Origin of the sequence: Kosakonia sp. WA-90 (assembly GCF_039871955.1) — a bacterium.
Lineage (GTDB): Bacteria > Pseudomonadota > Gammaproteobacteria > Enterobacterales > Enterobacteriaceae > Kosakonia > Kosakonia oryzendophytica.
In genome coordinates, this window is the sequence record NZ_JBDPLJ010000006.1 from 1 (window position 1) to 228,075 (window position 228,075).

Sequence of the window (228,075 nt, forward strand, 5' to 3'; positions counted from 1 at the left end):
CTAGCGCGGTGGTCCCACCTGACCCCATGCCGAACTCAGAAGTGAAACGCCGTAGCGCCGATGGTAGTGTGGGGTCTCCCCATGCGAGAGTAGGGAACTGCCAGGCATCAATTAAAACAAAAGGCCTCGTCGAAAGACGGGGCCTTTTGTTTTGTACCGATCTCAGATCGTTGATATACAGGCAATAAAAAAGCCACCTGCACAGGTGGCTTTCACTAAAACAGTCTGACTGACTAATGGATAACCTGCGACAGGAACGCACGAGTACGTTCTGATTTCGGGTTCGCGAAGAATTCTTCTGGTGGTGCCTGCTCCACGATTTCACCGCGATCCATAAAGATCACCCGGTCAGCAACAGTACGGGCAAATCCCATTTCATGCGTTACACACAACATTGTCATGCCTGACTGAGCCAGTCCGATCATGGTATCCAGTACCTCTTTTACCATCTCCGGATCCAGTGCAGAAGTAGGTTCATCGAACAACATAATCTTCGGCTTCATGCAAAGCGAACGGGCAATAGCCACACGCTGCTGCTGCCCACCGGAAATTTGCCCCGGGAACTTATGCGCATGCTCGGCAATACGCACACGTTCCAGGTAGTGCATTGCCAGCGCTTCAGCTTCTTTCTTCGGCATCTTACGCACCCAAACAGGTGCCAGCGTACAGTTTTGCAGTACCGTAAGATGAGGGAATAAATTGAAATGCTGGAACACCATACCGACTTCCTGACGGATCTTCTCAATATTGCGGATATCTTCGTTCAGCTCGATCCCATCTACGACAATCCGTCCTTGTTGATGTTCTTCAAGATGATTAATACATCGGATGGTTGTCGATTTTCCTGAGCCGGAAGGGCCGCAAAGCACAATGCGCTCGCCCTGTTTCACATTCAGATTGATATCTCTCAGGACGTGGAATTGCCCATACCATTTGTTCACATTCTCGAGCGTAATCATCGCGTCGCCAGATTGCATAATTGTATTACTCATGGGGATCCTCAGTGCGGTGTACGCCCGGTGTTAAAGCGCTTCTCCAGATGCTGGCTATAGCGCGACATGCTAAAACAAAAAATCCAGTAAACTAACGCTGCAAAGACATAACCTTCAGTCGACATACCAAGCCATGCGGGATCCACTGTGGCCTGCTGTACGCTACTGAACAGATCAAACAGACCGATGATGATCACCAGACTGGTATCTTTGAACAGTGCAATAATGGTATTCACCAGTCCCGGGATCACCAGCTTCAAGGCCTGCGGTAAAATCACTAAGCCCTGCGTTTTCCAGTAACCCAGCGCCAGTGATTCTGCCGCTTCGTATTGCCCCTTCGGCAGTGCCTGCAAACCGCCACGGACCACTTCAGCCACGTAAGCCGACTGGAACAGGATCACCCCGACCAGCGCACGAATCAGCTTATCTATACTCGTCCCTTCAGACATAAACAGCGGCAGCATGACGGAGGACATAAACAGAACAGTGATCAGCGGAACACCGCGCCAAAACTCAATAAAGACGACGGACAGCACTCGCACAACGGGCATCTTCGAACGACGACCCAACGCCAGCAAAATGCCGAGTGGTAATGCGCCGGCAATCCCCACTGACGCAATAATCAGCGTCAGGGTTAAACCGCCCCACTGACGGGTCTCAACACGATCCAACCCAAGAAACCCGCCAAACATCAGCCACCAGACCACAATCGGATAGACGATGGCCCAACAGGCGATATAGCGGCCACGGCGCGGCAACGCTTTCCAGAACATGGGGGCAATAGAGAGCAGACCCACAAGCAACGCCAGGTTAATACGCCAGCGCTGATCGTGAGGATAAAGACCATACATAAACTGGCCAAAACGCTCATGAATAAACACCCAACAGGCTCCCGCTTTCGTGCAATCCGCACGGGTGGAACCCACCCAGTTTGCCTGAAATAGTGTCCATTCCAGCAAAGGCGGGATCAATTCCCACATCAACCACAGACAAAAAAGCGTCAGCAGAGCGTTAGACCAACTGGAAAAGAGATTTTTCCGCACCCATAACACAATACCGCTACTGCCTGCCGGTGTCGGGCGCGTAGCAGGAGACAGAATAGCTTTTGTCATCTTCGTTCCTTAGCGCTCAATCAGTGCAATGCGACGGTTATAGATGTTCATCAGCAGGGAAATCGACAGGCTGATAAGCAGGTAAACAGACATCGTGATAGCAATTGTTTCAATGGCCTGCCCCGTCTGGTTTAGTACCGTACCGGCAAACAGCGACACCATATCCGGGTAGCCGATAGCAGCGGCCAGAGAGGAGTTTTTCGCAATATTCAGGTACTGGCTGGTCAGCGGGGGAATAATCACACGCAACGCTTGCGGAATAATGACCTGGCGCAGCGTCACCGGATTCGGCAACCCCAGCGAGCGAGCCGCTTCGTGTTGCCCATGAGGGACAGACTGGATGCCAGAGCGAATAATCTCGGCGATAAACGCAGAGGTATACACCGACAGCGCAATGGTCAGTGCCGCCAGTTCCGGGATCAGCACCATACCACCGCGGAAGTTAAATCCGCGCAGCTCCGGTATTTCCCAATGCAATGCAGCACCGAACACCCAATGTGCCAGCAGCGGCAGTCCAATGATTAACCCCAGCGCAGTCGGCCATGTTCTGCGTAATTGCCCGGTTTTAATCTGGTGTGCTTTATTAAAGCGGAACAGACCGACAGTGGCGATCAACGCAATCACAATGGCGACAATAAATGGCAGTACACCCTCGCCCATCTGGGGGGAAGGAATATACAACCCACGGTTGCTCAGAAAGACGAGATCCATTGCGCTGACTGCCTGGCGGGGGCCTGGCAAATTACGCAGCACCGCAAAGTACCAAAAGAAAATCTGCAATAGCGGCGGGATGTTGCGGAAAGTTTCGATATAAACCGTCGATAACTTACGCAGTAACCAGTTTTCTGAAAGACGCGCAAGGCCCAGGAAAAAGCCAAGGAAAGACGCGAAAACAATACACAATGCGGAGACCAGCAGCGTATTAAGCAGGCCAACAAGAAACACACGGCCATAGGTATCGCCCTGCTCATAATCGATAAGATGTTGAACAATACCAAAACCGGCGGCGCGGTCGAGGAAGGCAAAGCCGGAGGTGATCCCGCGATTATTCAGGTTAGTAACAGTGTTGTGTATCAAATAGATGGCAATAGCGACCACGGCCACAATCGCAATAATTTGAAACAGCCAGGCGCGAACCGCAGGGTTTGAAAGGGAAATAGCGCCTTTCACGGTTGGGCGGCGATGGGACATAGGGAAAACCTCAGTAACCATGACTCTGGGCTGGGCGTCACGCGGGGTGACGCCCGTTACAGCACTTACAAATTAGCGTACCGGCGGAGCGTACTGGATGCCGCCGTTGTTCCAGAGATTGTTCTGGCCACGTTTGATTTTCAGCGCGCTCTCAGAACCGACGTTACGTTCGAACACTTCAGAGTAGTTACCGACTTTCTTGATGATGTTATAAGCCCATTTATTATCCAGCTTCAGGTCCTTGCCGAAGTCGCCCTCTTTGCCCAGCAGGTGCGCCATATCCGGCGTGGCCGGGTTCGCCGCTTTCTCGTCGACGTTCTTCGAGTTGATGCCCATTTCTTCGGCATTCAGCATGGCGAACAGCGTCCAGCGGACGATGGAGAACCAGTCATCATCACCGCGGCGAACAACCGGACCCAAAGGCTCTTTCGAGATCACTTCCGGCAGTACGATCCACTCGGCAGGGTTGCTCAGTTTAATACGCAATGCATACAGCTGAGACTGGTCAGACGCCAGCGTATCGCAACGACCTGATTCCAGCGCTTTTGCCGATTCGTCGGAGCGGTCAAACGTGACCGGCGTATATTTCATATTGTTGGATTTGAAATAATCCGCCACGTTCAGCTCGGTGTCGGTGCCAGCCTGAATACAAACGGTTGCGCCATCAAGCTCTTTGGCGCTTTTCAGACCCGCTTTGTTATGCGTCAGAAAGCCGATACCGTCATAATAGGTGACGCCAGTAAAGGAAAGACCCATACCGCCGTCGCGTGAGGAAGTCCAGGTGGTGTTACGTGAGAGCATATCCACTTCGCCGGACTGCAACGCCGTAAAACGCTCTTTTGCGGTCAGCGGGGTGTATTTAACTTTTGTATCGTCACCGAATACGGCGGCGGCAACGCCGCGGCAAACGTCCACGTCGATACCGGTGAATTTACCGCTCGCATCCGCGTAGGAGAAGCCAGGCAGACCGTCGCTGATACCGCATTGTACAAAGCCTTTCTTTTTCACGGCATCCAGCGTTGTGCCCGCGTGCGCCTGGTTTGCAATGGCAAACAGCACGCTGGCGGCGGCCAGGCTGGCGATCATCATCTTTTTCATAATGCATCCTGTGTGGCGAAAATTTATCGTTATATAAGGCGTCCGGGAAACGCCTGAAACCTGTCTGTGGCTATGGCCATACTCTTTAAAGCAAAGGTAGTGCCAGTTTTGCGGACAGCACATTTGAGGGTGCTGAACACGCAATATTGAGAGTGTAGACAGTAAAAAATAAAACTTTTGCCCTGTGCTGGTGCAAAACTATAACCTGCGCCACAAAATGGAGCAAAAAAGGAACATCTGTTACCTGGAATTAACAGACAAGTTTCCAGGGTGAATATAAGCAAAATATTGAATGGCATCGCTTTGTGAAATGAATCACGTCCTGGCGCAAAGGAAATAAAAAAGAGGGGGTTTTACCGGCAGGATGAAAAGGATGTTTTCTTTTATTGCTTCTTTGTGAAGCCAAAAATTTACGCCTGAGGAAATCGTTGCACTGTTATAAAGCAAAAGCGCGGGGGCGCCGCGCTTTCGTGAGATCATTTGGTTAAGGCCACGATACCCAACGTCAGGCCTGCCAGTGCGGCTGCGCCACCGGCTATTGCCCCGGCGGTTTCCCAATTGTCCTGGGTGGTCCCTTTCATACAGGTATTGGTGTGTACCAGACGGCCTTGATCGTCGTAAACCGGTACACAAGGAGAATCGTGAGCGCAGCCAGCCAGAACAGTAGACAGCAACGCAATGGAAATGAATTTTTTCATGATGTTACCTCGAAATAATCACGATTCCCGGTATCGATAATAGCGATACCCGTCCAGAACCGATGCCATTATTTTACCATTGGCATAGTGGCTTGCTGTGTAGTAATAATCTCAAAGTATGTGCAGTGTAAACATCATGGAGGTAAAACCGGATAGTAGGAACAATCGTGCAGAAAAGATGAATCGTAAATAAACGATATATCCTTTAGTGGCATTAATGACAGTCTGGTGAGACATAAATCCCTTGTTACCGCGAGAATAATAAAAAAATATCCGCCCAGGTTAAATAACAACGCCACAGGCGTTTTTATTTAACCTGTTCATTTTCCTTCGTGAATATTTTCATCGGGATGTATGTAGGCTTCTGCGGTAATGGATTCAGCGCTCACAGGCTTCCCCAGTAAATAACCTTGCAGGGTATTACAGCCGAGTTCGGTGAGGAACGCGCGCTGCTCTTCCGTTTCCACCCCTTCGGCGACCACTTTCAGATTCAGCGTTTTTGCCAGCGCCACGATGGCAGAGACTATCGTGGCGTCATCGCCTTTACGACTGAGTTCACGTACAAATGCGCGATCGATTTTTAACTCACTGGCCGGCAGGCGTTTCAGATACAGCAGGCTGGAGTAACCAGTACCGAAATCATCAATAGACGCCTTCACACCCAATTCAGTCAGTTTTGTTAGCACCCGCACGCTCTCGTCCGGGTTGTTCATCGCAGTGGTTTCCGTCACTTCAAGGATCAGCTTGTCCGCTGGCACATCATGCTTCTTGAGCGTGGCAATAATGGTCTCGACCAGTGCGGATTGCTCAAACTGAAGCGTTGAGAGATTCACTGCAATTGACCATACCAGACGGCCCTGCTTGCGCCATTCGCTAAGCTGTCGGCAGGCTTCGTCTACCACCCAGTTGCCCAAGGGGACAATGAGCCCGGTTTTTTCGGCCAAAGGGAGAAACACATCCGGCGTCAGGCGACCCCTTTGTGGATGATCCCAGCGCAGGAGCGCCTCAAAACCAATCACCGGGCCTGAAGGGGCGTTGAATTTAGGTTGATACACCAGACGAAATTCCTGATGTTCCAGCGCAGACCATAAATCATTGAGCAAGTGGAGTTGCGTTTGCGCCAGCGCATTCATTGACGGCTGGAAAAAATGATAGCCATTACGCCCCATATGCTTAGTGTGGTACATCGCTGCATCGGCGTTGAACATCATCTCACGCTCATTCTTACCGTCATGCGGATACAGCGCGATGCCCACGCTTAGCGTGACCATGACATCATAGGGATCGATGTTGAACGGTTTATCAATAACGTGCACCAGGGAATTGGCAAGGGTGGCCGCTTCATCAGGCGCACTGACTTCGACCAGTAAGACAAATTCGTCGCCGCCGATTCGCGCCAGCGTATATTGTCCTTTTAGCTGTTGCGTCAGGCGGTCAGTCACTGCAATCAGAAGCTTATCGCCGACATCATGGCCCCAGGCGTCGTTGACGGTTTTAAAACCATCAAGATCCATAAACATCAGGGCAAAACAGGATCTTTCGCGGTTGGCTTTCGTAATGGCCTGCTCAAGGCGGTCTTCCAGTAATACGCGGTTAGGTAAACGGGTAAGCGTATCGTGCAGGGCCAGGCGCGCCAGTTCACGATTAGCTGCAGCCAGTGACGTCGCAAGCAACGACGTGCGGGCCTGCAGACGCGCATCGAACATCGACACCAGTAACGTAATGCCCAGCACCGAGAACGCCATCATACTGACCAGAATCGCCAGCCAGTTATTGCTAAAACCGCTATTCCCCATGATGTGCTGCTGGGGAAATTGCGCAGCTGTCATCCCGGTGTAATGCATTCCGGCAATCGCAATCCCCATCAGAATGGCGGCACCAAAGCGCATTAATGCCACTTGCGCGGCCTCATGGCGTAAACGGAAAGTGAGCCACAACGCGGCAAAAGATGCCGCCAGTGCAATCACTACCGACAAGGCGACCCAGTTCATATTCCAGACAATAGCCGGTGAGACCTGCAAGGCGGCCATCCCGGTATAATGCATCGCGACAATGCCAAGCCCCATCACAATAGAACCGGGGATCAGGCGCTGTAGATTGAGTCGTGGCGCGCTAACCAGCCAAAGCGCGAACAGTGAGGAGCCAATGGCAATGAACATGGATATAACGGTAAGCAGCGGTTCGTAGCGCATACTCATTGATATATCCATGGCCAGCATACCGATAAAATGCATCGCCCAGATGCCGATCCCCATTGCGATACCGCCGCCTGTTAACCAGATCCAGGCTGACGCACCCGTACTGGTGGAGACGCGACCGGCCATGTTCAATGCAGTATAAGAGGCCAGGATGGCGACGATAAAAGAAACAACAACCAGGATATAGTCGTATTGGCTAACCAGCATGATGTCATCAACTCATTCACTAAGGGCGTTACGCATTACTGCCGTCGTCGGGCGAAAAGGGCTGAGACATTGTCATCGTAAGGGATGGCTCAAAGCGATTTAAACCCCAGCGTTAGCCGGGGCGAAAGCGGTATTGTCGCGAGTTTCCACCACTTACAAGCTTTCGCAGTTCACCAGTTTGAGTGGGTTCACGGAGTTCATATTGCGGCACTTATCCATTTCGGTCGTCAGATATTCAATCCACTGCATGATTACGACATCCAGAATCAGGATCGACAGAGCGAAAGCTACCAGCCACCAATATTTGCGAATCATCCCGTGTTTCCCTATCTTGCAACCATTTGCTGAAAATATACATGAAACCACGACGGTGAAAAGACGAGGAAAGCGGGGTTTTGTGGGGTATTTCAGGCAATAAAAAAGGCGCTTCCCCATGCCGGTTAGCGCCTTTTTATCAATACAACTCACTGATTGAAAATCAGTTCATGCCGTATTTTTTCAGTTTTTTACGCAGCGTGCCGCGGTTGATGCCCATCATCAGCGCCGCGCGGGTCTGATTACCACGGGTGTATTGCATCACCATGTCCAACAGTGGCTGTTCTACTTCAGCCAGTACCAGCTCATACAGGTCATTAACATCCTGACCATTCAGTTGAGCAAAATAGTTCTTCAGTGCCTGTTTTACCGAATCACGGAGCGGTTTTTGGGTTACCTGATCCTGAGAGTTAACGGTAGAAACGGTCAGTACGTCAGAATTTACGCGTTGTTCGAACATAGTTCTGTCAGCTCTTTATTTCTGTTTACGCAAAATTTTCGAAGTATGCCTCCAACGCCTCCAGCTGTTCGCTGGCATTCTCAATGGCGTTGAATGTGCGCCGAAACTGGTCATTCGGAGCGTGCTCCTGGAGATACCAGGAGACGTGTTTACGCGCGATTCGGTAACCTTTTGCCTGACCATAAAAGTCATGCAGTTCCCGAACGTGCGCGCAAAGCAAGCGCTTAACCTCTGCCAAAGGCAGCGGGGCCAGCAGCTCCCCAGTGTCCAGATAATGCTGGATTTCCCGAAAGATCCAGGGTCTTCCCTGAGCTGCACGGCCTATCATCAGGGCATCCGCCCCCGTATAGTCGAGCACAGCTCTGGCTTTAAGCGGGTCAGTAATGTCGCCATTCGCGATAATCGGAATGGAAACTTTCTGCTTAACTGCCCGAATACTGTCGTATTCAGCTTCTCCATTGAACAAACAGGCGCGGGTGCGTCCATGAATGGTCAGAGCCTGGATACCACAATCTTCAGCCAGTTGGGCAATTTCTACGCAGTTACGGTGTTCCGGAGCCCAACCCGTGCGAATCTTCAGCGTAACGGGTACATCCACTGCATTCACCACCGCGGACAGGATCGACTTCACCAGATCCGGGTATTGCAGCAGGGCTGAACCTGCCAGCTTACGATTCACCTTTTTGGCCGGGCAACCCATATTGATATCAATAATCTGGGCGCCGCTTTCCACGTTAATACGTGCGGCTTCCGCCATTTCATCCGGGTCGCTACCTGCAATTTGCACGGTGCGAATACCGGGTTCATCAATGTGCACCATCCGCAATCGGGACTTGTCGCTTTCCCAAACCTGCGGGTTAGACGACATCATCTCGGATACGGTCAGACCGGCTCCCATCTCGTAGCACAACGTCCGGAATGGCCTGTCAGTAATGCCAGCCATCGGCGCTGCGATCAGGCGATTTCTGAGCTGGTGGTGTCCGATGCGCATGAGTTAAGAAATGACCATACTGTGACTGCAAGGCGGCGTATATTACGCATTTTTCGCACGAGATGAAAGGCCAAACTTTGAGCAATCCTCTGTTGTAGATCAAGGAATCGCCAGCAATGGCAGGGGTTCAAAATATTAAACCATATTTTTCATTAGGTTACTGGAAAGAGAAAAATTTTGTTAAGGAGATAAATTCACACAAGTAATCGTTTTTTACCGGGGAATAAGCAGGGGGATTGCTTTTATTTCGCGCAAAAAAGGCGGGTTTTGCGAACCTGCTCGCAATTTTTGACCTGACATTTTTTGGGATTATTCGACAACCCTGTGGCGTTTGAGGATGACTTGCGGTTGGGGAAAGGCGAAAAAGACGAAGCGACATGAAAACGTGGCCCGCAGGCCACGCTGAGAAGATTATTTTTTCTGACCGGTGATGCGGCACCACTCCTCTTTCTCCACCACCGGATCGAGGGTGAAGATGTCGGCATAGGCTTCACAGACACTATCTGCCTGGCTGGCAAGGATACCAGAAAGGCCCAGTAAACCGCCCTCAACGGGCAGCACGCTGATTAACGGTGCCAGTTCACGCAACGGGCCTGCCAAGATATTGGCGACCACGACGTCGGCCTGCATCGCTTCTGGCTGATCGTGTGGCAGATAGAGTTCCAGACGTTCTGATACCCCATTACGCTCTGCATTATCGCGGCTTGCCTGGATGGCCTGCGGATCGATATCAATACCGATCGCTTTAGCTGCGCCAAGCTTGAGGGCGGCGATCGCGAGGATCCCTGAGCCACAACCAAAGTCGATCACTGTCTTGCCTGCCAGATCCAGGCTATCGAGCCATTGCAGACAGAGTGACGTTGTTGGGTGGGTGCCCGTGCCAAAGGCCAGGCCCGGATCGAGCATCACATTAACCGCATTAGGGTCCGGGACATCGCGCCAGCTTGGGCAGATCCACAAACGCTCGCCAAAACGCATCGGGTGGAAGTTATCCATCCATTCGCGTTCCCAGTCTTTATCTTCCAGTTGCTCAATCTTGTGGACGAAACCTTCACCCAGTAGTGGGTGGCAAGCGAGTTGGGCGATAACGTCATTCATCTCGGTTTCGGCATCGAACAGGCCGATAACATCGGTATCGCCCCACAGGCGCGTTTCGCCCGGCAATGGCTCGAACACCGGCGTATCATGCGTGTCCTGGAAAGTAATGGAAACGGCACCCGCTTCCATCAGGGCATCGCTCAGCTCTTCGGCGTTAGCGCCGGTGGTGTTCAGTTTCAGTTGGATCCAGGGCATGTCTTAACTCTTTATTGATTAACAGAGATAGTCGGAGCCTGCGACGCCGGTTGACCAAAACGGTTCCCGACAACGAAAGCCAGCAAACTTAACAGTAACGAGGGCACAATCGGGTGGAAGCCCAGGTATTGAATATTAAAGGTGGCGAGCACGGCATACAGCACACCGCCGACAATCATCGCGCTGAGCGCGCCCACCGCGTTCGCGCGTTCCCAGTAAAGCCCCAGCACCAGCGGCCACAAGAACACGGCTTCCAGCCCGCCAAACGCCAGCAGGTTTAGCCAGATGATCATTTCCGGCGGCCGCCATGCCGCCAGCATCATCAGGATCCCAAGCACCAGGGTGGTGATCGTGGAGATGCGTTTCAGACGCTGCTCATGATGTATTTTAGTCGGCTGCGCGTTGAGCCAGAGATCTTTCACGATCGTTGCAGAAGCCTGTAACAGATGCGCATTCACGTTCGACATGATCGCCGCCATCGGTGCTGCGAGGAACAGACCCGCCGCCCATGGCGGCAGCACTTCAACCATCAACGTCGGGATCACGAGATCCGGTACCGACAGATGTGGCAGCACGGCACGGCCCAGTGCGCCCGCCAGATGCATACCGAGCATTAACAGTGCAATGACAACAGTGCCAATGACAATGCCGCGATGCACGGATTTACTGTCTTTATACGAGATGCAGCGTACAGCGGTATGTGGCAGGCCAATCACACCGAAACAGACCAGCACCCAGAATGAGGTCATAAATGCCGGCGTGAGAATATCCGATGCGCCATGCGGGCTGACCAGTTTGGGATCGATATGTTGCAGGGTGTCGACTGCATTATGCAGGCCTCCTGCGGCATGGATCACACCGACCAGCAGCACCAGAGTGCCGATCAGCATCACCATCCCTTGCATTGTGTCGTTCAAAACGCTGGCGCGGAAGCCGCCAAACGCGGTGTACAGTGCAATCGTAATGCCGAAGATCAGCAGCCCGGTTTCATATTTAATGCCGGCAGCGGTTTCCAGTAAACGCGCGCCGCCAATAAACTGCACCGCAATGGCGCCAACAAACGCCACCAACAGACTGACGCTGGCAATCCAGACCACCGCGCGGTTTTGGTAGCGCGCCATCAACATATCATTCAGGGTGATGGCGTTATAACGGCGCGCCAGTATGGCGAACTTCTTGCCAAGAATACCCAGCGACAACCAGATTGTCGGCACCTGGATCATCGCCAGCAGTACCCACCCCAGCCCGAATTTATAGGCAGCGCCTGGCCCGCCAATAAAAGAGCTGGCACTGACATAGGTGGCGGTCAACGTCATCGCCAGCACAAAGCCACCCATTGAACGGCTACCGAGGAAATACTCGCTCAGGAAGGTTCCACTGCTGCGCTGACGCATGGCGTAAAAAGAGAGGCCAAAAACCACAATTAAATAGATGACCAGTACGGCAATGATTTCATTCTGCATCGTTATCCTCCAGGGCGATATCGCGGAAGATAAAACGCACCATTCCCCAGCACAGCAAAATAAACACCAATGGCGTGAGCAGGCAGGCCAGCTCAAACCAGCGCGGCAGCCCGGTGAATCCCTGTACGGAATTGGGTATGTAAGCACATACTAACCAGGCGGCTAGATAAAGAAGGGTCAGCCACAGCGCCCAACGGGCTTCTTTGTGGGCCTGAACAAAACGCTTGTCCATTGTATTCCCTTGTGGATGAAGAAAGCGGGGATTGTACCCTATGGAAAAGATGAGGGGAGAGAAAAAGAAAAAAGGCCGGAAAATCCGGCCTCTTGCGCTGTTTACAGATTATTTTTCCTGCAAACCGAGTTTTTTCTCCAGGTAGTGGATATTGGTTCCACCGCGCTGGAAATTCTCGTCGCTCATAATACGCATCTGCAGATCAACGTTGGTTTTAATGCCGTCGATAATCAGCTCCTGCAACGCATTCTTCATACGTGCAATTGCCACTTCGCGGGTTTCACCAAAGCAAATCAGTTTGCCGATCATTGAATCGTAATACGGCGGGACAGTGTACCCGGCGTAAATGTGCGATTCCCAGCGTACACCAAAACCGCCCGGCGCGTGGAAACGCGTGATTTTACCCGGACTTGGCAGGAAGGTGTTCGGATCTTCGGCGTTGATACGGCACTCTACCGCATGGCCTTTAACCATCACGTCTTCCTGTTTGATGGACAGCGGCTGACCGGCGGCAATACGCAACTGCTCTTTGATCAGGTCAACGCCGGTGATCATTTCCGTTACCGGGTGTTCAACCTGAATACGGGTGTTCATCTCAATGAAGTAGAACTCACCGTTTTCGAACAGGAACTCGAACGTACCCGCTCCGCGATAACCGATTTCAACACAGGCTTTCGCACAGCGTTCACCGATAAAGCGACGCAGTTCCGGTGTAATGCCCGGTGCAGGTGCTTCTTCAACCACTTTCTGGTGACGACGCTGCATAGAGCAGTCGCGCTCAGCCAGATAGATAGCGTTGCCCTGGCCGTCGGCCAGTACCTGGATCTCGACGTGGCGAGGATTTTCCAGGTATTTCTCCATGTACACCATGTCGTTGTTGAAAGCGGCTTTCGCTTCCGCACGGGTCATGGCGATAGACTGCGCCAGATCGGCATCTTTACGCACAACGCGCATACCGCGACCGCCACCGCCGCCGGAGGCCTTGATGATTACCGGGTAACCAATGCGTTTCGCATGGGCGCGGTTCACCTCGGTGTCATCGCCCAGCGGGCCATCAGAGCCCGGTACACATGGTACGCCAGCTTGTTTCATCGCGTTAATTGCCGACACTTTGTCGCCCATCAGGCGGATGGTTTCTGCTTTCGGACCGATGAAGATAAAGCCGGAACGCTCAACCTGCTCAGCAAAGTTAGCGTTTTCGGAAAGGAAGCCATACCCCGGGTGAATCGCAGCCGCGCCGGTGATTTCGGCAGCGGAAATGATTGCCGGGATATTCAGATAACTTTTTACGGACGGCGCCGGACCGATACAGACTGTTTCGTCCGCCAGCAGTACGTGTTTTAAATCGCGATCCGCAGTGGAATGCACAGCGACAGTCTTGATGCCCAGTTCTTTACAGGCACGAAGAATACGCAGTGCAATCTCGCCGCGGTTGGCGATAACAATTTTATCCAGCATGTGCGCCTCGTTACTCGATGACGACCAGCGGCTCGTCAAATTCAACCGGTTGGCCACTTTCAACCAGAATGGCTTTCACCACGCCTGCTTTATCGGCTTCAATCTGGTTCATCATTTTCATCGCTTCAACGATGCACAGGGTGTCGCCCACGTTGACTTTCTGGCCAACTTCACAGAACGCTTTCGCGTCCGGGCTCGGGGTACGATAGAAAGTCCCGACCATCGGGGAACGTACGATGTGACCACTGATTTCTGTCGCTGCCGGTGCTTCCATTGCTGGAGCAGCTGTCGGTGCTACAGCGTTAGACAGTGCAGGTTGTTGCATCATCGGTGCGGCATAAGCCTGCTGCATCACCGGGAAACCTGCATTCGGCGCGCTACGGCTGATGCGTACTGACTCTTCGCCTTCAGAAATTTCCAGTTCAGAGATGCCTGATTCTTCAACCAGCTCGATCAGTTTTTTAATCTTACGAATATCCATGAGTGGGTTCCGTACTCTTGTTTAGTGTGATTGTGACAAGCGTTTTACCGCTGTCTGTAAAGCGTATGAATAACCATCCGCACCCAATCCGCAGATAACGCCAGCGGCGATATCAGACAGATAAGAGTGGTGGCGGAATGGCTCCCGCGCATACACATTGCTGAGGTGGATCTCGATAAACGGGATGCCCACCGCCAGCAATGCATCGCGGATAGCGACGCTGGTGTGCGTAAATGCGGCCGGATTGATCAGGATAGAGTCCACGGTATCTTTAGCCTGATGAATACGGTCGATAATTGCGTACTCCGCGTTAGACTGAAAATGCGTCAGTTCCACATCAAGTGCTGCTGCTTCTGTACTCAACTGCTTAACAATATCGTTCAGCGTTAGCGAGCCATACGTCTCCGGCTCACGGGCACCGAGCATGTTAAGGTTCGGTCCGTTCAAAAGCAAAATGTGGAACTTGTCAGCCATTATGCTGCTATCTCCTGCGATTCGCCGGTAAAAAACAAAATATACCTTCGATGCGCGATTGTCACCTTTTCAGAGGCTAAAAACCCCTGTCAGGAAAACCAAAGTCGCACATTATAACGATTTCGTAGCATTTGGCAGCTAAATACTGGTCTTATCAGGGAAGATTATCCATCACCGCCAGCAACATGGCTGTGAATGATAGAAGATCTGCGGGAAAGTGCACAGAATGAGACGTTAATGCCACCATTGGCGGAACTTCTTATAACGCCATGCTAATAGCGCCACGGCGATGATGGCATAGATCACGGGCTGCGGTGAGAGAATCTTCACTGACCAGAGATAGTGAATGGGGGCGAGGATCGCCACCAGATAGACGAAGTTATGCAATTGCTGCCAGCGTTTGCCCAATTTACGTTGCGCCCACTGCGTTGAGGTGACTGCCAGCGCCAGTAAAATGAGCCAGCTTATCGCGCCGAGCATTAAATAGGGCCGCGTGGTCAGCTCCTGACCCAATAACGTCAGATTGTTGATACCCAGTTCCAACAGGGTATAACTGGTCAGGTGCAGCGTCGCCCAGGCAAAGCACCATAATCCCAGCAGCCTGCGGGTGCGAATTAATAAAGGTTGTTTTGCATAACGCGCCAAGGGAGTGACCAGCAGCGTGGCTAACAGGAATTTTAGCGCCATTCGACCGGTAAAATGCTGAATATCTTTTGCCGGATCGGCGCTGAAATAGCCCTGGCTGGCAGCCCAAAACAGCCAGATAAAAGGCAATAACCCCGCCAGATGGAGGAGGACTTTAAGCCAGGTCACCTGTTTTGCCGTTAAACGCACTCAGAAATTCTCCCGTAAATCTAACCCACGATACAGCGAAGCTACCTCTTCAGCGTAGCCGTTAAAGAGTAACGTTGGCTGGCGTTTTACATCCAGCGCACCACCTGAACCAATAAAACGTTCGGTGGCCTGCGACCAGCGAGGGTGGTCAACATGCGGATTCACGTTGGCGAAAAAACCATACTCATCGGGTGCCGACAGGTTCCATGTCGTGGGCGGGCGCTGGCTGGTCAGTTTAATACTGACAATCGACTTGATGCCTTTAAAACCGTATTTCCACGGCACCGTCAGGCGAATAGGTGCACCATTTTGCGGCGGCAGCGCTTTACCGTAAACGCCAACGGTGAGGAGTGTTAGCGGATGCATGGCTTCATCTATACGTAATCCTTCGACGTAAGGATACGCCAGGCCGCCGCCAATAAAGCGATCCTTCTGCCCTGGCATCTCTTCTGGCGCGTAGCGCGTCTGGAAGGCAACGTATTTTGCCTTGCTGGTGGGTTCAACCTGCGCCAGCAGTTTATGGAGCGGGAAGCCAATCCACGGCACCACCATTGACCAGGCTTCCACGCAACGCATCCTGTAAATGCGCTCTTCCAGCGGGAAGCGCGACGTCAGCGCATCATGGTCAAGGGTTAATGGTTTCGCGACTTCGCCATCAATGGTTAATGTCCAGGGGTCGGTTTTCATCCCGCCAGCGTTGGCAGCGGGGTCGGCTTTGTCCAGACCAAATTCGTAGAAGTTGTTATAACCGGTGACCTTATCTTCCGGCGTCAGCGCCAACGTGGATTGCCAGGCGTCCGGTTTACTGAAATCAAGGGCTTTACCGGATGGGGCTTTCGGGCGGTCATGGCCTTTAAACCAGTCCAGTAAATCAGCATGGCCGCTGGCAGGAAGGGTTAGCGCTGTTGCGCCAATGCCCAACATCTTCAGTACCTGTCGGCGTTGTAACATAAAAACGGATTCGGCAGTTACGTCGGCTTCGGTCAGTTTTTTCTTCATGGCATCCTCCGCTACTTTCCTCTTAAGCATGGTGGAAACAATGCGTTAGTGCGAGTAGGAGTGTGTTACCAAACATTGTAAATTTAGCGTCTTAACTATCTCTTTGGCCTATTGATGATTGGCAAATAATTTCTGAGGTCTATACTCGCAATAATGAAATACGGTGCCATTTTATTGCCAGTCTCAGCAGGCTATCTCGGGGGCGTCACTACGCCGAAGTTAGTACTTACCAGGGTAACGTTATCCCGGCTGGAACCGTCTTGTTCTTTATATAAACGGAGTTAACACAGGGATGCGATTAACGACGAAATTCTCCGCATTTGTAACACTACTGACGGGATTGGCGATCTTCGTTACCCTGATTGGCTGTTCACTCAGTTTTTATACTGCTATCCAGAATAAGGTTGCTAACCGCGTACAAGCGGTAGCGGCCGTTGTTGATGCGCGTTTGATCTCCTCCTCACCCTCTGCTCTCTTGCATCAGCTTGATGAATTAATGGTGCCGGTAGACATCATCGGTATTGATGTCAAACAGGGCGAGCACGTTATCCTCAGTTACACTCGTAAAAGCACTTACCGCCCGGCAGGCAGCAATTATCAATACCGGGAGTTGCAGATTCCTTCGGTGAAAAACCCAGGATTTGTGATAACACTGGTCTATCAGGATCCAATGGCGAACTATTTTCGTTCGCTGCTGACGACTGCGCCGCTAACGCTGGCGATCGGCTTTATGATTGTCATTATCTTTTTGTCGGTGCGCTGGTTGCGCCGACAACTTTCCGGGCAGGAGTTGCTGGAAACACGCGCCACGCGGATCCTCAATGGCGAGCGAGGTCCGCAAGTCCGCGGCAGCATTTATGAATGGCCGTCGCGCACCAGCAGCGCGCTGGATGTGCTGCTGACGGATATCCAGTTCGCCAGCGATCAGCGTAGTCGTATGGATACGTTAATCCGCTCTTATGCCGCGCAAGATACCCGCACTGGCCTCAATAACCGTCTGTTTTTTGATAATCAGTTGGCGACCTTACTGGAGGACCAGGAAAAAGTCGGAGCGCATGGTGTGGTGATGATGATCCGCCTGCCGGATTTTGACCTGCTACGCGATAGCTGGGGATTGTCGGCGGTCCAGGAGCATCTCTTTGCGCTGATCAATTTACTCTCCACCTTTATTATGCGTTATCCTGGCGCGCTGCTGGCCCGTTATCATCGTAGTGATTTTGCGGTTCTGCTCCCACACCGCACGTTAAAAGAAGCGGAAAGTATCGCCGGGCAGATCCTCAACGCGGTGGATGGCTTGCCGCCGAGCAAAATGTTGACCCGCGAAGATATGATGCATATCGGGATTTGCGCCTGGCGCAGCGGGCAGTCCACCGAGCAGGTTATGGAGCACAGTGAAGCCGCCGCGCGCAATGCGGTGCTGCAAGGTGGTAATAGCTGGTCGGTGTATGATGACTCGTTACCAGAACAGGGGCGTGGCAATGTTCGCTGGCGCACGCTGATTGAGCAAATGTTAAGCCGGGGTGGGCCGCGTGTTTACCAGAAACCGGCGGTGAATCGTGACGGACAGGTGCATCATCGGGAATTAATGTGCCGTATTTACGACGGCGAGCAGGAAGTGATTGCCGAAGAGTATATGCCGATGGTGCTGCAATTTGGTTTATCCGAAGAGTATGACCGTCAGCAGGTGACACGACTGATTCCGTTTATCCGTTTCTGGCCGGAAGAAAACCTTGCTATGCAAGTGACGGTTGAGTCGCTGATCCGCCCGCGTTTTCAGCGCTGGGTGCGTGATACGCTAATGCAGTGCGAAAAATCGCAACGTAAACGGATTATTTTTGAACTTGCCGAGGCGGATGTTTGTCAACACATCAGCCGATTACAGTCAGTTGTGCGTTTGATCAATGCATTAGGCGCTCGCGTGGTGGTTAATCAGGCGGGGCTGACGTTGGTTAGCACCAGTTGGATTAAAGCGTTGGATGTTGAGTTATTAAAGCTGCATCCGGGGTTGGTCAGGAACATTGAAAAACGCACGGAAAACCAGTTGCTGGTTCAAAGCCTTGTGGAGGTGTGCAAAGGCACGCGTACGCGGGTTTTCGCCACGGGCGTCCGCTCCAGGGTGGAATGGCAGACGCTGGTGGAATGTGGCGTTGCGGGTGCGCAGGGGGATTTCTTCGCCGCTTCTCAACCGCTCGATACCAATGTGAAAAAATATTCGCAAAGATATTCGGTTTGAACTGCTGTTTGAGCCGTTTTCACGTAGAATAATGCGCGCTGCTTTGTATGGGGGTGTGCTTGCCTGCCCGCCGGATCGTTGCGGCGTTTAAAAAGCCGGTTTGACCTTTGACAGGTTGTAAACGCAGGGTACTGGAACAGTTGGATTTTATCGCTTCCGGACGAAGTCATGTCGTTTTGCAACAAAGGAAACAAACTGCACTAATTTTCACCGTAGCAGACAGTTTTTGCGCCTTGTCGCTGCTGCGTGTGGTTGGTAAAGTAAGCGGATTTTGTTTCCGCCCCAGCTTTCAGGATTATCCCTCAGTATGTTGAAAAAATTTCGTGGCATGTTTTCCAATGACCTGTCCATTGACCTGGGTACCGCGAATACCCTGATTTATGTAAAAGGACAAGGCATCGTATTGAATGAGCCTTCCGTGGTGGCCATTCGCCAGGATCGTGCCGGTTCACCGAAAAGTGTAGCCGCTGTAGGTCATGAAGCGAAACAGATGCTTGGTCGTACGCCAGGCAATATCGCCGCTATCCGCCCGATGAAAGACGGCGTTATTGCTGACTTCTTCGTGACCGAAAAAATGCTGCAGCACTTTATTAAACAAGTGCACAGCAACAGCTTTATGCGTCCGAGCCCGCGTGTACTGGTTTGTGTTCCGGTTGGCGCGACCCAGGTTGAACGCCGTGCAATTCGTGAATCTGCTCAGGGTGCTGGCGCCCGTGAAGTGTTTCTGATTGAAGAACCGATGGCTGCCGCGATTGGCGCAGGCTTACCGGTTTCTGAAGCGACCGGTTCAATGGTTGTGGATATCGGTGGTGGTACCACCGAAGTGGCGGTTATCTCCCTGAACGGTGTGGTGTACTCCTCTTCCGTGCGTATCGGTGGTGACCGTTTTGATGAAGCGATTATTAATTATGTGCGCCGTAACTACGGTTCTCTGATTGGTGAAGCAACGGCAGAGCGCATCAAGCATGAAATCGGTTCTGCGTACCCGGGTGATGAAGTGCGCGAAATTGAAGTCCGTGGCCGTAACCTGGCTGAAGGCGTACCGCGTGGCTTCACGCTGAACTCCAACGAAATTCTGGAAGCGTTGCAGGAACCGTTGACGGGCATCGTAAGCGCTGTGATGGTCGCACTGGAACAGTGCCCACCGGAACTGGCGTCCGATATCTCCGAACGCGGTATGGTATTGACCGGCGGCGGCGCGCTGCTGCGTAACCTCGATCGCCTGTTGATGGAAGAGACAGGTATTCCAGTTGTAGTTGCAGAAGATCCACTGACTTGCGTAGCGCGTGGCGGCGGCAAGGCGCTGGAAATGATCGACATGCACGGCGGCGACCTGTTCAGCGAAGAATAGTCCGTGTCAGATTCGGAGCTCTATGTCGCTCCGAATCTGGCTGGCCTGAGAATACGCAAAGCCTATGAAGCCAATTTTTAGCCGTGGCCCGTCACTGCAGATTCGTCTTTTCCTGGCGGTCCTGGTGGCGCTCGGAGTCATTATTGCCGACAGCCGCCTCGGTACGTTCAGTCAAATCAGAACGTACATGGATACTGCCGTCAGTCCTTTCTATTTTATTTCTAACGGTCCTCGCGAATTATTAGACAGCGTTTCGCAAACGCTGGCCTCGCGCGATCAGCTTGAGCTTGAAAATCGGGCATTGCGTCAGGAATTGCTGCTGAAAAACAGCGAGCTGCTAATGTTAGGGCAGTATAAGCAGGAGAACGCGCGCCTGCGTGAACTGCTGGGTTCACCGCTGCGTCAGGATGAGCAAAAAATGGTGACCCAGGTTATTTCAACGGTGAATGACCCTTATAGCGATCAAGTGGTTATCGATAAAGGCAGCGTCAACGGCGTATATGAAGGTCAGCCGGTGATCAGCGATAAAGGCGTGGTGGGGCAGGTTGTCGCGGTAGCGAAACTCACCAGTCGGGTGCTGCTGATTTGCGATGCGACCCACGCATTGCCCATCCAGGTACTGCGTAATGATATCCGCGTGATTGCCGCTGGTAACGGTTGCACCGATGATCTCCAACTGGAACATCTGCCCGCGAACACCGATATCCGTGTCGGCGACGTGCTGGTGACCTCTGGCCTTGGGGGGCGTTTCCCGGAAGGTTATCCGGTGGCGGTCGTTTCCTCGGTCAAACTGGATACACAGCGTGCTTACACGGTGATTCAGGCGCGTCCAACCGCAGGTCTGCAACGTCTGCGTTATCTGCTGCTGTTATGGGGCGCGGATCGTAATGGTTCTAACCCAAGAACGCCGGAAGATGTCCATCGCGTCGCGAATGAACGTCTGCTGCAAATGATGCCGCAGGTGCTGCCTTCTCCGGATGTGATGGGGCCGCCAGCACCCATGCCAGCTCCTGCGACCGGCATGACGCAACCACCTCCCTCAGCCTCGACGGGAGGGCAATAGTGGCAAGTTACCGTAGCCAGGGGCGCTGGGTTATCTGGCTCTCGTTTTTCATTGCTCTGTTGCTTCAAATTATGCCCTGGCCGGATGACATCATTGTCTACCGGCCAAACTGGGTGCTGCTTATTCTGCTTTACTGGATCCTGGCGTTGCCGCACCGCGTAAATGTCGGTACGGGTTTCGCCATGGGTGCCATACTGGATCTGATTAGCGGATCCACACTTGGCGTACGTGCGTTGTCATTAAGCATTGTCGCCTATCTGGTCGCACTGAAATTTCAGTTATTCCGTAATCTGGCGCTCTGGCAACAGGCGCTGGTGGTGATGTTGTTGTCGTTGGCTACCGAAGTGATTGTCTTCTGGGCGGAATTTTTGGTGATTAACGTTTCGTTCAAGCCTGATATTTTCTGGAGCAGTCTTGTCAATGGCGTGCTCTGGCCATGGCTGTTCCTGTTAATGCGTAAAATTCGCCAGCAGTTCGCGGTGCAATAAAGGTTTTTATGACAGATATCTGGCTTGCTTCCGGCTCCCCTCGTCGTCAGGAACTGCTCACCCAGTTGGGCGTAACGTTCAGGCGCATTATTCCGGGCATTGAAGAACAGCGTCAGGCGCAGGAATCCGCCCGGCAATACGTAACGCGGCTGGCGCGAGAAAAAGCGCAGGCGGGCGTGGCGATGGCAACGCAGGATCTGCCGGTGTTGGGTGCCGATACCATCGTGATATTTAATGGTGAAGTGCTTGAAAAACCGAAAGACTCCTCGCATGCTGCCAGTATGTTGCGTCAGCTTTCCGGGCAAACACATCAGGTGATGACCGCGGTGGCGCTGGCGGACAGCCAGTATCTGCTCGATTGCCTGGTGGAAACGGAAGTGACCTTCAGAGTGTTGTCAGACGCGGATATCGCCGCTTATGTTGCCAGCGGTGAGCCACTGGATAAGGCGGGCGCCTACGGTATTCAGGGCGCTGGCGGCTGTTTCGTCAGGAAGATTAACGGTAGCTATCATGCCGTTATGGGGTTACCGCTGGTAGAAACCTGGGAATTGCTGAGCAATTTTAACGCACTGCGCGAGGGAAGAGATAATCATGACGGCTGAATTACTGGTCAACGTAACACCATCGGAAACACGCGTCGCGTATATTGACGGCGGTATCCTTCAGGAAATTCACATCGAGCGTGAAGCACGGCGCGGGATAGTAGGCAATATCTACAAAGGTCGGGTTAGCCGGGTTCTGCCGGGTATGCAGGCGGCTTTTGTAGATATTGGTCTGGAAAAGGCGGCATTCCTTCACGCTTCCGACATTATGCCGCACACTGAATGCGTCGCCGGAGAAGAGCAGAAGAACTTCACCGTCCGCGATATTTCCGAGCTGGTTCGTCAGGGACAGGATCTGATGGTGCAGGTGGTGAAAGATCCCCTCGGTACGAAAGGTGCACGCCTGACCACGGACATTACCCTCCCTTCACGTTATCTGGTGTTTATGCCAGGTGCTGCACATGTGGGGGTTTCCCAACGTATTGAAAGTGAAGCCGAGCGCGAGCGCCTCAAGCAGGTCGTGGCAGCCTATTGCGATGAGCAGGGCGGTTTTATCATTCGCACGGCGGCGGAGGGCGTATGTGAAGAGGATCTCGCCTCTGATGCGGCCTACCTGAAGCGCGTCTGGACCAAGGTGATAGAGCGCAAAAAGCGCCAGCAGTCGCGCTGCAAACTGTATGGCGAACTGGCGCTGGCACAGCGTGTGCTGCGCGATTTCGCCGATGCCCATCTCGACCGTATTCGCGTTGACTCCCGGCTGACATTTGAAGCGTTGCTGGAGTTTACTGCGGAGTACATCCCGGAGATGACCAGCAAGCTTGAGCACTACAGCGGGCGGCAGCCGATTTTCGATCTCTTTGATGTGGAAAACGAAATTCAGCGGGCGCTGGAGCGGAAAGTTGAGCTGAAATCGGGCGGTTATTTGATCATTGATCAGACCGAGGCGATGACCACGGTGGATATCAATACCGGTGCGTTTGTCGGCCATCGTAATCTCGACGACACTATCTTCAACACTAACATTGAAGCCACGCAGGCGATCGCCCGCCAGCTGCGTTTACGCAACCTCGGCGGCATTATCATTATCGATTTTATCGACATGAATAATGAGGATCATCGCCGTCGCGTACTGCATTCTCTGGAGCAGGCATTGAGCAAGGATCGGGTGAAAACCAGCATCAATGGTTTCTCCCAACTTGGGCTGGTGGAAATGACCCGCAAGCGCACGCGTGAAAGCGTGGAACATGTTCTGTGTAATGAGTGTCCGACCTGTCATGGCCGTGGCACCGTAAAAACGGTGGAAACCGTGTGCTATGAAATCATGCGCGAGATTGTGCGTGTGCATCATGCTTACGATTCCGATCGCTTCCTGGTTTACGCTTCTCCGGCGGTGGCCGAGACACTGAAAGGCGAAGAGTCACACGCGCTGGCGGAGGTGGAAATCTTCGTCGGTAAACAGGTCAAAGTACAAATCGAGCCGCTCTATAATCAGGAACAGTTCGACGTAGTAATGATGTGATTGCGCAGCGCGCTGCGACACGAGCGGGTCTGGTTGTTGGGTTGACAAGGAGAGAGGCGTGAGGCGACTGCCGGGGATATTGCTGCTTACAGGAGCGACGCTGATTGTCATCGTGGCGCTGCTGGTGAGTGGGTTACGCCTTGTCCTTCCCCATCTGGATAACTGGCGCCCGCAGATTCTGGCGCAGATCGAAGCTCGCACGGGGATAGTGGTGCAGGCCGGGCAGATTCAGGCGCGCTGGGAGAATTTCGGCCCTGAGCTGGAAGTGCGCGATATCCACGCCGCGATGAAAGACGGCAGCGACCTCTCCATTAAACGTGTAACCCTGGCGCTGGATATCTGGCAAAGCCTGCTGCACCTGCGCTGGCAGTTCCGCAATCTTACCTTCTGGCAACTGGTCGCACATACCAATACGCCGCTGCAACGTAACGATACGAGCGACGCCCTTGAGACGGATCGCATGAGCGATCTGTTCCTGCGTCAGTTCGATCACTTTGATCTGCGTGACAGCCGCATCAGCTTCCTGACCCTTTCCGGGCAACGTGCCGAACTGGCGATCCCGCAATTAACCTGGCTCAACAGTAACGATAGACACCGTGCAGAAGGGCAAGTCAGTCTTTCCAGTCTGACCGGCCAACACGGCATTATGCAGGTACGAATGGACCTGCGTGATGACAACGGGTTACTGAACAATGGGCGTGTCTGGTTGCAGGCGGATGATATCGATGTCAAACCCTGGCTTGGCGAATGGATGCGCGACAACGTTGCGCTCAATAGCGCGCGTTTCAGCCTGGAAGGCTGGATGGCGCTGAATAAAGGCGTGGTCGAAAGCGGCGATGTCTGGTTAAAGCGGGGCGGTGCCAGCTGGCAAGGGGATAACACGGTACACCGGATGACGGTGGATAACCTTACGGTACATGTGTCGCGCCAGCAGCAGGGGTGGCAGTTTGATGTACCTGCCACACGCATTGCCATTGACGATCGTGCCTGGCCGCAAGGTTCGCTGAGTTTTGCCTGGGTTCCGGCACAGGAGACTGGCGGGGCAGGCGGCGTTCAGAGCGATGAGTTACGCGTGCGTGCCAGCAATCTTGAGCTCAGCAGGCTGGAAGGATTGCTGCCGATTGCCGAAAAAATCTCGCCACAGCTCTACAACATCTGGGGCACGATGCAGCCCAGCGGACTGCTGGAACAGTTAGCGCTGGATATTCCGTTGCAGTCCCCCGGTAAAACGCGTTTCCAGGCGCGTTGGAAAGATATCGCCTGGAAACAGTGGCAGCTACTGCCTGGTGTGGAGCATCTGGGCGGAACACTTGAAGGGAGCATGGACGACGGCCGGTTGACCGTGAATATGGCGAAAGCAAAGATGCCGTATGAGACCGTGTTCCGCGCGCCGCTGGAGATTGAAAAGGGCGAGGCTACGCTGAACTGGCAGCAGAACGAGCACGGTTTTCAACTCGATGGGCGCAACATCGATGTGCAGGCCAATGCCATTCATGCTCATGGTGGTTTCCGTTATCTTCAGCCGCAGGATGATGAGCCCTGGCTCGGCATTCTGGCAGGGATCAACGTTACGGATGGCGGTCAGGCATGGCGTTATTTCCCGGAAAACTTGATGGGTAAAGCGTTAGTGGATTATCTCAGCGCCGCCATTCAGGGGGGGCAGGCGCAAGATGCCACGCTGGTCTATGGCGGCAATCCGCGTCTGTTCCCTTATAAACACAATGAAGGCCAGTTTGAAGTACTGGTGCCGCTGCGTAACGCGACGTTTGCTTTCCAGCCTGACTGGCCGGCGCTGAAAAATCTCGATATTCAGCTCGATTTTATTAACGATGGCCTGTGGATGAAGAGCGATAACGTTGCGCTCGGCGGCGTGACGGCCAGTAATCTGACCGCGAATATTCCGGACTATGTAAAAGAAAAACTGCTCATCGATGCGGATATCAACGGGCCTGGCAAGGCGGTAGGACCCTATTTTAAAGAGACGCCGCTGCATGACTCTCTTGGCAACGCGCTGGAAGAGCTGCAAGTTGATGGCGACGTGAATGCTCGTTTACATCTTGATATCCCGCTGGACGGCGAGAGGACGACCGCCAAAGGCGAGGTCATGCTGCGTAATAACGGCCTGTTTATCAAACCGCTTAATAGCACTCTGAAGGATCTCAGCGGCAAGTTCAGCTTTGTGAACGGCAATCTGCAGAGCGAGCCACTACAGGCCACCTGGTTTAATCAGCCGCTAAATGTGAATTTCTCAACCACCGAAGGCGACAAAGCCTATCAGGTGGCGGTGAATCTGGACGGTAACTGGCAACCTGCGCGCACCGGCGTTTTACCCTCACAGCTCAATGATGCGCTGCGCGGCAGTGTCGCGTGGAAAGGCGATGTCGGCATTGAGTTACCGTATAAGTCTGGTGCGACCTATAAAGTTAACATTGATGGCAATCTGAATAATCTCGCCAGTACCTTACCGCCGCCGCTGGACAAACCGGCGGGCAAAGCGCTGCCGGTCAAGCTGAAGGTGGAAGGGAATCTGCACAGTTTTGATCTCACCGGGAACGCGGGCAGCACCAACCATTTTAATAGCCGCTGGTTGCTGAGTAACAAGCTGGGGCTCGATCGTGGGATCTGGACGTCAGACAGTCGAACCGTGCCTCCGCTACCGGATCAGAGCGGGCTGGAATTAAACCTTCCGGCGATGAATGGCGCGCAATGGCTGGGCTTGTTACGCCAGGGGGTGGCGAACAATGTCAGTAATACCACCACGTTCCCACAAAGCATCACCCTGCGCACGCCGGCGCTGACGCTGGGCGGGCAGCAGTGGAATAACCTGAGTATCGTGTCGCAACCGCAGGCTTCCGGCTCGCTGATCGAAGCGCAAGGGCGGGAGATTAGCGGGACACTGACCCTGCGTGATAATGCGCCGTGGCTGGCTGCAATTCGTTATCTCTACTACAACCCGTCAAGCACCGAGCCCAATGATGATGATATTTCGTCGCCTTCAACGCTGCTGCGTGGCAAAACCCGGGTGGATTTCACCGGCTGGCCCGATTTGCAGTTACGCTGCGCAGAGTGCTGGCTGTGGGGGCAAAAATATGGCCGCATTGACGGCGATTTCGCCATTAAAGGCGAGACGATGACGCTGGTTGGTGGCCTGGTCGATAGCGGTCTTGCACGCCTGACAGCTGAAGGCGAGTGGGTGAACAAAGCCGGTGATGAGCGTACCTCCATCAAAGGCGCTCTGCGCGGCGATAAGCTCGATTCGGCAATGGGTTTCTTCGGCGTGCCAACGCCTGTACGGGGTTCCTCTTTCGATATCAACTATGACCTGCACTGGCGTAACCCACCCTGGGAGCCGCAGGAGGAGTCGCTCAACGGTATCCTGCGTACGCGGTTGGGCAAGGGGCAAATCACCGATATCAGCACCGGCCATGCCGGGCAGCTATTGCGTCTGTTCAGTGTTGATTCGTTATTGCGAAAGTTGCGTCTGGATTTTAGTGACACATTCAGCAGTGAGGGTTTCTGGTTCGACTCGATTCGCAGTACTGCGTGGATCAAAGATGGTGTGCTGCACAGCGACGATACGCTGGTGGACGGCCTGGAAGCGGATATCGCCATGAAAGGTTCGGTGGACCTGGTCCGGCGGGAACTGGATGTTGAAGCGGTCGTCGCACCGGAAATTTCCGCTACCGTTGGCGTCGCGGCGGCATTTGCGGTTAACCCGATTGTTGGCGCAGCGGTGTTTGCCGCCAGCAAAGTTCTGGGGCCGCTGTGGAATAAAGTCTCGATTCTGCGTTACCGCATTACCGGTCCGGTGGATCAGCCGCAGATCAACGAAGTCCTGCGCCAGGCGCGGACGGATAAAAAGCAATGATTTGACGGCATCAGCGAATTGCCTCAAGCTCCTTATATCGCATTTTTTATTGCCCGAAGTGGCGGCAACGACGAGAAAATAATGATGAGTCTTAATCTGGTGAGTGAACAACTGCTGGCAGCGAATGGCCTGAGCCATCAGGATCTGTTTACCATTCTTGGCCAACTGACCGCGCGTCGTCTTGACTACGGCGATCTCTATTTTCAGTCGAGCTATCACGAATCCTGGGTTCTGGAAGACCGCATCATCAAAGATGGTTCTTATAACATCGACCAGGGCGTGGGTGTGCGGGCCGTGAGTGGAGAGAAAACCGGTTTCGCCTATGCTGACCAAATCAGCCTGCTGGCGCTGGAGCAGAGCGCACAGGCGGCACGCACCATCGTGCGTGAAGAGGGCGACGGGAAGGTAAAAACCCTGGGGGCGGTGGAGCATCAGCGCCTCTATACCAGCATCGATCCGCTGCAAAGTATGAGCCGCGAAGAGAAACTGGATATTCTGCGCCGTGTGGATAACGTTGCCCGGGCGGCGGACAAGCGCGTGCAGGAAGTTTCCGCCAGTCTGACCGGTGTTTATGAGCTGATTCTGGTGGCGGCAACCGATGGTACGCTGGCGGCGGATGTGCGTCCGCTGGTGCGTCTGTCGGTTAGCGTCCAGGTTGAAGATGATGGCAAGCGCGAGCGTGGTTCCAGCGGCGGCGGTGGTCGTTTTGGTTATGACTGGTTCCTGCAAGAGGTCGATGGCGACGTACGCGCAGATGCGTGGGCCAAAGAAGCCGTACGTATGGCGTTGGTCAATCTTTCTGCTGTTGCTGCGCCCGCGGGCACGTTGCCGGTGGTATTGGGCGCTGGCTGGCCTGGCGTGCTGCTGCACGAAGCGGTCGGTCACGGTCTGGAAGGCGATTTCAACCGTCGCGGCACATCAGTGTTCAGTGGTCAGATGGGGCAACTGGTCGCCTCTGAACTTTGTACCGTGGTGGATGACGGCACCATTGTTGACCGCCGCGGCTCGGTTGCTATTGACGATGAAGGTACGCCGGGCCAGTACAATGTGCTGATCGAAAACGGTGTGTTGAAAGGGTATATGCAGGACAAAATGAACGCGCGTCTGATGGGGGTTAAACCTACCGGTAACGGGCGTCGTGAGTCTTATGCACATCTGCCGATGCCGCGCATGACCAATACCTATATGTTGGCAGGTAAATCCACGCCGCAGGAAATTATTGAATCGGTGGATTATGGTATCTATGCGCCGAACTTTGGCGGCGGCCAGGTGGATATCACCTCCGGCAAGTTCGTGTTCTCGACCTCTGAAGCCTACCTGATCGAAAAAGGCAAGGTCACCAAAGCGGTAAAAGGCGCGACGCTGATTGGCTCCGGCATTGAAGCGATGCAGCAGATCTCCATGGTGGGTAATGACCTGAAGCTGGACAACGGCGTTGGCGTTTGCGGCAAAGAGGGCCAGAGCTTACCGGTCGGCGTGGGACAGCCGACGCTGAAAGTGGACAAACTCACCGTCGGCGGCACGGCATAATGGCTCACCGCTCCTCTCCTTTACGGGAGGGGAGCATCACACACTGCGGCCTTGCATACTCTGGTAAACCTTTGCCACATCGATAAAGTAATCCGTCAGATAGTTAATACACACCTGCACCTTGAGCGGCAGCTTATCCTTTTCCGTATACAGCGCATAAACCGGGCGGGGATCCGATTGATAACGCGGCAGCAGGATCTCCAGCGTGCCATTGTTGATCTCATCGATCACCCACATTAACGGCACAAATGCGATCCCGGCTCCGGCGGTCAGCCAGCGCGTCAGCGTCATCGGATCGTTGGTGACAAAACGCCCCTGCGGGATCAACCGCGTGGAGATCCCCTCCGGCGCGACCAACTCAAACTCATTATCCGGGCGCACGCTGTACTCCAGCCAGGAGTGATTTGCCAGATCGGCGGGTTTTTCAGGAATGCCGTATTGGGCAAGATAGTTTTTGGCAGCGCAGACCACCATCGGCATTGCGCCAAGACGGCGGGAGAAGAGACTGGAATCCTGCAATGCTCCAACGCGGATCACCACATCCAGCCCGTCGGCGATCAGATCCGGCGCAGGGATACCGGTCACCAGGTTAACCGACAATCCCGGATGCTCTTTCAGCATATCCGCTGTCATTTTTGCCAGCACATTTTGCGCCATGGTTGAAGAACTCCCAATGCGCAGCGTGCCGATAGGTGTGTTGTTAAACGCATAAAGTTGCTCGTGTACATCCTGTACCTCATGCAGCATCCTTCGACAGCCCTGGTAGTAAATTTTACCGGCTTCGGTCAGCCCCAGGCTGCGCGTGCTGCGGTTAAGCAGCTTTACCTGCAACTCATCTTCCAGCTTTGCCACCGTCTGGCTGATGGACGAAACGCTCATTTGTAACTGTCGGGCAGCGGCGGTAAAAGAGCCCAGCTCCACCACTTTGGCAAATACCGACATCCGCTTTAGTCGTTCCATTATTCACTCTGGCTTAAAAGTGATTTAGATCACATTATATAGATAACAGCATAACAGTTACGTTAATATACTGTTAGCTGAATAATCACCCTGGGGCGGCTAAGCCCGATCAGGGTAAGAAAAAACGCGTCACTCTCGCCTGGCTTTCCTTGCCCTTACTCCTGCGGTGACGTGAGAAAAATTGTCACCTGCGTGCTCTCTAATCAAGGTCAACATGAGTCTGTTTCCCGTAATCGTGGTGTTCGGTTTATCGTTCCCACCGATTTTTTTCGAATTAATTTTGTCACTGGCGATCTTCTGGCTGGTGCGCCGTGTGCTGGTCCCGACCGGGATCTACGACTTTGTCTGGCACCCGGCGTTATTTAATACCGCGCTCTACTGCTGCCTGTTTTATCTGCTGTCGCGCCTGTTTGTTTGAGGTAGATGTGAAAACACTAACAAGAAATATCACCCGTACCGCCATCACGATGGTACTGGTTATCCTGGCATTCATCGCAATCTTCCGCGCCTGGGTTTATTACACTGAATCGCCCTGGACGCGCGATGCACGTTTTAGCGCTGACGTCGTCGCCATCGCGCCGGATGTCACCGGTCTGGTAACGTCAGTCAATGTGCATGACAACCAACTGGTGAAACAGGGACAAGTTCTGTTCACTATCGATCAGCCGCGCTATCAAAAAGCCCTGGAACAAGACGAGGCGGATGTCGCCTATTACGAAGCGCTGGTCAGCGAAAAACGCCGTGAAGCCGGGCGTCGTAACCAATTGGGCGTGCAGGCGATGTCGCGAGAGGAAATCGACCAGGCCAATAATACGCTGCAAACCGAACTGCATCAGTTAGCAAAAGCCGTTGCGACCCGCGATCTGGCGAAGCTGGATCTAGAACGCACGATTATTCGCGCCCCGGCGGATGGCTGGGTCACCAACCTTAACGTTTACGCCGGTGAGTTTATCACCCGTGGTTCTACCGCTGTGGCATTGGTGAAGCAGAACACGTTCTATGTTCTGGCTTATATGGAAGAGACCAAACTGGAAGGTGTGCGCGCGGGTTACCGGGCGGAAGTGACCCCATTGGGCAGTAATCAGGTATTGAAAGGAACCGTGGATAGCATTGCCGCCGGGGTAACGAATGCCAGTAGCAGCAATGACAGCAAAGGAATGGCAACCATTGACTCCAATCTGGAGTGGGTTCGTCTGGCACAGCGTGTGCCGGTGCGTATCCGCCTCGATCAGCAACAGGGGAACCTGTGGCCGTCGGGCACGACCGCGACAGTGGTGGTGACGGGGCAATCCGATCGCGATGAAAGCCAGGACTCTTTCTTCCGCAAAATGGCGCATCGTCTGCGTGAGCTGGGGTAATCGCTATGGGGCTGTTCTCAATTGCCAGCCAGCATCTGCGTTTTGCCTTCAAACTGGCCTTTGCCGTGGTGCTGGCGTTGTTCGTCGGTTTTCACTTTCAACTTGAAACGCCACGCTGGGCGGTGCTGACCGCTGCTATTGTTGCTGCGGGGCCGGCCTTTGCCGCTGGCGGCGAACCTTATTCCGGTGCGATCCGTTATCGCGGGATGTTGCGCATTGTCGGCACCTTTATTGGTTGTATTGCCGGATTAACCATTATTATCACGCTGATCCGCACCCCACTGCTGATGCTGATGGTGTGCTGTATCTGGGCCGGGTTTTGCACCTGGGTCTCTTCGCTGGTGCGCGTCGAAAACTCCTATGCCTGGGGACTGGCGGGTTACACCGCGTTAATTATTGTCGTCACCATTCAAACTGAACCGCTGCTGGCCCCGCAATTTGCCGTTGAACGTTGCAGCGAAATTGTCGTGGGTATTCTCTGTGCGATTGTCGCCGATCTGCTGTTTTCCCCGCGCTCAATTAAGCAGGAAATTGACCGTGAACTGGATAGTCTGCTGGTGGCGCACTATCAACTGATGCAGTTGTGCATCAAACATGGCGACAGTGAAGAAGTCGACAAAGCCTGGGCCGCCCTGGTGCGCCGGACGACCGCGCTGGAGGGCATGCGCACCAACCTGAAAATTGAGTCTTCCCGCTGGGGGCGTGCTAACCGACGCCTGAAGGTGATAAATACTCTGTCGCTGACATTAATCACGCAGGCGTGCGAAACGTACCTGATTCAAAATACTCGCCCGGAGCTGATCACGGACACCTTCCGCGATCTGTTCAATGAGCCGGTCGACAGTGTGCAGGATGTTCACAAACAGATGAAAAGAATGCGTCGCGTGATCGCCTGGACCGGTGAGCGGGAGACGCCGGTGACCATTTATAGCTGGGTTGGCGCGGCAACCCGCTATCTGCTGCTGAAACGTGGCGTGATGGGTAATGCGAAGATCGGCACCATTGAAGAAGAGGTGTTGCAGGGCGAAACGGTGGTGAAACCGGAATCGGCGGAGCGCCATCATGCGATGGTTAACTTCTGGCGCACGACATTATCATGCATGCTTGGGACGCTGTTCTGGTTATGGACGGGCTGGACATCTGGCAGCGGTTCGATGGTGATGATTGCCGTTGTCACCTCACTGGCGATGCGTTTGCCTAATCCGAAAATGGTGGCAAAAGACTTTATATACGGCATGTTATGGGCGTTGCCTATCGGGTCGTTCTATTACTTAGTGATCCTGCCTTCTACCCAGCAAAGCATGCTGCTGCTCTGTATCAGTATGGCGGTGCTTGCGTTCTTCATTGGCATAGAAGTGCAGAAACGGCGTTTGGGCTCGATGGCGACACTGGCGGGAACCATTAATATCCTGGTGCTGGATAACCCCATGACCTTTAAGTTCAGCCAGTTTCTGGATAATGCGCTGGGGCAACTGGTGGGTGTGGTGCTGGCGATGCTGGTGCTGCTGCTGGTGCGGGATAATTCGCAAGCACGCACCGGACGCATGTTGTTGAATCAGTTTGTGTCGGCGGCGGTGTCGGCGATGACCACCAATGCTGCGCGCCGTAAAGAGAACCATTTGCCTGCGCTGTACCAGCAGCTTTTTCTGCTGTTGAACAAATTTCCCGGCGATATAGCGAAGTTTCGTCTGGCATTAACGCTGATTATTGCTCACCAGCGCCTGCGCGATGCGCCTGTACCGATTAATGACGATCTCTCGGCGTTTCACCGGCAGCTACGTCGTACCGCCGCGCAGGTCATTTCTGCCAGTAACGATAATAAGCGCCAGCTCAGTTTTACGCAGTTACTGGATGAGCTGGACATTTACCAGCATAAATTGCACCACTGGGATGCTCCGCCGCAGGTTACAGAGCCTGTACACCGGCTGACAGGCATGTTACGGAAATACCAGCATGCGCTTACCCGCAGTTAAACACAGAACCGACGCCAAAAGCGTCGGTTTTTTTATGTCTATACTTGGGAAGAGATTTCACATATCACCGATCAGGAGGACAAATGACCACGCAGGCACTGCAGGATAACGCGCTTTTTCAGACCGGTTATCTGGTTGATGGCGTCTGGAAATCGCTGGCTACCACATTTGACGTTCTGAACCCCGCCACCGGTGAAGTCATTGCGAAAGTTGCTAAAGCAGGCAAAAAAGAGACGGAAGAGGCCATCGCCGCTGCGAGCCGGGCCTTCCCCGCATGGCGGGCGAAAACCGCGAAAGAACGTTCCACCATTCTTTATCGCTGGTATGAATTGATCATTGAAAATAAAAGCTGGCTGGGTCGGTTGATGACCACCGAACAGGGCAAGCCCTTGAAAGAAGCCGAAGGCGAAGTGGAATATGCCGCCAGCTTTATTCAGTGGTTTGCGGAGCAGGCCAAACGCGCCAACGGGGAGATTATTCCCCCGATTAAGCCCGGTTCGCGGATCCTGGCGACCCGAGAACCCGTCGGTGTGGTGGCGGCTATTACGCCGTGGAACTTCCCGATGGCGATGCTGACGCGCAAACTGGGACCAGCGCTGGCTGCGGGTTGTACCGGGGTCATCAAGCCTGCCAATAACACGCCGCTTAGCGCGTTTGCCTTGCTGACGTTGGCAAAAAAAGCGGGAGTACCGGATGGTGTGCTGAATGCCGTTGCCGGCAATACCGCTGAAATCAGCGATGCAATTATGGCCAGCCATGACGTGCGCAAGATTTCGTTCACTGGTTCGACCGCTGTCGGTAAAACGCTGGTGCGCAATGCCGCCGAAACGATGAAGAAAGTGTCGATGGAGCTTGGCGGGAACGCACCTTATATCGTGTTTGAAGATGCGGACATCGACGCGGCGGTGCAGGGGGCGATTGCTAATAAATTCCGTAATGCCGGTCAGGTTTGTGTCAGCGTTAATCGTTTTTATATCCATGAATCGGTCTATGAGCAGTTTACCCAGAAGTTGAGCGCAGCAGTGAGCGCGCTGAAGGTTGGGAATGGTCTGGATGAGGGGGTAGTCGTTGGCCCGCTTATTGAAACTGCCGCCGTGGAGAAAGTGCGCGAGCATGTGGACGATGCGGTGGCCAAAGGCGCGAAAGTGCTGACGGGCGGCAAACCTCATAGCCTCGGGGGTAATTTCTGGCTTCCCACGGTTCTGGGCGATTGCAGTGACGGTATGAAACTGGCGCAGGAAGAGACATTTGGTCCGGTGGCGGCCTGTTTCCGGTTTACCTCGGAGGAGGAGGTCGTGACGCGGGCTAATGCCACGCCTTTTGGTCTTGCGGCCTACTTCTATACGCAGAATCTGCAGCGGGTATTCCGTGTTTCGCAGGCGCTTGAGAGCGGGATGATCGGCATTAACGAATGCGCTGTATCAACGGAACTGGGGCCATTTGGCGGGGTGAAGGAGTCGGGACTGGGCCGTGAAGGATCGGTGCTGGGACTGGAGGAATTCCTTGAAGTGAAAACCCTGCATCTCGGGGGACTGTAACGTTACGGGCGGCGGATGCCGCCCCGTTGGCGGGGGGCGGAGACCATGAAAACCTATACGTTCGATTTTAAAAACATTGTTGATCAACGTGCTTTCTATCGCGAATTTACCCACCAGTTCGCTATTGATCGCGAGAAAATTCACGATCTGGATTCATTGTGGGACGTGGTGATGGAAGGGGAGTTACCGTTACCGGTGGAGATTGAGTTTACGCATTTACCGGAAAAACAGCGTCGCCGTTTTGGTGCGTTGATTTTGCTGTTCGACGAAGCTGAAGAGGAGTTGGAAGGTCAGTTGCGCTTTAATGTTCGCTGAAGGCAAAAAAAAGCCCCTGACAGGCAGGGGCAAGTCGTCGGACAAGACGACGAGGGTTTATTTATACAGTTCCGCCGTTACGTGCGTATGGTCGCCCGTACGTGCTTCGATAATGCGATAGCTGCTGGCACCCGCCTCGTCAGCTTTTGCGGACAGTTCCTGGCGAATATCCATCGGCACACCGGCTACCTGTGATACAGAGACGCTGCCCATAGGTTGCAGGTTGCTGGCCTGATCGTTAGTGACCAGGGTGGCGGCGCTTGCGCCAAAAGAGATCAGTGAAGCAAGGCCAAGGGATGCGATGATCAGATTACGTTTCATTGTCAGTCTCCTTAAGAGCGTCTCAACAGCGAGAAGGATTGAACCACTTTTTTTATGCCTGGTGCTGTTGAGCGACATTACATAGGGTTTATTGGTAAAACTTATTTGTACAGTTCAGCAGTAGCGTGCCACTGGTCACCGGTACGGGCTTCGATGATGCGGTAAGCCGATGCGCCTTGTGCTTCCGCTTTTTTGTTCAGCTCAGCACGCATATCCATCGGAGAAGAGGCGATCGCGCCAACAGAAACGGTGCCCAGAGACTGGCGGGATTGTGCCTGATCCGCATTGATGGAATCAGCGGCGAATGCGCCGAATGACAGTGCTGACAGCAGGCTCAGTGTTGCTACAGTTGATTTGATATTCATGATGCTTACCTCGTCGTATTCTTTGCTTTAATTTCTTCGGGGGTCTTATTTCGTGACCCTCATCACAAAATCAAGTATACACTAATCACGCAAAGAATTAATACCAAGCTAATTATAACTCTCAATTATCGGAATAAAGGATGTGCTTTTTTATTACCTTGAGGCATAAAAAATCACCGCTACGGCATAAATTACTTAACGATAGTTAATAAAATCATATGGATATCTGGATTTGATTTTTTGTGCGGTGGTATGCGCTGGAGCGGTCAAGCGAAACGATAAATCGCACTAACTGTTAAAGTAAGCGTGGTGAAATGTCGGGGTGAGGGGAAGAAAAGCCGAACATTCCCCCACGGTAAAAACCGGGGGGAAAGCGATTAAAGCTCCTGTTCGAAGACTTGCAGGATCGCTTCGTACAGTTGTTTAACGGTAAAGTTGCTGGAAGGCGTAGTAAAGATGGTGTCGTCACCGGCGATGGTGCCGAGGATCCCTTCTGCTTTACCCAGAGAATCCAACAGACGTGCAATAAGCTGCGCAGCACCCGGGCTGGTGTGGATCACGACCACCGCGTCGTTATAGTCGATATCCAGCACGAGGTTTTTCAGCGGACTGGACGTGGTCGGGACGCCAAGTTCAACCGGCAGGCAGTAAACCATTTCCATTTTTGCGTTGCGTGTGCGCACCGCACCGAATTTGGTCAGCATGCGGGATACTTTGGACTGATTAATATTGTCGAAGCCTTCATCCTGCAACGCCTGAACAATTTCTCCCTGAGAACTGAATTTCTCTTCTTTAAGCAGCGCTTTGAACGCTTTAACTAATTCTTCTTGTTTTGCCGAGCTTCGCATAAGTCACCCGTATTATGGCCATGAAAACAACATCATTATGCATATTGATGAATTTTTATGCAAATAATCTGCTGAGGTAAATTCTGAAAAAAACCGTGGAAGGCGCGGAGTTTATCAAAAACTGCCATGAAGGACAGTGGCTTGTGTCCTGCGTCGCAAATAACATTTGAAAGTAAAGTAAATGTTATAAAGTTGATGTAATTTTGGTGAACAACAGAGCTATATTATAAACTCTCTGTGTTAGTTGCTTAGTTTGCCGATCTGTCGGTCGTATCCACCTACTATAAGATCTAACAGTGTGCCAGTCCGCAGAATTTTTGCAGGGTCATTGTCATAATTATCAGGGTGAATTAAGGTCGCCGCAACGGAGTAACAAAATATTTAGCTAACCATAATAAGGAGTTTAGGATGAAAGTCGCAGTCCTCGGCGCGGCCGGCGGTATCGGTCAGGCGCTAGCCCTACTACTGAAAACACAACTGCCTTCTGGTTCAGAACTCTCACTCTATGATATTGCCCCTGTCACGCCAGGGGTCGCTGTGGATCTCAGCCATATTCCGACCGATGTGAACATTCAAGGCTTTGCCGGCGAAGACGCTACCCCTGCGCTGGTCGGGGCTGATGTCGTCCTGATTTCGGCTGGCGTCGCACGTAAACCGGGTATGGATCGCTCCGATCTGTTCAACGTGAATGCGGGTATCGTCAAAAATCTGGTGGCGCAGGTGGCGAAAACCGCGCCAAAAGCCTGCATTGGCATTATCACCAACCCGGTGAACACCACCGTGGCTATTGCTGCTGAAGTGCTGAAAAAAGCCGGTGTCTATGATAAGAACAAGCTGTTTGGCGTGACCACGCTGGATATCATCCGTTCTAATACCTTTGTCGCCGAACTGAAGAACAAACAGCCAGGCACTATTGAAGTGCCGGTGATCGGTGGCCACTCTGGCGTCACCATCCTGCCGTTGCTGTCACAGATTCCGGGCGTGAGTTTTACTGAGCAGGAAGTCGCTGATCTGACCAAACGTATCCAGAATGCGGGTACAGAAGTGGTTGAAGCGAAAGCGGGTGGCGGCTCTGCAACACTTTCTATGGGCCAGGCCGCTGCGCGTTTTGGTCTGTCGCTGGTGCGCGCGCTACAAGGTGAACAAGGCGTGGTGGAATGTGCGTATGTTGAAGGTGACGGCGAGTATGCGCGTTTCTTTGCACAACCGCTGCGTCTGGGGAAAAACGGTATCGAAGAGCGTCATGCTATCGGTAAGCTCAGCGCATTTGAGCAGCAGTCGCTTGAAGGCATGCTGGAGACGCTACATAAAGACATCCAGCTTGGCGTTGACTTCGTTAACCGCTAAAAGCTGTAGCCCCGCGATGGCGGGAAGCGAAAAAAAACCGGAGCCTGTCGCTCCGGTTTTTTGTTGTCGTCAATTGGTCGACGGGTATTCCTGAATCGTGACTTTGAAGGTCAACTTCTTATCATCACGCATCACTTCCACCGGGATTTCCGAACCCGGGCGAATTTCCGCGACCTGATCCATGGTTTCGAGAGCTGAAACCGCAGGTTTACCGTTCACGGACGTAATCACATCATTCACCTGGATGCCTGCGCGCGCGGCTGGCCCATCGGTTGAGACTTCGTTAACGACAATCCCCTGAATCGGATCGATGCCACCGCCCTGCGAATGCAATGGAGCGATTTCCCGACCGCCAATACCGATATAGCCCCTGATTACCCGGCCATCGCGAATCAACTTATCCATAATCTTGGTAGCCAGCTGGAAGGGGATCGCAAAACCAATGCCTTCTGGCGTCTCACCATCATTACTTTTATCGAAGGAAAGGGTGTTGATGCCCATCAGTTCACCCAGCGAGTTAACCAATGCACCACCGGAGTTGCCGTGGTTGATGGAGGCATCGGTTTGCAGGAAATTTTGCCGACCGGTAGGGTTCAGGCCGATACGACCGGTGGCGCTGATAATCCCCTGGGTAATGGTTTGCCCGAGGTTATACGGGTTGCCGATAGCCAAAACCACATCACCGATATGCGGTGTGCGTTTGGCATTGATGGGGATCACCGGCAGTCCGCCGGTGGCGTTAACCTTCAGTACCGCCAAATCGGTCAGTGAATCCGAACCGACCAGCAGCGCCTCAAACACACGACCATCCTGCAACGCGACGATGATCTGGTCTGCGTCGTTAATCACGTGTTTGTTGGTAATGATATAGCCGCGTTGATCCATGATTACGCCAGAACCGAGGGTGCGGATTTCGAGGCGGTCATGGGTGGAGCTATTCAGGCTGCGGTTATAGACATTCACCACTGCGGGCGCCGCGCGACGAACTGCCTGGTTATAACTGGCGGGTGTTTCGTCTGCGCTGTCGAATTGACGTGACATCAGAGGGTTATGCTGGCGTAACGAAGGCATGGCGGCGATGATCAGGCCACCCACGACAACACCGATTGCAACCGAGCGTAAAAGCTTCACATACATGATGGGATAGTCATTAATAAGAGGGAACGGCAGCAGCATACCATGAGTTACCCGGACATCACATGCGGCGGTGATGCCCGGGAAGGGGAAACGCTTAACGCAGCAATAAATAGATGCTGTCGTTTCCGCGGATGATATGCAACGCCATTACCGAAGGTTTCGTTTCCAGCACTTTGCGCATTTCCGCGATGGATTGCACACGATCGCGGTTCACGCCAATGATCACATCATCTTTGTGCAGACCGGCCTGCGCAGCGGCGCTGCCTTTCTCTACCTCGCCAATGGTAATGCCTTTGGTGCCGTCTTTAAGCTGGCCATCGCTTAACTCTGCACCCTGCAAGAAGGGAGAAATCAGCTCCGCGCTGGCGGAAGAGGAGGTGCTTTTATCCAGCGTCACTTCCACATCCAGCGGTTTACCATCGCGTAGAATGCCGAGTTTCACTTTTGAACCGGGTTCTGTGGTGGCAATACGTGAACGCAGCTCAGCAAAGCTGTTTAAAGACTTCCCGTTCAGGCTAACAATCACATCACCGGATTTGATTCCTGCTTTTGCAGATCCGGAATTCGGTAACACTTCGCTGACAAATGCGCCACGCTGAACATTGAGATTAAAGGCTTTGGCGATGTCTGCGCTCATCTCCGTGCCTTTAATACCGAGCAGGCCGCGTTTTATCTCACCAAACTGAATCAGTTGCTTAGAGAGCGTTTGCGCCATATTGCTGGGAATGGCAAAGCCAATGCCTACGCTACCGCCGCCCGGTGCGAGGATCGCCGTATTAATACCGATCAGCTCACCGTTAAGATTCAGCAGTGCGCCGCCGGAGTTGCCGCGGTTGATAGAGGCGTCGGTTTGAATAAAGTTTTCCAGCCCTTCAAGATTCAGACCGCTTCGCCCAAGCGCAGAGACAATGCCGGATGTCGCCGTCTGACCCAGGCCGAACGGGTTGCCAACAGCGACAACGAAATCGCCCACGCGCAACGTATCCGAATCGGCAATAGCGATTTGCGTCAGGTTAGACGCGTTTTGCAGCTGCAGCAGAGCAATATCGCTCTGATCGTCGCTGCCAATCAGTTTGGCTTCGAACTCGCGCCCATCGTTCAGTTGCACATTGATTTTTTGCGCCTGATTGATGACGTGGTTATTGGTCAATACATAACCTTTGGCGGCATCGATAATGACGCCGGAACCCAGACCTTCAAAGGGCTGCGGTTGCTGCTGCTGATCCGGCATCTCTTCGCCGAAATATTTCTTCAGTTCCTCAGGGATTTTCCGACCCTGTACGGCTGTGCCTTCAACCTGCACACTCACCACAGCGGGCAGAACCTTTTCCAGAACCGGCGCAAGGCTTGGTAGCGCACCCTGGCCAGGCACTTGTGATGGCATCGCCGCCATCGCCTGGAATGGTGCCGAGAGAGTTAACCCGACACTTAACGCAAACGCACTCAACAGCTGGGTTGGTTTCTTCATTGATGCTGGCTCTCGTTACCTGAAGTGAAAGGAATGACGCTCCAAAACAATTTGATGTTATTGAAATTTCAACCGCGTAACAATGAGGTGAACGACTAAATAATAGCTGCGATGCAGAAGAAGGGACGGGCGCGCGATACGCGCCCGTAAAAATAAGGAAAAGGAGCGATTATTTGCGGTTTGCGCTGCCGCGCAGCAGGCCGGATGCGCCTTCTGAATAGTCGCGCGGGATCTGTACCGGCGCCTGATCGTTGCTGGCTTCGGATTCAGCCAGACGGTTACGGAACGGGTTTTCTTCCGCGGACATTTCCGGCAGCAGGCTGGAGGAGCTTTTGGCCATGTGCTGGTAAAGCTGGCGGTAGTCGTGTGCCATGTTATCCAGAAGCTCTGCGCTGCGAGCAAAGTGGCTCACCAGCTCTTCGCGGTACTCTTCCAGTTCGGCTTTGTTTTTTTCCAGTTCGTATTGCAAGGCCTGTTGTTGGCGCAATTTGCGGTTTCCGAAACGCATGCCCACGGCACCGATAATAATGCCGACAACCAACCCAATTAGCGCATATTCCCAGGTCATGAACTTCTCCCGTTGTTTTGTGATTCCGTAGGGTCCCGGCAGCAAGCTCCTGCCTGCGCCTGATAGTGCCACTATAACCGCTAATAGTGCAGAAGTGGAATCCTGCCGCAGCATCGCGTAGTGTAGAACGGCCTTTTTTTCGTCAACCCTGTGGGGGCGGATCGATTTTCAAGGAACAACAATAACACCATGCAAAGCCTTTCCCCGACATCGCGATATTTAAATGCCCTGCACGAGGGTAGTCATCAGCCGGATGATGTGCAAAAAGAAGCGGTTAATAGACTGGATATTATTTACCAGGCGTTAATCGACCGTAGCGAAACTGCCGCGCCGCAGAACAGCGGACTGCTGGCAACGTTCAGCAAATGGCTGGGTAAGCGCGATACGCGCACGTTAGCACCAGTACGCGGCCTGTATATGTGGGGCGGTGTAGGGCGCGGGAAGACCTGGCTGATGGATCTGTTCTATCAAAGCCTGCCAGGAGCCCGTAAGCAGCGCCTGCATTTCCACCGTTTTATGCTTCGTGTGCACGAAGAGCTCACTTCGCTGCAAGGGCAAACAGACCCACTGGAAATTGTGGCTGATCGCTTTAAAGCCGAAACCGATGTGCTGTGTTTCGATGAATTTTTCGTGTCGGATATCACCGACGCAATGTTACTTGGCGGATTGATGAAAGCGCTGTTCGCGCGTGGGATCACGCTGGTTGCCACCTCGAATATTCCGCCAGATGAGCTGTATCGCAACGGCTTGCAGCGTTCGCGTTTCCTGCCCGCTATCGATGCAATTAAGCAGTTCTGCGACATTATGAATGTCGATGCGGGTGTGGATTATCGCCTACGCACGTTAACGCAGGCGCATCTGTGGCTGACGCCACTTAATGATGAAACTCACCAGCAGATGGACAAACTCTGGCTGGCGCTGGCGGGTGCAAAACGCGAGCGAGCGCCGGAGCTGGAAATTAATCACCGGCCGTTGCCAACCCTGGGCGTGGAAAACCAGACGCTGGCGGTGTCGTTTGCCACGCTCTGTGTGGATGCGCGTAGTCAGCACGACTACATTGCACTCTCACGGCTGTTCCATACCGTTCTGTTATTTGATGTGCCCGTGATGACGCCGCTGATGGAAAGTGAGGCTCGGCGCTTTATTGCGCTGGTGGATGAGTTTTACGAGCGTCACGTCAAACTGGTGGTGAGCGCCGCGACGCCGCTGCATGAGATTTATCAAGGTGAACGCCTGAAGTTTGAATTTCAGCGCTGCTTATCGCGTTTGCAGGAGATGCAGAGCGAGGAGTATCTGAAACGCACACATATGCCGTAGTGAGGCGGGAAAAGACGCGACAAATCCCAATCCAAATCACAAAAAGGGGTCGATCTTTGACCCCGACTTCTCTATAATCCTGCGACCCCACGTTACAACAAGGTTTTTTTCCCGAAACACTTGTGTGCCGGCTAAACATATCCGAAGGGGTGGGTTTACTGGACAATGTCGTGTGAACCTCACTTGTATTTAAGCGTTTGGGTGTTCACCAACGTGTAACTAATTTATTTGGGTAAGCTTTTAATGAAAACTTTTACAGCTAAACCAGAAACCGTAAAACGCGACTGGTATGTTGTTGACGCGACCGGTAAAACTCTGGGCCGTCTGGCTTCCGAACTGGCTCGTCGCCTGCGCGGTAAGCATAAAGCGGAATACACTCCGCACGTTGATACTGGTGATTACATCATCGTTCTGAACGCAGAAAAAGTTGCTGTAACCGGCAACAAGCGTGAAGACAAAATGTACTACCACCACACCGGCCACATCGGTGGTATCAAAGAAGCGACCTTTGAAGAGATGATTGCCCGCCGTCCTGAGCGTGTGATTGAAATCGCGGTTAAAGGCATGTTGCCAAAAGGCCCGTTGGGTCGTGCTATGTACCGTAAACTGAAAGTTTACGCAGGCAACGAGCACAACCACGCGGCACAGCAACCGCAAGTTCTTGACATCTAATCGGGATTATAGGCAATGGCTGAAAATCAATACTACGGCACTGGTCGCCGCAAAAGCTCCGCCGCTCGCGTGTTCATCAAACCGGGCAACGGTAAAATCGTTATTAACCAGCGTTCTCTGGAACAGTACTTCGGTCGCGAAACTGCTCGCATGGTAGTTCGCCAGCCGCTGGAACTGGTTGATATGGTAGAAAAACTGGACCTGTACATCACTGTTAAAGGTGGTGGTATCTCTGGTCAGGCCGGCGCGATCCGTCACGGTATCACCCGCGCTCTGATGGAGTACGACGAGTCTCTGCGTTCCGAACTGCGTAAAGCTGGCTTCGTCACTCGTGACGCTCGTCAGGTTGAACGTAAAAAAGTCGGTCTGCGCAAAGCACGTCGTCGTCCGCAGTTCTCCAAACGTTAATTGGTTTCTGCTTCGGCAGAACGATTGGCGAAAAAACCCGGTGCAAACCGGGTTTTTTTATGGATAAAAATCATCTTATCCACAGTAATTGATTGATTATCTCTTCTTTTTCAGCATTTCCAGAATCCCCTCACCACAAAGCCCGCAAAATCTGGTAAACTATCATCCAATTTTCTGCCCAAATGGCTGGGATTGTTCATTTTTTGTTTGCTTTTTAAACGAGAGTGACAGTACGCGCGGGTGGTTAACTCAACATCTGACCGGTCGATTAGGTCCGGTAGTAGTAAATACTGAATATACCTGGAGGTTTTCATGGCTGTCGCTGCCAACAAACGTTCGGTAATGACGCTGTTTTCTGGTCCTGTGGACATCTATAGCCATCAGGTCCGTATCGTGCTGGCCGAAAAAGGTGTCAGCTTCGAAATTGAGCACGTGGAAAAGGATAATCCTCCTCAGGATCTGATTGACCTCAACCCGAATCAAAGCGTACCGACACTTGTAGATCGTGAGCTCACTCTGTGGGAATCACGCATCATTATGGAATATCTGGATGAGCGTTTCCCGCACCCGCCGTTGATGCCGGTTTATCCGGTCGCACGCGGTGAAAGCCGTCTGTACATGCACCGTATTGAGAAGGACTGGTATTCGCTGATGAATACTATCCAGAACAGCAGCGGTGCGCAGGCTGACGCAGCGCGTAAACAACTCCGTGAAGAACTGCTGGCGATTGGCCCGCTGTTCACCCAGAAACCTTACTTCCTGAATGACGAATTCAGCCTGGTGGATTGCTACCTTGCTCCGCTGCTGTGGCGTTTGCCGGTACTGGGTATCGAGCTGAGCGGCACAGGTGCTAAAGAGCTGAAAGGATATATGACGCGGGTATTTGAACGCGACTCTTTCCTCGCCTCTCTGACAGAAGCCGAGCGCGAAATGCGCCTGGGCCGGGGTTAATTGCATGGATTTGTCACAACTGTCTCCACGCCGTCCGTACTTATTACGGGCCTTTTACGAATGGCTGCTGGATAACCAGCTTACGCCGCATCTGGTTGTTGATGTGACGATGCCGGGCGTACGCGTGCCGATGGAGTATGCGCGTGACGGGCAAATCGTGTTAAACATCGCGCCGCGCGCGGTCGGAAACCTGGAGCTGGCCAATGACGAAGTGCGCTTCAGCGCTCGCTTCGGTGGTGTACCTCGCCAGGTCTCTGTGCCGCTTGCCGCTGTACTGGCGATTTATGCCCGTGAAAACGGCGCTGGCACCATGTTTGAACCAGAGGCTGCATACGACGAAGACGCCGTTAGTCTGAACGATGATGGCGAGGCTTCTGCGCAGGAAAGCGAGACGGTAATGTCGGTTATCGACGGTGATAAACCTGACCATGCAGACGATCAGGATAACAATCCTGACGATGATCCGCCGCCGCGCGGTGGGCGTCCATCGCTGCGGGTAGTGAAATAAAACAAACAGGGCCGGTTGGCCCTGTTTTGCTATCGGTAGTTCCTGAATGCTTCCCTGAAAAGAGACAATAAAAAAGGAGGCCGAAGCCTCCTTTTGGGCACTACATGGATATTACACTTCAAGGAAATTCATGATGCCCTCAGCCGCCTTACGGCCTTCGGCGATGGCGGTAACGACCAAATCGGAACCCCGCACGATATCACCACCGGCAAAGATTTTCGGGTTGCTGGTCTGGAAGGCATTTTCGCTACCTTCAGGTGCGATAATACGGCCCTGAGAGTCCAGCTCAACGCTGTGCTTCGCCAGCCACTCCATGCTGTGAGGACGGAAACCAAACGCCATAACAACTGCATCCGCAGGCACCACATGCTCTGAACCTGCAACGATCTCTGCACGACGACGCCCTTTCGCATCCGGTGCCCCCATCTCGGTACGCGCCATTTTCACGCCGCAGACCTTCCCGTTGGCATTAATCTCAATGCCCAGCGGCTGCACGTTAAACTGGAATTCCACACCCTCTTCGCGTGCGTTTTTCACTTCGCGTTTCGAGCCCGGCATGTTCTCTTCGTCACGGCGATAGGCGCAGATGACGTGCGTGGCACCCTGGCGAACCGAAGTGCGTACGCAGTCCATCGCGGTGTCACCCCCGCCAAGCACCACGACGCGTTTACCTTCCATGCTGACGTAAGGTGCGTCCGGTGTTTCGCCATAGCCCATAAGCTGTTTGGTATTGGCGATCAGGAACGGCAATGCATCATAGACACCCTGCGCATCTTCATTCTCAAGGCCACCACGCATGGACTGGTAGGTTCCCACGCCCAGGAAGACGGAGTCATACTCTTTCAGCAGATCTTCCAACTGTACGTCACGACCGACTTCTGTATTCAGTTTGAATTCGATGCCCATGCCGGTGAAGATTTCACGACGACGCGTCATTACCTCTTTTTCCAGCTTAAATGCCGGGATCCCAAAGGTCAGAAGGCCGCCGATCTCCGGGTGACGATCAAAGACGACCGCTTTTACACCATTGCGGGTCAGCACGTCGGCACACGCCAGCCCGGCCGGACCTGCACCGATGATGGCGACACGCTTGTCGGTCTGCTTCACGCCCGTTAAATCCGGACGCCAGCCCATTTCGAAGGCTTTATCGTTGATATAGCGCTCGATATTACCGATGGTCACGGCACCAAATTCGTCATTCAGCGTACAGGAGCCTTCGCACAGGCGATCCTGCGGGCATACACGCCCGCACACCTCCGGCAGGGTGTTGGTCTGATGCGACAGCTCTGCGGCTTCGAAAATACGCCCTTCGTTAGCCAGCTTCAGCCAGTTCGGAATGTAGTTATGAACCGGGCATTTCCACTCGCAGTAAGGGTTGCCACAGGAGAGGCAGCGATCTGCCTGCGCCTTGGCCTGACCTTCAGAGAAGGGCTCATAGATCTCAACAAATTCAATTTTACGCAGTTTCAGCGGTTTTTTTGCCGGGTCAACGCGCTGTAGGTCGATAAATTGGTAAACATTCTGACTCATCTGAATTCCTTACTGCGCCTGCACGCGCAACTCAGCCGCGCTGCGACTACGGTGACCTAACAGGGCTTTCACATCGCTGGATTTCGGCTTAACCAGAGCGAATTTTGCCGCAAATGCTGGCCAGTTCGCCAGGATCTCTTCGCCGCGCTGAGAACCGGTATGCTGCACATGCTCGGTGATCAGACCACGCAGATGCTCTTCATGGATGGCGAGGTCATCGACGCTCAACACTTCCACCAGTTCCGAGTTAACGCGTTTACGGAATTCACCGTCTTCATCCAGCACATAGCCGAAGCCGCCTGTCATACCCGCACCGAAGTTGACGCCGGTTTTACCCAGTACGCAAACAATACCGCCGGTCATGTATTCACAACCGTTATCGCCAATGCCTTCCACTACGGTGATAGCCCCCGAGTTACGCACTGCGAAACGCTCGCCCGCACGCCCTGCGGCATACAGTCGGCCACCGGTAGCGCCATAAAGACAGGTGTTACCGATAATGCTCGCTTCATGGCTGCGGAACGCCGAACCCACCGGAGGACGAATGGCCAGCAGACCGCCCGCCATACCTTTACCGACGTAGTCGTTGGCATCGCCGGTCAGGTAAAGCTCAACCCCGCCTGCGTTCCACACGCCGAAGCTCTGGCCTGCGGTGCCGCTAAAGTGGGCTTTAATCGGATCGGCCGCCAGACCCTGGTCGCCATGCGTCTGCGCAATATAGCCAGACAACAATGCGCCAACGGAACGGTCGGTGTTACGGATATCGAACCAGAAGGTTTTGCTCTGTTTTTCATCCACATACGGTTTCGCCTGCTGCAGCAACTGCGCATTCAGCACGCCATTATCAAACGGCGGGTTGTTTTCGGTGCAGTACAGCGCTTTACCCGGATGGGGTTCAGCGGTTTCCAGCAGTTTCGCCAGATCCAGTTTTTGTTGCTTCGCGGTGAAGCCTTCCAGCTCTTTGAGTAAGTCAGTGCGGCCAATCAGGTCGACCAGACGTTTCACACCTAGTTGCGCCATCAACTCACGGGTTTCACGTGCGATGAATTCGAAGTAGTTCGTTACTTTGAACGGCAGGCCGTGATAGTGGTTCTTACGCAGTTTATCGTCCTGCGTTGCTACACCGGTTGCGCAGTTGTTCAGGTGACAGATACGCAGATATTTACAGCCCAGCGCCACCATCGGGCCGGTGCCGAAGCCAAAGCTTTCTGCGCCCAGGATCGCCGCTTTAATGATGTCCTGCCCGGTTTTCAGACCGCCATCCACCTGCAAACGGATCTTATGACGCAGACCGTTGGCAACCAGCGCCTGTTGGGTTTCCACCAGCCCCAGTTCCCACGGGCAACCAGCATATTTCACGGAGGAGAGCGGGCTCGCACCCGTGCCGCCATCGTAACCGGCGATAGTGATCAAGTCGGCGTATGCTTTTGCCACACCGGTCGCGATGGTGCCGACGCCTGGTTCGGAAACCAGCTTCACGGAGATCATCGCTTTCGGGTTGACCTGTTTCAGGTCAAAAATGAGCTGTGCCAAATCCTCAATCGAGTAAATATCGTGGTGCGGCGGCGGAGAAATCAGCGTGACGCCAGGTACGGAGTAGCGCAGTTTCGCGATGTACGGCGTGACTTTATCACCCGGTAACTGACCGCCTTCACCCGGTTTAGCCCCCTGAGCGACTTTGATCTGGATAACATCAGCGTTTACCAGATAAGCCGGTGTGACGCCGAAGCGACCAGAAGCAACCTGCTTAATACGCGAGACTTTGTTGGTGCCGTAACGCGCTGGATCCTCACCACCTTCACCAGAGTTTGAGAAACCGCCAAGGCTGTTCATGGCTTCAGCCAGCGCTTCGTGTGCTTCCGGACTCAATGCACCGATAGACATGGCCGCAGTATCAAAGCGTTTAAACAACTCACTCGCCGGTTCCACGTCCTTCAGATTGACCGCTTCGCCGTTTGGCGTGATGGATAACAGGTCGCGCAGCGTTGCCGCTGGACGTTCGTTCACCAGCTTCGCATATTCCTGATAGTCACTATACTCGCCGCTCTGTACTGCCTGTTGCAGCGTACGCACCACGTCCGGGTTGTAAGCGTGATATTCGCCGCCGTGAACATACTTCAGCAAACCGCCTTGCGACAGCGGCTTACGCGCCAGCCAGGCGACTTTAGAGAGGTTCAGCAGATCCTGCTGGAAGTCGCTAAAGCCAGCGCCGCCAATACGGCTAATCACACCCTGGAAGCACAGTGCGGCGACATCGTCGTGCAGACCGACGGCTTCGAACAGTTTTGAACAGCGATAAGAGGCAATGGTCGAGATGCCCATTTTGGACATGATCTTGTACAGGCCTTTATTGATGCCGTTACGGTAGTTCAGCATCACCGTGCGGTAGTTTTTCTCGATGGCTTTATTGTCAACCAGTTTGGCCAGCGTTTCATATGCCAGATACGGGTAGATTGCCGTCGCGCCGAAGCCCAACAACACAGCGAAGTGGTGCGGATCGCGAGCGCTGGCCGTTTCGACAATAATGTTGGCGTCACAGCGCAGGCTCTTCTCAACCAGACGTGTCTGGATGGCGCCCACTGCCATTGGCGCTGGCACCGGCAGGCGATTTTTGGCGATATTGCGATCGGAGAGCACCAGTAGCACAGTGCCGTTACGCACCATCTGTTCAGCTTTATCACACAGCGCCTTAACGGTCTCTTCCAGCGTCACTTCGGTGACGTCAAAAGTGATATCCAGCGTATCAGCGCGGTAGTGCTCCTCTTTTATCGTCGTGAGCTGTTTGAAATCGGAATAGAGCAGGATCGGCGATTTAAAGCTCAGACGGTGCGCCTGGCCTTCAGCTTCGCAGAAGACGTTCATTTCGCGGCCAATACTGGTGGCCAGCGACATCACGTGCGCTTCACGCAGCGGATCGATAGGCGGGTTGGTTACCTGCGCAAACTGCTGACGGAAGTAGTCATAAATAATGCGCGGCTGGCTGGAGAGCACGGCGAATGGTGTGTCATCACCCATTGATCCGACTGCTTCCTGGCCATTTTCACCCAGTACGCGGATAACGGAGTCCAGTTCTTCAAAACTGTAGTTAAACTGTTTCTGATAGCTGGCCAGCAGGTCATCATCCATTTCACGAGTGCCGACTTCTTCATCCGGCAGATCTTCAAATGGCACAAGACGGCGGACGTTTTTCTCCATCCACTCTTTGTACGGGTGGCGGCTTTTCAGATCGTCATCGGTTTCTGCCGAGTGCAGGATGCGCCCGCCGCGGGTATCGATAACCATCAACTCGCCTGGACCAACGCGGCCTTTTTCCACCACTTCGTCCGGCTGGTAATCCCAGATGCCCACTTCAGAAGCACAGGTGATCAGTTTGTCTTTGGTGATGACATAGCGCGCCGGACGCAGACCATTACGGTCGAGGTTACAGGCGGCGAAACGACCGTCGGACATCACAATGCCCGCCGGGCCGTCCCACGGTTCCATATGCATGGAGTTAAAGTCGAAGAAGCTGCGCAGGTCCGGATCCATATCCGGGTTGTTTTGCCATGCTGGCGGTACCAGCAGACGCATCGCGCGCACGATATCCATCCCACCTGCCAGAAGCAGTTCGAGCATATTATCCATCGAACTGGAGTCTGAGCCGGTTTCGTTGACGAACGGCGCGGCATCATGGAGATCCGGAATCAGCGGCGTTTGGAATTTATAGGTACGCGCACGCGCCCACTGGCGGTTACCGGTGATGGTGTTAATTTCACCGTTGTGCGCCAGGTAGCGGAACGGCTGCGCCAGCGGCCAGCGCGGTACGGTATTGGTGGAGAAGCGCTGGTGGAAGAGGCAAATGGCCGATTCCAGACGCAGGTCCGCCAGGTCCAGGTAGAAGCGCGGCAGGTCAGCCGGCATACACAGACCTTTATAGATGTTCACCAGGTTCGAAAGGCTACAAACGTAGAACTCTTTATCTTCCTGCAGGCGTTTTTCAATACGGCGACGGGCGATAAACAGACGACGCTCCATATCGCGCGGACGCCAGCCTGCCGGGGCGTTAACAAAAATTTGCTCAATACGAGGCAGCGAGGAGAGGGCTATTTCACCGAGCACCCCGTCGTTCGTCGGCACATCGCGCCAGCCAACAATGGATAAGGTCTCACGTTGAAGCTCTTCTTCAACAACACGGCGCGATGCGCTGGCCTTTTCCGGATCCTGGTTCAGGAATAGCATGCCCACGGCGTAATTTTTGGCTAAACGCCAGCCGCGCTCTTCCGCCACAATCCGGAAGAAACGATCGGGTTTTTGCAGCAACAGGCCGCAACCATCACCGGTCTTACCGTCGGCGAGAATAGCGCCACGGTGCTGCATTCTGGCCAGTGCGTGAATAGCGGTGCGCACTACCTTGTGGCTAGGTTCGCCTTCTATGTGGGCGATCAGGCCGAAACCACAGTTATCCCTCTCAAGGGATTTATCGTACAACATATCAGTGAACCTCCCCAGGCTCTACGGGAGCCCCTCCTGAACGATGCGCACAGGCGTAAAAAGAGCATGGCGACGGGGCATTTGCCTCGCATGTCGCCCTCTTTTAATTTCCTTTTCGCATCGATACACAAGTGTTGAGGACTTGCTTAAGAGGGAATCTCAATTACTGCATAAATATGATGAGCAGACTGCTCATCCAGAAAGCTTCCAGCGGATTTCCAAGTTATCGGGAATCCGTACACAGGTCAAATGCCGAGCTTATTTATACAAAAAAGTGCTAAACATGAATTAACTTTTTGATAAATAAGTTAATTTAACTATTTTTACATTGAGTAAACGGCAGACTAAGCGGCAGCAGAGTGTGATCTGACTCACTATACAAAAGCGCCCTTTATGACGTTCTGTTCTGATTGTTGAATTAATGGCAGATTTTTATTCTGCATCAGAGTCTGGACCCGCATAAAGTCACTGTTTTTCACCGGTGTTCGTATTTCTGCAAAATAATGCAGGAACATAAGGAAAAGTAATTGCTTGTAGCGTGAATGAAATTGCGATTATATTGACTGTTTATGCAATAGATAAAGGCCTTCCCGGGCGATTGATCCAAGTCATCGCCGACGAAAGCTAAAAGTGGCAGGCTACACCCTTTCTTCAGGGCGGCCTTCCAGATTATGCAGTTACAGAAATTAGTCAATATGTTTGGTGGGGATCTTGCTCGCCGTTATGGGCAAAAAGTTCACAAACTGACGCTGCATGGCGGTTTTAGTTGCCCTAACCGCGATGGCACGATTGGTCGTGGGGGATGCACTTTTTGTAATGTGGCTTCCTTTGCTGACGAGGCGCAGCAGCATCGCTCCATTGCCGAACAACTGGCCCATCAGGCCATGCTTGTTAATCGTGCCAGGCGCTATCTTGCGTATTTCCAGGCCTATACCAGCACCTGGGCTGAAGTGCAGGTGCTGCGCTCGATGTACCAGCAGGCTGTCAGCCAGGCGAGCATTGTCGGGTTGTGCGTCGGCACTCGCCCGGACTGCGTTCCTGACGCGGTGCTGGATCTGCTGTGCGAATATCACCACCAGGGGTATGAAGTCTGGCTGGAACTGGGTCTGCAAACCGCGCACGATAAAACACTGCACCGCATTAACCGCGGCCACGATTTCGCCTGTTATCAGAAAACCACGCAACTGGCTCGTGAACGCGGCCTGAAAGTGTGTACTCATCTGATTGTGGGATTGCCTGGCGAACGTCAGCCGGACTGTCTGCAAACCATTGAACGCGTTGTCGAGACCGGCGTCGACGGTATTAAGCTTCATCCGCTGCATATTGTGAAAGGCAGCATTATGGCGAAAGCGTGGGAAGCCGGTCGTCTTAATGGCATTGGGCTTGAGGAGTACACAGTGATTGCCGGTGAAATGATCCGCCACACGCCACCAGAGGTGATTTATCACCGCGTTTCTGCCAGCGCGCGTCGCCCGACGTTGCTGGCGCCGCTATGGTGCGAAAACCGTTGGACGGGTATGGTGGAGCTCGATCGTTATCTGACCGCCCACGGTGCGCAAGGCTCTGCATTAGGTCGCTGTTGGCAGTCTCCCGCGTAACACGCTCTGCTTCTTTCGTATTTTTTCATCGGATCGCGAATTACCACAGCATTTTTCGCACTCGCTTCAACCCTTTGCTCAGAATTGGGTATTATTGAGCGGACTTGTTCGAGGAAATCTCTATGAAGCAAATCCGTTTACTGGCGCAATATTATGTAGACCTGATGATGAAACTGGGTCTGGTGCGTTTTTCCCTCTTGCTGGCGCTGGCCCTGGTAGTGACTGCGATTGTGGTGCAGATGGCCGTTACCATGGTGTTGCAAGGGGAGGTGGAAAGCATTGACGTTATCCGCTCCATTTTCTTTGGTCTGTTGATTACGCCCTGGGCGGTCTATTTCTTGTCGGTGGTGGTGGAGCAGCTTGAAGAGTCGCGCCAGCGCTTGTCTCGCCTGGTGGATAAGCTGGAAGAGATGCGTGAGCGTGATCTCCAACTCAATGTGCAACTGAAAGACAATATTACGCAGCTCAATCAGGAAATCAGCGATCGCGAAAAGGCGGAGGCTGAACGGCAGTCCACGTTTGAGCAACTCAAAATAGAGATGCAGGAGCGCGAACAAACGCAGATCCAGCTCGAACAGCAATCTTCTTTCCTGCGCTCTTTCCTTGATGCCTCCCCGGATCTGGTGTTTTACCGCAATGAAGACAAAGAGTTTTCTGGCTGTAACCGGGCGATGGAGCTGCTTACGGGAAAAAGCGAAAAGCAGTTGATCAATCTGAAGCCGCAGGACGTTTACTCGCCGGAAGCAGCGGAAAAAGTGATCGAGACCGATGAGAAAGTCTTCCGCCATAACGTGTCACTGACCTATGAGCAGTGGCTTGACTATCCTGACGGGCGTAAAGCCTGTTTCGAAATCCGCAAAGTGCCCTATTACGACCGTGTCGGTAAACGCCACGGGCTGATGGGCTTTGGCCGCGATATTACCGAGCGTAAGCGCTATCAGGATGCGCTGGAGCGCGCCAGCCGGGATAAGACAACCTTTATCTCAACGATCAGCCACGAGCTGCGTACACCGCTTAACGGGATTGTCGGGCTGAGCCGCATTTTGCTCGATACCGAATTGACAGAAGAGCAAGAAAAATACCTGAAAACTATCCATGTCTCTGCGGTCACGCTGGGGAATATATTTAACGATATTATCTATATGGATAAGATGGAGCGCCGTAAGGTGCAACTGGATAACCAGCCTCTCGACTTCACCAGTTTCCTGGCGGATCTGGAAAACCTCTCCGGTTTGCAGGCGCATCAGAAAGGGCTGCGTTTTGTGCTTGAGCCGACGCTGCCATTGCCGCATCAGGTTATCGCTGATGGTACGCGCCTGCGGCAGATCCTGTGGAATCTTATCAGTAACGCCGTCAAGTTTACCCGCGAAGGCCAGGTTGTGGTGCGTGTGCGCTATGACGAAGGCGAGATGTTGCACTTTGAGGTGCAGGATTCCGGTATCGGTATTCCCCGTGAAGAGCAGGATAAAATTTTCGCCATGTACTATCAGGTCAAAGATAGCCATGGCGGAAAACCGGCAACCGGGACCGGTATCGGTCTGGCCGTATCACGCAGGTTGGCAAAAAATATGGGGGGCGATATTACCGTCAGCAGTGAGCCGGGAGCCGGTTCCGTCTTTACCCTGACCATCCATGCTCCGGCGGTGGCGGAAGAAGTCGAAGACGCGTTTGACGAGGATGACATGCCGCTTCCAGCGCTACATGTGCTGTTGGTGGAGGACATTGAGCTGAACGTGATTGTTGCACGTTCTGTGCTGGAAAAACTGGGCAGCAGCGTAGACGTGGCGATGACGGGGACGGCTGCGCTGGAGATGTTCACGCCGGGTGAATATGACCTGGTGCTGCTGGATATCCAGTTGCCGGATATGACCGGTCTGGATATTTCCCGGGCGCTGACCAGCCGTTATCCCCGCGAAGATCTCCCTCCATTGGTGGCGTTAACTGCCAACGTGCTGAAAGACAAACGGGAATATCTCGATGCGGGTATGGATGATGTGCTAAGCAAACCGCTGGCGGTCCCGGCATTAACTGCCATGATTAAAAAGTTCTGGGATGCCGGTAATGACGAGGAGGAGCAAGTGACGACCACGGATAACAGTAAAGCGCAAACGTTGCTTGATATCGCCATGCTTGAGCAATACATCGAGCTGGTCGGGCCGAAGCTGATCACTGACGGGCTGGCGGTGTTCGAGAAAATGATGCCGGGTTACCTGAGTGTACTGGAGTCGAATCTGACTGCGCGCGATCAAAAAGGGATCGTCGATGAAGGGCACAAAATCAAAGGCGCGGCAGGCTCTGTTGGGTTACGCCATTTGCAGCAGTTGGGTCAGCAGATCCAGTCGCCGGATCTTCCGGCCTGGTCAGACAATGTCGGAGACTGGGTAGAAGAGATGAAACAAGAGTGGCGCAACGACGTTGCGGTATTGAAAGCCTGGGTTGCAGACGCTGGAAAAAAATGACCCCGGATTAACCGGGGTGCGCGAATACTGCGCCAACACCAGGGAAACCGTGGCTGCGCCGTAATTTTTAGATTTTTTTGCAAGGGCGTAGTCAGAAAAAATTCGACTGCACGCACATAAGATAGCAAATCTTAAATGATTTGTTACATCAATCAGTGAAATGTGTGAAGCACGGCGCTCTTATCAAAATTTTTAATTATCGACAGTACGTTGCATAAGGGATGAGCAAAATGAAAAAAGTGGGCGTTATTCTCAGCGGCGCAGGTGTTTATGATGGATCAGAAATTCATGAGGCTGTCATAACACTGCTGGCTATCGCACGCAGTGGTGCACAGGCTGTCTGTTTTGCGCCTGATAAAAGCCAGAGCGACGTTATCAATCATCTTACTGGTGAAGCGCTGGCTGGTAGCCGTAATGTACTGATTGAGTCCGCCCGTATTGCGCGTGGCGCGATCCAAAATCTGGCACAGGCATCAGCAAACGATCTGGATGCGCTGATTGTTCCGGGCGGTTTTGGCGCGGCCAAAAATCTGAGTAATTTTGCCAGCCAGGGCAGCGAATGCGTGGTCGATAGTACGTTAAAACAACTGGTGCTTGAGATGCACAAGGCGGGGAAACCGCTGGGTTTTATGTGTATTGCCCCTGCGATGCTGCCGAAGATTTTCGATTTTCCGCTACGTCTAACCATTGGAACAGATATCGATACCGCTGAGGTGCTGGAAGAGATGGGGGCGGAACACGTTCCCTGCCCGGTGGACGATATTGTTGTCGATGAAGAGAACAAAGTGGTGACCACGCCTGCATATATGCTGGCGGAAGATATCGCACAGGCGGCGACAGGTATCGAAAAACTGGTGGCGCGGGTGCTGGTGCTGACCGAATGAAGACGGTGTTTCGCGGCCCGCTGAAAACTATCCTTAAGCGACTTCTCCTGCGGTTTTTACTGATGCTGGCTATCTTCTGGGGCGGCAGCATTGTGCTGTTCAGTTTCCTGCCCGTGCCATTCTCTGCGGTGATGGTGGAGCGCCAGCTGGGTGCGTGGTTAACCGGCGACTTCGGTTACGTGGCGCATTCTGACTGGGTCAGTATGGATGACATTTCTCCGTCGATGGCGCTGGCGGTGATCGCGGCAGAAGATCAGCGTTTCCCCGAACACTGGGGGCTGGATCTTCCGGCGATCCAAAAAGCGCTTTCCCACAATGAGCGCCATGAAAATCGCATCCGCGGCGCATCGACGATTTCTCAGCAAACGGTAAAAAACCTACTGCTCTGGGATGGAAAGAGCTGGGTGCGTAAAGGACTGGAAGCGGGGCTGACGCTAGGCATGGAAACCGTCTGGAGCAAACGTCGGATCCTCACTGTTTATCTGAATATCGCCGAATTTGGCGAGGGAATTTTTGGCGTAGAAGAGGCGGCTCAGCGCTATTTCCATAAACCCGCCAGTCGGTTGTCGATGTCTGAAGCGGCGCTGCTGGCCGCGGTGTTACCCAATCCCATTCGCTTTAATGCAGGCGCGCCGTCAGGTTATGTTCGTAGCCGACAGGCATGGATCATGCGTCAGATGCGCCAGTTAGGGGGCGAGGAATTCTTGCAGCGTAACAAGCTGTATTGACTAGTCTTCGTCAAAGCCCGCATTAAACAGGGCAATCACTGCCGCCAGGGCTTCAACTTCCTGGGGACCGTTTGCCACAATTTCTATCTGCCGCCCTTTCGCGGAGTCCAGCATCAGCAAGGCAATAACGCTGCTGGCTTCCGCCTCGGTGCCTTCATCGTTTCGCAGCAGTACTTCTGCATCGAAGCCCTGCACCAGTTCAAACAGTTTCATCGCCGGGCGCGCGTGCATGCCCAGCTTATTGGTGATTTCAACAGTTTGTTTTACGGTCATGTTTTGCGTTTTTCCAGCGTACGGTGACGGGATTGAACGTTTTTACCGCGCGAACGGAAATAATCCGCGAGCTGTTCGGCGACATACACAGAGCGGTGTTTACCACCGGTACAACCGATAGCCACGGTCAGGTAGCTGCGGTTATTGGTTTCCAGCATCGGCAGCCACAACTCAAGGTAGCTGCGTGTCTGGTAGATAAAGTTGTGGACTTCGGTATGACGATCAAGAAACGCGGCGACAGGTTTGTCGAGACCGGTCATCGGGCGCAGTTTGGGATCCCAGTGTGGGTTAGGCAGAAAACGCACGTCAAACACATAGTCTGCATCAATAGGGATGCCATGTTTAAAGCCGAACGATTCAAACACCATCGTCAGTTCACGCTCACGTTTACCCAACAGGCGCGTGCGTAGCATTTCTGCCAGCTCATGCACCGACATCTCAGAGGTATCGACGATCAGATCCGCGCGGGAACGCAGCGGCTCCAACAGGTTACTTTCTTCGTCGATGGCGCTTTCCAACGACAGATTTTTACTGGAAAGCGGGTGCAGACGACGGGTGTCGCTGTAACGACGGATCAGGGTGTTGCGATCGGCATCCAGAAACAGTAATTGAGGAGAGAAGGCGTCCGGCAGGCTGCTCATCGCCTGCTCAAAGATTTCCGGGGATTCCGGCATATTGCGCACATCAATACTGACGGCTGCGGAAGTCTGACGGTCGGCAAGCGTGCGCGCCAAATCCGGCAATAACACGACCGGCAGATTATCGACACAATAAAAACCCATGTCTTCCAGGGCGCGTAGCGCCACTGATTTGCCTGAACCCGAACGACCACTGACGATCATCAGGACCATGAACCATTTCTCCTCAGGACGACTGATAAAAAAGCGGCCTTTCCGTTACGCATCATCACCTTCGCCTTCTGTCTGCGTGATGATCTGATACAGATCTTCATCACTTTGCGCGCTGCGCAGGCGCCGACAAATTGTTTTATCCGCCAGGCGCTTAGCGACCAGCGAGAGCGTATGCAAGTGCGTTTTGGTTTGATCTGCCGGCACCAATAATGCAAACAGCAGATCGACGGGCTGATTATCGATAGCGTCGAAAGCAATGGGCGTTTCGAGTTGGACAAAAACGCCGACGGCGCGAAGCGTGTCTTCTTCGAGCTTACCGTGTGGAATAGCGATACCGTTACCAATACCGGTACTGCCCATTTTTTCACGGGTAAGGATGGCCTCGAAGACGACCTGCGGCGGCAGGCCTAACTGTTTTGCCGCCAGTTCACTGATGATTTCCAGAGCACGTTTTTTACTCTGACAGTGAACGCCGCTACGGGTGCATTCCTGGTTAAGGACATTGCTCAGTTGAAGAGCGGAATCGTTATTCATCATAATTTCACCTAAGCGACGCCAGTGCAGACACCCTACCGGGTTGCGGTAGGGTGCGACGCACCAGGCTGACGCCCGGACAATTAGTGTTGTTTCAGTTTATCTTTATGTTTCGTTAGTTGCCGCGCCAGTTTATCAATTAAACCGTCGATTGCAGCATACATATCCTGCCCTTCCGCACTGGCATGAAGCTCCCCTCCATTAACATGGAGCGTTGCATCCGAAGTGTGAGTCACTTTCTCCACTTTCAACACAATATAGACCTGATTAATCCTGTCGAAATACTGTTCAAGCTTGGCGAATTTGCTATTTACAAAGTCGCGGAGAGCATCAGTGATCTCGACGTTCTGTCCTGTGATGTTAAGCTGCATAGTGTCTTCCTTATCGGTTTTGGTCAAACCAGTTGTTTGCGCTGGTTTGACGGCGGAATGGATAAAGATTCTCGATACTTCGCAACGGTTCGCCGCGCCACCATAATTCCTTGATCGGAAAGCAGTGTCGTCAGCTTACTGTCGCTCAGTGGTTTCGCAGGGTTTTCTGCGGCGATTAACTTCTTCACCAGCGCGCGAATAGCCGTAGACGAGGCTTCGCCGCCGCCTTCGGTGCTTACATGGCTGGAGAAGAAATATTTAAGTTCAAAAATGCCGCGCGGACTGTGCAGGTACTTCTGGGTCGTCACACGTGAAATGGTGGACTCGTGCATTTCGACGGCCTGTGCGATATCCGCCAGGACCATCGGTTTCATAAACTCTTCACCCTGCTCAAAGAAGGCTTGCTGCTGCTCAACAATGCAGCGGCTAACCCGGAGCAGGGTATCATTACGGCTTTCCAGACTTTTGATCAGCCATTTCGCATCCTGCAAATTGCTGCGGATAAACTGGCTGTCGGCATCGTTACGTGCTCCGGCGCACATGGAAGCGTAGTGCTGGTTGATTTGTAAGCGCGGAATACTGTCGGAGTTCAGCTCCACAGTCCAACGGCCGTTGTGCTTACGCACGAGCACGTCCGGGATCACGTATTCCGGTTCACCGGTCTGGATAGACTGGCCAGGGCGCGGATCCAGCGATTGAATCAGGTTAACCGCTTCTTTCAGCACGTCCTCTTTCAGACGCGTCATACGCATTAGCGTACGGAAGTCATGGTTAGCCAGCAGATCAAGGTGATCGCTAATGATCAATCGTGCTTCTTCACACCACGGTGTCTCTTTCGAAAACTGCGAAAGCTGGATCAGCAAGCAGTCGCGCAGATCCCGCGCAGCTACGCCAACCGGATCGAAACGCTGTATGCGTTTAAGTACGGCTTCGACTTCGTCAAGACCCACCTCTTCATTGCCCATGCTTTCGAGGATATCTTCGAGCGATACAGTCAGATAGCCCGTATCGTCAACAGCATCCACAATGGATGTTGCAATTGCGCGATCGGTGTCGGAGAACGGCGTCAGTTCTACCTGCCACATCAGGTAGTCCTGCAGCGACTGGGTGGTTTCACCTTGATAAATGGGCAGTTCATCATCAAGGTAATCATTGCTGCTGCCGGAGGGGGTTCCTGCGGTGTAGATCTCGTCCCAGCTTGCATCCAGCGGCAGTTCGTCGGGCATCTCTTTTTGTTCAAGCGCGTCGACGGTATCCAGGCCTTCATTATCCTGGTTTTGTTGGGCATCCACTTCTTCGTGAAGATCGGTTTGCTCCAGCAATGGATTACTCTCCAGCGCCTGCTGAAGTTCCTGCTGAAGTTCCAACGTGGACAACTGCAACAAACGAATTGCCTGCTGCAGTTGTGGCGTCATGGCTAGCTGTTGGCTAAGCCTTAGTTGCAAACCTTGCTTCATATTCAGAGCAGCACTCTCCGACAAAAAACGTCAATAATCTCTACCCTATCAGAGTCTGAAGTCTTCCCCAAGATATACGCGCTTAACGTGTTCGTCTTCAAGGATTTGCTGCGGTGTCCCGTGAGCAATTAAATGCCCCTGGCTGACGATGTAAGCGCGTTCGCACACTGCCAGTGTTTCGCGGACATTATGGTCGGTAATCAGCACGCCCAGGCCGCTGTCGCGCAGGTGTTCGATGATACGTTTAATATCAATGACCGAAATGGGGTCAACGCCCGCAAACGGTTCATCCAGCAGAATAAATTTCGGGTTAGCCGCCAGCGCGCGGGCAATTTCCACACGACGACGTTCACCGCCGGACAACGCCTGCCCCATGCTGTCTCGCAGATGCTCAATATGGAACTCTTCCATCAACTCTTTGGCACGATCATCACGCTGTTCAGCCGTCAGGTCATCACGAATTTGCAGTACTGCCATCAGGTTGTCGTACACGCTCAGGCGGCGAAAAATAGAGGCTTCCTGCGGTAAATAGCCAATGCCACGACGCGCGCGCGCATGCAGCGGCAGCAGACTGATATCTTCCTCATCAATAATGATGTTGCCTGCATCGCGCGGCACAATGCCTACCACCATGTAGAATGTGGTGGTTTTCCCTGCACCGTTAGGACCGAGAAGGCCGACGATTTCGCCAGAGTTTACCGTCAGACTGACGTCTTCAACAACGCGGCGGCCTTTATAGGCTTTGGCGAGATTCTTTGCAGTTAATGTTGCCATAACGAATTAGTTACTCTTTTTTTGCGCCGGAGCCGGGGTTTTGCTGTTGCTCTTATCCTGCAACTGCGATGGCACCAGCACGGTGGTCACGCGTTTACCTTTGTCGCTGAATGCCTGCATTTTCTGCTCTTTCACCAGGTAGGTGATTTTGTCGCCCTTGATATTGCTATCCAACTGTTCAAGGTAGGCGTTGCCGGTCAGCACAACGAAATCGTTCGCCAGTTCGTAATGCATCTGCGATGCGTGGCCTTTCACCGGTTTGCCGTTGTCCTGCATTTGATAGAAGGTGGCCGGATTACCGTAACCGTCGATGATCTCTTTTCCTTGCTCACCGCCAGGACGTGTAACGACGACTTTGTCGGCATTAATTTTGATAGTGCCTTGCGTAACCACCACGTTGCCTGTGAAGGTCACAATATTGCCCTGCATATCTAACGATTGCTGGTCTGAATCGATGTGAATGGGCTGTTCAGTATCACCGGTTACGGCAAGCGCCGGAAGCGCAGCGGCTAAAAGTGTACTGGCCAGGATAAGATTAAGGCTGAGTTTGTTTGTTTTGGATTTCATAGAAGCTTCTAACCTTTTCAATCAGCTCGGCGTTTTTGCTGCGTAAATTGCCGCGCATTTTCAGGCCGGTGGAATTAAATGTTGTACCGTACAACGTGACCTGATCATCGGAGGTAACATCCTGCGTTACCAGATTGATCTGGGCGTTATCCGTGGTGATTTTTCGTAATTGGGCATCCGCTGTCAGGGCATTAACCTCAACATGTCCATAAAGATAAAGCATTCTGTCATCGGTCAGCTTCGCTTTATCCGCCTTAATTGACCAGGTCGGAATTTTGTCTTTATCAAAGGTCGTCAGCAGCGGTTGGGCGAACCAGCTCACGCCGTCGGCGGAAAAATATTCAACATTTTGCGCCACCAGGCGATAGTTCAGCGCTCCTTCCGGGCTGTAAACCAGGGAGTCCGTATGCTGGCTCTTATAAGTTGGATCCGCGCTGCTGGTCGTCACCTGTTCCGGTGCATCCTGAGTGGTCAGGTTGATGCCAATCAGCACCAGGGCGGCCAGCGACAGCAGAATGATCACCCAACGTCTGGTTTTACTCATATTGATTGCCCTTTGGCCTCATCCAGCTTGCCCTGAGCCAGCAACAATAAATCGCAGACTTCACGAACCGCGCCGCGTCCTCCGTTGATACGGGTGACATAATCTGCACGCGGAATCAGTAACGGGTGTGCATCCGCGACGGCAACGCTTAAACCAATTTCCGCCATCACGGGCCAGTCGATCAAATCATCGCCGACATAAGCAACCTGATCCGCAGCCAGATCCAGTTTCGCCAGTAATTCTCTGTAAGCCAAAAGTTTATCAGACTGTCCCTGATACAGATGCGTGATACCCAGTGTTTCACAACGATCTTCCACCAGTTTAGCTTTTCGCCCGGTAATGATAGCAATCTCAATGCCAGACGTGAGCGCGCTGCGGATCCCATACCCATCACGAACGTTGAACGCTTTTAACTCTTCTCCGTTGTTGCCCATATAAATGAGCCCATCGGATAACACACCATCGACATCCAGGATTAACAGACGGATCTTCCCGGCTTTTGCCATGACTTGCGCGCTTACCGGCCCATAGCAGGTGGCAAGCGATGCGCCAGCATTACTCATTCTTCTGTCCTTCTTTACACTACGCCTGCGCGCAGCAGATCATGCATATGTAACACACCCAGCAACTGGTCGCCATCGGCAACCATGACGGAAGTGATATGCCGGGATTGCATCAGGTTAAGCGCGTCGACGGCCAGCGTATTCGGACGCACGCGAATGCCGCCAGGCGTCATGACTTCCGCGATGCCCATATTGCGGACATCGCTACCCATATCGAACACGCGACGCAAGTCGCCATCGGTGAAGATCCCTTCGATCTTCATCAGGTCATCGCAGATAACCGTCATGCCTAAATTTTTGCGCGTAATCTCCAACAGGGCATCGCGCAGACTGGCCTTTTTGCTGACGTGTGGGATCTCATCACCCGTGTGCATAATATCGTTAACCCGCAGCAGCAGTTTACGGCCCAGTGCGCCACCTGGGTGCGACAGGGCGAAATCTTCTGCGGTGAAACCACGGGCTTTCAGTAGCGCCACGGCTAATGCGTCGCCCATGACCAGCGCCGCTGTGGTACTGGAGGTGGGGGCCAGGCCGAGCGGGCAGGCCTCTTTCGGCACTTTCACGCAGAGATGAATATCTGCCGCGCGCGCCATACTGCTTTCTGGTCGGCTGGTCATGCAGATCAACGACACTTTTAACCGTTTCAACACCGGGATCAGGGCGAGGATCTCATTGGATTCGCCGGAATTAGACAGCGCTATTACGATATCTTGCGGGCTGACCATCCCCAAATCGCCGTGGGCGGCTTCGCCGGGGTGCACAAAGAATGAAGAGGTGCCGGTACTGGCAAACGTGGCGGCCATTTTCCGGCCAATATGCCCGGATTTGCCCATGCCCATTACCACCACTTTGCCCGCGCAATAGAACATCTTTTCGCACGCTTGTGCAAAGTCCTCATTGATGTACTGATCCAGTTCAGCGAGGCCTTCACGTTCAATCTCCAGGACCTCTTTTCCTGCCTGTTGAAAGTCAAAACCCGGCTGCAAATCTATCTGCGACATAATGCGTATCCGATTATCCTGTTAAAAGCGGCGACAGCCAGTAAAGCAGCGCCAGCCATACGATAAACCCGCTCAGCAATAGCGCGCCAATGCCCCGGGTGATTTGCTTATGCTTCCAGCAAATGAGAGCAAAAATGGCGCTGACCAGCAACATCACACCGTAATCACGTGTAAAAGCCATCGGGTTAAAGGCGCCCGGTGCAATCATCGCCGGTAAGCCCAGTACGATGGCAATGTTAAAAATGTTTGAACCAATAATATTGCCAATGGCGATATCGTCTTCGCCTTTGCGCGCGCCTGCAATCGCGGTCGCCAATTCAGGGAGGCCGGTGCCGATTGCAATGACCGTCAGGCCAATGGTTAGCTCGCTAATCGCGAAATAATTCGCCACGACAGTTGCGTTATCCACCACCATGCGGGTTGCCATCGGCATGATGATCAACGCCACCCCAAGCCACAGACATGCCACCGAGAGACTTCCTTCACGCGGCAGTTCAGCCAACTGTTCCCGGGTCAGGCTGTCGTTGCCTTGTCGTTCGGCAAGGCGGGCAATTTTAACAATGAACACCAGCCATAGCACGGCTAATAACAGTAAAATAATGCCGTCAACGCGTGTGATCTGACCATCATACAGCACGAGGCCCGCCAGCAGGCTGGCGACAAGGGTGAACGGCAATTCGCGACGCAGGATATCGGAATGCACGGTAAAAGGGTGGAGCAGGGCGGCAACACCCAGGATCAGCAAAATATTGGTGATGTTAGAACCGATGGCTGTACCAATCGCCAGATCCAACTGGCCATGCAGTGAGGCTGCGACAGCGGTAATGATCTCCGGCAACGAGGTGCCAATGCTGACCACGGTCATACCAATAATCAGTGGAGGTACGCCGAGTGTCCGGCAGAGAATAGAGGCAGCAAAAACCAGACGATCGGCGCTGTAGACCACCAAAAGCAAACCAATTATCAATAGCGCTGTCGCTAAGAGCATCTAACGTCCTTTCTTCAGGTATAATCCGCCGGTTCGCAGGCTGCCATGCCGGAAGAGACCGGGTGTTCCGCGTAGCGTAATGATTCCTAATTTTGACTTTATGCGGCTCAAAAGTAAAACAAATGCCAGCTTTCGCTAACCCCAGCAGGTAATATTCTGTAAAAATGTTGGGTTCGTGATGTTATCCAGCGTCATGCTTATACCCGATAAGGCTTATAAGGAAGAGTCAATGAGCCAGAATATGGCGAATTTGGTCGATGTTCGTGGCGTCAGCTTCTCCCGTGGCAGTCACCCTATCTTCGACAATATTTCACTGACGGTGCCACGCGGCAAAATCACCGCCATTATGGGGCCGTCCGGTATCGGCAAAACAACATTGTTACGCCTTATCGGTGGGCAGATCCCTCCGGATAGCGGCGAAATCTTGTTTGATGGCGAAAACGTGCCGGGGATGACCCGTTCGCGTCTGTTCACCGTGCGTAAAAGAATGAGCATGCTGTTTCAGTCTGGCGCGTTGTTTACCGACATGAACGTTTTCGACAACGTCGCTTACCCCCTTCGCGAACATACGGATTTGCCCGAAGCGCTGTTGCATACCACCGTTATGATGAAGTTGGAAGCCGTCGGGTTACGTGGTGCGGCCTGGCTAATGCCGTCAGAGCTTTCTGGCGGTATGGCGCGTCGAGCCGCGCTTGCCCGCTCAATTGCGCTGGAACCGGATCTGATCATGTTTGATGAGCCTTTTGTGGGGCAGGATCCAATCACCATGGGTGTGCTGGTGAAATTGATTTCTGAACTCAACAGTGCGTTAGGCGTCACATGTATCGTTGTTTCTCACGATGTACCGGAAGTGCTGAGTATTGCGGATTACGCCTACATCGTGGCGGAGAGGAAAATCATCGCCCACGGTAGCGCGCAAGGTCTGCAGGAAAACAGCGATCCCCGGGTGCGTCAGTTCCTTGATGGTATCGCCGACGGGCCGGTTCCGTTCCGTTATCCTGCAGGCGATTATCGTCTCGATTTATTAAAAACAGGGAGTTAAGCACTCATGCTGTTAAATGCACTGGCGTCGCTAGGGCATCGCGGGATTAAAACCATCGCGACGTTCGGGCGGGCTGGTTTAATGCTGTTCAACGCGGTGGTCGGTAAGCCGGAATTTCGCAAGCATGCGCCATTGCTGGTGCGCCAGCTCTATAACGTGGGCGTGCTGTCGATGCTCATTATTATTGTTTCTGGCGTCTTTATCGGTATGGTGCTTGGTTTGCAGGGATACCTGGTGCTGACAACTTACAGTGCGGAGACGAGCCTTGGCATGCTGGTGGCGCTGTCGCTGCTGCGCGAACTGGGGCCGGTTGTCGCTGCATTGTTGTTTGCCGGGCGAGCCGGATCAGCATTAACAGCCGAAATCGGTTTGATGCGCGCGACGGAACAGCTTTCCAGTCTGGAGATGATGGCGGTCGATCCGTTGCGGCGTGTCATCTCTCCGCGCTTTTGGGCGGGCGTGATCTCACTGCCGCTGTTGACGATAATCTTTGTTGCCGTCGGGATTTGGGGCGGTTCTCTGGTTGGCGTTAACTGGAAAGGTATTGATACCGGCTTTTTCTGGACCGCGATGCAAAACGCCGTCGAATGGCGGATGGATTTAGTCAACTGTCTGGTTAAAAGCGTGGTGTTTGCCATCACTGTGACATGGATTGCGCTGTTTAACGGTTACGACGCGATTCCAACGTCGGCCGGGATCAGCCGCGCGACAACACGCACCGTTGTGCACTCATCGTTGGCCGTACTGGGTCTTGATTTTGTGCTCACCGCATTGATGTTTGGGAATTGAGTTCATGCAAACGAAAAAAAGTGAAATTTGGGTAGGTGTTTTTCTGTTGCTGGCGCTGCTGGCCGCACTCTTTATTTGCCTGAAAGCGGCAGATGTCGCCTCAATGCGTACAGAACCGACTTACCGCGTATACGCGACATTCGACAATATTGGCGGCCTTAAAGTGCGTTCGCCAGTCCGTATTGGCGGGGTGGTGATTGGCCGCGTTGCTGATATTTCTCTTGATCCCAAAACGTATCTGCCGCGCGTCGCGCTGGATATAGAAGAACGTTACAACCAAATCCCCGATACCAGTTCACTGGCGATCCGGACGTCAGGCTTGCTGGGTGAGCAATATCTGGCACTGAATGTCGGCTTTGATGATCCTGAACTGGGGACTTCTATGCTTAAAGAGGGCAGTACTATCCAGGATACGAAATCCGCAATGGTGCTGGAGGATCTGATAGGACAATTCCTTTACAGCAGTAAAGGCAGTGACAATAAGAATTCAGGCGATGCGGCGGCGCATAGCGAAGGGAATAATCAAGCCGCACCGTCTGCTGGTCAGGCGAATTAACGAGGAGATGCGACGTATGTTTAAACGTCTATTGATGGTTGCTCTGCTGGTGGTTGCACCGTTGGGCGCGGCCGTAGCGGCCGATCAAAGTAACCCTTATGCCGCGATGAAAGCTGCGGCGCAGAAAACATTTGATCGCCTTAAAAACGAACAGCCGCAGATCCGCGCAAACCCGGACCACTTGCGTGATGTGGTGGATCAGGAACTGCTACCCTATGTGCAGGTGAAATACGCCGGTGCGTTGGTGCTGGGGCGTTACTATAAGGACGCCACACCTGCACAGCGTGATGCCTATTTTGCGGCATTTCGTGAATACCTGAAACAGGCTTACGGTCAGGCGCTGGCGTTGTATCATGGCCAGACTTATGAGATTGCGCCGGAACAACCACTGGGCGATGCCACAATTGTGCCCATCCGCGTCACGATTATCGATCCGAACGGGCGTCCGCCGGTGCGTCTTGATTTCCAGTGGCGTAAAAACACACAAACCGGAAACTGGCAGGCTTACGACATGATCGCAGAGGGGGTGAGCATGATCACCACCAAGCAGAATGAATGGAGCGACTTGCTGCGTACTAAAGGCATCGATGGTCTGACCGCGCAACTACAGTCCATTTCCCGCCAGAAAATTACGCTGGACGAGAAGAAATAATGACGCAGCGGCTGAGTTGGTCGCGTGACGGCGAACGTCTGGCATTGCAAGGCGAGCTGGATCAGGATGTGTTAAATCCGCTCTGGGACGCCCGAATTGAAGCAATGAAGGGGGTCACCTGTATCGACTTGCAAGGCGTGACGCGCGTGGACACAGCGGGCGTCGCATTGCTGGTTCATCTTGTCGAGCAGGGGAAAAAGCAGGGCGTGAGCGTGATGCTTGATGGCGTGAGCGAGAATGTTGTCACGCTGGCCGCACTCTATAATTTGCCCCAGGATGTATTGTCTCGCTAATTTTTTCAATGCGTTACTACCTGAAGCCCCATCCTTTATTGCGATGGGGCTTTTTGCTTGTTTAAGCCAGCGCCACTTTCCTCTAAGATGTGTGACTGTTTTCACTTTTAGATGATATTTACGCCCATGGAAAATCATGAAATTCAGACAGTGCTGATGAACGCACTTTCTCTCCAGGAAGCCCACGTCACTGGCGATGGCAGTCACTTTCAGGTTATTGCTGTGGGTGAAATTTTTGACGGCATGAGTCGGGTCAAAAAGCAGCAGACCATTTACGGTCCGCTGATGGAATATATCGCGGATAACCGCATTCATGCCCTGTCGATCAAAGCGTTCACGCCTGCTGAGTGGGCGCGGGATCGCAAACTTAACGGTTTTTGAGCGTCGGGAGCATTTTCCCCGCGCGTGTGAATTCTAAACAGAGATCAGATGAATGGATAAGTTTCGTGTACAGGGGCCGACGCGTCTCGAGGGCGAAGTGACAATTTCAGGCGCAAAAAACGCTGCGCTGCCGATCCTTTTTGCTGCATTACTGGCGGAAGAGCCGGTTGAAATTCGTAACGTCCCGAAACTGAAAGATATTGATACCACCATGAAGTTGCTCAGTCAGTTGGGCACGAAGGTGGAGCGTAACGGATCCGTATGGATCGATGCCAGCGAAGTGAATGTGTTCTGTGCGCCTTACGATCTGGTGAAAACCATGCGCGCGTCGATTTGGGCGCTTGGCCCGCTGGTGGCGCGTTTTGGTCAAGGGCAGGTTTCTTTGCCGGGCGGTTGTGCGATCGGTGCACGCCCGGTTGATTTGCACATTTCCGGTCTGGAGCAACTGGGCGCCGAAATCACTTTAGAAGAGGGCTACGTTAAAGCCTCCGTCAATGGCCGTCTGAAAGGCGCGCATATCGTGATGGATAAAGTGAGTGTTGGCGCAACGGTGACCATTATGTCGGCAGCCACGTTGGCTGAAGGCACAACCATTATTGAGAACGCTGCGCGTGAGCCAGAAATTGTTGATACGGCGAATTTCCTCAATACCCTTGGTGCGAAAATTACCGGTATGGGAACCGATCGTATCACCATTGAAGGTGTGAAACGTCTGGGTGGCGGGGTTTACCGTGTTCTGCCGGATCGTATCGAAACCGGTACCTTCCTGGTGGCTGCGGCTATTTCTGGCGGGAAAATCGTTTGCCGCAATGCACAGCCGGATACGCTTGATGCAGTGCTGGCGAAGCTGCGTGATGCGGGCGCGGATATTGAAGTTGGCGAAGATTGGATCAGCCTGGATATGCACGGTAAACGCCCGAAAGCGGTCAATGTACGTACGGCTCCGCACCCGGGATTCCCGACGGATATGCAGGCACAGTTCACCTTGCTGAACCTGGTGGCGGAAGGAACCGGCGTGATCACTGAAACCATCTTTGAAAACCGGTTTATGCACATTCCGGAGCTGATCCGTATGGGTGCGCACGCAGAAATCGAAAGCAATACGGCTATCTGCCACGGTGTGGAAAAACTCTCCGGCGCTCAGGTGATGGCAACCGATCTGCGCGCATCCGCAAGCCTCGTGCTGGCGGGGTGTATTGCAGAAGGAACCACCCTTGTCGATCGTATCTATCATATCGATCGTGGTTACGAACGTATTGAAGATAAGCTCAGCGCCCTGGGGGCCAATATTGAGCGCGTAAAAGGCGAATAACCTTTTTTTGATGCTTATACAGGGGAGCTTCGGCTCCCCTTTTTACTGATTTTTCTGAAAGGATATCTGGATGATGGGAACTACACCGTTTGCCGGTTTTGACTTCACCGCTTTTTGGGATGACCGGGAATATGCGCGCGAAGCGTATATCAATGACCCTTTTAGCGAAGATGAGTTGGCGGCCATTGAATCGACATTAGGTTATCGCTTGCCTGCCTCTTATGTCTGGCTAATGCGGCAACACAATGGCGGGATCCCTCGAAACCAGAATTTCCCAACCAATGAATTTACCAGTTGGGCAGAAGATCACATTGCTATCACGGGTATTATGGGGATTGGCAATAAGCGCTATTCGTTGGGTAGTGATTACGGCAGCCGTTTCTGGATCGAACACTGGGGCTATCCTGACATTGGCGTAGCGATTTGCACCTGTCCATCAGCAGGACATGATATGGTTTTTCTTGATTATCGACAGTGCCTGACAGCAGATGATGAGCCTGCGGTTGTGCATATTGATCAAGAGCAGGATTACAGGATCGTGCACCTTGCTGATAATTTCGAAGCGTTTATCCGTGGTTTAGTCGGTGATGACGCTTTTGAGCTGTAACGATGTAGTCCTGCCCTTCTTCGGCCATCAATTCGAGCCAGGCAGCCCCCTGCCAGATGCGCAAGGGGGGATTGCTGGTTGATATAGCCTTTACTCTGAGCCTCGTTTTTTCCGCATCAACTTGGTTTTGTCAATAAACTCGTGCGTGATCGGATCATGATAACGCGATGGCCAGATGACCCAGGGGTCGGTATCCAATGCCTGAGCGATAATCCATTCCCCTTTCGGCCATGCACGGGTCAAGGCATTGGCGAGTGTTGAAGAACTGAGACCATGCTTGCGTGATTCTGCGGCGAGCGATGTTCCCTTTTTACGCAGCCCCGCAATGATATCGGCCTGGTGCCAGTCATTGAATTTTGTTTCCATAATATCTCCCTGATAGTAAAACACACCGGCATTTGAGTATCTGCACACTGTTTACTATACGCATACAAACTCACTTGCTCTAAAAAGTTCATGTAATGTTTGTGCGTTTTAGGATTACACCAGGATGAATAATCAGTGTTTTTTGTGAATTTTTGATTTTATGGGAACTTGTTGGAGCTTTCCCGCGAGCTTTCCCGCGACAAGCGCGGGACAGGCATATTAGCGATCGCGTTGAACAGCGATATGTGCAAGACCAATCAGAGCATCGCGCCATGGCGAATCTGGCAGCACTTGCAGAGCGGAGATGGCCTTATCTGCTTCTTCTTCAGCGCGCTGACGTGTCCATTCCAACGAGCCACACTCGGCCATCGCTTCCAGTACAGGTTCAAGAAGATGGCGACCATTACCCTGCTCGATAGCGTCGCGGATCATTTGGGATTGTTTCGGTGTGCCGTGGTGCATGGCATGCAGCAAAGGCAGTGTTGGCTTGCCTTCATTGAGATCATCCCCCGTATTTTTACCGAGGGTTTCGCCGTCTGCGCTGTAATCAAGCAGATCGTCGATTAACTGGAATGCGGTACCAAGGTAGCGTCCATAATCCTGCAATGCTTTTTCCTGCACATCGCTACATCCAGCAAGCAGACCGGAACATTGCGCAGCGGCTTCAAACAGACGCGCCGTTTTGCTGTAAATGACGCGCATATAGTTTTCTTCAGTGATGTTCGGATCGTTCACGTTCATCAACTGCAGGACTTCCCCTTCGGCAATGACATTCACGGCTTCCGACATTACCTCCAGCACTTTCAATGACCCGAGACTGGTCATCATCTGAAAAGCGCGGGTGTAGATGAAATCGCCGACCAAAACGCTGGCCGCATTACCGAATGCCGCGTTGGCGGTGGCTTTGCCGCGTCGCATATCGGACTCGTCCACGACATCGTCATGTAATAGCGTCGCGGTGTGAATAAATTCGATTAGCGCAGCGATAGTGACATGCGAATTGCCTTCATAGCCCACGGCGCGAGCCGCCAGCACGGCAATCATTGGACGGATGCGTTTGCCGCCCCCGCTGACAATGTAATAACCCAACTGGTTGATTAGCTGAACATCCGAGTTGAGCTGTTGCAAAATCGTCGCATTCACACCCGCCATGTCTTGCGCGGTTAACTCATTGATTTTTTCTAAATTCATCGCAAAAGCCGAGCTTTCAGTCCTGTTTACCACATATCAAAATGGGATAACGAAGGGTTACGGGTTAGAATAGTATTGCTGATTGTACTGAAAAAACGCGCCAGATAAACGTTACCTTACACGTTGTGTTTTTTTTCTGCATGTATTGACGATCGTACTTGTCAAAGGCTCGCGACTTGCGTAATATTCGCGCCCTATTGTGAATATTTTTAGCGCGCTCTGAATTATTCAGAAGAAGTGCGCGGAAGCGGAGTTTTATATGTACGCGGTTTTCCAAAGTGGTGGTAAACAACACCGAGTAAGCGAAGGTCAAACCGTTCGCTTGGAAAAGCTGGACATCGCAACTGGCGAAACTGTTGAGTTCGCAGAAGTTCTGATGATCGCAAACGGTGAAGAAGTCAAAATCGGCGTTCCTTTCGTTGATGGCGGCGTAATCAAAGCTGAAATTGTTGCTCATGGTCGTGGCGAGAAAGTTAAAATCGTTAAGTTTCGTCGTCGTAAACACTACCGTAAGCAGCAAGGTCACCGTCAGTGGTTCACTGATGTGAAAATCACTGGCATCAGCGCCTAAGACCTGAGGAGAGATTTAAATGGCACATAAAAAGGCTGGCGGCTCAACTCGTAACGGTCGCGATTCAGAAGCTAAACGTCTGGGCGTTAAACGCTTTGGCGGTGAAGCAGTTCTGGCAGGTAGCATCATCGTTCGTCAGCGTGGCACCAAGTTCCACGCAGGTACCAACGTTGGTTGCGGCCGTGACCACACTCTGTTCGCTTTGACTGACGGTAAAGTTAAGTTCGAAGTTAAAGGCCCGAAAAATCGTAAATTCATCAGCATCGTTGCTGAATAAGTTTTTCGAGTCCCGGTAACGGAAGAAAGCCCCGCAACACGTTGCGGGGCTTTTTACATTAGAAGTCCGGCAAATTTCTGGCAGGGAATAGGGCATGAAACAGCAGGCAGGCATCGGTATCGTCCTGGCGCTCACTACGGCCATGTGCTGGGGGGCGTTACCTATTGCGATGAAACAGGTGCTGGAAGTGATGGAGCCACCGACCGTGGTGTTTTATCGCTTTTTGATGGCAGCCGTTGGCCTCGGCCTGATCCTGGCCTGCAAAAGAAAACTTCCGCCAATGCGTATTTTTCGCAAGCCGCGCTGGTTAATCCTGCTTGCCATTGCCACGGGGGGACTGTTTGGGAACTTCATATTGTTCAGTTCTTCCCTGCAATATGTTAGCCCTACGGCGTCGCAGGTGATTGGTCAACTGTCCCCTGTGGGCATGATGGTTGCCAGCGTCTTTATTCTTAAAGAGAAGATGCGTAGCACCCAAGTGATTGGCGCACTGATGCTTATTTGTGGTCTGGTACTGTTTTTTAATACCAGTCTGGTGGAGATTTTTACCCGGCTGACGGACTACACCTGGGGTGTTATTTTCGGCGTTGGCGCAGCAACGGTATGGGTCAGTTACGGCGTGGCGCAAAAAGTATTATTGCGTCGCCTGGCTTCCCAGCAGATCCTTTTTTTGCTGTACACTTTGTGTACGATTGCATTGTTGCCGCTGGCTAAGCCGGGAGTATTATTGCAGTTAAGCAATTGGCAACTGGCTTGTCTGATTTTTTGTGGACTGAACACGCTGGTAGGCTACGGCGCGCTGGCGGAAGCCATGGCCCGTTGGCAGGCGGCACAGGTTAGCGCGTTGATTACGCTGACGCCGCTATTTACATTGTTGTTTTCGGATTTGTTATCAATGGCCTGGCCCGATGTTTTCGCCAGACCGATGTTAAACCTGATCGGTTATCTCGGTGCGTTTGTCGTGGTTGCGGGCGCGATGTTTTCTGCTATTGGCCATCGTCTTTTAGGACGCTGGCGCAATCGCGAAGTGGTCGCCACTGTGCCCCGCTCAGGCGAATGAGTTACGGAGAGTAAAATGAAGTTTGTTGATGAAGCGACGATCCTGGTCGTAGCGGGCGATGGCGGTAACGGCTGTGTAAGCTTCCGCCGCGAGAAATATATCCCGAAAGGCGGTCCTGACGGCGGCGACGGCGGCGACGGCGGCGACGTCTGGCTGGAGGCCGACGAAAATCTGAATACCCTGATCGACTACCGCTTTGAAAAATCATTTCGCGCTGAGCGTGGTCAGAATGGTCAGAGCCGTGATTGCACGGGAAAACGGGGTAAAGATATCACCGTTAAAGTGCCGATTGGTACGCGTGTGATCGATCAGGGCACCGGCGAAACCATGGGCGATATGACGAAACACGGTCAGCGTCTGATGGTGGCAAAAGGTGGCTGGCACGGTCTGGGGAATACCCGTTTCAAATCCTCGGTAAACCGTACCCCGCGTCAGAAAACGATGGGTACGCCGGGTGACAAGCGTGATTTGCAACTGGAACTGATGTTGCTGGCTGATGTCGGTATGCTCGGGATGCCGAACGCCGGGAAATCGACCTTTATCCGTGCCGTCTCCGCAGCAAAACCGAAAGTGGCGGATTATCCGTTTACCACCCTGGTGCCAAGCCTTGGCGTTGTACGTATGGACAACGAAAAAAGCTTTGTGGTTGCAGATATCCCTGGACTGATTGAAGGGGCTGCTGATGGTGCAGGCCTCGGTATTCGCTTCCTGAAACATCTGGAACGTTGCCGTGTGTTGTTGCATCTGATCGATATTGAGCCTGTTGATGGCTCTGATCCGGTCGAAAATGCACGCATCATCGTTGGCGAACTGGAAAAATACAGCGAAAAACTGGCTGATAAACCACGCTGGCTGGTGTTCAACAAAATTGATCTGATGGATAAAGCTGCGGCGGAAGAGAAAGCCAAAGCCATCGCGCAGGCGCTGGGCTGGGAAGATAAGTACTATCTGATCTCTGCAGCCAGCCAGCAAGGGGTTAAAGATCTCTGCTGGGATGTGATGACATTTATCATCGAAAACCCGCTGACGCAGGCGGAGGAAGAGAAACAGCCTGAGAAAGTCGAGTTCATGTGGGATGATTATCATCGCCAGCAGCTCGAGGAAGCGGAAGCAGAAGATGACGAAGAGTTGGATGACGACTGGGATGAAGACGACGAAGAAGGCGTCGAATTTATCTATAAGCGTTAATAACTCTGAGACTTCCCCGGTGCGCCGGGGAGATTGTCGTCAAACAATGCCGGGCAGCCTGCTGACCCGGCATTTTTATTAGTTGTTCTGATAAATATCTTTATAGAGTCGGCTCTCAAAGCGTACCAGCGGGATCCGTCGATTACGTTGGTCCGCGGGCTCAACCGCATAACTGGACAGATATTGTACAAAGGCCATCCGCTGACCGCTGGCAGTGGTGATAAAGCCCGCCAGATTATAAACACCTTGCAGCGAGCCCGTTTTTGCCGAGACTTTGCCATCCACGCCTGCCTGGTGTAAACCCGCACGATACTGCAGAGAGCCGTCGTAGCCCGCCAGCGGTAGCATTGAGATAAAATTGAGTTCCGTATCATGCTGCGCAATGTATTGAAGCACCTGCATCATCGTGGCCGGTGCCAGCAAGTTGTGTCGCGACAGGCCGGAGCCATCGGCAATGATCGTATTGCCAAGGTCAACGCCAGCTTGCTGGCGCAGGATCTGCCGTACCGCATCGGATCCGGCGCGCCATGTGCCTGGCACACCAAAGCGCGCATGCCCGATCATGCGGAACACGGTATCAGCAATCATATTGTCCGATTTTTTTAGCATGATCTTCAGCAGATCGTGCAGCGGGGCGGATTGTTTACTCGCAATGATCGTACCGGGTTGATTTTCTTGCGTTTGGCGCAGTAAGGTGCCGGTGTACGTGATCCCGGCTTCTTTGAGTTCATCTTTGAGGATCGCCCCAGCATAGCTGGCGCCATCCTGAATAGCGAAAGCCAGTGGTAACGGATCGGCTCTCTGCGGAAGACAGCCGGTTAACGTGAAACGATTGAGATCGCCCGGCACCACATCCAGTTCGCAATACTGGGCATCCGACGAACCTCGTGCCAGCGTTCGCACCTGACTAAACATGTTCACCGGGTAGTATGACGCCACGCGAATATAGGCCAAATCGCCAGGTTTCTGGGCGCTGTACAGCGAAATTGAAAAGCAGTTACGATCGATAATTGCCGCAGCGGGCGGAGCGCTGAAGCATTGCGTCATATCATTCCACGGCCAACCGGGGGCTTTATCATGGCTGGCGAAAATGGACGTATCGATTAAGACATTACCGTCGATTTTCTGCACGCCTGACTTTTTTAGCGCGGCAACCATATTGCGCAGATCCTGGCGTTTTAGTGTCGGATCGCCGCCAAATCGTGCAATTAAGTCACCTTTTAATACGCTATTATCGACGGAACCCTTGCTTTCCAGCGTGGTGGTGAAGCGAAAATCCGGCCCGAGTTGCAGCAGGGCCGCCAGCGCGGTGATCACTTTTTGCGTACTTGCCGGCAGCGCCATTTGTTTACCGTGATAATCAATCTCGGGGGTCTGGCTGCCAACTTTTTGCACCATCAGCGCAAGATTCGCACCGTCCGGGAGCTGATTGATGTATTCGTCGACATTCGCAGCCTGAACATTCAAGGCTATACTGGTGGTCAATCCGATGATAAAGCTGGAAAATCGCATAATCTCGCGCTAAGAACCTGGAAACAAGCCGTCATACTACGGCGCATCGACCCGGAAAGTAAACGATGACCCATAGTGAACTTCCGGGTAAAATACGTATCAAATTGAAAAATTGCTGCTGACCTGGGGCTTTGTCCCCGGGTCAGTTTTCTTTTGCTTCTGCCCGGCGGTATACGCCTGTAATCGGGTGGATAGAGAGCTGCCGGGGCAGGACAACCTGCTCCTTACAGGAATGTTCAAGAGGTATAACAAATGCAAGCTATTCCGATGACCTTACGTGGTGCTGAAAAATTGCGCGAAGAACTGGAATTTCTGAAATCCGTTCGTCGCCCTGAAATTATCGCCGCTATCGCGGAAGCCCGCGAACATGGCGACCTGAAAGAGAACGCGGAATATCATGCGGCGCGCGAACAGCAAGGTTTTTGCGAAGGCCGTATCAAAGATATCGAAGCGAAATTGTCTAATGCGCAGGTTATCGATATTTCGAAGATGCCGAAGAGTGGACGCGTGATTTTTGGTTCGACCGTCACAGTCCTGAACCTGGATAACGACGAAGAGCAAACTTACCGCATTGTTGGCGATGATGAAGCTGATTTTAAACAGAATCTCATTTCCGTTAACTCGCCGATTGCTCGCGGCCTTGTGGGCAAAGAGCAGGATGATGTGGTTGTGATCCGTACGCCTGGTGGCGAAGTCGAATACGAAATCGTCAAAGTAGAATATCTCTGATTGCTGCATTTGCAGTAATTGTTGACGTATTGTAAAGAAAAGAAAAAGGCCGCATTGCGGCCTTTCAACAACACCTGGAGCGTGGCATTTTGCACCTCTGCTGGCGGAAACCCCTCGTTTTACACAGATCTTGTGTTCAATTCAGGATATTCTTAGCGTGGCAGCGCGATTTTACGCTCCGCGGTTGGGCGATAAAGCACCAGCGTTTTACCGATGACCTGTACGTTGCAGGCGCCGGTTTCGCGAACGATAGCTTCCACAATCAAGGTCTTAGTTTCTCTGTCTTCAGAGGCGATCTTCACCTTGATAAGTTCATGGTGCTCTAACGCTTGTTCAATCTCGGCCAGTACCCCTTCGGTCAAACCATTATTGCCAAGCATAACTACAGGCTTGAGCGGATGTGCCAGACCTTTCAGGTGCTGTTTTTGTTTAGTACTCAGATTCATCGTATATTTTGCTTACGTTGGGATTGAAAACGGTTCATTCTACCGCCATCTCCACTGTATCGCCAAATTGCACGTCGAAATTTATCGATGTCGACGATGAACCCGGATGGAAAGTTAAATGACAGGTAAAAAGCGTTCTGCCAGCTCGAGCCGCTGGCTTCAGGAACACTTTAGCGATAAATATGTTCAACAGGCGCAGAAAAAAGGGTTGCGTTCCCGTGCCTGGTTTAAACTTGATGAAATACAGCAAAGTGACAAACTTTTTAAACCGGGGATGACGATTGTTGACCTTGGTGCGGCACCCGGTGGATGGTCGCAGTATGCGGTCACCCAAATCGGGGGCAACGGTCGTATTATCGCTTGCGATCTTTTACCGATGGATCCAATCGTCGGTGTGGACTTCCTTCAGGGCGATTTTCGTGATGAATTAGTCCTGAAAGCGTTACTGGATCGCGTAGGTGACAGTAAAGTGCAGGTTGTCATGTCAGACATGGCGCCGAACATGAGTGGAACGCCGGCAGTAGATATTCCCCGCTCTATGTACCTGGTAGAGCTGGCGCTGGAAATGTGCCGCGACGTGTTGGCGCCTGGCGGTAGTTTTTTAGTGAAGGTGTTTCAGGGCGAAGGTTTCGATGAGTACCTGACGGAAATTCGCTCCCTGTTTACGAAAGTGAAAGTGCGTAAACCGGACTCTTCGCGTGCGCGTTCTCGCGAAGTGTACATTGTAGCGACCGGGCGAAAATGATACCTCGTTGATTTCGGCCTTTGGTTTGAAAGAAACGGGATATGTTGTATCCTGACGCTGTTTTTAACACAGTTGTAATATGAGGTTAATCCCTTGAGTGACATGGCGAAAAACCTAATACTCTGGCTGGTCATTGCCGTCGTGCTGATGTCAGTATTCCAGAGCTTTGGGCCCAGCGAGTCTAATGGCCGTAAGGTGGATTATTCTACCTTCCTGCAAGAGGTCAACCAGGACCAGGTTCGCGAAGCGCGTATCAACGGACGTGAGATCAACGTTACCAAGAAAGATAGTAACCGTTACACGACTTACATCCCGGTCAACGATCCAAAACTGCTCGACAACCTGCTGACGAAAAACGTCAAGGTTGTGGGTGAACCACCTGAAGAGCCGAGTCTGCTGGCTAACATCTTCATTTCCTGGTTCCCGATGCTGCTGTTGATTGGGGTCTGGATTTTCTTTATGCGCCAGATGCAGGGCGGCGGTGGCAAAGGTGCCATGTCGTTCGGTAAGAGCAAGGCGCGGATGCTTACGGAAGATCAGATCAAAACCACTTTCGCCGATGTTGCTGGTTGCGACGAAGCGAAAGAAGAAGTTGGCGAACTGGTTGAGTACTTACGTGAGCCGAGCCGTTTCCAGAAACTGGGCGGTAAAATCCCGAAAGGCGTCCTGATGGTTGGGCCGCCTGGGACCGGTAAAACACTGCTGGCGAAAGCCATCGCCGGTGAAGCGAAAGTCCCGTTCTTCACGATTTCTGGTTCTGATTTCGTTGAAATGTTCGTTGGTGTGGGTGCCTCCCGCGTACGTGACATGTTCGAACAGGCGAAGAAGGCAGCACCGTGCATTATCTTTATTGATGAAATCGATGCCGTAGGTCGCCAGCGTGGCGCAGGTCTGGGCGGTGGTCACGATGAACGTGAACAGACACTGAACCAGATGCTGGTTGAGATGGATGGCTTTGAAGGTAATGAAGGCATTATTGTTATCGCCGCAACTAACCGCCCGGATGTGCTTGACCCTGCATTACTGCGTCCTGGTCGCTTTGACCGTCAGGTTGTGGTCGGTCTGCCGGACGTTCGTGGTCGCGAGCAGATCCTGAAAGTGCATATGCGCCGTGTTCCGCTCTCTCCGGATATTGATGCGGCAATCATTGCGCGTGGTACCCCAGGCTTCTCTGGTGCAGATTTAGCTAACCTGGTGAACGAAGCGGCGCTGTTTGCCGCACGCGGTAACAAGCGCGTTGTTTCGATGGTTGAGTTCGAAAAAGCGAAAGACAAAATCATGATGGGTGCGGAACGTCGCTCCATGGTGATGACGGAAGCGCAAAAAGAGTCGACTGCATACCACGAAGCAGGGCATGCGATTATTGGTCGTCTGGTGCCGGAACATGATCCGGTGCACAAAGTGACGATTATTCCGCGTGGCCGCGCGTTGGGTGTAACTTTCTTCCTGCCGGAAGGGGATGCAATTAGCGCCAGCCGTCAGAAACTGGAAAGTCAGATCTCCACGTTGTACGGCGGTCGTCTGGCGGAAGAGATTATCTACGGTGTGGAACATGTTTCTACTGGTGCGTCGAACGACATTAAAGTCGCAACGAACCTGGCGCGTAACATGGTCACTCAATGGGGCTTCTCTGACAAACTTGGCCCGCTGTTGTATGCGGAAGAAGAAGGCGAAGTTTTCCTTGGCCGTTCCGTCGCGAAAGCGAAACATATGTCCGATGAAACCGCGCGTATCATCGACCAGGAAGTGAAAGCGCTGATTGAACGTAACTACAATCGTGCACGTCAGCTTCTGAATGACAACATGGATATCCTGCATGCAATGAAAGATGCTCTGATGAAATATGAGACCATCGATGCACCGCAGATTGATGACCTGATGTCGCGTCGTGACGTACGTCCGCCTGCGGGCTGGGAAGAGCCAGGTGCGAATAATTCTGACAATAATGGTACGCCGCGTGCGCCACGTCCGGTTGATGAACCACGTACGCCGAACCCCGGTAATACCATGTCAGAGCAGTTGGGCGACAAATAAGTTATCCACCGTTGATGACCTGTTCTTCTTCTAAAACCCCGGGCTTGCTCCGGGGTTTTTCTTTACTGTTTAACCACGTAATTATCAGGGTTTTTTAGACATGAAACTCCATGCCCAGGGCACCACGCTCGATCTGTCTCATCCTCATGTGATGGGCATCCTCAATGTCACGCCAGACTCGTTCTCGGACGGCGGAACGCACAACACGCTGATTGAGGCCGTCAAGCACGCCAATCTGATGATCAATGCAGGCGCGACTATTGTGGATATTGGCGGCGAGTCTACACGCCCCGGCGCTGCGGACGTCAGCGTGGAAGAGGAGCTGGAGCGTGTTATTCCTGTTGTTGAAGCCATTGCACAGCGCTTTGAAGTGTGGATTTCTGTTGATACATCCAAGCCAGAGGTTATCCGCGAATCGGCACGGGCAGGGGCGCATATCATCAACGATATTCGTTCGCTAACTGAACCTGGCGCACTGGAAGCGGCTGCGCAAACGGGCCTTCCCGTCTGTCTGATGCACATGCAAGGGCAGCCCAAAACGATGCAGGAAGCACCGAAATATGATGATGTCTATACCGATGTGAACCGCTTTTTTGTTGAACATATTGCGCGCTGTGAGCAAGCTGGTATTGCAAAAGAGAAATTGTTACTCGACCCGGGATTCGGTTTCGGTAAGAATCTCTCCCACAATTATGCGCTGCTTGCCCGGCTTGCCGAATTTCATCATTTTGGTCTGCCTCTGTTGGTGGGAATGTCACGGAAATCCATGATCGGTCAGTTGTTGAATGTCGGTCCTTCCGAGCGTTTAAGTGGCAGCCTCGCCTGTGCAGTTATTGCTGCGATGCAGGGTGCGCAAATTATTCGTGTTCACGATGTAAAAGAAACCGTAGAGGCTATGCGGGTGGTGGAAGCCACACTGTCAGCGAAGGAAAATAAGCGTTATGAGTAACCGTAAATATTTTGGCACCGATGGCATTCGTGGCCGTGTTGGCGACGCACCGATCACCCCTGATTTTGTTCTGAAGCTGGGCTGGGCCGCAGGCAAGGTTCTCGCTCGCCATGGTTCGCGTAAGATAATTATTGGCAAAGATACTCGCATATCCGGCTATATGCTGGAGTCTGCACTGGAAGCGGGCTTGGCGGCTGCCGGGCTTTCGGCTTCGTTCACCGGCCCCATGCCGACGCCAGCGGTGGCCTATCTGACGCGCACGTTTCGTGCCGAAGCGGGGATCGTGATTTCCGCGTCGCACAATCCTTTCTATGACAATGGCATCAAATTTTTCTCTATCGATGGCACCAAGCTGCCGGATGCCGTTGAAGAAGCCATTGAAGCTGAAATGGAAAAAGAGCTGACCTGCGTGGATTCCGCTGAGCTGGGTAAAGCCAGCCGTATTGTTGACGCAGCTGGCCGCTATATTGAGTTCTGCAAAGCCACATTCCCTAACGAACTGAGCCTCAATGAGCTGAAAATTGTGGTTGATTGCGCGAACGGTGCGACTTACCACATTGCGCCAAATGTATTCCGTGAACTGGGCGCAAAAGTTATCCCGATGGGCTGCGAGCCGGATGGGGTGAATATTAATGAGAAATGCGGCGCGACTGACGTTGCCGCGTTACAGCAGCGTGTTCTCGCAGAAAAAGCCGATCTGGGTATTGCATTTGACGGTGACGGCGATCGCGTCATCATGGTTGATCACCTGGGGAATAAAGTCGATGGCGATCAAATCATGTATATCATTGCGCGTGAAGGGTTGCGCCAGGGCCAGCTGCGCGGTGGCGCGGTCGGTACCCTGATGAGCAATATGGGGCTGGAAGTGGCGTTGAAGCAACTGGGCATTCCGTTTACCCGTGCGAAAGTCGGTGACCGTTATGTGCTGGAAAAAATGCAGGAAAAAGGCTGGCGCATTGGGGCGGAAAACTCCGGGCATGTGATTCTGCTTGATAAAACGACCACTGGCGACGGTATTGTTGCGGGGCTGCAGGTGGTTGCCGCGATGGTCCGCAACCATATGTCTCTGCACGATCTTTGCAGCGGCATGAAAATGTTTCCGCAGGTGCTGGTTAATGTGCGCTTCACGGCAGGCAATGGCGACCCGCTAGAAGATGATACGGTCAAAGCAGTGACGGCGGAAGTTGAAGCGACGCTCGGTAACCGTGGTCGCGTGTTGTTGCGTAAGTCAGGTACTGAGCCGCTTATTCGCGTGATGGTTGAGGGCGAAGATGAAGCGCAGGTAACGGCACTGGCAAATCGCATTGCGGATGCGGTGAAAGCGGTCTAACCGGGTGTTAAGTGTTTAAAAAGGCGGCTATTGCTGCCTTTTTATCAGGCGAAGATCGCAGTTTTGCTGTTTTTTTCCGCACTTGATAAAATGCGCTGAAATTGCCCTTGCGAAGGTCATTCGCTTTGGTTAGTATTCACACCCGCTTCAGTGGGAAAGCAAGAAACCTCCCACGATTATTGGTTTGAAGCATTGGCTGCGGCAACCCCGCAAGGAACAGGTTGATTATGTACGAAGCTCTTTTAGTTTTTTTCCTTATTGTAGCGCTGGCTCTTGTGGGTCTGATTATGCTGCAGCAAGGTAAAGGCGCTGACATGGGAGCCTCCTTTGGCGCTGGCGCGTCTGGTACGCTGTTCGGTTCAAGTGGTTCGGGTAACTTTATGACCCGTATGACTGCTGTACTGGCAACACTGTTCTTTATTATTAGCCTGGTGCTGGGCAACATTAACAGCAACAAAACCAATAAAGGAAGCGAGTGGGAAAATCTGAGTGCTCCGGCTAAAACTGAGCAGACTCAGCCAGCAGCGCCGGCTAAGCCGACCAGCGATATCCCGCATTAATCAGTAAGTCGTGCCGAGGTGGTGGAATTGGTAGACACGCTACCTTGAGGTGGTAGTGCCCGATTGGGCTTACGGGTTCAAGTCCCGTCCTCGGTACCAATATTCCAAAAAAAAGACATCGAAAGATGTCTTTTTTTTCGTCTGTATTCCGGGAAAATGATGACCATCGATGGTCCTTTTTTTTCTTGTCACGTACGGCTTCAGAATCTGTATTTCACACCTTTTCTTTTCATCCTGGCTCTCTGCATCTGTAAAAAACGAGGATCTCTTATTTATTGCTGCGCTGATTTTAGGCCAGGGTCATATTGTGCAAACCAATACCGGACTCAATGAACATCGTTTTTCTCTCCTATTCTCGAAAGAAGTTGTGCATTCAGACAGGGCACTACAACGGGGGGGATTAACACAATAAAAAAGGCCCATGATGAACATGAGCCTTTTTTCGGCAGATACCGACGATGAACCGCAGGCTGCTTTAATTCAGCAGAAACGGTTATTTCTTGTCACTGTTTTCCAGATTCTCAACCTGCGGCAAACCGTTGCCGGAATTGGCTGACAATAAACCCGTTTGCACATAATTAAACAGTTTTTCACGGGTATCGGTAATATCAAGATTACGCATAGTCAGTTGCCCGATACGGTCGTCTGGTGAGAACACCGATTCACCTTTTTCCATGGTCAGACGTTCTGCTTTATAAGTGAGGTTGTCGGAAACGGTATTCAGGATTGAATAGTCGTTACCACGACGCAACTCCAGTGTCACTTCACCGGTAATGGCGCTTGCCACCCAGCGTTGCAGAGAATCACGCAACATCAGAGCTTGTGGATCAAACCAGCGGCCCTGATACAGTAAACGACCCAGTTGGCGACCGTGTGCATGATACTGTTCAATGGTATCTTCGTTATGGATACCGGTTAACAGACGCTCATAGGCGATATGCAATAGCGCCATCCCAGGGGCTTCGTAAATGCCGCGGCTTTTCGCTTCAATGATGCGGTTTTCAATCTGGTCGCTCATACCCAGGCCGTGACGCCCACCGATACGGTTTGCTTCCAGCATCAGCTCAACATCATCAGCGAACGTTTTACCATTCAGCGCAACCGGGTGACCGCGCTCAAAACGAACGGTGACTTCTTCAGCCTGGATTTTGACGTTTTCGTCCCAGAACTTAACACCCATGATCGGATTGACGATTTTCACGCTGGAATTCAGGAACTCGAGGTCTTTTGCTTCGTGCGTGGCACCCAGCATGTTGGAGTCCGTTGAATATGCTTTCTCGGCAGACATTTTGTAGTCGAAACCGGAAGCAGTCATGAATTCGGACATTTCCTGACGCCCACCCAACTCATCAATAAAGTCAGTATCCAGCCACGGTTTGTAAATTTTCAGTTCGGCATTAGTCAGCAGGCCGTAACGATAGAAACGTTCGATATCGTTTCCTTTATAAGTACTGCCGTCGCCCCAAATATTCACGCCATCTTCTTTCATTGCGGCAACCAGCATCGTGCCTGTTACCGCACGTCCCAGCGGTGTGGTATTGAAATAAGTCAGGCCACCTGTGGTATTGTGAAATGCGCCACACTGAATAGCAGCAATACCTTCTGCAACCAGCTGTTTGCGGCAGTCGATCAGGCGAGCATTTTCGGCACCGTATTCTTTCGCACGACGGGGGATCGCGTCGTAATCATCCTCATCCGGCTGACCCAGATTTGCCGTATATGCATAAGGAACCGCGCCTTTTTGGCGCATCCACAGCAGTGCCGCACTGGTGTCCAGACCGCCAGAGAAAGCGATGCCGATACGTTGACCTGCGGGAAGATGCTTGAGAATCGTCGTCATAAAAAAATCCCTGCTTGATAGACCTGTGGAGACAGACTTTACAGCTGCGCCATCATGTTTGTGCCATCCACCAGATACTTATTAATGAATGGTTATGCAAAATAAATGAGTTTTCATTTAATCATCTTTTGACGTTGACCGAAAGAGAAGAGTGCAATTTTCATCGGATTAATGCTGCAATGTATCGATGGGGCATGTCATCCCTTCATTTATAATGTGCATACGTGCATGCGCACGAGATGCTAATGCCTGCTGTTGACAGACGGTTATGTTTATCAATATACTTCAGGCCGATTTTACGTCCCGTCTTCGGTACCAAATCCCAGCATTATTTGCAAATTAGCTCTCAAACGAGTAGAGTTTGTCACGTTTCAGGCGCGGGGTGGAGCAGCCTGGTAGCTCGTCGGGCTCATAACCCGAAGGTCGTCGGTTCAAATCCGGCCCCCGCAACCACTTTCCCTAAGTGTTTTTTTTCAAATATACTATGAAGACTTAACGCCTTCGTAGCCGGATTTGAAAAAAACACTCACGGAAGGTTCTCCAGGCTGCATTTGCAGCTATAGGGTTCAGTTATTTAAAGCCCCGACTTATCGGGGTTTTTTGTTATCTGACTACGGAATAACTGGGCTATACGCCCTTTTTTTATGTCTTGGGGGTGGACTTGTCCACATTAGAGCAAAAGTTAACAGAGATGGTTACTGCGCCAGTTGAAGCACTGGGCTATGAACTGGTCGGTATCGAGTTTATACGTGGGCGCACATCGACGCTGCGCATCTATATTGATAGTGAAGATGGCATCAATGTTGATGATTGCGCTGATGTCAGCCACCAGGTCAGTGCGGTATTGGACGTAGAAGATCCCATTACCGTCGCTTACAACCTGGAAGTGTCTTCACCAGGTCTTGAGCGTCCTTTGTTTACGGCTGCGCACTATACGCGTTTTAAGGGCGAAGAAGTCTCGCTGGTCCTTCGCATGGCGGTACAGAATCGCCGCAAATGGCAGGGCATCATCAAAGATGTTGATGGCGAGATGATCACCGTTACGGTCGAAGGTAAAGATGAAGTGTTCGCATTGAGCAACATTCAGAAAGCGAACCTGGTCCCCCACTTTTAACAGTCTGGATTGAGGTGAAAGGCCCCCAATGAACAAAGAAATTTTGGCTGTTGTTGAAGCTGTCTCTAATGAAAAGTCGCTTCCGCGTGAAAAAATTTTTGAAGCGCTGGAAAGTGCTTTGGCTACAGCAACCAAGAAAAAATATGAACAAGAGATCGATGTGCGTGTAAGCATCGATCGCAAAAGCGGTGATTTCGATACATTCCGTCGCTGGCTTGTCGTTGAAGAAGTGACTCAGCCAACGCGCGAAATCACTCTGGAAGCGGCACGTTACGAAGATGAGAGCTTGAACGTTGGCGACTACGTTGAAGATCAGATCGAATCCGTAACCTTTGACCGCATTACAACGCAAACCGCCAAGCAAGTAATCGTACAGAAAGTTCGTGAAGCTGAACGTGCGATGGTGGTTGATCAGTTCCGCGAGCACGAAGGCGAAATCATCACTGGCGTAGTTAAAAAAGTGAACCGCGACAACATTTCGCTCGATCTTGGTAATAATGCTGAAGCCGTGATTCTGCGTGAAGATATGCTGCCGCGCGAAAACTTCCGTCCGGGTGACCGCATTCGTGGCGTACTGTATGCCGTGCGCCCTGAAGCGCGTGGTGCACAGCTGTTCGTCACCCGTTCCAAACCGGAAATGCTGATCGAACTGTTCCGCATTGAAGTGCCGGAAATTGGCGAAGAAGTGATTGAAATTAAAGCCGCTGCCCGCGATCCGGGTTCACGTGCCAAAATCGCAGTAAAAACTAACGATAAGCGTATCGATCCGGTCGGCGCTTGTGTTGGTATGCGCGGCGCGCGTGTTCAGGCGGTTTCTACCGAGCTTGGTGGCGAGCGTATTGATATTGTGCTGTGGGATGACAACCCGGCGCAATTCGTTATCAACGCGATGGCACCGGCTGACGTTGCCTCTATCGTCGTGGATGAAGATAAACACACGATGGATATCGCTGTTGAAGCGGGTAACCTGGCGCAGGCGATCGGCCGTAATGGTCAAAACGTGCGTCTTGCGTCTCAACTGAGCGGCTGGGAACTCAACGTAATGACCGTTGAAGACCTGCAATCTAAGCATCAGGCTGAAGCGCATGCAGCGATCGATACCTTCACCCGTTATCTGGATATTGACGAAGATTTCGCCACTGTTCTGGTCGAAGAAGGTTTCTCTACGCTGGAAGAACTGGCCTATGTGCCTATCAAAGAGCTGCTGGAAATCGACGGTCTGGATGAAGACACCGTTGAAGCCCTGCGTGATCGCGCGAAGAATGCGCTGACCACTCTGGCACTGGCGCAGGAAGAAAGCCTTAGCGATAAAGCACCGGCTGAAGACCTGTTGAATTTGGAAGGTTTGGATCGCGCACTGGCTTTCAAACTGGCTGCTCGTGGTGTTTGTACGCTGGAAGACCTCGCTGAGCAAGGCGTGGATGACCTGAGTGATATCGAAGGTTTAACCGACGAGAAAGCAGGTGAGCTCATCATGGCCGCACGTAATATTTGCTGGTTTGGTGACGAAGCGTAATAAACTGTAGCAGGAAGGAACAGCATGACAGATGTAACCGTAAAAACGCTGGCCGCTGAGATTCAGACCTCTGTGGACCGCCTGGTACAGCAATTTGCTGACGCAGGGATCCGCAAGTCCTCTGAAGATTCAGTGACGGCACAAGAAAAGCAGACGCTATTAGCGCACCTGAACCGTGAACACGGTGCCGGGCCTGATAAGCTGACGCTGCAGCGCAAAACGCGCAGCACATTAAGTATTCAGGGCACCGGTGGTAAAAGTAAATCGGTGCAGATCGAAGTCCGTAAAAAACGCACCTTTGTAAAACGCGATCCACAAGAGGCTGAACGTCTCGCTGCGGAAGAAGAGGCGATGCGTGAAGCGGAAGAGAAGGCCCGTCGTGAAGCGCAGGAAGCCGCTGAACGCGAAGCCGAGGAAAAAGCAAAGCGTGACGCCGAAAGCCGTGTGAAACGTGAAGCCGAAGAAAAAGCTAAACGCGAACATGCTGAAAACGCAAAACGCGAGGCTGCGGAAAATAGCAAAGTGAGCAACCAACAATCTGACGAAATGACCAGGACAGCCCAGGCGGAAAAAGCTCGCCGTGAATCCGAAGCGCAAGAACTCAAGCGCAAAGCGGAGGAAGAGGCTCGTCGTAAACTGGAAGAAAACGCGCGTCGCGTAGCGGAAGAAGCTCGTCGTATGGCAGAACAGAACGAAAATGGCTGGAGCGCTGGTAGCGATGAAGAAGAAACTACCGGTGATTATCACGTAACCACTTCCCAGCATGCGCGTCAGGCTGAAGATGACAACGACCGTGAAGTTGAAGGCGGGCGTGGTCGCGGTCGCACTGCGAAAGCAGCGCGTCCGAAGAAAGGCAACAAGCACGCTGAAAGTAAAGCCGATCGTGAAGAAGCGCGTGCTGCTGTTCGTGGTGGTAAAGGCGGCAGACAGCGTAAAGGTTCTTCTCTGCAGCAGGGCTTCCAAAAGCCGGTGCAGGCTGTTAACCGTGACGTGGTGATTGGCGAAACCCTGACCGTTGGCGAACTGGCTAACAAAATGGCGGTAAAAGGCTCTCAGGTCATCAAAGCGATGATGAAACTGGGCGCGATGGCCACCATTAACCAGGTTATCGACCAGGAAACCGCACAGCTCGTTGCTGAAGAAATGGGGCACAAAGTCATCCTGCGTCGTGAAAACGAACTGGAAGAAGCGGTAATGAGCGACCGTGATACAGGTGCTGCGGCAGAACCGCGTGCGCCAGTGGTGACCATTATGGGCCACGTTGACCACGGTAAAACCTCTCTGCTTGACTACATTCGTTCGACGAAAGTGGCTTCTGGCGAAGCGGGTGGCATTACTCAGCACATCGGTGCTTACCATGTCGAAACGGACAACGGTATGATCACCTTCCTGGATACCCCAGGTCACGCCGCGTTTACCGCAATGCGTGCCCGTGGTGCTCAGGCAACGGATATTGTGGTGCTGGTTGTTGCTGCAGACGACGGCGTGATGCCGCAGACCATCGAAGCTATCCAGCACGCGAAAGCGGCACAGGTACCGGTGGTGGTCGCAGTGAACAAGATCGATAAACCAGAAGCCGATCCGGATCGCGTTAAAAACGAGCTGACCCAGTACGGGATCATCCCAGAAGAGTGGGGCGGCGAAAGCCAGTTCGTACACGTATCTGCGAAAGCCGGTACCGGTATCGATGAACTGCTTGATGCCATCCTGCTGCAAGCTGAAGTTCTGGAACTGAAAGCCGTGCGTAAAGGGATGGCAAGCGGTGTGGTTATCGAATCCTTCCTGGATAAAGGTCGTGGTCCGGTAGCAACGGTTCTGGTTCGCGAAGGTACGCTGCATAAAGGCGATATCGTGCTGTGTGGTTTTGAGTACGGTCGTGTGCGTGCTATGCGTGACGAATTAGGTCGTGAAGTGAGCGAAGCCGGTCCGTCTATTCCAGTAGAAATTCTCGGTTTGTCCGGTGTTCCTGCTGCGGGTGATGAAGCGACTGTCGTTCGTGACGAGAAGAAAGCGCGTGAAGTGGCGCTGTACCGTCAGGGCAAATTCCGCGAAGTTAAACTGGCACGTCAGCAGAAATCCAAACTGGAAAACATGTTTGCCAACATGACCGAAGGTGAAGTTCATGAAGTGAACATCGTCATGAAAGCAGACGTTCAGGGTTCTGTAGAGGCGATTGCCGACTCACTGCTGAAACTGTCTACCGACGAAGTGAAAGTGAAGATCGTTGGCTCCGGCGTCGGTGGGATCACCGAAACCGATGCGACCCTTGCTGCCGCTTCCAACGCCATTCTGGTTGGCTTCAACGTTCGTGCAGATGCCTCTGCGCGCCGCGTAATCGAAGCAGAAAGCCTGGATCTGCGTTACTACTCCGTCATCTATAACCTGATCGACGAAGTGAAAGCGGCGATGAGCGGTATGCTGTCTCCGGAACTGAAACAGCAGATCATCGGTCTGGCGGAAGTTCGTGATGTCTTCAAATCACCGAAATTTGGCGCCATCGCAGGCTGTATGGTTACCGAAGGTGTGGTTAAACGTCACAATCCGATCCGCGTACTGCGTGACAACGTGGTTATCTATGAAGGCGAGCTGGAATCCCTGCGTCGCTTCAAAGATGACGTCAACGAAGTGCGTAACGGTATGGAATGTGGTATCGGCGTGAAGAACTACAATGACGTACGTACCGGTGACATGATCGAAGTGTTCGAAATCATTGAGATCCAGCGTACCATCGAGTAATCGACGCGACAGTGTCAGTCATGTAGGCCGGGTAAGCGAAGCGCCACCCGGCAAGAAATATCAAAAGGGGCTACGGCCCCTTTTTAGTCTGGAGAATTATTATGGCGAAAGAATTTGGTCGCCCTCAGCGCGTCGCTCAGGAGCTGCAAAAAGAAATTGCTATCATCTTGCAGCGCGAAATTAAAGATCCGCGTTTAGGCATGATGACCACCGTTTCTGGAGTGGAAGTGTCCCGCGATCTGGCTTACGCCAAAGTGTTTGTGACGTTCCTCAACGACAAAGACGAAGCCTCTGTCAAAGCGGGTATTAAAGCATTGCATGATGCGTCAGGATTTATCCGTACCCTGTTGGGGAAAGCGATGCGTTTGCGTATTGTGCCGGAACTGACCTTCTTCTATGACAACTCGCTGGTAGAAGGGATGCGCATGTCTAATCTCGTAACAAGCGTTGTGAAACACGATGACGAGCGTCGGGTGAATCCGGACGACAGCAAGGAGGACTGATGAGTCGTCCTCGTCGTCGCGGTCGCGATGTGCATGGCGTGTTGCTGCTGGATAAACAGCAAGGCGCGTCCAGCAATGATGTCTTGCAAAAAGTGAAGCGCCTCTATAATGCCAACCGCGCCGGGCATACTGGCGCGCTGGATCCGCTGGCCACCGGCATGCTGCCGATTTGTCTGGGTGAAGCGACGAAATTCTCTCAATATTTGCTGGATTCTGATAAACGCTACCGGGTGATTGCTCGCCTTGGTCAGCGTACGGATACCTCGGATGCAGATGGGCAGATTGTTGAAGAACGCCCGCTGACGTTCACCGCAGAGCAACTGGCGGCGGCGTTGGAAAGTTTCCGCGGTGATACGCAACAGATCCCGTCGATGTATTCTGCGTTGAAGTATCAAGGAAAGAAGCTCTACGAATATGCGCGCCAGGGGATTGACGTCCCGCGTGAGGCCCGGCCAATCACGGTTTATGAGCTGCTGTTTATACGCCATGAAGGTAATGAACTTGAGTTGGAAATTCATTGCTCGAAGGGGACGTATATCCGCACGATCGTTGATGATCTTGGCGAGAAACTCGGTTGCGGCGCACACGTTATTTACCTGCGTCGTCTGGCGGTGAGTAAGTACCCCGTCGAGCGAATGGTCACGCTTGAACAGTTACGTGAACTGGTGGAGCAGGCTGAGCAGCAGGCTACTCCGGCGGCGCAATTATTGGATCCCTTGCTCATGCCGATGGACAGCCCTGCGTCTGATTTCCCGGTTGTTAATATTCCGTCCGTTGTGGCTGCATACTTTAAAAACGGTCAGCCGGTGCGTACATCGGCCGCACCAAAAGAGGGGCTGGTACGCGTGACAGAAGGTGACGAAGCGAAATTCATCGGCATGGGTGAAATTGACGATGAAGGCCGCATTGCACCGCGTCGTCTGGTTGTGGAGTATCCTGCCGTATAACGGCCTCTCCTTGCGGGAAGCTGCTACTGCGAGTAGAATATTGCCGCTTAACGTCGGGCTATGTATTTAACATCGTGCGTCGTTAAACCTGGGGTCGCTGAATTAGAGATCGGCGCCCTTTCATTTTTATTATTATTGGAGTTTAAAATGTCTCTAAGCGTTGAAGCTAAAGCGAAAATCGTTTCCGAGTTTGGTCGTGGTTCTAACGACAGCGGTTCTACCGAAGTTCAGGTTGCACTGCTGACTGCTCAGATCAACCACCTGCAGGGTCACTTTGCAGAGCACAAAAAAGATCACCACAGCCGTCGTGGTCTGCTGCGCATGGTTTCTCAGCGTCGTAAACTGCTCGACTACCTGAAACGTAAAGACGTTGCACGCTACACCGCGCTGATCGAGCGTCTGGGTCTGCGTCGCTAAGTCTGGCGAGTTTCAAGAAGGGGCCTTCAAGGCCCCTTTTTTCAACCAGGCGGCAGCAATTGGCAGTAAACTAATGTATTGTTGCCATGTATGATCTTCGTTGCAGAGGTTCGCGCGGCTAATGAGAGGCTTTATCCGCAATGGGGCGGGTCAGGGTTGTCATTAGTCGCGAGGATGCAAGAAGGTCCGGTTAAATACTCAGTACGCCAGCGGTGTGCTGATATTCATTAAGAAAGGATAGAATTTTGCTGAATCCGATCGTTCGTAAATTCCAGTATGGCCAACACACCGTCACGCTGGAAACTGGCATGATGGCCCGTCAGGCCACCGCTGCCGTAATGGTAAGCATGGATGACACCGCCGTATTCGTTACTGTTGTTGGTCAGAAAAAAGCTAAACCAGGTCAGGACTTTTTCCCACTGACCGTTAACTATCAGGAGCGTACTTACGCTGCAGGTAAAATCCCTGGTGGTTTCTTCCGTCGTGAAGGCCGTCCGAGCGAAGGCGAAACCCTGATTGCGCGTCTGATTGACCGCCCGGTTCGTCCGCTGTTCCCGGAAGGTTTCGTTAACGAAGTTCAGGTTATTGCTACTGTTGTTTCCGTTAACCCGCAGGTTAACCCGGACATCGTATCGATGATCGGTGCTTCTGCTGCGCTGTCTCTGTCTGGTATCCCGTTTAACGGCCCAATCGGTGCGGCTCGCGTTGGTTATATCAACGACCAGTACGTGCTCAACCCGACTCAGGAAGAGTTGAAAGCAAGTAAGCTGGATCTGGTCGTTGCCGGTACTGAAGCCGCGGTTCTGATGGTTGAATCCGAAGCAGAACTGCTGAGCGAAGACCAGATGCTGGGCGCAGTGGTATTTGGCCACGACCAGCAGCAGGTTGTTATCCAGAACATCAACGAGCTGGTGAAAGAAGCTGGCAAACCGCGCTGGGATTGGCAGCCGGAAGCAGTAAACGAAGCGTTAAATGCGCGTGTTGCTGCGCTGGCGGAATCTCGTCTGAGCGATGCTTACCGCATCACTGACAAACAAGAGCGTTATGCTCAGGTTGATGTGATCAAATCTGAAACTATCGCGACGCTGGTTGCTGAAGACGAAACGCTGGATGCTAACGAGCTGGGTGAAATCCTGCACGCTATCGAGAAAAAGGTTGTGCGTAGCCGCGTACTGGCTGGCGAACCGCGTATCGATGGTCGCGAAAAAGATATGATCCGTGGTCTGGACGTTCGCACTGGCGTACTGCCGCGTACTCACGGTTCAGCACTGTTCACCCGTGGTGAAACGCAGGCGCTAGTGACCGCAACGCTGGGTACCGCACGTGATGCACAGATCATTGATGAACTGATGGGCGAGCGTACTGATTCCTTCCTGTTCCATTACAACTTCCCTCCGTACTCCGTAGGCGAAACCGGGATGGTGGGTTCGCCGAAACGTCGTGAAATTGGTCACGGTCGTCTGGCGAAACGCGGCGTATTGGCAGTCATGCCGGATGCAGAAAAATTCCCGTACACCGTGCGCGTGGTTTCTGAAATCACCGAATCTAACGGTTCTTCCTCCATGGCATCTGTGTGCGGCGCATCTCTGGCGCTGATGGACGCTGGCGTGCCGGTGAAAGCGGCCGTAGCTGGTATCGCAATGGGTCTGGTGAAAGAAGGCGACAACTTTGTTGTTCTGTCTGATATCCTGGGCGATGAAGACCACCTGGGCGATATGGACTTCAAAGTTGCGGGTTCCCGCGACGGTATCTCTGCGCTGCAGATGGATATCAAAATTGAAGGTATCACCAAAGAGATCATGCAGGTTGCGCTGAATCAGGCGAAAGGCGCACGTTTGCATATTTTGGGCGTGATGGAGCAGGCGATTAACGCGCCACGCGGCGATATTTCTGAATTCGCACCGCGTATCCATACCATCAAGATCAATCCGGACAAGATCAAAGACGTGATCGGTAAAGGCGGCTCCGTGATCCGCGCGCTGACCGAAGAAACCGGCACAACCATTGAAATCGAAGATGACGGTACCGTGAAAATTGCGGCAACCGACGGCGATAAAGCAAAACATGCTATCCGTCGTATCGAAGAGATCACCGCTGAGATCGAAGTGGGCCGCATCTATAACGGTAAAGTGACCCGTATCGTTGACTTTGGCGCGTTTGTTGCCATCGGCGGCGGTAAAGAAGGTCTGGTGCATATTTCTCAGATCGCTGACAAGCGTGTTGAGAAAGTGACCGACTATCTGCAGATGGGCCAGGAAGTGCCGGTGAAAGTTCTGGAAGTTGATCGCCAGGGCCGTATCCGTCTGAGCATTAAAGAAGCAACTGAGCAAACTCAGCCTGCTGAAGCGGCAGAAGCGCCGCAGGCAGAGCAGGGCGAGTAAGGTTGCCTTTGCCCTCCGCCTATGCGGAGGGCGTATTAGCAGGCAGGACGCCATGTTTGCAGCCGGGGGACAGGACGTTCATCCAATAGTTGTCTTCGGGAGTGGGAAATGAAGCCTTTTTTGCGCTGGTGTTTCGTTGCGACAGCTTTAACGCTGGCAGGATGCAGCAACTCTGCCTGGCGTAAGAGCGAAGTCCTCGCGGTGCCATTGCAACCGACTTTGCAGCAAGAAGTGATTCTGGCACGCATGGAACAAATTCTTGCCAGTCGGGCTTTAACCGATGACGAACGCGCACAGCTTTTATATGAGCGCGGAGTATTGTATGATAGCCTCGGTTTGAGAGCTTTGGCGCGGAATGATTTTTCACAAGCGCTGGCGATCAGACCCGATATGCCTGAAGTATTCAATTACTTAGGCATTTATTTAACGCAGGCAGGCAATTTTGATGCTGCCTATGAAGCGTTTGATTCTGTACTTGAGCTTGATCCAACTTACAACTACGCGCACTTGAATCGCGGTATCGCCTTGCATTACGGCGGTCGTGATAAGTTAGCGCAAGATGATCTGCTGGCGTTTTATCAAGACGATCCTAATGATCCTTTCCGCAGTCTGTGGCTTTACATCGTTGAGCGGAAGCTCGATGAGAAGCAGGCTAAAGAAGCACTGAAACAGCGCTTCGAAAAATCGGACCAGGAACAGTGGGGATGGAACATTGTCGAGTTCTACCTCGGCGACATTAGCGAAGCAACGCTAATGGATCGCCTGAAGGCAGACGCAACGGATAACACCTCGCTCGCTGAGCATCTCAGTGAAACCAACTTCTATTTAGGTAAGTACTACCTAAGTCTGGGGGATAAGGACAGCGCCACGGCACTGTTCAAACTGGCGGTTGCTAACAACGTACATAACTTTGTTGAGCACCGTTACGCATTGTTGGAATTAGCGCTCTTGGGCCAGGAGCACGACGACCTGGCAGAATCGGACCAGCAATAGCTGACGAACACATCAGCCCGTAATCTCTTTTGATTGCCATCACCTTCACGGGTGAGGGCTTTATTGTTCGTTAATTAACCTACTTTGAGCCGGTTCACACTTTTCAATGAAAATTGCTAATTTTTTTCACGATGAGTTATGTAGACTGGCCGCCAATGACATAGAGGCACTTGTACTACATGGCTGAATTCGAAACCACTTTTGCAGATCTGGGCCTGAAGGCTCCTATCCTTGAAGCCCTTAACGATCTCGGTTACGAAAAACCATCTCCGATCCAGGCTGAGTGCATTCCGCACCTGCTTTCTGGTCGTGACGTGCTGGGTATGGCCCAGACTGGTAGTGGTAAAACCGCAGCGTTTTCCCTGCCACTGCTTAACAACATCGATCCGGACCTGCGTGCGCCGCAGATCCTCGTGCTCGCTCCGACCCGCGAACTGGCGGTTCAGGTCGCTGAAGCGATGACCGATTTCTCTAAACATATGCGCGGTGTAAACGTGGTTGCTCTGTATGGCGGCCAGCGTTATGACGTGCAATTACGCGCCCTGCGTCAGGGGCCGCAGATCGTCGTCGGTACGCCGGGTCGTCTGTTGGATCACCTGAAACGCGGTACGCTGGATCTCTCTAAACTGAGCGGTCTGGTACTGGATGAAGCCGACGAAATGCTGCGTATGGGCTTTATCGAAGACGTAGAAACCATCATGGCGCAGATCCCGGAAGGTCATCAGACCGCGCTGTTCTCTGCAACCATGCCGGAAGCTATCCGTCGCATCACCCGCCGCTTTATGAAAGAGCCGCAGGAAGTGCGCATTCAGTCCAGCGTTACCACGCGCCCGGACATCAGCCAGAGCTACTGGACGGTGTATGGCATGCGTAAAAATGAAGCGTTGGTTCGCTTCCTGGAAGCGGAAGATTTTGATGCGGCGATCATTTTCGTGCGTACCAAAAACGCAACGCTGGAAGTGGCGGAAGCGCTGGAGCGTAACGGCTATAACAGCGCCGCGCTGAACGGTGACATGAACCAGGCGCTGCGTGAGCAGACGCTGGAACGCCTGAAAGATGGTCGTCTCGATATCCTGATTGCGACCGACGTTGCGGCGCGTGGTCTGGATGTTGAACGCATCAGCCTGGTTGTCAACTATGACATCCCGATGGATTCTGAATCCTACGTTCACCGTATTGGCCGTACCGGTCGTGCGGGTCGTGCTGGTCGCGCGCTGCTGTTCGTTGAGAACCGCGAACGCCGCCTGCTGCGCAATATCGAACGTACGATGAAGCTGACCATTCCGGAAGTAGAGCTGCCGAACGCAGAACTGCTGGGTAAACGCCGTTTGGAAAAATTTGCCGCAAAAGTACAGCAGCAACTGGAAAGCAGCGATCTGGACCAGTACCGTGCGCTGCTGGCGAAAATCCAGCCTTCTTCTGAAGAAGAGATGGATATCGAAACGCTGGCCGCTGCACTGCTGAAAATGGCGCAGGGCGAACGTCCGCTGATTCTGCCGCCGGATGCGCCGATGCGTCCGCGTCGCGAATTCCGTGAGCGTGATGACCGTTTCGAACGCCGTGGCGATCGTGGCCCGCGTGGCGACCGTCCGGAACGTGGTGGTGAAGATCGTCCGCGTCGTGAGCGTCGTGATGTTGGTGAAATGGAACTGTACCGCATTGAAGTGGGCCGTGATGACGGTGTTGAAGTTCGTCATATCGTTGGCGCTATCGCTAACGAAGGCGACATCAGCAGCCGCTACATCGGTAACATCAAACTGTTTGGCACCCACTCCACTATCGAGCTGCCGAAAGGCATGCCGGGCGAAGTGCTTCAGCACTTTACCCGCACGCGTATTCTGAACAAGCCGATGAATATGCAACTGCTGGGCGATGCGCAGCCGCGTGAACGTAGCGAACGTCGCGGTGGTGGTGAGCGTCGTGGCGGTGGTTTCGGTGGCGAGCGTCGTGAAGGCGGTCGCGGTGGTGAAGGTCGCCGTTTCAGCGGTGAGCGTCAGGAAGGCCGTGGTTTCGGTGGCGAACGTCGTGCACCGCGCCGCGATCGTGATGACAGCGCTCCACGTCGTCGTAACGATGCGTAATTAACACTGATTCTTCTGCGTTACAGGTCGTAAAGAAAAAGATACAGCCCCGGTCGAAATGATTGGGGCTTTTTTTATCTGTAATGTACTCCTGTACTGGTACAATGCAGCGGTTCCATTTCCGGCATTGCATCACCACAGGAGAATTTTTCAGATGTCGACACTGACAACCACACAGGCTTCCCCTTCGCTGTTCGGCGGGGTCGTGATCATCGGCGGTACGATCATTGGCGCAGGCATGTTTTCGCTGCCAGTGGTGATGTCCGGCGCGTGGTTCTTCTGGTCGCTTCTGGCGCTCGTTTTTACCTGGTTTTGCATGTTGCACTCCGGGTTGATGATACTCGAAGCGAACCTGAACTATCGCAGCGGTGCGAGCTTTGACACGATCACCAAAGATCTGCTGGGTAAAGGCTGGAACCTGGTGAATGGTGTGTCCATTGCTTTTGTGCTTTATATCTTGACCTACGCCTATATTTCGGCAAGTGGTTCTATTCTGCACCACACCTTCTCAGAGCTATCGCTGAATGTTCCGGCGCGGCTGGCGGGATTCTGCTTTGCACTGGGAGTGGCATTTATCGTCTGGCTCTCAACCCATGCAGTCAGCCGAATGACCGCGATTGTGTTGGGTGCGAAAGTGATCACGTTCTTTCTGACTTTCGGCAGCTTGCTCGGGCATGTGCAGCCCGCCACGCTGTTGAATGTGGCGCAAAGTGACACCTCCTATACGCCCTACTTATTGATGACCCTGCCTTTCTGTCTGGCCTCATTCGGTTATCACGGCAATGTACCAAGCCTGATGAAGTACTACGGTAAGGATCCGCGCACCATCATCCGTTGCCTCGTCTACGGAACGCTGCTGGCGTTGGGGCTGTACGTTATCTGGTTGCTGGTAACCATGGGCAATATTCCACGCCCGGCGTTTATCGATATCGCGGCGAAGGGCGGTAATATTGATGTGTTGGTGCAGGCATTGAGCGGTGTGCTGAATAGCCGCAGTCTGGATCTGCTGCTGGTGATTTTCTCGAATTTTGCCGTCGCCAGTTCTTTCCTCGGTGTCACGCTGGGGCTGTTTGACTATCTGGCGGATTTGTTCAACGTTGATGACTCCCCGTTAGGGCGTTTTAAAACCGCACTGCTGACATTCACGCCACCGATCATTGGCGGTGTGCTCTGGCCGAATGGTTTTTTATACGCCATTGGATATGCGGGGCTGGCCGCGACCATCTGGGCGGCCATTGTGCCGGCCTTGCTGGCAAATGCATCCCGTAAACGCTTTGGCAGCCCGATTTTCCGCGTGTGGGGCGGTAAGCCGATGATTGTATTAATCCTGTTGTTTGGCGCGGGCAACGCGGTGGTACATCTGCTTTCCAGCTTTAATCTGTTGCCGGTTTATCAGTAGCATAAAGCAGGGCGGCGCGGCTTCTGGCCTGCGCCACCCGGTGAAACGCTAACCCAGAAGCTCTTCTTTCACCTGCATGGCCAGCTCGAAAGAGTGCAGCCGCGCCTGGTGATCAAAAATCTGCCCATTAACCATAATTTCGTCCGCGTCCGTTTCCCGCAAAATGGATTCCAGACCGTGGCGTACCTTCGCCTTATCGCCCACCAGTGACATACTTAATGCTTGCTGCACGCCGTATTGCTCTGCTGGCGACCAGAATTGATCCATACTCTCGATAGGCGGCGGCAGTTGCGCACTTTCGCCACGGCGCAGTTTCACAAAGGCCTGCTGCATGGAGGTAAACAGGAATTCCGCATCGCGGTTGCTGTCGGCGGCGACAATATTGATGCACACCATCGCGTACGGTTTTTCCAGTCGCTCAGAAGGTTTGAAATTGGAGCGGTAGAGATGCAGCGCCTGGAACAGCATATCCGGCGCAAAATGCGAGGCAAACGCAAACGGCAGACCAAGCTGTGCAGCCAGTTGTGCGCTATACAGGCTGGAGCCCAGTAGCCAGACCGGGATCTTCTCACCATAGCCCGGAACCGGGCGCACGTGTGGGTTCGGATCGCGGGCATCAAACCAGTCCACCAGTTCCGCCACATCACGCGGGAAGTTATCAATATCGCCGCTCATATGGCGACGCAGCGCCATCATTGTGCGCTGATCGCTGCCAGGCGCACGACCCAGCCCAAGATCAATACGGCCAGGATAAAGCGTATTCAGCGTGCCGAACTGTTCCGCGATCACCAGTGGTGAATGATTAGGGAGCATAACGCCGCCGGAGCCCAGATGCAGGGTTTGCGTATTCGCCGCCAGATAGCCGATCAGCACCGATGTCGCCGCGCTGGCGATACCGGTCATATTGTGGTGCTCCGCCAGCCAGTAACGGTGATAACCGCGCTTTTCGGCGAGTTTTGCCAGATCCAGTGAGTGCGTAAACGCCTCACGAGCGCTGGAGTGTTGCGGGATCGGCGCCAGATCGAGCACCGAAAAAGGAAGGGTTTTATCAGCCATAAAAACTCACTTTGCTACAGCATCGTCATCAGATTGAAGGTCTTCTTCCAGCCTGGCGCGATGTGCCGCGCCCGGCCAGAAAAGCTGCAACTTTATATAGTGCATTAACCTTTGCTGATTGCTGTTAACAACTTGAGCTTTTTTACTGTTGCAGTGCCAGACCCGGTAGCCTGCGCCAGTAGCCGTTACAGTCGCTGTTTGACGCCAGCGGCAGTGGCGCTGCGCCGGTTTCATTGCGACGAAACGCATCGAGCATGGCAAACGTGTCATTACCCATCGGTGACAGGCGCACCATATCCACAATCCCGTTCATTGATGTCAGTTCATTACCGAGATTGTAGACATAGCCGCTCATGGTCTGGATGCCATTGAGCACAAACACTTGCTGATTCTCCTGCGACAGCATGCTGCGTCCGTTCGGGTATTTAATACAGCAGGTTTCGCATTCATCTTTGGGGCGGTCTTCTGAACGCGCCGTAAAGCAGCGCGCGGAGTAGGCCAGCGGCAAATGACCGTAGCTGAGCACTTCCACTTCAAATTGTTGACGAATGCCCAGCGCATCGCACTGATCGAGCAGATTAATCAGCCAGTCGCGGGAAAGCTCCACCGGCATGCACCAGCGCACCATGCCTTGCTTCAGCAACAAGCGTAACGTCACGGCGTTATAGCAGTTGAGCGCATGCCCGGCGACAAACGGCAGCTTGCGGTCAGCGCACATATTCACCACGCCCAAATCGCTGGCTTCCAGCAGGAATTCGCCGTTATCGACATAGCGTTTGAGTTCGTTCAGCTCGGATGACGCTTGCACTAGCGCAAGGGTGGAAAGCACCACTTGTTTGCCGCTGGTCGCCAGCGCCTTCGCCATATCCAGCCAGTCGCCGACCTTGGTGGCGCGGCGCTTGCTGCAGACGGCTTCGCCAAGATAGATCACATCGGCAGTGCTATTCGCTGCCTGGTGATAAAAGTCTTCCAGCGTCTCTTTTGACCAGTAGTAAAGCACCGGTCCTAATGAATATTTCATGTTCTACCTACTGCCATTTACGGTGGTACGCGCCAAGGGTGGTTTGTGTACCTTCAGACATTGCTCCCAGCGTGTCCATCCACGTGGGCTGCGGCACGAAATGTTGCGGGGAAGCCATACAGCGATCAATTGCCTGACGCCACACTTTTGCCACCTGGCTCACATAGGCCGGGCTACGCTGACGCCCTTCGATTTTGACCGATGCGATGTTCGCCGCCAGCAGCTCCGGCAGAAGCTCCAGCGTGTTCAGGCTGGTGGGCTCTTCCAGCGCGTGGTAGCGCTCGCCATCCACCAGATAACGCCCTTTGCACAGGGTCGGGTAACCCGCGTTTTCGCCATCCTGATAACGATCAATCAGTACCTCGTTGAGGCGTGATTCCAGCCCCTGCGGGGTTTGCTGCCAACGGACAAAGCGCGCCGGGGAGCATGCGCCCACGGTATTCGGCGATTCACCCGTCAGATAAGAGGAGAGGTAGCAGCGTCCTTCCGCCATAATGCACAGGCTGCCAAAAGCGAACACTTCCAGCGGCACGGGAGTCACGCGAGCCAGTTGTTTAACCTGGTGGATAGATAACACACGCGGCAGCACGACGCGGGCAACATCAAAGTGGCGGTGATAAAAGCGAATAGCCTCTTCATTGGTCGCAGAAGCCTGCACGGAAACATGGCGTTCAATGTGCGGATAACGCTCGGCGGCATACTCCAGCATCGCCAGATCCGCCAGGATCAACGCATCGGCGCCAATTTGCGCTGCCATATCCACCGCACGCTCCCAGCGCGAGTAGCCATCCGGATGCGCAAAGGTGTTGATGGCAATATGCAGCTTGCGGCGGTGCTGATGCACAAAACTGACCGCCTCCTGGAGTTTTTTCTCCGTAAAATTGAGTCCGGCAAAATGGCGGGCGTTGGTGTCATCTTTCAGGCCGATATAGACAGCGTCGGCGCCGTTTTCGATGGCCGCCTTCAATGCCGGAAGGTTTCCGGCAGGGCAGAGCAACTCCATAGTGTATCCTGCAATCGGGGGCGCAGTGGCCAGGTCGTACCCCTGGGGGCGCTAATTGTTAACGAACTGGGATTTTAGTTAACCTGTCTGCGACAATTCTTGATTTGAGGCAGTTAAATGTGTATTGGCAATACCAATAATCGGGGCCGATTTATTGTGGAATTGTTGATTTGCGCCGCTATGTCATTTCATTGATGTGGCAAAATAGCAGTCATTATCATTTCAGGGAGTAAAGCTCGTGTTGGAAAAATTGCGTTCACATCTTGTTCACTTTGGTCCGTCGTTACTGAGTGTGCCGGTTAAGCTGACGCCTTTCGCCATCAAGCGCCAGGTCCTGGAGCAGGTGCTGCGCTGGCAGTTCCAACAGGCTCTGGCGGACGGAGAGCTTGAGTTTCTGGAAGGCCGCTGGTTAAGTATTCAGGTTCGTGATATTGGCCTGACGTGGTATACCTCTGTGGAGGACGGGCGGTTGATCGTGCGCGAATCGGCGGACGCCGATGTGAGCTTCAGCGCAGATGCCAGTGATTTGCTGATGATAGCCGCACGCAAACAGGATCCGGATACACTCTTCTTCCAGCGCCGACTGGTCATTGAAGGGGATACGGAGCTTGGGCTTTACGTCAAGAATTTGATGGACGCCATTGAACTGGAGCAGATGCCAAAACCCCTGCGGGTGATGCTGTTGCAGTTGGCGGAATTTGTTGAGGCTGGCCTGCAAGCGCCGCCTGCAACGACACAACCTTCTGTAGGTGAGCCATGCTGATTAGAGTTGAAATTCCCATTGATGCGCCGGGTATCGACGCGTTGCTCCGGCGCAGCTTTGGCGGTGAGGGCGAAGCCCGGCTGGTGCACGACCTGCGCGAAGACGGTTTGATCACGCTGGGATTTGTCGCAACCGATGATGAAGGGCAAGTGATTGGCTATGTTGCATTCAGCCCGGTCACGGTTGAGGGCGAGGAACTGCAATGGGTCGGGCTTGCACCGCTGGCGGTGGACGAGCAGTACCGCGGTCAGGGTATTGCGCGGCAGCTGGTGTACGAAGGGCTGGATTCGCTGAATGAATTTGGCTATGCGGCGGCTGTGACACTGGGCGATCCAGCTTTCTACAGCCGTCTCGGTTTTGAAAACGCGGCGCAGCACGGCCTGCATTGCCGTTGGCCGGACACCGAATCTGCGTTTTTGGTGCACCGCCTGGCCGACGATGCCTTACACGGTGTTCGCGGTCTGGTTGAGTATTCAGAGCACTTTAATCGCCTGTAACTGCAGACGATAGCAAACTCTCTCGCAGCGCTTCGAATGAGCCATCCCCGGCGACGAGGCGCTCTTTCTGGCGCTTGTTCAATTGCTTGATTCGGTATTCCAGCCGCAGCGCGATCGATTTGTCCCCCACTTGTGCTGAAAAGACCAGCTGCAGGGCACCTTTTCCCCGTAACGCTTTTGCCCCTTTTCCGTTTTGATGCTGCGTAAAGCGACGTGCGACATCGGTCGTAATGCCGGTGTAGAGGGTATTGTCTGGCGTACGAATAAGATAGAGAAACCAGGGCGTCATGGCAGTATTCATTATGTTAATGTGAACGGAAAAATAACACGAGGAAGGGCAAATATGGAGACTCTTGCGGCCATTAATCGCTGGCTGGCAAAACAGCATGTGGTGACCTGGTGCGTGGCGAACAGGGGAGAGTTATGGTGCGCCAATGCATTTTATTTCTATGATCCGCACGCCGTGGCGTTTTATGTCCTGAGTGAAGACCAGACGCGCCATGGGCAAATGACTGGCCTGAAAGCGCAGGTCGCCGGTACGGTAAACGGTCAACCGAAAACCGTGGCGTTAATCCGTGGTGTTCAGTTTGCCGGGGAGATCCGTCGGCTGGATGAAGAGGAAAGCGCGGCGCCGCGTGCGCAGTACAACCGTCGCTTTCCGGTAGCCCGCATGTTGTCAGCCCCGATGTGGGAAATTCGCCTCAACGAGGTGAAATTCACCGACAACACGCTGGGGTTTGGCAAAAAGCTTCACTGGGTCCGTGAATCAGGCGCCCAGTAAACGCAGTGCCTCGCGGTTGAAGGCCGGCAAATCATCGGGGGTTCGGCTGGTGACCAGTTGATCATTATCGATCACCACCTCCTGGTCATAAAATTCGCCCCCGGCATTTTTCACATCCACAACGATGGGTTTCACTGCCGTCAGCTTACGCCCTCTCACCACATCTGCGCTGATCAGCAGCTGTGGGCCATGGCAAATGGCGAAAACAGGTTTACCGGCGCTGATAAAGTCCCGCGTAAAGGTTACAAAGCGATCGTCCCCGCGCAGGTAATCCGGCGAATGCCCGCCCGGTAGTAACAGCGCATCAAAATCCGCCGGGCGAACGTCATCAATGGCTTTATCGATAACCACATCGGCTTCGCCTTTTTTACCGTGCACGGTTTTCCCGGCTTGTTTCTCAATGGTGATAACTTCATGTCCGGCTTTACGAAATTCCTGCGCCGGCGACGTGAATTCTGAATCTTCAAACTCGTCGGTGATCAAGACAGCAATTTTCTTGCTCATAATTCCTCCGTTGTTTTGGCTTCAGAGAGGCGAATTATTCATACTGATAATTCACCAGAACAGTAAGCCTGGTTCAGCGGGCGAGTATTGCAAGACAGATTCATCTGCAAAGGGGGGAGAGATGCAACGTATATTACTGACCGGGGCGACCGGTCTGGTGGGTGGGCATTTGCTGCGGCTACTGATTAATGAGCCGCGCATCACCGCCATTGCCGCACCGACCAGGCGCCCGTTGGATGACGTCGCAGGCGTGTTCAATCCCCACGATCCGCAATTAACCGACGCGCTGGCGCAGGTGACGGAACCCGTGGACACGGTGTTTTGCTGCCTTGGCACCACGCGGCGCGAAGCGGGCAGTAAAGAGGCATTCATCCATGCGGATTTCACGCTGGTGGTGGACACGGCGATCGCCGGTTTGCGACTGGGCGCGAAACAGATGCTGGTGGTCAGTGCCATGGGAGCCAATGCACGTTCCCCCTTTTTTTATAACCGGGTAAAAGGCGAAATGGAGAATGCGTTAATCGCGCAGGAGTGGCCTTCATTGACTATTGCCCGCCCGTCTATGCTGCTGGGGGATCGCCAGAAGACACGTGTTAATGAGTCGTTGCTGGCACCGCTTTTTCGTTTTCTACCGGGCAACTGGAAGTCAATTCGTGCGCAGGATGTCGCGCTGGCATTACTGACGCTGGCATTTTCGCCAGATAATCGTGGGGTGCAGATCATCAGGTCGGCGCAGCTTAGCGCAATCGCCGCTGAGCGTATGTTTGCAAAATAGTATTTCCGGCGTACTATTCGCAGGCTCAAATCACTTTATCCCCGGGGATTGTTATGACTGGTCAGTCTTCATCTCAGGCGGCAGCCCGCTTTCAGTGGTGGAAACCCGCGTTGTTCTTTCTTGTTGTTATTGTTGGTCTTTGGTATGTGAAATGGCAGCCTTATTACGGCAAAGCCTTCACTGCTGCAGAAACACACAGTATTGGTAAATCTATTCTCGCACAGGCCGATGCCAGTCCGTTTAAAGCGGCATGGGATTACGCAATGGTCTATTTCCTTGCCGTCTGGAAAGCTGCCGTATTGGGCGTGCTGCTGGGATCGTTAATTCAGGTGTTGATCCCGCGTGACTGGTTGCTGCGGACGCTGGGGCAAAAACGCTTTAGCGGTACGCTCTTTGGCACGCTGTTCGCCTTACCTGGCATGATGTGCTCCTGCTGTGCTGCGCCGGTTGCCGCTGGTATGCGCCGCCAGCGTGTATCGATGGGCGGCGCACTGGCATTCTGGATGGGTAACCCGCTGCTGAATCCGGCTACGCTGGTGTTCATGGGGTTTGTGCTCGGCTGGCATTTTGCCGCTATTCGCCTTGTGGCGGGGCTGGTGACTGTCCTTGGCGTGGCGATGCTGGTGCAGGCGTTGGTGAAAGAGAACTCGCAGCAGGCGGACGCCGTGGATATCACGCTGCCGGAGCCGCAGGGCAGCTTTATGGCACGTTGGGGGAAAGCGCTGTGGCAGCTTTTCTGGAGCACCATTCCTGTTTATATTCTGGCTGTACTGGTGCTGGGCGCAGCGCGCGTCAGGTTGTTCCCGCATGCAGATGGCGCTATCGACAACACGTTGCTGTGGGTGATCGTGATGGCGGTTGTCGGCTGCTTGTTTGTCATTCCAACAGCCGCGGAAATCCCGATTGTTCAGACCATGATGCTGGCCGGTATGGGCATGGCACCTGCGCTGGCCTTGTTGATTACGTTACCGGCGGTGAGCTTGCCGTCGCTTATCATGCTGCGTAAATCATTCCCGGCGAAAGCCTTATGGATGACGGCGGGCCTGGTGGCGCTGTGTGGGATGATCACCGGAACGATTGCCCTGTTCTGATGACAGACAAAGAAAAAGAAAACCCGGCGATGCCGGGTTTTTTTGTTACTTGATAAAGGTAAACGCGGTGGTGACGTGTTTAACACCACTGACGCGGCTGGCGATGTCCGCTGCGGCTTTGCCTTCACGGTCGGTCACCAGGCCCATCAGGAACACCTCGCCGTTTTCCGTGGTGACTTTCACGTTAGACGATTTCACCTGATCGCTGCTTAAGAGTTGAGAGCGCACCTTGGTGGTGATCCAGGTATCGGAAGAGGCGGTGCCCAGACCAATGGGCTGACCCTGGCGGATCTCGTTAAAGACTTCGGTGGCACCGTCAACGCCCACGGCAATCTGTTTTGCCCGGGAAGAGAGATCGGTATTTGGCGCCTGGCCTGTCAGCAACACTTTCCCTTGATAGGCAGTGACGTTAACACGCGCTTCTTTCTTAATCTGTTCGTCTTTCGACAGCGCACTATTCACGCGCAGTTCCAGTGTACTGTCGTCTACCTGGGTGCCCACGGTACGCGGATCCGTCGCGGCTTTGGTGCCCACGGCTGCGGAACCTACCACCACAGCGCCAACACAACCTTGTAACAGCAGCGCGGAAATAAGGACTGCGAGGGGCGTAAATGCCTTCATGTGTACTCCTTAATCATCCTGGTGAGGAAAAAGCGTGTTATCAATCAGATCGCATAAGCAATTAACCGTCAGCATGTGCATCTCCTGAATGCGCGCGCTGCGGTGGGAAGGAATACGAATTTCGACATCCTGCGGCCCCAGCAGACCCGCCAGCTCGCCACCGTCATAGCCCGTCAACGCGATAATTGACATATCGCGTGTTACCGCCGCTTCCACGGCCTTCACGATATCGCGACTGTTACCCCGCGTAGAGATAGCGAGCAGAATATCGCCGGTATGACCGAGCGCCCGAACCTGCTTAGCGTAAATCTCATCATGCAGACGATCGTTTGCTATTGCCGTTAAGACCACATTATCGGTATTAAGTGCAATGGCAGGTAAACTGGGACGTTCTGTTTCAAAACGGTTGATCATGCTGGCAGCAAAATGCTGTGCGTTGGCGGCAGACGTGCCATTGCCACAACAGAGGATTTTGTTGCCGTTAAGCAGGGAGTGGACCATTGTCATGGCGGCGCGGGAAATGGCGTCAGGCAACGCTTCCGCCGCCGCAATTTGCGTTTGAATGCTTTCCGTAAAGCAGACTTTAATTCGTTCGAGCACGGTAATCCCTATCATTCAGCAATTATGAGTGGTCGTTAAAGGCGTTTTGTATCCACTCAACCTCATTTCCGGTGAAGGCTATCACATCAAACCGGCAATCCACAGTATCAAAACTCCCATTGTGCCGGGCGAGCCACAAACGGGCGGTATGCAGCAGTTTCACTTGCTTCGCCCGGGTGACGCTACTCAATGCGCCACCGAAACGGCCTGACCTGCGATAACGTACCTCGATAAATACGGTGGTGTGATTGTGCCGCATTATCAAATCAATCTCGCCGCCGCGCTCGCGCGCATTGGCGGCGATAAACTGCAGTCCTTTGCTTTCCAGCCAGCAACGCGCTTTGGCTTCCCACGCGTCGCCGGTCTGTTTACGATTTAACTCGCCGGGACGATTTGCCCCTGCTGGTATTTGAGCCATGACAACTTCCTGTTGATCACGCAATCCTGAGTGGCGGTCAAATCGCCAGTATTGCCATTGAGTTCGAACCCTGGCACCTGGCGCATTTGCGAGAAGTTATTCGCCAGCGACCAGGCATCGACGCCCATTGCATACAAACGCGCCAGTGAATAGTCATTGTTCACGCTTTTCAGCGCCTGCTGCATCAGCGAGGGGTTAGCACCCGCGAGCATTGGGATATCGTTAAACTGCAATCCTTCCATTTCAAGGCGGAAATCCGGGCCTGCGCCGCCTTGTGCACTGCGGGAACTGGCATACAGCATCACGCCGCTCTGACTGCCGGTACGCATGGTGATCATCGGTTTGATCAGCGCAATTTCATCCTGTGTCGCCACGATATACGCCGCGTCAATATTGCCACTGCCGCTGATTTGCGCATCGGTCGGCGGCGCAGGAATGTTCAGCCCACCAATGGTCACGCCCTGCTGTTTCGGCAGGCTGGAGAGCACCGGGCTGCCGGTCATCGCAATGCCGGAACCGCTGTTAATCCCCATACGCAGCTCAGCGGTAGAGCCAAATTTTTGTGCCAGTACGACGCCGCCACCCAGTTTTTGCCACTCCTGAGCAAAGGCGTTGCTGATGCGATCGCCCAGCGCGCTACGTGGGATCAGCAATAACGGCGCATGGCGGCCCTGCTCGTGGATATGGCGTGCGGCATCGCGGGCTTCATCTTCCGGAGAGAGGGCGAAGTAGCAGATGTTGGCGCGGTTCTCGACGTTTTCCGGCTGGTTGAGCGCCAGCACGTTCAGTGTGGTGTGGCTGCGCATCAGCTCTTCAACGTTGTTTTTCAACAGCGGACCTACCACGATGCTGGCACCATCCTGCTGCACCTGATTGAGCACCTGATCCATCGGCTGCGCGCTGGTGTCATAAATTTTCAGTTCTACGCCAGGGTTGGCTGGTGTTGCTGCCACAGCAGGCGTGGCTACGGGCTGCGTTGCATTGGCATCTGCGGGTTGCGCCGTCTCGGTCGCCGGTGTGGTTTCTGCGGTAGCAGGAGCTGTTGCGGTTTGCGCCGCGCTGTCCGGCGCTACAGCTTGTTGCGCATCTGGCGCGACAGCGTCTTGCTGCGCAGAGGCGTCGGTCAGATCGCTGACGCTGGTTTGTGATGGACTCACTACCGGGCTGGTTGCCGCCTGAGCCACCTGTTGCGGTACTGCCGGGCCGGACACCGCAGACACTCCGTTTTTCGCGGCTTCAAAACCTTGCTGAATAGCCCGGCCAAAGACTGCGGCCTGGCCATTTAATGGCAGCAGCAGGGCGATTCTGTTGGCAGATGCGGGTTTAAAATTTTGCAGATTCGATAGCTGGCTCGGCAGGGTTTTCGCCCCCGGGTTTTGCGGATAACGAGTCTGCCAGTCGGTGATACCGGCTTTCAACATATTCGGATCGTTACGGTTGTCGATCCACACGCGTTGCAGATCAAGCCAGCCTTGCAGGGTGACTTCATCGGCGTTGATCACAAAAGCCTTTGCCTGATCCTGATTAAAAGATGACAGCGCCTGCCAGGTGGCGTCGATATTTTTCTGTTTTTCTTCCGGGGTGGTTAACAGCGGCTCCTGGGCAATCAATGCGCGCAGCAGTGTCAGCGACGGTTTACCCTGAGAGGCGGTGATGCCGATCTGCCAGTAGCGGGCCTGTTGCTGCTGCTCAAGGTCGGCAGGATCGATTTTATTCAGTAACGCCAGCGCACCGGCAAAATCCCGCTGCGCGAGTTTCAGCTCTGCAGAGAGCAGGCTGTACTCTTTACGCTGGGTATCGTTCAGATCCTGCGGTAGCTTGCCAAACAGCTCGCTTGCCTGCTGGGTTCTCCCCTCTTTCAGCAGTGCACGAATGGCGAGTAATTGCCAGTTGGTCTTGCTATCATCTGTGCTTTGCTGCATCTGCTGCAGGTAAAAAGCAGAATTAGCCTGCGCTGCCCCTTGCATATGCGCGGCGCTCTGGTCACCAGACCGGGTGCCACAGCCAGCAAACAGCAGGGCGGCCAGCACCACAGGCAGGCAGCGTGTGGCTTTCGAACGTAGAAATGTTGACGGTAGCATACTGTATCCAGTGATATTTTTTACGCAATGCTCAATATTAAATCGGCAATACGGATGAAACAATGAAACAACACGAATCGGCGGAGAATTCTCAGGGTCAGCTCTATATTGTACCTACTCCCATCGGGAATTTGGCTGATATTACTCAACGTGCGCTGACTGTGTTGCAAACCGTTGATTTAATTGCTGCTGAGGACACACGTCACACCGGTTTATTGCTCCAGCACTTCGCCATTAACGCCCGTTTGTTTGCGCTGCACGATCACAATGAGCAACAAAAAGCCGACACGCTGGTGGCGAAACTGAGAGAGGGGCAGAATATCGCGTTGGTGTCAGATGCTGGTACGCCGCTGATTAACGATCCGGGCTATCACCTGGTGCGTACCTGCCGGGAAGCCGGTATTCGCGTTGTTCCTCTGCCGGGGCCCTGTGCGGCTATTGCGGCACTGAGTGCGGCGGGGCTGCCCTCGGACCGTTTCTGCTATGAAGGTTTTCTGCCAGCCAAATCAAAAGGCCGCCGCGATACGTTAAAAGGGCTGGAAACAGAAAGCCGTACGCTGATTTTTTATGAATCGACCCATCGTTTGTTGGAAAGCCTGGAAGATATGGTCGCCGTCTGGGGCGAATCCCGTTATGTGGTGCTGGCGCGTGAACTGACCAAAACCTGGGAAACCATTCAAGGCTTGCCGGTTGGTGAGTTGCTGGCGTGGGTCAAAGAAGACGAAAACCGTCGCAAAGGCGAAATGGTATTAATTGTGGAAGGCCATAAAGCACAGGAAGACGAACTTCCCGCCGATGCGCTGCGCACGCTGGCGTTGCTGCAAGCGGAGTTGCCGCTGAAAAAGGCCGCCGCGCTGGCCGCGGAAATCCACGGCGTGAAGAAAAATGCGCTGTATAAATACGCGCTGGATAATCAAGGCCAATAGTCATTGCGGTTTATTACAATAAAAAAAGCATGGCCGGAGCCATGCTTAAGGTTGAGGTTTACAACTTTTTTATAAAAATCAGGTCACCGGAGCCGGGTTAAATACCGCCAGCTGGTTGTGAAGGCCCCATTGATCCGAGAAGGTTTTCTTCCGGCCGCTGGCCACATCAAGGATAAAGTGGAACAGCTTCCAGCCCACATCTTCGATAGTCTCTTCACCTGTGGCGATGGTCCCGGCGTTGATATCCATCAGGTCGAACCAACGGTTTGCCAGTTCAGTACGGGTCGCCATTTTAATCACCGGGACAGCCATCAGTCCGTAAGGGGTACCACGACCGGTGGTGAATACCTGAACGGTGATGCCGGAAGCAACCTGTTGCGTCCCACAAACAAAGTCGCTCGCCGGGGTGGCCGCGTAAATCAGGCCGCGTTTGGTCGGGCGCTGGCCAGGAGAGAGCACTTCAGAAATGGCGCTTTTACCGGATTTGGCAATCGAGCCCAGCGCTTTTTCCACCACATTTGCCAGACCGCCTTTTTTGTTCCCCGGAGAAGGGTTGGCGCTGCGGTCGGTTTTACCCATGTCCAGGTAGTTATCGTACCAGGCCATCTCTTCCAGCAGACGTTTGCCCACTTCTTCGTTGATGGCGCGCGGTGTCAGCAGGTGGATCGCATCGCGGACTTCGGTCACTTCAGAAAACATCACGGTGCCGCCGCAACGGATCAGCAGATCAGATGCATAACCGACCGCCGGGTTTGCCGTGACACCGGAGAAAGCGTCGCTGCCGCCGCACTGCATACCAACAACCAGTTCAGAGGCCGGGCAGGTTTCACGTTTACGCTGGTTGAGTTTCGCCAGGTGGCGTTCTGCAACCTGCAAAATATCGTCAATCATGGAGCGGAAGCCGACATGGTGCTCGTCCTGCAAACGCACAATGCTGGCGCTATCCACCGGAATAGACTGCACATCTTCAGTCCCTTGCAGCAGGCGTTCCGGCTGCAATTTTTCGCAACCCAGACCAATCACCATCACTTCGCCGCCGAAGTTCGGGTTCAGGGAGATGTTATGGATGGTGCGAATGGGGATCACTGCCGCAGGCGCGTTGATCGCCACGCCGCAGCCATATAAGTGATTCAGACCGATCACGCCGTCGACGTTCGGGTATTTCGGCAGCAGGTCGCGTTCGATAATCTTCACGACATAATCCACCACTCCGGCAACGCAGTGCACGCTGGTGGTCAAGCCGAGCAGGTTTTTGGTGCCGACACTGCCGTCTGCATTGCGGTAACCTTCAAAGGTGTAACCTTCCAGCGGCGGCAATGGTTCTGGCACTTTGGTGGCCAGCGGCAGTGTGTTCAGCGGTGGCGCTGTTGGCAGCTCGACCATAGACTCATCAATCCAGCTACCACGAGGAATATCACGTACGGCGTAACCAATGACTTCACCATAACGTACGATTTCGCCATGATGCGGAATATCCACGAGGGCGACTTTATGGCCTTGAGGAATATGCTCAACCAGCTCGAGACCGTCCGGAAAACGCGTACCCGCCTTTAAGCCATTGTCATTAACGATGATAGCGACATTATCGGTGTCGTGTACCTTAATATAAAACGCCCCAGGCGATTGCTGTCTAATTTCAATGTCGGACATTGTCAAGTAATCTCCAGCTAACTGTATGATGCATTACTCAAAGAAAGGAACCAATTCTTTATTCTGGAATAAATATCAGAAATAAAAATCTTGTTTGCTGAAATAAGAATGTCAGGAGTTTAAATACTAAAATGTGATCTAAATCACTTATTTCCGCGATTCCCCGTGTGGTGGGGCTGGATATTGCAAGATCTGTGCATCAGCGCCCAGGGTTATGTGCATATGCTCAAAATATTCTTTCTGTTCAATGTTAAAATTGAGCAACACACCAGTGTGTGGCGTCATAACGCTGTTTATACTGGGGGCTATAAAATCGAAGTGCCAATTATTTGATATTAAGTTTCGAGTGCTTAAATAAAATCGGATAATAAACGGAAAATATAATTATATTTTAAAAGTTAGCGGTGCCCGAGGAAATTAAAATGACTATTGAACATGCCGTCGAGACAAAACGGGGTTTACCCACCCGTTATTTAATTCTGCTGATTATATTTATCGTCACCGCAATTAACTATGCCGATCGCGCGACGCTTTCTATCGCCGGAACAGAAGTGGCGAAAGCGTTGCAGCTTGATTCTGTATCGATGGGTTACATCTTTTCCGCTTTTGGCTGGGCTTATTTGTTGATGCAGATTCCGGGTGGCTGGCTGCTCGACCGCTTCGGCTCGAAAAAGGTTTATACCTGGAGCCTGTTTTTCTGGTCGCTCTTTACCTTCCTGCAAGGTTTTGTCGACGTATTCCCGATCGCGTTGGCAGGGATCTCCATGTTTTTCATGCGTTTTATGCTGGGCTTCTCTGAAGCGCCATCCTTCCCGGCGAACGCCCGCATTGTGGCAGCCTGGTTCCCGGCAAAAGAACGCGGTACTGCTTCGGCGATTTTTAACTCCGCGCAGTACTTCTCCCTGGCACTGTTCTCGCCGCTGCTGGGCTGGCTGACATTTGCCTGGGGCTGGGAACATGTGTTTACCGTGATGGGTGCGATCGGTTTTGTGCTGACCTTCGCCTGGGTTAAGTTTGTCCACAACCCGACCGATCATCCTCGTATGACCCGCGAAGAACTGGAGTATATCGAGAAGAATGGCGCGGTCGTGGATATGGATCACAAGAAAACCGACGACAGCCAAAAAGCCGGTCCTAAAATGGATTATATCAAGCAGTTGCTCTGCAACCGCATGATGCTCGGCGTGTTCTTCGGGCAATACTTCCTGAACACCATTACCTGGTTCTTCCTGACATGGTTCCCGATTTATCTGGTGCAGGAAAAGGGCATGTCGATTTTGAAGGTCGGGTTTGTGGCTTCCATTCCGGCGCTGTGCGGTTTTGCCGGTGGTGTGCTGGGCGGGTTGTTCTCCGATTATCTGATCAAACGTGGTTCCACCCTGACGGTGGCGCGTAAATTCCCTATCGTTGTCGGCATGTTACTGGCTTCAAGCATCATTCTGTGTAATTACACCGATAACACAACACTGGTTGTCGCACTGATGGCGCTCGCATTCTTTGGTAAAGGCTTCGGCGCGCTGGGCTGGCCGGTTATTTCTGACGTCGCGCCGAAAGAAATTGTTGGGCTGTGCGGCGGTGTATTCAACGTGTTCGGTAACGTAGCGTCTATCGTAACGCCGCTGGTCATCGGATACATGGTTAAGGAGTTGCATTCTTTCAACGGTGCGTTGGTGTTCGTTGGCTGTTCAGCGCTGATGATGATGGTCTGCTACCTGTTTGTGGTTGGCGACATCAAACGTATGGAACTGAAGAAATAAGCAACAACTCATTAAGGTACAAAAGATGAATAACGATATCTTCCCAAACAAATTCAAAGCCGCGCTGGCGGCGCAACAGATTCAAATCGGTTGTTGGTCTGCGCTGGGTAGTCATATCAGCACTGAAGTTCTGGGCCTGGCAGGCTTTGACTGGCTGCTTCTGGACGGCGAACACGCCCCTAACGACGTGCTCACTTTTGTACCGCAATTAATGGCCTTAAAAGGCAGCGTCAGCGCACCGGTGGTGCGTGTGCCGACTAATGATCCGGTTGTGATTAAACGCCTGCTGGACATCGGTTTCTACAACTTCTTGATCCCGTTCGTGGAAACGGAAGAAGAAGCGATGAACGCTGTCGCCGCGACCCGTTATCCGCCAGAAGGTATCCGCGGGGTCTCTGTCTCTCATCGCGCCAATATGTTTGGCACCGTACCGGATTACTTCCGCCAGTCTAACGCCAATATTTCCATCCTGGTGCAGATTGAAAGCCAGGCGGGAGTGGATAACCTGGACGCCATTCTGTCTACCGACGGTGTAGACGGCGTGTTTGTGGGGCCGAGCGATCTGGCTGCGACCTTGGGCTATATCGGCAACGCTGCGCACCCGGAAGTTCAACGCACTATTCAGCACATTTTTGCCCGCGCCAAAGCGCACAACAAACCGAGCGGTATCCTGGCACCGGTTGAAGCGGACGCGCGTCGTTACCTGGAATGGGGGGCGACCGTGGTTGCTGTCGGTAGCGATTTGGGCGTGTTCCGTTCTGCTACGCAGAAACTGGCCGACACCTTTAAGAAATAACCAAACCACCATTAAAGAGAGAGACGCAATTATGACGATGAAAGTTGGTTTCATTGGCCTGGGCATCATGGGTAAACCAATGAGTAAAAACCTCATTAAAGCAGGTTACTCACTGGTGGTCGTGGACCGTAACCAGGACGCGGTTGCCGAAGTGATCGCCGCAGGCGCTGAAGCCGCCACCAGCGCGAAAGCCGTTGCTGAACAGTGTGATGTGATCATCACTATGCTGCCTAACTCCCCGCATGTAAAAGAAGTGGCGCTGGGCGAAGGGGGCATCATTGAAGGTGCGAAAGCCGGTACTGTGCTGATCGACATGAGCTCTATCGCTCCGCTGGCAAGCCGTGAAATTAGCGACGCGCTGAAAGCGAAAGGCATTGATATGCTGGACGCGCCGGTGAGCGGCGGCGAACCGAAAGCTATCGATGGCACCCTGTCAGTCATGGTGGGCGGCGATAAAGCGATTTTCGATAAATATTACGACCTGCTGAAAGCCATGGCTGGCTCTGTGGTGCACACCGGTGATATCGGTGCGGGCAATGTAACCAAACTGGCAAATCAGGTGATCGTGGCGTTGAACATTGCTGCCATGTCTGAAGCACTGACGCTGGCAACGAAAGCTGGTGTGAATCCGGATCTGGTATTCCAGGCAATTCGTGGCGGTCTGGCGGGCAGTACCGTGCTGGAAGCAAAAGCACCGATGGTGATGGATCGCAACTTCAAACCGGGTTTCCGTATCGATCTGCATATCAAAGATCTCTCCAACGCGTTGGATACGTCTCATGGTGTGGGCGCGCAACTGCCGCTGACGGCGGCCGTGATGGAAATGATGCAGGCATTACGTGCAGATGGTCTGGGTAATGCTGATCACAGCGCGATTGCGTGCTACTACGAGAAACTGGCGAAAATCGAAGTCACTCGTTAACCAGAAGGGGCGCGTAACGGCGCCCTTGATCTCTTTTACATCAGCATCTTTCAGGTTGTTGACGGGCTTTGTATTGCCCGAGCCTGGGGGATGAAGTGCCTGGTTTGCGCGGCACTTTCAGGCTAACCATTATGAAAATCGTAATCGCCCCAGACTCTTATAAAGAAAGCCTGTCTGCCTCTGAGGTAGCGCAGGCGATAGAAAAAGGATTTCGGGAAATATTTCCCGATGCTCAGTACGTTTCAGTTCCGGTCGCGGATGGTGGTGAAGGTACGGTTGAAGCCATGATTGCCGCCACGCAAGGCACCGTTCACACTGCGAACGTGACTGGCCCACTGGGTGAAAGTGTTGAGGCCTGCTGGGGAATGTCTGGCGATGGCAAAACGGCGTTTATCGAAATGGCAGCTGCCAGCGGACTGGCGCTTGTCCCTCCTGAATTACGTAATCCTTTGATTACCACTTCGCGCGGCACCGGGGAACTTATTTTGCAGGCGCTGGAGCATGGGGCGACAAACATTATTATTGGCATCGGCGGTAGCGCCACGAACGATGGCGGCGCGGGTATGGTGCAGGCATTGGGTGCCAGACTGACTGACGCCAACGGCACCGAAATGGGTTACGGTGGCGGTAGTTTAATGAGCCTTAACACCATTGATATTTCCGGTCTGGATCCGCGGCTGAAAAACTGCATCCTGCGCGTTGCCTGTGATGTAACGAATCCCTTAACCGGTGAGAAAGGCGCATCGCGCATTTTTGGGCCGCAAAAAGGTGCGACTGAAGCGTTGATCGTCGAACTGGATCGCAACCTCGGTCATTTTGCTGATGTGATCAAAACATGTCTGCATGTGGATGTGAAGAATGTACCCGGTTCCGGTGCGGCAGGTGGCATGGGGGCCGCGCTGATGGCATTCCTCGGCGCGGAACTGCGCAGTGGTATTGAGATTGTCACCCAGGCGCTGAATCTCGAAGAACATATTCACGATTGCACGCTGGTAGTGACGGGCGAAGGGCGTATCGACAGTCAGAGCATCCACGGTAAAGTGCCGGTGGGTGTTGCGCACGTTGCCAAAAAATACCATAAGCCGGTTATCGGCATTGCCGGTAGCCTGACCAGCGATGTCGGCGTTGTGCATCAGTATGGGATTGATGCGGTGTTCAGCGTGTTGACCAGTATCAGCACGCTGGAGGAGGCGTTCCGCGGCGCGTTTGACAATATTTATCGCGCTTCACGTAACATTGCGGCCACCCTGCAGGTCGGAATGTTGACGGAAGGGTGACAGCCGCGCGCAAACCCTCTATACTGCGCGCCGAAGCTGACCAGACAGTCGCCGCTTCGTCGCAGTCCTCCTTCGGGGGAGACGGGCGAAGGGGAGGAAAGTCCGGGCTCCATAGGGCAGGGTGCCAGGTAACGCCTGGGAGGCGCAAGCCTACGACCAGTGCAACAGAGAGCAAACCGCCGATGGCCCGCGCAAGCGGGATCAGGTAAGGGTGAAAGGGTGCGGTAAGAGCGCACCGCGCGTCTGGCAACAGTTCGCGGCACGGTAAACTCCACCCGGAGCAAGGCCAAATAGGGGTTCACAAGGTACGGCCCGTACTGAACCCGGGTAGGCTGCTTGAGCCAGTGAGCGATTGCTGGCCTAGATGAATGACTGTCCACGACAGAACCCGGCTTATCGGTCAGTTTCAATTTTTCAGGTAAAAACCCGCTTCGGCGGGTTTTTGCTTTCTGCGGTGCTTCATACAGGGCGTGAATGACTGTCCACTCCACTTTCTACGAACGAACGCGGCTTACCGGCCAGTTTCAGTTTTTCAGGCAAAAACCCGCTTCGGCGGGTTTTTGCTTTCTGCGGTGCTTCGTTCAGGGCGTGAATGACGGTCCACTCCACTTTCTACGAACGCGGCTTACCGGCCAGTTTCAGTTTTTCAGGTAAAAACCCGCTTCGGCGGGTTTTTGCTTTCTGCGGTGCTTCGTACAGGGCGTTATTGCGCGTAAGTAGCCAGCGTAGTCACCGAATGTGACCCAGCGAGCGATCGCCTTCCGGGCCCTGAATCAGGCGCGTCAACTCCTCACAGCGGATGATCATCCCGTCCTGTAGCGTAAAATGTGCCAGCACGTCGACATGTGACTGCCCGCCCGCTTTCTTACTCACCACGACCCGGTGGTGGGTTAGCACCTCCTGGTCGGCATGGGCGATGGCGATAATGGTCACCTCAATAGCGTGTGTCAGTTGCTTAAGCCTGGCCATATGATCCACAAAACCGTGGAAGTCCAGCGACTCACCGTCCACATACTGACGATACTGTGGTGAAAAGAATGCGCGGATTTTGGCTTCATCGTGTTCCGGGTTGCAGACGATAGCATGTAATGCCAGGGCAACGCGCTGAGAGACATCGGACATCGTTTGATCCTCATTGATTCGGGTAAGCAGAGGATATCGAAGCCGGTGAACGGTATATTAGCCGTAACAGGTCATTAAATACGGTAAATCAGCCATGTTAATTGTGCACAGTGAGCGACTGACGCATCAAAGCAAACATAAAACTGACTGGCACCAGCACGCGACCGGGCAGTTGTTCTGCATCCACCGTGGCATGATGATTGTACAGACAGCGCATGCGCAGTGGGCGCTGACTCCCGCAACCCTCGGCTGGTTTCCTGCGCATATGCGCCACAGCGCCTGGAGCGTTGGCGACATCGATGGGATCAGCATGCAGCTTGACGGCGTGGCTTTATCCGCGCAGGCGGGCATCTGGTTTGCCGATCCTTTTTTGATGCTGCTAATGGAAAGGCTGCGTCATCGTGTAACAAACCCGGCGGAACAGCAGCGACAGCGACACCTTCTGACAGTAATGGTTGACGAAATCGCACAGCTATCTCCTGCGCCGCTGAGACTGATACTGCCGGAAGACCGTCGCGCCCGGCAGGTAGCTGAATTGCTATTAATGCAGCCCGAGACTACGATCCGGCAAACGCAGTTGGCTTCTCGCTTTGGGCTTAGCGTTCGAACACTTAGCCGGTTGTTCAGTGAGCAAACCGGGCTCAGTTTTAGTCAGTGGCGGCAGCAGACGCGAATCCTGGCTTCACTGGAGTATTTACTGAGGGGAGAGTCTGTCAGCGAGACGGCGGCGCAATGTGGGTATGAGAATGTCAGCGCGTTTATCGCTGCATTCAAGCTGCGCTTTGGCACAACACCGGGGGCGTTTCGTTTGAATAACGGTGGCTGATACGGGCGGTAGCGACAAGGGAAAGCATAGAGACGTTCGGGCAAGGCGTAGCCCCGGCCAGCACCGGGGCGGACAGTCAGGCTGAGGCTTCTTCTTCCGCCAGCCGGATTTCGGCTTCGGCAACAATGGCTTCCAGTTCCGTCAACATCTCTTCAAACCCAAACCCACAGGTGGCATCGTGGGGGGAGGATTGCGCACTATCTGAGAGGGTACTTCTGCTGTTTTTGTTCATGGACTTACCTGCATAACGCAACTATCACACCGGTAAATCTATCAGTAATGCACGTAAAGGCGTATCGGCAACCAGCGTTATGTTAGCCTCGTCACGAATAAACGCACCGTCACCGCACGTCAGGGCTTCCCTGGCTTCGCAGTGCGTGACTGCATGCACTGTCCCGTGAATGGACTGCAAATACGCCCGTGGGCCATGTAACTGAATACTCAGTTCTTCGCCTTTTTCCATCTCGATATGGTGCAGCCAAACCTGCTGACGCAGTTGCAAACTCTCCTGGCTGCCATCCGGCGAGGCCAGCAACTGTTGCGGTCGCGCGGTAATCATGACTTTCTGCACCGGCGGGTTTTCCCGCTCCGGGCAGGCATCAAGCCATAACTGCATACGCGTTAACGACTTATCTTTGCTCAGGTTATGTTCGCTGTAGCTGATGCCAGGCTGGGTGGCAATCAGCAGCGCTTCGCCCGCTTTCCCCTGAACATGGTTGCCTTCACTGTCGCGATATTCGGCTTCACCTTCCAGAATCAGGTTCAGAATATCCACTTTCGGGTAGGTGCGCGGCTGGAAAGACGCGCCCGGGGCGAGGACTTCCTGGTTTAATACACGCAGTGAGGCATAGCCCAGAAGTTTCGGGTCAAAGTAGTGTCCAAAAGAAAAAGTGTAGCGGGCCTGAAGCCAGCCGAAGTCAGCTTGTCCGCATTGTTTTGCTGTACGGGTAGTAATCATCGTTATTGACCTCTCTTTACTTAAAACAATGTTAAAGGTATGGACGCTTCATTGTTAGCCAGATATTCTGCCCGGTATGTTCAAATTTCCTGAATGAGAACAAAAATGGCGAAAGAAAGGGCACTTACGCTGGAAGCGCTGCGCGTAATGGATGCAATTGATCGGCGCGGGAGCTTCGCTGCGGCAGCGGATGAGTTAGGGCGCGTTCCCTCCGCGTTGAGCTACACCATGCAGAAACTGGAAGAAGAGCTGGATGTGGTGCTGTTTGATCGCTCCGGACACCGGACAAAATTCACCAACGTCGGGCGCATGCTGCTGGAACGCGGCCGTGTGTTGCTGGAAGCCGCAGACAAACTCACTACCGACGCTGAAGCGCTGGCGCGTGGTTGGGAAACACACCTGACGCTGGTGACGGAAGCGCTGGTGCCGACGGTTGAGCTGTTCCCGCTGGTGGATCGTTTAGCAGCGAAGGCCAACACCCAACTGTCGATCATCACTGAAGTGCTGGCTGGGGCATGGGAGCGGCTGGAGCAGGGGCGGGCGGATATCGTGGTCGCGCCGGATATGCACTTTCGATCGTCATCCGAAATCAATTCGCGCAAGCTGTACTCGGTGATGAATGTGTACGTTGCCGCGCCAGATCACCCTATTCACCACGAGCCAGAGCCGTTGTCGGAAGTGACGCGAGTGAAATACCGTGGCGTTGCGGTAGCGGACACCGCCCGTGAGCGTCCTGTACTGACGGTGCAGTTGCTGGATAAACAGCCAAGGCTGACGGTAAGCACCATTGAGGACAAACGTCAGGCGTTGCTGGCCGGGCTGGGTGTGGCGACCATGCCTTACCCGCTGGTGGAGCAGGATATCGCGGAAGGACGTTTGCGGGTGGTTAGCCCGGAATACACCAGCCAGGTGGACATTATTATGGCCTGGCGGCGCGACAGTATGGGCGAAGGTAAAGCCTGGTGCTTGCGCGAAATCCCAAAACTGTTTGCCGGTAAATAAGTGATCGTTTTGCCGGGTGCGCTGCGGTCACTTTCAGGCAAAGAGTTTGGGTTCCGGCCCGAAACGGTTCTCCTGGGGCGTCCCGTGCTGGCTGTAGAAAGCCAGCAGCGCCAGCCAGCCAATCACCGGAAAGAGCAGCAGCAATAACCAGCGCCAGCTACGGTCGGTATCGTGTAAACGGCGGACCTGAACAGCAAGCGACGGCACCAGTACCAACAGCTCATAAAGCAGACTCAATGTGTGCCAGCCGATGATCCTGTCTATAACATGCAGTACGCCAAAGAGAATGAGATTGACCAGCGTGAACATCCAGAACTCGCGGCGATGCGCGCGTCCGCGGAAAGTGGCGTAGTTTCTAAGCACTTTAAAATACCAGTCCATTCTCCACCTCGGTCAACGGTCAATTCGTTGTTTTCTAAGCGATCATAGTAAGAATAGACGGCAAAAAGAGAAACGGGTAAGCGCGGAAACAAATTTTCGGGCGCGTCGTGACGCGCCCTTAAGGATCAACGGAAACGACTGTCCCGGCCATGGGGTTCATCCAGGTTCTGCCATGGGCCGATAGAGATAATCCCGGTCGGGTTGATGGTTTTGTGGCTACGGAAGTAATGATGGCGGATATGATCAAAATTGACGGTTTCCGCTATACCCGGCATCTGATAGATATCGCGCAGGAAACCATGCAGGTTGAGATAATCGCTGATGCGGTGTTTGTCGCATTTAAAATGGGTAACGTACACCGGATCAAAGCGAACGAGTGTAGTCCACAGGCGAATATCTGCTTCTGTCAGTCGGTCGCCGGTCAGATAACGGTGCTGGCCAAGGATCTGTTCCAGTCGCTCCAGCGCGTTAAACACATTTACCACAGCGTCGTCATATGCTTGCTGGCTGGTAGCGAAGCCCGCTTTATAGACACCATTGTTGACGTTATCGTAGATCCAACTGTTTAACTCGTCGATCTGGCTGCGTAATTCTGGCGGATAGTAATCGCCTGCTTTCGCGCCCAGTCCGTCAAAGGCGGTGTTAAACATGCGGATGATTTCCGCAGATTCATTGCTGACGATGGTGTGACGCTGCTTATCCCACAGCACCGGTACGGTGACGCGTCCGCTGTAGTGGGGGTCGGCATGCAGATAGAGCTGATAAAGGAATTCATGCTGGTACAGCATATCGCCGGTGGCGGCCGGGAAATCATCATCAAAGGTCCAACCATTTTCCAGCATCAACGGGTTAACCACGGAGACGGAAATAAACGGCTCGAGCCCTTTTAACTTGCGCAGGATCAGCGTGCGGTGTGCCCATGGACAGGCGAGAGAAACGTACAAGTGGTATCTCTCTTTCTCGGCGATAAAGCCACCTTCACCGGATGGCCCTGGCGCGCCGTCGGCAGTCAGCCAGTTGCGAAATGCGGAAACAGAGCGTTTGAATTTGCCGCCGGTGGATTGCGTGTCATACCAGGTGTCATGCCAGACGCCGTCAATCAGTTGTCCCATTTTGCTTCTCCTTCAGATAGCAAAAGCGAGGAGTAAACCCCTCGCTTTGCTGTATTGGTACTTTTCAGTATAGAGCGCTTACCATTTTTTATTCAGCACACGGTCAATGCTGATAGCACCCGGACCAGTGATGCCCAGCAGCAGGAAGCCGCCAGCGATGCTCAGGTTTTTCATAAACATCAGCGAGTTCACGCCTTCCGCAAAGTTGCTATGGAAGATAAATGCGGTCAGCAGCGTGAAACCGGCAGTAAACAGTGCTGTGGTGCGGGTCAGAAAACCGAACAGGATCGCCAGACCACCGCCGAACTCAAGCAGAATGGTCAGCGGCAGGAAGAACCCCGGAACGCCCATTGCTTCCATGTATTGCTGGGTACCTGCATAACCGGTGATTTTGCCCCAGCCAGCGGTAATAAACAGAATTGGCATCAGGATACGCGCAACCAGAAAACCAACATCTTCTAATTTTTTCATCTTTCTCTCCAGGGAACCACAATAGCGGCTGTAAGTAAATAGTGTGCAATTACCGGCAGATGCCGCGTGCTTGCTGTCGATGGAGAGGATATTAATCGCGACGGTGGCGGATTGTTAGCAAGGAAAACTGTCGAAATTTTTCAAAAAAACTGAGTAAGAGAAGTGAGAGGCAGGCGATGTGTCCCATCGCCTGTCAGGGGGTTATCGTGGCGCGTTAAGCGTTGCTTTAACCAGTCGCCACAAACTCCAGGCGCTCAGCCCGCGTTTGGCCCAGCGCACCAGCCTGTTGGGGTGACGAACAGACCAGATAGCCATTGCACCACTACCCACAAGCGCCCAGGAACGCAGGCTTAACAGCACGTTCCAGCCACGATCGTAGGCACCGGTGGCTTCCAGCCAGTCGCGCCGTCCGGCGGTGAGATCCAGGCGTTGTTGCTGGATCTCACTGAGCAAGCGTGCTTTGCGCTTCAGGCGTTCCGCTTTGTTGCTCACGGTTTTTCATCCTCCAGCAAGGCGCGGTCATTCACCAGCTCCTGCCGGGTATGGCGCAGAAGCGTTGACGCCCGCGCTTTGCGCAGTGTCCAGATGCCGCCAATGAGCGCCAGCACCAGCAACACCACGGTGGTTGCAATCATCGCATTCAGACGATATTGCGGATCGATGGCCCAGATTATCAGCACCATCAGGCTCATCAGGCCAAATGCGGCAAACAGCATGGTCAGCCCCAGCATCAGCAGCAACTGGAATAAATTGGCTTTCTCTTCTTCCAGCTCGACGACCGCCAGCCGCAGACGGGTCTCAACCATTTCAACAAGGATGGTCAGAATACGCTGACCAATCCCCAGCACGCTTTTGCCTGGCCCCTGCGCGTTTCGTGGCTCTGTCATATCAGCGACGCGTCAACAGGACGCCCAACACCACGCCAATGGCGGCGCCGATACCTACGCTGGCCCACGGATTTTCGCGTACGTATTCATCGGTACGGGCGGCCGCTTCACGGGTTTGGCGGGCGAGCGCATCGCCGGTTTCGCCAAGGCGATGGCGGCTATCGCGCAGCGCCTGTTCAGCTTTACTGCGTAACTTACTCAGCTCTTCTTTCGATTTTTCCCCGGAATTGCTCAGGACTTCTTCGAGGGTATCCGCCAGGGATTTCAACTCAGCGCGCAGATGATCAGCATTATCTTTCGACATAATTCTCTCCAGGTGAGTGAGTGGTAACTTCCTTCATTCAGTAGTCACGCGCTTCCAGAGCTTTCAGTTGTTCCTGCGCCTCTTTCAGCTTGTGTTCACGTTTGCTTATTTTGTCCGCATCGCCTTTTTGCTTCGCCTCGCTCAGTTCCCGGCGACGCTCCGCAATCTCTTCTTTCTGTTCAGCGATTTTTTTCTGATGGGCAGCGCGTAGCTTGCTGTCAGAACAGCTTGCGCGCACTTCGCGCAGCGCTTTGTTCAGACCGTCAATCCGGCTCTGATTGTTATGCTTTTCGGCATAGCTGATTTCTCGCTGGATCGCCTGCTCCTTCTCCTGACAAGGCGTTGCGGCCTGAGAAACTGCACTCAGAGAAAGAAGGGCCAGAGCCAGTGCGATGCGGTAATTCATAGTCGAAACCTTCCATTGTTAGCCGGCGAAACGGTCGTTACGCCAGCATCCAGTGACAAAAAGTGAACCCTGGTTCCGTCTACTCAAGCATAGTTAAGTTAACGGATAACACCAAAGTGAGTGAAAAGATTCAGAATCCTGGAAGGATCAACCGAACCGATGCGTGCTGTTGCGCAGGCGGGTGAGCCAGGCGGAGGTCTGGCTGGCGTCATCGTCTTGTGCGGCGATGATGTATCCGTGGGGCAAGGTACGATCCAGTACGGCTTTTGCCGCGGCGCTTTGCGCGCTGGAATCAAACTTGATCAGTATGGTGTCGTTATCAGGGGTAATGCTTTTAAAGCGAATGCCATTCGCGTCAAGATGATGCCAGATGGAGAAGCCATCGGGTACGCTAATGTTTTGCGCTGCCGGGCGAATCGCCAGCGTGGACTCGCGATCCTGCAATGCTGTCCAGGCGAAAAACATCGCGCTGAACAGCGCCAGCGCGCAGATGCTCATGACCAGCCAGCGCAGAAACGGACGTTGCAATTCCATGCTTTTAACTCCGGTTGCCATATTTTTTCTTCCACAGAACCACCAGTGAGCCAATCAGGCCAATCACCAGAAGGGCTACCGGAAGCAACATCAGGCAGGACATCAGTGCGTCTTCGTATTTGCGAAACACCGGCGTCTTGCCCAGCAGGTAACCCAGCGTGGTCAGGATCAGCACCCACAACAGACCGCTCATCCAGTTAAAAAACTGAAAGCGGGCATTACTCAGACCAGAAAGTCCGGCAATAGTTGGTAACAGCGTACGAACAAATGCGATAAAACGACCAATCAACAGCGCGGAAAGCCCATGTTTATGAAACAGATGGTGCGCCCGTTGATGATAATGCGCAGGCAAATGCGACAGCCAGTTTTGCACAAGGCGCGTATTGCCTAGCCATCGCCCCTGGATGTAACTGAGCCAGCAACCGAGACTTGCCGCCGCGGTCAACAAAAGGATGGTTTGCGGGTAACCCAGCGCACCTTTGGCAATCAACACGCCAATCAATACCAGCAGACTGTCACCCGGAAGAAACGCCGCCGGAAGCAGGCCATTTTCCAGAAATAAAATGACAAATAAAACAAAATAAAGCATGCCGATCATGCCTGGGTTCGACAATGTTTCGAAATCCTGGCTCCAGAGGGCATGAAGTAATTGGCTTAATAGTTCCATTCAGTGTTCCTGGTACATCGGTTTACGTCACGCCCGGAACAGCACGGCGATGCGTTCTAATACATTATGGTCGCTCGTGACACGCCCGGTGCGGCATATTCCCGAAAAAGACTCTGGGAGCAAGCACTAACTCACATGATGGCGAAATGCATCCAATTGTAACAAAGGCTGACGTTATACGTCAGTCAGAAAAAAACGTTTCGGTGATGATTTTGCTTGTCGGGAGAGGGGGAGGCGAGGCTATTTACAAACGCTGACACTCTATACTTTTTACTTACCCAAAACAGACGACAGGCGCAGCGTAACTCTGCGCCCGGAAAGCTATTTTTACTTGGTGCCGGTAGCGGCAGTATCGAGATGCACCACCGGGTTTTCCGCAAACAGATAACGGTCGGCGTTAAACTCGAAATCGTCGCTGGTTTCGTTAAATAGCATCTGTTTGGTATTTTCCAGATGTTGCCACATCGCGAGTTTTGCCGCGTGTGGATCTTTACGGATTAACGCCCGCAGGATCTGGTCATGGTCATCGCACCAGTTATCCACTGTACGTAAGTCAATGTGATCGTGCAGTTTTTTCCAATACGGGTTGTGTACGCGTTGGGTCCACATTTTTTCGACAATCGCTGCCAGCGCGGTGTTTTGCGTCGCCAGCGCAACCTGTACGTGGAATTGCAAATCCCATTCTGAATCGCGGAAGCACTTCTCTTTACGCGCGTTATCCTGAATTTCCATCAGCTTCATGATGTCCTGTTTCGTCACCTGAGTGGCGGCGAATTCGGCGATATTGCTTTCAATCAGCTGGCGAGCTTGCAACAGTTCAAACGGACCGTAATTGGCGAATTCAAGATTTTCATCCGGCGCTTGCGTATGCCGCGGCTGGTTAGAGATGACATGGATGCCGGAGCCTTTACGTACTTCGACATACCCTTCCACTTCCAGCATGATGATGGCTTCACGAACGACGGTCCGGCTCACGTTTTTCTCATCAGCGATGAAGCGTTCGGCAGGCAGTTTGTCCCCGACAAGGTACACGCCTTGCTCAATACGGCTTTTAAGCTCCGCGGCTAGCTGCTGGTACAAACGTCGTGACTCGGAGATTTCCATATGAGCTCCAGGGAAAGAAGGGCAATAGTAGATTTGTTATACCACTTTTACCTGATTCTCACCATAATCTATAACGAAAAAGCCGCCCTGCAAGGCGGCTTTTGTCAACATTAATGCGGTGCATCAACTTTGTGTTGCGGTACTACCCACCGAATGACTTTTCGCAAATTCTTCCGCCGTTTGGTTTTTCAGCACGGTCCAGATGACAATCGCACCCAGCACGTCGAACAGGGCCAGTACGGCGAACAGCGGGCTGAAGCCGATGGTGTCAGCCAGTGCGCCGACCACCAGCGCAAACAGCGTACTTGCGGTCCAGGCGGCCATACCGGTCAGGCCGTTTGCGGTGGCCACTTCGTTACGACCAAATACGTCGGAAGAGAGGGTAATCAACGCGCCGGACAGAGACTGGTGAGCAAAACCGCCGATGCACAGCAGACCAATTGCAACATACGGGCTGGTGAACAGGCCGATCATGCCTGGGCCAATCATCAGTACCGCACCCATGGTGACAACCATTTTACGGGAGACGATCAGGTTAACACCGAAAAGGCGCTGGAACAGCGGCGGCAGGTAACCACCCACGATGCAGCCAAGGTCAGCAAACAGCATTGGCATCCAGGCGAACATCGCAATTTCTTTCAGGTTAAAGCCGTAAACTTTGAACATGAACAGCGGGATCCAGGCGTTAAACGTACCCCATGCCGGTTCTGCCAGGAAACGCGGCAGCGCGATACCCCAAAACTGACGAGTGCGCAGGATCTGCCATGGCGACATTTTCTTGCCATTGTTGGTCTGGTGTTGTGCTTCCTGACCACCAATGATGTAGTCACGTTCTTCTTCGCTTAATTTTTTCTGATCGCGCGGGTGCTTATAAAGGAGCAACCACGCCATTGCCCATGCAAAGCTCAGCACACCAGAAATGATGAACGCCATTTCCCAGCTGTGCATCACGATAGCCCACACCACCAACGGCGGAGCAATCATCGCACCGATAGAAGAACCAACGTTAAAATAGCCAACGGCGATAGAACGCTCTTTTGCCGGGAACCATTCAGACGCCGCTTTCAGGCCTGCGGGGATCATCGCCGCTTCAGCCGCGCCGACCGCACCACGCGCCAGCGCCAGACCGCCCCAGCTACCCGCCAGCGCAGTCGCGCCGCAGAAGATAGCCCAGGTTACAGCGAAGAAGGCGTAGCCAATCTTGGTGCCAAGGATATCCAGAACATAGCCTGCAACAGGCTGCATAACGGTATAAGCCGCGGAATAAGCCGCAATGATATAGGAGTATTGCTGAGTGCTGATGTGCAGCTCTTCCATCAACGTTGGAGCCGCTGCCGCTACGGTGTTACGTGTCAGGTAGCCCAGCACGGTGCCGACCGTCACCAGTGCTATCATGTACCAACGTAATCCTTTGATTTTACGCATGTAAACCTCATCGTTATGTTATTACCGCTTGCGCGGTCATCCTGCGATCGCCCTCGAAGGATGAAACGGGAGGACGTAACCGGGAACCAGTCCCGGTACGGCCCAAACCTTGCCATAAGTAAGCGTGTTCAAGTCGGTATCCGTACCCAAAAAATCCGATCAATGTGTTGTCGGGAATGCATTCCGTCGGCTTATGTGTTCGACGGCAGAAAGATAACTTGTCATACAACTTGAAAAGGTGAGTGATATCACAAAAGTGTTTTTCTTTGTGTGGTCTTTAACTTTGGCGCGAGAAGCCAGATGCAGCGCGGTCTGGCGCGCTATTTACAGGAACAAACGGTAATTTTTTGTCTGCTTTTATTGATCCAACTCACGAAAATATCTTCGGGCTATAGAAATTGGTGTGATAACTTTGTCAGCATCTAAGGTAAACATCAGACGCACTCGTTGAGAGGAAGACGATAATGACTCCGTTTATGACTGAAGATTTTCTCCTGGACACTGAATTTGCTCGCCGCCTGTACCACGACTACGCAAAAGATCAGCCAATTTTTGATTACCACTGCCACCTGCCGCCGCAGCAGATTGCAGATAACTACCGCTTTAAAAACCTGTATGACATCTGGCTGAAAGGTGACCACTACAAGTGGCGTGCAATGCGTACTAATGGTGTACCTGAGCGCCTGTGTACCGGGGATGCGTCCGATCGCGAGAAGTTTGATGCCTGGGCGGCAACCGTGCCGCATACAATCGGCAACCCGTTATACCACTGGACGCATCTTGAGCTGCGTCGTCCTTTTGGTATTACAGGTAAGCTACTTTCGCCTTCTACTGCCGGGGAAATTTGGGAGCGTGGTAACGAACTGCTGGCGCAGGATACGTTCTCCGCGCGCGGTATCATGCAGCAGATGAATGTCAAAATGGTCGGCACCACTGACGATCCGATTGATTCTCTGGAGCATCATGCGTCGGTTGCCAAAGACACCACCTTCCGTATCAAAGTGCTGCCGAGCTGGCGTCCGGATAAAGCCTTCAATATTGAACTGGCGACCTTTACTGATTACATGGCGAAACTGGGCGAAGTGTCTGATACCGACATTCGTCGCTTTGCCGATCTGCAAACAGCCCTGAGCAAACGACTGGATCACTTTGCCGCGCATGGCTGCAAAGTGTCTGACCACGCACTGGACGTTGTGCTGTTTGCCGAAGCCAGCGAAGCCGAGCTGGATAGCATCCTGGCGCGTCGTCTGACCGGTGCAACGCTGAGCGAAAAAGAAGTGGCACAGTTTAAAACGGCGGTACTGGTATGGCTGGGTGCTGAATATGCCCGTCGCGGTTGGGTACAGCAGTACCACATTGGCGCGCTGCGCAACAACAACCTGCGTCAGTTCAAACTGCTGGGGCCGGACGTTGGCTTCGACTCCATCAATGATCGCCCGCTGGCGGAAGAACTCTCCAAACTGTTAAGCAAACAGAACGAAGAAAACCTGCTGCCAAAAACCATTCTTTACTGTCTGAACCCGCGTGATAACGAAGTTCTGGGCACCATGGTTGGTAACTTCCAGGGGGAAGGCATGCCGGGCAAAATGCAGTTCGGTTCCGGCTGGTGGTTTAACGACCAGAAAGATGGCATGGAACGTCAGATGACCCAGCTTGCGCAACTCGGCCTGCTGAGCCGTTTTGTCGGTATGCTGACCGACAGCCGCAGCTTCCTGTCTTATACCCGTCACGAATATTTCCGCCGCATCCTGTGCCAGATGATTGGCCGTTGGGTGGAAGCAGGGGAAGCGCCGGCGGATATCCAGCTGCTGGGCGAGATGGTGAAAAATATCTGCTTTAACAATGCGCGTGATTACTTCGCGATTGAACTGAACTAAAGCCGTTTGAGGTTGATATGCAATACATCAAGATCCATTCGCTGGATAACGTTGCGGTAGCACTGGCCGATCTTGCCGAAGGCGCGGAAGTCGTTGTCGACAACCAGACCGTTCGGCTGCGTCAGGCGGTGGCGCGTGGGCATAAATTTGCCCTGCAGGCCATTGCGCAGGGCGAAAATGTCGTTAAATACGGTCTGCCAATTGGCCATGCGACGTCAGATATCGCGCCGGGCGAGCACATTCATTCCCACAACGCGCGTACCAATCTGAGTGATTTGGACGAGTATAGCTATCAACCTGATTTTCAGGATGAAGGCGCACAGGCGGTGGACCGGGATATTCAAATCTACCGTCGCGCTAATGGTGAAGTGGGGATCCGTAATGAGCTGTGGATCCTGCCAACGGTTGGCTGCGTCAACGGCATTGCCCGCCAGATCCAGAACCGTTTCCTGAAAGAGACGCAAAATGCTGAAGGCACCGACGGCGTCTACCTGTTCAGCCATACCTATGGTTGTTCGCAACTGGGCGACGATCACATTAACACCCGTACCATGCTGCAAAACATGGTGCGTCACCCGAATGCCGGCGCTGTACTGGTGATTGGTCTGGGTTGCGAAAACAACCAGGTCGATGCTTTCCGCCAGACGCTGGGTGAGTTCGACTCTGAGCGTGTTCACTTTATGGTTTGCCAACACCAGGACGATGAAGTGGAAGCCGGGCTTGAGCATCTGCACGAGCTCTATCAGGTCATGCGCAACGATAAGCGCGTACCGGGTAAACTGAGCGAACTGAAATTTGGCCTGGAATGCGGCGGTTCTGACGGGCTGTCCGGTATTACCGCGAACCCGATGCTGGGGCGTTTCTCGGACTATGTCATCGGTAATGGCGGAACAACCGTCCTGACCGAAGTACCGGAGATGTTTGGCGCGGAGCAGATCCTGATGAGCCACTGCCGCGACGAAAGTACCTTTGAGAAGACCGTTACCATGGTCAACGACTTCAAACAGTACTTTATCGCGCATAACCAGCCCATTTACGAGAACCCTTCGCCGGGCAACAAAGCGGGTGGGATCACTACTCTGGAAGAGAAGTCTCTGGGTTGTACACAGAAAGCAGGCGCCAGCCAGGTCGTGGATGTACTGCGTTATGGCGAACGGCTGAAAACCCACGGTCTGAACCTGCTGAGCGCGCCGGGCAACGATGCCGTTGCAACCAGCGCACTGGCGGGGGCGGGCTGCCATATGGTGTTGTTCAGCACTGGTCGCGGTACACCTTACGGTGGTTTTGTACCGACGGTGAAAATCGCCACCAATAGCGAGCTGGCGGCGAAGAAAAAACACTGGATCGACTTTGATGCCGGTCAGTTGATCCACGGCAAAGCGATGCCGCAACTGCTGAATGAGTTTGTCGATGTGATTGTGGCTATCGCTAACGGTCAGCAGACCTGCAACGAGAAGAACGATTTCCGTGAACTGGCGATCTTCAAAAGCGGCGTAACCCTGTAAGTTACCGTTCGCGTTTGCGCCATGGTTACGCGTATTCACCCCGGTTGCTGATGTGTCAGTTTCCGGGCTGCGCGGGCACTCCGCCTTACCACGGTGCGAAATCTTTTGGTAACGCAGGTAGATCCCCTGATAAAAACGGCGCTCTAATAGAGGCCGTTTCTTTTTTTATCTACCCTTCAAGGATTTTCCATGACCGCGTATTGGCTTGCCCAGGGTGTGGGTGTCATTGCTTTTTTGATTGGTATTACCACGTTTATTAACCGTGATGAAAGACGGTTTAAAAAACAGCTCTCGGTGTATAGCGCCATTATTGGTGTCCACTTCTTTCTGATGGGGGCGTTTCCTGCCGGTTCGAGCGCGATGCTCAACGCCGTCCGTACGCTGATTACCTTGCGCACGCGCAGTCTTTGGGTGATGGCGCTGTTTATCGTGCTGACCGGCGGGCTGGGGCTGGCGAAATTTCACCATCCGATGGAGCTGTTACCTGTAGCGGGCACTATCGTCAGCACCTGGGCGCTATTCCGTTTTAAAGGTCTGCCAATGCGCTGTGTAATTTGGTGTTCTACCGGTTGTTGGGTGATCCACAATATCTGGCTCGGCTCGATTGGTGGCTCATTGATCGAAGGCAGCTTTCTTATCATGAACGGGCTGAATATCATCCGTTTCTGGCGAATGCAAAAACGCGGCATCGACCCGTTTAAAGTCGAAACCGCGCAGCAAAAAGAGACGCCTGCCGCCCGCTGACGGCAGGTGAAGAGGTTAATTACGCAGGGCGTTGTTAACCAGACGCGAATCTTCCGCCTGGCATACCGCTGCGGTGAACAGCACATCCGTGGAGGAGTTGAGCGCGGTTTCGCAAGAGTCCTGCAGCACGCCGATAATAAAGCCGACCGCCACCACCTGCATCGCCACATCGTTGGAAATACCAAACATGTTACAGGCCAGCGGGATCAACAGCAGGGAGCCGCCCGCCACGCCGGAGGCACCACAGGCACAAAGCGACGCCACGACGCTCAACAGCAACGCTGTCGGCAGATCGACCGTAATACCTAAGGTATGGACTGCCGCCAGTGCCAGCACCGTAATCGTGATTGCCGCACCCGCCATGTTAATGGTGGCACCCAACGGGATAGAGACAGAGTAGGTATCGCGATCGAGGTTCAACTTCTCACACAATGCCATATTAACGGGAATATTCGCCGCTGAACTGCGGGTGAAAAATGCGGTGACGCCACTTTCGCGAAGGCAAGTAAAAACCAGTGGGAAAGGGTTGCGGCGGATTTTCCAGAATACCAGCAGCGGGTTAATCACCAACGCGACAAACGCCATACATCCCACCAGCACGACCAGGAGTTGCGCATAGCCTAACAGCGCACCAAAACCCGATGTCGCAAGGGTGGATGAGACGAGACCGAATATCCCGATCGGGGCAAAGCGGATCACAAGCCGCACCATAAAGGTCACCGCGCTTGCAAAATCCTGCACCAGATTTTTGGTGCTCTCGTTGCTGTGACGCAGTGCAAAACCCAGCCCCACGGCCCATACCAGTATGCCAATGTAGTTAGCATTCATGAGCGCCGTTACCGGGTTGGCGATCATGCTGGTCAGCAAACCACGCAGCACTTCCACAATACCGGAAGGCGGTGCGACATCATTTGCACCGGGTACAAGCTGTAACGTGGAAGGGAACAGGAAACTGACCAGCACGGCGGTCAGTGCGGCGGTGAATGTGCCTAACAGATAGAGCATCAATACCGGGCGCAGATGCGTCTTTTGTCCTTGCTGATGACCGGCGATGGAGGCCATCACCAGCATCAGCACCAATACCGGCGCTACCGCTTTTAACGCGCTAACAAAAAGCGTACCCAGAATGCCGGTCGCAATGGCGGCGGGAGTGGAAATCCACGCCAGTAAGATACCCAGAATTAAACCAATAAGGATCTGTTTCACCAGGCTGCCATCAATAAGACGTTGCAGTAACCCGGCGGAGCGGTGCGTTGTCATGCCATGTTCCTTTCGTGTTGTGGAGTTGCATCCCGCCTGTCTTTTTTGATGACATTTGTCAGGATGTAACATTTATTTGCAGAAAGAAGTATATGGACTCTGCGGCAACAGGGAAGGGTGGACGATGTACTTTTCGGGCCTGGCGCTGTTTTTTGATTTTTTGTGTTAACGTTTTGTGATAAAGGCGACAAGGCTGACGCATTCGCCGCTCAGCATAGTGGCAGAGCGGCGAATTACAGCTTACGCCTTCGTTTTTTTGTCGTTCTGGTGGTTAACCCAGGCATTGAGCAGCATAGTCAGCACAAGGATCCCACCCACCACGCCAAGCGAAATGGCGATTGGAATATGGAAGATGTCGACAATCAGCATCTTAATGCCGATAAACACCAGGATCAGCGATAAACCGTACTTGAGCATTGAGAAGCGCTCTGCCACGCCTGCCAGCAGGAAGTACATGGCGCGCAACCCTAAAATGGCGAACAGGTTCGAGGTCAGCACAATAAAGGGATCGGTGGTGACGGCAAAAATCGCCGGAATGCTGTCGACCGCAAAAATCACATCGCTCAGTTCCACCAGAATCAGCACCAGCAGCAGCGGCGTGGCAAACAGCAGCCCGTTTTTGCGCACGAAGAAGTGCTCATTTTCAATGGTGTCTGTCATGCGCAGGTGCCCACGCAGCCAGCGCACCAGCGGCTTATCGCCGATCCCGGTTTCATCCTCTTTCGCCAGCGCCATCTTCACGCCGGTAAATAGCAGGAACGCGCCAAACACATACAGCAGCCACGAGAACTGACTGATCAGCCAGCTTCCCGCGAAGATCATGATGGTACGTAGCACGATCGCGCCGAGTACACCGTAGATCAACACGCGGCGCTGCAACGCAGCAGGCACAGCGAAGTAGCTGAACAACATCAACCAGACAAAGACGTTATCCACCGCCAGTGCCTTTTCAATCAAGTAACCCGTGAGAAAGGCCAGCGCTTGCGTATCCGCAACGGCGCGACCTTCGGTTTGCGCCAGATACCACCAGAACGCGGCATTGAACAGCAAAGAGAGACTTACCCATACCACTGACCAGACGGCCGCCTGCTTCATGGTCATCGTGTGGACGCCGCGACGCCCCTGAAGCAGAAGGTCGATGGCCAGCATAATTGCTACCACAATGGCGAATCCGCCCCATAACATCGGTGTGCCGACACTATTCATCATCAGTTCCTTACCTAAAAAACAAAAACGGCCAACGTCAGAAGACGTTAGCCGCTTGCTTTCGATGCAATGGTTCCTCGCCTTCCGGCAAGGTCTCACTTACGTCGGTAAAGACGCCCGGCGACCGGATGCATATACGCATCGTAATGACGATCCACCGGCAATGAAGTTACTCCCCTTTGCAGGTAACAAAATATGTCAGGATATTCATCCCGTCAATAATACGCCCGCCCTGCTTACGAACCTTTACGCGGGAAGTTGCTGGCTGACATCATCCGCCGGGAAAACCACACCGGTCTGGCGGCGGATCTCCGTTTGCAGTTTTGCGGTGATGCGGCTGACATCCAGCCCCGGATGGTTGACCTGATTCTCTTCCACCAGTTGGGCAAACACGTCGGCCTCATACAGCATGGTGTTGATGTGCTGTGGCTGCGTCAGCTCCTGTGCTTTACCGCCGCGCGGCACAAATGACACTTTCTGGCATTCGGAGATCTTCTCGATCACCAGTGAACCGGCTTCGCCCTGGATTTCGCTGGGTAACACGGAATCACTCACTTTGGAGTGCTGCAATGTTACGCTGAAGTCACCGTAATCCATCACGACCACGCCGTGTGCATCAACGCCGCTCTCAAGCTTACTGGCCGTGGCCTGCACGGCATACGGCTCGCCCCACAGCGCCACGGCGGATGCCAGACAGTAGAAACCAATATCCATAATCGAGCCGTTAGAGAACGCCGGATTAAAGGTATTCGGGTTTTCACCGTCCAGGTAACGCTGATAGCGGGAAGAGTATTGGCAGTAATTGATAAAGGCTTTACGCACCTTACCGACTTTCGCCAGCGACTGTTTCAGCAAGATGAAATTGGGCAGGCTGGCGGTTTTAAACGCTTCAAACAGTACCACCTGATTTTCCCGCGCACAGGCAATCGCCGCTTCTACTTCCCGCAGGTTTGAGGCCAGCGGTTTTTCACAAATCACATGTTTTTTGTGGCTGAGGAAAAGGCGGGTTTGCGGGAAATGCAGGGCATTCGGGCTGGCAATATATACCGCGTCAATCGCATCGCTTTGCGCCATCTCGTCGAGAGAGGTAAACAGGTGTTCGACAGGATAATCGCTGGCGAACGCTTGCGCCTGTTCAAGGCTGCGGGAAAAAACGGCGGTGAGTTTATATTTGCCCGTTTCATGGGCGGCATCGACAAACTGGCGGGTGATCCAGTTGGTGCCTATGACAGCGAAACGTATCATACAGGCGCTGATTCTCCGTAATGGGGGTCTTTTGTCACTCTAGCACGACAGCATGACAAAACCAGTGCACTGCCACGCAGAAGCACAAATGGCATTAAGAAGAAGAGCGCGCCAGCCGGAACCGCGCTGCGTTCAGTTACATCCGGCGGTTAACGCGGGCGGAGGTGCGACACGCTTTTAACCCACGTAACGACCAGGCCGATGGTTCATGGCGATAATCAAATTCAGCAGCGTAGCGCCGGCAACAGACACGACAAGCATCGGGAGGCTCACCACAAACAACGATGCCGTTACGATGCAGGCATCCACCACCATCTGGAATTTCCCCGCGCGGATGCCGCTTTTCTCTTGCAGATAGAGCGCCAGAATGTTCATACCGCCCAGGCTGGCCTTATGGCGGAACAGCACCACAAAGCCCACTCCCATCATAATGTTGGCAAACAGCGTGGCGTAGAACGGATTTAACTGGTCGATATGAATAAAACGGCCATGCAAATCGGAAAAGAGCGACACCATTGCCACGGCGCAAAAGGTCTTCAGCGTAAACTGCGCCCCCATGCGGCGTACGGATAACCAATAAAAGGGCAGGTTAATCACAAAGAAGGCGACGCCAAATGAAATGTGCATGGTGTAGTGGATCAGAAAGGCCAGCCCCGCCGTGCCGCCGGTCAATGCGCCAGACTGGCGAAATAGCACCACGCCGAAGGAGATCATCAGCGTGCCGAATAGCAATGCCAGCGCGTCTTCCAGCCAGGTGTGCGTGAGTGTAGTCGGGGTGAGGACGTTATCCATAAGCGTGCACTATCTATTAAGTCATAAAGATAAGTGTCACTTGCAATAAATACACCAGACTGAACCTGCGTTCACAGTGAATGGCGGAAAAACAGACGGCGTCTACGCTAACAGGTTGAAATTACAAAAAGAGCAATATGCACGATGTGTGCGTCTTCGTTGCGTTTGTGGCGTGCAATGTGCGTTTAAGCGATCTTTTATGCGTGAAGTGATTGTGTTTTTGCACAGTTTTGGGGCGAAATGCCCCAAATCAGGGCAGTGTGTTGCTTCCCGGCATCGACAACCCGTTCTCTTTCAGTCGATGAAGCACGACGGAGGTTTTCAGGTGCGCCACGCTCTTATTTTGCGCCAGAATACCGCTGATCACATGGTTAAGCCCCGGCAAATCCGACACCGCAACCTTCAGCAAATAGTCGTTGTCGCCCGTGGTTTTGTAAGCGTCAAGAATCGCATCAACGCCGCTGACCATCTGGTGAAAGCTTGCCACGCACTCCGGCGTATGGTTCAACAGACGCACTTCTATCAGCCCCAGCATCTCCTGACCCACCGCATCCGGTGCTAGTCTGGCGTGATAGCCCAGAATAAGCTGCGCCTGCTCCAGCGCAATACGTCGCCTGGAACACTGCGATGCCGACAAACCAATCAGTTCACTCAACTCCTGATTTGTCAGGCGGCCATTTGACTGCAACAGCGTCAGGATCTTCAGGTCGAAATCATCAATGTTGTACATGGGCATCACTGGCGGGCGGAAAAGGGTAACCCCCAGACTACCAGTTTTTTGCCCGGCAGGTTATTTCAACGCAAGATGCGTCAGCCACAGGCGGGTGTCGAACTCGAGCTGGTGATAGTGCGGTTCCATATGACAGCACAACTGATAAAACGCTTTGTTGTGATCTTTCTCTTTCAGGTGCGCCAGCTCGTGCACCACAATCATCCGCAGAAAGGCTTCCGGCGCGTCGCGAAACACCGTCGCCACACGAATTTCCGCTTTGGCTTTCAGCTTACCGCCCTGCACGCGTGATACCGCAGTATGCAGACCGAGGGCGTTGTTGAGCACATGGATTTTGCTGTCGTACATCACTTTATTCACCGGTGCGGCGTTACGCAGATACTGGTTTTTCATCTCCAGCGTGTACTGATACAGCGCTTTGTCGGTGGTAATGCCGTGGCTGCCGGGATAGCGTTTTTGCAGCACCTCGCCTAAGCGGTTCTGTTCAATCAATGCGGTTACCTGCGCCAGCAGGGTTTCAGGATAACCCTGAAGGTACGTGAGCGTGTTCATGGCGAAATGTGTTTACTTCCCGACGTATTTAAGCGATAAAACGCGCGAATTTTAGCATTGCGGAGGGGTGATGAGCCAGGTTGAGTTAAACGGACAGTTGTTCACTTTAGACAGATTCCCGGTCGGCGTGGAAGATGCGTCATTACAGGCATGGGACGCGGCGGACGAATATCTGCTGCAGCAGGTGAATGAGGTCACTGGCCCGGTGCTCATCTTCAACGATAGCTTCGGTGCACTGGCGTGCGCGCTGTCGCAACATCACCCGGTCAGCGTAAACGATTCGTACATTGCTGAGCTGGCCACACAACATAACCTGCGCATTAATGCACTTGATGAAAGCAGCGTAACGCAGCAAGACAGCCTTAGCTCGCTGCCTGCTAACCCGGCGCTGGTGCTGATCAAAATACCGAAACACCTGGCATTGCTGGAACAGCAATTGCGCGCGCTGCGTCAGGTGGTAACACCGCAGACGCGTATTATCGCCGGGGCGAAATCGCGCGATGTGCACAACTCCACGCTGGCGCTGTTTGAAACGATCCTTGGGCCAACCACCACGACGCTGGCATGGAAAAAGGCGCGCTTGATCAACTGTACGTTCACTGCACCGGAACTGGCGGATGCGTCACCGCTGGCGAGCTGGAAACTGGACGGCACCGACTGGACCATCCATAACCACGCCAATGTCTTTTCGCGCAGCGGTCTTGATATCGGCGCTCGCTTTTTCCTGCAACACTTACCGGAAGGCGTGGAAGGGGAAATGGTCGATCTCGGCTGCGGCAATGGCGTGATTGGTCTGCAATTGCTGGCGCAAAATCCGGGCAGCCGCGTGCTGTTTGTGGATGAGTCGGCGATGGCCGTCGCCTCTTCCCGACTCAATGTGGAGTCCAACTTACCGGCGGATGTCTCGCGTTGTGATTACATGATCAACAACGCCTTGTCGGGCGTGGATCCGGATCGTTTTGACGCAGTGCTGTGCAATCCACCGTTTCATCAGCAAAGCGCCATCACCGATCATATTGCCTGGCAGATGTTTAATGATGCGCGTCGTTGCCTGAAATACGGGGGCGAACTGCGTATTGTCGGAAACCGGCATCTGGACTATTTCCGTAAGCTGAAGAAGGTGTTCGGCAACTGCGAAACGCTGGCGACCAACAATAAGTTTGTCATCCTGAAAGCGGTGAAAGTGCGTAAAAAACGCTGATGCCGTAAACCGTCCTGCCGGACAGGCATCAGCGCCTTCCGGCAGTCGGCTAACCTAGATTTCCAGCGCCAGCTTTGTCCCTTGCGCGATTGCCCGGCGCGCATCCAGCTCCAGCGCCACATCGCACCCGCCAATTAAATGCACCGTTTTACCCGCTTCCCGTAGCGGATCCGCCAGTTCACGACGCGGTTCCTGCCCGGCGCAGATAATCACATGATCCGCCTCAATCAGTTGCGGTTCACCGTTGATCAACAGGTGCAGACCGGCATCATCGATCTTCTGATAGCTTACGCCGGGGATCATTTTCACCCCGCGCGACAGCAAGGTTGCGCGGTGGATCCAGCCCGTAGTTTTACCCAGACCTTCACCGGGTTTGCTGGCTTTACGTTGCAGCATCACGATACGGCGCGGACTTTTTGGCAGTTGCGGCCCTTCCGGGCGCAGTCCTCCCCCATTTTGCAGGCTGGTATCAATGCCCCATTCCACGCAAAACTCGGCGATATTCTGGCTGGTGGGTTCGCCCGGCTGGCTTAAATACATCGCAGTATCAAAACCAATTCCCCCGCAGCCGATGATGGCCACGCTTTCACCCACCGGGACTTTGTCACGCAATACATCGAGATAACTCAGTACTTTGGGGTGATCAATACCGGGGATGGGCGGAATGCGCGGTTCAATGCCGCAGGCGAGAACGACTTCATCAAACAACGTTAACATGGCAGGCGAAACGCGCTGATTCAGGCATAACTCAACGCCAGTCAGCGCAATCATTCGGCGGTAGTAGCGCAGCGTTTCATAGAACTCCTCTTTGCCGGGGATCTGTTTGGCGATGTTGAACTGGCCGCCAATCTCCGCCTGTGCATCGAACAGCGTTACGCTGTGGCCACGGGTGGCGGCATTTATCGCGAACGCTAACCCTGCGGGACCAGCGCCGACCACGGCGAGGTTTTTCTTGTGCAGCGCCGGGATGACGGGCATCCGGGTTTCATGGCAGGCGCGGGGGTTAACGAGGCAGGAGGTGACTTTGCCGACGAAGATTTGATCGAGGCAGGCCTGGTTACAGCCGATGCAGGTGTTGATTTCGTCTGCGCGGCCTTCCTGCGCTTTTGACACGAACGCCGCGTCGGCAAGAAACGGGCGCGCCATCGAGACCATATCGGCATCGCCGTGAGCCAGGATCGCTTCCGCAACTTGCGGATCATTAATGCGGTTAGTGGTGATCAGCGGCACGCCCACCTGGCCTTTTAATTTTCGCGTCACCCAGCTAAACGCGCCGCGTGGTACCGGCGTGGCTATCGTCGGAATGCGCGCTTCATGCCAGCCGATACCGGTATTAATAAGGGTTGCCCCTGCGGCTTCCACTGCTTTTGCCAGCGTGATGGTCTCGTCCAGCGTCGCGCCGCCTTCCACCAAATCCAGCATCGATAAACGGTAAATAATAATAAACTCGCGGCCCACGGCCTCGCGCACAGCGCGAACCACTTCCAGGGCAAACCGCATGCGCCGGGTGGCATCGCCGCCCCATGCATCCTCACGCTGGTTAGTCCGCGCAGCGAGGAATTCATTGATCAAATAGCCTTCGGAACCCATCACTTCCACACCGTCATATCCGGCCTGCTGCGCCAGTTGCGCGCAACGGGCAAAGTCAGCAATCAACGTGAGGATCTCATCGTGGGTGAGGGCATGCGGCGTGAAACGGTTGATCGGTGCCTGGAGCGCAGACGGCGCGACCAGATGCGGTTGATAGCTGTAACGCCCGGTATGCAGGATCTGGAGCGCGATTTTGCCGCCTTCCTGATGAACCGCATCGGTGATTTGCCGGTGATGGGGAAGCTGGCTGCTGTCGCATAATACCGCGCCGCCTTCCATGGTAACGCCCGAAAGCGCAGGGGCGACGCCGCCCGTGACAATCAGCGCAACGCCGTGCCGTGCGCGTTCGGCATAAAAGGCCGCCAGCCGCTCTGCGCCGTCCGGGCGCTCCTCCAGCCCGGTGTGCATCGAGCCCATCAGTACACGGTTTTTTAGCGTGGTAAAGCCCAAATCCAGCGGGGCGAACAACGACGGGTAATGGCTCATGCTCTCTTCCAATGTAAAATAATTGTTATGTGGTCGGATGAGTTCTACTGTAGCCGTCCCGGACAAAAAGGGAAAAGCGGGAGCGAATGATTGTGATGGGATTCAAAAATCGTTGCCCCTCACCCTAACCCTCTCCCCGGAGGGGAGAGGGGATCTTCTCTTTCCACCTGAAGAGAGGTGATGGCGATTTTCTTTGTCATCCTGTGGCGGGCGGTGAGGATGATTTTCTCCCTCTCCCTCAGTGGGGAAAGGGCCGGGATGAGGGGGAATTCTCTTCCTCCTGTGCCGGGCGGTGATAATGATTTTCTCCCTCTCCCCCTGTGGAGAGAGTGCCGGGGTGAGGGGGAATTCTCTTTCTCCTGTGCCGGGCGGTGATAATGATTTTCTCCCTCTCCCAGTGGGGAGAGGGCCGGGGTGAGGGGGAATTCTCTTCCTCCTGTGCCGGGCGGTGATAATGATTTTCTCCCTCTCCCCCAGTGGGGAGAGGGCCGGGGTGAGGGGGCAAAAATTACGCCCGGGTTGTCAGCCCTGGCGCCGTCCACATAGAGGTTGTCAGCCCGCGATCAACCAGACCGAGCTGATCGGCATAGATCTTTTGCCACTTCTGCATCATGGTGTCGTACAGTTCGCGGTGCTGCGGGGCCGGGGTATATTCATGGCTCCACGCCACCAGCCGTTCGCCGGTGGCTGCCAGATCATCATACAGCCCGGCACCCACACCTGCGGCAATCGCGCAGCCCAGCGCGGTCGCCTCTTTCACCACCGGTACACGTACCGGCACGCCTGTGACGTCACTTAAAATTTGCCCCCACAGCGCCCCTTTTGCGCCGCCGCCGGCAAACACCAGATTGTCAAAGCGCACACCGGAGAAACGCGATATTTGCGCCAGATTACAGGCAGAAACGATGGCGGCGTTCTCTTCCAGCGCGCGAAACAGGGTGGCTTTGTTGCATTTTTCCGGATCGATCGAGAGATTAATAAACGACGGCGCAGCGTGGTACCACTGTTTAAAGTGCATGGCGTCAGAGAAGATCGGCATCACACCCCACGAGCCTGCCGGTACACGGCTGGCCATTTCTTCCAGCAGCGTGTAAGCATCGACGCCCAGCCGTTCAGCGATCAATTTTTCTTCTGCACAGAAGGCATCGCGGAACCAGCGCATGGTCAAGCCGGTGAAGAAGCTGATCGATTCTGCCTGCGCCATACCGGGAATCACATGCGGATTCACACGAATATTCATCTCCGGGTCGACACGCACCTGCGGCAAATTCACCACTTGCTGCCAGAATGTTCCGCCCAGCACGGCGGCCTGTCCGGCCTGTACCACGCCAAGGCCGAGGCAACCCAGTTGTACATCGCCACCGCCCATGACTACCGGCGTGCCTTCGCGCAGGCCGCTCTCCTGCGCCGCCTCGTGCGTGACCTCGCCAAGCAGGCTGCCGGTTTCTTTTACCGGAGAGAGAAAATCCGCGCGCAGCCCGGCGATATCCAGCAGTTCTGGACGCCAGTCGCGGGTAAACAGATCAAGCAGTCCAGTGGTACCGGCGTTGGAAGGATCAACCGCCAGCCAGCCGGAAAGGCGGGAGGCCAGCCAGTCGCTGATCATCGAAATGGTGGCGGCATTGCGGTAGATATCCGGACGGTTATGCGCCAGCCAGAGCAAGCGCGGCATGGCGCTGAGTGCCAGCGTCTGACCGGAAACTTCATAGACTTCGGCTTCGAAGTGATCGTCGTGGATCTCTTTCAGTTCAGCGACTTCCCGACTGGCGCGGGCATCAACGTTGGCGCAGGCCCAGAGCGCTTCGCCATTGCGATCGTAGAGCACAATGCCTTCGCGCATAGAGCAGCAGGCGATAGACTGGATATCTTCTCCGCGCAGGCTGGCATTTGCCAGAGCCTGTCGGATGCACTGGCAGGCAAGCTGCCAGTTGGCGTGGAGATCGAACTCCATTGAGCCGGGCACATTTTCGAGGCTCAAGTGTTTCCACTCGGCCTGACCCACCGCTACCTGCCGCCCGGATAAGTCGAAGATCACCGCACGAATGCTGCCGGTTCCTGCATCTAACGCTAATAGATAACTCATGGGTTTTTCCCCCTCGCGCGGCATCAGAGATAAAACTGTGATCCTCGTACGGTCGTAAATATAGTTCACCGCCTACGCTTTTGAACAATCTTCAATCACAAAATCAATGACTCAATCACAGCTTCTGGCGGGGGAGATGATGGCGGATTTAGATGACATCAAAGACGGTAAAGATTTTGGCCTCGACACACCGCAACATAACGTCCCTTTTGCGTTGAAAGGGTGTGGGGCTCTGGACTGGGGGATGCAGTCGCGGCTGGCGCGGATATTTAACCCGACAAGCAATCGCACGGTCATGCTTGCATTCGATCATGGCTATTTCCAGGGGCCGACCACCGGGCTTGAGCGCATTGATTTGTCTATTGCGCCGTTGTTTGGTGAAACCGATGTGCTGATGTGTACGCGCGGTATTTTGCGCAGCGTGGTGCCGCCCGCGACCAATAAACCGGTGGTATTGCGCGCGTCGGGCGGTAACTCGATCCTTGCGGAGCTATCCCGCGAGTGTGTGGCGGTGGCCATGGAGGATGCTCTGCGTTTGAATGTCTGTGCTGTTGCTGCGCAAGTCTACATTGGCAGCGAGTATGAGCATCAATCAATCAGCAATATCATCACGCTGGTGGACGCGGGTAATCGCTACGGTATTCCAACACTTGCCGTCACCGGGGTTGGCAAAGAGATGACCCGCGATGCCCGCTATTTTGCCCTTGCCAGTCGAATCGCTGCCGAGATTGGGGCTCAGTTTGTGAAGACCTATTTTGTGGAGCAGGGGTTTGAGAAAGTCACCGCGAGCTGCCCGGTGCCGATTGTCATCGCGGGGGGGAAAAAGCTGCCAGAGCAGCAGGCGCTGGAGATGTGTTTCCGCGCCATCGATCAGGGCGCGTCCGGCGTGGACATGGGGAGAAATATCTTTCAATCCAGCGCGCCGCTGGCAATGCTAAAAGCGGTGAAAAAAGTGGTGCACGAAAATATGCGCGCCCACGAGGCGTACCAGTTCTGGCTGGAAGAAAAACAAGGAGAGCAACCATGAATGTAACGCTGGTGGAGATCAACATTAAACCCGATCGCGTGGAGGAGTTTTTGCAGGTGTTTCGCGCTAACCATGAAGGCGCCATCCGTGAACCGGGGAATCTGCGTTTCGATGTTTTGCAGGATCCAAAAGTGAAAACCCGCTTTTTCATTTATGAGGCTTATCAGGATGATGCCGCCGTGCTTGCCCATAAGAAGACGCCGCACTACCTGGCCTGTGTGGAAAAACTGGAGGAACTGATGTCTGAGCCGCGTAAAAAACGCAGCTTTATTGGCGTGATGCCAGCCTGATGGGGTTCCCCCTCCCCACCGGGAGAGGGGGAACGATTACGCTTGTGCGACGGCGACCCGCAGTGCTTCCAGCGCGTTACCCGCGGCTTTCAGCACCTGCTCACACTGTTCCATTGTTAACGTCAGCGGCGGTTCTATGCGAATGGTTTTCGCGTTATTGAGCGTCCCGGCAACCAGTACCCGCTGGCGGAACATCTCACTGGCAAAGTTGTAGCCCGTTTCATTATCCACAAACTCGATCGCCATCAGCATCCCGCGACCGCGCGCATCCTGCACCAGATCGGGATATTTGCGTCCCAGCGCCCTGAAGCCATCCAGCAGGATGTCGCCTTTCTGTTCAGCCTGCGCAGGCAGGTTCTCTTCCAGCAGCACATTGATGGTTGCCAGCGCAGCCGCACAGGCCAGCGGGTTACCGCCAAAGGTGGTGGTATGCAGGAAGGGGTTATCAAACAGAACGGAGAATACCTCCTGCGTGGCGATGGTCGCGCCAATCGGCATCACACCGCCGCCCAGTGCTTTGGCGAGGCACAGAATGTCCGGCTGCACGTTTTCATGCTCGCAGGCGAACATTTTGCCGGTACGTCCCATACCGGTTTGCACTTCATCAAAGATAAGCAGTGCGCCAAATTCGTCGCACAGCTTACGCACCGCAGGCAGATAGCCTTGTGGCGGCAGAATTACCCCACCTTCGCCCTGAATGGGTTCCAGGATCACGGCAGCAACGTCATCGCCCGTTTTATGGCATTCGCTCAGTAACGTGCGCATGGCCTCGATATCGCCGAAGGGGACATGACGGAAGCCCGGCAGCAGCGGCATAAAGGGTTTGCGGAAGGTCGATTTCGCTGTCGCAGAGAGCGCCCCTAACGACTTGCCGTGGAACGCGCCGCTAGTGGCGACAAAGGTAAATTTGCCGCGCGGCGATTGGTACGCTTTGGCAAGTTTTAACGCAGCTTCGACGGACTCCGTCCCGCTGTTGCTAAAGAAGCTGTATTTCAGTTTGCCAGGGGCGAGCGCCGCCAGCGTTTTTGCCAGCATCGCCCGTAGCGGGTCGAGAAGTTCCTGGCTATGCAGAGGTTGTTTGGCGAGTTGATTCTGTACGGCGGAAACCACAACTGGATTACGGTGCCCCACATTGAATATTCCAAAACCACCCAGGCAATCTAAGTATTCCTGTCCCTGGGTGTCGACAAGCGTATTCAAACTGCTCGCTTGCCATTCTACGGCTCCGTAATCCCCGCCGGCGGTAACAGATTTTCGATACTCTAAAAACCCCGGATTAACATGCTCTTTAAAGTAGTCCACCACCTCTCGGTTTAATGCTTTCATCTCCTCATGATCAAGCGTTCGCTTCTCAATGAGATTTAATGCGTGAGCGCTGCACGCTAAAGCCGATGCGCTGGAAGGTAACCTGTTCAAAATGTGCTCCAGGGGCTCGCGTATCACATGATACCGATTTAAGTATTGCAGGGATTACGCCACTTCGGCTTGTGTTACAAAAATCGGGATAAACGCCAGGGCAATAGGGGGTTGTGCAAGATTTAATCGTCCCGTTTCGTTGAAATATCGCTATCTTCGTGATTAAAATTTGAACGATAGCAACGGTTTTATGCGGATTATGCGCCATGGTGGTGCAAAGAGTGCCCAATAATGGAGCATGACCGTTTAGGGTTATTACGTGATTTCATACTGAAATTATTAAAATCAGCGAGTTACAGGGCATACAAAAAATGCGGTTTTAGCGTGAATTGCGATCTAAATCAAATTTAACAACTAAAGATAAATCCATTATCGCCGAAATAACATTCGCAATAATTTTTAACAGACCTATAACCTGCCAAGGATGCCATCATGCCTTCTCCGCTTTATGTTAGTCAGCGGCTTTTTCCGCTGGATGACGACATCACTCTTATGTCAACAACCGACGTGCACAGTTACATCACCCACGCAAATGATGCGTTTGTCCAGGCCAGCGGATACCCTCTGGAAGCGTTACAGGGCCAGCCGCACAATCTGGTTCGTCACCCGGATATGCCCAAAGCCGCGTTTGCCGATATGTGGTATACGCTCAAACAGGGAGAACCCTGGAGCGGAATTGTTAAAAACCGACGTAAAAATGGCGACCATTATTGGGTGCGCGCCAACGCGATCCCGATGGTGCGTGATGGGCAACTTACCGGGTACATGTCGATTCGCACCCGCGCGACGGACGATGAGATTGCCGCCGTTGAACCACTGTACAACGCGTTAAATGAAGGACGCTGTAATAAGCGGATCCATAAGGGGCTGGTGGTAAGCAAAAGGTGGTGGGGAAATCTGCGCGCCATGCCGCTTCGCTGGCGTGCCCGGAGCGTGATGGTGTGCGCCTGGGTTGCACAACTGATGGGGTTGTGGCTGGCGGATAGCAGCACACTGGCATTGATGGTCAGTACACTGGCGATGCTGGCAGGCGGGATGGCGTTTGAGTGGCAAATCGTTCGCCCGGCAGAAAACGTTGCTCGCCAGGCGCTGAGCGTTGCAACCGGGGAGCGTAACAGCGTACAACCGCTCAACCGTAGTGATGAACTGGGGCTTGCGCTACGTGCGGTCGGGCAACTGGGGTTAATGTGTCGCTGGTTGATCCACGATGTCTCCAGCCAGGTCAACAGCGTGCGTAAAGGCAGTGAAACGCTGGCCAAAGGTAACGATGATCTCAATGCGCGTACCCGCGCGACGGTCGACAACGTTCAGCAAACCGTAGCGACCATGAGCCAGATGGCTGCATCGGTGCAGACCAGTTCGCAAACCGCGTCGGCAGCGGACCAGCTCTCCAGCTCCGCTAGCAGTGCGGCGTCGCACGGCGGAAAAGTGATGGAAACGGTGGTGAAAACCATGGATGAGATTGCCAACAGTACGCAGCGCATTGGTTCAATTACCGCGCTGATTAATGACATCGCTTTCCAGACCAATATCCTGGCATTGAACGCGGCAGTTGAAGCTGCCCGCGCCGGGGAGCAGGGCAAAGGGTTTGCTGTTGTCGCCGGGGAGGTTCGCCACCTGGCCAGCCGCAGTGCCAATGCGGCCAATGATATTCGCAAGCTTATCGACGCCAGCGCCAGCAAAGTACAGTCTGGCTACGAGCAGGTGCATGCCGCAGGCCAGACCATGGATGATATTGTTAATCAGGTGCAGAACGTGACGGCTCTGATTGGGCAAATCAGCCAGTCGGCATCCGAGCAGGCAGCGGGGCTTTCCGAGCTGACGCGCGCGGTCTCTGAACTGGATGCCATTACCCAACAGAACGCCGGGTTAGTTGAAGAGAGTGCGACGGTGTCGGCGATGGTGCAGCATCGCGCCGGGCGTTTACAGGATGCCGTTTCTGTATTGCATTAACCCCTCTAAGCGAATTAAAAACCACCAGGAGATATTCTGGTGGTTTTTTTGTCTATGACCATAATAAAAGTGCGTTTTATTATGTAATAGTATTATTCTTTCTTTGTTAAATTATTATTAAATATAATTGGAATTGTGAAGCATTAATAAACATCAAAGACTGTAACTTAATTATTAATTAAATCCGGTTAAGTTGTAGTAAATACATTGTTCTTATCAATTTTTCCGTACATATAACGATCGATGCAATGGGATTAATCGCCTGTAACTATCGGTTTATTCAATAAGTAATTAAAAAAACGATCAAACTCATAAAGTTAGCGTTTCGGTTACCGATAACGTTAGGTGGTTGCTTTCTTTTTAAACGCACCAGGGACTTAAGCTCGCCTTTTCGATTAGGGGCACGCGCTTTCCTCAGCAAAATAATCAATCCCATGGAGAATATATGTTTTTACATGACGTAAAAATCGGCACGAAATTATTTCTGGCATTCGGCTTTTTTATTGTGTTGATGGTAGTAAGTTCCTGCCTTTCACTACTCAGCCTGAATCGTGCAAATAATGGCATGCAAGAGATTGTTCATAATGACTATCCCACCACTGTCAAAGCGAACGATTTGATCGATAATTTCAATGCCTTCGTGAACACCCAGCAAATGATGTTGCTCGACAATGATGGCAGATGGACGACGGAAACGCAGAAACAGCTCGCCGACATCAGCAGTCACGTTACCTCCCTCCTTGAAGACCTGTCGAAAAACCTGCCGGACCGCGAATCACAAAAAGTTCTTTCTGATATCCGCACCGTACGCCAGCAGTATCTTGATTCCCGCTTCCGCATCCTTGATGCGGTGAAGAAAAACGACCGTGCGGCGGCGATTGAAGAGATGATGACCAACACGGTCAGGATTCAAAACGCCTATAAAGAGAAAGTGATGGCATTGATTGCTATACAGGACAAACAGATACGCACGGCAGGCGCTCAGGTACAAAATGACTTCAGCACCAACCGCTTAATGCTGATCCTGCTTGCGGTATTCAGCATTGGTATGGGAAGCCTGATGGGCTGGTATATCGTGCGCATGATCACCCACCCGTTGGGTGAAGCGGTCGTTTTTGCCGAAGCGATTGCCGATGGTGATTTAACCCGCACCATTGATGTTCGTCATCGCGACGAAACCGGTATCCTTCTGCATGCCTTGATGGAAATGAAAAACCGCCTGGTTGAGATTGTCCACCAGGTGCAAAACGGCTCTGAAAGCATTTCCAGCGCAGCAGCGCAGATCGTAGCGGGTAACCAGGATCTGGCGGCAAGAACCGAAGAACAGGCCAGCTCCGTTGAGCAAACGGCCGCCTCGATGGAACAGATCACGGCAACGGTGAAAAACACCGCCGATCATACATCGGAAGCGTCGCAGCTCTCTGCGGGTGCGGCAACGGTAGTGAAAAACAATGGCGAGATGATGAAGCAGGTGACGGAAAAAATGCGCGTCATTAACGACACGTCTAACCGCATGTCCGACATTATCAACCTGATCGATTCCATTGCGTTCCAGACCAATATCCTTGCACTTAACGCCGCGGTAGAAGCCGCACGGGCCGGTGAGCATGGCCGTGGCTTTGCAGTAGTGGCAGGCGAAGTCCGTCAACTGGCGCAGAAAAGCGCTTCATCGGCGAACGAGATCCGTCATCTGATCGAAAGTTCAGCCAGCCAAACCCGCGAGGGGATGTCGCTGGTGGAAAAAGCCAGTGCGCTGATTAACGGTATGGTGACGAACGTTGAAGAGATGGATGTGATCCTGCGTGAGATTGGCCAGGCAAGCCGGGAGCAAACCGACGGCATTTCGCAGATCAACAGCGCCATTGGGCTGATTGACTCCACCACCCAGCAGAACTCCAGCCTGGTGGAAGAGTCTGTTGCGGCGGCGGCAGCGCTAAATGAACAGGCGCTGCACCTGCATGAGCTGGTACAGGTGTTCCGTCTGCGCGATATGCCCGCGTCGGCTTAATCCAGTTGTGAAATATCCAGCGCTGCGCGGTCGATAATGCCGATGATTTGCTTTAGCTGCGTGGCGCTGAGTTCCCCCTGATTGACGCGTAAATCCAGTACCGCTTTGAAATTCTCCAGTGCGCGTTTCATCTGTGGGTCTCGGCGTAACTGATAGCCTACATTACGGGCTTTAATGCGCGCCTGAATTTGCGCCAGTTGCGTCTGATTTTCCTCCAGCCAGCGCAGCCCCTCTGCGGTAATGGCTATTTTCCGGCGCCCGCTCTCTTCATCACTGATGGCGATCAACTGCTGATCCTGCAAAAAATCCAGCGTTGGATAGATAACACCAGCGCTTGGCGTGTAGTTGCCTTGCGTCAGGGTTTCAATCTCTTTAATCAACTCATAACCGTGGCTGGCGTTGTGCGCCAGCAGGTGCAAAATAACCAACCGCAATTCGCCATGACCAAAAAAGCGCTGGCGGCGGCCGCCACCGTGGTGGTGCCCCTCGTTATTGTTACCGTGATGATGCCGCATACACCTCTCCTGTTATTTGATATATCTAATTTATATCTAAAATTACTTTTCAGACAATCTTTAAAACCTTTATTTTTCTTAATATTATGATAAATATAGTAATTATTTTCCCCTTTAACGAACTGTGCGCTTTGTCTTGTCTATATCATAAAAAGCGCTTGCCTTCTTTCTAATCAACAATCATTATCATTTGCACAATATTTAGATATATCGTATTCAACGCTACGAAGGCCGATTATGACTACCAACCCACAGCGTTACCCGCAGCGCGTACGCAATGCGCTGCGCTTTCGTGAATTAACTGTACTGCGCGTAGAGCGCCCGGGCGTTGGCTTCCAGCGTGTGGTGCTGGGCGGCGAGCAACTGGAGGGGTTTTCCTCCCACGGATTTGACGATCACACCAAAGTTTTTTTCCCGCAGCCGGGCACATCGTTTGTGCCACCAGTTGTGACAGATGAAGGGATTGTCTGGGGCGACGGGCCGCGTCCGGCTTCCCGCGACTATACACCGCTGTATGATGCCGGGCGTCATGAGCTGCTGCTGGATTTCTATATCCATGATGGCGGAGTGGCGAGCCAGTGGGCGCTAAAGGCACAGGTTGGCGATAAGCTGACCATTGGCGGACCGCGCGGTTCGCTGGTTGTGCCGGAAGATTATGCCTGGCAGCTCTATGTGTGTGATGAGTCCGGCATGCCAGCGCTGCGCCGCCGGCTGGAAGAGATAAGCCAGCTTGCTGCGCGCCCGAACGTCATGGCGGTGGTCACGATTGATAATGCTGCGTATCAGGACTACCTGGCGCATCTGAGCGGTTTTGATATCCAGTGGGTGATTGGCCATAACCCGCAGGCGGTGGCTGACAAGCTGGCGGCCCTGACGGTACCGGATGAAGATTATTTTATCTGGCTGACCGGGGAGGGTGATGCAGTGAAATCGCTGATGGGCCGCTTTGAGGGTAACGGTATCGATCAGCAACTGGTACGCGCGCAGGCGTACTGGCACAAAAAGTAGCGAGCAGGCCCGGTGGGTGACCGGGCTTACTGCTTTCAGGCGACTTCGTCGTACTCCGCCTCGCTGACTTGCTGCTCCAGCGTCTGACGCAATTCTGTCAGTGCTTTTTCCTGCTGGCGGAAGTAGGTTTCCTGATCGCCGAGTGTTGACACCAGTTGCCAGGTCTCCTCTTTTTCCAACGCGGCGAGTTCCTCAATCAGCGTTGCGATATGTTGTTTCACCTCGACGATACGCTGACGTAAACGTTGCAGATCGTTTAAACGATCGCTGGCCATCATGGGGTCTAAGCCTTGTTGCAGACGGGTCAGCAAAGAGCGAATGGCGCTCAGGTCGCCACGCTCGCGCGCCTGGTTCAGCTGCACCATCATGCCATGGGCCTCGTTTTTCAGCTCATTATCCACCAGATCCGGGTGGCAGAGTTTACTCGCCTGACGCCACAGACGTTTCAGCTCAGTGCGCTCGTCTTCCGTCATTTTTTGTTCAAAACTGAAGCGTTTTTCGGCATCGTGCTGCTGTTCCTGATGGTTTTCGTACTCCTGGCGTGCCTCGTCACGGGCATGGCGAGTCGGTTCGTCTTCACGCGTGAGGCCGCTTTCCAGCTCCAGCGCTTCGGCCAGCAGAGAGGCAATCAGGTCGTTTTGCTGCTGTAAATGTTTACGCGCTTCAGCGGCTTGTATGGAGTGAGGCGGCATACTTTCCCAACGCTGAGTCAGCATCACCAGAACATTGACCGCCTGCGACAGGTATTTCTGGCAACGCTGATAATCCGCTTCACGGCGGCGCGCTTCGGCTTCCTGGCGGCGGACGGCGGCTTCGGCGAGGGTTTTGCGCAAGTTCAGGATCTGCGACATCAGTGGCCCAAGGCGGGTCATGTACAGGTCGTTGAACTCATCCAGCAACTGGATGCGGGCGTTACGTTTATCAATCAGCTCCCGCAATTGTTCTTCCAGGGCTTTCAGCTCCAGTTTGCTGGCGGATACCTGCGGATCTGACCAGGCGACCACCGAGCGCTGATTCTGCAGCCACTCCGTGATAACGCGCATCGCATCACTGTAGTTTTTCGCTTCAAGCGCCTGGACAATGAAGGCTAATTCCGGGTCCGTGACTTCCGCTTTGAGTAAGGGAAGCTGACTATGGATGATCCCGTCATCCTCCAGTTCAATGGCGTATTTGATGATTTCAAGCCGTTTTATAGGTTTGTTCATGGCGTTTCGTCAAAGCGCGTAATGAGTCTGTTAATGGGAGTTGTTCATCAGATCTGGACCACGACTATGAAGCTCGCAATCGTCCGGCACCATATTACATGCGCCCCCTTTCAATGCGTAGTCTTTCTGTGAAAATTGCGTTTACGGCCTCTTTTCCATGCGAAATGCGTAAAAAGTTGCGTTATGGCAAAGCAGATAATTACCGCGCAGCGGAACGTTTTCTGCTGCCGATAAGACCTCACCCTTATCTGCCGGACGCGGCATAACATTAACCAGGCGTTGTGCTGTCAGGCAGCCCGCGTACCCGTATCGGCTCTTTAATGGCCTCTGCACTGAGCAGCCGCTGAAGGGCAGAGATAGCGGTGTCGGTAAGTTCATGCCCTTTCGTCAGCACCATCAAACCGTTCGTGGTGCGGATATCTTCATCCACCACCCAGCCGGGCATCAGTTCACGAATTCGCGCAGAGCGTACGCCGGTGACATTGGTGCGGAAATCCGAAAGGGATTTAATGATATAGTCCGGCAACGCGGGGCTTGCGGCGCGCAGGATCTCCCAGGGGCGCTCCAGACTCCATCCGCGTGCGGCATGGCGTTCCAGTTCAAGGGCTGCACGCAGTAAATGCGAACCGCGCAACACTTCGAGGGGCACATTGGGTGCAGGCTCTTTCGCCTGATGACGAATGATTTCGGCCACCAGTTCAAGACGCGGGATATTTCCAACCAGACGGGCGGCAACTTCCGGATGCCCCACCAACAGTTTCCTCTCTTCTTCCGATAGTTTGCGCTGGGCTGCATCGGCTTGCACGATGTCGGCGGGAATGCCGACGCAACCGATTTGACTCAATGAGGCGGCGATAGTGTATATCCACTCATCGTGCCACTCCAGTTTTGGCAATGCGTGACGGACGCAGGATTGGGCGAAGGCTGCCCGCTGGAACGCCCAGGGCGCTACCATGGCGAGCACTTCCGTCAGCGTTTTCACCGAGGCGGTGAGGGTGGTGGCCAGCAACTCTTTTTCTGCACGGACGAGACGATACTGACGAACAGCGTCGTTGAGCGTCGCAATCAATTCCTCTTTCGGGCAGGGTTTACACAGGTAGCGGAAAATAGCCCCTTTGTTGATGGCCGCAATGGAGGATGTGACATCGGCTTGCCCGGTGAGGAGGAGCCGCACGCTATCGGGAGAAAGCTCCCGCGCTTTGGCCAGAAAGGTCGCCCCGTCCATGTTGGGCATGCGCATGTCCGACATGATCACAGCAAAAGGTTCTCCCCAGCGAATCGCATCCAGTCCCGCTTCCCCACTCGGTGCGACGACCACGTCAAATTCACCAAACAGGTTTCGTTCTATCGCTGCGAGTACATTGGGTTCATCGTCGACGCACAGCACCCGGGGTAAGGCGGTATCAGTCATGAGGAGTGTCCTGTAGGGTGGCAAGCATTTGCTGCCATAAAGGTAGCTGGTTCAGCATGCCTGTCTGTTCGAGATAATCCCGATCCGGCAGGGTGTGATTGGCCAGCGCGACCGCGACGTGCACGATACCGAGCGCGTCAAAAACACCGTTTGTGGAACGGGAAGGCTGAGCGTGGCCCGCCACAATCTCCACAATGTCCATGGGTAAGCCCCATAGCGCCAGCAGATAAGCGCCCACAGCGGAACGCAGGGGAATATTGTCGCGCGCGAGAGGGGATTCGCCGCCGTCCTCACGCATTTCCGGGATCAGCAATGCAATATTGGCCAACAGCGCAGCGGTAGGTTCCAGCCCCTGATGCCCGGCGATACGCTCAGCCAGTTTGGAGGCGAGAAGGGCGCGGTGTTGCAGTTGTTCAACGTACGGATCGGCTTTCGCATCGGCAAAAAACTGGGAGGCCAGCACCAGCAGCTTTACTTGTTCCAGCCCCAGATGGGTAATGGCGCTGCCAATATCATGAATTTTCCCTCCCCGGCTGAACCATGCTGAATTGGCAAGCTGCATGATTTTGGCGCTTAGCGCAGGGTCGCTGGCCAGGCGTTCTGCGATCTGCCGGGTATCACTGTCGGGGCGGGCGATGAGCTGGCAGACTTCGGTAAACACTTTAGGTGAGGCGGGCAACTGGTTAATACGCCCGATAATCCCGAGCACGGCAGGATCTTTAAACATATCGCGTAACGCCAGGGCACTGCCGATCATCGTGAACAACGCTGCACTGTCGCAGGGTTTGGCCACAAATCGGTGCGCGACGTCCAGCATTCGCCGGGTGGCATCAGGTTCGGAGTAACCGGAGAGGATAATGCGTATTGTGCCAGGCCAGCGATCGCGCACCTGGGCCAGTAATTCTGCGCCGTCCATAAAAGGCATGCGCATATCGGACACCACCACGTCCGCCGGCGTCTCTTCCAGCATTGCCAGCGCCTCAGGGCCGCTGGTGGCGAAGCGACTCTCCCAGTCGGCATCGTGCATCATGATGGCCCGCTCAATACCTGACAGCACCCTGCTTTCGTCATCCACGAACATCACTTGCATGCCGGATCATCCTCCTTGCTGCTGCGTAGCGGAAACTGCAGGATAAACGTTGAGCCGACGCCCTCTTGCGACTCGCAACGGATCTGTCCATCGTGTTTGTCTACCACCGTTGAGTACACAATCGCCAGCCCTTGCCCTGTTCCTTTTCCCACGGCCTTAGTGGTAAAGAAGGGATCGAAAATGCGGTCGCGGATCGCCGCCGGGATACCACTGCCATCGTCGTTGACGCGGATTTCCAGATAATCACCGTTCTGTTGCGCAGAAATGGTGATGCGGCCTTTCTCTTTGATGCCTTCCTTCAGCGTGTCCGCAATAGCATGCGCGGCGTTAACCACCAGGTTGAGGATAGCCTGGCCCACCATATCGCGCAGGCAAGGTAGCTGGGGTAAATCGTCGCTGAAATGGGTTTCAAGATTGGCCACGTACTTCCATTCGTTGCGGGCCACAGTCACCGTGGTATTGATGATTTCGCGTATATCCACCCGCTCCTTCACATTTTGCGAAGGGTGTGAGAACTCTTTCATGGCGGCGACGATTCTGGCGATATGGCCAAGGCCTTCGAGTGATTCGTCCAGCGCACCTGGGATCTGGCGGCGCAAAAAGTCTAACTTCGTGCGCTTGAGCGTCGCGTCAAATTCCGCCATGGCAGGCTCATCGGCCAGTTTCCCACGCGCGACATCGGCCAGCGCAAGAGCCGCATCAAGCAGCGTTAACAGCGTAGCATTCGCACTTTTAACAAAGCCGACGTTGTCAGAGACATACTGGGTCGGCGTGTTGATTTCATGGGCGATACCGGCGGCAAGTTGGCCGATAGACTCCATTTTTTGCGCCTGAAGCAGCTGCGTTTGGGTAATGCGCAACTCAGCCAGCGCTTTTTCCAGTTCGTGTCGCTCGTTTTCCAGCTCCATTGTCTTACGGGCGACCACTTTTTCCAGCCCCACATTCTGCTCCAGAATGGCGAACGGCGTGGCGTGGCTGTGTCGGGCTTCTTGTGCGATGCGGCGTTTCAGGACGTCGATGGTCTTGTCCCGAGCGATGAGCTTGCGCTCATAATCCGCGAGAGAAAGGCCGGTTGGGGAGGCTTCGGGAAAGGCGGACATAGTGATTAACCTCCAATGGCAACACCTGTAAATGTCTGGTTTACATGCAGCCCGTTATATTGCTCGCCGTAAGTTGAGAACCCCACCACCCTGTTCTGCACCATAATTTCGCCGATCTGTTGCTCAAGCCCCTCTTTTTCGAACTGGAGACGGCGCAGGATGCAATCACAGCCGATGATGACAGCGGGATCCGGGATGGTTTCACGCACTCTGTCAAAGGCCTGGCTAAAGGTCTGAATGGGATCTTCGGCAATGCCGATCGACACGATCAACCCTTCTTCAATGGCGCAATAACAAGTAAGAGAGAGGTCCGCGTTCATTTTTTGTATCGAACGAACGTAAGGCTCGTCGCCGAAAGAGAGAACCAGTGGGTTTCGGGAGAAGACCGTTGGTGTTAATTCATCGACAGTCAGGCCAAGAGACTCCGCATACACCTGTGCGGCAGGTTCGCCGTTGATCTCGAGAATAAGCCGTTTCTCGGCATCGGCCTCGGTGATAACCAGTTCCACGTCGCTGGGTTCGAAATGCTGGATCTTAAAGGTGGCGACCGGAGAGCTGGTTTCGATAACGGCAAAAACGGCGGCATCAGAGACGAAATGCCCGTTACCATCATAGACGTAGCTTTTTTCGAAACGTAAATCGTCGCCTGCGGATCCCCCCACGATAGGAACATTGCCTATCTGCTGATACAGGTTCGCGACAAGACGTTCTTCGGCCATCGAAAGACCATCGACCAGCAGCAGGCCGAAACGGTGCAGGTTGGGTCTCTCCTGACTGTCGCGACGAATGGTTTCGGCAATGTCGGTGATGACGGCGGTGTATTCAATCAGCGGGTGGATGATAAAAGTGCGGGCGCGAAAACCACCGCCTAATCCAAGCCCCAGTAGCCCGGAGTGCTGGAAACCTTCTGTGCCAATGTGACCTGAGGAAGTACAACCGATGCAGGGACAGGAGAAGGTGCTTTTTAACGCCCGGCCTAGAGCCTCCAGATCATAATCCGGAGAGCAGAAGAAAATAACGGTTTCGATTTCGTCGTGACCGATCTGTTCAGCAAACTCGGCCACTGCCTGAACCGGATCCGGAGACTCGCTACTTGCATATCTGGGTTGGAAATTCACGGCATCATCTCCCCATTCTGAACAGCTATCTTCACGTCTGTACTCGCCTGGTCCAGTACATCGTCAACTGTCCCGATGATGGAAGATTAGGAGTTGGCCCCGTAAATAGCAAATCCGCAGGGCTATAATTTGGCAGGCTTTTTTGCTTATATTTTTCTTCTATAACGCGGGGCGTTAATCGTTCTTACGGTGAGGTTGGGCAACAAGATCGGAGAGGGGAAACCGGCGAAGATTTATGATGTGCTGAAATCACTTCGGCGCAAGCATTGAGTTTTGCATAAATTTCCATTTACGACAGGTAAAGCGCCAGTGAAAAACAAATCGTAAATCTTTAGCACCGTTATGACGGTGAGACACTTTTGAGACATTCGAGGAAAAGGTAAAACAAATTACATTAAGAAAATGCAGGTAACTTATTGAAGGTAATTAGAAAATTTGGTGGCCCCTGCTGGACTTGAACCAGCGACCAAGCGATTATGAGTCGCCTGCTCTAACCACTGAGCTAAGGGGCCGTGGCGGGGAATTATAAAGTAACTTACCCACGCAATCCAGCGGGAATCGCCTGGCTGATGTTTTTATAAACAACCTATTTTCAATCTCTTATACTGGCTTTTACGGCATTCATCAGGAGGTGGGTATGATCCACGATATTCTGGAGCCGGGGTTGCGGGTGGTGTTTTGCGGTATCAACCCTGGCAAGTCTTCCGCCCATACGGGTTTTCACTTTGCTCACCCGGGGAATCGCTTCTGGAAAGTGATCCACCAGGCGGGCTTTACTGATACCTTGTTGCGTCCGGAAGATGAACGGCATCTGCTTGATACTCGCTGTGGTATCACCATGCTGGTCGAACGCCCGACCGTGCAGGCAAGCGAAGTGGATCTTCATGAACTGCGTAACGGTGGCAGGGAACTGATCAAGAAGATCGAAGATTACCAACCCGCTGCGTTAGCGATCCTCGGTAAAAATGCCTTTGAGCAGGCATTCAGCGTGCGCGGCGCGCCCTGGGGCAAACAGGCTATTACCATTGGCGTCACGCAGGTTTGGGTGTTGCCGAACCCCAGCGGGCTCAACCGCGCAACGCTGGATAAATTGGTGCAATCTTACCGGGAACTGGATGAGGCACTGGTCACGCGAGGACTTTAATGCGTTGGAGAGGAAACAAAAAAGGCTTCCATCGCTGGAAGCCTTTTAGCATTACGGCATAACAACTTAATCGTCGAGGAAGCTACGCAGCACTTCAGAACGGCTCGGGTGGCGCAGTTTGCGCAGCGCCTTCGCTTCGATCTGACGAATACGTTCGCGGGTAACGTCAAACTGTTTACCCACTTCTTCCAGCGTGTGGTCGGTATTCATGTCAATACCAAAGCGCATACGCAGGACTTTCGCTTCACGGGCGGTCAGGCCAGCCAGAACATCGTGCGTGGCAGCGCGCAGGCTCTCAGTCGTGGCAGAATCCAGCGGCAGCTCGAGGGTGGTATCCTCAATGAAATCGCCCAGATGCGAATCTTCATCATCACCAATCGGTGTTTCCATGGAGATAGGCTCTTTGGCGATTTTGAGCACTTTGCGGATTTTGTCTTCCGGCATCAGCATGCGCTCAGCCAGCTCTTCCGGCGTCGGTTCACGCCCCATTTCCTGCAGCATCTGGCGGGAGATACGGTTGAGCTTGTTGATGGTCTCAATCATATGCACCGGAATACGGATGGTACGCGCCTGATCCGCGATAGATCGGGTGATCGCCTGACGGATCCACCAGGTTGCATAGGTGGAGAACTTATAGCCGCGGCGGTATTCAAACTTGTCTACCGCTTTCATCAGACCGATGTTGCCTTCCTGAATCAGATCGAGGAACTGCAGACCGCGGTTGGTGTATTTCTTGGCGATAGAGATAACCAGACGCAGGTTCGCTTCTACCATCTCTTTCTTCGCACGGCGGGCTTTCGCTTCGCCGATAGACATGCGACGGTTGATGTCTTTAACCTGCTCGATGGTCAGGCCGGTTTCTTCTTCGATCTGTTGCAGCTTCAGCAGTGCGCGTTGTACTTCTTCGGTCACTTCATGCAGTTTTTCCGACCACGGTTTGTTCATGGCCAACGCAGCGTTGAACCAGGTTTCGCTGGTTTCATTGCCGGTGAACAACGTAATGAAGTTCTTCTTCGGCATTTTGCACTGCTCAACGCACAGCTTCATGATGATGCGTTCCTGGGTACGCACGCGATCCATCATGGTGCGCATGCTGTTAACCAGGTAGTCGAACTGTTTTGGTACCAGACGGAACTGCTTGAACACTTCAGACAGCTTCAGGATCTCTTCCTGAGCGGCAGCGTGGCTGCGGCCTTTTGCTTTGATGGTGTCGCGGGTCAGTTCGTACTGGGTACGCAGTTCGGCGAATTTCTCGCGCGCCAGCTCCGGGTCGATGCTGTTATCGTCATCGCTGTTATCGTCGCTGTCATCTTCGTCTTCATCATCGTCATCGTCGTCCATCTCCTCGCTGGAGAGTTCAGAACCGACGTGGGTCGCCGTAGGCGCCATGTCTTCTTCCGCATTGGGATCGACGAAACCGGTGATCAGATCAGACAGACGTGCTTGCTCTGCTTCAACGCGGTCGTATTGTTCCAGCAGATAAGTAATGGCTTCCGGGTACTCGGCAACGGAGCACTGAACCTGGTTAATCCCGTCTTCGATACGTTTAGCGATGTCGATTTCGCCTTCGCGGGTCAGCAGTTCAACGGTACCCATTTCGCGCATGTACATACGCACCGGGTCGGTTGTCCGCCCGATTTCAGACTCAACGCTGGAAAGTACCTGCGCAGCAGCTTCTTCCGCATCTTCGTCGGTGTTGTTGGAGTTTTCAGCCAGCAACAGATCATCGGCATCCGGTGCTTCTTCCATCACCTGGATGCCCATATCGTTGATCATTTGGATGATGTCTTCGATCTGATCGGAGTCGACGATATCTTCCGGCAGATGGTCATTGACCTCGGCATAGGTCAGATAGCCTTGCTCCTTACCACGGGTGACAAGAAGCTTCAGCTGTGACTGCGGGTTTTGCTCCATAAGACGGTATCCACACTTAAATTCATGAGGGTTGGTGTCGGTCGGCGAAATAAACCGCCAACATTTAACGCGAGGGTGTATTTATATTTTTGCCGCTGGCCCTCATCGCGGCTGTCGGGATCTACCCGAACGATTATCGGCACTTAAGCCGTTGAATTCACTTTTTCGCCAGTTCCTGGTTTAACTGCCAGAGCTCCCGGCGTTCTTCGCTGCTTAAACCGTGTGTGCGATCGCGAGCTATCAACTCTTCTTGTCGCCGTTCAAGCATCGAATCAAACATATGATTGAGTGCGTCGGTGAACGTTTTTTCCGCAATGTCCTTATCTGCTATATCGTCCCACATTGACAGTTTTTCAAGGGTTGCGGCCTCTTTTGTGCCGCGGTAATGCTCCAACAACTGCCCGGTGGTCAGTCCTGGCTGTGACAAACAAGTGTTGACCAGTTCTGCAAATAAGCCAAGCCCAGGTAGTCTGGATTGATCCAGGCCGGTGAGTGGAGGCACCGCTGGCGCCAGCTCCGGGTTCTGGATCAATAGCCCTATCAGTATACGCATGGTTGTGCGTTTTAGCTGAGGAGCGGGGCGGACCACGCTGTTTTCCGCCTGTTTTGGCATTAATCGATCAAGCTGTGCATCATCGAAAATACCAATCTTATTACCCAACATTTGGCGCAACTGGATGCGCAATGTTTCGCCCGGCACCTGGTTGATTAACGGCAGCGCCAGCGCGGCCAACTGCGTTGTACCGTCCGGCGTGGTTAAATCTGCCTGTGGCAACAGGCTGTTAAACAGAAACGTGGAGAGCGGCTGAGCCTGCTCCATCCGCGCTTCGAACGCCTCTTTACCTTCTTTACGCACCAGCGTGTCCGGATCTTCACCGTCCGGCAAAAACATAAAACGTAGCTGGCGACCATCGCTCATATACGGCAGCGCCGTTTCCAGCGCTCGCCATGCGGCATCACGACCTGCACGGTCGCCGTCGTAACAGCAGATGACGTTTTTCGTCACCCTGAACAGCAACTGGATATGATCCGCCGTTGTCGACGTTCCCAGCGAGGCTACCGCGTAGTTGATGCCATACTGTGCCAGCGCCACCACGTCCATATAGCCTTCGACGACTAACAGTCGCTGCGGTTCATCGTTATCCTGCTGCGCTTCATACAGGCCATACAGCTGGCGGCCTTTATGAAAAATATCGGTTTCCGGTGAGTTCAGGTATTTGGGCGTATCATTACCTAATACACGCCCGCCAAAACCAATCACCCGGCCACGCTTATCGCGAATGGGGAACATGACCCGCTCGCGAAAGCGATCGTAACTGCGTCCCTGATCGTTCGTTACCAGCATACCTGCGTCGATCAGCGATTGGCGGTTCTCGCTGTTGCCGCCAAAACGCTTTAACACGTTGTCCCAGCCGGGTGGGGCGTAACCAATAGCGAACCGCGCAATGATGTCGCTGCTCAAACCACGCTTTTGTAGATACTGGCGCGCAGGTTCAGCGGCAGGTTGCGTCAGAGATTGCTGATAAAATGCGTTCAGGCCGTCCATCAGTTGATAGAGCGTTTGCCGTTGATGGCGCTCTATCAGACTTGGCCCGCTGCCTGCTTCGAAAGGCACTTCAAGGTTGTGCATGGCCGCCAGTTCTTCGACGCTTTCGACGAACTCGAGCTTGTCGTAGTTCATTAAGAAGTCGAGAGCGTTACCGTGCGCGCCGCAACCAAAGCAGTGGTAAAACTGTTTTTCACCATTTACGGTGAAAGAGGGGGTTTTTTCGTTATGGAATGGACAGCACGCGTGGTAGTTCTTGCCCTGCTTTTTCAGCTTTACACGCGCGTCGATGAGATCGACGATGTCGGTGCGCGCCAGCAGGTCATTGATAAAAACACGTGGGATTCGTCCAGCCATAGGCCCCGTTTATTTATATTCGTTGTCGTTCAGGTCGCTGTGATGCAACCGGAAGTCCGTAGAATATGTCAGCTTATAAACGAAAATAAGCCGCGCATTCCTTTCGGAAGCACGGCCTTACAACTACAACTCGGTCTGCAATTGAGGGCGATGCGCCCTCAACAGATTAGTACAGACGAGTACGGCGTGCGTTTTCGCGAGCCAGTTTCTTCGCGTGACGTTTCACAGCGGATGCTTTAGCGCGTTTACGTTCGGTAGTCGGTTTTTCATAGAATTCACGACGACGAACTTCCGCCAGAACACCTGCTTTCTCGCAGGAACGCTTGAAGCGACGCAGAGCTACGTCGAACGGCTCGTTTTCACGTACTTTAATTACCGGCATGTGCCTCTCACCTTTGATTAAATCGGTTTGCCGCTGGCGTTCACGCCAGCTTATTTCAAAATGGTGCGGAATTTTACTGCAACTACTGTTGCTTTGTAAAGCACCTCCGCCCTTTTTGAAAGGGACTTTCATAAGGGTGGGGAGTATACACGAACTCCTCACCTGGGGTGAGCAAAGTTTTACATCGACCCGCATTCGCCCTACACTGCGCGGTATTGCAACGAGGTAAAAATAGCCATGCGCGTACTGGGCATTGAAACATCCTGCGATGAAACCGGCATCGCAATTTATGACGATCAACAAGGGCTTTTAGCCAACCAACTGTATAGTCAGGTAAAACTGCACGCCGATTACGGCGGAGTGGTGCCGGAACTGGCATCCCGCGACCATGTGCGCAAAACCGTGCCGCTGATTCAGGCTGCGCTGAAAGAGTCCGGATTAACCGCAAAAGATATTGATGCGGTGGCCTATACTGCCGGTCCGGGGCTGGTTGGCGCGCTGCTGGTCGGCGCGACCGTCGGTCGTTCACTGGCGTTTGCCTGGAATGTTCCGGCTATCCCTGTTCACCATATGGAAGGGCATCTACTGGCGCCGATGCTGGAAGATAATCCCCCGGCATTCCCCTTTGTCGCTCTGCTGGTTTCCGGCGGTCACACACAATTGATTAGCGTCACGGGCATTGGCCATTATGAACTGCTGGGCGAGTCGATTGATGATGCGGCAGGCGAAGCCTTTGATAAAACGGCGAAACTGCTCGGACTGGATTATCCAGGTGGCCCGATGCTGTCAAAACTCGCATCGCAGGGGACGGCGGGGCGTTTTGTTTTCCCGCGCCCGATGACTGACCGTCCCGGGCTGGATTTCAGTTTCTCCGGTCTGAAAACCTTTGCGGCGAACACCATTCGAAGTAATGGCGACGATGAGCAAACCCGCGCCGACATTGCACGTGCGTTTGAAGATGCGGTGGTCGATACACTGATGATCAAATGCAAGCGCGCGCTGGATCAAACCGGCTTTACGCGCCTTGTCATGGCGGGCGGCGTGAGCGCCAACCGGACCTTGCGCGCAAAACTGGCGGAGATGATGCAAAAGCGTCGCGGTGAGGTCTTTTATGCGCGTCCGGAGTTTTGCACCGACAACGGCGCGATGATTGCTTATGCGGGGATGGTGCGCCTGAAAGTGGGGAATGACGCCGGGCTTGGCGTGACTGTTCGCCCTCGCTGGCCGCTGGCGGAGCTACCTGCGGCGTGATCTATGACAGCCCGGTTGCTACTTGCGCGCCGGGCAACATTCCTACTCTTCCCGTTTTTTCTTTTTGAGCCGGGTCCAGATTTTGGTTTCCTGGCGTCGCCACAGGCGCTGAATATTGTCGTGGTGGCGCAGCAGGATCAGGCACGACAGCATCGCCACCGGGAAAGTGAACTGCGGTTTGAACCACCAGACATAGAATGGGGCAATCAGCGCACTGACAATCGCGCCCAGGGAGGAATAACCGCTTAGCAGCACCGTCAGCAGCCAGGTTCCCGCCATCACACCTGTTAAATCCCAGCCAATTGGCGCTATGGCGCCAAATGCTGTGGCCACACCTTTACCGCCCTGAAACTTAAAGAAAATGGGCCAGATATGCCCAAGACAGGCAGCTATCGCGATGAGGCCTAGCCAGAATGGCGTGATGCCCAGCGCGTATGCGCCCCAGACCGGCAGCATGCCTTTCAATACGTCAAAAATCAGTACCGTTACGGCTGCTCCTTTGCCGCCAATTCTTAATACGTTGGTCGCTCCGGGGTTTCCGGAGCCACTCTCGCGTGGGTCCGGAAGACCCGCGATGCGGCAGACCAGAATTGCGCTGGAAATTGAGCCGCAAAGGTACGCGAGGAAGATCATTCCGGGCGCGATTGCACTCATAACGCTGTTCCGTTGTGAAAATGTCGTTTTATTCTCTGCATCCGTGGATAATACGCATAAATTCCGGAAAGTGGTATCCAGGGAATGCGCAAAATCTGACGGATCGCCAGGAAAGTGGCGGCCTGAAGCAAGAAGAGTGTAACCCACTAGCAGGCGAGGTGTAATGGACATCGTATTTATTGAGCAGCTTTCAGTTATCACCACAATTGGTGTTTACGACTGGGAACAGACCATTGAACAGAAGCTGGTGTTCGATATCGAAATGGCGTGGGATAACCGCAAAGCCGCTAAAAGTGATGATGTGAAGGATTGCCTGAGCTATGCCGATATCGCCGATGTGATTGTCGGTCATGTTGAAGGCGGGCGTTTTGCACTGGTGGAGCGTGTGGCGGAAGAGGTTGCAGACCTGCTGCTGGCGCGCTTTCAGTCGCCGTGGGTGCGCATCAAACTCAGCAAACCAGGCGCGGTCGCGCGCGCGCTAAACGTAGGCGTGATCATTGAGCGTGGCTTAAATCCGAAAGAAAGTATTTAAATTCATAATAATTAAACCAAGCGCTAGTATTCAGGTCATAGATAACGGCATTTTCGGCTTCTCTGCGGGGTAAGCCGTTTTTTATAGCTTTCTTAGGGGTTTATTTGATGGGCGATATGCATTCGTTGCTGGTGGCAGCCATTCTGGGTGTCGTTGAAGGGCTTACCGAATTTCTGCCGGTCTCCAGTACCGGCCATATGATTATCGTAGGGCATTTACTGGGATTTGAGGGCGATACGGCAAAAACCTTTGAGGTGGTGATTCAGCTGGGGTCGATTCTGGCGGTTGTGGTGATGTTCTGGCGACGCCTGTTTGGTTTAATTGGTATTCATTTCGGTCATCAGCCCCATGAAGGCACCGGTACAGGCCGCCTGACACTGGGGCATATTCTGCTCGGCATGGTTCCGGCCGTGGTGCTCGGGCTGGTCTTCCACGATACCATCAAGTCGCTGTTTAACCCGCTGACCGTGACCTATGCGTTGGTGGTGGGTGGTGTACTGTTGATTGCCGCAGAAGTTCTGAAACCTAAGGTTCCGCGCGCGGAAGGGGTTGATGATATTACCTATCGTCAGGCCTTTATGATTGGCTGCTTCCAGTGCCTGGCGCTGTGGCCGGGCTTCTCCCGTTCCGGCGCCACCATTTCCGGCGGGATGTTGATGGGAGTAAGCCGTTACGCGGCGTCTGAGTTTTCGTTCCTGCTGGCAGTGCCCATGATGATGGGGGCCACGGTGCTGGATCTCTATAAAAGTATGGGGTTCCTCACGACCGGTGATATCCCGATGTTCGCCGTTGGCTTTATTACAGCGTTCATTGTGGCGCTGATTGCCATCAAAACCTTCCTGCACGTGATTAAACGTATCTCGTTTATCCCCTTCGCGATTTACCGTTTTATCGTCGCTGCGGTTGTCTATCTGGTCTTTTTATAAGCGTTGCGCCCTCACTCTTTCGGCTGAGGGCAACGCTGCTCTTTCCAGTGTGCAAGGGCTGCTATCCGTCTACGGGTCAGCTCTTCGCGCACTTCCGCGCCTTTAAAACCCGCATCAATCACCGCTTTGGTTGGCACCGCACGCGCCACTTCCCAGGCTTCACGCAATAAACGCCCCTGCGGATAATCGCTGGCTTCAAACCCGGTACGACCGCGCACATCTGCCTCACTGGTCAGCGCGATTTGCTCGACGCGGTGCGGCTTACGCCAGGCGTCGATAGAATCAAACAATTTCACGATGGTTTTGGGCAACAGGATCGGGAAGGTGTGGATCAGATCGTGAAACTCCGCCACCAGTTTTGCCAGGTCGCGGATGTCATTAGGAACGCGAAGCCGTTTACACAGCCCTTCTACCAATTTTACGCCAGCCGGGCCATGACCATGATGTCGTGGCCACAGCTCTTTGGGGGTTAACCCTTTGCCCAGATCGTGGCACAACGTGGCAAAACGCACATCCACGTCCGGGCTGAGCATGGCCGCCATTGTCAGCGTCATCAGTGTATGCACGCCCGTATCGATTTCCGGATGCCATTTCGCGGGCGCGGGAACACCATACAGCGCGTCCACTTCCGGGAATAAAACGGCCAGCGCGCCGCAATCCCGCAGTACCTGGAAGTAGACCTGCGGGTTACGGGTGCGCAATGCATTTTCCGTCTCTTGCCATACGCGTTCGGTGGTCAAATGCGCCAGTTCACCCGCGTCTGTCATGGCGCGCATCAGCGCCATGGTCTCATCGGCAATGCGAAAACTGAGATGCGCATAGCGGGCAGCAAAGCGCGCAACGCGCAGAACGCGTAAAGGATCTTCGCCAAAGGCGGGGGAGACATGGCGCAGGATCCGATTGTGCAGATCTCGCTGACCATTGAAAGGATCGATGATGTTGCCGTTTTCATCCTGTGCGAGGGCGTTAACGGTTAAGTCGCGGCGCAGCAAATCTTGCTCAAGCGTAACGTCTGGTGCCGCATGGACAGTGAATCCTGTATAGCCGACGCCCGATTTGCGCTCGGTGCGTGCCAGGGCATACTCTTCGTGGCTTTTCGGGTGCAGGAACACAGGAAAATCACGGCCTACCTGTTGGTAGCCCGCGTTGAGCATCTCTTCCGGCGTGGCGCCGACTACCACCCAGTCTCTGTCTTTGACTGGCAGGCCTAACAACGTATCGCGTACTGCACCACCGACCAGATAACTCTTCACCCGCCACTCCTCTCACTTATTTTGCCGACAGATAATACGTAAGTGTAGAGAAGATGGCTAATGTGCTTAGTTCATCCAGCGATCTTTGCGTTTGCGGGTGGGGATCATATGCGGCAACACCAGGCCCAGTAACAGGCCTGCGCCCAGCACGCCGCCGCCATACATAAACCATTGCATGATGATGGTGCGCTGTTTGTCATCCAGTTGCAGATTGGCGGCATTCACCTTTTTTTGCGCCACAATCAACTCGTTTTTGAGTTTCTGATTTTCATCTTTCAGGCCGCTAATGACCCCATCGCTCTGCGCGACTTTCTGCTGCATCTCGGCAGTGCGCTGGTTCCAGGTATTGTCGATATTGTTGAGTTTATCGGTCAGCGTTTTGACCTGGTTTTCCAGTTCCGGTACGCGGGTGCGCAGACTGGGCTGGGTATTCAGTTCTTTGAGAGGGATCCACGCGGTACGCCCGGTGCTATCGCGCACCTGACCATAATCGCTATTGGATTGCAGCAGGGTCACTTCCTCGCCGGCATTCACCGTGCCCACAAGGCGGTAATTATCTCCCGGTCCGCTACGGACCCAGGTATTCAGTTCGTCGGAAACATAACGTTTTTCCTCAGCGTGGGTTCCCAGGGACACGCTAAGCGCAAATAAGGTCAATCCAATCAGGCGTAATTTTGGCATCAGGTAGTCGTTATTTCCATTGGACGTGAAGGGTAAACAGTGACCACAGTCTGACGATACCCTGCTGTTGGCATCAATCGGAATCTTCCGGGTCAAACTGCGCACTTATGCGAACTTTTGCTCCAGCCAGTTTGCGCATTGCATGGCAATTTGGCGCAAAATACTATCTACTGACAAACATCGGGCGCGTTAGTTCGCCGAAATTTTCACTGATGTGACATAACCATAAGTGCAAGGCCATGGCTCAGGAAATCGAATTAAAGTTTATCGTGAATAGCGACAGCGTGGAAACGCTTCGCCAACATCTCCATACGCTGACCGACGAACATGTCGCACCCAGCCAGCTACTGAACATCTATTATGAAACGCCGGACAACTGGCTGCGCGGCCACGATATGGGGCTGCGTATTCGCGGTTTTGACGGCAAATATGAGATGACGATGAAAATCGCCGGTCGGGTGATCGGCGGTTTACATCAACGCCCGGAATACAACATTCCGCTGGAAAAAGCCGAGCTTGACCTGGCGCGTTTCCCGGCAGAAGTGTGGCCGGAAGGCTCTCTGCCTGCTGACTTACAGGCGCAGACTCACCCGCTGTTTAGCACCGATTTCTGGCGCGAAAAATGGCTGGTGACCGTGGGCGACAGTCGCATTGAGATTGCTCTTGATTTAGGCGAAGTCAAAGCCGGTGAATTTGCCGAGCCGATTTGCGAACTGGAGCTGGAACTGCTGAGTGGCGATCCATCGGATATCCTTAAGCTGGCGCGCCAGCTCGTCACGCTCTCAGGGTTACGTCAGGGAAGTCTGAGCAAAGCGGCGCGCGGTTATCATCTGGCGCAGGGCAATACGCCACGTGAAATTCACCCGACGCCGATTCTGCAACCAGTAGCGAAAGCCAGCGTAGAGCAGGGTTTCGCCGCCGCGCTGGAGCTGGCGCTGTCGCAATGGCAGTACCACGAAGAGTTATGGATCCGGGGGAATAACCGCGCAAAAGACGATGTACTGCGCGCCATTGCGCTGCTGCGTCATACTCTGGTGCTGTTTGGCGGTATTGTGCCGCGTAAAGCGAGCGCTCACTTACGTGATTTACTGACGCAAGCTGAAGCCACCATCACCTCTGCGGTCTCCGCCGAGACGGCCGTCTGGAGCACGCCATCAGCCATGGCAAAACTGGTGCTGACAGAATGGTTGGTGAGCCAAGGCTGGCGTGCTTTCCTGGATGAAAAAGCACAGGCGAAGTTTGCCGATTCGTTTAAACGTTTTGCGGATGTTCACCTCTCGCGCACCGCCGCTGAGCTGAAAAAAACGTTTGCTCAACCGCTTGGCGACAGCTATCGCGACCAGTTGCCGCGCCTGGCGCGGGATATCGACAGCGCGTTGCTGCTGGCCGGTTTTTACGATCGCGCACTGGCGATTGAATGGCTGGAAAACTGGCAAGGGCTGTATCACGCCATTGAAACCCGCCAAATCATCGAAATTGAACATTTCCGTAATACCGCCATTAACCAGCCACCGTTCTGGTTACACAGCGGGAAACGCTAACTAAAGGATATTTCGGATGTCGCACGCCTCACCGTTATCGCAACACTGGCAGACGGTACTCACTCGTCTGCCGGAATCCATAGCCGTGAAACCACTAAGCGCACAGGCGCAGTCAGTGCTCACTTTTAGTGACTTTGTTCAGGATGCGATCATCGCGCATCCGGCGTGGTTAGCGGAGCTTGAAAGCGCGCCGCCGCAGGCTGACGAGTGGCGGCACTATGCCTCCATGTTGCAAAGCGTGTTGCAGGACGTTGCGGATGAAGCATCGCTGATGCGGGCATTGCGGCAGTTTCGCCGCCGCGTAATGGTGCGTATTGCCTGGGCTCAGGCGCTGCGACTGACAGCGGAAGAAGACATTCTTCAGCAGTTAAGCGTGCTGGCGGAAACGCTGATTGTTGCGGCGCGAGACTGGCTCTACGATGCCTGCTGCCGCGAATGGGGCACGCCGTGCAATACGCAGGGTGTTGCGCAGCCGATGCTGGTGCTGGGAATGGGGAAACTCGGCGGCGGCGAACTGAACTTCTCGTCTGATATTGATTTGATTTTTGCCTGGCCGGAAAACGGTGCTACCCGTGGCGGCAGGCGGGAGCTGGATAATGCGCAGTTTTTCACGCGTCTCGGCCAGCGGCTGATTAAAGTGCTCGATCAACCCACGCAGGATGGATTTGTCTACCGCGTGGATATGCGGCTGCGTCCCTTTGGCGATAGCGGCCCGCTGGTGCTCAGCTTTGCCGCGCTGGAGGATTATTACCAGGAGCAGGGGCGCGACTGGGAGCGCTATGCCATGGTCAAAGCGCGGATCATGGGGGATGACGACGGCGATCACGCCAGGGAGTTGCGGGCGATGCTGCGGCCCTTTGTCTTCCGCCGTTATATCGATTTTAGCGTCATTCAGTCGCTGCGTAATATGAAGGGCATGATTGCCCGTGAAGTGCGTCGCCGTGGTTTGAAAGACAACATCAAGCTGGGCGCTGGCGGCATTCGCGAAATCGAATTTATCGTCCAGGTGTTTCAGCTGATCCGCGGTGGTCGCGAACCGGCGCTGCAATCCCGTTCGTTGCTGCCGACGCTGGCGGCAATTGATCAGTTGCGCTTGTTGCCGGAGGGCGAAGCCACCACCCTGCGTGAAGCCTATCTCTGGCTACGCCGGCTGGAAAACCTGCTGCAAAGTATTAATGACGAACAGACACAGACGCTGCCGGGTGATGAATTGAATCGGTCGCGACTCGCCTGGGGAATGGGCGTTCCCGACTGGGAAGCGCTCAGTTGTGCACTGGAAACCCATATGGCGGCGGTACGACGCATTTTTAATGCGTTGATTGGCGATGATGAAACGGATTCGCCGGAAGATACCCTGTCTGAACACTGGCGCGAACTGTGGCAGGACGCGCTGCAGGAAGATGACACCACACCTGCGCTGGCGCACCTCTCTGATGACGATCGCCATCGCGTGCTGGCGTTGATTGCCGATTTTCGCAAAGAACTTGATAAACGCACCATTGGGCCGCGTGGTCGTCAGGTGCTCGACCATTTGATGCCGCACTTGCTCAGCGATGTGTGCTCGCGTGATGATGCCCCGGTGCCGTTGTCGCGCCTGACGCCGCTACTGACCGGCATTATTACCCGAACGACCTACCTTGAGCTGTTGAGTGAATTCCCCGGTGCGCTGAAGCATTTGATCTCGCTGTGCGCGGCATCGCCGATGGTCGCCAGCCAGTTGGCGCGTTATCCGATACTGCTGGATGAACTGCTCGATCCCAACACGCTGTATCAGCCCACGGCAATGAATGCGTACCGCGATGAGCTGCGGCAATATTTACTGCGCGTGCCTGAAGATGATGAAGAGCAACAGCTCGAAGCGGTGCGCCAGTTTAAACAGGCCCAATTGTTGCGCGTAGCGGCGGCGGACATTGCCGGAACGCTGCCGGTGATGAAGGTGAGCGATCATCTGACCTGGCTGGCAGAAGCGATTATCGATGCGGTGGTGCAGCAGGCGTGGGGGCAAATGGTGGCCCGTTATGGCCAGCCGACGCACCTGCGCGAGCGCGAAGGGCGCGGTTTTGCCGTGGTGGGATACGGTAAGCTGGGGGGCTGGGAACTGGGCTACAGTTCCGATCTCGATCTGGTGTTCTTACATGATTGCCCGCCGGATGCCATGACCGATGGCGAACGGGAAATTGATGGTCGTCAGTTTTATCTGCGTCTTGCCCAGCGAGTCATGCACCTGTTCAGCACCCGCACATCGTCCGGCATCCTTTACGAAGTCGACGCCCGTCTGCGCCCATCCGGCGCGGCAGGTATGCTGGTGACGACGACGGAATCGTTCGCGGATTATCAGAAAAACGAAGCCTGGACGTGGGAGCATCAGGCACTGGCGCGTGCGCGCGTGGTGTACGGCGATCCGCAACTGACCGCCGATTTTGACGCTATTCGTCGCGATATTCTGATGACCCCGCGTGACGGGGAGACGTTGCAAACCGAAGTGCGTGAGATGCGGGAAAAGATGCGTGCGCATCTCGGCAACAAACATAAAGATCGCTTCGACCTGAAAGCAGATGAAGGCGGTATTACAGATATCGAGTTTATCGCGCAGTATCTGGTGCTGCGATACGCGCATGACAAACCGAAGCTGACACGCTGGTCGGATAATGTACGCATCCTCGAAGGGCTTGCGCAAAACGGCATTATGGATGAGCAAGAAGCGCTGGCGCTGACGCACGCTTACACCACGCTGCGTGATGAACTGCACCATCTTGCGTTGCAGGAGCTGCCGGGAAATGTCGCGCTCTCTTGTTTTGTCGCTGAGCGCGCTCTGATCAAAGCGAGCTGGGAGAAGTGGCTGGTGGAACCGTGCGCCCACGCGTAAGTGTGGTATTATCGCGCGCAAATTTTGTATCTCTCAGGAGACAGGAATGAAAGTAACGCTGCCAGAGTTTGAACAGGCCGGTGTCATGGTAGTGGGTGATGTGATGCTGGATCGCTACTGGTACGGCCCAACAAGCCGCATTTCTCCGGAAGCGCCAGTACCCGTGGTGAAGGTCGATACGATTGAAGAGCGCCCCGGCGGCGCGGCAAACGTGGCGATGAACATCGCATCGTTGGGTGCTACTGCACGTCTGGTCGGGCTGACCGGTATTGACGATGCGGCGCGGGCGCTCAGTAAGGCGCTGGCGGACGTTAACGTTAAATGCGACTTTGTTTCTGTTCCGACGCATCCGACGATCACCAAGCTGCGCGTGCTTTCCCGCAACCAGCAACTGATCCGTCTCGATTTTGAAGAAGGGTTTGATGGCGTTGACCCGCAACCGATGCACGATCGTATTAGCCAGGCGCTGGGCAACGTTGGCGCGCTGGTGCTGTCTGATTATGCCAAAGGCGCACTGGTCAGCGTCCGGCAGATGATTACGCTGGCGCGCAACGCAGGTGTACCGGTGCTTATCGATCCGAAAGGCACCGATTTCGAACGCTATCGCGGCGCAACGCTGCTGACGCCTAACTTATCCGAGTTCGAGGCCGTCGTGGGTAAATGCAAAAGCGAAGCGGAGATTGTTGAGCGCGGCATGAAATTGATCGCTGACTATGAGCTGTCGGCGCTGCTGGTGACCCGTTCCGAACAGGGCATGACACTGCTGCAACCGGGTAAAGCGCCACTGCATATGCCAACCCAGGCGCAGGAAGTGTATGACGTGACCGGTGCTGGCGATACGGTCATCGGCGTTCTTGCGGCAACGCTGGCGTCGGGCAATTCTCTGGAAGAAGCCTGCTACTTCGCGAACGCGGCGGCGGGTGTGGTGGTCGGTAAACTCGGTACTTCAACCGTGACGCCGATTGAGCTGGAGAACGCGGTGCGTGGTCGTGCGGAAACCGGTTTTGGCGTGATGACGGAAGCGGAGCTGAAAGAGGCTGTTGCTGCAGCGCGTAAGCGTGGTGAGAAAGTCGTGATGACCAATGGCGTTTTCGACATCCTGCATGCCGGGCACGTCTCTTATCTGGCGAATGCGCGGAAACTCGGCGATCGTCTGATTGTTGCGGTGAACAGTGATGCGTCCACTCGACGCCTGAAAGGCGACACCCGTCCGGTGAACCCGCTGGAGCAGCGCATGATTGTGCTGAGCGCGCTGGAAGCGGTGGATTGGGTGGTTTCGTTTGAAGAAGATACGCCGCAGCGTCTGATTGCCGGGATCCTGCCGGATCTGCTGGTAAAAGGCGGTGACTACCAGCCGGAGCAAATTGCCGGTAGCAAAGAGGTCTGGGCCAACGGCGGTGAAGTACTGGTGCTCAACTTTGAAGACGGTTGTTCAACCACCAATATCATCAAAAAAATCCAGAAACAGGGTGATTAAACCCTCTAATAGCGCTCTTTGCCAGGCAAAGAGCGCGTCGTATTACGCGTGATCGTCAACCGGCGGAATAGCAGGCGCGGGTTTCACTTCGGTGTTTTTTCCCTGATTCTCCAGTTCGCTAAGGCGCTGTTCCAGTAAAGCCAGCTTCTCACGTGTGCGCAGCAGCACCTGCGTTTGCACGTCAAACTCTTCACGGCTTACCAGATCGAGGCGGGTTAACTGTGCCTGTAGCGTCTGACGGATCTTCTTCTCGACGTCTTCCCCGAACTCACGGATCCCTTTTGGCATGGATTCGTGAACCTGGCGCGCAATCTGTTCAATTTTTTTCGGGTCAATCATTTTGGGTTCCCTGCTCGGATGGGCTCATGCAGTCATTGTAGTGTGATAACCCCAGGTGATAAACCAGAATTGTTTGAAGCTTATGCATTGCCGAAGGTAATCAATGGCGTTATAGTTATTCCGCTTATTCTCAGGGCGGGGCGAAATTCCCCACCGGCGGTAAATCAGCGTACGCTGAAAGCCCGCGAGCGCTTCAGGTTAATGCCTGAAGGTCAGCAGATCCGGTGTAATTCCGGGGCCGACGGTTAAAGTCCGGATGGGAGAGAGTAACGATACTGCCGGGCATGATGCCCGCTCGCGTTATTTTTTTGCCGCTTTGCGACACTCCTAAGACTGCCCTGATTCTGGTAACCATAACTTTATTGAGGTCTTTTACCATGAATCAGACGCTGCTTTCTTCTTTTGGCACGCCTTTCCAACGTATTGAAAACGCACTCGCCGCACTGCGCGAAGGCCGGGGTGTAATGGTGCTCGATGACGAGGACCGTGAAAACGAAGGCGATATGATTTTCGCCGCCGAAACCATGACCGTTGAGCAGATGGCGCTGACTATCCGTCACGGTAGTGGGATTGTCTGTTTATGCCTGACTGACGAACGCCGTAAACAACTCGATCTGCCCATGATGGTCGAGAACAATACCAGCGCCTATGGCACCGGTTTTACCGTCACTATTGAAGCCGCTCACGGCGTCACCACCGGTGTTTCCGCTGCTGACCGTATTACGACCGTTCGCGCGGCGATTGCAGACGGTGCTAAACCGTCTGACCTGAACCGTCCTGGTCACGTCTTCCCACTGCGGGCGCAACCGGGTGGTGTTCTGACCCGTGGCGGTCATACCGAAGCCACTATCGATTTAGTCACGCTGGCCGGGTTTAAACCGGCGGGTGTGCTGTGTGAATTAACCAATGACGATGGCTCTATGGCCCGTGCGCCGGAGTGCATCGCGTTTGCTAAGCAACACAATATGGCGGTTGTGACGATTGAAGACCTCGTGGCATACCGTCAGGAGCATGAGCGCAAAGCCAGCTAATTGTTGCCGTGAACGCTAAAAATCCGAAGTCGCTGGCTTCGGATTTTTTTTGCCTGTCCTGTATCAAACTTTGTTGCACTTCTCATGCTCACACGTTGAAATCTTAGACCTCTACTTATAAAGTGGTAATGGCGTTATCTGATGTGAGTAATGGGTTTGAATTTACCTAATCCATTAAATTAAAAAGATTTTTAATGATTCTGCGTTGTGTTTTTTGCCAAATAGAGTCATGGAGTCGCGATGTTTATTTCCTGGTATTGGCTACTGCTTATTGTTCTGGTCCTCGTTGTCTATATTCATGCGCTTAAACGCAACAATAAAGCCTGTCGCCACGACCGCGATGCGCTATACACAGCTTATCAGCGTGTGCTTGATGAGTTGAAGAAAATCAGCGGTGCCAGGCAGGGCGAGTAGCAGCGCTACCCGTCCATGGTGGCAGGCGGTCGGCTTAACCGCCAATTCCCATCGCCTGAAGGGCGACCAGACTTAATCCCATCACCGACATACCACACAGTACGCCATAGCTCGGGTTATTATTCGGGTCTATTTCTTTTGCCAGGGGCATAAGCTCATCTACAGAAAGCGCAACCATAATCCCCGCGACGGCAGCCATGATTGCAGCCATCACCACCGGTGACACCAGGCTACCGAGGATCAACCACGCCAGTACGCCGCCGATAATTTCCGCCAGACCCGAAATGCCGGCCCAGAAGATAGCAGTACGTTTGGAACCCGTAGCGGCATAGACCGGGCCGGCAACCGCAAGTCCTTCAGGAATATTGTGCAATGCCACCGCAAAAGCGATGCCGAACCCCAACTCCAGATCGTTGCTGGCGGTGACATACGTGGCAATCCCTTCCGGAAAGTTATGCAGACTGATACCGAGCGTCAGCAGAATGGCGGTACGGCGGATGCCGCGCGGGAAGCTGTGTTGTGTACCCTGCATTAAGTCCTGCGGGTGGGCGTGAGGCAGCATGCGATCCAGCGCAAAGTAACCCAGCAACCCGACAACAAACATGCCATAGCCCAGCATGGGCGACATATTCTCTGTTGCCAGCGCGGCGGGAAGCATCTCCATCAGCGAGATGAGCAACATAATTCCGGCGGCAAAACCAAGCGAAAACGCCAGTACGCGATTAGAGGGTTTCTGGCCTAACACGCCGAGGATCGCGCCAATAAAGGTGGCAGCGCCTGCCAGTAAAGTCAGGATTAGGGGCACTGACATGCATAACTCCTTTATGATAATGATTCTCATTAATGTATGTTTTCACGTTGCGAAAAGCGAGGCGGGCGCGCCATCTTTACGCATTCCTTACATTCAAAATTACTGAAGATCTTCATCATGGTTATCAGAGTTCTTCGTCTCCTGAAAAGGCGTAATGTAGTGCTATCAAATTGTCACACTCTGTAAGGATATCACCATGTCAGCACCCCGTATGCCAGCGCTGTTTTTGGGCCACGGTAGTCCAATGAATGTTCTGGAAGATAACATTTATACCCGTGCCTGGGGGGAACTGGGCGAAACACTGCCGCGCCCGAAAGCGATTGTAGTGGTATCCGCCCACTGGTTTACGCGTGGCACGGGCGTGACGGCGATGGAAGCACCGAAAACGATCCATGATTTTGGCGGTTTCCCGCAGGCGCTGTATGACACGCATTATCCGGCGCCGGGTTCACCAGAATTAGCGCAGCATTTGGTTGAACTGCTGGCACCGGTGCCGGTGGTGCTCGACAAAGAAGCCTGGGGTTTCGACCACGGTTCATGGGGAGTATTGATAAAAATGTACCCCAATGCGGATATCCCGATGGTGCAACTGAGTGTCGACAGCACTAAACCCGCAGCATGGCATCTTGAGATGGGGCGTAAACTGGCGACGTTGCGTGACGAGGGCATTATGCTGGTTGCCAGTGGTAACGTCGTGCACAACCTGAGAACAGCGCGTTGGCACGGTGAGAACACGCCATACCCGTGGGCAACGTCGTTCAATGACTTTGTGAAAGAGAATCTGACCTGGCAGGGACCGGCTGAGCAACATCCGCTGGTCAACTACCTTGACCATGAAGGCGGTTCGTTATCGAACCCGACGCCGGAGCACTTCCTGCCACTGTTGTACGTACTTGGCGCGTGGGACGGTAAAGAGCCAGTGTCGATCCCGGTTGATGGCATTGAGATGGGCTCTCTCAGCATGCTTTCCGTTCAGGTTGGTTAACCCAATGGCGCGTAATGCGCCATTTTTGTTTTTGCTTTCATCCCGAAAGTAGAGAAATACGAGGTGGATCTCAAAAAACGGATACTGAAATGCCGTTTTTTTGAAAATAAAAAGATGTTCGCTGCAAAAATGAAACGCTGTGCTGAATTTAGCAATTTTTTGTGAACAGCATCGTCGCAATAACGCCATCGAGTGACTACTCTTCAGAGTGTCTACTGTCTCAGATATACCCATAAAAACGTTTACCGTAATACCACGAACGCCTTGTTCGCGGTCGACCTTTTTTTCTAAAAATCAGACCCTCTGGAGACACGGAAATATGAACTCAGCAAAAACCTTACTGAAAGTATGTATTAGTTCCGCTCTGTTGTTTATCTCCCACGCCTCTTTAGCTCAGACCTTCCGCGCAGCTGACGTCCATCCTGCTGACTATCCTAATGTTGTTGCTGTTAAGCATATGGGAGAGAAGTTAAGCGCGGCGACAAACGGACGGCTGGATATTAAAACGTTTCCTGGCGGCGTATTAGGTGACGAAAAACAGGTGATTGAACAAGCGCAGATTGGCGCAATTGATATTATTCGCGTATCGATGACGCCGGTGGCGGCGATACTCCCCGAGATTAATGTCTTTACGCTGCCTTATATTTTCCGCGATGAAGATCATATGCACAAAGTGCTCGATGGGATGATTGGCCAGGAAATTGGTGGTCGTTTGTCTGACAGCAGTAAATCCCGATTGATCTTTCTTGGCTGGATGGATGCCGGTACGCGTAATTTAATCACCAAAGCGCCGGTAAACAATGCTGAGGATCTAAAAGGAATGAAGATCCGTGTTCAGGGCAGTCCAATCGCACTCGATACGCTGAAGGCAATGGGGGCGAACTCCGTGGCTATGGGGGTGAGCGAAGTGTTTAGCGGCATGCAGACCGGGGTGATTGATGGTACGGAAAACAACCCACCGACTTTTGTTGCGCATAATTATCTTCCGGTTGTCAAAAATTACACCTGGAGCAAACACTTTATTATTCCTGAGCTGTTTTTATTCTCTAAGCCGAAATGGGATAAATTGAAAAAAGAGGATCAGGAATTAATTCTTAAACTGGCGAAAGAGGCTCAGGTTGAGCAGCGGGCATTGTGGAAAACGTATAATGAAAAATCCCTGGAGGCGATGAAAGCCGGAGGTGTGAAATTTCACGATATCGATACAGCCGTCTTTTATAAAGCCACTCAACCGGTTCGCGATAAATATGGAAAAGAACACCAGGATTTAATTACCCGGATTCAGCAAGTGCAATAACGTTTAACGGGCAGGGGCGGCCTTGCCCAAATAACGTGTTTCCGTATTGCTGTTTTCAATCTTCTCCGGGGAAACAATTATGGGTGAACGCTATTCGATATTGATGGATATTCTTTACCGGGTTTCAATGTGGGTTGCAGGGCTGGCGCTGTTAATTATGGTTGCCATTATTCCTGTGGGGATTTTTGCCCGCTATGTGATGAACAGTGCGTTGTCCTGGCCGGAACCAGTAGCCATTATCTGCATGGTGACATTTACCTTCGTCGGTGCAGCCGTGAGTTACCGTGCGGGGTCGCATATCGCTGTCAGCATGGTTACGGATCGCCTGAGCGAACCTGCGCGCAAAGCCTGCTTCATTGTGGCGGATCTGATGTTGATGGCTATCAGCCTGTTTATTCTCTGGTATAGCAGCGCGTTGTGTGCGGAGTTGTGGGAACAGCCGGTGGCGGAATTCCCGCTGTTCACCGCAGGTGAGAGCTACCTGCCGCTTCCTGTCGGTTCGGCGATTACTCTCCTGTTTATTATCGAGAAGATGCTTTTTGGCGCGCAGTACCACCGCCAGGTGGTACTGCTGGGTTCGTCGAGCTGATCCGGTAAGGAAAGTTTATGGATGCATTTATTCTTGTCTTTACGTTAGCCATTATGCTGGCGGTGGGCGTTCCGGTGGCATACGCCGTTGGGATCAGCGCAGTACTGGGGGCGTGGTATATCGATATTCCTCTGGAAGCGGTGATGATCCAGCTAACCAATGGCGTCAACAAATTCTCACTGCTGGCGATCCCGTTCTTTATTCTGGCGGGGGCGATCATGGCCGAAGGCGGTATTGCCCGTCGGCTCGTGAATTTCGCTTATATCTTTGTCGGTTTTATTCGCGGCGGTCTGTCGCTGGTAAATATCGTGGCCTCAACATTTTTTGGTGCCATTTCCGGATCGTCGGTGGCGGATACCGCCTCAATTGGTTCGGTGATGATCCCGGAGATGGACAAAAAAGGCTACCCGCGGGATTTTGCCGCCGCGGTGACAGCCAGCGGATCGGTGCAGGCGATTTTAACGCCGCCCAGCCACAACTCAGTGATCTACTCACTGGCAACGGGCGGCACGGTCTCCATTGCGGCGCTCTTCATTGCCGGGATCCTGCCCGGATTGCTGCTGAGCTTTACCCTGATGGTGATGTGCGTGGCCTTTGCGCATAAACGTGGTTACCCAAAAGGGGAACGCGTGCCGTTTCGCCAGGCGTTAAAGATATTTGCGGATACGCTCTGGGGTCTGATGACGGTGGTGATCATTATGGGCGGGATCCTCTCCGGGATCTTTACCGCCACAGAATCGGCGGCGATCGCCTGCTTATGGGCATTTTTCGTCACCATGTTTATCTACCGTGATTACAAATGGTCAGAACTGCCCAGGCTGATGTACCGCACTGTAAAGACGGTGACCATTGTGATGATCCTGATCGGGTTTGCCGCGGCGTTTGGTGCCGTAATGACCTATATGCAACTGCCGGGGCGGATCACGGAAGCCTTTACCAGCATCTCCGATAACAAGTATGTGATCCTGATGTGCATTAACATCATGCTGTTGCTGCTGGGTACATTGATGGATATGGCACCGCTGATCCTTATCCTCACGCCAGTACTGTTGCCAGTGACGAATGCGTTGGGCATTGATCCGGTGCATTTCGGCATGATCATGTTAGTTAACCTTGGGATCGGGCTGATTACGCCACCCGTTGGATCGGTACTGTTCGTGGCAAGCGCGGTGAGTAAACAGAAGATTGAGCAGGTGGTGAGAGCCATGCTGCCGTTCTATGCCGTTCTGTTTGTTGTGCTGATGTTGGTGACCTATATTCCGGCGATCTCACTCTTTCTGCCGACGCTGTTTGGTGTGATGTGAGGGAATAAAAAACCCGGCGCGGATGGCCGGGTTTTCGCTTATTCAACAAAGATATGGGGATAAAAACGCGACAGATCCTGGGTGATCAGCGCGCGGTCTTCACGGATGCCAATCCCGGCAGGCTGATCGTTAATAAGCCAGCTGCCAATCAGGGTATAGCTGTCGCCAAATTTCGGCAGCGGACAGAACTGCTGCACAATCATTCCCTCTTCGCCGTAGGGGCCTTCAACGGATTCCAGCGTTTTGCCATTCTCAATAATTGACACATTAGCGCCTTCGCGGGAGAAAATTGGCTTAACGACGTATTTTTCCATTTCCGGGTGCGGATCTTCAGCGAAATACGCGGGCAGCAGATTCGGATGATCCGGGAACATTTCCCATAACATCGGCAACAGCGCCTTGTTGGAAATAATGCTCTTCCATGCCGGTTCCAGCCAGCGTACACCCGCGTCTTCCAGCTTGGTGGAGAAGACTTCACGCAGCATAAATTCCCACGGATAGAGCTTGAAGAGATTGCCAATAACCTGATCCTGCAGATCGCTGAACTGGCCTTTTTCCCCGAGGCCAATATCCTCAATATAGAGAAAATCCGTTGCCAGCTCCGCTTCTGCTGCGCAATCCTGCAAATACTGCACTGTACCGCGATCTTCAACGGTATCGCGACAGCAGGTGAAATGCAGCAACTGGAAGCCGTGCTGCTCACGCAGCTCTGCAAAACGCGCAATCAGCTTTTCCTGCAGGCTGTTAAATTGATCGCTGCCTTCCGGTAACAACCCGGCATTGAGCTGATCTTCCAGCCAGATCCACTGAAAAAACGACGCTTCGTATAAAGATGTTGGCGTATCGGCGTTATTTTCCAGCAGCTTGGGTTCATTCACGCCATCCCAAGCCAAATCCAGGCGTGAATAGAGCGATGGCTGGCGCGTGGCCCATGACTGACGCACAAAACCCCAGGTGTGCTTCGGAATGCGGAACTTCGCCATCAGCGCATCGCTGGCAACGACCTTTTCCACCACTTTCAGGCACATCTGGTGCAGCTCTGCGGTCACGTCTTCGAGCTTCTCGACCTGGGCAAGCGTCAGCTTGTAATACGCCTCTTCACACCAGTAGGGTTCGCCATACATGGTATGAAAATTGAAACCGTATTCGGTGGCTTTTTCGCGCCAGTCCGGGCGCTCGGTAATGGTGACTCTTTCCATGACGATCAGCCACCCATTGAACGGGTTGGCGTGCCGCTGACGCGACGCTGCATGGTGTTCTGCTTCGCAACCGATTCGCCAAAACCGCCGCGTGTCACGGTGGTGGTGGTCGCCGGTTTAGGCGCCATTGCGGTTTTCGGCACGGTCATGGTGCGGCCCGGCTGTGCTGCGCCGTAACCTTTACCGGATGCGTCGGTGTACTGACCGTAAGCCGGACTTGCCGGGTTGCGTGAACTGAACAACGGTTGCTGAGCAAACCCCGCGCCACCGCCCATCAGGCGGCCCATCATATAACCCGCCATCAGCGGCATCCAGAAGCTGCCGCTGGACTGCGCTTGTGCCTGGTTTTCCGGCGCGGTGCTGGCCTGTACCGGCGTTTTCTGGCATTGACCTTCACCAAATTCGGCGACGCAATCTTCGCGCGTGGCGTATTTTGGCGCGGTGCGTTCAGCTTCTTTCAGGGCATTATTGTAGGCCGTGGTGCACTCGGCACTTTTACCCGGATTCGCCGACGAGCAATCATCGGCATTTTGGTACAGAGAAACCGTTTCGTCGCTTTTCTCACAGCCCGCCAGCATAAACACGGCGGTGACTGCCAGCGCAACCGGTGTCAGATGACGTGCGCCCCAGCTTTTGCGGAACGTCGCATGTTGAATGTTTTTTGTCCGTTTCATTTTTATCTTCCTGTGGACCCAAAGGCATAAACAGACGATCAGGATAGAGGATGAGGGGGGGAAGTGAAAGCAAGGAGGGGAGGCCTTTACGTTGCCTTACGTAAAAACGGGGGCTGTGTGCCCCCGTTGTGGAAAAGCGAAGAAAACAGCGATTAACGCTTAGCGCTGGTGCGCACGGCGGCGGGTTGTGCGTTACCGTTAAAGTTATCAACGGCGGCAGCCTGCTGCGCGTTTTCCGGCGCGACGCTTTCCGGTGAAGTGGAAATGGATTTACCCAAGGTGTTGTTGAGTGCAACCAGATCCTGTTCGTTCAACGAACCCAGCGCAGACTTAATATTAAGCTGGTTGATCAGGTAGTTATAACGCGCGCTGGAAAGCTGCTGTTTGGCGTTATACAGCGTAGTGGTCGCATCCAGCACATCCACAATGGTGCGTGTACCCACGGAGTAACCAGCTTCCATTGCATCCAGAGAACTCTGGGCGGACACCACCGCTTGTTTGTAAGCGTTGATGCTGCTGATGGAGGCATTCACGTTGTTGAACGAGGAACGCACGGTCTGCACAACGGAACGGTGTGTGCTTTCCAGTTGCTCACTGGAGCCCACAAAGTTGTATTGCGCCTGTTTCACCTGCGAGTTCACCTGACCACCCTGATACAGCGGCAGAGAGAAGCTCAGGCCGACTTTATTCTGGCCCGCGTCATTATCGTTATACTGCGCGCTGTTATTGGTTTTTGAGCCACTGTAAGAGGTATTCGACACGCCGGTTGAGGCGGTTAAATCCAGCGTCGGCAGATGGCCATCTTGCGCCTGGCGGATCTGCTCACGTGCCAGATCCTGATTCAGACGCGCCTGCAACAGCGACAAGTTGCGGCTTTCCGCTTCTTTCAGCAAGGCGTTAACCGGTTGTGGTTTTTCCGTTTTGAAGTTATCGATGTTCAGCGATGCCAGTTCCGGGTACTCGTTGCCGGTCACCTGACGCAGCGATTCAATCGCATTATCGAGGTTATTACGGGCGGTCACTTCGTTAGCCAGTACGGTATCGTATTGCGAACGGGCGTTTTGCACGTCGGTGATTGCCACCAGGCCGACGTTAAAACGCTGGGTGGTTTGATCCAACTGACGGTAGATCGACTGTTTCTGCGCTTCAGTGTAGGAAAGCGTATCAATGGCGCTTAACACGTTAAAATAAGCGGTAGCCGTGTTCAGGATCAGCGTTTGTTGGTCAGTCTGCCAGGTGACATCCTGAATACCCGCTGCTTTTTCCTGTAAGGTCAGTGCGCGCCATTTCGACATATCAAAAATGGTTTGCGTTAACTGGAGAGAGGCGCTGGTGACGTTTGAGTTCACACCCTTGCTGTCACGATAGCCGTTGCTGTAAGTGTAATCTGCACCCAAACCGAGCTGCGGCAGTAATGGGCTGCGCGCTTGGTTGATCTTTTCAAAAGCCGCATCGCGATCGGCTGCGGATTTGCGGAGATCGGGGTTGCTTAAACGCGCCTGCTGGTAAACCTGCAGCAGGTTTTCTGCCTGGCTCATGGCGCTGAAACCGGTCAAACTCAGGCCGATAAGGAGGGGGAGCAATTTCTTCATTTGCATTCCTTGTTGTGAAGCAGTACTAGCGCTGGTCTAAATTGGAAAAATATTCGCCGATTCTACCAGAGATTAGTGGCGCTAAAGCTTGGCGTAACGTGCCATTGACGGAAATTTGCCCCAATCTATCACATAGCGCTTGAAACGTTCGCTAAACAGGCTTGAAATCCACAGTTTGATCATTATTTTTCATGAGATACCGCCAATGAGTCAGTCAACATCATCTGCAGTGACTTTCACAAAAAACGATGTAGAAATTATTGCACGGGAAACGCTCTACAGCGGTTTTTTTTCGCTTGAATTATACCGTTTTCGCCACCGTTTATTTAATGGCGGAATGAGCGGTGAAGTGCGCCGTGAAATTTTTGAACGCGGCCACGCCGCAGTCTTGCTACCCTTTGACCCAGTGCGCGACGAAGTGGTGCTGATTGAACAGATCCGCATTGCCGCAATCGACACCAGCGAAACCCCGTGGTTGCTGGAAATGATCGCCGGAATGATCGAAGAAGGCGAAACTGATGAAGACGTCGCGCGCCGCGAAGCGATAGAAGAAGCGGGCTTGCACGTTGGACGCGTGAAAAAAGTATTGAGTTATCTGGCAAGCCCTGGCGGCACCAGCGAGCGCTCATCTGTAATGGTTGGCGAAGTGGACGCCACGCAGGCCGCAGGGATCCATGGTCTGGTGGATGAAAACGAAGATATTCGTGTTCAGGTGGTGAGCCGGGAGCAGGCTTACCAGTGGGTAGAAGAGGGGAAAATTGACAACGCAGCGTCTGTCATCGCCTTGCAATGGCTGCAACTGCATCATGAGAGCTTAAAAAACGAGTGGAAAAAATGAAGCGTTACACACCTGACTTTCCTGAAATGATGCGCCTGTGCGAGACCAATTTCGCCCAGTTGCGCCGCCTGTTGCCGCGTAATGATGCAGCGGGCGAAGCGGTAAGCTATCAGGTGACCAACGCGCAATACCGGTTAACGATAGTCGAATCCACCCGCTACACTACGCTGGTGGAAATTGAACAGACGGTGCCTGCCGTGAGCTACTGGAGCCTGCCTTCAATGACGGTGCGCCTCTACCATGACGCCATGGTGGCTGAAGTGTGTTCGAGCCAGCAGATCTTTCGTTTTAAAGCGCGTTATGATTATCCGAATAAAAAGTTGCATCAACGCGACGAAAAGCATCAAATTAATCAGTTTCTGGCCGACTGGCTACGTTACTGTTTAGCACATGGAGCAATGGCGATTCCGGTTTGTTAGCGTAGTGAAACCTAAGGACACCATTTGGAAAGCCTGTTAAACCTTTCTCTGGCTGGTGAGGCCAGGGTCAGGATATTACAAATTACTGACTCTCACCTGTTTGCCGAAAAGCATGAAACGCTGTTAGGGGTGAATACCTGGGAGAGCTACCAGGCGGTACTGGACGCGATTAAAGCTCAACAGCGCGGATGCGATCTTATTGTCGCCACCGGCGACCTGGCGCAGGATCATACCGCTGCGGCTTATCAGCACTTTGCTGAAGGCATCGCAAGCTTTAACGTGCCCTGCGTCTGGCTGCCGGGAAACCACGATTTTCAACCTGCGATGTACAGCGCGCTGCAAGAAGCGGGGATTTCCCCGGCGAAACGTGTTTTCGTTGGTGATAGCTGGCAAATCCTGCTGCTCGACAGCCAGGTGTTCGGCGTTCCGCACGGTGAGCTAAGTGAGTTCCAACTTGACTGGCTTGAGCAAAAGCTTGCCGCCAGTCCGGATCGGCACACCTTGCTGCTACTGCATCATCATCCGTTGCCGTCAGGGTGTAGCTGGCTCGATCAGCACAGCCTGCGCAATGCCGGTGAGCTTAACAACGTATTGCAGCGTTTCCCGAAAGTACGGCATCTGCTGTGCGGGCATATTCATCAGGAGCTGGATCTCGACTGGAATGGCCGCCGCCTGCTGGCGACGCCATCAACCTGCGTTCAGTTCAAGCCGCACTGCGCTAATTTCACGCTCGATACCATCGCGCCAGGTTGGCGCTGGCTGGACCTGCACGCCGACGGCACTTTGCACACGGAAGTTTGCCGCCTGCAAAGCACGAAATTCAGTCCGGACACGGCGTCGGAAGGATACTGATGTCTACGCTTCTCTATCTGCATGGCTTTAACAGCTCGCCGCGTTCTGCCAAGGCGACGCAGCTTTCGCAGTGGCTGGCGCAAAACCATCCCGAGATTGACATTATTGTGCCGCAATTACCGCCTTATCCTGCCGCGGCGGCGGAACTGGTTGAATCACTGGTGATGGCGCAGGGCGGAAAACAGCTTGGTATAGTAGGTTCGTCGCTGGGCGGCTATTTTGCGACCTGGCTTTCGCAGTGTTTTATGTTGCCCGCGGTCGTGGTTAATCCGGCGGTGCGGCCCTTTGAATTGCTGGCGGATTTCCTCGGTAATAACGAGAACCCCTACACGGGGCAACAATATGTGCTAGAGTCTCGCCATATTTACGAGCTCAAAGTGATGCAAGTTGACCCGCTCGAAGCGCCGGATCTTATCTGGTTGCTGCAACAAACCGGGGACGAAGTGCTGGATTACCGCCAGGCTGTGGCATATTACGACGCATGCCGCCAGACTGTGGAAGAGGGCGGAAACCATGCCTTTGTAGGCTTTGAGAATCATTTCACACAGATTATCGAGTTCCTTGGGCTGTGTTGAGCTCACCAGGAAACGATGCGGTCACTATCTACGAACAAACCATGACGCAATCCTATAATGCTGATGCCATAGAGGTACTCACCGGGCTTGAGCCGGTTCGCCGCCGTCCGGGGATGTACACCGATACCACACGCCCTAACCATCTGGGTCAGGAAGTTATTGATAACAGCGTGGATGAAGCGCTGGCGGGCCACGCCAAGCGTGTGGACGTGATCCTGCATGCGGATCAGTCGCTGGAAGTTATCGACGACGGGCGCGGCATGCCGGTGGATATCCACCCGGAAGAGGGGGTTCCGGCAGTTGAACTGATCCTCTGCCGTCTGCACGCGGGCGGTAAATTCTCCAATAAAAACTACCAGTTCTCCGGTGGCTTGCACGGTGTCGGAATTTCAGTGGTAAACGCCCTGTCCCGCCGCGTAGAAGTCACCGTCAGGCGTGATGGGCAAGTCTACAGCATCGCCTTTGAAAACGGCGAAAAAGTGCAGGATTTGCAGGTCATCGGCACTTGTGGCAAACGCAACACCGGTACCAGCGTCCACTTCTGGCCGGATGAATCTTTCTTCGATAGCCCGCGTTTCTCTGTCTCCCGCCTGACGCATTTACTGAAGGCGAAAGCGGTGCTTTGTCCGGGCGTGGAAATCACCTTCAAAGATGAAGTGAACAACGCGGAGCAGCGCTGGTGTTACCAGGATGGTCTCAACGACTACCTGAGCGAGGCGGTTAACGGCCTGCCTACGCTGCCGGAAAAACCCTTTATTGGCACCTTCTCCGCAGAGACAGAAGCGGTGGACTGGGCGCTGCTGTGGCTGCCGGAAGGCGGTGAACTGCTAACGGAAAGCTACGTTAACCTCATCCCAACCATGCAGGGCGGCACGCACGTTAACGGCTTGCGTCAGGGGTTGCTGGACGCTATGCGTGAGTTCTGCGAATACCGCAATATTCTGCCGCGCGGCGTGAAGCTCTCCGCTGAAGATATCTGGGATCGTTGTGCGTATGTGCTGTCTGTAAAAATGCAGGATCCGCAGTTTGCCGGGCAGACCAAAGAGCGTTTGTCGTCCCGTCAGTGCGCCGCGTTTGTTTCCGGCGTGGTGAAAGACGCATTCAGCCTGTGGCTGAACCAGAATATCCAGCTGGCTGAACTGCTGGCGGAAATGGCGATCTCCAGCGCGCAGCGCCGTATGCGCGCCGCCAAAAAAGTGGTGCGTAAGAAACTCACCAGCGGTCCGGCGTTACCGGGCAAGCTGGCAGACTGTACCGCGCAGGACCTGAGCCGTACTGAACTGTTCCTGGTGGAGGGGGATTCCGCAGGCGGATCCGCCAAACAGGCGCGCGATCGTGAGTATCAGGCGATCATGCCGCTGAAAGGGAAGATCCTGAACACATGGGAAGTCTCTTCCGATGAGGTTCTCGCCTCCCAGGAAGTCCACGATATTTCGGTGGCGATCGGCATCGATCCGGACAGCGACGATCTCAGCCAGTTGCGCTACGGCAAGATCTGTATCCTCGCGGATGCGGATTCCGACGGTTTACACATTGCCACACTGCTGTGTGCGCTGTTTGTCAAACACTTCCGCGCGTTGGTGAAAAACGGTCACGTTCATGTGGCGCTGCCGCCGCTGTACCGTATCGATCTCGGTAAAGAGGTCTATTACGCGCTGACGGAAGAGGAAAAAACTGGCGTGCTGGAGCAGTTAAAACGCAAAAAGGGCAAACCGAATGTGCAGCGCTTTAAAGGGCTGGGCGAAATGAACCCGATGCAGTTGCGTGAAACGACGCTTGATCCGAATACCCGCCGCCTGGTGCAGCTTATTATCAGTGATGAAGATGAGCAGCAAACCAACGCGACCATGGATATGCTGCTGGCCAAAAAGCGCTCGGAAGACCGGCGTAACTGGTTGCAGGAAAAAGGCGATATGGCGGATATCGAAGCCTGATGCAAAAAAAAGGGATGCCGAAGCATCCCTTTTTACTTAGCGGCGCAGGTGCCGTTCACCCCACTCCAGCGCGGTGTTGATCAGCGCGATCAGTAACTCGCGGAACCGCTCGCTCTTCTCTTCCGACCAGGTAAATTGCTCTTCATCCATGTAGCAACATTGCGCAACCTCAAGCTGCACCGCATGAATATGCTGCTGCGGATCACCATAGTGGCGGGTGATGTAACCGCCTTTAAAGCGGCCATTCAATACCCTGGTGTAGTGCGGAAATGCCTCACAGCGCGCCAGCAACGCGGCACTCAGATCCGGTGCGCAGCTTGCGCCATCGGCAGTGCCAAAATTGAGATCCGGCAGCTTACCGTCGAACAGGCGCGGCACCACCGACTTGATAGAATGTGCATCCCACAACAAGGCGTAACCGAAGGTATCGCGCAGCCTTGTTAGTTCCTGCATCAGCGCCTGATGATAAGGCTGCCACAGATGCTGCAAAACCGCGGCCTTCATCGCTTCATCCGGCTCTTGTCCGGCGTTGAACAGCGGTTCGCCGTCAAAGAACGTGGCCGGAAACAGGCCGGTGGTGGCAGTACTGTACAGCGGTTTATCATCGGCCGGGCGGTTTAAATCCACCACATAGCGGGAGTAGTTCGCGCTCAACACACTTGCGCCCAGCGCACGGATGGGCTGATACAGCCGCGGAATATGCCAGTCAGTATCTTCCAGCCGCTGCGCACGGGGCGTCAGCGCGGCGGCGATCGCCGATGTCAGTTGTGTGCCAGGGTGCGGCATACTCACCAGCAACGGCAGCGTACCCTGATGTAATTCGAACCCGTTAGTCATGCCAGACTTCCTCCCCCTTATAAATCACCCGCTTGGATAACGTGCCGCCCAACCAGTAGCTCAGTTCCGCCGGATGTTCGACGTCCCACGCCACAAAACTGGCCTCTTTGCCGGCCTGTAACGTACCGCAATGCGCACTGATGCCTAATGCGCGGGCTGCATGACAGGTTACACCCGCCAGCGCCTCTTCCGGCGTCAGACGGAACAGGGTGCAGGCCATGTTCATCATCAATCGCAGGGATAGCACCGGAGAGGTGCCGGGATTCAGATCGCTGGAAATGGCTATCGGCACCCGGTACTGACGTAACAGCGCCACAGGCGGCTGTTGCTGCTCCCGTAAAAAATAGAACGCGCCCGGCAGCAGCACAGCGGTGGTGCCGTGTTGCGCCATTAGCGCAATATCCTCTTCACATAAGTATTCCAGATGATCGGCCGAAAGGGCGTTATAGCGGGCAGCGAGCCCTGCGCCATGCAGCAGTGAGAGTTGCTCCGCATGCAATTTCACTGGTAAACCCAGCTGTTGCGCCGTGCGGAACACGCGCTCCACTTGTTCGGGAGAGAAAGCCAGATGTTCGCAAAAGGCGTCAACCGCATCCACCAGCCCTTCTGCGTGCAAATCAGGTAACCAGCGCTGGCAGATGTCGTCGATGTACTCATCTGCGCGGTGCTGATACTCCGCTGGCAAGGCGTGTGCGGCAAGACAGGTGCTGAAGAGGGCCAACGGCATTTCGTCAGCCAGCATACGGATCACCTGCAACATTTTACGCTCATCGGCAAAGCTGAGGCCGTAACCGGACTTGATTTCAAGCGCTGTGACGCCATCTTTGCGAAGTGCGTCGATGCGTTTGCGCGCGCTGGTCAGCAGTTGCTGTTGATCGGCGCGGCGGGTGGCGTTGACGGTACTGATAATTCCGCCGCCTGCCGCCGCGATCTCCGCATAGCTCGCCCCGTTAAGCCGCATCTCGAACTCCTGGCTGCGATTGCCGCCAAAGACACTATGGCTGTGGCAATCAATCAGCCCGGGGGTAACCAGATGCCCCTGCAAATCCACTTCATCATCGACCGCTCTTTCCGGCTGCGTTCCCTCTTTGCCCAGCCATACAATCTGCGAACCATCGGTCAGCATGGCGGCTCCGGTTATCAGGTTATATTGCCCATCCACCATGGTGGCAATCTGACAATGGCGCCATAAAGTACGCATAAGCGTTCTCCCGTGATGATAGTGCGCGGCGGTTACCGCGCCGTTAAATCATGCCCCAGAAATCATTGGCAGGTTGAGACCGTGCTCATTGGCACAGGCAATGGCCGAATCGTAGCCCGCATCCGCGTGTCGCATCACGCCTGTCGCCGGATCGTTATGCAGCACACGGGCAATACGTTCTGCGGCTTCATCCGTGCCGTCGCACACCACCACCATTCCGGAATGTTGGGAAAAGCCCATGCCAACCCCGCCGCCGTGGTGCAGAGAGACCCAGGTCGCGCCGCTGGCGGTATTGAGCAGTGCATTCAGCAACGGCCAGTCGGAAACGGCGTCAGAGCCATCTTTCATCGACTCCGTTTCCCGGTTTGGGCTGGCGACGGAACCTGAATCGAGGTGGTCGCGGCCAATGACAATCGGTGCGGAAACCTCACCACGTCTGACCATTTCGTTAAACGCCAGGCCCAGCTTCGCGCGTTGCCCCAGACCGACCCAGCAGATACGCGCCGGCAAGCCCTGGAAACTGATGCGCTCTTTTGCCATATCCAGCCAGCGGTGCAGGTGCGCATCGTCGGGAATCAGCGCTTTCACCTTTTCATCGGTGCGATAGATATCTTGCGGATCGCCAGACAACGCTGCCCAACGGAACGGACCGATCCCCCGGCAAAACAGCGGGCGAATATAGGCGGGAACAAAACCGGGAAAATCGAACGCATTACTGACGCCCATCTCTTTCGCCATCTGGCGGATGTTATTGCCATAATCAAACGTTGGAATACCCTGCTGTTGGAAGGCGAGCATCGCTTTTACATGCTCCGCCATAGAGGCTTTTGCCGCCTGAATCACCTGTGCAGGCTCTGTCTTCGCGCGTTCGCGGTAGGTTTCCCACTGCCAGCCGATGGGCAGATAGCCGTTCAGCGGATCGTGGGCGCTGGTTTGGTCGGTGACGATGTCCGGGCGTACACCGCGTTTAACCAGCTCTGGCAATATCTCTGCTGCGTTACCGTGCAGCGCAATGGAAACCGCTTTGCCCTCGCGGGTATAGCGATGAATACGCGCCAGGGCATCATCCAGATCGCTTGCCTGCTCGTCCACATAGCCGGTGCGCAGACGGAAATCGATACGTGACTGCTGGCACTCAATGTTCAGTGAACAGGCGCCAGCCAGCGTGGCCGCCAGCGGCTGCGCGCCGCCCATACCCCCCAGCCCCGCGGTCAGTACCCAACGCCCACTTAGTGAACCGTTATAATGTTGGCGACCTGCTTCCACGAAGGTTTCATAGGTGCCCTGTACGATCCCCTGGCTGCCAATGTAGATCCAGGAGCCGGCGGTCATCTGCCCGTACATCGCCAGCCCTTTGGCATCCAGTTCATTAAAGTGTTCCCAGTTTGCCCAATGAGGAACAAGGTTAGAGTTGGCGATCAGCACCCGGGGAGCATGCGTATGGGTTTTAAACACGCCCACCGGTTTACCAGACTGCACCAGCAACGTTTCATCGTCGTTAAGCTGTTTTAACGCCTCAACCATTTTATCGAAGCACTCCCAGTTGCGCGCCGCACGACCAATCCCCCCGTAGACCACCAGCTCTTTGGGATTTTCCGCAACATCAGGATCCAGATTATTCATCAGCATGCGCAGCGGGGCTTCCGTCAGCCAGCTTTTTGCATTCAATGTTGTGCCGCGCGGCGCTCTGATTTCAACATCACGATAACGGGAATGTTCACTACTCATGCGGTTTACCTTCTCTGTTTGCTAGCGGAATAAATGCTCGCTGAAATGGCGATGTCATTTTGCATTATCTTGTATATACATGATAAGCACATACAGTGCCACTTTGATCATTTTATTTATTTACTTGTAAAAACAGCATGTTAAAAAGAAATATTTATTGGTGTGCGTTTATCAACCTGATTTGTTGCTGTTTTTATGCACCGTCATTGTGCGAGATGAGGAGGTTTGTGAGCGATTCAGGTGCAAAAAAAGAGCGCCGGGTACAGGCGGCAACACAGTTGAATATATGTTTTTTTCACAGGTCTTGAATGCTTTATTGATTTAATACTTTGTTTTTATGCTTTTTATTTGAAATGGTGATGGTTGCAATGGCGTTATGGCACATGGCTTGCAAGTTGTACATACAAGGATATACATACGGCCTATTACCCGGCCCTGTTCTTTGGCGGCACATGATGACCATAAGGCGTAGCGATGATTACTTTCAATAATGTGACCAAGCATTATGACGACGGCACCGTTGTGGTGGACGGCCTGAACCTGGTTGCGCCGGGAGGGAAAATTACCGTACTGGTGGGGCCGTCCGGCTGCGGAAAAACCACCTCATTACGGATGATCAACCGGCTGGTGGAACCCTCTTCCGGCACCATTTTGCTGAACGGTGAATCCACCGCGCAAATGGATGTGGTGCAACTGCGTCGGCGCATTGGTTACGTCATCCAGAATGCCGGGCTGTTTCCGCATAAAACCATCCTCGATAACATCGCCACCACCGCCATCCTTAACGGTGCGACCAAAAGCAAAGCCAGAGCCAGAGCGGGGGAGCTACTGGAGGTGGTTGGGCTGGCGTCGCAACTGGCAAAACGTTACCCCTGGCAGCTCTCCGGCGGTCAACAACAGCGCGTTGGTGTGGCGCGTGCGCTGGCTGCCGACCCGGAATTTATGCTGATGGATGAACCCTTCAGTGCGGTCGATCCGGTGGTGCGCGAACAGTTGCAGGAGGAGTTTCTGCGCATTCAGAAGGCGGTGAGCAAGACCATTATCATGGTCACCCACGACATTGATGAAGCGATGAAGCTGGGTGACCGTGTCGCGGTATTGAAACCTGGCGGCAAGCTGGCGCAACTGGCTACCCCCGGAGAGTTGCTGAATGCGCCACAAAGCGAATTTGTGGCGGACTTTATCGGCCGCGATCGTGGCTATCGCAAACTCAGTTTTCACGCTTCCGGGCCATTGCCAGCCCTTCAGGCGGAACCTGCCGTTGAAATAGGCGCATCTCTTTCACAAGCGTGCGGCGTCAGTGCGCAACGCTGGTTATTGGTCACGCAGCAGGGTAAAGCCTGCGGCTGGTTCGACACCCACCAGCAGGTAGAGGTTATTGCCCCGGAAAACATCAATCTGGGTGCCACTTTTTCGCCGCAGGGCGGCACGCTGCGTCAGCTGCTGGACTCGGCGTTAAGTTCACCCTGTCATCGCGCTGTGGTGGTCGACGAACAACACCGACCGGTGGGATCGCTGTCGCTGGAAAAGGTGCTGGATGCCTGTAAGTCGCTGACCCAGGAGGCGCTATGAGGTTTGACTGGCTGTGGGCGCAGAGCGACCGAATCCTCTCGCTGTTGCTGTGGCACTGCTACTTGTCGATTACGCCAATCATGATGGGGCTGCTACTGGCCGTGCCGGTTGGCTGGGCGGTGCAGAGCCTGCCGGGCGTCAAAGCGATGATCCTCAATCTGTTTGGCCTGCTATACACCATTCCGTCGCTGGCGCTGTTTGTGCTGTTGCCACCGCTGCTGAATACGCAAATCCTCGATCCGCTCAACGTGGTGGTGGCGTTGACGATTTACAGCTTTGCACTGTTGGTCAGGACGGTGTGCGACGGGTTGGATTCGGTCCCGACCGAGACCCGGCAGTCTGCTTCTGCGCTGGGCTACACGCCGCTGCAACAGTTTCTGCAAATCGATCTGCCGCTTGCCGTGCCGGTGATTGGCGCGGGCCTGCGCGTCGCCGTGGTGTCCAACGTCAGTATTGTCTCTGTGGCAGCGCTGATTGGCGCGCCGCAACTGGGATCGCTGTTTACGCAGGGTTTTCAGTTGCAGTTTCTCACGCCAATTATCGCCGGTATTGCGCTGTGTATCGTGCTGGCCCTGGTGCTTGATGCGTTGGTCGTGGCGATAACCCGCATCTTGAGCCGTTGGCAACCTAAAAGGGGATGAGCAATGTCTGAATGGTTTTTCGATCCCAGCCACTGGTACGGCGATGACGGCATTGCGCCTCTGCTGTTACAGCATGTGGGCTATAGCGCAGCGGCGCTGGCATTTGCGATCGCCATTGCTTTCCCGGTGGGGTGCTATACCGGGCATACCGGTAAAGGGGAGGCGCTCCTGATGGGGATGACGAACGCACTGCGCTCACTGCCCTCGTTTGGTCTGATTATTTTGTTGGTGATCCTGCTGGCGGGCTATTTCGAATCGGATATGGCCTTTGTACTGCCTTGCATCATTGTGCTGGTGGTTCTGGCGTTGCCTCCGGTGGCGTTGGGCGTACACGCGGGGATTCGCTCGGTGGATCCCGGTGTGCATGATGCGGCGAAAGGCATTGGCCTGACCCCGTTTCAGGTACTGATGCAGGTGGAATTACCTTGTGCTGCGCCGCTGATCCTCTCTGGGATTCGCAGCGCGGCGTTGCAAATCGTCTCTACCGCTACCATCGCGGCGTATGTGTCGCTTGGCGGTCTCGGGCGGCTGATTATCGATGGCAGGGCGGCGAATGATTTCGCACAAATGACTGCCGGCGCGATCCTCGTCGCGCTGCTGGCACTGATGATTGATCTCTTATTTTCGCTCGTCGGGAAAGTGGTGGTGTCGCCAGGCATCTCCCGGCGTACCCACAACCAGTGATGCTTAGTCCTTTAATTACAGAAGGTTAACACGATGAATGTTCAGAAACGCTCTCTTATGTTGCTCAGTGCCGCACTGCTGTCTGTCGCTTCTTCTGTCTGGGCTGCGGACGCCGGTCAGAAAGTCATTATCGGCTCGGCGGATTTCCCGGAAAACCAGTTACTGGCGACCATTTACGCCGGTGCGCTGGAAGCGCAGAACATTCCGGTAGAGAAAAAACTCAATATTGGCAGTCGCGAAGTCTATATTCCGGCGCTGCTTGATGGCTCTATTAATGTTATCCCGGAGTACAGCGGCGCGCTGCTAAGCTATCTGGATGCGAAAAATACCGCGCACAGCTCGGAAGAGGTGGCCACAGCGCTGGCCACGAAACTGCCAAAAAATGTCAGCATGCTGAACACCTCTGCGGCGCAGAACAGTGATGTGCTTGCGGTGACGAAAAAGACCGCCGACAAGTACAAACTGAAAACCATCGATGACCTGAAGCCGATTGCCAGTGAGCTGGTGCTTGGCGGCCCGGCGGAGTGGAAAACCCGCCATGAAGGCGTTCCCGGCTTGCGCGAGGTCTACGGCCTGAATTTCAAAAGCTTTAAAGTGCTGGATGTCGCCGGTCCGTTGACGCTGACCGCATTGAAAAACAACCAGATCCAGGTCGCGGATCTCACTTCCACTACGCCGGAGATCAAAAAAGATCACCTGGTGGCGCTTGATGATCCAAAACACCTGTTTGCGGCACAGAATATTGTTCCTATTGTCGCCAGCGCCACGCTGAACCCGACCATTCAAAGCACGCTGAATGCGATCTCCGCGCAATTGACGACCGAGGATCTGATTGCCATGAATGAACAGCTTGCTGAGTTCGCCAGCATTGATGATGTGGCGCACCAGTGGCTGGTTAAACACCAACTGAGCAAGTAAGGAACGGCTGCAAGATGACGACAACGTCCTTTTCTTCCACGCAACAGCGTGATGCGGTGACATTAGGCCGGGCCACCACGACTCTTGATGAACTGGTGCGTATTGCCGATGGTGCACCAGTGGCGCTGGATCCTGATGCGCTGTCGTACATGGATACGGTCAGCGGGTATATCCACAACGCCATGAACCGTGGCGACGTGATCTATGGCCTGACAACCGGCGTGGGAGATCTGGTAACCGAGCGTCTCTCTGCGGATCAGATTGCCAGCATGCAACTTAATATGCTGCGCAGCCATGCCTGTGGCATGGGGGCAGATCTGTCGGTGCGGGAAGTGCGGGCGATGATGGCGGTGATGCTGAAATCGTTGCTGCAAGGATGCAGCGGCGTCAGTGCGGAACTGGCGCAGCGGATGGCACTCATGCTGAACCGGCAGGTTACTCCGTGGTCTCCGGCTGGCGGCTCCGTTGGCTATCTGATTGCCACCGCGCATATCGGTTTATCCCTGTTTGGCGAAGGGCAGTGCTGGTATCAGGGGCAGCTGCTGCCTTCCGCCGATGCGCTGGCGAAGGCGGGGATCCCGCCCCGTGTTCCCGGTCCGCGTGAAGGGCATGCGCTGATCAGTGGCACGTACGAAATCACCGCGCTGGCCTGCCTGGCGGTGCGGGATTTTGAACAGCTGCTGCCGGTCGCGGATATGGCGGGCGGCATGTGCCTTGAAGCGTTGAAAGGCAACACCCGCGGCTACGATGCACGACTGCATGCGCTACGCCCCCATGCCGGACAACAGGAAACGGCACGCATTTTGCGCCGCTTATTGCAGGGAAGCGACATTCTTCAACGCTACCGCGACCATCGGGTACAGGATGCGCTCAGTCTGCGTTGCATTCCGCAGATCCACGGTGCGGTGCGCGATCAACTGGCGCATTGCCGCCATATCGTGACCACCGAACTCAATGCGGTTACTGATAACCCGGTATTTTTAATTGAAGCGGATGAACTGGTGACGTTGCCGGGGGGGAACGGGCATGGCGCGCCGCTGGCACTGGCGCTGGATGCGCTGGCGGTGGCGATTGCCCAACTCAGCACGGCCTCACAAGCGCGCTCAGACCGGATCACCAACGTGCATCTCAGTGGACTGCCCGCGTTTCTGGTGGGCAAAAGCGGTGCCAATTCCGGGATGATGATCCCGCCCTATGTCGCAGCCGCGCTCGCCGGGGATAACCGTAGTCTGGCTGCGCCCGCCAGCGTGCACACGGTATCGACCTGCGCCGGGCAGGAAGATCATATCAGCATGGGTGTGTCGGCGGCGCGTAAGGCACGGCAAGCGGTAGCGAATGCGGTGGATATTGTGGCGATTGAACTGCTATGTGCCTGTCAGGCGATTGAGTTCCACCGCCCGCTGCGGGCATCCGTCGGCACGGAGTTAACGTTGGCGCAGGTGCGTAAGCGGGTGGCGTTTCGTGAAACGGATACGGCGCTATATCCGGATATGCACGCTGTTCGCGATCTGATTGCCAGCGGTGAGTTGAGTCGCCAGCTTTGTGCGCTGATTAACGACGAAGCGGAGAATGGGTAAACGTCAGCGCCGCGATGAGCGGGAGAGGAGTGTTACGCAGGCGAAATGCGTGTCTGCGCCTGCGTTGACTGCGAGGGTCGCCGGGGCATCGATCAACAAGCTGTCGTAATGCTGCAAGGTAAATGATTGTGCGTTAACGGCGACATCCAGTGCGTCACCGGCGTTAAACAGCAGCAGGGTGCCTTGCGGATGCGCCCACTCTCCATCGCACGCCCAGCGAACGGCAGCCTGTGTGGTTTGCGGGTTATAGATAACGTTGAAATCCAGCAGCGGCCCGCCGACCACCTCGCAGTATGCGTCACTGTCGCCGTTAAAATCCGTTGCCTGAAAAGGCGGGATCAGTGCGCTGCGTTGGCCGTCGAGGGTGAGGAACATGCCGTCGCCTTCCAGCACGCTGATATTTCGCAGGTAGCCAGAGAAACGCGAGAATGCGCCGTTCTCACGAATGGTGGCGACCGATACGCGCCAGTCGTACGCTTCGCTTCCGGGAAAACGACACACTTCACGGGTAACACCCTGGCCGTTTTTCCAGCGCATCTCTGCATAGTCGGCGTAGGACAGCAGCACGGTCATTTGCGCATGCTTCCTTCCAGCCGGTAGCGTGGGCCTGGGTAGACCAGCCGCACGCTGGTGACGATTTTTTTGTCCTGCCGACCGGTCCAGGTACGGCGATTGACCTGTAAGCAAGGGGTGTGTTCATCAATTTCCAGATACGCGCACTCCGTGCGGGGCACGTTGACCGCCTCAATAATGTGTTCCCCTTCTACAATCGGCGCGATGGAGGAGAGATAGGCGTTCGGGGTGATGCGGGTAAAATCCTGCTGTAGATAGTCCGGCACAATTAACGCATTCACCAATCGGTCTTCCAGCATCACCGGTACGCCGTTTTCGTAATGGCAGATCAACGAGTGGAACAGACGGCTGCCTTTTGGCAGGTTAAATGCCAGTGCTTGCTGGGCATCGGCATGCAACTGGGTGAGTTCAAGCACTCGGGCGTGATGACGATGACCGCGGCTGACAATCTCATCGGCGATGTTATTGATTTCCAGCAACGCAGATTGCCCACGCACTTCGGCGACAAAAGTGCCGACGCCCTGCATACGCACCAGCAGACCTTCGGCGGTCAGCTCGCGCAGGGCGCGGTTAATGGTCATGCGGCTGTAGCCGAACTGGCTGACCAGTTCACTTTCGGATGGTACGCGGAAATTGACCGGCCAGACGCCGCTGTGAACATTGGTTTTGATCATGCTTTTTACCCTTTCATAGAAAGGGGCGGGCTGATCCAGATGCCCTTCTTCAGCCACTGTTTTAAACACGTCGCTTTGCGCCATTACGCTATCCTCACCTGATGAGTGATAAAGTTTACTCTACCCCCTATTAGATGTATATATATAAACATGTATATACATCTTGTGAATGTCTGCGCGGAGAGGGGATATGGCGGTCTATTTCGCGGCAAAAGCATTGCTGCCGCAAGGTTGGGCAAATAATGTCAGGATCACGGTTTCAGCACAGGGCATGATCAGTGCGCTGGAAAGCGACAGTCAGCCGGGTGATGACGACATCCGGCTGGCGGGTTTTCTGGTGCCGGGGATGCCAAATCTGCACTCGCATGCCTTTCAGCGCGCCATGGCGGGATTGACCGAAGTGGTGGGCGATCCGGCGGACAGCTTCTGGACATGGCGGGACTTGATGTACCGGCTGGTGGATAAAATCAGCCCGGACCAACTGGAAGTGATTGCCAGCTATCTGTATATCGAAATGCTGAAAGCCGGTTATACCTCTGTGGCGGAGTTTCACTATTTACACCATGATCGCGGTGGCAAACCTTACGCGCACCCCGCTGAACTGGCGCTGCGTATTTCGCAGGCGGCTAAAACCGCAGGCATCGGGTTAACGTTACTGCCGGTGCTCTATAGCTATTCCGGCTTTGGTGGGCAGGCAGCTTCTGCCGGGCAGCGCCGTTTTCTTCATGACACCGAAGGCTATCTGGCGCTGCATGAAACGCTTACTGCACAGCTTGCCAGTGAACCGATGCAGCGTACCGGGCTGTGCTTCCATTCACTGCGGGCGGTGACGCCGGAACAGATGCAGACGGTACTCGAGGCCAGTCCGCAAAAACAGCCAGTACATATTCATGTCGCTGAACAGCAAAAAGAGGTGGAGGACTGCGTCGCCTGGTCCGGGCTGCGCCCGGTGGAGTGGCTGTACCGCCATCAACCGGTGGATGAACACTGGTGCCTGATCCATGCGACGCACGTGACGCCGGAAGAGACGCGCAGGATGGCCGCATCCGGTGCAGTGGCGGGTCTGTGTCTGACCACGGAGGCCAACCTTGGCGACGGTATTTTCCCCGGCGCGGATTACCTTACCCGGCGCGGTGCCTGGGGAATTGGCTCCGACAGCCATATTAGCGTCAGCGTTACGGAAGATCTGCGCTGGTTTGAGTACGGTCAACGGCTGAGTCAGCGGCGGCGCAATCTTCTGCATCTGCCCGACGAGCCGTATATCGGTAATGTGCTGTATCAGGGGGCGTTGCAGGGCGGGCGCAGGGCGTTAGGTCAGCCAATCGGTCAACTGGCGACAGGCGAACGTGCCGATATGCTGTTGTTGGATAGCCGCGATCCTTTCCTGGCCACTGCCGGCGATCGCGAACGGCTGAACCGCTGGATTTTTGCCTGTGCGGCCAACCCGATAAAAAGAGTCATGGTGGGAGGACGATGGGTGATTGAAGAGGGGCGGCATGTGCACGAAACGCGCATCACGTCTGCCTTTATCCAGGTCATGCAGCAACTGGTAGCGTAAACAGGGATGCCGGTCCGGCATCCCGTCACGCGTTAATCTACACGGTTAAGCAGGGGTTGCAGGAAACTGGCGGCTTTCATCGCGCCATTGGCGGTAAGGGTATGCGGCACGCCGGGTTCAAAATACGTATCGGCATTGATACCCGCGTCCCCAAGGGCTGCGGCGGCGCGCTCACTCTCTTTCCAGGCGATCACCGGATCGCTCATCCCGTGTACCAGTAACACCGGTGTATTGCTTGCAGGCTGCCACGGCCGGGGGGAGGCGAGACGACCGGAAAAGGCGACCACCGCCGCCAGCGGCCACTGACCATTAACCAGCGCGTCCAGCGACATAATGGCTCCCTGAGAGAAGCCCGCCAGCACCAGCTTGTCTCTGCCTGGCTGTACATCATGCTTTTCGAGCAACCCGTTGATCGTGGCATTGAATGCCGCGCGCGCATCCGCAATACGTCCGGCACGCGTTTCTTCGGTGATGCCGTTAACGCTAAACCACTGGAAACCCGGTCCCATATCAAAGTGCGACGGCCCGTCTGGCGAAGCCACCAGCACATCGCCCAGCGTCTGCGACCAGTATTTCCCTAGGCCGCGCAAGTCGTCTCCGCGGCTGCCAACACCGTGTAACAGCACAATCATTTTTTTCATCATCGCGTCCTGTCAGAGCCCATAAGCGCTCAAATCCGGCCCCTGCGGGACAATGCCGTTAGGGTTGAGGGCTTTGATGGAGTAATAGCCCTGCTTAATGTGATCGATATTCACCGTCTCGCGAATGCCGGGGTAGGCCAGCATCTGGCGCAGATAGCGGTCCAGATGGGGATATTCCGCTAGTTTGCGCAGGTTGCATTTAAACAGCCCGTGATAAGCGGCATCAAAGCGCACCAGCGTCACGAACAGGCGAATATCCGCTTCCGTTAACTGGTCGCCGCAAAGAAACGTGCGCTGCGCAAGGTGGCTTTCCAGTTTATCCAGTTGCGTAAACACATCGCTGACCGCTTCTTCATAACTGACCTGCGTGGTGGCAAAACCGGCGCGATAAACCCCATTGTTGAGATTCGGGTAGATCTCCGCGTTCAGGCGGTCGATCTCATCGCGCAGAGGCAACGGATAGAGATCGAGCGTCTGGTTTGCCAGCTCGCCAAAGCCACTGTTAAACATGCGCACAATATCGGCCGACTCGTTATTCACGATGGTGTGGGTTTTCTTGTCCCACAGCACCGGCACCGTTGCGCGCCCGGTAAATCGGGCGTCGGCGCGGGTGTAAAGTTGATGCAGCCACTCCGCCTGATTGAGCGTATCGCGATGAGCGCCGGGGTAATCACCAAAATGCCAGCCTTCGGCCAGCAGCCAGGGTTCGACCACGGACACGCTGATGACCGCTTCCAGCCCTTTCAGTTTGCGCGCAATCAACGTACGGGACGCCCACGGGCAGATCAGCGCCACATACAGGTGATAACGGTCCGGTTCGGCCTGAAAACCACCATCGCCGGTGACGCCAGCCGACCCGTCCGGTGTGACCCAATGGCGAAAGCTGGAGGTCTGGCGCACAAAGCCACCTTTCTCGTCGGTAGACTGTACCGGATGCCAGTCCGCTGTCCATTTACCCTCAATCAGCATATAAACTCCGTTAACTCTGTCGTGTGGTGGGCTTCAGTGCGAATTTACCGTCGCCGGTTAACGCCAGCACCAGCAGACCCACGATCCAGAATGCCGGGAATTCCCAGCCACCGTTCGGGTTTGTGAAGAAGAAGCCCGCCGGACCGTGTACGGTAAAAATAGCGCCAAGCAGGATAGGAATCAGCACAATCGCCACAATGCGGGTGTAGACACCGAGGATCAGGGCAATTGCGCCCAGCAGTTCAACAGTCATCGTGATGTAGGCCAGCCAGCCTGGCAGTCCCAGAGACGCAAAGAATTTTGCCGTGCCCGCCGGGGTAAACGCGAAAAATTTCAGGCTGAAATGCGCCAGAAACAGAATACCCAGCGCCAGGCGCATCAGCAGAGCAGCATACGGGGTCGTGCGTTGATCGAACATGGTGGTCTTCCTCTCAGGTCAGTTGATGAGGGGAGTGTATAGTCTTTCCATATCAATGATTATCCGCTCAGAACAGGTATGTTTATTTCCAATATGGAAATTATCACCACCCCTGTTCCCAGACGGGCTGTGGTGAGAAGGATTCCACCAGAAAGTCGATCAACACGCGGGACTTCTGCGCCAGGTAGCGGGCGGGAGGATAGACAGCGAACAGCGCCAATGGCGGCGCTTCATAGGCGCTCAGCAGCGGTTTCACACGCTGGGCTTTCAGCGCTTTTCCGGCCACAAAAACCGGTATCCGCGCAATGCCCAGCCCGGCGCAAGCTGCTTCAAGACAGACTTCGGCATTGGAGAACTTCATGCGCCCGCGCACTGGCTGGGCGTGTAGCTGCTGTTGCGCATCAATAAACGGCCAGTGCCAGGGGTCACGAAAGTTGGTATCGACAATCAGGCTGTGTTGGTCGAGTTGCTGCCAGTGCGACGGTTCACCGTGGCGGGCCAAGTAGTCCGGCGATGCCACCACCACGTTGCGAATTGCACACAAACGGCGTGCGACCAGGCTGCTGTCCGTCAGGCTGCCGATGCGTAATGCCAGATCAAATCCTTCATCCACCACGCTGACCAGCCGATCGGCAAAGCTGACATCCAGCTCAATATCCGGATAACGACGGGCGAACGCCACCAGATGCGGCGTCAGTTGCGACGTGCCAAAGGTGACAGGCGCAGAGATGCGCAGCAGACCGGAAGGGGCATTAGCAATGTTGCGTACCGAGTCATTGAGCGCGTCATAATCGATCAGTAACTGGCGAATGCGCTCATAATAGGCCTGTCCCACCTCTGTGGGGGTGAGCGAGCGTGTGCTACGGCGCAATAGATTGACCCCCAGTTCATGTTCCAGGCGGGAGATCAGCTTAGAGGCCTGACCGTGACTGGTGCCGCAGCGTTGCGCCGCGCCGGTAAAGCTGCCGGTTTCCATTACCGCCACAAACATGCGATCGCAATCCAGCCGTTCCATATGCTTTTTCCGGTGAAGTTATCAGAGCATCACCATAGCAAAACCGTGCCAGGGGCAACAGTCAGCGCTGCGCCGTGGGATGATTTTTACGGTACTGAAGTGGCGTTTCGCCGATGCCCTTCTTAAACGCGCTGATAAAGTAGGTCACATCGGAAAAACCGACGTCATCGGCGATCTCGCGGATACTGAGTACGCCGTGCAGCAGGTGATCACAGGCTTTTCGCAGACGGATGGTGTTCAGGTATTGATGGATATGCTCACCGGTTTCGAAATGGAAACGGCGCGAGACATAACTGCGGGACTTGCCCAGCTCCTGAGCCAGTCTGTCGAGACTGAATTTTTGCCGGTAGTTTTCTTCCAGCCAGAACATTACCGGCGTGGCAATGCCGCTGCGCTCTTCCGGCAACTCCTCGTTGGCTTCCGGCAACATGCCCAGCAGGTTAAGCAGCAGGCAGGCGACCTGCTCGCCCGTCAGACTGGCGCAGGCAGCAAGCCTGGCATAACAGCTAAACAGGTGATCGATATGCGGGTGAATATCGGCGGCGTCCATCACCACCGCCGCGCCGCCACGCAGCGAGAGACGCTGTAAACGGCTGTGGTTATGCGGGAAATCGCGCAGCTGTTTGAGCACCGCACGGTGATCGACATGAATGATGGTGCGGCGATAACGATCCTGTGCCTGCTCATCCACCATCACTTTATGAATGGTAAAGGGCGGGAAGAAAAACAGCCGACCGGGGCGCATGGTGTACTGGCGGTTATCGACAATCACCACGCCAAAACCCTCTTCGACGTACAACACTTCCAGACACTGATGCCAGTGGTGGTAACGCACGGTATTGGCGAAAAGCCGACTGAACGACACGATGGTGTCATTCAGGGTGATCAGCTCAAGACGCTCTGCCTGCCAGTTGTCACTCATAGTGCAACAGTTCTCAATTTTTGCCCGAATGAATCCAGTTATAAACCACAGTTTTAAATTTCCTCAATAGCGGTTTCAGGCAAATTCAGGCGGTGTGACAAAGCTAACATTTCCCCTTCTCATGCATTCACTATCCTTCAGCCACACCCAAGGGAGAGCAACCTATGCAGACGGCGGAAGTGAAAACATCAAATCCATTGTCATCCCGCGACGACGTGGTCGCCGCGCTGAACACGATGCTGAGCGCGCTGGATCGCCAGTTCCCGGCGGGGGAATCCCGCTTTTCACTGGGGGCGACCAGCGCCCATTACCCTACCGATATTGCAGAGATGGAGGGATTGTCGCGGGCATTATGGGGGCTGTTCCCGTTGATGGCGGGAGGCGATGCCGAACCGTTTAGCCCGAAATACCTGGCGGCAATAAAGCGCGGCACCGATCCGCAAAGTGAGGGCTACTGGGGGGAAACCGGGCCTTACGATCAACGCCTGGTGGAGATGGCTGCCTATGGCCTCGGTCTGGCGCTACTGGGCGACGCACTCACCGCAAGCTTTAGCGAACGCGAAGTGCATAACCTGCATCGCTGGCTTAACCAGATTACCGATGCTGAGATGCCCGATAGCAACTGGCATTTCTTTGCCATCATGGTGCAACTGGGCTTTAAACGTGCGGGACTCCCTTGGGATGCCGCGGCGATTGAACGCCGTTTTGCGATGATGGACGCTTATTACCTGGGTGATGGCTGGTATTCCGATGGTCCTGGCCGACCGAAAGATTACTACATTCCGATGGCGTTCCATTTTTACGGCCTGGTTTACGCCACGCTGAATGGCGATGACGACCCCGTGCGGGCAGACATTATCCGCGAACGGGCGCGCCTGTTTGCGCAGGATTTTATCTCAATGTCGGCTGCGGAAGGGGAGTGCGTCCCCTATGGACGCAGCCTGACGTACCGTTTTGCGATGGTTGCTTTTTGGAGTGCAGTGGCGTTCTCCGGGCTGGATGTTTTCCCGGCTGGCGTGGTGAAAGGGGTGATCTTGCGCCATCTGCGCTGGTGGCAGAAGCAGCCGATTTTTGACCGTGACGGCATTTTGACACTGGGTTTTGCCTACCCCAACCTGGCGATGTGCGAAGACTACAACTCACCGGGTTCGCCGTACTGGGCCTTAAAGGTCTTTCTCATTCTGGCGCTACCCGCTGCGCACCCGTTCTGGCAGGCCGATGAATTACCGTTGCCGGAGCGGGCCGCGCAGCGAACCCTGCCGCACGCCGGGCAAATTCTGGTGCACAGTGATCACGCGCGGCATGTCTGGATGCTCGCTTCCGGGCAGCTTGAGCTGAACAATTACGTCAACACCGAGGCGAAATACACCAAATTTGCCTATTCAAGCCTGTTTGGCTTCACCATTGAACGCGGGCGTTATGGCATTAAACACGCCGCCTGCGACTCCATGCTGCTGCTCAGCGACGGTGATAACTATTTCCGCGGCCGCCGGGAATGTGACGAGGTGGTCGTTAGCGAACAGGCCATTTTCTCCCGCTGGTCACCGTGGCATGACGTGCATATTGCCACCTGGCTGATCCCCTATGGCGACTGGCATGTGCGGGTACACCGTATTGACTCCGCCCGCCATTTGCAGAGCGTGGAGGGTGGTTTCGCGGTGCTGAAAGCCGCGCATCGTTGCGAAGAGGGCGGAAGCCTGGTGGTGGCGGAAAACGGCATCAGCGCCATTTTCCCGCTGGCAAGCACCGTTATGCGCCAGGCGGAGAGCGTGGTTACACCGCCAAACAGCAGCATTATGTTTGCTCCCTGCGCGGCGATCCCGGTGTTGCAGGGCGATATTCCCCCTGGTCGTCACTGGCTGGCGAGCGCGGTACAGGCCGCCGCCTCTGAAGGGGCATTTAATTCCTGCATACCGCAACTGCACAGAGAAGAACAGGCGCTGGTTATTCACCAGGCCGGAAAAGCAAAACACGTCATTACTTTTTAATTCCCGGTTATTACCGGATGCCGAACTCTTAACCCTACATGCTTTCGCCGAGGATAGTATGGAAAAGACAGCCATCAACCCTAAAACTGAATATTACAAAATCAGCACATTTATCTTTCTCTATTTCTTTACCTGGTCGGCCAGTATTGGGCTGCTGGCTATCTGGTTAGGACAAAAAGCCAACCTGAGCGGCACGGTCATTGGTACGGTATTTGCCGTGAACGGTATTTTCTCCGTGATCCTGAAACCGATTTACGGCTATATCCTCGATAAAATCGGTATGAGCAAATATCTGCTCTATTTTGTGGTGCTGATGTCGGCATTAATGGCACCGTTTTTTATTTATGTTTATCAGCCGTTATTAATGTCGAATACGTTGCTGGGAATTATTGTCGGGGCAATCTATTTAAGTTTTGCCTGGTATGCGGGAGTGGCCGCCTGCGAGTCTTATACCGATCGCTACAGCCGTTTAAACGGTATGGAATTTGGTCAGATTCGCATGTGGGGGTCGCTTGGCTGGGCGGTGGCATCCTCGTTTTCCGGCCTGCTGTTTAATCTCTCGCCCGCCTATAACTTTATGATGGGATCGGTCGCTTCGCTGGTGATGCTGGCGGTGTTGTTAAGCCTGAAAGTGAATGTCCACTCTGCCCATGCCAATGAGGTGCTGACCAAAGAGAAGATCGTTCCGGCGGATGTCTATGCGCTGCTACGTAACCGTAAATTCTGGGCGTTCTGCCTGTATGTAGCCGGTGTGGCATGGATGATGTTTATCGCCGAACAGCAGTTCTCCCGCTATTTTGTGACCTTCTTTGATGATGTCCATCAGGGCAATGCCGTCTTTGGTTATCTGGGAACGGTCCAGTCCGGCATGGAGTTCGTGATGTATATGGTGATCCCGCTGTTTGTGAATTTTATTGGCGCTAAGCGTGGGTTGCTGATTGTCGGCATGGTGGTGGGGGCGCGGTTAATCATCTCCGGGCTGTGCGAATCGCATCTGCTGATTTCGGTATTAAAACCGCTGTACGGCCTGGAAATCTGCCTTCTGCTGGTGTCGGTATTTAAATATATCGCCGAGCATTTTGATAAACGCGTAAATGCGACCATGTATTTACTTGGTTATCAGGCCATGTTGTATGTCGGCAACGTGGTGGTTTCCTCACCCGCCGGGATTCTGTATGACCGCATCGGTTTTGAAAATACCTACATCATTATGGGCGGGATTGCGCTGCTGTTTACGCTTGTCTCGCTGTTTACGTTATCCGCGTGCCAGAGCAAATGGCGGCAGAGCGGTTCGCTGGATATTGCCCGCAATAATGTGACGCGTTAATGGCTGCGCTAATTATCTGTAAAAAGAAGGAACCGAAATATGTTAAGTAACCTCGTTGAGGAAACGTTACGCGATTATCCCGGCACCAAAATTGATGCGCAGACCTTTAAAGATGAACTGGAGACGGCGCGGGCGCATACCCTTGAACTGATTCGCCGTCATTTAACGGAATTCGGCGATAAGTTCCCCGCCGAAACCTGCGTGCAGGGATATTATCCGTTAACCGATAATATCGAGTGGACCACCAGTTTCTGGACCGGGCAATTGTGGCTGGCGTGGGAGATGAGCGGTGAGGAGCCATTTCGTGCACTGGCGGAGCAACATGTGCGCTCTTTCGGCGTGCGCATCGCCGCGCGGCATGACACCAACACCCATGATCTCGGTTTCTTATACACACTCTCCTGTGTGGCGGGCTGGCGGCTGACCGGCAGCCGGGATGCGCGAGGGTTCGCGTTACTGGCGGCGGAAGCGCTGTTGGAACGTTTTCATCACAAGGCGCAGATCATCCAGGCGTGGGGCGATCTCGCGGATCCGGAGCAGGCGGGTCGTATGATCATCGACTGCAACATGAACCTGCCGCTGCTCTATTGGGCAACGGAGCAAACCGGGGATCGGCGTTTTGCCGATGCGGCTGTAGCCCACGTGAAGCAGGCGGCGAAATACCTGATCCGCGAAGATGCATCCACCTTCCATACTTACTATATGGACGTGAAAACCGGTGCACCGCGCTACGGCAATACGCAGCAAGGCTATGCGGATGACTCATGCTGGTCGCGCGGGCAGGCGTGGGGGATCTATGGTTTTCTGCTGAGTTTCATTTATACCGGCGACCGTGAGATGGTGGCGCTATCGAAACGGCTGGCTAACTATTTTCTCAACCGCTTACCGGACGATGCGGTCTGCCATTGGGATTTGGCGCTGGTGGGTACCGATGCGTTGCGGGACTCTTCGTCGGCCGCGATTGCCGTGTGCGGTTTGCTGGAGCTGATCAAACACCTGCCAGTGACGGACCCGGATCGCGCGCGTTACCAGCAGTGGGCCATGCAGATCATGTCATCGTTAGGTAAACACTACCTGGCGGGAAAAAACGAGGCCACGAACGGACTACTCAAGCATTCGGTTTACCATCTGGCGAGCAATAAAGGGGTGGATGAGTGCAGTAGCTGGGGGGATTATTTCTATGTGGAGGCGCTGGCGCGGTTTTCGCAAAGCTGGAAACTGTACTGGTAGGCAACACATCCCTCTCCCGTCAGGGAGAGGGGAAGACAATGTTCAGAGACCCGCTTCCAGAATACGGATATGGGTTTCCAGTACATCGCCTTTTACTGCTTCGCTCCACGCTTTCATATGCGGCGTTTGCAGATGGGCTTCAAGGTGCGCCACGCTTTCCCACACTTCCACCATCATGATGGAGTCCGGTGCGGTGGTTTGAAAGCTCACGTTCGCGGCGTGATCCACCAGCGGCGCATAGCCATGACATCCCTCTTCCTGCAATACCACCGGCACTATCTTCGCGAACTGATCGAGCACCGCCTGGCGATGATGTTGCCCTGGACGGGTACGGATTTCTGCAATTACTGTCAACATGATTAACCTACTCCCTATAAGTCCAGCTTCACAGTTAAGCAAAAATCTCTGTCAGATGCTTGCGATATTCTGCGATATAACGCGGGACGTCCGGCATTTTAATCACATCATTGGTGATAAAGGTTGGCAGCGCGTCCATGCCAAGGAATTGATTTGCCTTGTGAAAGGGCAGATAGACGCCGTCTACGCCGACACCGTGGAAGAATTGTTCTTTATCGGTGAACGCTTCCATTGGCGCGTTCCAGGTCAGTGACAACATATAGGTTTTGCCCTGAATCAGGCCGCCGGAACCGTATTTTTTTGACGCATCGGAACGGGTACGGCCATCGCTGGCGTAGAGTGTACCGTGGCCTTCGGTGAAGACATCATCCATATATTTTTTCACCGTCCAGGGCGCGCCCATCCACCAGCCGGGCATCTGCCAGATGATAGTGTCTGCCCACAGGAAGTTCTGCACTTCTTCTTTTACGTCATACTCACCGTCGGCGCGGACGGTGCGAACATCATGCCCGACGTCGCGCAGAAAACTTTCCGCGACCTCGGTCAGGGTGTCATTCAGTTGACCTTTTGAGTGTGCGAATTGCTTCGCGCCATTGATAATCAGAATATTGCTCATGGGAATTCCTCAGCGAAATACGTTTGCGGGCCATGGTATCCTGATCGACGGTGCGGTTAAATTGGCAAAAAGTGCAAAGACTTTTGCTTTTACAGCAATAATGCCGCTACCAACTGACCCGCGCGATAAACCCCCCCTGCGGATGATTACCGAATGTCACCCTCATGTGATGCAGCCTGGCAATGCGCTGCACAATCGACAGGCCCAACCCGCTGCCGGTTTCGCTCTGGCCGGGCGGGCGATAGAAACGTTCGCCAATACGTGCCAGCGCTTCTTCGCTAATGCCTGGACCATTATCCCTTACGCTAAAACAATGGGCATCGAGCGTAACATCCACGGTACTGCCCGCCGGGCTATAACGAATGGCGTTGTCCAGCAGATTACGTACCAGCAGGCTGAGTAACAAGGGCTGACCCTGGCGGCTGACGGTGTTGTCATGGAGATGCAGACGGACATCAATGCCGGCCTGCTGCGCCGGATGGTAATTATCCATTACCGCGGATTGCAGCAGCGCAGCCAGTGAGATGGGTTCGAGATCGTCAAGATTATCCAGTGAGTCGAGCCGTGACAGCGTCAGTAACTGATCCACCAGACGGGCAGCGCGATCGATTCCCGTATGTAACTGAGCCAGCGCTTTTTGCCGATCAATAGGATCGTCATCGGAAAGCTGGGCGACGTCGGTCTGCACTTTCAGCGCCGCCAGCGGACTACGTAGCTCATGGGCGGCATCGGAGGTGAAACGCCGCTCGCGCTGCATCATCGTATGAGTGCGGGCAAAGAGCTGGTTCAGCGCCTCCACCAGCGGACGCACTTCACGGGGTACACCGTCGTCTGGCAACGGTTCGGCGAGATCCGGCGCGCGTGCGCGCAGCGACAGCGCCAGTTTTTTCAGCGGGCGCAGCTCCAGACTCAGGAGAACAATCAGCAGAATCAGCATCAACGGCAAGGCGACAAGCCACGGCGTGAGTTGTGAGGTTATAATCTCCAGCGCCATCTCCTGGCGATAATCCCACTCCTGACCGACAACAATGCGAAAGCGCTTGTTTTCAGCGGTGAGCCACAGAAAGCGCCACGAGTCATCATCATCGCGCAGATGGCCGTTATCAAACCCTTCGCGCCGATAGTTATAGGGGATCTCTTTGCCGTTCTCGCCATCATGCAGCAGCATTTTGCCGTCTGTCGAATAGATGGCGAACGCCAGCGCATCATCGTCGAGATGGCCATGCTTCACCTTTTTCTTCGCGATCTGCGGCGCGGCGCTTTGCAGTTGTTCAAACTCCATAACGCTCAGGCGCTTGGCGAACAGCATTTGCTGGGTGTCGAACAGCTTGTCGAGCTTATCACGGGTCTGCTGCCAGGCAACCAGGCTGGCGCACAGCCAGGCTGCGAGCGATAACAGTAAAAACAGTAACGTCAGGCGCAGGCGCAGACTCAACGGGCGGGTGCGTTTCATGCTTCTCCCAGGGTGTAACCGATGCCGTGAACCGTGCGGATAAAGTGGCTGCCCAGTTTGCGTCGCAAGTGGTGCACATGCACCTCCACGGCATTACTGGTGACATCGTCATCCCAGTTATAGAGCTTCTCTTCGATGAGTTTACGCGGCAGTACGCGACCGGCGTTGCGCAGTAACAGTTCCAGCAGGGCGAACTCCTTCGGTTTGAGTGCCAGCGTCTCGCCATTCAATGTGGCGACCAGGCTGCCGGGATCCAGCATCACCCCGCCGTGGCGCAGTGTATTTTGCGTTTGTCCGTGTGTACGGCGAATCAGGGCTTCCAGTCGGGCGGCCACTTCGATCAGCGCAAACGGTTTGCACAAATAATCATCCGCACCCAGGCGCAGCCCTTCCACTCGTTGATCAAGGGCATCGCGGGCGGTCAGGATCAGCACCGGTTCGGCGCGTTGTTGTTCGCGCCAGTCGCGCAGAATGTCGAGGCCATCGATACCGGGGAGCGTTAAATCGAGGATCACCGCGTCATAAGGGGCGGTAAACAGCGCCGCTTTCCCTTGTTTGCCGTCCGTGAACCAGTCGACGCTAAATCCCTTTTTGCTGAGTCCGGTTTTAATGCCGTCGCCGATGAGCGTGTCATCTTCAATCAGTAAAATGCGCACAATGCCTCCTTTCATCACCCTGTTATGGGCAGTAAACCCGTTGGCGACAGGCAATGTACAGCGAAAAATTATCTTTTTTCCCGTTAAGAAGTCGTTAAGGAATGACCGGTTAAATGGTCGCAAACCACAGGAAAAGGGAGAGACAAAATGAAAAAGATCGCCGCCATTATTGCCGTATTTGCGTTATGTTCCGCACCGGCCTTCGCCGCGAATCAGGGCGGGTTTACCGGCCCTGGTGCCTCTCAGCAGAGTGGGGGTTTTACCGGGCCGAACGGTAGCAAAGCCACCGTTGAGAGCGTGAAGTCGCTGCGGGACGATGCCTGGGTTACGTTGCGGGGGAACATCGTTGAGCGCGTTTCCGACGATACCTATTTATTCAAAGATGCCACCGGTACCATCAATGTGGATATCAACCGTAAACGCTGGAATGGCGTGACAGTCGGGCCACAGGATGTGGTGGAGATCCAGGGAGAAGTGGATAAAGACTGGAACTCGGTGGAAATCGATGTAAAAGAGATCAGTAAGGTCGCCCAGTAAGCGCCAGGTGCGCGTGAAAAAATCGCTCATCTCTATGACTCCTCGCCGCAGATAGGGTAGTATCTGCGGCAATATTGCCGCCGTACAGGCGGGCACATACGTTGAGGAATCACGATTAATGAGCGATATGGCAGAGCGCCTTGCGCTGCATGAATTTACGGAAAACGCCTACCTGAACTACTCCATGTACGTCATCATGGATCGTGCGTTGCCGTTTATCGGTGATGGCCTGAAACCTGTTCAACGCCGCATCGTTTACGCTATGTCTGAACTGGGGCTGAACGCCAGCGCCAAATTTAAGAAATCCGCCCGTACCGTGGGCGACGTCCTGGGTAAATACCACCCGCACGGCGACAGCGCCTGCTATGAAGCCATGGTGTTGATGGCGCAGCCGTTCTCCTACCGCTATCCGCTGGTTGATGGGCAGGGTAACTGGGGGGCGCCGGATGATCCGAAGTCCTTCGCCGCCATGCGTTATACCGAATCCCGTCTGTCGAAATATGCCGATTTGCTGCTGAGCGAACTGGGCCAGGGCACCGTTGATTGGGTACCGAACTTCGACGGTACGATGCAGGAGCCGAAAATGCTGCCTGCGCGCCTGCCGAATATCCTGCTGAACGGCACGACCGGGATTGCAGTAGGGATGGCGACGGATATTCCACCGCATAACCTGCGCGAAGTCGCTAATGCGGCTATTGCCCTGATTGAGCAGCCGAAAACCACGATCGACCAGTTGCTGGATATTGTGCAGGGGCCGGACTACCCGACTGAAGCAGAGATCATTACCTCCCGTGCCGAGATCCGCAAAATTTACCAGAATGGTCGCGGTTCAGTGCGTATGCGCGCGGTCTGGAAAAAAGAGGATGGCGCGGTGGTGATCACCGCGCTGCCGCACCAGGTTTCCGGCGCACGCGTGCTGGAGCAAATCGCCGCTCAGATGCGCAATAAAAAATTGCCGATGGTCGACGATCTGCGTGACGAATCGGATCATGAAAACCCGACGCGTCTGGTGATCGTCCCGCGTTCTAATCGCGTGGACATGGAGCAGGTGATGAACCACCTGTTCGCCACCACCGATCTGGAAAAGAGCTACCGCATTAACCTGAATATGATCGGTCTGGATGGCCGCCCGGCAGTGAAAAACCTGCTGGAGATCCTCACCGAATGGCTGGCGTTCCGCCGCGACACCGTGCGCCGCCGCCTGAATCACCGTCTGGAAAAAGTCCTCAAACGCCTGCATATCCTTGAAGGTTTGCTGGTGGCATTCCTCAACATCGACGAAGTGATCGAAATCATTCGTACCGAGGACGAACCGAAGCCAGTGCTGATGTCACGCTTTGGCATCAGCGAGACGCAGGCGGAAGCGATCCTTGAGTTAAAACTGCGCCATCTTGCCAAACTGGAAGAGATGAAGATCCGTGGTGAGCAGGATGATCTGGCGAAAGAGCGCGATCAACTGCAAGCGATCCTCGCTTCTGAGCGCAAGATGAACACTCTGCTGAAGAAAGAGCTACAGGCGGATGCCGATGCGTTCGGCGACGATCGCCGTTCTCCGTTGCATGAGCGCGAAGAAGCGAAAGCGATGAACGAGCACGATATGCAGCCGTCTGAGCCGGTGACCATTGTGTTGTCGCAAATGGGCTGGGTGCGTAGCGCCAAAGGCCACGACATTGACGCGCAGGGACTGAGTTACAAAGCCGGTGATAGCTGGAAAGCGTCGGCGAAAGGCAAGAGCAACCAGCCGGTGGTGTTCATCGACTCCACCGGACGCAGTTACGCAATCGACCCGATTACGCTGCCGTCCGCACGTGGTCAGGGCGAACCGCTAACCGGTAAGCTGACGCTGCCGCCGGGAGCGACCGTTGAGCATATGGTGATGAGCAACGACGAGCAGAAACTGCTGATGGCGTCGGACGCGGGTTACGGTTTTGTGTGTACCTTTAACGACCTGGTGGCGCGTAACCGTGCCGGTAAAACGCTGATCAGCCTGCCGGATAACGCGCGGGTGATGCCGCCGCTGGAAATCGTTAACGATGACGATATGCTGCTGGCCATCACCACCGCCGGTCGTATGCTGATGTTCCCGGTCAGCGATTTGCCGCAGTTGTCGAAAGGGAAAGGCAACAAGATCATCGGCATCCCGTCTGCGGATGCAGCAAACGGTAGCGACGGGCTTGCGCACCTCTACCTGTTGCCGCCGCAGAGCACGTTAACCATCCATGTCGGCAAACGCAAAATCAAGCTGCGTCCTGAAGAGCTGCAAAAAGTGCAGGGCGAACGCGGGCGCCGCGGTACGCTGATGCGCGGTTTGCAGCGTATCGATCGCGTTGAGATTGATGCGCCTTCCCGTCCGGCGACGGGCGACAGCGAAGAGTAAGGCGCAAAAGCGTGTCTCCATCGCCCCTGAGGGAGACACGTTTCTACATTAAAATTTCCCGTAAAAGCGTTGTTAATTCGGCAATTGCGATTAACAATACGCTTTTTTAAAGGCCGCATAACACAAAGCCCAGGCCAGTTGATGGCTCATTGTGGCGCCGCCAGCCTCAGCGTAGTGCTGCTGGCGTGTATATAATGCTCAAAGGTATGGGCTTCAGAGGTCGCTATGCTATTCATTTTTCGCGTAATCATCGTTGTTATTTATTCCATTCTGGTGTGCGTATTCGGGTCCCTTTACTGCCTGTTTAGTCCACGTAATCCAAAACATGTTGCGACCTTTGGTCATATGTTTGGTCGCCTTGCGCCAGTTTTCGGGTTGAAAGTCGAAAAACGTCTGCCGCCGGATGCTGCGAAGTTTGGCAATGCTATCTATATTGCGAACCATCAGAACAACTTCGACATGGTGACCGCATCCAACATTGTGCTACCGCCAACGGTGACCGTGGGTAAAAAGAGCCTGTTGTGGATCCCGTTTTTTGGTCAGCTTTACTGGCTGACCGGCAATCTGCTGATTGATCGTAATAACCGTGCGAAAGCCCATGGCACCATTGCCGAAGTGGTTAAGCAGATCCAGAAACGCAATATTTCCATCTGGATGTTTCCGGAAGGCACCCGTAGCCGCGGTCGCGGTTTGCTGCCGTTTAAAACCGGGGCGTTTCATGCCGCGATTGCCGCCGGTGTGCCGATCATTCCGGTCTGCGTGTCGACGACGTCTAACAAAATTAAACTCAATCGCCTGCGCAACGGGTTGGTTATCGTTGAGATGTTGCCGCCCATTGATATCACCCGCTTTGGTAAAGATCAGGTGCGTGAGCTGGCAACTCATTGCCGCGAATTGATGGCAACGAAAATCGAGGAACTCGATAAAGAAGTTGCAGAACGCGAAGCCGCCGGTCGGGTTTAACCTTTTGTTGTTAATAAGTCCGCAGACAGTGATGCTTGCGGCATAGAGTCAGTGTTACACGGAGCAAATATGTCACTCAGTCGGCGTCAGTTTATTCAGGCATCCGGGGTTGCGCTATGTGCAGGTGCGGTGCCGCTGAGGGCAAATGCCGCCGGGCAACAACCGCAGCTGCCCGTTCCTCCTCTGTTTGAATCCCGTCGCGGGCAACCGCTGTTTCTTACCCTGCAACGTACGCACTGGTCATTCACGACCGGTACACGTGCCCAGGTTTTCGGCATCAATGGGCGTTATCTGGGGCCAACGATCCGGGTATGGAACGGTGATGACGTCAAACTGATTTATAGCAACCGACTGGCGGAAAACGTGGCAATGACCGTCAGTGGTTTGCAGGTGCCAGGGCCGCTGATTGGTGGCGCAGCGCGCATGATGACCGCCAATAACGACTGGGCACCGGTGCTGCCTATTCGTCAGAATGCCGGGACGCTGTGGTATCACGCCAATACGCCGAACCGCACCGCGCAGCAGGTCTATAACGGTCTTGCGGGAATGTGGCTGGTGGAGGATGAGATCAGTAAGTCGTTACCGATACCGAACCATTACGGCGTGGATGATTTCCCGGTCATTATTCAGGATAAGCGGCTGGATAATTTCGGTACGCCGCAATACAGCGAACCCGGTAGCGGTGGTTTTGTTGGCGATACGTTGCTGGTGAACGGCGCGCAAAGCCCGTATGTGGATGTTTCCCGTGGCTGGGTGCGACTGCGTCTGTTAAATGCCTCGAACTCCCGGCGCTACCAGTTACAAATGAGTGATGGTCGCGCACTGCATGTGATTGCCGGCGATCAGGGCTTTTTACCCGCACCGGTATCAGTAAAGCAGTTGTCGTTGGCACCGGGGGAGCGCCGCGAGGTGCTGGTGGATATGACCAACGGTGATGAAGTGTCGATCACCTGTGGCGAAGCGGCAACCCTGATGGATCGCGTACGCGGTTTCTTCGAGCCCTCCAGCATCCTGATTTCGACGCTGGTGTTGACGTTGCGTCCAACCGGGCTGTTACCGCTGGTGACGGACAGACTACCCATGCGTCTGCTGCCGTCAGAGATTATGGCCGGTACACCAACCCGCAGCCGGGATATCACGCTGGGCAGCGATCCGGGCATTAACGGGCAGTTATGGGATCCGCAGCGGATCGATATCACTACGCAGCAAGGCACCTGGGAGCGCTGGACCGTCCGCGCCGAGATGCCGCAATCCTTCCATATTGAAGGCGTAATGTTTTTGGTGCGCAACGTTAACGGTGCGATGCCATTCCCGGAGGACCGGGGCTGGAAAGATACTGTCTGGATCGACGGACAGGTGGAACTGCTGGTGTGGTTCGGCCAGCCTTCCTGGCCGCACTTCCCGTTCCAGTATCAAAGCCAGACGCTGGAGATGACCGACCGTGGTTCGGTAGGGCAGCTGCTGGTGAACCCGGCGCCGTAACATGTGTAAGCCTGCCAGGTTTTTACCTGTCAGGCTGCTGTCCTGTACAAAATCCTCCTTCATTTCCGGTCAAATTACGGCGTATAATCGCCGCCCTTTGATTATTTTTTTATCATTTTTGGAAGCAAGATGAGCGCAATATCCCTGATCCAACCGGATCGTGACCTTTTCTCATGGCCCCAGTACTGGGCGGCCTGCTTCGGCCCTGCGCCGTTTTTGCCGATGTCGCGCGAAGAGATGGATCAACTCGGCTGGGATAGTTGCGACATTATTCTGGTGACGGGCGATGCATATGTCGATCACCCCAGTTTCGGGATGGCGATTTGCGGCCGTATGCTGGAAGCACAAGGGTTTCGTGTTGGTATCATTGCCCAACCGGACTGGAACAGCAAAGACGACTTTATGCGTTTGGGCAAACCGAACCTGTTCTTCGGCGTCACCGCTGGCAACATGGATTCGATGATCAACCGCTACACCGCCGATCGTAAGCTGCGTCATGACGACGCCTACACCCCGGATAACGTCGCCGGTAAGCGTCCGGATCGCGCCACGTTGGTTTATACCCAACGCTGTAAAGAAGCGTGGAAAGAGGTGCCGGTGATCCTCGGCGGTATTGAAGCCAGCCTGCGCCGTACTGCACATTATGATTACTGGTCTGATACCGTGCGTCGCTCGGTGCTGATTGACGCCAAAGCCGATATGCTGATGTTTGGCAACGGTGAACGCCCACTGGTGGAAGTGGCTCATCGTCTGGCCGCGGGCGAACCGATCTCGCAGATCCGCGATGTGCGTAACACCGCGATCATCGTCAAAGAAGCGCTGCCGGGCTGGAGCGGGGTGGACTCCACCCGCCTTGATACGCCGGGTAAGATCGACCCGATCCCGCATCCGTATGGCGAAGATTTACCCTGTGCGGACAACAAACCCGTAGCGCAGGAAGCGCAGGAAGCAAAACGTGTGACGGTGCAGCCGCCGCGCCCGAAACCGTGGGAAAAAACCTATGTGCTGCTGCCTTCTTTTGAGAAGGTGAAAGGTGATAAGGTGCTCTACGCCCATGCGTCGCGTATTTTGCACCACGAAACCAACCCCGGCTGCGCCCGCGCGCTGATGCAAAAACACGGCGATCGTTACATCTGGATCAACCCGCCAGCTATCCCGCTGTCGACCGAAGAGATGGACAGCGTGTTTGCTTTGCCCTATAAGCGCGTGCCGCACCCCGCCTATGGCAAAAGCCGTATCCCGGCGTATGAGATGATCCGCTTCTCCATCAATATTATGCGCGGCTGTTTTGGTGGCTGTTCCTTCTGCTCCATCACCGAGCATGAAGGCCGTATCATTCAAAGCCGCTCCGAAGATTCGATCATCAATGAGATCGAAGCGATTCGTGATAGCGTACCGGGCTTTACCGGGGTGATTTCCGATCTCGGCGGGCCGACCGCCAACATGTATATGCTGCGCTGCAAATCGCCGCGTGCGGAACAGACCTGTCGCCGACTCTCTTGTGTTTACCCGGAGATCTGCCCGCATATGGATACCAATCACCAACCGACGATCGATCTCTATCGTCGTGCCCGTGATTTGAAAGGTATTAAAAAGATCCTGATTGCCTCTGGTGTGCGTTACGATCTGGCCGTTGAAGATCCGCGCTATGTGAAAGAGCTGGCGACGCACCACGTGGGCGGGTATCTGAAGATTGCGCCGGAACACACTGAAGAAGGTCCGCTGTCGAAGATGATGAAGCCGGGAATGGGCAGCTATGACCGCTTTAAGCAGTTGTTCGACACCTATTCCAAACAGGCGGGCAAAGAACAGTATCTGATCCCCTATTTTATCTCTGCGCACCCCGGTACGCGTGATGAAGACATGGTGAACCTGGCGCTGTGGCTGAAGCGTCACCGCTTCCGTCTTGACCAGGTACAGAACTTCTATCCCTCACCGCTGGCGAACTCGACAACCATGTATTACACCGGCAAAAACCCGCTGTCGAAAATCGACTATAAGAGCGAAGAGGTGGTGGTCCCCAAAGGGGACAAACAGCGCCGTCTGCATAAAGCGCTGCTGCGTTACCACGATCCGGCCAACTGGCCGTTGCTGCGCCAGGCGCTGGAAGCGATGGGTAAAAAGCATTTGATTGGCTCGCGCCGCGAATGCCTGGTGCCGGCACCGACGCTGGAAGAGATGCGTGAAGCGCGCCGTCAGAACCGCCAGTCGCAGCCAGCGTTGACCAAACATACGCCGATTGTGCACCAGCGTAGCAACGGTAAAAGCGCTGCATCCACGAAGAAAAAAGCCACGCGGGTGCGTTAAGTCACCCTAAAAATGCCCGGTTTACACCGGGCATTTTTTTGTGCTCAACGGGCATTCAACCGCCGAACTGATCCGGGTCTGGCCCAAGCCGTTTACCGGCATCCAGTTTGGCAATTTCCGCCAGCTCGTCTTTATCCAGGCGGAAATCCCAGACATTAAAGTTTTCGGCAATGCGCGACGGCGTGACCGATTTCGGGATCACCACCAGACCGCTATCAAGATGCCAGCGGATCACTATCTGTGCAGGTGTTTTGCTGTATTTATCCGCCAGCGAACGGATGATTTTCTGATCGAAGACCCCTTCACCGCCCTGTGCCAGCGGGCTCCAGGACTCGGTCTGGATCTTGTGTGTGGCATTCCAGGCGTGCAACTGGCGCTGCTGCATCAACGGGTGTAGCTCGATTTGGTTAATCACCGGCGCGACGCTGGTTTCATCGATCAGGCGTTGCAGGTGTGGGATCTGAAAGTTGCATACGCCGATGCTCTTCACCAGCCCCTGCTGCTGTAATGCGATCATCCCTTGCCACGCCTCGACATAATGATCGATGGCCGGTACTGGCCAGTGCATCAGATAGAGATCCACATAATCAAGCTGCAGTTTTTTCAGACTTTCTTTTAATGCTTGCGCCGGACGCTGCTGATCGTCATTCCACAACTTGGTGGTAATAAATAACTCATCGCGAGGTACGCCCGAGCTGGCAATCGCTTTGCCCACGCCTTCTTCATTTTTATAGGCTGCGGCGGTATCAATGGATCGATACCCCACGTCCAGTGCCTTATGAATCGCGGTAACCACTTCCTCGTTGCTCGCTTTCCACACGCCAAGACCCAGTTGCGGCATCAGTGTGCCGTCAGAAAGCTTAATCACGGTGGGATGTGTCATGCATTTCTCCTTTCAATAGGCTTACCGGGACAGGCCCGGTAAGGTGGTGTGCATTAAGTGTGGTCGAAAAAACCAAAAACGAAAGCCGTTGCCAGACGACCTTAGCGCGCCGCTTCGTAGATGCGACGGCTGACTTCCAGTGTAATATCCTGGTGTTCGCCGAGTTGCGTCATACCGTGTTCTTCGAGTTTGCTCAACAGCGCCGGAATTGAGCTACCGTCGAGGCCGTAACCGGACAACCGCGTCGGCACGCCCATACGTTCGAAGAAGTTACGCGTTGCTTCAATGGCCGCATCGATACGCTCGTTTTCAGAGCCTTCAGTGATGTTCCACACGCGCTCAGCGTATTGCAGCAATTTGGCGTGCTTGGTATCGCGTTTTTCATTCCACAGCGCAGGCAGAACAACGGCCAGGGTTTGCGCATGGTCAAGACCATGCATCGCAGTCAGTTCATGACCGAGCATATGTGTTGCCCAGTCCTGCGGTACGCCTGCGCCAATCAGACCATTCAGCGCTTGCGTTGCCGCCCACATCACGTTGGCGCGTACGTCGTAGTTTTCCGGTTCCTGCAACGCTTTTGGGCCTTCTTCGATCAGCGTCAGCAAAATGCCTTCCGCGAAACGATCCTGGATTTTGCCGTCCACCGGATAGGTGACGTACTGCTCAACGGTATGGACAAAGGCATCCACCACACCATTCGCCACCTGACGCGGCGGCAGGGTGTAGGTGTAAACCGGATCGAGGATGGCAAATACGGGCTGCACGAAAGCAGAGTGGAACGCCTGTTTGTCGCCGGTTGCTTTACGAGATACCACCGCGCCTGCGTTGGATTCAGAACCGGTGGCTGGCAGCGTCAACACAGAACCCATCGGAATGGCGCTTTTGATGTCACTCCCCCGCGTTTGCAGGATGTGCCACGGATCGATGCCGTCTGCATACTGCGCTGCTGCGGCGATAAATTTGGTGCCATCGAGTACAGAACCACCGCCCACCGCCAGCAAGAATGTGATCTTTTCGTCTTGCACGATTTTTACGGCTTTCATCAGGGTTTCGTACGTCGGGTTTGGCTCAATACCGCTGAATTCGCGGACATCCAGACCTTGCAGCGCGCTGTAGACCTGATCCAGCACGCCGTTTTTCTTCACGCTGCCGCCGCCATAGGTAATCAACACGCGGGCCTCCGCCGGGATCTGCTCACGCAGATTAGCAATTGCGCCTTTACCAAACAGGATGCGGGTAGGGGTATGCAGATTAAAGTTATTCATTGCTCGTTCCCTTCTCATTAGGTGAAAAATGTCCGGCAGCTGTCTGCCTGATGGGATTATTGTGGGCGTGGGCAGCGTCTCTCTCAATGCACATTCCTGCGAATGTCTTGCCTGTTTCTCTTTTAGGCTGGAGAAAAAGCATAAAACTGAGCACACTGTCTGTGTCAAAAAGCCTTGCCGGAGTAGCGGAAAATGAAGCGCGAAGAGATTTGTTTGCACCTGACAGAAAAGATTAAGGCTCTGAAAATAAATGAAAACACACTCAGTGAACTGCTGCCGGATATCCGTTTGCTGTACGGGACTCAGCCGGGAACCCGAACGCCGGTGATGTACCTTCCGGGGATCGTTTTTCTCTTTTCCGGTCATAAAATCGGTTATATCAATGAGCGCGTTTTTCGCTATGACACTAACGAGTATTTATTACTGACGGTGCCGTTACCGTTTGAGTGTGAAACCTTTGCCACGCCGGAGGTGCCATTGGCGGGTCTTCGCGTAAATGTCGATATCCTGCAATTACAGGAACTGTTGATGGATATCGGCGAAGATGAACTCTTTCGCCCTGATATCGCCGCGAGCGGGATTAACTCGGCGGTCCTGTCGGAAGAGATCCTGTGCGCCGCCGAACGCTTGCTGGACGTGATGGAGCGCCCGCTGGATGCGCGTATTCTCGGTAAACAGATTATCCGCGAGATCCTTTACCACGTGCTGACCGGGCCGCGCGGCGGTGCGTTGCTGGCACTGGTGAGTCGCCAGACGCATTTTAGCCTGATTAGCCGGGTGCTGAAGCGCATTGAGAGCCAGTACACGGAGAATCTGAGCGTCGATCAGCTTGCCGCTGAAGCCAATATGAGCGTGTCGGCGTTTCACCACAACTTTAAGTCAGTGACCAGCACGTCGCCTTTGCAGTACCTGAAGAGCTACCGTCTGCACAAAGCACGTATGCTGATGGTGCATGATGGTATGAAAGCCAGCGCTGCGGCGATACGGGTTGGCTATGAAAGTCCGTCGCAGTTCAGCCGCGAGTTTAAACGCTATTTTGGTCTGACGCCGGGAGAGGATGTGGCGAGAATTCGTACCATGCAGGGGATGTAAAAACGGCCCCTCTTCGCCGGGAAGAGGGGCAGCGGGTCAGGCGTTGCAGTATTTTTTCTTCAGCACCACCGCAACAGTGCCGACAAGCCCGGCGACCAGCAGGAAGACCGGGAGGATCATCAGAAACGTCATCACCTGATCTTCATGACGTTTCACAAACGGGATCATGCTGATGGCGTAGCCAAAAGAGGTGACGACGCCAACCCATAGCAGGGCGCTCAGCCAGTTAAACAGCTGGAAGCGGCGGTTCGACAAACCGGATATGCCGGCCATGGTCGGCAGCAGGGTGCGAATAAACGCCAGAAAACGCCCGGCAAGCAGCGCCAGCAGACCGTGGCGGTCAAACATACAGGTCGCCCGTTCATGGTATTTCACCGGTAGCTGCGCAAGCCAGCTTTTCACCACCCGCGTATTGCCCAGCCACTTGCCTTGCAGGTAGCTGAGCCAGCAGCCGAGACTGGCGGCGGAGGTGAGGATAAACAGGGTGGATACAAAGTCCATGCAGCCGCGCGCAATCAGCGCACCGGCCAGTAACAGCAGGCTGTCCCCCGGTAAAAACGAAGCAGGAAGCAGGCCGTTTTCCAGAAACAGCGTGGCGAACATCACAAAATAAACAACGCCAACAACATGCGGGTTAGCCAGCGCAGCAAAGTCGTGTTGCCAAAGCGCAGCGATAATATCTTGAATAACAGCCATGGACGTTCCTGTGGTACCGCGTAGAGGAGGCTATTGTACTCCAACTCGCCAAAAACACCTTGATCCGGGGCGCAAGAAACAGAGAATTTTCTGAAGCTTTACCCCGGTTAGCCTGGTTTACACGATACGCTGGAATCCTGCAGCTAAATCTTCAATCAGATCGTCAACATTCTCTAAACCAATATGCACCCGAATTAAGGTACCGGTGAAGTCCACTTCACCATCCGGGCGGATCGCCGCTATCTGTTCCGGCTGGTTGGCCAGAATTAACGACTCATAACCGCCCCAGGAGTAGGCCATGCTGAACAGTGAAAACGGATCGAGGTATTGCGACAGTTCTTCATGGGTTAAGCGTTTAGTTAATACAAAGGAGAACAGGCCGCTGCTGCCGGTAAAGTCACGTTTCCAGTACTCATGCCCTTTGCTTCCAGGCAGCGCCGGATGATTCACCCGCGCCACTTGCGGGTGCGTCGCCAGCCATTCGGCAATTTTTAAACTGCTTTCATGGTGCTGACGCAGGCGCACGCCCAATGTACGCAAACCGCGGCTGGTCATATACGCGGTATCCGCATCCAACATTTGCCCCATCAGATAGGCGTTTTCACGCAGTTGCTCCCAACAGCGGGCGTTGGAAACGGCGGTGCCCACCATCGCGTCGGAGTGACCAATCAGGTATTTGGTGCCTGCCTGAATCGAGATATCAATATCAAACTCCAGCGCTTTGAACAGGATGCCAGCCGCCCAGGTGTTATCAATCATAATGATGGCGTTCGGGGCCACGCTTCTCACCGCCTGAACAATCGCCGGAACGTCATGCACCTCCATGGTGATGGAGCCGGGAGATTCCAGGAACACCACTTTCGTATTGGGTTGGATGAGATGCACAATGCTGGCGCCAATCATCGGGTCAAACCAGCTGGTGGTGACGCCCAGTTTGGCGAGAATTTTGGTGCTGAAATCCTGTGTCGGTTCATAGGCGGTGTTGGTCATCAGCACATGATCGCCTTGCTCAACGAACGCCAGAATGGTGTTAGCCACCGCCGCGGCGCCGCAGGGGAAAAGCGCGCATCCGGCGCCGCCTTCCAGTTCACACATCGCTTCCTGTAATGAGAAGTGTGTTAGCGTACCGCGGCGACCATAAAACAGTTCGCCGTTTGCCCGGTTGCGGGTAGCGTGTTTTTTGGCTTCCACCGTTTCGAAGACCAGGGAAGAGGCGCGTTGGATCACGCTGTTCACCGAGCCTAGTGTATATTTTTTGCTGCGCCCTGCGTTTACCAGAGCGGTATCAAGATGCTTCGCCGTCATTTTCGCTCAACCTGTTTTTATACGTCTGGATGTCCAGACTACCATGATTGTGGGTTGATGCATCCCTGTTTGCGGTGCGGGTGTTAATTTTTTCTACGACGTGTTCAGTCGCGCGGGTTTACTGCGTGAGCGCAAAGAAAATGGCTTTCAATTCAGGCACTATGTAAATAGTAATGAGAACTACTATCAATTCGACATCATTTTGATATGATGGCGCTCAGTTTTTGTGATTTGCGTCGCGGAGAAACACAGTGGGTAATAATTTGATGCAGACGGATCTATCCGTGTGGGGTATGTATCAGCACGCCGACATTGTCGTTAAAGTGGTAATGATCGGCCTGATTCTGGCGTCCGTGGTGACATGGGCTCTGTTCTTCAGCAAAAGCGTTGAGATGATGGCGCAAAAGCGCCGCATCAAGCGTGAGCAGACCCTGCTGGCTGATGCCCGCTCACTGGATCAGGCCAGCGAAATCGCCTCCTCCTTCCATGCGAAAAGCCTCAGCACCCTGTTAATCAACGAAGCCCAGAACGAGCTGGAGTTATCCGCAGGCAGCGAAGATAACGAAGGCATTAAAGAGCGCACCGGGTTCCGCCTGGAGCGTCGCGTGGCGGCGACCGGGCGTTATATGGGGCGCGGTAATGGCTATCTCGCCACTATCGGCGCGATCTCTCCGTTTATCGGTCTGTTCGGTACCGTTTGGGGCATCATGAACAGCTTTATCGGCATCGCGCAGACGCAAACTACGAACCTCGCTGTTGTGGCGCCGGGTATTGCCGAAGCGCTGCTGGCTACGGCGATCGGGTTGGTTGCTGCCATTCCGGCGGTGGTGATTTACAACCTTTTTGCGCGCATGATTGGCAGTTACAAAGCCACCCTCGGCGATGTCGCCGCGCAGGTTCTGTTACTGCAAAGCCGCGATCTTGACCTGGCTGCCAGCAATGCGCAGCCGGTGCGTGCGGCTCAGAAATTACGTGTAGGTTGATACGCCATGGCAATGCGTCTTAATGAAAACCTGGACGATAACGGCGAAATGCACGAAATCAACGTAACGCCGTTTATCGACGTTATGTTGGTGCTGCTGATTATCTTTATGGTGGCCGCACCGCTTGCCACGGTGGATGTGAAAGTGAATCTGCCGGCATCCTCCAGCCAGCCACAACCGCGCCCGGAAAAGCCAGTCTACCTCTCTGTAAAAGCGGATAACACGATGTTTATCGGTAACGATCAGGTGACGGATGACACGATGATCAACGCGCTAAATGCGATGACGGAAGGTAAAAAAGACACCACCATCTTTTTCCGTGCGGACAAAACCGTAGACTACGAAACAATGATGAAGGTGATGGATACGTTGCATCAGGCGGGGTATCTGAAAATCGGTCTGGTCGGTGAAGAGGTCGCGAAAGCGAAGTAATCTGTCCTTGCCAAACGTAAAAAAGCTGGCTCTCGCCAGCTTTTTTTTCACCTGCTTATCCGAGATGTTCGCCGCCTGTGACGCCATGCACTTCGGCCGTGACGTAGCTCGACTCCTGGCTTGCCAGATAAACGTAGACGGGGGCCAGCTCAGCCGGTTGTCCGGCGCGTTTCAATGGCGTTTGCTGGCCGAACTGCGGCAGTTTCTCCTGCGGCTGACCGCCAGAAATCTGCAATGCTGTCCAGATTGGCCCTGGCGCCACGATATTGACGCGGATCCCTTTTTCCGCCACCTGTTTTGCCAGCCCGCGACTGTAATTGAGAATAGCCGCTTTGGTGGAGGCATAGTCCAGCAGGTGTGTACTTGGCTGGTACGCCTGGATTGATGAGGTGGTGATGATGCTACCGCCGCGTGGCAG

General features: G+C 53.9%; 218 protein-coding genes, 3 tRNA genes, 1 rRNA gene, 1 other RNA gene and 1 riboswitch (1 of these 224 only partly in view). Of the genes, 111 read left to right on the forward strand and 112 right to left on the reverse strand.

The features are described from left to right. Positions 1-106: ribosomal RNA gene (gene rrf, locus ABGA49_RS11785) — 5S ribosomal RNA — on the forward strand; the annotation flags it as partial. Positions 107-233: 127 nt separating this feature from the next. On the opposite strand, the gene ABGA49_RS11790 is transcribed toward rrf, so the two are convergent. The 17 genes from ABGA49_RS11790 to msrP all read right to left on the reverse strand — a co-directional run bounded on the left by ABGA49_RS11790 (position 234) and on the right by msrP (position 16,496). Then, a complete protein-coding gene (locus ABGA49_RS11790; RefSeq protein WP_061492946.1) occupies positions 234-992 on the reverse strand; it encodes an amino acid ABC transporter ATP-binding protein in 759 nt (252 codons plus the stop codon). An 8-nt stretch (positions 993-1,000) separates the two neighbouring features. Continuing rightward, positions 1,001-2,104 carry an amino acid ABC transporter permease gene (locus ABGA49_RS11795; protein WP_061492947.1) on the reverse strand — a complete coding sequence of 368 codons (1,104 nt, stop codon included), beginning with the start codon at positions 2,102-2,104 and terminating at the stop codon, positions 1,001-1,003. A gap of 9 nt (positions 2,105-2,113) precedes the next feature. Next, positions 2,114-3,295 (reverse strand): amino acid ABC transporter permease, encoded by a 1,182-nt coding sequence (locus ABGA49_RS11800; RefSeq protein ID WP_347665596.1) that lies wholly within the window; start codon positions 3,293-3,295, stop codon positions 2,114-2,116. A gap of 72 nt (positions 3,296-3,367) precedes the next feature. Then, a complete protein-coding gene (locus tag ABGA49_RS11805; protein WP_061492949.1) occupies positions 3,368-4,393 on the reverse strand; it encodes an amino acid ABC transporter substrate-binding protein in 1,026 nt (341 codons plus the stop codon). Between the two features lie 476 nt (positions 4,394-4,869). Next, positions 4,870-5,091, reverse strand: coding sequence for a hypothetical protein (locus ABGA49_RS11810; RefSeq protein ID WP_061492950.1), 222 nt, complete (start codon positions 5,089-5,091; stop codon positions 4,870-4,872). A gap of 320 nt (positions 5,092-5,411) precedes the next feature. Continuing rightward, positions 5,412-7,496 carry a bifunctional diguanylate cyclase/phosphodiesterase gene (locus ABGA49_RS11815; RefSeq protein WP_061492951.1) on the reverse strand — a complete coding sequence of 695 codons (2,085 nt, stop codon included), beginning with the start codon at positions 7,494-7,496 and terminating at the stop codon, positions 5,412-5,414. Positions 7,497-7,649: 153 nt separating this feature from the next. Next, positions 7,650-7,811 carry a DUF2556 family protein gene (locus tag ABGA49_RS11820; protein WP_071889848.1) on the reverse strand — a complete coding sequence of 54 codons (162 nt, stop codon included), beginning with the start codon at positions 7,809-7,811 and terminating at the stop codon, positions 7,650-7,652. Between the two features lie 163 nt (positions 7,812-7,974). Continuing rightward, positions 7,975-8,271, reverse strand: a complete 297-nt coding sequence (gene fis / locus ABGA49_RS11825) for a DNA-binding transcriptional regulator Fis (RefSeq protein ID WP_000462905.1) — start codon at positions 8,269-8,271, stop codon at positions 7,975-7,977. 25 nt (positions 8,272-8,296) lie between these two features. After that, on the reverse strand, positions 8,297-9,262 hold the full coding sequence (dusB, locus tag ABGA49_RS11830; RefSeq protein ID WP_088236610.1) for a tRNA dihydrouridine synthase DusB: 966 nt from the start codon (positions 9,260-9,262) through the stop codon (positions 8,297-8,299). Between the two features lie 411 nt (positions 9,263-9,673). Beyond that, the gene (gene prmA, locus ABGA49_RS11835; protein ID WP_061492953.1) at positions 9,674-10,555 is read right to left on the reverse strand and encodes a 50S ribosomal protein L11 methyltransferase; all 882 of its coding nucleotides are present in this window, start codon (positions 10,553-10,555) and stop codon (positions 9,674-9,676) included. Between the two features lie 11 nt (positions 10,556-10,566). Then, a complete protein-coding gene (panF, locus tag ABGA49_RS11840; protein ID WP_061492954.1) occupies positions 10,567-12,018 on the reverse strand; it encodes a sodium/pantothenate symporter in 1,452 nt (483 codons plus the stop codon). After that, positions 12,008-12,250 carry a YhdT family protein gene (locus tag ABGA49_RS11845; RefSeq protein ID WP_347665597.1) on the reverse strand — a complete coding sequence of 81 codons (243 nt, stop codon included), beginning with the start codon at positions 12,248-12,250 and terminating at the stop codon, positions 12,008-12,010. Before ABGA49_RS11845 ends, panF begins: the two co-directional genes overlap by 11 nt. Positions 12,251-12,358: 108 nt before the next feature. Beyond that, positions 12,359-13,708: an acetyl-CoA carboxylase biotin carboxylase subunit gene (accC, locus tag ABGA49_RS11850; RefSeq protein ID WP_061492956.1), complete on the reverse strand. Its 1,350-nt coding sequence runs from the start codon at positions 13,706-13,708 to the stop codon at positions 12,359-12,361. 10 nt (positions 13,709-13,718) lie between these two features. Further along, positions 13,719-14,189: an acetyl-CoA carboxylase biotin carboxyl carrier protein gene (accB, locus tag ABGA49_RS11855; protein WP_061492957.1), complete on the reverse strand. Its 471-nt coding sequence runs from the start codon at positions 14,187-14,189 to the stop codon at positions 13,719-13,721. Between the two features lie 21 nt (positions 14,190-14,210). Next, entirely contained in the window at positions 14,211-14,663 is a 453-nt protein-coding gene (gene aroQ / locus ABGA49_RS11860; RefSeq protein ID WP_061492958.1) for a type II 3-dehydroquinate dehydratase, read from the reverse strand. A 234-nt stretch (positions 14,664-14,897) separates the two neighbouring features. Beyond that, positions 14,898-15,497 carry a protein-methionine-sulfoxide reductase heme-binding subunit MsrQ gene (msrQ, locus tag ABGA49_RS11865; protein ID WP_061492959.1) on the reverse strand — a complete coding sequence of 200 codons (600 nt, stop codon included), beginning with the start codon at positions 15,495-15,497 and terminating at the stop codon, positions 14,898-14,900. After that, positions 15,498-16,496, reverse strand: coding sequence for a protein-methionine-sulfoxide reductase catalytic subunit MsrP (gene msrP / locus ABGA49_RS11870; RefSeq protein ID WP_134318630.1), 999 nt, complete (start codon positions 16,494-16,496; stop codon positions 15,498-15,500). It abuts the gene before it with no gap. 292 nt (positions 16,497-16,788) lie between these two features. Between msrP and csrD the strand changes: the two genes are divergently transcribed. The 8 genes from csrD (at position 16,789) to tldD (ending at position 29,090) form a co-directional block, all read left to right on the forward strand. Beyond that, the gene (gene csrD, locus ABGA49_RS11875; protein WP_134318631.1) at positions 16,789-18,729 is read left to right on the forward strand and encodes an RNase E specificity factor CsrD; all 1,941 of its coding nucleotides are present in this window, start codon (positions 16,789-16,791) and stop codon (positions 18,727-18,729) included. A 307-nt stretch (positions 18,730-19,036) separates the two neighbouring features. Further along, positions 19,037-20,080 carry a rod shape-determining protein MreB gene (mreB, locus tag ABGA49_RS11880; protein WP_006818047.1) on the forward strand — a complete coding sequence of 348 codons (1,044 nt, stop codon included), beginning with the start codon at positions 19,037-19,039 and terminating at the stop codon, positions 20,078-20,080. A gap of 64 nt (positions 20,081-20,144) precedes the next feature. Further along, entirely contained in the window at positions 20,145-21,143 is a 999-nt protein-coding gene (mreC, locus tag ABGA49_RS11885; RefSeq protein ID WP_061492962.1) for a rod shape-determining protein MreC, read from the forward strand. After that, entirely contained in the window at positions 21,143-21,631 is a 489-nt protein-coding gene (mreD, locus tag ABGA49_RS11890) for a rod shape-determining protein MreD (protein WP_061492963.1), read from the forward strand. Before mreC ends, mreD begins: the two co-directional genes overlap by 1 nt. Positions 21,632-21,639: 8 nt before the next feature. Further along, on the forward strand, positions 21,640-22,233 hold the full coding sequence (locus ABGA49_RS11895) for a nucleoside triphosphate pyrophosphatase (RefSeq protein WP_061492964.1): 594 nt from the start codon (positions 21,640-21,642) through the stop codon (positions 22,231-22,233). Further along, positions 22,223-23,692, forward strand: coding sequence for a ribonuclease G (gene rng, locus ABGA49_RS11900; RefSeq protein ID WP_347665598.1), 1,470 nt, complete (start codon positions 22,223-22,225; stop codon positions 23,690-23,692). The genes ABGA49_RS11895 and rng overlap by 11 nt, the downstream gene beginning before the upstream one ends. A gap of 58 nt (positions 23,693-23,750) precedes the next feature. Further along, positions 23,751-27,560: an AsmA2 domain-containing protein YhdP gene (gene yhdP / locus ABGA49_RS11905; RefSeq protein WP_134318632.1), complete on the forward strand. Its 3,810-nt coding sequence runs from the start codon at positions 23,751-23,753 to the stop codon at positions 27,558-27,560. A gap of 84 nt (positions 27,561-27,644) precedes the next feature. After that, the gene (gene tldD / locus ABGA49_RS11910; RefSeq protein WP_134318833.1) at positions 27,645-29,090 is read left to right on the forward strand and encodes a metalloprotease TldD; all 1,446 of its coding nucleotides are present in this window, start codon (positions 27,645-27,647) and stop codon (positions 29,088-29,090) included. A gap of 36 nt (positions 29,091-29,126) precedes the next feature. Here tldD and aaeR read toward each other — a convergent pair whose 3' ends face one another. Next, positions 29,127-30,050, reverse strand: a complete 924-nt coding sequence (aaeR, locus tag ABGA49_RS11915) for an HTH-type transcriptional activator AaeR (protein WP_061492968.1) — start codon at positions 30,048-30,050, stop codon at positions 29,127-29,129. 214 nt (positions 30,051-30,264) lie between these two features. Here aaeR and aaeX point away from each other — a divergent pair, with 214 nt between their 5' ends. The 5 genes from aaeX to ABGA49_RS11940 all read left to right on the forward strand — a co-directional run bounded on the left by aaeX (position 30,265) and on the right by ABGA49_RS11940 (position 35,234). Further along, a complete protein-coding gene (gene aaeX, locus ABGA49_RS11920) occupies positions 30,265-30,468 on the forward strand; it encodes a p-hydroxybenzoic acid efflux pump operon protein AaeX (RefSeq protein WP_061492969.1) in 204 nt (67 codons plus the stop codon). Between the two features lie 7 nt (positions 30,469-30,475). Then, positions 30,476-31,408 carry a p-hydroxybenzoic acid efflux pump subunit AaeA gene (aaeA, locus tag ABGA49_RS11925; RefSeq protein ID WP_088236604.1) on the forward strand — a complete coding sequence of 311 codons (933 nt, stop codon included), beginning with the start codon at positions 30,476-30,478 and terminating at the stop codon, positions 31,406-31,408. A gap of 5 nt (positions 31,409-31,413) precedes the next feature. Continuing rightward, positions 31,414-33,381, forward strand: a complete 1,968-nt coding sequence (gene aaeB, locus ABGA49_RS11930; RefSeq protein ID WP_347665599.1) for a p-hydroxybenzoic acid efflux pump subunit AaeB — start codon at positions 31,414-31,416, stop codon at positions 33,379-33,381. Between the two features lie 83 nt (positions 33,382-33,464). After that, positions 33,465-34,919, forward strand: a complete 1,455-nt coding sequence (locus ABGA49_RS11935; RefSeq protein WP_347665600.1) for an NAD-dependent succinate-semialdehyde dehydrogenase — start codon at positions 33,465-33,467, stop codon at positions 34,917-34,919. 45 nt (positions 34,920-34,964) lie between these two features. Beyond that, positions 34,965-35,234: a hypothetical protein gene (locus ABGA49_RS11940; RefSeq protein WP_061492973.1), complete on the forward strand. Its 270-nt coding sequence runs from the start codon at positions 34,965-34,967 to the stop codon at positions 35,232-35,234. A 57-nt stretch (positions 35,235-35,291) separates the two neighbouring features. Here the strand turns inward: ABGA49_RS11940 and yhcN (ABGA49_RS11945) are convergent, their stop codons facing one another. The 3 genes from yhcN (ABGA49_RS11945) to argR all read right to left on the reverse strand — a co-directional run bounded on the left by yhcN (ABGA49_RS11945) (position 35,292) and on the right by argR (position 36,768). Beyond that, entirely contained in the window at positions 35,292-35,555 is a 264-nt protein-coding gene (gene yhcN, locus ABGA49_RS11945; protein WP_061492974.1) for a peroxide/acid stress response protein YhcN, read from the reverse strand. Between the two features lie 101 nt (positions 35,556-35,656). After that, on the reverse strand, positions 35,657-35,920 hold the full coding sequence (gene yhcN, locus ABGA49_RS11950) for a peroxide/acid stress response protein YhcN (RefSeq protein WP_061492975.1): 264 nt from the start codon (positions 35,918-35,920) through the stop codon (positions 35,657-35,659). A gap of 377 nt (positions 35,921-36,297) precedes the next feature. Next, positions 36,298-36,768, reverse strand: coding sequence for a transcriptional regulator ArgR (gene argR, locus ABGA49_RS11955; protein ID WP_061492976.1), 471 nt, complete (start codon positions 36,766-36,768; stop codon positions 36,298-36,300). A gap of 408 nt (positions 36,769-37,176) precedes the next feature. Between argR and mdh the strand changes: the two genes are divergently transcribed. Beyond that, the gene (gene mdh, locus ABGA49_RS11960; protein ID WP_061492977.1) at positions 37,177-38,115 is read left to right on the forward strand and encodes a malate dehydrogenase; all 939 of its coding nucleotides are present in this window, start codon (positions 37,177-37,179) and stop codon (positions 38,113-38,115) included. A gap of 69 nt (positions 38,116-38,184) precedes the next feature. Here mdh and degS read toward each other — a convergent pair whose 3' ends face one another. The 3 genes from degS to zapG form a co-directional block, all read right to left on the reverse strand. Beyond that, a complete protein-coding gene (gene degS / locus ABGA49_RS11965; protein WP_061499737.1) occupies positions 38,185-39,252 on the reverse strand; it encodes an outer membrane-stress sensor serine endopeptidase DegS in 1,068 nt (355 codons plus the stop codon). Positions 39,253-39,346: 94 nt separating this feature from the next. Beyond that, the gene (gene degQ, locus ABGA49_RS11970; RefSeq protein ID WP_347665601.1) at positions 39,347-40,720 is read right to left on the reverse strand and encodes a serine endoprotease DegQ; all 1,374 of its coding nucleotides are present in this window, start codon (positions 40,718-40,720) and stop codon (positions 39,347-39,349) included. Positions 40,721-40,889: 169 nt separating this feature from the next. Further along, positions 40,890-41,288 carry a Z-ring associated protein ZapG gene (gene zapG, locus ABGA49_RS11975; protein ID WP_088236601.1) on the reverse strand — a complete coding sequence of 133 codons (399 nt, stop codon included), beginning with the start codon at positions 41,286-41,288 and terminating at the stop codon, positions 40,890-40,892. Positions 41,289-41,477: 189 nt separating this feature from the next. On the opposite strand from zapG, the gene zapE reads away from it, so the two are divergent. The 5 genes from zapE (at position 41,478) to sspB (ending at position 45,144) form a co-directional block, all read left to right on the forward strand. Beyond that, the gene (gene zapE, locus ABGA49_RS11980; RefSeq protein WP_347665602.1) at positions 41,478-42,605 is read left to right on the forward strand and encodes a cell division protein ZapE; all 1,128 of its coding nucleotides are present in this window, start codon (positions 41,478-41,480) and stop codon (positions 42,603-42,605) included. A gap of 243 nt (positions 42,606-42,848) precedes the next feature. Continuing rightward, a complete protein-coding gene (rplM, locus tag ABGA49_RS11985) occupies positions 42,849-43,277 on the forward strand; it encodes a 50S ribosomal protein L13 (protein ID WP_004868222.1) in 429 nt (142 codons plus the stop codon). A gap of 15 nt (positions 43,278-43,292) precedes the next feature. After that, positions 43,293-43,685, forward strand: a complete 393-nt coding sequence (rpsI, locus tag ABGA49_RS11990) for a 30S ribosomal protein S9 (protein WP_000829818.1) — start codon at positions 43,293-43,295, stop codon at positions 43,683-43,685. Between the two features lie 312 nt (positions 43,686-43,997). Then, the gene (gene sspA, locus ABGA49_RS11995) at positions 43,998-44,636 is read left to right on the forward strand and encodes a stringent starvation protein SspA (protein ID WP_045512693.1); all 639 of its coding nucleotides are present in this window, start codon (positions 43,998-44,000) and stop codon (positions 44,634-44,636) included. Positions 44,637-44,640: 4 nt separating this feature from the next. Beyond that, positions 44,641-45,144 (forward strand): ClpXP protease specificity-enhancing factor, encoded by a 504-nt coding sequence (gene sspB, locus ABGA49_RS12000; protein ID WP_088236599.1) that lies wholly within the window; start codon positions 44,641-44,643, stop codon positions 45,142-45,144. Positions 45,145-45,255: 111 nt separating this feature from the next. Here the strand turns inward: sspB and ABGA49_RS12005 are convergent, their stop codons facing one another. Together ABGA49_RS12005 and gltB are read right to left on the reverse strand one after the other, a co-directional pair. Continuing rightward, on the reverse strand, positions 45,256-46,674 hold the full coding sequence (locus ABGA49_RS12005) for a glutamate synthase small subunit (RefSeq protein ID WP_061492982.1): 1,419 nt from the start codon (positions 46,672-46,674) through the stop codon (positions 45,256-45,258). A 9-nt stretch (positions 46,675-46,683) separates the two neighbouring features. Continuing rightward, positions 46,684-51,144 (reverse strand): glutamate synthase large subunit, encoded by a 4,461-nt coding sequence (gltB, locus tag ABGA49_RS12010; RefSeq protein ID WP_347665603.1) that lies wholly within the window; start codon positions 51,142-51,144, stop codon positions 46,684-46,686. A 671-nt stretch (positions 51,145-51,815) separates the two neighbouring features. Between gltB and ABGA49_RS12015 the strand changes: the two genes are divergently transcribed. The 4 genes from ABGA49_RS12015 (at position 51,816) to mtgA (ending at position 56,813) form a co-directional block, all read left to right on the forward strand. Beyond that, positions 51,816-52,742, forward strand: coding sequence for a TIGR01212 family radical SAM protein (locus ABGA49_RS12015; protein WP_347665604.1), 927 nt, complete (start codon positions 51,816-51,818; stop codon positions 52,740-52,742). Positions 52,743-52,864: 122 nt separating this feature from the next. After that, complete coding sequence (arcB, locus tag ABGA49_RS12020) at positions 52,865-55,201, forward strand: aerobic respiration two-component sensor histidine kinase ArcB (RefSeq protein ID WP_347665605.1); 2,337 nt, start codon at positions 52,865-52,867, stop codon at positions 55,199-55,201. 230 nt (positions 55,202-55,431) lie between these two features. Continuing rightward, complete coding sequence (gene elbB / locus ABGA49_RS12025; protein ID WP_061492986.1) at positions 55,432-56,085, forward strand: isoprenoid biosynthesis glyoxalase ElbB; 654 nt, start codon at positions 55,432-55,434, stop codon at positions 56,083-56,085. Further along, the gene (gene mtgA / locus ABGA49_RS12030; RefSeq protein ID WP_061492987.1) at positions 56,082-56,813 is read left to right on the forward strand and encodes a monofunctional biosynthetic peptidoglycan transglycosylase; all 732 of its coding nucleotides are present in this window, start codon (positions 56,082-56,084) and stop codon (positions 56,811-56,813) included. Before elbB ends, mtgA begins: the two co-directional genes overlap by 4 nt. Here mtgA and npr read toward each other — a convergent pair whose 3' ends face one another. The 11 genes from npr to ABGA49_RS12085 all read right to left on the reverse strand — a co-directional run bounded on the left by npr (position 56,814) and on the right by ABGA49_RS12085 (position 64,736). Continuing rightward, the gene (gene npr / locus ABGA49_RS12035; protein ID WP_061492988.1) at positions 56,814-57,086 is read right to left on the reverse strand and encodes a PTS phosphocarrier protein NPr; all 273 of its coding nucleotides are present in this window, start codon (positions 57,084-57,086) and stop codon (positions 56,814-56,816) included. Continuing rightward, the gene (rapZ, locus tag ABGA49_RS12040; RefSeq protein ID WP_061492989.1) at positions 57,083-57,937 is read right to left on the reverse strand and encodes an RNase adapter RapZ; all 855 of its coding nucleotides are present in this window, start codon (positions 57,935-57,937) and stop codon (positions 57,083-57,085) included. Before rapZ ends, npr begins: the two co-directional genes overlap by 4 nt. 45 nt (positions 57,938-57,982) lie before the next feature. Next, on the reverse strand, positions 57,983-58,474 hold the full coding sequence (gene ptsN, locus ABGA49_RS12045; protein ID WP_061492990.1) for a PTS IIA-like nitrogen regulatory protein PtsN: 492 nt from the start codon (positions 58,472-58,474) through the stop codon (positions 57,983-57,985). Positions 58,475-58,554: 80 nt separating this feature from the next. Continuing rightward, positions 58,555-58,842: a ribosome hibernation promoting factor gene (gene hpf / locus ABGA49_RS12050; RefSeq protein ID WP_061492991.1), complete on the reverse strand. Its 288-nt coding sequence runs from the start codon at positions 58,840-58,842 to the stop codon at positions 58,555-58,557. A 23-nt stretch (positions 58,843-58,865) separates the two neighbouring features. Continuing rightward, positions 58,866-60,299: an RNA polymerase factor sigma-54 gene (rpoN, locus tag ABGA49_RS12055; RefSeq protein ID WP_061492992.1), complete on the reverse strand. Its 1,434-nt coding sequence runs from the start codon at positions 60,297-60,299 to the stop codon at positions 58,866-58,868. A 48-nt stretch (positions 60,300-60,347) separates the two neighbouring features. After that, positions 60,348-61,073, reverse strand: coding sequence for an LPS export ABC transporter ATP-binding protein (lptB, locus tag ABGA49_RS12060; RefSeq protein WP_061492993.1), 726 nt, complete (start codon positions 61,071-61,073; stop codon positions 60,348-60,350). 6 nt (positions 61,074-61,079) lie between these two features. Further along, positions 61,080-61,640 carry a lipopolysaccharide ABC transporter substrate-binding protein LptA gene (gene lptA, locus ABGA49_RS12065; RefSeq protein ID WP_061492994.1) on the reverse strand — a complete coding sequence of 187 codons (561 nt, stop codon included), beginning with the start codon at positions 61,638-61,640 and terminating at the stop codon, positions 61,080-61,082. Continuing rightward, complete coding sequence (gene lptC, locus ABGA49_RS12070; protein WP_347665606.1) at positions 61,609-62,184, reverse strand: LPS export ABC transporter periplasmic protein LptC; 576 nt, start codon at positions 62,182-62,184, stop codon at positions 61,609-61,611. Before lptC ends, lptA begins: the two co-directional genes overlap by 32 nt. Then, a complete protein-coding gene (kdsC, locus tag ABGA49_RS12075) occupies positions 62,181-62,747 on the reverse strand; it encodes a 3-deoxy-manno-octulosonate-8-phosphatase KdsC (RefSeq protein WP_061492996.1) in 567 nt (188 codons plus the stop codon). Before kdsC ends, lptC begins: the two co-directional genes overlap by 4 nt. Before the next feature lie 14 nt (positions 62,748-62,761). Beyond that, entirely contained in the window at positions 62,762-63,748 is a 987-nt protein-coding gene (gene kdsD, locus ABGA49_RS12080; RefSeq protein ID WP_061492997.1) for an arabinose-5-phosphate isomerase KdsD, read from the reverse strand. A 13-nt stretch (positions 63,749-63,761) separates the two neighbouring features. Continuing rightward, complete coding sequence (locus ABGA49_RS12085; protein WP_061492998.1) at positions 63,762-64,736, reverse strand: calcium/sodium antiporter; 975 nt, start codon at positions 64,734-64,736, stop codon at positions 63,762-63,764. A gap of 229 nt (positions 64,737-64,965) precedes the next feature. Here ABGA49_RS12085 and mlaF point away from each other — a divergent pair, with 229 nt between their 5' ends. The 8 genes from mlaF (at position 64,966) to ABGA49_RS12125 (ending at position 70,368) form a co-directional block, all read left to right on the forward strand. Further along, positions 64,966-65,778 carry a phospholipid ABC transporter ATP-binding protein MlaF gene (gene mlaF, locus ABGA49_RS12090; protein WP_061492999.1) on the forward strand — a complete coding sequence of 271 codons (813 nt, stop codon included), beginning with the start codon at positions 64,966-64,968 and terminating at the stop codon, positions 65,776-65,778. A gap of 6 nt (positions 65,779-65,784) precedes the next feature. Beyond that, positions 65,785-66,567, forward strand: a complete 783-nt coding sequence (mlaE, locus tag ABGA49_RS12095; RefSeq protein WP_061493000.1) for a lipid asymmetry maintenance ABC transporter permease subunit MlaE — start codon at positions 65,785-65,787, stop codon at positions 66,565-66,567. Between the two features lie 4 nt (positions 66,568-66,571). After that, positions 66,572-67,123, forward strand: a complete 552-nt coding sequence (gene mlaD / locus ABGA49_RS12100) for an outer membrane lipid asymmetry maintenance protein MlaD (RefSeq protein ID WP_061493001.1) — start codon at positions 66,572-66,574, stop codon at positions 67,121-67,123. A gap of 16 nt (positions 67,124-67,139) precedes the next feature. Next, positions 67,140-67,775 carry a phospholipid-binding protein MlaC gene (mlaC, locus tag ABGA49_RS12105; protein WP_061493002.1) on the forward strand — a complete coding sequence of 212 codons (636 nt, stop codon included), beginning with the start codon at positions 67,140-67,142 and terminating at the stop codon, positions 67,773-67,775. After that, a complete protein-coding gene (mlaB, locus tag ABGA49_RS12110) occupies positions 67,775-68,068 on the forward strand; it encodes a lipid asymmetry maintenance protein MlaB (RefSeq protein ID WP_061493003.1) in 294 nt (97 codons plus the stop codon). Before mlaC ends, mlaB begins: the two co-directional genes overlap by 1 nt. A 126-nt stretch (positions 68,069-68,194) precedes the next feature. Next, complete coding sequence (gene ibaG / locus ABGA49_RS12115) at positions 68,195-68,449, forward strand: BolA family iron metabolism protein IbaG (protein WP_088236597.1); 255 nt, start codon at positions 68,195-68,197, stop codon at positions 68,447-68,449. A 52-nt stretch (positions 68,450-68,501) separates the two neighbouring features. Continuing rightward, on the forward strand, positions 68,502-69,761 hold the full coding sequence (murA, locus tag ABGA49_RS12120) for a UDP-N-acetylglucosamine 1-carboxyvinyltransferase (protein ID WP_061493005.1): 1,260 nt from the start codon (positions 68,502-68,504) through the stop codon (positions 69,759-69,761). Positions 69,762-69,831: 70 nt separating this feature from the next. After that, the gene (locus ABGA49_RS12125; protein ID WP_209446750.1) at positions 69,832-70,368 is read left to right on the forward strand and encodes an SMI1/KNR4 family protein; all 537 of its coding nucleotides are present in this window, start codon (positions 69,832-69,834) and stop codon (positions 70,366-70,368) included. Positions 70,369-70,458: 90 nt separating this feature from the next. Here ABGA49_RS12125 and sfsB read toward each other — a convergent pair whose 3' ends face one another. Together sfsB and ispB are read right to left on the reverse strand one after the other, a co-directional pair. Beyond that, positions 70,459-70,734, reverse strand: coding sequence for a DNA-binding transcriptional regulator SfsB (gene sfsB / locus ABGA49_RS12130; protein ID WP_061493006.1), 276 nt, complete (start codon positions 70,732-70,734; stop codon positions 70,459-70,461). A gap of 219 nt (positions 70,735-70,953) precedes the next feature. Further along, complete coding sequence (gene ispB, locus ABGA49_RS12135; RefSeq protein WP_061493007.1) at positions 70,954-71,925, reverse strand: octaprenyl diphosphate synthase; 972 nt, start codon at positions 71,923-71,925, stop codon at positions 70,954-70,956. A 259-nt stretch (positions 71,926-72,184) separates the two neighbouring features. On the opposite strand from ispB, the gene rplU reads away from it, so the two are divergent. The 4 genes from rplU to cgtA all read left to right on the forward strand — a co-directional run bounded on the left by rplU (position 72,185) and on the right by cgtA (position 75,021). Continuing rightward, entirely contained in the window at positions 72,185-72,496 is a 312-nt protein-coding gene (gene rplU, locus ABGA49_RS12140; RefSeq protein ID WP_061493008.1) for a 50S ribosomal protein L21, read from the forward strand. Between the two features lie 19 nt (positions 72,497-72,515). Then, on the forward strand, positions 72,516-72,773 hold the full coding sequence (gene rpmA, locus ABGA49_RS12145) for a 50S ribosomal protein L27 (RefSeq protein WP_002434222.1): 258 nt from the start codon (positions 72,516-72,518) through the stop codon (positions 72,771-72,773). Between the two features lie 94 nt (positions 72,774-72,867). Further along, positions 72,868-73,833, forward strand: coding sequence for a DMT family transporter (locus ABGA49_RS12150; RefSeq protein ID WP_134318637.1), 966 nt, complete (start codon positions 72,868-72,870; stop codon positions 73,831-73,833). A gap of 15 nt (positions 73,834-73,848) precedes the next feature. Then, on the forward strand, positions 73,849-75,021 hold the full coding sequence (cgtA, locus tag ABGA49_RS12155; RefSeq protein WP_347665607.1) for an Obg family GTPase CgtA: 1,173 nt from the start codon (positions 73,849-73,851) through the stop codon (positions 75,019-75,021). A 78-nt stretch (positions 75,022-75,099) separates the two neighbouring features. Here the strand turns inward: cgtA and dacB are convergent, their stop codons facing one another. Then, positions 75,100-76,533, reverse strand: a complete 1,434-nt coding sequence (dacB, locus tag ABGA49_RS12160) for a serine-type D-Ala-D-Ala carboxypeptidase (protein WP_061493011.1) — start codon at positions 76,531-76,533, stop codon at positions 75,100-75,102. A 252-nt stretch (positions 76,534-76,785) separates the two neighbouring features. Here dacB and greA point away from each other — a divergent pair, with 252 nt between their 5' ends. Continuing rightward, the gene (gene greA / locus ABGA49_RS12165) at positions 76,786-77,262 is read left to right on the forward strand and encodes a transcription elongation factor GreA (RefSeq protein ID WP_061493012.1); all 477 of its coding nucleotides are present in this window, start codon (positions 76,786-76,788) and stop codon (positions 77,260-77,262) included. 152 nt (positions 77,263-77,414) lie between these two features. Here the strand turns inward: greA and yhbY are convergent, their stop codons facing one another. Then, positions 77,415-77,708 carry a ribosome assembly RNA-binding protein YhbY gene (yhbY, locus tag ABGA49_RS12170; RefSeq protein WP_061493013.1) on the reverse strand — a complete coding sequence of 98 codons (294 nt, stop codon included), beginning with the start codon at positions 77,706-77,708 and terminating at the stop codon, positions 77,415-77,417. A 118-nt stretch (positions 77,709-77,826) separates the two neighbouring features. Between yhbY and rlmE the strand changes: the two genes are divergently transcribed. The 6 genes from rlmE (at position 77,827) to ABGA49_RS12200 (ending at position 83,425) form a co-directional block, all read left to right on the forward strand. Then, entirely contained in the window at positions 77,827-78,453 is a 627-nt protein-coding gene (rlmE, locus tag ABGA49_RS12175) for a 23S rRNA (uridine(2552)-2'-O)-methyltransferase RlmE (protein WP_061493014.1), read from the forward strand. A gap of 102 nt (positions 78,454-78,555) precedes the next feature. Then, complete coding sequence (gene ftsH / locus ABGA49_RS12180) at positions 78,556-80,487, forward strand: ATP-dependent zinc metalloprotease FtsH (protein ID WP_061493015.1); 1,932 nt, start codon at positions 78,556-78,558, stop codon at positions 80,485-80,487. A gap of 100 nt (positions 80,488-80,587) precedes the next feature. After that, entirely contained in the window at positions 80,588-81,436 is an 849-nt protein-coding gene (gene folP / locus ABGA49_RS12185) for a dihydropteroate synthase (RefSeq protein WP_061493016.1), read from the forward strand. Beyond that, positions 81,429-82,766 carry a phosphoglucosamine mutase gene (glmM, locus tag ABGA49_RS12190; RefSeq protein WP_061493017.1) on the forward strand — a complete coding sequence of 446 codons (1,338 nt, stop codon included), beginning with the start codon at positions 81,429-81,431 and terminating at the stop codon, positions 82,764-82,766. Before folP ends, glmM begins: the two co-directional genes overlap by 8 nt. Positions 82,767-82,993: 227 nt before the next feature. Then, positions 82,994-83,326 carry a preprotein translocase subunit SecG gene (gene secG, locus ABGA49_RS12195; RefSeq protein ID WP_061493018.1) on the forward strand — a complete coding sequence of 111 codons (333 nt, stop codon included), beginning with the start codon at positions 82,994-82,996 and terminating at the stop codon, positions 83,324-83,326. A 12-nt stretch (positions 83,327-83,338) separates the two neighbouring features. Next, positions 83,339-83,425 (forward strand) — tRNA-Leu (locus ABGA49_RS12200). A gap of 394 nt (positions 83,426-83,819) precedes the next feature. On the opposite strand, the gene argG is transcribed toward ABGA49_RS12200, so the two are convergent. Next, positions 83,820-85,166 carry an argininosuccinate synthase gene (gene argG, locus ABGA49_RS12205; protein ID WP_061493020.1) on the reverse strand — a complete coding sequence of 449 codons (1,347 nt, stop codon included), beginning with the start codon at positions 85,164-85,166 and terminating at the stop codon, positions 83,820-83,822. A 376-nt stretch (positions 85,167-85,542) separates the two neighbouring features. Here argG and ABGA49_RS12210 point away from each other — a divergent pair. The 11 genes from ABGA49_RS12210 (at position 85,543) to mtr (ending at position 99,253) form a co-directional block, all read left to right on the forward strand. After that, positions 85,543-85,619: transfer RNA gene (locus tag ABGA49_RS12210), tRNA-Met, on the forward strand. Positions 85,620-85,827: 208 nt separating this feature from the next. Then, entirely contained in the window at positions 85,828-86,280 is a 453-nt protein-coding gene (gene rimP / locus ABGA49_RS12215; RefSeq protein ID WP_061499745.1) for a ribosome maturation factor RimP, read from the forward strand. Between the two features lie 28 nt (positions 86,281-86,308). Next, positions 86,309-87,796 carry a transcription termination factor NusA gene (gene nusA, locus ABGA49_RS12220; protein WP_061493021.1) on the forward strand — a complete coding sequence of 496 codons (1,488 nt, stop codon included), beginning with the start codon at positions 86,309-86,311 and terminating at the stop codon, positions 87,794-87,796. Positions 87,797-87,820: 24 nt separating this feature from the next. Beyond that, a complete protein-coding gene (gene infB / locus ABGA49_RS12225) occupies positions 87,821-90,532 on the forward strand; it encodes a translation initiation factor IF-2 (protein WP_061493022.1) in 2,712 nt (903 codons plus the stop codon). A 101-nt stretch (positions 90,533-90,633) separates the two neighbouring features. Next, positions 90,634-91,035 (forward strand): 30S ribosome-binding factor RbfA, encoded by a 402-nt coding sequence (gene rbfA, locus ABGA49_RS12230; RefSeq protein WP_061493023.1) that lies wholly within the window; start codon positions 90,634-90,636, stop codon positions 91,033-91,035. Continuing rightward, positions 91,035-91,982, forward strand: coding sequence for a tRNA pseudouridine(55) synthase TruB (truB, locus tag ABGA49_RS12235; RefSeq protein ID WP_347665608.1), 948 nt, complete (start codon positions 91,035-91,037; stop codon positions 91,980-91,982). Before rbfA ends, truB begins: the two co-directional genes overlap by 1 nt. Positions 91,983-92,129: 147 nt before the next feature. Continuing rightward, positions 92,130-92,399: a 30S ribosomal protein S15 gene (gene rpsO, locus ABGA49_RS12240; protein ID WP_017457357.1), complete on the forward strand. Its 270-nt coding sequence runs from the start codon at positions 92,130-92,132 to the stop codon at positions 92,397-92,399. A gap of 245 nt (positions 92,400-92,644) precedes the next feature. Continuing rightward, positions 92,645-94,780, forward strand: coding sequence for a polyribonucleotide nucleotidyltransferase (gene pnp / locus ABGA49_RS12245; RefSeq protein WP_061493025.1), 2,136 nt, complete (start codon positions 92,645-92,647; stop codon positions 94,778-94,780). 108 nt (positions 94,781-94,888) lie between these two features. Beyond that, entirely contained in the window at positions 94,889-95,773 is an 885-nt protein-coding gene (gene nlpI / locus ABGA49_RS12250; protein ID WP_061493026.1) for a lipoprotein NlpI, read from the forward strand. 179 nt (positions 95,774-95,952) lie between these two features. Continuing rightward, a complete protein-coding gene (locus tag ABGA49_RS12255; protein ID WP_347665609.1) occupies positions 95,953-97,854 on the forward strand; it encodes a DEAD/DEAH family ATP-dependent RNA helicase in 1,902 nt (633 codons plus the stop codon). 154 nt (positions 97,855-98,008) lie between these two features. Continuing rightward, complete coding sequence (gene mtr / locus ABGA49_RS12260; protein WP_061493028.1) at positions 98,009-99,253, forward strand: tryptophan permease; 1,245 nt, start codon at positions 98,009-98,011, stop codon at positions 99,251-99,253. 48 nt (positions 99,254-99,301) lie between these two features. Here mtr and ABGA49_RS12265 read toward each other — a convergent pair whose 3' ends face one another. The 3 genes from ABGA49_RS12265 to ABGA49_RS12275 all read right to left on the reverse strand — a co-directional run bounded on the left by ABGA49_RS12265 (position 99,302) and on the right by ABGA49_RS12275 (position 102,333). After that, positions 99,302-100,309 (reverse strand): LLM class flavin-dependent oxidoreductase, encoded by a 1,008-nt coding sequence (locus ABGA49_RS12265; RefSeq protein ID WP_061493029.1) that lies wholly within the window; start codon positions 100,307-100,309, stop codon positions 99,302-99,304. Between the two features lie 142 nt (positions 100,310-100,451). Next, positions 100,452-101,330, reverse strand: coding sequence for a U32 family peptidase (locus ABGA49_RS12270; RefSeq protein ID WP_061493030.1), 879 nt, complete (start codon positions 101,328-101,330; stop codon positions 100,452-100,454). 7 nt (positions 101,331-101,337) lie between these two features. Then, positions 101,338-102,333, reverse strand: a complete 996-nt coding sequence (locus tag ABGA49_RS12275) for a peptidase U32 family protein (RefSeq protein ID WP_347665610.1) — start codon at positions 102,331-102,333, stop codon at positions 101,338-101,340. Between the two features lie 238 nt (positions 102,334-102,571). Here ABGA49_RS12275 and ABGA49_RS12280 point away from each other — a divergent pair, with 238 nt between their 5' ends. Both ABGA49_RS12280 and ABGA49_RS12285 read left to right on the forward strand, forming a co-directional pair. Further along, positions 102,572-103,096 carry an SCP2 domain-containing protein gene (locus ABGA49_RS12280; RefSeq protein WP_061493032.1) on the forward strand — a complete coding sequence of 175 codons (525 nt, stop codon included), beginning with the start codon at positions 102,572-102,574 and terminating at the stop codon, positions 103,094-103,096. Continuing rightward, on the forward strand, positions 103,090-103,593 hold the full coding sequence (locus ABGA49_RS12285; protein ID WP_088237674.1) for an N-acetyltransferase: 504 nt from the start codon (positions 103,090-103,092) through the stop codon (positions 103,591-103,593). Before ABGA49_RS12280 ends, ABGA49_RS12285 begins: the two co-directional genes overlap by 7 nt. Here the strand turns inward: ABGA49_RS12285 and ABGA49_RS12290 are convergent. After that, on the reverse strand, positions 103,580-103,882 hold the full coding sequence (locus ABGA49_RS12290) for a GIY-YIG nuclease family protein (RefSeq protein WP_061493034.1): 303 nt from the start codon (positions 103,880-103,882) through the stop codon (positions 103,580-103,582). The genes ABGA49_RS12285 and ABGA49_RS12290 overlap by 14 nt on opposite strands. Before the next feature lie 54 nt (positions 103,883-103,936). On the opposite strand from ABGA49_RS12290, the gene ABGA49_RS12295 reads away from it, so the two are divergent. After that, positions 103,937-104,374, forward strand: a complete 438-nt coding sequence (locus ABGA49_RS12295; protein ID WP_088237675.1) for a YhbP family protein — start codon at positions 103,937-103,939, stop codon at positions 104,372-104,374. Here ABGA49_RS12295 and ABGA49_RS12300 read toward each other — a convergent pair. Further along, entirely contained in the window at positions 104,360-104,878 is a 519-nt protein-coding gene (locus ABGA49_RS12300) for a type 1 glutamine amidotransferase (protein WP_061493036.1), read from the reverse strand. The two genes, ABGA49_RS12295 and ABGA49_RS12300, sit on opposite strands and share 15 nt — an antisense overlap. 121 nt (positions 104,879-104,999) lie before the next feature. On the opposite strand from ABGA49_RS12300, the gene ABGA49_RS12305 reads away from it, so the two are divergent. Then, a complete protein-coding gene (locus tag ABGA49_RS12305) occupies positions 105,000-105,653 on the forward strand; it encodes an NAD(P)H-binding protein (RefSeq protein ID WP_347665611.1) in 654 nt (217 codons plus the stop codon). 53 nt (positions 105,654-105,706) lie between these two features. Next, positions 105,707-106,744, forward strand: coding sequence for a permease (locus ABGA49_RS12310; RefSeq protein WP_347665612.1), 1,038 nt, complete (start codon positions 105,707-105,709; stop codon positions 106,742-106,744). 45 nt (positions 106,745-106,789) lie between these two features. Here ABGA49_RS12310 and dolP read toward each other — a convergent pair whose 3' ends face one another. From dolP to ABGA49_RS12330, 4 genes are read right to left on the reverse strand one after another with little or no spacing between them, the layout of a single operon-like run. Continuing rightward, a complete protein-coding gene (gene dolP / locus ABGA49_RS12315; protein ID WP_061493039.1) occupies positions 106,790-107,365 on the reverse strand; it encodes a division/outer membrane stress-associated lipid-binding lipoprotein in 576 nt (191 codons plus the stop codon). Positions 107,366-107,374: 9 nt separating this feature from the next. Then, positions 107,375-107,965: a DnaA initiator-associating protein DiaA gene (gene diaA, locus ABGA49_RS12320; protein ID WP_040016590.1), complete on the reverse strand. Its 591-nt coding sequence runs from the start codon at positions 107,963-107,965 to the stop codon at positions 107,375-107,377. 22 nt (positions 107,966-107,987) lie between these two features. Beyond that, on the reverse strand, positions 107,988-108,383 hold the full coding sequence (locus ABGA49_RS12325; RefSeq protein ID WP_061493040.1) for a YraN family protein: 396 nt from the start codon (positions 108,381-108,383) through the stop codon (positions 107,988-107,990). Then, positions 108,341-110,464, reverse strand: coding sequence for a penicillin-binding protein activator (locus ABGA49_RS12330; protein ID WP_347665614.1), 2,124 nt, complete (start codon positions 110,462-110,464; stop codon positions 108,341-108,343). Before ABGA49_RS12330 ends, ABGA49_RS12325 begins: the two co-directional genes overlap by 43 nt. Positions 110,465-110,526: 62 nt before the next feature. Here ABGA49_RS12330 and rsmI point away from each other — a divergent pair, with 62 nt between their 5' ends. Next, positions 110,527-111,390: a 16S rRNA (cytidine(1402)-2'-O)-methyltransferase gene (rsmI, locus tag ABGA49_RS12335; protein ID WP_061493042.1), complete on the forward strand. Its 864-nt coding sequence runs from the start codon at positions 110,527-110,529 to the stop codon at positions 111,388-111,390. Positions 111,391-111,468: 78 nt separating this feature from the next. Here the strand turns inward: rsmI and garD are convergent, their stop codons facing one another. Beyond that, positions 111,469-113,040 (reverse strand): galactarate dehydratase, encoded by a 1,572-nt coding sequence (gene garD / locus ABGA49_RS12340; protein WP_347665615.1) that lies wholly within the window; start codon positions 113,038-113,040, stop codon positions 111,469-111,471. Between the two features lie 422 nt (positions 113,041-113,462). Between garD and ABGA49_RS12345 the strand changes: the two genes are divergently transcribed. The 5 genes from ABGA49_RS12345 to rnpB all read left to right on the forward strand — a co-directional run bounded on the left by ABGA49_RS12345 (position 113,463) and on the right by rnpB (position 118,204). Continuing rightward, positions 113,463-114,797, forward strand: coding sequence for an MFS transporter (locus ABGA49_RS12345; protein WP_061493044.1), 1,335 nt, complete (start codon positions 113,463-113,465; stop codon positions 114,795-114,797). Positions 114,798-114,822: 25 nt separating this feature from the next. Continuing rightward, the gene (gene garL / locus ABGA49_RS12350; RefSeq protein ID WP_061493045.1) at positions 114,823-115,593 is read left to right on the forward strand and encodes a 2-dehydro-3-deoxyglucarate aldolase; all 771 of its coding nucleotides are present in this window, start codon (positions 114,823-114,825) and stop codon (positions 115,591-115,593) included. Between the two features lie 31 nt (positions 115,594-115,624). Beyond that, positions 115,625-116,515 (forward strand): 2-hydroxy-3-oxopropionate reductase, encoded by an 891-nt coding sequence (garR, locus tag ABGA49_RS12355; RefSeq protein ID WP_061493046.1) that lies wholly within the window; start codon positions 115,625-115,627, stop codon positions 116,513-116,515. A gap of 131 nt (positions 116,516-116,646) precedes the next feature. Further along, on the forward strand, positions 116,647-117,792 hold the full coding sequence (gene garK, locus ABGA49_RS12360) for a glycerate 2-kinase (protein WP_061493047.1): 1,146 nt from the start codon (positions 116,647-116,649) through the stop codon (positions 117,790-117,792). A gap of 32 nt (positions 117,793-117,824) precedes the next feature. Further along, an RNA gene (gene rnpB, locus ABGA49_RS12365) (RNase P RNA component class A) lies at positions 117,825-118,204 on the forward strand. A gap of 317 nt (positions 118,205-118,521) precedes the next feature. On the opposite strand, the gene ABGA49_RS12370 is transcribed toward rnpB, so the two are convergent. After that, on the reverse strand, positions 118,522-118,914 hold the full coding sequence (locus ABGA49_RS12370; protein WP_061493048.1) for a nuclear transport factor 2 family protein: 393 nt from the start codon (positions 118,912-118,914) through the stop codon (positions 118,522-118,524). Between the two features lie 94 nt (positions 118,915-119,008). On the opposite strand from ABGA49_RS12370, the gene ABGA49_RS12375 reads away from it, so the two are divergent. Continuing rightward, positions 119,009-119,740, forward strand: coding sequence for an AraC family transcriptional regulator (locus ABGA49_RS12375; protein ID WP_061493049.1), 732 nt, complete (start codon positions 119,009-119,011; stop codon positions 119,738-119,740). Between the two features lie 76 nt (positions 119,741-119,816). On the opposite strand, the gene ABGA49_RS12380 is transcribed toward ABGA49_RS12375, so the two are convergent. After that, a complete protein-coding gene (locus tag ABGA49_RS12380) occupies positions 119,817-119,972 on the reverse strand; it encodes a hypothetical protein (RefSeq protein WP_167352673.1) in 156 nt (51 codons plus the stop codon). A 24-nt stretch (positions 119,973-119,996) separates the two neighbouring features. Further along, positions 119,997-120,698 carry a pirin family protein gene (locus tag ABGA49_RS12385; protein ID WP_347665616.1) on the reverse strand — a complete coding sequence of 234 codons (702 nt, stop codon included), beginning with the start codon at positions 120,696-120,698 and terminating at the stop codon, positions 119,997-119,999. Positions 120,699-120,803: 105 nt separating this feature from the next. On the opposite strand from ABGA49_RS12385, the gene ABGA49_RS12390 reads away from it, so the two are divergent. Further along, the gene (locus tag ABGA49_RS12390; RefSeq protein ID WP_061493051.1) at positions 120,804-121,700 is read left to right on the forward strand and encodes a LysR family transcriptional regulator; all 897 of its coding nucleotides are present in this window, start codon (positions 120,804-120,806) and stop codon (positions 121,698-121,700) included. A 33-nt stretch (positions 121,701-121,733) separates the two neighbouring features. Here the strand turns inward: ABGA49_RS12390 and ABGA49_RS12395 are convergent, their stop codons facing one another. From ABGA49_RS12395 to ABGA49_RS12445, 11 genes are all read right to left on the reverse strand, one after another. Beyond that, positions 121,734-122,081 carry a DUF805 domain-containing protein gene (locus tag ABGA49_RS12395; RefSeq protein ID WP_061493052.1) on the reverse strand — a complete coding sequence of 116 codons (348 nt, stop codon included), beginning with the start codon at positions 122,079-122,081 and terminating at the stop codon, positions 121,734-121,736. A 125-nt stretch (positions 122,082-122,206) separates the two neighbouring features. Then, on the reverse strand, positions 122,207-123,193 hold the full coding sequence (locus ABGA49_RS12400) for a glutathione S-transferase family protein (protein WP_061493053.1): 987 nt from the start codon (positions 123,191-123,193) through the stop codon (positions 122,207-122,209). A 78-nt stretch (positions 123,194-123,271) separates the two neighbouring features. Next, positions 123,272-123,664, reverse strand: a complete 393-nt coding sequence (locus tag ABGA49_RS12405; protein WP_061493054.1) for a DoxX family protein — start codon at positions 123,662-123,664, stop codon at positions 123,272-123,274. A gap of 201 nt (positions 123,665-123,865) precedes the next feature. Continuing rightward, on the reverse strand, positions 123,866-124,156 hold the full coding sequence (locus ABGA49_RS12410) for a YqjK-like family protein (RefSeq protein ID WP_061493055.1): 291 nt from the start codon (positions 124,154-124,156) through the stop codon (positions 123,866-123,868). After that, the gene (locus ABGA49_RS12415; protein WP_061493056.1) at positions 124,153-124,551 is read right to left on the reverse strand and encodes a phage holin family protein; all 399 of its coding nucleotides are present in this window, start codon (positions 124,549-124,551) and stop codon (positions 124,153-124,155) included. The genes ABGA49_RS12410 and ABGA49_RS12415 overlap by 4 nt, the downstream gene beginning before the upstream one ends. A 1-nt stretch (position 124,552) precedes the next feature. Further along, positions 124,553-124,855 carry a YqjD family protein gene (locus tag ABGA49_RS12420; RefSeq protein WP_061493057.1) on the reverse strand — a complete coding sequence of 101 codons (303 nt, stop codon included), beginning with the start codon at positions 124,853-124,855 and terminating at the stop codon, positions 124,553-124,555. Positions 124,856-124,892: 37 nt separating this feature from the next. Further along, positions 124,893-125,261, reverse strand: coding sequence for a DUF1090 domain-containing protein (locus ABGA49_RS12425; RefSeq protein WP_061493058.1), 369 nt, complete (start codon positions 125,259-125,261; stop codon positions 124,893-124,895). A 147-nt stretch (positions 125,262-125,408) separates the two neighbouring features. Continuing rightward, positions 125,409-125,795 (reverse strand): EnvZ/OmpR regulon moderator MzrA, encoded by a 387-nt coding sequence (mzrA, locus tag ABGA49_RS12430; protein ID WP_088237683.1) that lies wholly within the window; start codon positions 125,793-125,795, stop codon positions 125,409-125,411. A 4-nt stretch (positions 125,796-125,799) separates the two neighbouring features. Continuing rightward, positions 125,800-126,462: a DedA family general envelope maintenance protein YqjA gene (yqjA, locus tag ABGA49_RS12435; protein WP_061493060.1), complete on the reverse strand. Its 663-nt coding sequence runs from the start codon at positions 126,460-126,462 to the stop codon at positions 125,800-125,802. Between the two features lie 327 nt (positions 126,463-126,789). Next, entirely contained in the window at positions 126,790-127,566 is a 777-nt protein-coding gene (gene exuR / locus ABGA49_RS12440) for a transcriptional regulator ExuR (RefSeq protein ID WP_061493061.1), read from the reverse strand. Between the two features lie 123 nt (positions 127,567-127,689). Next, positions 127,690-128,991 (reverse strand): MFS transporter, encoded by a 1,302-nt coding sequence (locus ABGA49_RS12445; RefSeq protein WP_061493062.1) that lies wholly within the window; start codon positions 128,989-128,991, stop codon positions 127,690-127,692. Positions 128,992-129,455: 464 nt separating this feature from the next. Here ABGA49_RS12445 and uxaC point away from each other — a divergent pair, with 464 nt between their 5' ends. The 3 genes from uxaC to ABGA49_RS12460 all read left to right on the forward strand — a co-directional run bounded on the left by uxaC (position 129,456) and on the right by ABGA49_RS12460 (position 133,117). Continuing rightward, positions 129,456-130,868, forward strand: coding sequence for a glucuronate isomerase (gene uxaC, locus ABGA49_RS12450; RefSeq protein WP_061493063.1), 1,413 nt, complete (start codon positions 129,456-129,458; stop codon positions 130,866-130,868). A 17-nt stretch (positions 130,869-130,885) separates the two neighbouring features. Then, positions 130,886-132,373, forward strand: a complete 1,488-nt coding sequence (locus tag ABGA49_RS12455; RefSeq protein ID WP_061493064.1) for an altronate dehydratase family protein — start codon at positions 130,886-130,888, stop codon at positions 132,371-132,373. 189 nt (positions 132,374-132,562) lie between these two features. Continuing rightward, positions 132,563-133,117: a YgjV family protein gene (locus ABGA49_RS12460; RefSeq protein WP_061493065.1), complete on the forward strand. Its 555-nt coding sequence runs from the start codon at positions 132,563-132,565 to the stop codon at positions 133,115-133,117. Positions 133,118-133,132: 15 nt separating this feature from the next. Here ABGA49_RS12460 and sstT read toward each other — a convergent pair whose 3' ends face one another. The 6 genes from sstT to ABGA49_RS12490 form a co-directional block, all read right to left on the reverse strand. Then, positions 133,133-134,377, reverse strand: a complete 1,245-nt coding sequence (gene sstT, locus ABGA49_RS12465) for a serine/threonine transporter SstT (protein ID WP_061493066.1) — start codon at positions 134,375-134,377, stop codon at positions 133,133-133,135. Positions 134,378-134,617: 240 nt separating this feature from the next. Beyond that, on the reverse strand, positions 134,618-135,583 hold the full coding sequence (locus ABGA49_RS12470; RefSeq protein WP_061493067.1) for a TerC family protein: 966 nt from the start codon (positions 135,581-135,583) through the stop codon (positions 134,618-134,620). A gap of 246 nt (positions 135,584-135,829) precedes the next feature. Beyond that, positions 135,830-136,828, reverse strand: coding sequence for a Gfo/Idh/MocA family oxidoreductase (locus tag ABGA49_RS12475; protein WP_061493068.1), 999 nt, complete (start codon positions 136,826-136,828; stop codon positions 135,830-135,832). A gap of 177 nt (positions 136,829-137,005) precedes the next feature. Continuing rightward, positions 137,006-137,620: a YitT family protein gene (locus ABGA49_RS12480; RefSeq protein ID WP_061493069.1), complete on the reverse strand. Its 615-nt coding sequence runs from the start codon at positions 137,618-137,620 to the stop codon at positions 137,006-137,008. Between the two features lie 250 nt (positions 137,621-137,870). Further along, positions 137,871-138,350 carry an Lrp/AsnC family transcriptional regulator gene (locus tag ABGA49_RS12485; protein ID WP_061493070.1) on the reverse strand — a complete coding sequence of 160 codons (480 nt, stop codon included), beginning with the start codon at positions 138,348-138,350 and terminating at the stop codon, positions 137,871-137,873. A 60-nt stretch (positions 138,351-138,410) separates the two neighbouring features. Beyond that, positions 138,411-138,902 carry a M48 family metallopeptidase gene (locus ABGA49_RS12490; protein WP_061493071.1) on the reverse strand — a complete coding sequence of 164 codons (492 nt, stop codon included), beginning with the start codon at positions 138,900-138,902 and terminating at the stop codon, positions 138,411-138,413. Positions 138,903-138,972: 70 nt separating this feature from the next. On the opposite strand from ABGA49_RS12490, the gene rlmG reads away from it, so the two are divergent. Next, positions 138,973-140,103: a 23S rRNA (guanine(1835)-N(2))-methyltransferase RlmG gene (rlmG, locus tag ABGA49_RS12495; RefSeq protein WP_061493072.1), complete on the forward strand. Its 1,131-nt coding sequence runs from the start codon at positions 138,973-138,975 to the stop codon at positions 140,101-140,103. 54 nt (positions 140,104-140,157) lie between these two features. On the opposite strand, the gene ABGA49_RS12500 is transcribed toward rlmG, so the two are convergent. Then, positions 140,158-142,179, reverse strand: coding sequence for an NADPH-dependent 2,4-dienoyl-CoA reductase (locus ABGA49_RS12500; RefSeq protein ID WP_061493073.1), 2,022 nt, complete (start codon positions 142,177-142,179; stop codon positions 140,158-140,160). A 508-nt stretch (positions 142,180-142,687) separates the two neighbouring features. Next, positions 142,688-144,262: an autoinducer-2 kinase gene (lsrK, locus tag ABGA49_RS12505; protein ID WP_347665617.1), complete on the reverse strand. Its 1,575-nt coding sequence runs from the start codon at positions 144,260-144,262 to the stop codon at positions 142,688-142,690. 139 nt (positions 144,263-144,401) lie between these two features. Between lsrK and lsrF the strand changes: the two genes are divergently transcribed. Continuing rightward, complete coding sequence (gene lsrF, locus ABGA49_RS12510; protein ID WP_347665641.1) at positions 144,402-145,289, forward strand: 3-hydroxy-5-phosphonooxypentane-2,4-dione thiolase; 888 nt, start codon at positions 144,402-144,404, stop codon at positions 145,287-145,289. After that, a complete protein-coding gene (lsrG, locus tag ABGA49_RS12515) occupies positions 145,286-145,579 on the forward strand; it encodes a (4S)-4-hydroxy-5-phosphonooxypentane-2,3-dione isomerase (protein WP_061493074.1) in 294 nt (97 codons plus the stop codon). The genes lsrF and lsrG overlap by 4 nt, the downstream gene beginning before the upstream one ends. Before the next feature lie 36 nt (positions 145,580-145,615). On the opposite strand, the gene ygjG is transcribed toward lsrG, so the two are convergent. Continuing rightward, positions 145,616-146,995 carry a putrescine aminotransferase gene (gene ygjG / locus ABGA49_RS12520; protein WP_271044636.1) on the reverse strand — a complete coding sequence of 460 codons (1,380 nt, stop codon included), beginning with the start codon at positions 146,993-146,995 and terminating at the stop codon, positions 145,616-145,618. Between the two features lie 432 nt (positions 146,996-147,427). On the opposite strand from ygjG, the gene ABGA49_RS12525 reads away from it, so the two are divergent. Together ABGA49_RS12525 and ABGA49_RS12530 are read left to right on the forward strand one after the other, a co-directional pair. Next, positions 147,428-148,948 (forward strand): PAS domain-containing methyl-accepting chemotaxis protein, encoded by a 1,521-nt coding sequence (locus tag ABGA49_RS12525; protein WP_061493076.1) that lies wholly within the window; start codon positions 147,428-147,430, stop codon positions 148,946-148,948. Between the two features lie 445 nt (positions 148,949-149,393). Beyond that, positions 149,394-150,956 carry a methyl-accepting chemotaxis protein gene (locus ABGA49_RS12530; protein ID WP_347665618.1) on the forward strand — a complete coding sequence of 521 codons (1,563 nt, stop codon included), beginning with the start codon at positions 149,394-149,396 and terminating at the stop codon, positions 150,954-150,956. On the opposite strand, the gene ABGA49_RS12535 is transcribed toward ABGA49_RS12530, so the two are convergent. Then, entirely contained in the window at positions 150,953-151,471 is a 519-nt protein-coding gene (locus ABGA49_RS12535) for a PadR family transcriptional regulator (protein WP_061493078.1), read from the reverse strand. The genes ABGA49_RS12530 and ABGA49_RS12535 overlap by 4 nt on opposite strands. A 234-nt stretch (positions 151,472-151,705) precedes the next feature. On the opposite strand from ABGA49_RS12535, the gene ABGA49_RS12540 reads away from it, so the two are divergent. Beyond that, on the forward strand, positions 151,706-152,479 hold the full coding sequence (locus tag ABGA49_RS12540; protein ID WP_347665642.1) for a siderophore-interacting protein: 774 nt from the start codon (positions 151,706-151,708) through the stop codon (positions 152,477-152,479). A gap of 35 nt (positions 152,480-152,514) precedes the next feature. Here the strand turns inward: ABGA49_RS12540 and ABGA49_RS12545 are convergent, their stop codons facing one another. The 6 genes from ABGA49_RS12545 to ABGA49_RS12570 form a co-directional block, all read right to left on the reverse strand. Further along, entirely contained in the window at positions 152,515-153,684 is a 1,170-nt protein-coding gene (locus ABGA49_RS12545) for a hypothetical protein (protein WP_061493080.1), read from the reverse strand. 268 nt (positions 153,685-153,952) lie between these two features. Continuing rightward, on the reverse strand, positions 153,953-155,095 hold the full coding sequence (locus ABGA49_RS12550; RefSeq protein WP_061493081.1) for an HD domain-containing phosphohydrolase: 1,143 nt from the start codon (positions 155,093-155,095) through the stop codon (positions 153,953-153,955). Next, positions 155,088-156,185, reverse strand: a complete 1,098-nt coding sequence (locus ABGA49_RS12555; RefSeq protein WP_061493082.1) for an HDOD domain-containing protein — start codon at positions 156,183-156,185, stop codon at positions 155,088-155,090. The genes ABGA49_RS12550 and ABGA49_RS12555 overlap by 8 nt, the downstream gene beginning before the upstream one ends. Then, complete coding sequence (locus tag ABGA49_RS12560; protein ID WP_347665619.1) at positions 156,176-157,285, reverse strand: ATP-binding protein; 1,110 nt, start codon at positions 157,283-157,285, stop codon at positions 156,176-156,178. Before ABGA49_RS12560 ends, ABGA49_RS12555 begins: the two co-directional genes overlap by 10 nt. Positions 157,286-157,290: 5 nt before the next feature. Continuing rightward, on the reverse strand, positions 157,291-158,403 hold the full coding sequence (locus ABGA49_RS12565; RefSeq protein ID WP_088237692.1) for an FIST N-terminal domain-containing protein: 1,113 nt from the start codon (positions 158,401-158,403) through the stop codon (positions 157,291-157,293). Between the two features lie 436 nt (positions 158,404-158,839). Beyond that, positions 158,840-158,915 (reverse strand) — tRNA-Ile (locus tag ABGA49_RS12570). A gap of 125 nt (positions 158,916-159,040) precedes the next feature. Between ABGA49_RS12570 and mug the strand changes: the two genes are divergently transcribed. Then, positions 159,041-159,547 (forward strand): G/U mismatch-specific DNA glycosylase, encoded by a 507-nt coding sequence (gene mug / locus ABGA49_RS12575; RefSeq protein WP_061493085.1) that lies wholly within the window; start codon positions 159,041-159,043, stop codon positions 159,545-159,547. A 66-nt stretch (positions 159,548-159,613) separates the two neighbouring features. On the opposite strand, the gene rpoD is transcribed toward mug, so the two are convergent. The 3 genes from rpoD to rpsU form a co-directional block, all read right to left on the reverse strand. After that, entirely contained in the window at positions 159,614-161,461 is a 1,848-nt protein-coding gene (gene rpoD, locus ABGA49_RS12580; protein WP_061493086.1) for an RNA polymerase sigma factor RpoD, read from the reverse strand. A 157-nt stretch (positions 161,462-161,618) separates the two neighbouring features. Next, the gene (gene dnaG, locus ABGA49_RS12585; RefSeq protein WP_061493087.1) at positions 161,619-163,364 is read right to left on the reverse strand and encodes a DNA primase; all 1,746 of its coding nucleotides are present in this window, start codon (positions 163,362-163,364) and stop codon (positions 161,619-161,621) included. Positions 163,365-163,530: 166 nt separating this feature from the next. Continuing rightward, positions 163,531-163,746, reverse strand: a complete 216-nt coding sequence (gene rpsU, locus ABGA49_RS12590; RefSeq protein WP_001144069.1) for a 30S ribosomal protein S21 — start codon at positions 163,744-163,746, stop codon at positions 163,531-163,533. Between the two features lie 237 nt (positions 163,747-163,983). On the opposite strand from rpsU, the gene tsaD reads away from it, so the two are divergent. Continuing rightward, entirely contained in the window at positions 163,984-164,997 is a 1,014-nt protein-coding gene (gene tsaD / locus ABGA49_RS12595) for a tRNA (adenosine(37)-N6)-threonylcarbamoyltransferase complex transferase subunit TsaD (RefSeq protein WP_088237693.1), read from the forward strand. A gap of 42 nt (positions 164,998-165,039) precedes the next feature. On the opposite strand, the gene plsY is transcribed toward tsaD, so the two are convergent. Continuing rightward, the gene (gene plsY, locus ABGA49_RS12600) at positions 165,040-165,651 is read right to left on the reverse strand and encodes a glycerol-3-phosphate 1-O-acyltransferase PlsY (protein WP_061493089.1); all 612 of its coding nucleotides are present in this window, start codon (positions 165,649-165,651) and stop codon (positions 165,040-165,042) included. Positions 165,652-165,814: 163 nt separating this feature from the next. Between plsY and folB the strand changes: the two genes are divergently transcribed. Then, positions 165,815-166,183: a bifunctional dihydroneopterin aldolase/7,8-dihydroneopterin epimerase gene (gene folB / locus ABGA49_RS12605; RefSeq protein WP_061493090.1), complete on the forward strand. Its 369-nt coding sequence runs from the start codon at positions 165,815-165,817 to the stop codon at positions 166,181-166,183. A gap of 107 nt (positions 166,184-166,290) precedes the next feature. Continuing rightward, positions 166,291-167,109, forward strand: a complete 819-nt coding sequence (gene bacA, locus ABGA49_RS12610; RefSeq protein WP_061493091.1) for an undecaprenyl-diphosphate phosphatase — start codon at positions 166,291-166,293, stop codon at positions 167,107-167,109. 11 nt (positions 167,110-167,120) lie between these two features. Here the strand turns inward: bacA and ABGA49_RS12615 are convergent, their stop codons facing one another. Then, positions 167,121-168,362, reverse strand: coding sequence for a multifunctional CCA addition/repair protein (locus ABGA49_RS12615; RefSeq protein WP_088237694.1), 1,242 nt, complete (start codon positions 168,360-168,362; stop codon positions 167,121-167,123). A gap of 66 nt (positions 168,363-168,428) precedes the next feature. After that, positions 168,429-169,043, reverse strand: coding sequence for a TIGR04211 family SH3 domain-containing protein (locus ABGA49_RS12620; protein WP_088237695.1), 615 nt, complete (start codon positions 169,041-169,043; stop codon positions 168,429-168,431). A 239-nt stretch (positions 169,044-169,282) separates the two neighbouring features. On the opposite strand from ABGA49_RS12620, the gene ABGA49_RS12625 reads away from it, so the two are divergent. From ABGA49_RS12625 to hldE, 3 genes are read left to right on the forward strand one after another with little or no spacing between them, the layout of a single operon-like run. After that, positions 169,283-170,584, forward strand: coding sequence for an inorganic triphosphatase (locus tag ABGA49_RS12625; protein ID WP_061493094.1), 1,302 nt, complete (start codon positions 169,283-169,285; stop codon positions 170,582-170,584). Positions 170,585-170,600: 16 nt separating this feature from the next. Beyond that, a complete protein-coding gene (gene glnE, locus ABGA49_RS12630; RefSeq protein WP_347665620.1) occupies positions 170,601-173,450 on the forward strand; it encodes a bifunctional [glutamate--ammonia ligase]-adenylyl-L-tyrosine phosphorylase/[glutamate--ammonia-ligase] adenylyltransferase in 2,850 nt (949 codons plus the stop codon). 46 nt (positions 173,451-173,496) lie between these two features. Continuing rightward, entirely contained in the window at positions 173,497-174,927 is a 1,431-nt protein-coding gene (gene hldE, locus ABGA49_RS12635) for a bifunctional D-glycero-beta-D-manno-heptose-7-phosphate kinase/D-glycero-beta-D-manno-heptose 1-phosphate adenylyltransferase HldE (RefSeq protein WP_061493096.1), read from the forward strand. A 42-nt stretch (positions 174,928-174,969) separates the two neighbouring features. On the opposite strand, the gene ubiK is transcribed toward hldE, so the two are convergent. Then, positions 174,970-175,266 (reverse strand): ubiquinone biosynthesis accessory factor UbiK, encoded by a 297-nt coding sequence (gene ubiK / locus ABGA49_RS12640; protein ID WP_061493097.1) that lies wholly within the window; start codon positions 175,264-175,266, stop codon positions 174,970-174,972. A 122-nt stretch (positions 175,267-175,388) separates the two neighbouring features. Next, positions 175,389-175,538, forward strand: a riboswitch (FMN riboswitch). 105 nt (positions 175,539-175,643) lie between these two features. On the opposite strand from ubiK, the gene ribB reads away from it, so the two are divergent. Both ribB and ABGA49_RS12650 read left to right on the forward strand, forming a co-directional pair. Beyond that, on the forward strand, positions 175,644-176,297 hold the full coding sequence (ribB, locus tag ABGA49_RS12645; RefSeq protein WP_061493098.1) for a 3,4-dihydroxy-2-butanone-4-phosphate synthase: 654 nt from the start codon (positions 175,644-175,646) through the stop codon (positions 176,295-176,297). A gap of 240 nt (positions 176,298-176,537) precedes the next feature. Next, complete coding sequence (locus ABGA49_RS12650) at positions 176,538-176,711, forward strand: hypothetical protein (protein ID WP_071889854.1); 174 nt, start codon at positions 176,538-176,540, stop codon at positions 176,709-176,711. 34 nt (positions 176,712-176,745) lie between these two features. Here the strand turns inward: ABGA49_RS12650 and zupT are convergent, their stop codons facing one another. After that, complete coding sequence (zupT, locus tag ABGA49_RS12655) at positions 176,746-177,522, reverse strand: zinc transporter ZupT (RefSeq protein WP_061493099.1); 777 nt, start codon at positions 177,520-177,522, stop codon at positions 176,746-176,748. A gap of 196 nt (positions 177,523-177,718) precedes the next feature. Here zupT and ygiD point away from each other — a divergent pair, with 196 nt between their 5' ends. From ygiD to ABGA49_RS12675, 4 genes are all read left to right on the forward strand, one after another. Next, positions 177,719-178,507: a 4,5-DOPA dioxygenase extradiol gene (ygiD, locus tag ABGA49_RS12660; RefSeq protein ID WP_061493100.1), complete on the forward strand. Its 789-nt coding sequence runs from the start codon at positions 177,719-177,721 to the stop codon at positions 178,505-178,507. Positions 178,508-178,826: 319 nt separating this feature from the next. Beyond that, positions 178,827-179,804, forward strand: coding sequence for a TRAP transporter substrate-binding protein (locus ABGA49_RS12665; protein WP_061493101.1), 978 nt, complete (start codon positions 178,827-178,829; stop codon positions 179,802-179,804). A gap of 79 nt (positions 179,805-179,883) precedes the next feature. Beyond that, on the forward strand, positions 179,884-180,393 hold the full coding sequence (locus tag ABGA49_RS12670; RefSeq protein ID WP_088238424.1) for a TRAP transporter small permease: 510 nt from the start codon (positions 179,884-179,886) through the stop codon (positions 180,391-180,393). 17 nt (positions 180,394-180,410) lie between these two features. Continuing rightward, positions 180,411-181,697 carry a TRAP transporter large permease gene (locus ABGA49_RS12675; RefSeq protein WP_061493103.1) on the forward strand — a complete coding sequence of 429 codons (1,287 nt, stop codon included), beginning with the start codon at positions 180,411-180,413 and terminating at the stop codon, positions 181,695-181,697. Between the two features lie 38 nt (positions 181,698-181,735). On the opposite strand, the gene ABGA49_RS12680 is transcribed toward ABGA49_RS12675, so the two are convergent. From ABGA49_RS12680 to tolC, 3 genes are all read right to left on the reverse strand, one after another. Beyond that, a complete protein-coding gene (locus tag ABGA49_RS12680) occupies positions 181,736-182,896 on the reverse strand; it encodes a glutathionylspermidine synthase family protein (RefSeq protein ID WP_061493104.1) in 1,161 nt (386 codons plus the stop codon). Between the two features lie 5 nt (positions 182,897-182,901). After that, the gene (locus tag ABGA49_RS12685) at positions 182,902-183,570 is read right to left on the reverse strand and encodes a DUF1190 family protein (protein WP_347665621.1); all 669 of its coding nucleotides are present in this window, start codon (positions 183,568-183,570) and stop codon (positions 182,902-182,904) included. Positions 183,571-183,722: 152 nt separating this feature from the next. Continuing rightward, on the reverse strand, positions 183,723-185,162 hold the full coding sequence (gene tolC, locus ABGA49_RS12690) for an outer membrane channel protein TolC (protein WP_134318660.1): 1,440 nt from the start codon (positions 185,160-185,162) through the stop codon (positions 183,723-183,725). A gap of 205 nt (positions 185,163-185,367) precedes the next feature. On the opposite strand from tolC, the gene nudF reads away from it, so the two are divergent. The 5 genes from nudF to parE are packed head-to-tail and all read left to right on the forward strand — an operon-like array spanning position 185,368 to position 189,780. Further along, positions 185,368-186,000, forward strand: a complete 633-nt coding sequence (gene nudF, locus ABGA49_RS12695) for an ADP-ribose diphosphatase (RefSeq protein WP_061493107.1) — start codon at positions 185,368-185,370, stop codon at positions 185,998-186,000. Next, positions 185,997-186,419 carry a DUF1249 family protein gene (locus ABGA49_RS12700; protein WP_061493108.1) on the forward strand — a complete coding sequence of 141 codons (423 nt, stop codon included), beginning with the start codon at positions 185,997-185,999 and terminating at the stop codon, positions 186,417-186,419. Before nudF ends, ABGA49_RS12700 begins: the two co-directional genes overlap by 4 nt. A 24-nt stretch (positions 186,420-186,443) precedes the next feature. Further along, on the forward strand, positions 186,444-187,271 hold the full coding sequence (cpdA, locus tag ABGA49_RS12705) for a 3',5'-cyclic-AMP phosphodiesterase (RefSeq protein WP_061493109.1): 828 nt from the start codon (positions 186,444-186,446) through the stop codon (positions 187,269-187,271). Continuing rightward, positions 187,271-187,846 (forward strand): esterase YqiA, encoded by a 576-nt coding sequence (gene yqiA / locus ABGA49_RS12710; RefSeq protein ID WP_061493110.1) that lies wholly within the window; start codon positions 187,271-187,273, stop codon positions 187,844-187,846. Before cpdA ends, yqiA begins: the two co-directional genes overlap by 1 nt. Before the next feature lie 41 nt (positions 187,847-187,887). Beyond that, entirely contained in the window at positions 187,888-189,780 is a 1,893-nt protein-coding gene (parE, locus tag ABGA49_RS12715) for a DNA topoisomerase IV subunit B (protein WP_061493111.1), read from the forward strand. A gap of 36 nt (positions 189,781-189,816) precedes the next feature. On the opposite strand, the gene hutG is transcribed toward parE, so the two are convergent. The 3 genes from hutG to hutU are packed head-to-tail and all read right to left on the reverse strand — an operon-like array spanning position 189,817 to position 193,546. Beyond that, positions 189,817-190,617 (reverse strand): N-formylglutamate deformylase, encoded by an 801-nt coding sequence (hutG, locus tag ABGA49_RS12720; protein ID WP_061493112.1) that lies wholly within the window; start codon positions 190,615-190,617, stop codon positions 189,817-189,819. After that, positions 190,610-191,818, reverse strand: a complete 1,209-nt coding sequence (hutI, locus tag ABGA49_RS12725; protein ID WP_347665622.1) for an imidazolonepropionase — start codon at positions 191,816-191,818, stop codon at positions 190,610-190,612. Before hutI ends, hutG begins: the two co-directional genes overlap by 8 nt. A 48-nt stretch (positions 191,819-191,866) precedes the next feature. Then, positions 191,867-193,546, reverse strand: coding sequence for a urocanate hydratase (hutU, locus tag ABGA49_RS12730; RefSeq protein WP_347665623.1), 1,680 nt, complete (start codon positions 193,544-193,546; stop codon positions 191,867-191,869). A 474-nt stretch (positions 193,547-194,020) separates the two neighbouring features. Here hutU and ABGA49_RS12735 point away from each other — a divergent pair, with 474 nt between their 5' ends. From ABGA49_RS12735 to ABGA49_RS12755, 5 genes are read left to right on the forward strand one after another with little or no spacing between them, the layout of a single operon-like run. Further along, the gene (locus tag ABGA49_RS12735; protein WP_088238419.1) at positions 194,021-195,118 is read left to right on the forward strand and encodes an ATP-binding cassette domain-containing protein; all 1,098 of its coding nucleotides are present in this window, start codon (positions 194,021-194,023) and stop codon (positions 195,116-195,118) included. After that, complete coding sequence (locus ABGA49_RS12740) at positions 195,115-195,759, forward strand: ABC transporter permease subunit (protein WP_347665624.1); 645 nt, start codon at positions 195,115-195,117, stop codon at positions 195,757-195,759. The genes ABGA49_RS12735 and ABGA49_RS12740 overlap by 4 nt, the downstream gene beginning before the upstream one ends. Before the next feature lie 3 nt (positions 195,760-195,762). Further along, a complete protein-coding gene (locus ABGA49_RS12745; RefSeq protein WP_061493117.1) occupies positions 195,763-196,443 on the forward strand; it encodes an ABC transporter permease in 681 nt (226 codons plus the stop codon). A gap of 33 nt (positions 196,444-196,476) precedes the next feature. Next, positions 196,477-197,361, forward strand: a complete 885-nt coding sequence (locus tag ABGA49_RS12750; RefSeq protein WP_061493118.1) for an ABC transporter substrate-binding protein — start codon at positions 196,477-196,479, stop codon at positions 197,359-197,361. Between the two features lie 14 nt (positions 197,362-197,375). Beyond that, positions 197,376-198,938: an aromatic amino acid ammonia-lyase gene (locus ABGA49_RS12755; protein ID WP_061493119.1), complete on the forward strand. Its 1,563-nt coding sequence runs from the start codon at positions 197,376-197,378 to the stop codon at positions 198,936-198,938. A 3-nt stretch (positions 198,939-198,941) separates the two neighbouring features. Here the strand turns inward: ABGA49_RS12755 and ABGA49_RS12760 are convergent, their stop codons facing one another. Beyond that, entirely contained in the window at positions 198,942-199,511 is a 570-nt protein-coding gene (locus ABGA49_RS12760) for a HutD family protein (protein ID WP_061493120.1), read from the reverse strand. Continuing rightward, positions 199,508-200,269, reverse strand: coding sequence for a histidine utilization repressor (hutC, locus tag ABGA49_RS12765; RefSeq protein ID WP_061493121.1), 762 nt, complete (start codon positions 200,267-200,269; stop codon positions 199,508-199,510). The genes ABGA49_RS12760 and hutC overlap by 4 nt, the downstream gene beginning before the upstream one ends. Positions 200,270-200,375: 106 nt before the next feature. Between hutC and ABGA49_RS12770 the strand changes: the two genes are divergently transcribed. Continuing rightward, positions 200,376-201,743: a formimidoylglutamate deiminase gene (locus ABGA49_RS12770; protein WP_347665625.1), complete on the forward strand. Its 1,368-nt coding sequence runs from the start codon at positions 200,376-200,378 to the stop codon at positions 201,741-201,743. A gap of 32 nt (positions 201,744-201,775) precedes the next feature. Here ABGA49_RS12770 and ABGA49_RS12775 read toward each other — a convergent pair whose 3' ends face one another. From ABGA49_RS12775 to ABGA49_RS12795, 5 genes are all read right to left on the reverse strand, one after another. After that, positions 201,776-202,384 carry a dienelactone hydrolase family protein gene (locus ABGA49_RS12775; protein ID WP_347665626.1) on the reverse strand — a complete coding sequence of 203 codons (609 nt, stop codon included), beginning with the start codon at positions 202,382-202,384 and terminating at the stop codon, positions 201,776-201,778. Positions 202,385-202,396: 12 nt separating this feature from the next. Continuing rightward, entirely contained in the window at positions 202,397-203,353 is a 957-nt protein-coding gene (locus ABGA49_RS12780) for a glutathione S-transferase family protein (RefSeq protein ID WP_061493124.1), read from the reverse strand. A 10-nt stretch (positions 203,354-203,363) separates the two neighbouring features. Continuing rightward, positions 203,364-203,771, reverse strand: a complete 408-nt coding sequence (locus ABGA49_RS12785) for a DoxX family protein (RefSeq protein ID WP_061493125.1) — start codon at positions 203,769-203,771, stop codon at positions 203,364-203,366. 103 nt (positions 203,772-203,874) lie between these two features. Beyond that, positions 203,875-204,786, reverse strand: a complete 912-nt coding sequence (locus ABGA49_RS12790; protein ID WP_061493126.1) for a LysR family transcriptional regulator — start codon at positions 204,784-204,786, stop codon at positions 203,875-203,877. A 61-nt stretch (positions 204,787-204,847) separates the two neighbouring features. Continuing rightward, positions 204,848-205,708, reverse strand: a complete 861-nt coding sequence (locus ABGA49_RS12795) for an AraC family transcriptional regulator (protein ID WP_134318665.1) — start codon at positions 205,706-205,708, stop codon at positions 204,848-204,850. A gap of 164 nt (positions 205,709-205,872) precedes the next feature. Here ABGA49_RS12795 and ABGA49_RS12800 point away from each other — a divergent pair, with 164 nt between their 5' ends. The 3 genes from ABGA49_RS12800 to ABGA49_RS12810 are packed head-to-tail and all read left to right on the forward strand — an operon-like array spanning position 205,873 to position 210,253. Next, complete coding sequence (locus ABGA49_RS12800) at positions 205,873-207,696, forward strand: DUF2264 domain-containing protein (RefSeq protein ID WP_347665627.1); 1,824 nt, start codon at positions 205,873-205,875, stop codon at positions 207,694-207,696. Positions 207,697-207,754: 58 nt separating this feature from the next. Next, positions 207,755-209,023, forward strand: coding sequence for an oligosaccharide MFS transporter (locus tag ABGA49_RS12805; RefSeq protein ID WP_061493129.1), 1,269 nt, complete (start codon positions 207,755-207,757; stop codon positions 209,021-209,023). Between the two features lie 39 nt (positions 209,024-209,062). Next, entirely contained in the window at positions 209,063-210,253 is a 1,191-nt protein-coding gene (locus ABGA49_RS12810; RefSeq protein ID WP_347665628.1) for a glycoside hydrolase family 88 protein, read from the forward strand. 42 nt (positions 210,254-210,295) lie between these two features. Here the strand turns inward: ABGA49_RS12810 and ABGA49_RS12815 are convergent, their stop codons facing one another. From ABGA49_RS12815 to qseB, 4 genes are all read right to left on the reverse strand, one after another. Next, positions 210,296-210,610, reverse strand: coding sequence for a putative quinol monooxygenase (locus ABGA49_RS12815; RefSeq protein ID WP_061493131.1), 315 nt, complete (start codon positions 210,608-210,610; stop codon positions 210,296-210,298). A 34-nt stretch (positions 210,611-210,644) separates the two neighbouring features. Continuing rightward, entirely contained in the window at positions 210,645-211,226 is a 582-nt protein-coding gene (locus ABGA49_RS12820) for an NAD(P)H-dependent oxidoreductase (RefSeq protein WP_061493132.1), read from the reverse strand. Positions 211,227-211,332: 106 nt separating this feature from the next. Further along, the gene (gene qseC / locus ABGA49_RS12825; protein WP_347665629.1) at positions 211,333-212,679 is read right to left on the reverse strand and encodes a quorum sensing histidine kinase QseC; all 1,347 of its coding nucleotides are present in this window, start codon (positions 212,677-212,679) and stop codon (positions 211,333-211,335) included. After that, entirely contained in the window at positions 212,676-213,335 is a 660-nt protein-coding gene (gene qseB / locus ABGA49_RS12830) for a quorum sensing response regulator transcription factor QseB (protein WP_061493134.1), read from the reverse strand. Before qseB ends, qseC begins: the two co-directional genes overlap by 4 nt. A 147-nt stretch (positions 213,336-213,482) precedes the next feature. Here qseB and ABGA49_RS12835 point away from each other — a divergent pair, with 147 nt between their 5' ends. The 5 genes from ABGA49_RS12835 (at position 213,483) to ABGA49_RS12855 (ending at position 221,001) form a co-directional block, all read left to right on the forward strand. Continuing rightward, a complete protein-coding gene (locus ABGA49_RS12835) occupies positions 213,483-213,872 on the forward strand; it encodes a YgiW/YdeI family stress tolerance OB fold protein (RefSeq protein ID WP_061493135.1) in 390 nt (129 codons plus the stop codon). Positions 213,873-213,990: 118 nt separating this feature from the next. After that, complete coding sequence (parC, locus tag ABGA49_RS12840; protein WP_061493136.1) at positions 213,991-216,249, forward strand: DNA topoisomerase IV subunit A; 2,259 nt, start codon at positions 213,991-213,993, stop codon at positions 216,247-216,249. A gap of 225 nt (positions 216,250-216,474) precedes the next feature. After that, entirely contained in the window at positions 216,475-217,212 is a 738-nt protein-coding gene (gene plsC, locus ABGA49_RS12845) for a 1-acylglycerol-3-phosphate O-acyltransferase (RefSeq protein ID WP_061493137.1), read from the forward strand. 69 nt (positions 217,213-217,281) lie between these two features. After that, positions 217,282-218,694, forward strand: a complete 1,413-nt coding sequence (gene ftsP / locus ABGA49_RS12850; protein WP_061493138.1) for a cell division protein FtsP — start codon at positions 217,282-217,284, stop codon at positions 218,692-218,694. A gap of 129 nt (positions 218,695-218,823) precedes the next feature. After that, on the forward strand, positions 218,824-221,001 hold the full coding sequence (locus tag ABGA49_RS12855; RefSeq protein WP_134318670.1) for a YgiQ family radical SAM protein: 2,178 nt from the start codon (positions 218,824-218,826) through the stop codon (positions 220,999-221,001). 55 nt (positions 221,002-221,056) lie between these two features. On the opposite strand, the gene dkgA is transcribed toward ABGA49_RS12855, so the two are convergent. Together dkgA and yqhD are read right to left on the reverse strand one after the other, a co-directional pair. Beyond that, positions 221,057-221,884: a 2,5-didehydrogluconate reductase DkgA gene (dkgA, locus tag ABGA49_RS12860; protein WP_061493140.1), complete on the reverse strand. Its 828-nt coding sequence runs from the start codon at positions 221,882-221,884 to the stop codon at positions 221,057-221,059. Between the two features lie 101 nt (positions 221,885-221,985). Continuing rightward, positions 221,986-223,149, reverse strand: coding sequence for an alcohol dehydrogenase (yqhD, locus tag ABGA49_RS12865; protein ID WP_347665630.1), 1,164 nt, complete (start codon positions 223,147-223,149; stop codon positions 221,986-221,988). 192 nt (positions 223,150-223,341) lie between these two features. Here yqhD and ABGA49_RS12870 point away from each other — a divergent pair, with 192 nt between their 5' ends. Next, positions 223,342-224,241, forward strand: coding sequence for an AraC family transcriptional regulator (locus tag ABGA49_RS12870; RefSeq protein WP_061493142.1), 900 nt, complete (start codon positions 223,342-223,344; stop codon positions 224,239-224,241). A gap of 36 nt (positions 224,242-224,277) precedes the next feature. Here the strand turns inward: ABGA49_RS12870 and yghB are convergent, their stop codons facing one another. Both yghB and metC read right to left on the reverse strand, forming a co-directional pair. After that, positions 224,278-224,937 (reverse strand): DedA family general envelope maintenance protein YghB, encoded by a 660-nt coding sequence (yghB, locus tag ABGA49_RS12875; RefSeq protein WP_061493143.1) that lies wholly within the window; start codon positions 224,935-224,937, stop codon positions 224,278-224,280. Between the two features lie 117 nt (positions 224,938-225,054). Next, positions 225,055-226,242, reverse strand: a complete 1,188-nt coding sequence (gene metC / locus ABGA49_RS12880) for a cystathionine beta-lyase (RefSeq protein WP_088238408.1) — start codon at positions 226,240-226,242, stop codon at positions 225,055-225,057. 251 nt (positions 226,243-226,493) lie between these two features. Between metC and exbB the strand changes: the two genes are divergently transcribed. After that, on the forward strand, positions 226,494-227,225 hold the full coding sequence (gene exbB, locus ABGA49_RS12885; RefSeq protein ID WP_061493145.1) for a tol-pal system-associated acyl-CoA thioesterase: 732 nt from the start codon (positions 226,494-226,496) through the stop codon (positions 227,223-227,225). A gap of 6 nt (positions 227,226-227,231) precedes the next feature. After that, positions 227,232-227,657 carry a TonB system transport protein ExbD gene (gene exbD, locus ABGA49_RS12890; protein WP_347665631.1) on the forward strand — a complete coding sequence of 142 codons (426 nt, stop codon included), beginning with the start codon at positions 227,232-227,234 and terminating at the stop codon, positions 227,655-227,657. A 55-nt stretch (positions 227,658-227,712) separates the two neighbouring features. Here the strand turns inward: exbD and ABGA49_RS12895 are convergent, their stop codons facing one another. Next, positions 227,713-228,075 carry the 3' end of an SDR family oxidoreductase gene (locus tag ABGA49_RS12895; protein ID WP_061493147.1) on the reverse strand. It continues 534 nt past the right edge of the window, so 363 of the gene's 897 nt are visible here — the last part of the coding sequence; its start codon lies off the right edge, out of view; it ends in the stop codon at positions 227,713-227,715.

Excerpts from the sequence above, each read along its gene's own strand:
- ABGA49_RS12150 (WP_134318637.1), top strand. The coding sequence starts at position 72,868 with ATGAAACAGCAGGCAGGCATCGGTATCGTCCTGGCGCTCACTACGGCC.
- ABGA49_RS11895 (WP_061492964.1), top strand. The coding sequence starts at position 21,640 with ATGACAGATATCTGGCTTGCTTCCGGCTCCCCTCGTCGTCAGGAACTG.
- aroQ (WP_061492958.1), bottom strand. The coding sequence starts at position 14,663 with ATGGCTGACAAGTTCCACATTTTGCTTTTGAACGGACCGAACCTTAAC.
- ABGA49_RS12470 (WP_061493067.1), bottom strand. The coding sequence starts at position 135,583 with ATGAATAGTGTCGGCACACCGATGTTATGGGGCGGATTCGCCATTGTG.
- lsrK (WP_347665617.1), bottom strand. The coding sequence starts at position 144,262 with ATGAGTTATCTATTAGCGTTAGATGCAGGAACCGGCAGCATTCGTGCG.
- rsmI (WP_061493042.1), top strand. The coding sequence starts at position 110,527 with ATGAAACAACACGAATCGGCGGAGAATTCTCAGGGTCAGCTCTATATT.
- ABGA49_RS12405 (WP_061493054.1), bottom strand. The coding sequence starts at position 123,664 with ATGAAAAAATTAGAAGATGTTGGTTTTCTGGTTGCGCGTATCCTGATG.
- ABGA49_RS12625 (WP_061493094.1), top strand. The coding sequence starts at position 169,283 with ATGGCTCAGGAAATCGAATTAAAGTTTATCGTGAATAGCGACAGCGTG.
- ABGA49_RS12755 (WP_061493119.1), top strand. The coding sequence starts at position 197,376 with ATGACGACAACGTCCTTTTCTTCCACGCAACAGCGTGATGCGGTGACA.
- ABGA49_RS12680 (WP_061493104.1), bottom strand. The coding sequence starts at position 182,896 with ATGGAAAGAGTCACCATTACCGAGCGCCCGGACTGGCGCGAAAAAGCC.
- mlaD (WP_061493001.1), top strand. The coding sequence starts at position 66,572 with ATGCAAACGAAAAAAAGTGAAATTTGGGTAGGTGTTTTTCTGTTGCTG.
- argR (WP_061492976.1), bottom strand. The coding sequence starts at position 36,768 with ATGCGAAGCTCGGCAAAACAAGAAGAATTAGTTAAAGCGTTCAAAGCG.
- accC (WP_061492956.1), bottom strand. The coding sequence starts at position 13,708 with ATGCTGGATAAAATTGTTATCGCCAACCGCGGCGAGATTGCACTGCGT.
- ABGA49_RS11935 (WP_347665600.1), top strand. The coding sequence starts at position 33,465 with ATGACCACGCAGGCACTGCAGGATAACGCGCTTTTTCAGACCGGTTAT.
- ABGA49_RS12085 (WP_061492998.1), bottom strand. The coding sequence starts at position 64,736 with ATGCTCTTAGCGACAGCGCTATTGATAATTGGTTTGCTTTTGGTGGTC.
- msrP (WP_134318630.1), bottom strand. The coding sequence starts at position 16,496 with ATGAAGAAAAAACTGACCGAAGCCGACGTAACTGCCGAATCCGTTTTT.
- sspA (WP_045512693.1), top strand. The coding sequence starts at position 43,998 with ATGGCTGTCGCTGCCAACAAACGTTCGGTAATGACGCTGTTTTCTGGT.
- yqiA (WP_061493110.1), top strand. The coding sequence starts at position 187,271 with ATGTCTACGCTTCTCTATCTGCATGGCTTTAACAGCTCGCCGCGTTCT.
- rapZ (WP_061492989.1), bottom strand. The coding sequence starts at position 57,937 with ATGGTCCTGATGATCGTCAGTGGTCGTTCGGGTTCAGGCAAATCAGTG.
- mlaC (WP_061493002.1), top strand. The coding sequence starts at position 67,140 with ATGTTTAAACGTCTATTGATGGTTGCTCTGCTGGTGGTTGCACCGTTG.
- ABGA49_RS12395 (WP_061493052.1), bottom strand. The coding sequence starts at position 122,081 with ATGGACTGGTATTTTAAAGTGCTTAGAAACTACGCCACTTTCCGCGGA.
- ABGA49_RS12310 (WP_347665612.1), top strand. The coding sequence starts at position 105,707 with ATGACTGGTCAGTCTTCATCTCAGGCGGCAGCCCGCTTTCAGTGGTGG.
- ABGA49_RS12375 (WP_061493049.1), top strand. The coding sequence starts at position 119,009 with ATGTTAATTGTGCACAGTGAGCGACTGACGCATCAAAGCAAACATAAA.
- ABGA49_RS12795 (WP_134318665.1), bottom strand. The coding sequence starts at position 205,708 with ATGAGTGACAACTGGCAGGCAGAGCGTCTTGAGCTGATCACCCTGAAT.
- lsrF (WP_347665641.1), top strand. The coding sequence starts at position 144,402 with ATGGCGGATTTAGATGACATCAAAGACGGTAAAGATTTTGGCCTCGAC.
- rpmA (WP_002434222.1), top strand. The coding sequence starts at position 72,516 with ATGGCACATAAAAAGGCTGGCGGCTCAACTCGTAACGGTCGCGATTCA.
- ispB (WP_061493007.1), bottom strand. The coding sequence starts at position 71,925 with ATGAATTTAGAAAAAATCAATGAGTTAACCGCGCAAGACATGGCGGGT.
- ABGA49_RS12745 (WP_061493117.1), top strand. The coding sequence starts at position 195,763 with ATGTCTGAATGGTTTTTCGATCCCAGCCACTGGTACGGCGATGACGGC.
- mreB (WP_006818047.1), top strand. The coding sequence starts at position 19,037 with ATGTTGAAAAAATTTCGTGGCATGTTTTCCAATGACCTGTCCATTGAC.
- rplM (WP_004868222.1), top strand. The coding sequence starts at position 42,849 with ATGAAAACTTTTACAGCTAAACCAGAAACCGTAAAACGCGACTGGTAT.
- ABGA49_RS12015 (WP_347665604.1), top strand. The coding sequence starts at position 51,816 with ATGCAGTTACAGAAATTAGTCAATATGTTTGGTGGGGATCTTGCTCGC.
- ABGA49_RS12770 (WP_347665625.1), top strand. The coding sequence starts at position 200,376 with ATGGCGGTCTATTTCGCGGCAAAAGCATTGCTGCCGCAAGGTTGGGCA.
- ABGA49_RS12490 (WP_061493071.1), bottom strand. The coding sequence starts at position 138,902 with ATGAACACGCTCACGTACCTTCAGGGTTATCCTGAAACCCTGCTGGCG.
- ABGA49_RS12665 (WP_061493101.1), top strand. The coding sequence starts at position 178,827 with ATGAACTCAGCAAAAACCTTACTGAAAGTATGTATTAGTTCCGCTCTG.
- plsY (WP_061493089.1), bottom strand. The coding sequence starts at position 165,651 with ATGAGTGCAATCGCGCCCGGAATGATCTTCCTCGCGTACCTTTGCGGC.
- ftsP (WP_061493138.1), top strand. The coding sequence starts at position 217,282 with ATGTCACTCAGTCGGCGTCAGTTTATTCAGGCATCCGGGGTTGCGCTA.
- rpoN (WP_061492992.1), bottom strand. The coding sequence starts at position 60,299 with ATGAAGCAAGGTTTGCAACTAAGGCTTAGCCAACAGCTAGCCATGACG.
- ABGA49_RS12685 (WP_347665621.1), bottom strand. The coding sequence starts at position 183,570 with ATGAAACGGACAAAAAACATTCAACATGCGACGTTCCGCAAAAGCTGG.
- lptC (WP_347665606.1), bottom strand. The coding sequence starts at position 62,184 with ATGAGTAAAACCAGACGTTGGGTGATCATTCTGCTGTCGCTGGCCGCC.
- ABGA49_RS12345 (WP_061493044.1), top strand. The coding sequence starts at position 113,463 with ATGACTATTGAACATGCCGTCGAGACAAAACGGGGTTTACCCACCCGT.
- aaeR (WP_061492968.1), bottom strand. The coding sequence starts at position 30,050 with ATGGAACGACTAAAGCGGATGTCGGTATTTGCCAAAGTGGTGGAGCTG.
- ABGA49_RS11800 (WP_347665596.1), bottom strand. The coding sequence starts at position 3,295 with ATGTCCCATCGCCGCCCAACCGTGAAAGGCGCTATTTCCCTTTCAAAC.
- lptB (WP_061492993.1), bottom strand. The coding sequence starts at position 61,073 with ATGGCAACATTAACTGCAAAGAATCTCGCCAAAGCCTATAAAGGCCGC.
- ABGA49_RS12455 (WP_061493064.1), top strand. The coding sequence starts at position 130,886 with ATGCAATACATCAAGATCCATTCGCTGGATAACGTTGCGGTAGCACTG.
- ABGA49_RS12870 (WP_061493142.1), top strand. The coding sequence starts at position 223,342 with ATGAAGCGCGAAGAGATTTGTTTGCACCTGACAGAAAAGATTAAGGCT.
- ABGA49_RS12775 (WP_347665626.1), bottom strand. The coding sequence starts at position 202,384 with ATGAAAAAAATGATTGTGCTGTTACACGGTGTTGGCAGCCGCGGAGAC.
- yhbY (WP_061493013.1), bottom strand. The coding sequence starts at position 77,708 with ATGAATCTGAGTACTAAACAAAAACAGCACCTGAAAGGTCTGGCACAT.
- ABGA49_RS12285 (WP_088237674.1), top strand. The coding sequence starts at position 103,090 with ATGCTGATTAGAGTTGAAATTCCCATTGATGCGCCGGGTATCGACGCG.
- aaeB (WP_347665599.1), top strand. The coding sequence starts at position 31,414 with ATGGGGCTGTTCTCAATTGCCAGCCAGCATCTGCGTTTTGCCTTCAAA.
- sfsB (WP_061493006.1), bottom strand. The coding sequence starts at position 70,734 with ATGGAAACAAAATTCAATGACTGGCACCAGGCCGATATCATTGCGGGG.
- ABGA49_RS12390 (WP_061493051.1), top strand. The coding sequence starts at position 120,804 with ATGGCGAAAGAAAGGGCACTTACGCTGGAAGCGCTGCGCGTAATGGAT.
- aaeX (WP_061492969.1), top strand. The coding sequence starts at position 30,265 with ATGAGTCTGTTTCCCGTAATCGTGGTGTTCGGTTTATCGTTCCCACCG.
- ptsN (WP_061492990.1), bottom strand. The coding sequence starts at position 58,474 with ATGATGAATAACGATTCCGCTCTTCAACTGAGCAATGTCCTTAACCAG.
- rbfA (WP_061493023.1), top strand. The coding sequence starts at position 90,634 with ATGGCGAAAGAATTTGGTCGCCCTCAGCGCGTCGCTCAGGAGCTGCAA.
- rng (WP_347665598.1), top strand. The coding sequence starts at position 22,223 with ATGACGGCTGAATTACTGGTCAACGTAACACCATCGGAAACACGCGTC.
- ABGA49_RS11820 (WP_071889848.1), bottom strand. The coding sequence starts at position 7,811 with ATGATTCGCAAATATTGGTGGCTGGTAGCTTTCGCTCTGTCGATCCTG.
- ABGA49_RS11845 (WP_347665597.1), bottom strand. The coding sequence starts at position 12,250 with ATGGACAAGCGTTTTGTTCAGGCCCACAAAGAAGCCCGTTGGGCGCTG.
- exuR (WP_061493061.1), bottom strand. The coding sequence starts at position 127,566 with ATGGAAATCTCCGAGTCACGACGTTTGTACCAGCAGCTAGCCGCGGAG.
- dacB (WP_061493011.1), bottom strand. The coding sequence starts at position 76,533 with ATGCGATTTTCCAGCTTTATCATCGGATTGACCACCAGTATAGCCTTG.
- ABGA49_RS12855 (WP_134318670.1), top strand. The coding sequence starts at position 218,824 with ATGAGCGCAATATCCCTGATCCAACCGGATCGTGACCTTTTCTCATGG.
- ABGA49_RS12255 (WP_347665609.1), top strand. The coding sequence starts at position 95,953 with ATGGCTGAATTCGAAACCACTTTTGCAGATCTGGGCCTGAAGGCTCCT.
- degQ (WP_347665601.1), bottom strand. The coding sequence starts at position 40,720 with ATGAAGAAACCAACCCAGCTGTTGAGTGCGTTTGCGTTAAGTGTCGGG.
- ABGA49_RS12290 (WP_061493034.1), bottom strand. The coding sequence starts at position 103,882 with ATGACGCCCTGGTTTCTCTATCTTATTCGTACGCCAGACAATACCCTC.
- nlpI (WP_061493026.1), top strand. The coding sequence starts at position 94,889 with ATGAAGCCTTTTTTGCGCTGGTGTTTCGTTGCGACAGCTTTAACGCTG.
- ABGA49_RS12370 (WP_061493048.1), bottom strand. The coding sequence starts at position 118,914 with ATGTCCGATGTCTCTCAGCGCGTTGCCCTGGCATTACATGCTATCGTC.
- plsC (WP_061493137.1), top strand. The coding sequence starts at position 216,475 with ATGCTATTCATTTTTCGCGTAATCATCGTTGTTATTTATTCCATTCTG.
- accB (WP_061492957.1), bottom strand. The coding sequence starts at position 14,189 with ATGGATATTCGTAAGATTAAAAAACTGATCGAGCTGGTTGAAGAATCA.
- ABGA49_RS12400 (WP_061493053.1), bottom strand. The coding sequence starts at position 123,193 with ATGGGACAACTGATTGACGGCGTCTGGCATGACACCTGGTATGACACG.
- mlaB (WP_061493003.1), top strand. The coding sequence starts at position 67,775 with ATGACGCAGCGGCTGAGTTGGTCGCGTGACGGCGAACGTCTGGCATTG.
- metC (WP_088238408.1), bottom strand. The coding sequence starts at position 226,242 with ATGACGGCGAAGCATCTTGATACCGCTCTGGTAAACGCAGGGCGCAGC.
- ABGA49_RS12650 (WP_071889854.1), top strand. The coding sequence starts at position 176,538 with ATGTTTATTTCCTGGTATTGGCTACTGCTTATTGTTCTGGTCCTCGTT.
- panF (WP_061492954.1), bottom strand. The coding sequence starts at position 12,018 with ATGCAGAATGAAATCATTGCCGTACTGGTCATCTATTTAATTGTGGTT.
- yhcN (WP_061492975.1), bottom strand. The coding sequence starts at position 35,920 with ATGAATATCAAATCAACTGTAGCAACACTGAGCCTGCTGTCAGCACTG.
- ygiD (WP_061493100.1), top strand. The coding sequence starts at position 177,719 with ATGTCAGCACCCCGTATGCCAGCGCTGTTTTTGGGCCACGGTAGTCCA.
- exbD (WP_347665631.1), top strand. The coding sequence starts at position 227,232 with ATGGCAATGCGTCTTAATGAAAACCTGGACGATAACGGCGAAATGCAC.
- tldD (WP_134318833.1), top strand. The coding sequence starts at position 27,645 with ATGAGTCTTAATCTGGTGAGTGAACAACTGCTGGCAGCGAATGGCCTG.
- glmM (WP_061493017.1), top strand. The coding sequence starts at position 81,429 with ATGAGTAACCGTAAATATTTTGGCACCGATGGCATTCGTGGCCGTGTT.
- yqjA (WP_061493060.1), bottom strand. The coding sequence starts at position 126,462 with ATGGAACTATTAAGCCAATTACTTCATGCCCTCTGGAGCCAGGATTTC.
- mlaF (WP_061492999.1), top strand. The coding sequence starts at position 64,966 with ATGAGCCAGAATATGGCGAATTTGGTCGATGTTCGTGGCGTCAGCTTC.
- mtgA (WP_061492987.1), top strand. The coding sequence starts at position 56,082 with ATGAAGACGGTGTTTCGCGGCCCGCTGAAAACTATCCTTAAGCGACTT.
- sspB (WP_088236599.1), top strand. The coding sequence starts at position 44,641 with ATGGATTTGTCACAACTGTCTCCACGCCGTCCGTACTTATTACGGGCC.
- ABGA49_RS12810 (WP_347665628.1), top strand. The coding sequence starts at position 209,063 with ATGTTAAGTAACCTCGTTGAGGAAACGTTACGCGATTATCCCGGCACC.
- ABGA49_RS12500 (WP_061493073.1), bottom strand. The coding sequence starts at position 142,179 with ATGAGCCATTACCCGTCGTTGTTCGCCCCGCTGGATTTGGGCTTTACC.
- qseC (WP_347665629.1), bottom strand. The coding sequence starts at position 212,679 with ATGAAACGCACCCGCCCGTTGAGTCTGCGCCTGCGCCTGACGTTACTG.
- yhcN (WP_061492974.1), bottom strand. The coding sequence starts at position 35,555 with ATGAAACGTAATCTGATCATCGCATCCCTTGGCCTTGCTTCACTGATC.
- ABGA49_RS12700 (WP_061493108.1), top strand. The coding sequence starts at position 185,997 with ATGAAGCGTTACACACCTGACTTTCCTGAAATGATGCGCCTGTGCGAG.
- ABGA49_RS12560 (WP_347665619.1), bottom strand. The coding sequence starts at position 157,285 with ATGTCCGCCTTTCCCGAAGCCTCCCCAACCGGCCTTTCTCTCGCGGAT.
- hldE (WP_061493096.1), top strand. The coding sequence starts at position 173,497 with ATGAAAGTAACGCTGCCAGAGTTTGAACAGGCCGGTGTCATGGTAGTG.
- hutG (WP_061493112.1), bottom strand. The coding sequence starts at position 190,617 with ATGACTAACGGGTTCGAATTACATCAGGGTACGCTGCCGTTGCTGGTG.
- ABGA49_RS12545 (WP_061493080.1), bottom strand. The coding sequence starts at position 153,684 with ATGAACAAACCTATAAAACGGCTTGAAATCATCAAATACGCCATTGAA.
- ABGA49_RS12740 (WP_347665624.1), top strand. The coding sequence starts at position 195,115 with ATGAGGTTTGACTGGCTGTGGGCGCAGAGCGACCGAATCCTCTCGCTG.
- zapE (WP_347665602.1), top strand. The coding sequence starts at position 41,478 with ATGCAAAGCCTTTCCCCGACATCGCGATATTTAAATGCCCTGCACGAG.
- ABGA49_RS12475 (WP_061493068.1), bottom strand. The coding sequence starts at position 136,828 with ATGATACGTTTCGCTGTCATAGGCACCAACTGGATCACCCGCCAGTTT.
- ABGA49_RS12800 (WP_347665627.1), top strand. The coding sequence starts at position 205,873 with ATGCAGACGGCGGAAGTGAAAACATCAAATCCATTGTCATCCCGCGAC.
- tolC (WP_134318660.1), bottom strand. The coding sequence starts at position 185,162 with ATGAAGAAATTGCTCCCCCTCCTTATCGGCCTGAGTTTGACCGGTTTC.
- nusA (WP_061493021.1), top strand. The coding sequence starts at position 86,309 with ATGAACAAAGAAATTTTGGCTGTTGTTGAAGCTGTCTCTAATGAAAAG.
- nudF (WP_061493107.1), top strand. The coding sequence starts at position 185,368 with ATGAGTCAGTCAACATCATCTGCAGTGACTTTCACAAAAAACGATGTA.
- infB (WP_061493022.1), top strand. The coding sequence starts at position 87,821 with ATGACAGATGTAACCGTAAAAACGCTGGCCGCTGAGATTCAGACCTCT.
- mug (WP_061493085.1), top strand. The coding sequence starts at position 159,041 with ATGATCCACGATATTCTGGAGCCGGGGTTGCGGGTGGTGTTTTGCGGT.
- kdsC (WP_061492996.1), bottom strand. The coding sequence starts at position 62,747 with ATGAGTAATGCTGGCGCATCGCTTGCCACCTGCTATGGGCCGGTAAGC.
- ABGA49_RS12415 (WP_061493056.1), bottom strand. The coding sequence starts at position 124,551 with ATGACAGAGCCACGAAACGCGCAGGGGCCAGGCAAAAGCGTGCTGGGG.
- ABGA49_RS12300 (WP_061493036.1), bottom strand. The coding sequence starts at position 104,878 with ATGAGCAAGAAAATTGCTGTCTTGATCACCGACGAGTTTGAAGATTCA.
- mdh (WP_061492977.1), top strand. The coding sequence starts at position 37,177 with ATGAAAGTCGCAGTCCTCGGCGCGGCCGGCGGTATCGGTCAGGCGCTA.
- garR (WP_061493046.1), top strand. The coding sequence starts at position 115,625 with ATGACGATGAAAGTTGGTTTCATTGGCCTGGGCATCATGGGTAAACCA.
- hutU (WP_347665623.1), bottom strand. The coding sequence starts at position 193,546 with ATGAGTAGTGAACATTCCCGTTATCGTGATGTTGAAATCAGAGCGCCG.
- degS (WP_061499737.1), bottom strand. The coding sequence starts at position 39,252 with ATGTATGTGAAGCTTTTACGCTCGGTTGCAATCGGTGTTGTCGTGGGT.
- sstT (WP_061493066.1), bottom strand. The coding sequence starts at position 134,377 with ATGACAACGCACCGCTCCGCCGGGTTACTGCAACGTCTTATTGATGGC.
- ABGA49_RS12780 (WP_061493124.1), bottom strand. The coding sequence starts at position 203,353 with ATGCTGATTGAGGGTAAATGGACAGCGGACTGGCATCCGGTACAGTCT.
- truB (WP_347665608.1), top strand. The coding sequence starts at position 91,035 with ATGAGTCGTCCTCGTCGTCGCGGTCGCGATGTGCATGGCGTGTTGCTG.
- dusB (WP_088236610.1), bottom strand. The coding sequence starts at position 9,262 with ATGCGCATCGGACACCACCAGCTCAGAAATCGCCTGATCGCAGCGCCG.
- zapG (WP_088236601.1), bottom strand. The coding sequence starts at position 41,288 with ATGACCTGGGAATATGCGCTAATTGGGTTGGTTGTCGGCATTATTATC.
- ABGA49_RS12265 (WP_061493029.1), bottom strand. The coding sequence starts at position 100,309 with ATGGCTGATAAAACCCTTCCTTTTTCGGTGCTCGATCTGGCGCCGATC.
- npr (WP_061492988.1), bottom strand. The coding sequence starts at position 57,086 with ATGACCGTAAAACAAACTGTTGAAATCACCAATAAGCTGGGCATGCAC.
- ABGA49_RS12295 (WP_088237675.1), top strand. The coding sequence starts at position 103,937 with ATGGAGACTCTTGCGGCCATTAATCGCTGGCTGGCAAAACAGCATGTG.
- ftsH (WP_061493015.1), top strand. The coding sequence starts at position 78,556 with ATGGCGAAAAACCTAATACTCTGGCTGGTCATTGCCGTCGTGCTGATG.
- elbB (WP_061492986.1), top strand. The coding sequence starts at position 55,432 with ATGAAAAAAGTGGGCGTTATTCTCAGCGGCGCAGGTGTTTATGATGGA.
- mlaE (WP_061493000.1), top strand. The coding sequence starts at position 65,785 with ATGCTGTTAAATGCACTGGCGTCGCTAGGGCATCGCGGGATTAAAACC.
- rplU (WP_061493008.1), top strand. The coding sequence starts at position 72,185 with ATGTACGCGGTTTTCCAAAGTGGTGGTAAACAACACCGAGTAAGCGAA.
- ABGA49_RS12735 (WP_088238419.1), top strand. The coding sequence starts at position 194,021 with ATGATTACTTTCAATAATGTGACCAAGCATTATGACGACGGCACCGTT.
- ABGA49_RS11940 (WP_061492973.1), top strand. The coding sequence starts at position 34,965 with ATGAAAACCTATACGTTCGATTTTAAAAACATTGTTGATCAACGTGCT.
- dnaG (WP_061493087.1), bottom strand. The coding sequence starts at position 163,364 with ATGGCTGGACGAATCCCACGTGTTTTTATCAATGACCTGCTGGCGCGC.
- ABGA49_RS12005 (WP_061492982.1), bottom strand. The coding sequence starts at position 46,674 with ATGAGTCAGAATGTTTACCAATTTATCGACCTACAGCGCGTTGACCCG.
- ABGA49_RS12325 (WP_061493040.1), bottom strand. The coding sequence starts at position 108,383 with ATGGCTCAAATACCAGCAGGGGCAAATCGTCCCGGCGAGTTAAATCGT.
- ABGA49_RS12820 (WP_061493132.1), bottom strand. The coding sequence starts at position 211,226 with ATGAGCAATATTCTGATTATCAATGGCGCGAAGCAATTCGCACACTCA.
- prmA (WP_061492953.1), bottom strand. The coding sequence starts at position 10,555 with ATGCCCTGGATCCAACTGAAACTGAACACCACCGGCGCTAACGCCGAA.
- mreC (WP_061492962.1), top strand. The coding sequence starts at position 20,145 with ATGAAGCCAATTTTTAGCCGTGGCCCGTCACTGCAGATTCGTCTTTTC.
- yqhD (WP_347665630.1), bottom strand. The coding sequence starts at position 223,149 with ATGAATAACTTTAATCTGCATACCCCTACCCGCATCCTGTTTGGTAAA.
- folB (WP_061493090.1), top strand. The coding sequence starts at position 165,815 with ATGGACATCGTATTTATTGAGCAGCTTTCAGTTATCACCACAATTGGT.
- ABGA49_RS11790 (WP_061492946.1), bottom strand. The coding sequence starts at position 992 with ATGAGTAATACAATTATGCAATCTGGCGACGCGATGATTACGCTCGAG.
- ABGA49_RS12525 (WP_061493076.1), top strand. The coding sequence starts at position 147,428 with ATGCCTTCTCCGCTTTATGTTAGTCAGCGGCTTTTTCCGCTGGATGAC.
- garK (WP_061493047.1), top strand. The coding sequence starts at position 116,647 with ATGAAAATCGTAATCGCCCCAGACTCTTATAAAGAAAGCCTGTCTGCC.
- ABGA49_RS11795 (WP_061492947.1), bottom strand. The coding sequence starts at position 2,104 with ATGACAAAAGCTATTCTGTCTCCTGCTACGCGCCCGACACCGGCAGGC.
- garD (WP_347665615.1), bottom strand. The coding sequence starts at position 113,040 with ATGTCCGACATTGAAATTAGACAGCAATCGCCTGGGGCGTTTTATATT.
- rlmG (WP_061493072.1), top strand. The coding sequence starts at position 138,973 with ATGAGCCAGGTTGAGTTAAACGGACAGTTGTTCACTTTAGACAGATTC.
- ABGA49_RS12670 (WP_088238424.1), top strand. The coding sequence starts at position 179,884 with ATGGGTGAACGCTATTCGATATTGATGGATATTCTTTACCGGGTTTCA.
- zupT (WP_061493099.1), bottom strand. The coding sequence starts at position 177,522 with ATGTCAGTGCCCCTAATCCTGACTTTACTGGCAGGCGCTGCCACCTTT.
- ABGA49_RS12790 (WP_061493126.1), bottom strand. The coding sequence starts at position 204,786 with ATGGAACGGCTGGATTGCGATCGCATGTTTGTGGCGGTAATGGAAACC.
- fis (WP_000462905.1), bottom strand. The coding sequence starts at position 8,271 with ATGTTCGAACAACGCGTAAATTCTGACGTACTGACCGTTTCTACCGTT.
- ABGA49_RS12330 (WP_347665614.1), bottom strand. The coding sequence starts at position 110,464 with ATGCTACCGTCAACATTTCTACGTTCGAAAGCCACACGCTGCCTGCCT.
- ABGA49_RS12270 (WP_061493030.1), bottom strand. The coding sequence starts at position 101,330 with ATGAAATATTCATTAGGACCGGTGCTTTACTACTGGTCAAAAGAGACG.
- rpsO (WP_017457357.1), top strand. The coding sequence starts at position 92,130 with ATGTCTCTAAGCGTTGAAGCTAAAGCGAAAATCGTTTCCGAGTTTGGT.
- ABGA49_RS12760 (WP_061493120.1), bottom strand. The coding sequence starts at position 199,511 with ATGACCGTGCTGCTGTCCTACGCCGACTATGCAGAGATGCGCTGGAAA.
- glnE (WP_347665620.1), top strand. The coding sequence starts at position 170,601 with ATGTCGCACGCCTCACCGTTATCGCAACACTGGCAGACGGTACTCACT.
- ubiK (WP_061493097.1), bottom strand. The coding sequence starts at position 175,266 with ATGATTGACCCGAAAAAAATTGAACAGATTGCGCGCCAGGTTCACGAA.
- gltB (WP_347665603.1), bottom strand. The coding sequence starts at position 51,144 with ATGTTGTACGATAAATCCCTTGAGAGGGATAACTGTGGTTTCGGCCTG.
- cgtA (WP_347665607.1), top strand. The coding sequence starts at position 73,849 with ATGAAGTTTGTTGATGAAGCGACGATCCTGGTCGTAGCGGGCGATGGC.
- hutC (WP_061493121.1), bottom strand. The coding sequence starts at position 200,269 with ATGGCGCAAAGCGACGTGTTTAAAACAGTGGCTGAAGAAGGGCATCTG.
- murA (WP_061493005.1), top strand. The coding sequence starts at position 68,502 with ATGGATAAGTTTCGTGTACAGGGGCCGACGCGTCTCGAGGGCGAAGTG.
- ABGA49_RS12530 (WP_347665618.1), top strand. The coding sequence starts at position 149,394 with ATGTTTTTACATGACGTAAAAATCGGCACGAAATTATTTCTGGCATTC.
- ABGA49_RS12125 (WP_209446750.1), top strand. The coding sequence starts at position 69,832 with ATGATGGGAACTACACCGTTTGCCGGTTTTGACTTCACCGCTTTTTGG.
- yghB (WP_061493143.1), bottom strand. The coding sequence starts at position 224,937 with ATGGCTGTTATTCAAGATATTATCGCTGCGCTTTGGCAACACGACTTT.
- kdsD (WP_061492997.1), bottom strand. The coding sequence starts at position 63,748 with ATGTCGCAGATAGATTTGCAGCCGGGTTTTGACTTTCAACAGGCAGGA.
- tsaD (WP_088237693.1), top strand. The coding sequence starts at position 163,984 with ATGCGCGTACTGGGCATTGAAACATCCTGCGATGAAACCGGCATCGCA.
- dolP (WP_061493039.1), bottom strand. The coding sequence starts at position 107,365 with ATGAAGGCATTTACGCCCCTCGCAGTCCTTATTTCCGCGCTGCTGTTA.
- dkgA (WP_061493140.1), bottom strand. The coding sequence starts at position 221,884 with ATGACACATCCCACCGTGATTAAGCTTTCTGACGGCACACTGATGCCG.
- ABGA49_RS12805 (WP_061493129.1), top strand. The coding sequence starts at position 207,755 with ATGGAAAAGACAGCCATCAACCCTAAAACTGAATATTACAAAATCAGC.
- secG (WP_061493018.1), top strand. The coding sequence starts at position 82,994 with ATGTACGAAGCTCTTTTAGTTTTTTTCCTTATTGTAGCGCTGGCTCTT.
- rpsI (WP_000829818.1), top strand. The coding sequence starts at position 43,293 with ATGGCTGAAAATCAATACTACGGCACTGGTCGCCGCAAAAGCTCCGCC.
- ABGA49_RS12750 (WP_061493118.1), top strand. The coding sequence starts at position 196,477 with ATGAATGTTCAGAAACGCTCTCTTATGTTGCTCAGTGCCGCACTGCTG.
- ABGA49_RS12385 (WP_347665616.1), bottom strand. The coding sequence starts at position 120,698 with ATGATTACTACCCGTACAGCAAAACAATGCGGACAAGCTGACTTCGGC.
- csrD (WP_134318631.1), top strand. The coding sequence starts at position 16,789 with ATGCGATTAACGACGAAATTCTCCGCATTTGTAACACTACTGACGGGA.
- garL (WP_061493045.1), top strand. The coding sequence starts at position 114,823 with ATGAATAACGATATCTTCCCAAACAAATTCAAAGCCGCGCTGGCGGCG.
- ABGA49_RS12480 (WP_061493069.1), bottom strand. The coding sequence starts at position 137,620 with ATGGATAACGTCCTCACCCCGACTACACTCACGCACACCTGGCTGGAA.
- rlmE (WP_061493014.1), top strand. The coding sequence starts at position 77,827 with ATGACAGGTAAAAAGCGTTCTGCCAGCTCGAGCCGCTGGCTTCAGGAA.
- parC (WP_061493136.1), top strand. The coding sequence starts at position 213,991 with ATGAGCGATATGGCAGAGCGCCTTGCGCTGCATGAATTTACGGAAAAC.
- ABGA49_RS11815 (WP_061492951.1), bottom strand. The coding sequence starts at position 7,496 with ATGCTGGTTAGCCAATACGACTATATCCTGGTTGTTGTTTCTTTTATC.
- ABGA49_RS12380 (WP_167352673.1), bottom strand. The coding sequence starts at position 119,972 with ATGAACAAAAACAGCAGAAGTACCCTCTCAGATAGTGCGCAATCCTCC.
- ABGA49_RS12275 (WP_347665610.1), bottom strand. The coding sequence starts at position 102,333 with ATGGAGTTGCTCTGCCCTGCCGGAAACCTTCCGGCATTGAAGGCGGCC.
- mtr (WP_061493028.1), top strand. The coding sequence starts at position 98,009 with ATGTCGACACTGACAACCACACAGGCTTCCCCTTCGCTGTTCGGCGGG.
- ABGA49_RS12460 (WP_061493065.1), top strand. The coding sequence starts at position 132,563 with ATGACCGCGTATTGGCTTGCCCAGGGTGTGGGTGTCATTGCTTTTTTG.
- ABGA49_RS12445 (WP_061493062.1), bottom strand. The coding sequence starts at position 128,991 with ATGCGTAAAATCAAAGGATTACGTTGGTACATGATAGCACTGGTGACG.
- ABGA49_RS12815 (WP_061493131.1), bottom strand. The coding sequence starts at position 210,610 with ATGTTGACAGTAATTGCAGAAATCCGTACCCGTCCAGGGCAACATCAT.
- ABGA49_RS12555 (WP_061493082.1), bottom strand. The coding sequence starts at position 156,185 with ATGCAAGTGATGTTCGTGGATGACGAAAGCAGGGTGCTGTCAGGTATT.
- greA (WP_061493012.1), top strand. The coding sequence starts at position 76,786 with ATGCAAGCTATTCCGATGACCTTACGTGGTGCTGAAAAATTGCGCGAA.
- lsrG (WP_061493074.1), top strand. The coding sequence starts at position 145,286 with ATGAATGTAACGCTGGTGGAGATCAACATTAAACCCGATCGCGTGGAG.
- ABGA49_RS12535 (WP_061493078.1), bottom strand. The coding sequence starts at position 151,471 with ATGCGGCATCATCACGGTAACAATAACGAGGGGCACCACCACGGTGGC.
- ABGA49_RS12675 (WP_061493103.1), top strand. The coding sequence starts at position 180,411 with ATGGATGCATTTATTCTTGTCTTTACGTTAGCCATTATGCTGGCGGTG.
- ABGA49_RS12620 (WP_088237695.1), bottom strand. The coding sequence starts at position 169,043 with ATGCCAAAATTACGCCTGATTGGATTGACCTTATTTGCGCTTAGCGTG.
- lptA (WP_061492994.1), bottom strand. The coding sequence starts at position 61,640 with ATGAAATCCAAAACAAACAAACTCAGCCTTAATCTTATCCTGGCCAGT.
- hutI (WP_347665622.1), bottom strand. The coding sequence starts at position 191,818 with ATGCGTACTTTATGGCGCCATTGTCAGATTGCCACCATGGTGGATGGG.
- ABGA49_RS12485 (WP_061493070.1), bottom strand. The coding sequence starts at position 138,350 with ATGTACAACATTGATGATTTCGACCTGAAGATCCTGACGCTGTTGCAG.
- ABGA49_RS12420 (WP_061493057.1), bottom strand. The coding sequence starts at position 124,855 with ATGTCGAAAGATAATGCTGATCATCTGCGCGCTGAGTTGAAATCCCTG.
- ABGA49_RS12305 (WP_347665611.1), top strand. The coding sequence starts at position 105,000 with ATGCAACGTATATTACTGACCGGGGCGACCGGTCTGGTGGGTGGGCAT.
- ABGA49_RS11810 (WP_061492950.1), bottom strand. The coding sequence starts at position 5,091 with ATGAAAAAATTCATTTCCATTGCGTTGCTGTCTACTGTTCTGGCTGGC.
- arcB (WP_347665605.1), top strand. The coding sequence starts at position 52,865 with ATGAAGCAAATCCGTTTACTGGCGCAATATTATGTAGACCTGATGATG.
- folP (WP_061493016.1), top strand. The coding sequence starts at position 80,588 with ATGAAACTCCATGCCCAGGGCACCACGCTCGATCTGTCTCATCCTCAT.
- mzrA (WP_088237683.1), bottom strand. The coding sequence starts at position 125,795 with ATGGAATTGCAACGTCCGTTTCTGCGCTGGCTGGTCATGAGCATCTGC.
- parE (WP_061493111.1), top strand. The coding sequence starts at position 187,888 with ATGACGCAATCCTATAATGCTGATGCCATAGAGGTACTCACCGGGCTT.
- ABGA49_RS12785 (WP_061493125.1), bottom strand. The coding sequence starts at position 203,771 with ATGTTCGATCAACGCACGACCCCGTATGCTGCTCTGCTGATGCGCCTG.
- ibaG (WP_088236597.1), top strand. The coding sequence starts at position 68,195 with ATGGAAAATCATGAAATTCAGACAGTGCTGATGAACGCACTTTCTCTC.
- ribB (WP_061493098.1), top strand. The coding sequence starts at position 175,644 with ATGAATCAGACGCTGCTTTCTTCTTTTGGCACGCCTTTCCAACGTATT.
- rpoD (WP_061493086.1), bottom strand. The coding sequence starts at position 161,461 with ATGGAGCAAAACCCGCAGTCACAGCTGAAGCTTCTTGTCACCCGTGGT.
- ABGA49_RS12550 (WP_061493081.1), bottom strand. The coding sequence starts at position 155,095 with ATGACTGATACCGCCTTACCCCGGGTGCTGTGCGTCGACGATGAACCC.
- ABGA49_RS12835 (WP_061493135.1), top strand. The coding sequence starts at position 213,483 with ATGAAAAAGATCGCCGCCATTATTGCCGTATTTGCGTTATGTTCCGCA.
- bacA (WP_061493091.1), top strand. The coding sequence starts at position 166,291 with ATGGGCGATATGCATTCGTTGCTGGTGGCAGCCATTCTGGGTGTCGTT.
- argG (WP_061493020.1), bottom strand. The coding sequence starts at position 85,166 with ATGACGACGATTCTCAAGCATCTTCCCGCAGGTCAACGTATCGGCATC.
- uxaC (WP_061493063.1), top strand. The coding sequence starts at position 129,456 with ATGACTCCGTTTATGACTGAAGATTTTCTCCTGGACACTGAATTTGCT.
- rpsU (WP_001144069.1), bottom strand. The coding sequence starts at position 163,746 with ATGCCGGTAATTAAAGTACGTGAAAACGAGCCGTTCGACGTAGCTCTG.
- ABGA49_RS11805 (WP_061492949.1), bottom strand. The coding sequence starts at position 4,393 with ATGAAAAAGATGATGATCGCCAGCCTGGCCGCCGCCAGCGTGCTGTTT.
- ABGA49_RS12425 (WP_061493058.1), bottom strand. The coding sequence starts at position 125,261 with ATGAATTACCGCATCGCACTGGCTCTGGCCCTTCTTTCTCTGAGTGCA.
- hpf (WP_061492991.1), bottom strand. The coding sequence starts at position 58,842 with ATGCAGCTTAACATCACAGGACAGAACGTCGAGATCACTGATGCTCTC.